We start from the raw sequence: 220,072 nt of genomic DNA, 5'->3' as shown, positions 1-220,072 counted from the left end.
GATCGCCGACCTCGCGGTGGCGACCAATTGCGGGCAGATCAAGACGGGCTCGCTGAGCCGTTCGGACCGCCTGGCCAAGTACAACCAGCTGATCCGCATCGAGCAGGACCTGGGGCCGGCCGCACGCTACGCCGGCCGGACCGTGATGAAGCACTGACAAGATAGAACGGCCCGAGGCTTGCCTCGGGCCGGAGCGCGAATGCGCGCCCGCGCCCGGCCCGACTATCCGGCCAGCACAGGCGGCGCCCGGCGCTTAAGGGCGGATCAACGATTCTGGCACTGCAGGGTGACGTCGGCGCTGTTCTGGTTGCCCTGCGGCCGCATCACCACCATGCGTCGGGACGAGTCATAGGTCCCGCCCGCCGTCGTGCAGACGACGGTGAAGAGGTTGTTGCTCGGCAGCCCGCCGCGGTTGGTGCCGAAGGGCGCGAAGACCGGCGCCTGGGACCAGGCCGCGCCGCCTCCGAAGCCCACTCCAAGGAGCGCGAGGGCGGCGGCGGCCAGGGTGAGCGTCTTCTTGTTCCTCATGTATTCCTCTTGTCGTTGCGGCGTGGCGGCCGGCGGGCCGTGCGGCAAGTCGTCGCATGCGACCGAGGGTTGTGCCAATCGGGGCTGCCGATCCGGCCGAACGGATGCGTCCATACTTCCAGCCATTGGAATCCCATGCAGATTCGTCGTTCGATAAGTTTCGCGCGCTATGTATTTCCCCTTGCCAGCGCGAGGCGATGGTGATTCCTTGGCCTAACGCGAGGCCGGGGGGCCGCGTCGGGGGATCGATGAATCTAGGGCGGGCTCTTATCCGCGGCGTGAAGTTCCTGGCGGCTCCCGTCATCCTGTCGGGCGTCGCGGCCTTCTTCGTCTGGCACGCATCACATGGCGACCGTGGCCTGATCGCGCGCGAGCAGCGCCTGCTCGAGATCGCGGCCGCGCGCCAGGAACTCGTCCAGGCCACCAACGAGCGCGAGGCCGCGGAGCGCCGGGTGAATGCTATGCGTGGCGACCAGCTGGATCGCGACCAGCTCGAGGAGCGTGCGCGCGCCATGCTGAACATGACGACGCGCGAGGAAATTGTGATCCCATATCCGCCGGGCCAGCGCCTCTTCTGACCGCATTGCGATATCTTCCAGCGGGATAGCGCCCTTGCTGCGATGCGGCATAGGTCCTGACCATTAACCAAAATGCGGTTAACTTGAATATTGCGTTGCAATAGCTTGTTTTTTCGGAGCGCGCGCCCGCTTGCGGAGCCTAGCGCGGAGCCTTAACTCTTGCGGCATTCGCGAGGGAGAGCCCCCAATGCCCGATGCCGCCACGTCCAAGCGCCGCCCCAAGGGCAGTGCGAAGGAAAAAGAAATGCAGATGGGGCACAATGCCCTGCTGCGCGCCTACCGAGACATGCTGCTGATCCGACGCTTCGAGGAGAAGGCCGGCCAGCTCTACGGCATGGGGCTCATCGGCGGCTTCTGTCACCTGTACATCGGCCAGGAGGCCGTGGTGGTGGGCATGCAGGCCTCGCTCAAGCCGGGCGACCAGGTCATCACCTCCTATCGCGACCACGGGCACATGCTGGCGACCGGCATGGAGGCGCGCGGCGTGATGGCTGAGCTCACGGGCCGCATCGGCGGGTACTCGAAGGGCAAGGGCGGCTCGATGCACATGTTCAGCCGCGAGAAGGGCTTCTTCGGCGGCCATGGCATCGTGGGCGCGCAGGTCGCGCTCGGCGTGGGTCTTGCCTTCGCCAACTGGTACCGTGAGGACGGGCAGGTCGCGGTTGCCTATTTCGGCGAGGGCGCGTCCAACCAGGGCCAGGTCTTCGAGAGCCTGAACCTCGCGGCGCTGTTCAAGCTCCCCTGCATCTTCGTCATCGAGAACAACAAGTACGGCATGGGCACGAGCGTCGAGCGCGCCTCGGCGAGCCGCGACCTCTCGAAGAACGGCAGCCCCTGGGGCATCCCGGGCGAGCAGGTGGACGGCATGAACGTGCAGACGGTCTTCGAGGCCGCGCAGCGCGCCGTGGCGCATTGCCGCGCCGGCAACGGGCCCTACCTGCTGGAGATGAAGACCTACCGCTACCGCGGCCACTCCATGTCCGACCCCGCGAAGTACCGCACGCGGGAGGAAGTGCAGAAGATGCGCGAGCAGCACGACTGCATCGAGACGGCGCGCGCGCAGCTCATGGCGCAGGGCGTGACGGAAGCCGACCTCAAGGTGATCGACGACGATGTGAAGGCCATCGTGCAGGACAGCGCCGATTTCGCGCAGTCTTCGCCGGAGCCTGACGAGAGCGAACTCTGGACCGACATCCTGGTGGAGGCGAAGTAAGATGGGCGTCGAGATCCTGATGCCGGCGCTTTCGCCGACGATGACCGAGGGCAAGCTCTCCCGCTGGCTCAAGAAGGAAGGCGATGCGGTGAAGTCCGGCGACGTGATCGCCGAGATCGAGACCGACAAGGCCACCATGGAAGTCGAGGCCGTGGACGAGGGCACGATCACCAAGATCGTGGTGCCCGAGGGCACGGAGAACGTGGCGGTCAACTCGCCCATCGCCGAGCTTGACGGCGGCGCCGGCGGCGCCGGCGGCGGCAAGGCCGCGCCTGCCCCGAAGGCCGAAGCGCCCGCGCCCGCTGCGAAGGCGGAGGAGCCGGCCGCGAAGCCGCACCCGACCATCGCCGCGACCCCGGTCTCCGGCGCGCCGGAGAAGGACTGGGGCGCGACCAAGCCCATCACGGTCCGCGAGGCGCTGCGCGACGCCATGGCCGCCGAGATGCGCGCCGACAAGGACGTCTTCCTGATGGGCGAGGAAGTCGCCCAGTACCAGGGCGCCTACAAGATCAGCCAGGGCCTGCTGGACGAGTTCGGCCCGAAGCGCGTGCTGGACATGCCGATCACCGAGCACGGCTTCACCGGCATGGCGGTTGGTGCGGCCTTCACCGGCCTGAAGCCCATCGTCGAGTTCATGACCTTCAACTTCTCGATGCAGGCCATCGACCACATCATCAACTCGGCCGCCAAGACGCTCTACATGTCCGGCGGCCAGCTGGGCTGCCCCATCACCTTCCGCGGCCCGAACGGCGCGGCCTCGCGCGTCGCGGCGCAGCACAGCCAGTGCTATGCGAGCTGGTACGCGCATTGCCCCGGCCTCAAGGTCGTCGCGCCCTGGAGCGCGGCCGACGCCAAGGGCCTGCTGCGCGCCGCCATCCGCGACCCCAACCCGGTGATCTTCCTCGAGAACGAGATCCTCTACGGCCACACCTTCGACTGCCCGACGGATGACGACTTCGTCCTGCCCATCGGCAAGGCGAAGGTGGAGCGCGAGGGTACGGACGTCACCATCATCGCCTTCTCCATCATGGTCGGCCTGGCGATGCAGGCGGCCGAGAAGCTGGCCGAGCAGGGTATCAGCGCCGAGGTCATCAACCTGCGCACCATCCGCCCGCTCGACATCGAGACGATCGTCCGCAGCGTGAAGAAGACCAACCGCGTCGTGACGCTGGAGGAGGGCTGGCCCTTCGCCGGCATCGGCTCGGAGCTCGGCATGCAGATCATCGAGAACTGCTTCGACGACCTAGACGCGCCGCCCGTGCGCGTCGCTGGCCTGGACATCCCGATGCCCTACGCCGCCAACCTCGAGAAGCTGGCCCTGCCGCGCCTCGAGCAGGTGGTCGAGGCAGCCCATTCCGTGACGTACCGGTAGGAGAGCGCGCAGATGGCCACGAACATCCTGATGCCCGCCCTCTCGCCGACGATGACGGAGGGCACGCTCGCCCGCTGGCTCAAGCAGGAGGGTGACAAGGTCAAGTCCGGTGACGTGATCGCCGAGATCGAGACCGACAAGGCCACCATGGAGGTGGAGGCGGTCGACGAGGGCATCCTCGGCAAGATCCTCGTCCAGGGCGGCACGGAAGGCGTGAAGGTCAACGCCGTCATCGCCGTGCTGGTCGAGCCGGGCGAGGAAGTGCCCGCGGCTGGCGCGGCGCCCGCCGCCGCCAAGCCTGCCGAGAAGCCTGCCGAGGCCCCGAAGGCGGAAGCGCCCAAGGCCGCGGCTCCTGCCGCCGCGCCTGCTCCGGCTCCCGCTCCGGCTCCGGCGGCGCATGCCGCCTCCGGTGACCGCGTGGTAGCCTCGCCCCTGGCCAAGCGCATGGCGCAGCAGGCGGGCCTCGACCTCGGCAAGGTCGCGGGCAGCGGCCCTGGCGGCCGCATCGTGAAGTCGGATGTGGAGGCCGCCGTGAAGGGCGGGACTGCCGCGCCGGCGGCGGCGGCGCCTGCCGCTGCGCCGGCCCCGCGCCCCGCCGCGCCGGCGCAGATCCTGGGCGCCACCACGGCGCATCCCAACAGCTCGATGCGCAAGGTGATCGCGCGCCGGCTCTCGGAGAGCAAGGCGACCATCCCGCACTTCTACGTGGCGGCGGATATCGAGATCGACGCGCTGCTGGAGCTGCGCGCCAAGCTCAACGCCCGCAGCCCGAAGGACGGCCCGGGGGCGTTCAAGCTCTCGGTGAACGACCTCGTCATCAAGGCGGCGGCCGTCGCGCTGAAGCGCATCCCGGCCGTGAACGCCGCCTGGACCGACGACGCGATCCTGCGCTTCAACGACGTGGATATCAGCGTCGCCGTCTCGATCCCGGACGGGCTCATCACGCCGATCGTGCGCAATGCCGATGTGAAGGGCCTGGCCGCGATCAGCAACGAGATGAAGGACCTCGGCGCCCGCGCCAAGGCCGGCAAGCTGAAGCCCGAGGAGTTCCAGGGCGGCGGCTTCAGCATCTCCAACATGGGGATGTATGGCGTCTCCTTCTTCTCCGCGATCATCAACCCGCCGCAGGCCGGCATCCTCGCCGTCGGCGCGGGCCAGCAGCGCGCCGTGGTGAAGAACGGGCAGCTCGCGGTCGCGACCGTGATGACCTGCCAGCTCAGCGTGGACCATCGCGTGATCGACGGGGCGCTCGCCGCGGAATGGCTGCAGGAATTCAAGGCCATCGTGGAAGAGCCGCTGAGCCTGATGCTCTGAGGCCATGAGCAGCGGTTTCACCTGGCGTGAGACCAAGCCGGCGGATGTCCCCGACATCCACCGGCTGCTGCATGGGCTCGCGGTCTACGAGAAGATCGAGCACGAATTCACGGTGACGCCCGAGCAGCTGCGCGAGGCGCTGTTCGGCTCACGGCCGCTGGCCGAGGCGATGCTGGCGGATGTGGACGGCAAGCCCGTCGCGGTCTGCCTCTGGTACCGAACCTTCTCCAGCTTCGCGGGCAAGGCGGAGCTCTGGATCGAGGACATCTTCGTCGAGCCGGAGCACCGCAAGAAGGGTATCGCCAGGGCCGCCTTCCGGCTCGTCGCGCAGCGCGCGCTGGAGGAAGGTTGCGCCTCCATCGGCTGGAACGTTCTCGACTGGAATGCGCCCGCCATCGCCGCCTATCGCGCGATGGGTGCCGTGGGGCGAGAGGAATGGACGGATCAGCGCGTCTCGGGCCCCGCCCTGGTCGCGCTTGCAGGAAAGGGCTGAGACATGGCCGACAATTACGACCTGGTGGTGGTGGGCTCCGGCCCGGGCGGCTATGTCGCGGCGATCCGCGCGGCCCAGCTCAAGATGAAGGTCGCGATCGTGGAGCGCGAACATCTGGGCGGCATCTGCCTCAACTGGGGCTGCATCCCGGCCAAGGCGCTGCTGCGCTCCTCCGAGATCTTCCACATCCTCACCACCCTCGACCATTACGGGCTGAGCGCGGAGAAGGTGAACTTCGACATCGCCAAGATCGTGAAGCGCAGCCGCGGCGTGGCCGCGCAGCTCTCGGGCGGCGTGAAGTTCCTGATGAAGAAGAACGGCATCACCGTCATCGACGGCCACGGCAAGCTCGCCGGTCCCGGCAAGATCGCGGTGGAGAAGGACGGCAAGAAGGTCGCGGACCTCGTTGCGAAGAACATCATTCTGGCCACCGGCGCCCGCGCCCGCGTGCTGCCGGGCATGGAGCCGGACGGCAAGTTCATCTGGACCTACAAGGAGGCGCTGGTCGCCGACACGGTACCCAAGCGCTTGATCGTCATCGGCTCCGGCGCCATCGGCGTGGAGTTCGCGAGCTTCTTCCGGGACCTCGGCAGCGAGGTCACGGTGATCGAGGCGCTGGACCGCATCGTGCCGGTGGAAGATGCCGAGGTCTCGGCCTTCGTGAAGAAGAGCTTCGAGAAGCAGGGCATGAAGGTGCTCGTCGGCGCCTCCGTGAAGGGCGTGAAGAAGGGCGCCTCCAGCGTGACGGCGACCGTCGAGACCGGCGGCAAGACGCAGGAGATCGAGGCCGACCGCCTGATCCTGGCCGTGGGCATCGTGGGCAATGTCGAGGGCATCGGCCTCGAGGGTACCCAGATCAAGGTCGACCGCACGCATGTCGTGGTGGACGGCTTCGGCCGCACGGGCGAGCCCAACGTCTACGCCATCGGCGACCTCGCCGGCCCGCCCTGGCTGGCCCACAAGGCGAGCCACGAGGCCATCACCTGCGTGGAGTTCATTGCCGGCCTGAACCCGCATCCCTTCGAGGGCGGCAACATCCCGGGCTGTACCTATTGCCGCCCGCAGATCGCCTCCGTGGGCCTGACCGAGGCCAAGGCCAAGGAGCTCGGCCACGAGGTGAAGGTCGGGCGTTTCCCCTTCATCGGGAACGGCAAGGCCATCGCCCTGGGCGACACCGAAGGCTTCACCAAGACGGTCTTCGACGCCAAGACGGGCGAGCTGCTGGGCGCCCACATGGTCGGCCCCGAGGTGACGGAAATGATCCAGGGCTACACCATCGCCCGAACCCTGGAGAGCACCGAGGCGGAACTCATGCACACCGTCTTCCCGCATCCCACGGTGTCCGAGACGATGCACGAGGCGGTGCTGGATGCCTACGGGCGAGTCCTCCACATCTAAGGGGTTGCCCGGGCGGCATGGCCCGGGCTCCCAAAGCAGGGATGTGAAACGGCCTTCCCGCGCTATATGAGGGGAACCATGGCCCGTATCGAGATCGACCATCGCCCGAAAGGCGGCGTCAGGACGGGTGCCGAACGGCACCCCGAAAAGGCGCATCGTCCGGACAACGCCATCCAGCGCAAGCCGGGCTGGATCCGCGTGAAGGCGCCGAACCACCCCATCTATCACGAGACGCGCAACCTGATGCGCGACAACAAGCTCGTGACCGTGTGCGAGGAAGCCGCCTGCCCGAACATCGGCGAGTGCTGGAGCCAGCGCCACGCCACGATGATGATCATGGGCGACACCTGCACGCGCGCCTGCTCCTTCTGCAATGTCGCCACCGGCATGCCCAACCCGCTGGACCATGACGAGCCGCGCCGCGTGGGCGATGCGGTGGCCGCGCTGGGCCTGCGCCATGTCGTGATCACGAGCGTGGATCGCGACGACCTCAAGGATGGCGGGGCGAAGCATTTCGCCGAGACCATCGCCGCCATCCGCCATGCCGCGCCCGACACGACCGTCGAGATCCTGACGCCCGACTTCCTCCGCAAGGACGGCGCGTTGGAGGTTGTGGTGGAAGCCAAGCCCGACGTGTTCAACCACAACCTCGAGACGGTTCCCCGGCTCTACCCGTCGATCCGTCCCGGCGCGCGCTACTACCACTCGCTGCGGTTGCTGGACCGGGTGAAGCAGCTCGATCCCTCCATCTTCACCAAGTCCGGCATCATGGTCGGGCTCGGCGAGGACCGGATGGAGGTGCAGCAGGTGATGGAGGACATGCGCAGCGCCGATATCGATTTCCTGACGATCGGCCAGTACCTGCAGCCCAGCGTGAAGCACGCCGCGGTCGCCCGCTTCGTGGAGCCCGCCGAGTTCGACGACTATGCCAGCCTGGCGCGGGCCAAGGGCTTCCTGCTCGTCTCCTCCACGCCGCTGACCCGCAGCTCCTACCACGCGGATCGCGACTTCGCGGCGCTGCGCGCGGCGCGGGAAAAGAGCCTGGCGGCCTGACATGCCGACGCATGCCGAAAAGAAGATTCTCCGGCAGACGCCGGAGCAGATCTTCCAGATCGTTTCCGACGTCCACCGCTACCCGGAATTCCTGCCCTGGTGCGCGGCCGCCCGCGTGCTGAGCCGGGACGAGACGAAGCTGGTCGCGGACCTGACCATCGGCTTCAAGATGTTCCGCGAGACCTTCCGCAGCGAGGTGACGCTAGACCGCCCGCATCGCGTGGACGTGAAGTACCTCGACGGCCCCTTCCGCTATCTCAACAACACCTGGCGGCTGACGGCAGTGCCCGGCGGGACCGAGGTCGATTTCTTCGTCGATTTCGAATTCCGCTCGAAACTGCTGCAGGCCGTGATCGGCACCGTGTTCAACGAAGCCGTGCGGTTGATGGTCCGGGCTTTCGAGCGACGCGCCATGGCGCTCTACGGCCGCAACCCGCCGCCGCCCGTGACCTCCACGCCCAGCACGGCCACGCCGCGGTGAGCTACATCCTCTACGGCGACAAGGGTTCAGGCTCGGGTCCCGTGGAGATGGCGCTGGCCGAGATCGGCGCCCCGGTGGAGCTGCGCGAGGTGCCGCTTTCGAGCGACGCGCAGCTCGACTCCGAGTATCGCCGCCTCAACCCCATGGGCCGCATCCCGACGCTGATCCTGCCGGACGGCACGGTGATGACGGAATCGGCGGCCATCCTGATCGCGCTGGCCGACCGCCATCCGGAAGCCGGGCTGCTGCCGCCGGGCTATGAAAGCGCCCGGGCGGTTGCCATGCGCTGGATGCTGCTGGTCGCCGGCGAGTTCTATCCGCACGTCACGCGCTACGACTATCCGGAGCGGTTCGCGCCCGATCCCGCGGCGGCGCCCGGCATCCGGGCCCGCGCCGAGGAGATGGGCCGCGAGCTCTGGCGCCTCATCGAGCGCGAGTGCCGGCCGGATCCCTTCGTGCTGGGCGCGCGCTTCAGCGTGGCCGACATCTACCTCGCGGCCCTGTCGCGCTGGATCAAGGGGGCGAGCTGGATCCCCATGCAATGCCCGCGCATTGAGGCGCTGGCGCGGGCGGTCGCCGCCCGGCCGCGCATCGCGCCCGTCTGGGCGAAGCACGTGCCGGGCTGACCTCCTTCAGAAGTGGATCAGGCCCGGCGCGAAGACGCCGAGCGCCGCCAGGGCGAACCCCACGACGCCCAGCCCGCCCGCGAACCAGACCAGCAGTGCCACGCCCGTGATGATCGAGGCCGAGGCCACGACGATGGCTACCTGGAACACCGCGCTCGAATATTCGAACATATGGTAGCGCTCCATCGAGACATCGCGCTTCGCTTCCGCCGCCCGGGCGCGGCTGACCAGCTCGCGGCGGCCTTCGCCGGTCTCGGGCTCGCTTTCCCAGCGGGCTACCGTCTGGGTCCAGCGCTGCTGCTGGGCCTCGATGGCCGTGCGGTTGGCGTCGGTCTTGTCCAGCTCTGCCTGCTCGACAGCGGTGCGGAGCTGTGTCTGGCGGATGGTGCGCGCCTGGAAGAAGGCCCAGAGGTTGGCCGATTGGACGTTGCTGTTCAGCGCCTCGGTCTGCGCCGATTTAGCGCCGACCTCGGCGAGCGCCAGGAAGAGCGCCAGCACCGCGATCAGCAGCGCCACGCCCTTGTTCTCGGTGCCGTGCGCGGCACCGTGTCCACCAGCCATGCGAATCTGTCTCCCGTGTAACCGGGCGGCCAGATGCCATAGTCGCCGTTGGGGCGCCAGATCGATCTGAAGCCGCGCCGAAGGGCTGGCGCTCGCGGAAAATCCTGGCAAGGTTTCGTCATGGTCCAAGCCCCCGCCCACACGCTCTCCGCCCATTCCTGGGCCCCTGTCCGGCCGCCTAAGAACGCGCCGCCGGTCCGCATCAACCTCTATTCGGACACGCAGACGCGCCCGACGCCCGCGATGAAGGACGCCATGATGCGCGCCGAGGTGGGCGACGAGCAGCATGGCGACGACCCGACTGTGTGGGAGCTGTGCGACCGGATGGCGGCGCTGACCGGCAAGGAGGCCGCGGTGTTCTTGCCGAGCGGCACCATGTGCAACGTCATCGCCATCCTGACGCATTGCCAGAAGGGCGACGAGGTCGTGGCGCACGAGACAAGCCACATCCTGCACAGCGAGGGCGGCACGCACGCCGCGCTCACGGGCGTGCAGATCATGGGCCTGAAGGGCGCGCGCGGCATGTTCTCGCCCGACGACCTGCGAGCGGCCATTCGCCCGAAGACGCGCTACGCACCGCCGCAGCGCCTCCTCGAGATCGAGCAGACGGCGAATATCGGCGGCGGTGCCGTATGGTCGCTGGAGACGCTGACGGCGCTGACCGACATCGCGCATGAGCAGGGCTGGTCCACCCATATGGACGGCGCACGCCTCATGAACGCCTGCGTCGCCGCGAAGATCCCGGCGGCCGAGATGGTCGCGGGCTTCGACAGCGTCTGGCTCGACTTCACCAAGGGCCTCGGCGCGCCGCTGGGCGCCGTGCTCTGCGGCTCCAGCGAGTTCATCGGGCAGGCCTGGCGCTGGAAGCAGCGCCTCGGCGGCTCCATGCGTCAGGGCGGCGTCTGCGCCGCGGCCTGCATCTACGCGCTGGACCACCATATCGACCGCCTGGCCGACGACCACGCGAACGCCAAGGCCCTGGCCCGTGGCCTCGCACAGATCGAAGGCGTGGTGGTCGAGGATCCCGATACCAATCTCGTCTTCTTCGACATCGCGAAGACCGGAAAGAGCGTGGCCCAGCTTCAGGAGACGCTGCTGGCCCAGGGCATCATGGTCAGCGGCCTGGGCGGGCGCGTGCGCGCCTGCCTGCATCTCGACGTCACCGAGGCGATGATCCCGGAGGCCGTCTCGGCCATCCGCGCGGCCCTTGCCGCCTGATCCATCCCCGCGCCGGCGCCGGGGAAGCCTGGCGCATGGCGCGGGCCTTCAGGCCGAGGCAATGGCCCGCGCCGCGCTGGAGGCCCAGGGCTGGACCATCCTCGCGGAGCGGGCGCGCACGCCGGCCGGCGAGCTCGACCTGATCGCGGAGAGGGAAGGGCTCCTGGCTTTCGTCGAGGTGAAGGCCCGGCCGAGCCTCTATGAAGCCGCCTTCGCCCTGCAGCCGCGTCAGAAAGCGAGGCTGCTCGCGGCCGCCGAGGCCTGGCTCGCCGAGAACCCCGGGCATGGCGCCCAGGGCATGCGCTTCGATGTCGTGCTGGTGGCGGCCGATGGGGCCATCAGGCGAATCGCGGACGCGTTCCGCCTCGAATAGAGCCTAGAGCTCTTCATCCGAATCGGGATGGCGCAGGTGCCACAGCCGCTCATGCGCGGCGACGAGCGTCTCGATGTTACGGCGCCGGTTGATGTCCGGCGAAACCGGGCGGCGCGTCAGCATCATCTCCAGCACGCGCAGGAGCTGCTCCGCGACCTCGAAGTCGCTCTGGTCGCACGCCTGGTGGAAGGCGACCAGAATCTTATCCGACAGGCGCCGCCCCTGCCGCGGCGCGGATCCGACCCGGGAGGCGTCTTCGGCGCCATCGCCCCGGTCATCCTCGTCAGCCATGCGCTACTCCTTTGGGACCGGTCGGAGACTCCGAATCGGTGGCGCGTTTATGCGCCAGTTTGAAGCACTTCGCCAAGAGTCACGAAGCCGGTCGTGCACCGCTGCGCAGTTGCGACGTAACAGCAGAGGCCATCGCCTCGGGACTCGTTTCGGGCCTGAACATGCTGCGTACCCGCCCATCAGGCCCGACCAGGTAGATGAAGCTGGAATGGTCCATCAAATAGGTCGTCATCTCGGGCCGCTGGACCTTCGAATAGTAGACCCTGTAGCGCCGGGCGACGGCCGCGACCTGTTCCGGCGTGCCGGTCAGGCCCTGCATCCGGGGGTGGAAACGGCCGACATAATCGGCCAGCGCGGCGGGCGTGTCGCGCTCGGGGTCGATGCTGATCAGGACGGGCGTCACCTGCTCGCCATCGGCGCCCATGGCGTCCAGGGCGGAGGCGATGGTGCCGAGCTCGGTCGGGCAGACGTCGGGGCAATAGGTGAAGCCGAAATATACGAGCATCCAGCGGCCGGCGAAGTCGCGGTCGGTGACCGCGCGGCCTTCCTGGTTGGTCAGTTCGAAGGCGCCGCCGAGGGTGATGCCGCCGGGCAGCTGCATCCCGCCGCCACCGGCTGACGGCACGGCCAGTTCCTGCCCGAAAATGCCGGCGAGGCGCGAGGCAAAGGCCTCGCCCAGCGTTTCGTCCGGCCCCCTGGTGGTCCAGGCATAGCCCCACACGCCGACGACAAGGGCGAGCAGCAGGAGGGCGGAGATCCGGATGACGCGAAGCATGATGCGCGTGCTGTTACGCCCTGCGTGCCGCCGCATCAATCCCGCGGCGGGGGCGGCCCGCCACGGGTGTCGCGATCAATGCCGGGGGTCGAGCTCGATCGCGCCCTCGGGCTGCGGCGACTGGAAGATGTCGTCCGCGAAGGCGTCCTCCCACGAGCCTTCCGTCGAGGCCTTGGAATATTCGGTGGCGCGGTTCTCGAAGAAGTTCGTGTGCTCGATCGCGTTCAGCATCTCGTCGAGCCAGGGCAGGGGGTTCTTCTCGATGTGGTAGAGCGGCTCGAGGCCCAGCTGCTGCAGCCGGCGATCCGCGATGAAGCGGATGTACTGCTTGGTCTCGGCCGCGCTGAGCCCGTCCACGGGACCCATCGCGAAGGCGAGGTCGATGAAGGCGTCCTCGTGGTCCACGATGGTCGCGCAGATGAGGTAGAGGTCGCGCCGCAGCTCCTCGTTCCAGATCTCCGGATTCTCCTGCACGAAGGTGCGGAAGAGACGGATGACCGAGAGGCAGTGCAGCGTCTCGTCGCGCACCGACCAGGTGACGATCTGGCCCATGCCCTTCATCTTGTTGTGGCGCGGGAAGTTCATGAGGATCGCGAAGGAGGCGAAGAGCTGCAGCCCCTCGGTGAAGGCGCCGAAGGCGGCGAGCGTCTTGGCGATCTCGGTCTTGTTGGCGACCGAGAAGTTCTGCATGTAGTCGTACTTCTCCTTCATCTCCTGGTACTTGAGGAAGGCTTGGTACTCGATCTCGGGCATGCCGATGGTGTCGAGCAGGTGGCTGTACGCGGCGATATGGACCGTCTCGATGTTCGAGAAGGCCGAGAGCATCATGAGCACTTCCGTCGGCTTGAAGACCTGGGAGTAGTGCTTCATGTAGCAGTTGTTCACCTCGACATCGGCCTGGGTGAAGAAACGGAAGATCTGGGTGACGAGGTTCCGCTCACCATCCGTCAGGTTCTTCTGCCAATCCTTCACATCATCCGCCATCGGAACTTCTTCCGGCAGCCAGTGCACGCGCTGCTGCATCAGCCATGCGTCATAGGCCCAAGGGTAGCGGAACGGCTTGTAGACCGGGTTGCCGGTCAGCAGGTCGAACTTGATGGGGAGTTCGTCGATGGAATCGGCCATGGGGGGCGCCTTTTGAATGTGAAATTAGGGGCTCCGCCCCTGGACCCCGGCAGGAAACTTAGTTCCCTGCACCTTCGGGACTAAGGGACGCCGGCCGTGCCGAGCTCGGCCGGGTATTCGCGCCGCAGGCGCAGGATCGCGTGGTTCACCCGGACGAGCCGCCGCCAGGCCTCGTCGGCCTCGCGGGAGAGCTGCTCGGAGGTCCAGTCCGCGTCGAGCCGCGCTTCCGCGCGCTGCACCGCCAGCCTCAGCTCCGTCTGCCGGATGCGGAGGTCGCGGAACTCCTCCCGCACCTCGCGCGAGGTCAGGCCGCTTACTGGCACGCCAGGCATTCCTCGTAGTTGGTCGAGTTGGTTGTCGGCGGCGTCTGGAGGGGCAGCGGCTCCTGCAGCGCTTCCAGGCCGAGCTTCGGCTGGATAGCTACCTTCTCGCTGATCGTGTCGGCCCGCGCCATCGACAGCGAGCGGCAGTAGTAGAGGCTCTTCAGCCCCTTCTTCCACGCGCTCATGTGGATCTGGTGCAGGTCGCGCTTGTGGACGTTGGCCGGCAGGAAGACGTTCACCGACTGCGACTGGCAGATGTAAGGCGTGCGGTCGGCCGCATGCTCGATCACCCAGCGCTGGTCCAGCTCGAAGGCCGTCTTGAAGGTGGCCTTCTCCTGCTCGTCCAGGAAGTCGAGGTGCTGGACCGAGCCCTTGTTGACCGTAATGGAGGTCCAGGTCTCCTCATCGTCGCGGCCATGCCTCGCCAGCACCGTCTTCAGGTACGGGTTGCGCACGATGTAGGAGCCGGAGAGCGTCTTGTGGTTGTAGACGTTCGCCGCGATCGGCTCGATGCCCGGCGAGGCGCCGCCGCAGATGATGGAGATGGACGCCGTCGGCGCGATCGCCATCTTGTTGGAGAAGCGCTCCAGGAAGCCGTACTCGGCCGCGTCGGGGCAGGGGCCCCGTTCCTCGGCGAGTAGCCGCGACGCCGCATCCGCCTGCGCGCGGATGTGCTTGAACATCTTCTTGTTCCACACCTTCGCGATAACGCTCTCGAAGGGCACGTTCAGCCCCTGGAGGAAGGAGTGGAAGCCCATCACGCCCAGGCCGACCGAGCGCTCGCGCATCGCGGAGTAGCGCGCCTTGGACATGCTGTCGGGCGCGGTGTCGATGAAGTTCTGGATGACGTTGTCCAGGAACCGCATCACGTCCGTGATGAAGAGGGGATCGTCCTTCCACTCCATCCAGGTCTCGAGGTTGAGCGAGGAGAGGCAGCACACGGCCGTCCGCTGCTCGCCATGTTGGTCGAGGCCGGTGGGAAGCGTGATCTCCGAGCAGAGGTTGGAGGTCTTCACCTCCAGCCCCGCGAGCTTGTGGTGCTCGGGCCGCGCGTTGTTCACGTGGTCCGAGTAGACGATGTAGGGCTCGCCGGTCTCGATGCGCGCCGTCAGCAGGCGGATCCAGAGCGAACGGGCCGAGAGCGTGCGCACGATGGCGCCGTCCTTCGGCGAGGTGAGCGCCCAGGTGTCGTCGTTTTCCACCGCGCGCATGAAGGCGTCCGACACCAGGATGCCGTGGTGCAGGTTGAGCGCCTTGCGGTTCGGATCGCCGCCGGTAGGGCGGCGGATCTCGATGAATTCCTCGATCTCCGGGTGGCTGATCGGCAGGTAGACGGCGGCCGAGCCGCGGCGCAGCGAACCCTGGCTGATGGCGAGCGTCAGGCTGTCCATCACGCGGATGAACGGCACGATTCCCGAGGTCTTGCCGTTCTGGCCCACCTTTTCGCCGAGCGAGCGCAGGTTGCCCCAGTAGGAGCCGATGCCGCCGCCCTTGGAGGCCAGCCAGACATTCTCGTTCCAGAGGCCGACAATCGACTCGAGGCTGTCATTGGCCTCGTTCAGGAAGCAGCTGATCGGCAGCCCGCGCGTCGTCCCCCCGTTCGACAGCACTGGCGTGGCCGGCATGAACCAGAGTTTGCTGATGTAGTCGTACAACCTCTGGCTGTGCGCGGCGTCGTCGCCATAGGCGGAAGCGACGCGCGCGAAGAGGTCCTGGTAGCTTTCGCCTGGCAGGAGATAGCGGTCGTCGAGTGTCGCGCGGCCGAAATCGGTCAGCAGGGAATCCCTGCTCCGATCGACCTGGACCTGATGATGCCCTGGAAGCTGAACTGCATCGAACACGGTCTGAAACCCCTCATTCCCCGGTCGGGAAACATGCCTCAGGCGATCCGACCTATCAACTGCTCTCGCTACATATGGGGATCGAATGCCCCGGTGCACACAAGATCGAGTAATCGGGGCGAAATTCGTCAAAGCCTGGGAACTCTGCGTTTGTTCCCGCTTCGTTCATATGAGGCCGAATCTGGGCGGTGACAATCCGTGTGTCATGGCGGCAACATGACAAGGGCGGAAGAGGCGATCGCATTCATCCCCGTAATCCCCCGAATCCACAGCCAGGGATTCGGAGGAGTCGGGACGCGAGGTCAGGAAAGCGGCTGCAACCCGCACCAATCCGCCACGAAGGCGGCGATGGAGAGCGTGGTGGTCTTGAGGTGCTCCAGATTCGTCCGCTCGTCGAAGCCGTGGGCGCCTTCGCCCTTCGGCCCGTAGCAAAGAGCCGGCATGCCGAAATAAAGGCCGTAGAATCGGGTGTCGTTCACGGCGGTGGAGATCCGGGCCCCCATTTCCTCGCCGAAGGCCGCCCGATGCGCCTCGGCCAGGACGGCCTCGGCCTCGCTGCCCGGCTCCTGCACGAAGCCATCGGCCAGGAAGCCGTGCCAGACCACCTCCGGCGGGTTGTTGGAGAGGAAGTTGTCGGTCCTCGCGGCCTCGGCCACCGCCTTCTCCACCGCGCGTTGCTGGGTGGCCACATCCTGCCCGGGAAGCAGGCCCAGGCGGCAATCCACCTCGCACCAGGCGGGGGTCGAGCTCGCCCAGTCGCCGCCGCGGATGATGCCCGGGTTGAACTTGATGGGGTCCGGGGTGCCCTCGTACCACTTGTCGGTCTTCGCGGCCTCGTTGAGGCGCTTCGTATGCTCCTGCAGCGCCAGGATCAGGTGGTAGGCGCTCATGATCGCGTTGCTGCCCGACTGCGCGACCGCGACATGGACCGGCACGCCCCGCACGCGGAGCCGGAACCACATGGTGCCGGTATGGGCGCGGGTGATGGTGCCGCCCGTGGGCTCCGGGATCAGGCAGGCGTCGGCCCTGTAGCCGCGCAGCAGCGTCGCCAGCGCGCCATTGCCGGTGCTTTCCTCCTCGGTAACCGTCTGGAGGTGGACGTCGGCGGCCGGGGCGTAGCCGGCGGCGCGGATGGCTTCCAGCGCGAAGCACATGGCCGATACGCCCGACTTCATGTCATGCGCGCCGCGGCCGTACATCCAGCCGTCCTTCACCGTGCCGCCATAGGGCGGGAAGGTCCACATCTCGGCCGGCCCCTCGGGCACCACGTCGATATGGCCCTGCAGGATGAGGCTCCGGCCCGTGGGAGAGGCGCAGCGGCGCGAGGCGACGACCTGGAAGGAGCCCGCGGGATCAACATCCACCATGGGGCTGGCCTTCGGGTGCTCCTGGAGACGGACGTCGGCGATGGAAAAGCGGTCCACCGCATAGCCCCTGCCGGCAAACCAGCGATACATGTGGTCCTGCAGCGGCGCCTCGCGGCCACGCAGGGAGGGGTGTCGGACGATGTCGGCGAGAAAGCGGACCTGCTCCTCGAAATTGGCCTCGACGGCGGCGGACAATTGCTGAAGCGTGGTCTTGTCAGGCATGGTTCATCCCATCTCGAGGCCGCGTATTCGGACAGGATAACGCCCCGTGGGCAACCGCGCTGCCGGGCCGGGGATGGGAAAATTAGCGTCAGGCGGGGGCGCGCGCCGCGAAAACCTCCTGCGGGATGCCTGCCGCGCGGCCGGCCATGGCCATGTGCATCAATTCCTTCGCCGTCAGGAGGCGCACCGCGTCCGCTTCGTGCATCAGCAGGGCGGGCGCGTCGTCGAGGCCATGCTCCTGCAGCAGCGCGCGGCCCCGGTTGACCGCGACCCGGCCCGCCTCGATCAGCGCCGGATGGGATGAAGCCAGGAGGTCCGCCGCGCCGCGAAGGCCGATCTCGCGCAGGATGGTCTCGACCACTTCGCTGTCGCCCGTATCGCGCCCGCTGACATAGCGCGCGACATGCAGGGCGTTGAGCGCATCCAGCCGCCGTTGCGGCCGGGTGCGGACGACCGCGGCTATGCCCAGGGACGCCGGCCACGAGTTGAGCTGAGCCGTGCGCGAGTGAAGCAGCTTGTAGTAGGACGGGGTGAAGGGCTGGCCCGTCCGCTGGGCTACCAGCCGATCGGTTTCCCAGATCAGGCCGGCGAAGTCGTCGTTGATCAGCCTCGCCTCGCCCGCCAGGGGCAGGAGTTCGACCTCCCTCCCGCTCTCGATCAACTGCTCGAGAGCCGGCATCGCGCCGTAGCACCAGCCGCAGAGGGGGTCGAAAATGAAGGTTACGCCGGCGGTCGCCATGACCGCGATCCATCGCATTCCTGTGAATGGGAATATATCGGGTGTTCGCGGAAACAGTGTATACTGTGAATTGACAGTCACGTGATGGAGGCGATGTCCGGCGCCAACCAACTCAGTCGCCTGACCTACTTCGTGGCCGTGGTCGACGCCCGGTCCTTCACCGGGGCCGCGGAGAAGCTCGGCGTGTCGAAGGCGGTGGTGAGCCAGCAGGTGGCCAAGCTGGAGGCATCGCTGGGAACTACCCTGCTTTCCCGCACCACGCGGCGCACGGAGCCGACGGCTGCCGGCCTCGCCTTCCATGCGCGCTGCGTGGAAATCCTCCGCCAGGCGGAGGAGGCGGTGGCCGAGCTGGCCGATGCCAACCACGAGCTGGGAGGAACGCTTCGGCTGACGGCGAGCTTTGCCTACGGCACCGCGGTGGTGGCGCCGCTCCTGGCGCAATTTCGCCGCCTCCACCCGCGCGTGACCCCGGACCTCGTCCTCTCGGATGATCGCCTGGACCTGATTGAACACCGGCTCGACCTCGCCCTCCGCCTGGGCGACGTGACGGGGCAGGGACAGGTGGTCCGGCATATCGGAACCTTTGAGCAATATCTGGTAGCCGCGCCCTTCCTGGCCGAGGGCACGCCCGCCGGTCTCGAAGGTGTGCAGGAACTGCCGTGGGTGGCGAACCTCGCGCTGCGATGGCCGCAGCAATGGCAGCTGCGTCGTGCGGATGGTTCGGAGCGCATCCTGGCGCCGCGCCCGGCGGTGCTGGTGAACTCGACCCTGGCCGTGATGGGCGCCGTGCTGGCCGGCGCCGGGGTGTCGGTGCTGCCGGACTATGTGGTGGAGCCTGAGCTGGCGGCGGGACGCCTGGTGCGGCTGGCGCCCGAGTGGCGGCTGCCGGGAAGCACCATTAACGCGGTCTTCCCGCCGGCCCGATTCCGGCCCGCTTCGGTGCGGGCCTTCGTGGACATGCTGGCGGCGCGCGCGAAAGGATAGCCCGGTACGGCCAGACGTTCCTGCCGGGCCGTCAAGCCGCCAGGCGCGCCGCCAATCGCCGTGCGCCGTCCGCCTGCGCAGCCAGCGCCGCTTCCGCGTCCGTCAGCAGGCGGGCGAGGCGCGCCGGGTCGGGCCGCGCTTGCGCCAGCTCGGCGATCGCTTCGCGTAGCAGCGCGGTGGCGCGGCGGATGTGGCCTGCGAGATCCGTGGCCAGTTCCGACGGCTCGGCCTCCATGGCTCTGGGCAGGGCCATCAGTGCGGCGAACAGCTTCGCATCGGGGGAGAGGCCTTCCATGGCGGGAATGGTCCCGTCAAATCCTTTCCCGATCGCTAACGTCCGATCTCGTCACACCAGGAGCGAGATGCCCGACAGGAAGAGCAGGCTCAGCAGCACCAGGCGGAAACCCTGCGCGGGGATGATCCGGTAGAAGCGCAGGCCGAGCCATGTGCCGGCGATCAGGGCGGGCAGGGCGGTCAGGATCAGGAACCCCGTCTCGCGCGTCACGAAGCCCCCGGCGGCGAGTGTGAGGACGGAGATCATCTGCATCACCGTCACGAAGGGCTGCAGCCGCGCGCGGGTCTCGTCCTTATTGAGTCCCTGCACGTCGTGCCACATCGCGAAGAGACCGCCCGAGAAGCCGCCGATCCCGCCCAGGATGCCGGAGAGGAAGCCGATGAAGCGGTCCGCCCAGGGATGCTCGCCCATGCTGGGCGGGGCCCGGCGCAGCGCGATGCGCGCCAGCATGTAGCCGCCATATCCCGTCAGCAGCACGCCCACCACGGCGCCGACCATGCGCGGCGAAGCCACGCCCAGGATCATGACGCCGATGGGCGTGCCGATCACGCCGGCGACGATCTGCGGAATCAGCCGTCGCCAGCGCACGAGATGCAGGATCGTCGGCAGGCTGATCGACTGCACGACGAGGCTGCTGACCACGATCACTGGCGCCAGCACCTGGGGCGAGACGAAGTGCAGGAGGATTCCGGCGGCGATCAGGTTGAAGGCGAAGCCGGCGAGGCCCGCGCAGAAGGCCGCGACGAAGCAGCCCGCGGGCAGAATCAGGAGTTCGATGGACATGGCGTTGTCCGGACACTGCCTGACCCTTGTATCTTATACAAGACTGCGGCAGGCTCCCGACCCAGGGAGAAATTGCGGATGTCACATGCGACGCGCGGCGCCGACCTTCTATGGGCGGCGCTCCGGAAGGGCGGCGTCAGCCGCGTCTTCAGTCTTTCGGGCAACCACATCATGCCGGTCTACGACGCGGCCTTCGGCGCGGGGATCGAGATCGTCCATACCCGCCATGAGGCCGCGGCCCTGCACATGGCGGATGCCTGGGCACGTTTGACCGGCGAGGTGGGCGTGGCCCTCGTCACGGGCGGGCAGGGGCATACCAACGCCATCGCGGCTCTGCCCACGACCCAGGCGGGCGAGACGCCGGTCCTGCTGCTCTCCGGCCACGCGCCGCTGAATGAGCTGGGCCTCGGTGCCTTCCAGGAGACACCGCAGGTCGAGATGGCTGCGCCGCTCTGCAAGGCGGCGTGGCTGGCGCAGAGCACGGCCGGCCTGCCGGCCGACATCGCGCGTGCCTTCCGCATCGCTCGCACGGGGCGTCCCGGGCCGGTCCATATCTCGCTGCCGACGGATGTTCTCGAGGCCGAAGCGGCCGTCCCCATGCCAGATGACCGGGAGTACCAGGCGGCCCCGATGCCGCTGGCGTCGGAGGCGACGGCCGCGATCCTGGCGGCCATGCAGGCGGCGAAGCGCCCCTTCATCGCGGCGGGGCCGAGCCTCAACAACCCCGCGGGCAGGCAGGCGCGCGCCGCGCTCGAGGAGGCGACCGGCCTGCCCATCGCGCTTATGGAAAGCCCACGCGGCCTGGGCGATCCTTCGCTCGGGGCCTTCGCCGAGATGCTGGCGAAGGCCGACCTCGTGGTCCTGCTGGGCAAGCAGCTCGACTTCACGCTGCGCTTCGGGCGCGCGCCCTTCGTGGCGGCGGATGCGCGCTGGATCGTCATCGATCCCGATCCGAAGCTGCAGGCGCGCGCGGCGGCTTCGCTCGGCGCCCGGGTCGCGCTGGCGGCGATGGCGTCGCCGCTCGCGGCGGCCGAAGCCCTGGCCGGCGCGGCGACGCCACATCCCCAGCGCTCGTGGTCCGATGCGTTGCATGACGCCTTTGGCTATCGCCCCGAGGCCTGGGGCCCGCTCGCCGGCAAGCCGGGCGCGCCCATCCATCCCGCGACGCTCGGCGCGGCGCTGGAGCGTTTCATTGACGCGCATACGGTGCTGGTTGCCGATGGCGGCGAGATCGGCCAGTGGATGCAGGCCACGCTGCGCGCGCCCGAGCGTGTGATGAACAGCATCGCAGGATCGATCGGCGCAGCCATCCCGTTCGCCGTGGCAGCCCGCGCGGCGCGGCCGCATGGGCGCGTATTGGCCGTGATGGGCGACGGCACCTTCGGCTTCCACATGGCGGAGTTCGACACCGCCTGCCGCCACGACCTCCCCTTTGTGGCGGTGGTCGGCAACGACGCCAAATGGAACGCCGAGTATCAGATCCAGCTGCGGGACTTCGGCGCGAACCGCGCCCATGGCTGCGAGCTTGCGCCCGGCACGCGCTACGACCTCGTGGTGAAGGCGCTCGGCGGGCATGGCGAGTTGGTGGAGCGTGCCGAGGATCTGCCCGCCGCGCTGGAGCGCGCCTTCGCTTCGGGCAAGCCTGCCTGCGTGAACGTGCTGATCGCGGGCCAGCCCGCGCCCAACCTGCGGCGCGGATGAGCCTGGAGCGCGCGCCCCTCTACGCCCGCGCGGAGGCGGAGCTGCGCGCGCGCATTGTGCGCGGCGAGTGGAAGCCGGGCGAAGCGCTGCCGACCGAACCTATCCTCGCCGCGAGCCTCGGCATCAGCCAGGGAACGCTGCGCCGCGCCCTGGCGGCGCTGGAGCAGCAGCGCCTCATCGAGCGGCGCCAGGGCATCGGCACGCGCGTGGTGGAGGAGACGAGCGAGCGCGAGCTGTTTCACTTCTTCCGCGCCGAGACTGTGGACGGCAGCCGGCTTCAGCCCACCAGCCTGATCCACCGCATCGAGCGCCGGGCCGCCCGCAGCGCCGAGCAGCGGGCCCTTCGCCTGACGCGCGCCGACCGCGTGCACCACCTGACGCGCGAGCGCCGACTGGGCGGCCGCCCCTGTCTCCTGGAGCGCATCTCGCTGCCGGAGCCGCTGTTCCCCGGCTTCGCCCTTCCCACGGGCGTCGAGCTGGCCGAGGAGCTCTATGTTCATTATCAGCGCCGCTACGCCATCACGATCACCCGTTGCGCCGAGCGTCTTTCCGCCGTCGCCGCGCCCGCTCCGGTCGCGCGCATCCTGCATCTGCCGGAAGGCACGCCCCTGCTGCTGGCGGAGCGCACGGCCCTGGATCCGCTCGGCCGCCCGGTGGAGTTCCGTCTCTCCTGGATCCAGACGGCCGATCTGCGATACGCGATAGACCTCAGATAGACTTGTAGGCGCGCGCCAGGTCGTGACGTATCTGCAGCCGCAACCAGAATTCCGGGCGTGTGCCGAACCTGCGGGCGAAGAGGATCGCCGTTTCGGCCGAGATGCCGCGCGTGCCCTGCAGGATCTCGCCGATCCGGCTGCGGGAGACGCCGAGTTCCGCCGCCAGCCGCTTGGCCGAAAGCTTCATGGGCGCCATGAAGCTGCGCGCCAGCACCTCGCCAGGGGAGGCTGTGGTGCGATAGGGCGGCTTCGGTAGTGCCGGCTCGGCTTTTCGGGGCTCCTGAGGCTGCGCGCAGGTGGGCGTCAGGCCGCGTGCGCGCGAGACGAGCCTGATCGCACGGTCAATGCCTTCAGGCGTGCCGGCGGCATAGGCTTCCGCCAGCAGCTGGAATTGCTCGGCTTCCTGTATCGGGTATCGCGTGATGTCGAGTGGCATCGGGCCGCCTCCTTTCAGTTTCATGGAAGCAGGCTAGGCGGCGGGGCGCGGGTTGAGGCATCGGGTGTCCCAATGGGCCCGATGCGGCGTGCCTATGGCGCGTTTTTGCGTGCATCCGTCCCCCGCCCGCAGCTAGCTTTGCGACACAGGGAACAAACGCGGGTCAACAACTCCAGAAGGAGGCCGAATGCTCATCAGCCGTCGCTCGACCCTCGCCGTGGCCGCCGCCAGCATCGCGGCTCCCAGGCTCGCCACCGCGCAAGGCGCCAATGTCATGCGGTTCATCCCGCAGATCGACCTGGCCTTCCTCGATCCGCATTTCACCACGGCCTACGTCACGCGCGGTCACGGCCACATGGTCTTCGACACGCTCTACGGCAGCGATGCCTCCTTCAAGCCGTCGCCGCAGATGGTGGCCGGCCATACCGTCGAGAACGACGGCAAGCTCTGGAACCTGACGCTGCGCCCCGGACTGCTCTGGCACGACGGCACGCCCGTGCTCGCCCGGGATTGCGTCGCCAGCATCAAGCGCTGGGCGAAGCGCGACGCGTTGGGCGATGCGCTCATGGTGGCGACGGATGAACTCTCCGCGCCCGATGACCGCACCATCCGCTTCCGCCTCAAGAAGCCCTTCCCGCTGCTGCCGACGGCGCTCGGCAAGGTGAGCTCGCCCATGCCGGCCATGATGCCGGAGCGGCTGGCGAACACGGACCCCTTCACCCAGATCACGGAAATGGTGGGCAGCGGGCCCTTCCGCTTTGTCGCGAATGAGCGCGTGGCCGGATCGCGCAACGTCTATGCGAAGTTCGACCGTTACGTCTCCCGCGAGGACGGGCCGATGGAGTGGAATGCGGGCCCGAAGCGCGTGAACTTCGACCGCGTGATCTGGACCACCATCCCCGACGCGGCGACCAAGGTGGCCGCCCTGCAACAGGGCGAGCAGGATTGGTGGGAGAACCCGACACACGACCTGCTGCCGCTGCTGCGCCGGAACCGCAACATCAAGATCGAGGTCAACAACCCGACTGGGGCGGTGGACATGATGCGGCCCAACCACCTGCAGCCGCCCTTCAACAACCCCGCCATCCGGCGCGCCATGCTGCATGCCTTCAGCCAGGCCGACTTCATGCAGGCGATCGTGGGCAACGATCCCGCCATGTACCACGTGCCGCACGGGGTCTTCTGCCCGAACACCCCCATGGCCAGCGAAGCGGGGCTGGAACCGCTGATCGGGCCGCGCAACCTCGATGCCGTGAAGGAGATGCTGAAGCGGGCCGGCTACGCGAACGAGAAGGTCGCGCTTCTCGCGGCCACCGACTACGCGCAGTTCAAGGCGATCGGCGAGGTGATGGCCGATGTCATGAGCCGCATCGGCATGAACGTGGACTATGTGGCGACGGATTGGGGCACCATGCTCTCCCGCCGCAACAACCGCGGGCCGGTCGAGCAGGGCGGCTGGAGCTGCTTCAACACCGGCTGGGAAGGCGCCGACCACATGGATCCCGCCAACCACTATGCGATCCGCGGCAATGGCGACCAGCCCTCGGGCTGGCCCGGCTGGTGCGTCAGCCCCCGGTTGGAGGAGCTTCGCACCCAGTGGTTCGAGGCGCCCGACCTTGCCGGCCAGCAGGAGGCATGCCGCCTGATGCAGATCCAGTGCATGCAGGACGTGCCGAGCATCCCACTCGGCCAGTACGTGCAGCCGACGGCCTATCGCACCAATGTGGTCGGCGTGCAGAAGGGCTTTCCGACCTTCTGGAACGTGCGGAAAGCCTGAGGTCGGGGCCCTAGAGCCCGCGCCACTCGTGGCTTTGGGCCTCGAAGGCCTTGCGGCCGAAGAGCGAGACAGCGGTGGTGCGGGCCAGGATGCGGAGATCGAGCCAGATCGACCACTCGCTGACATAGGCGAGGTCATGCGCCGTGACCTCACGGGCCATGGCTGCATCGGTCATGGTGCCGGACAGGCCGTTGACCTGTGCCCAGCCCGTGATGCCTGGCTTCATGCGATGGCGCGCGCCATATCCGGGCGCCACCGTCTCGATCGGCTCGCCGCCGATCAGCATGTTGGCGACGTGGGGGCGTGGACCGACCATGCTCATGTCGCCCTTGAGGACATTGAGGAGCTGCGGCAGCTCGTCGATGCACATCGGCCGGATGATCCGGCCCACTCGCGTGATGCGCGCATCACCCTTCAATACCCCGCGAACGCCCAGATCGTTCGGGTCCACGCGCAGGGAGCGCAGCTTGAGGATCTGGAAGGGCTGGCCGTTGCGCCCGATGCGGGGCTGGCGGAACAGGATGGGGCCCGGGCTCTCCAACCGGATCGCGATGGCGGAGAAGATCAACAGGGGCGAGGTGACCACCAGCGCCAGCAGCGCGAGCAGCAGGTCCAACGCCGTCTTCGCGACGATCGCACCCGGCGGCAACGCCTGCCGCACGAGCTGCAGCACGGGCTGGCCCGCGATGACGGAGCGGCTGGTGCCTTGCGGCGCGCTGTTCGCCCCGTCGAGCAGGACGACCACCTCGGCCGTCAGCCACTGCACCTTCTGGACGGAGCGGAGGATGTCGATGGCACGGCCCAGCGGCAGGGCGATGACGATGAGATCCAGCCTCTCGCGGGCCGCGAGCTCGCATAGCGCCTGCACATCGCCGCGCACGGGTACCCCGTTCAGGGCCGGCGGGCGCCGCGTCGCGTCGCGCTCGTCGAAGATGCCGACAATGTCGGGTGTCTCCGGGTTCTCCTTGCCCAGCATGCGCCGGATCAGGATATCCGACATGTCGGTGGCGCCGACGACGGCGACGCGCCGCCGCAGCCAGCCGCGCTCGACGCCGCGCTTGGCGAGGAAGGAGATGCAGATGCGCGCCGGCAGCAGCAGCGAGATTGCCGCGAGTGGCCACAGCAGCAGTGCCGAGGCGATAGATGGGCCAGCCAGCGGCAACACCACCGCAGCTACCGCCCCGCCGACAAAAAGCGGAACCAGCAGCGCATCGGCCATGGCCCAGGGCGTGTCGAGCAGACGGCCCAGCCGCGTCGGTGCGAGGTGATGCATGGCGAGCCAGCCGAGGCAGGTCAGCCCGGTCGCGATCAGCTTCGCTTCGAGCGCGGTGAAGGTCGTCTCGACCCGGCCAAGATAGATCCAGGCCCAACTCGCGAGCAGGAGGCTGATGAAGTCCAGCACGCTCGCGGTCTGGCTGAAGGCGGTGACAGGCGATAGCCCATGCGGGGCGGGCCCCGGTGGGTATCCCTCGGCCATCTCGTGCGGCGGGTGCATGGCGGAAGCCGGCCTCGCGCCGATTTCAGCTTCGCCGCTTGTCATGATGTGCTGATTTCAGATCTCGACTGCCCGAAGTGACCATGCGCCGGCGTTAGTTGTCAAATCGCCAAAAACGCTTTCGCGTCATGCGTGTAGGCCGCAACTTAGGCGGGTGAGAGGCGCGAGTACTAAAGCAGGTTTCCCGGGTTATTGCGGTTGATGGCGTAGGAGAAGGAGCGCGAGAAGGGCAGGGTCTGCGTGATCGCCTGGTTCACCCAAAGCCCGACTTCGGCGAGCCTTGTGCGTGGGACGAAAACGATGTCGCCGGCTGTCAGCGGCACGTCCGCGCCGGTGCTCTGGCCCGACATGAAGCCGCGCAGATCCACCGTGCGCAGCATGGGCCGGTCCTCCGGCGAACGGCGGATCAGCACCACCTGATCCATGCGCGCCGAATCCTCCAGGCCGCCCGCGAGGGCGATCATCTCGGCGACGCCGCGGCGGCCCGTGACCGGATAGGCGCCCGAGCGACGGACCATCCCGCCCACGAAGGCGACGGCGCCTCCCGCCTCCTCGACGCTGACCGTCACGAAGGGATGGGTCAGCACGCGGCGAGACGCGTCGACGACCGCCTGCGAGGCTTCCTCGCCCGTGCGGCCGTCCAGGGTGACGCGCACGCCGGTGCGGAGGGTGACCGTGCCGTCCGGCGCGATCAGCACGGTTTCGTTGATCTCGGGCGTCAGAAGATACTGAACCTTGACCTTGTCGCCCGGGCCGAACCGGTAGGGCGGCACAGTGTTGGTCCAGGGCGCGAAGCCCTCGGGCATGTTCTCCTGCACCGAGATCGACTGGGTGGTGCTGAAATTGTTGGTCCCGGGCGCGCAGGCGGACAGCAATGGCAGGAGCAGGAAGGCGCGGCGGGTGACAGGCCCCGCGGCACTCATGCCATGACCGCCGGGAAGAGACGCGTCATCGGAAGGGCACCCCGTCAAGTTGGCTCGTTCTCATTGTTTAGAGCATTCCCTCCCGGCCGAGAACCGCGGCGGGACCTCATGCGGCGGACTGCATCCGGCCACCCTGACGGTTGATGGCCCGCTGGAGCAGGAAGGCGAGCGCCAGGTGGCCCGCCGCCATCGCCGCCATGCTGCCCGGCGCACCGGCCACCAGGATGAGCGGCACGGCCGCCACGACCACGGGCACAGCGGTCACCAGGTTCATCAGCATCAGGGAGCGGAAGGAGCCCATGGCCTGCAGCTGAGCCGAAAGCCCCGCGGATATGGCCTGCGCGGCAAAGACCAGCGTCCAGGCGGCGACCAGGATTCCGATCTCGTGATAGCCCTCCGGCAGCATCGGTTTCAGCGCGACGTCCCAGGCGGCGGCGATCGCGAGCGCCCAGCCGAATGTCGCCGCGAGCACCGCCATGCGCGCGAGCCGCGACTGCCGCCGCATCTCGGCCTCCTCACCTGCGGCATGCAGCCGGGCGAGACGGGGGATCAAGGTGCGTTGCAGTCCGATCAGCACGAAGGATACCGGGGCCATCAGCAGCCGCGCCGCATTCACTTCCGCCACCGTCTCGGCCCCCTTCATGAGCGCGAGGATATAGACGTGCGCCTGGTTCTGCGCGGCCGCCACCGCGAGGCCCGCCAGCGCCCAGCGCCCCTGCGACCAGGATTCCCACAGCGCCGGCCGCAGCTGGTTCAGGCCTGCCGCGAAGTGCGCGCGGCTGTCCATGACGCCGAGCAAGCCCGTGGCGGCACAGGCCAGCGCGTATGCGCCGAGCGCGGCGAGGTGCGCCGGATACCCCGCCCACCATCCCGCCAGGGTCAGCCCGATCCAGAGAGCCGCATTCACCACGTCCAGCATCAACGCGGCCTTCTGGCGCGATAGCAGGAAACGACGGGCTCGGGAGAAATCATGGGCCATGGCGGCGGGGCACGCCGCCGCGGTCAGCACCACCACGGCATCGGCGCCCACCATACAGAGGCCGGCCACGGCGAGCGCTCCCCCCGCCCAGGAAAGGCCGCCATGGCCGAGCACGAAGGCCGCCGACAATCCAGGCCGCGAGCCTTCTTCATGCCGGAAATGCGCGACCGTCAACGGCGAGGCGAACAGGGCGCTCGACACCCCGTTCATCAGCGTGATCGTGGCGTAGCCGAGGCCATAGAGGCCGAACTCTTCCCGGCTGCCGAGCTGCAGGACGAGAAAGCCCACGGCGAGATTCGCCAGGCTGATCACCGCCTGATCGAGAAGCCCCGCCAGACTGTCCAGCGGCGGAAGGATTCTTCGAAGCCGGCGCGTCAATGGATGATGGTCCGCGCCTGCCCGCTGCTGCGGAAGCTCCAAGGTCCCTTCCATTGTCCCGCGTCCTGCCTGAGCGGAACGGGGGCGACCGAGATGGCCGCGAGCGTCCAGAGGAGGAACTGCAGGTCGGGCCGCAACAGCAGGGATTCGCTGTAGTTGTAGATGGCGTAGACGGTGGAGAGGATCAGGACCCAGAATGCCCGGCGGCGATATCCGTCCCGCATCGCCAGGATGGCCCGCCAGATGGTGATGGCATTCAGGAGCAGCACGAGCGCCGGGCCGAACATGCCCAGCTGGAGCGTGACGTCGAGGTAGCCGCTGTGCGCGGTCGGCGCCTGCCATCCGACGCGTTGATGAAGCAGCTCCGCCGCGTGACTCCCGTGCAGCCAGAAGGCGTTGTAGCCGTACCCCAGATAGGGCCGCAGGCTGATGGCGTGGCGGACTTCGGCCCAGATGTAGGTGCGGCCCGTCAGCGTGTCGTCCTTGCCCACGGCCTCGAACAAGCCCGATGGGCCGAGCAGGGTGATGGCCAGCAATGCCAGCGTTCCGCCCACCGCCATCAGCACGAGCGTGGCTGCGGTCCACGCCCCGCCGCGATCGAGCCCCAGGGCCACCACCGTACCCCCCGTCACCGCCACCGAGAGCAGCAGTGCCGTGGTCGAACGCGAGAGCACCAGCATCACGAGCAGAAAGAGGAAGATCGCGACATCCCAGGCCCGCGGCCGCCCGCGCTCCAGTATGAGGAAACTGAGCGCGAGGGTTCCGGCGAGGAGGGCGAAGCCGAAATTGTTCTTCTGAAAGAATATGCCGCGAATGGCGTTGGCGTATTCGCCGGTATCGAAGCCGAGTTCCGGCCGCAGCACTGCCTCGGCGAGGCCGGCGATGGAGGCGAGGATCGTGGTGCCGACCACCACGCGCATGAAGCGCTCCAGCCCCAGCCGATGCAGGATAGCCGCCGCGAACAGGACGAGCGTTCCGAGTGCCGCGGCACGGCGCATCGTCGCGGCGGGCGCCTGCGACCACAGCACGGAGGCCGCCGCCACCATGACCACCAGCACGAAAGGCCAGGCTTGGCGCATCGTGCGCAGCGTCTCGCGGGGATAGCGCAGCGCGTGAACGATGCCGAAGCCGAGCAGCACGAGCTGCAGCACCGTATTCGCCGGGTTGACGTCGCCCAACTCGGGATCGGCGCCCGGCGGCGGAGCGGACAAGGCCAGCCGCGCGCTCATGTAGCCCAGCGTCCCCATGGCCGCGAGCAAGACCCAGCCGCGCCCGCCCGTCAGGGGCAGAACGCGTCCCGCCCAGGCGCCGGGCGGGACGGGGCCGGAGGGCTGTGAGAAGGCCCGCATATGCTCCTGATCACCTCCGGTCCGGGAGCCTGAAGACGGGGCCCGGCGGCCGGGAAGAGGCTCGGCGTGCGGCGCGCTTGACAGGCCCAGGGGCGGCTTGTAGCCGCAATCGATACGGACGTTAACAGGCCGCCGCTGGTGGCCATGGCATCAGCGGGGATGCGTCGGGCCTGTGGATCCTGTGTCTCGCTATGCCCTGATCGTTCCCTGCCGGGATGAGGCGGCAACGCTCCGCACGACGCTGGATTCCATCCTCGCCCAATCCATCCTGCCGGCGGAGCTTATCGTCGTAGACGATGGCTCCACCGACGCGACGCCGCAGATCCTGGCCGAATACGCGCCGCGCATGCCCTTCCTGCGCGTCGTGCCCCGGGACCGCGGCGGGCCCCGGCGGGTGGGACCTGGCGTCGTGGAGGCGTTCAACCAGGGCTGGGCCGCGCTGACGGCGCCGGTCGAATTCGTCTGCAAGCTGGATGCCGATCTCGACCTCCCGCCGCGCTACTTCGAGACGCTGATGGAGATCATGGACGCCGACCCGTCCATCGCGACTTGCAGCGGTAAGCCCTATCTGCGGGTCGGCCCCGAAGGGCGGATGGTGGCGGAAACCTCGGGCGACGAGATCTCCGTCGGCATGACCAAGTTCTACCGGCAGAGCCGGCTGCGGGAGCTCGGGGGCTTCGTGCAGCATGTCGGCTGGGACGTGATCGATTGCCATTCCTGCCGCATGCGCGGATGGAAGGCACAGAGCATGGACCGGCCCGAACTGCGTTTCATCCATCTGAGGCAGATGGGTTCGAGCCATCTCAGCATCTGGGAAGGGCGCAAGCGTCACGGCCGGGGCGCCTGGTACCTGGGCACGATCCCGCTCTTCATGCTGGTGTCGCTGGTCTATCGCCTTGGGCAGCGGCCGATGGTGCTGGGATCGATGTTCATGGGCATCGGCTATCTCGGCGCCTGGCTCGGCCGCGCGCCGAGGTATGACGCGCCTGGCTACCTGGACTTCGTGGCGGCCTACCAGTGGCGGGCGCTCTACATGGGCAAGGCGCGGGCCGCCGAGACCATGCGGGAACGCGCCCTTCGCGCGCTCCCCGCCGCGGCGACGCCGTCAGCGTGAGCTAACGCGCGCCCAGGCGCTCGGCGAGCATCCGCCACAAGCGCCGGTGGCGCCGCGTGCGCGCCCGCTCGGCCGACCAGTCGATCATGCTGTCGCGCACGTCGTAATGGCCGCGCTGGTCGTCGGGCACCTGGCCGCTTTCGACGGCGGCGACCAGACCGGGCAGGCCGGCATAGAAGTTGGGTCCGCGATAGGGAGGATGCAGGGACCAGAGGCCCGGCGCCGCGCCCAGCATGTCGATGCGATGAAGCCCTCGGTCGCGCATGACGCGGCTGAGCAGTTCCTCCGCCTCGATCACATCGGGCGGATTGCCGAGCAGCCGCGCCTTCTGTCGCTGTCCGAAGTCCGGCGCAGTCATGGGCAGGGGGCCGAGCGCGCGCAGGCGCTGCATGTCAGCCAGGAAGATGCGGGTGCTCGCATGGTCCACCGCCAGCGCCGGATTGCCGTCGAGCCGGAAGGAGAGGACGGTTCCCGCGTCCTGGCCATAGGCCACGCCATCGGCGCGGGGAGGACCCGGATAGGGATTGGCCAGGAGCGCCTGCGGATCCGCCTCCAGCGCGCGGATGGCATCCTCCATCCAGCTGCGGCTGCCCCCGCCGAACAGCATGTCCCCATCGAAATGGACGACGTAGCGGGCACGGGCGTGGAACAGGCCGTAGAAGTACGCGTAGAAGGGACCGCCATCCCAGGCCTTGAGCGGCATGTCGTCGCGACCGAAGAACCATTGGGCGACCTCGCGCCGCGCGGCGGGATCGTTATCCACCTCGATCGCCTCGAATCCAGCCACCGTCTCGCGGAAGCCGCGCGCCAAATCGCGCAGGCCCGCGAGATTGCGGTCGAAATCCGTGCCGCGATACCGGCCCGAGCGGCTGCGATGGACATCGATGGTCAGCACGATCCGCTCGACCATGGGCGCCCAGACGCGGAGCTGATGCGCAAGCAGATGGCCCGCATGCGGGAAGTCCATCGGATAGGTGCTGATTTGCGCGGCGGTTCTGAAGCCTTGGTCCACGGCTCGGTCCTCAGGCTGGGGCCGAGGCTGCCGTCGCCTCCGCCTCCAGCGCAGCGCGCCATGGCCTCCACCGCAGCCCCAGTTCAACCCGCGCCTTGCTGCTGTCGAGGCGGATGTCCTGCCGCCAGAGCCGCGCCAGCGAGGGTGGAATGGGTGGCGGCAGCACGCGCTCGCCGAGGGCAATACCCCCGATCTTCAGTGCGGGCGCTAGCAGCCGTGTCTCCAGGGCCATGCGCCACGGCGCGATGCGGGGCACGGGCGTCAGGCGCAGCGCCTCTGCGTAGCCGGCGAAGTACCGGCTCCAGTCGGGCGCTTCCGCCATTGCGAGATTGTAGGCTTGGCCCCCGGCGGCCGGCCTGAGCAGCACGGCCACGACTGCCTCGCACACATCGTCGATATGCACGATGTTGCTGCACCCTCTTCCCGCGGCGCCTAGATCGCCGATCCGGCCTTCGCGCAGCAGGCGCTCGATCCGCAGCGACCACTGGTGGCTGCCGCGGCCGTAGATGCAGCCGGGGCGCAAGACCGCCGTCTCCGGCAGGCTGGCCAGCGCGGTCTCGGCCTCGACCTTGGCGCGCGCATAGGAGCCGAGCGCGCCGGAAAGCGGGTGGCTCTCGTTCACCACTCCACGGGCGGGGCCATAGGCCGCCATCGAACTGAAATGCACGAGCCGCACCGGCCCGCGCGGCCGCGCCAGCATCGCGGCGCGCAAGGCGTAGGCGTTCGCGATCATGCTGGCCTCGCCGCCGGCCATGGCGTTCACGACGGCGTCCGCCCGGGCCACGGCCAGGCCCAGCATCGCCGCGTCCGTCGCATTCAGCGGAGCGACGCCAGGCGCTGCCCGGCGGGCGGTTGCAACCGGCTCGGCCCAGCCGGAGGCCCTGAGGGCGGCCACCAGGTGACGCCCGACATAGCCGGTGGCGCCGATCACGAGCACGCGCAACTTCAAGTCGCGCCCCCCGCCAACTCGCGCTTCAGGTGATCGGCCAGGCGAAGCGCGAGAGCGACCACGGTGAGCGTGGGATTGGCCTGGCTCGATGTCGGGAAGACTGCGGCTCCCGCCACGAAGACGTTGCTGGCCTCGTGCAGCCGGCAATCCGCGTCCACGACGCTGCTGCGCGGATCGGTCCCCATCCGGGCAGTGCCGATATGGTGGCCGCCATAGGCGCCGTAGCGCGTCATTTCCTCCTCCACACGCTCGGGCTCGTATTCGAAGCAGCCCGTGTTGTTCTCCTGCAGGGCTTGGGCGAAGGCGGCCAGCGCGGTGCTGACCGTTTGCACGTCTTGCCTGCTGTAGCGCCATTCCACGCGCAACCGTCGCACGCCGAGCGCATCGGTCTCGTTGCCCAGCGTGATGCGGCTTTCCGGGTCCGGTTCCTGCTCGGCATGGAAGTCGAGGCTGAAGCGGAGGTTTCTCGGCCGGACGATCACCGACGGGAATTTGCGCCGCGCGAGGGTGCGGCGCCGCAGCCAGTTCCAGAGGAAGGCCGCCGTTCCCGGCGCGTCGGTGAGCAGGTTGCGGACATGCGCCAGCGCGAGACGGGTGGAGAACGGCTCGTCCCCGTAAAGGCGCTTTCCGTACTCGTAGGGGATGATCGGCCGCGCGAGGTAGAGCGCCGAGAGAATCCCGATGCCGTGACCGGGGTCAGGGATGCGGGGATGATGCAGGCGTGCGACGAAGTTGCCGGCCCGCAACGCGCGCTGTGCCCCGGGCCGGAGCGCGATCCGCCGGCGGCAATAGACGCCTTCGGGGGAGAGGTCGTAGCCGTGCCATGCGGAGGCCGCGCCGGACAGATCGACCGTGCCGATCGTTCCGGCGAGGTGGCACATGTAGTAGCGGCCCACGACGTCATGGGCATTGCCCAGCCCGCGTCCGCTCGCGCCCGGGCTGGCCAGCAGAAGCCGCGCGCTCTCCAGCCCGCCGGCGGCCATCACATAGGTGCGGGCCTCGACGGAAAAGGCGTTGCCCCCCAGCGTCCGGATCTGTGCGGGGCCCGCATGGCGACCGTCCGGCGAAGTGCCGAGGCTGCAGAGGCTGGCGTTGAGAAGCACGCGGACGGGCCCTCTCTCCAGCTCCGGGCGATAGCGGCGCGCGAAATCCGTGGGCAGGCTGAAGCGTTCCAGCGTGTCAGTGGAGAAGTCCGCGCTTTCGAAGCCGCCAAGCATGGGCGGCGGCGCCTCCGGAAAGGCTTCGGCGGCCGTATAGGCGAAGGCGCCGGCGTCGCAGAGGAGGTTGGCGAGGGGGTAGTAGGGCCGCAGTGCTTCAGGGCCGATCGGCCAGCCGCTGTGGGCGATGTAGTCGCGGCGCTCGAAGTCGATGGGATCGAAGGGCACGCAGCGGCCGCCCCAGAGCTTGGTGGAACCACCGAGGCCCCGTACGCGGTAGCGATCCGGCGTGGGATGCAGCCCGGCATCCGCGACCTCGCCCTCGTAGAGGGCCTGGGCGGCCTTGTCGGACTTCTCGCCGCCACCGGCGAGAAGAACGACGTCCAGCCCGCTGTCCATGAGCGCGAGCGCGAGGGTGATGCCGGCGGCCCCGCCACCCGCGATGCAGACATCCGCCGCGAGGGTCGAACCCCCGGGAATGTGCCGCGCATCCTCGAGCATCAGGCGCCGATCAGCCGCTCGATCCGCTGCGGCACGATCTGTCTCAGCCCGGTATAGGCGAGGCCGAGAATACGACCGCCGGCCGAACGCACGGCATCGCGGTTCTCGCGCGCCGGGCCGGCTTCCGTGATCTCGCCGCGGACCACCAGGATGTTGGCGTCCACCAGCGCAGCCATGCGGCGCTCGGGATAACCGGAAGAGGCGTCGGGCCCGATGATCACCACCGTTTCGAAGGCGCGCCGCAGCTGCGACAGGACCTCCTGGATCTGCGAGAGCTCCACCCGCGGATTCATCAGGTCGGATTTCTCCGCCTCGTAGGTGACCCAGAGCTTCTCGATGACCGTGTTGAACGCGATCACGTGCCCCTCGATGCGCTCGACGCTGACCGGCTGGGTACCGAGCGCCGCCAGATGCGCGCGGCCGTCCTGCTGCAGGTCCACCAGCAGCGTCTCGCGGGAACGCGAACGCGCGAATTCGAGCGCCAGCAGGCGCGCCATCTTGTCCCGCTCGTCATCCTCGCCGCTGGCCAGGAGCTGGATGATCTGGGGCCGCCGCCCGTTGATCCGGACGTCCAGGAGCTGCGCCGCCAGGTCGGTGATGTGGGTGTCGTCGGCCAGCTGGTCGGCGGGCTTCTGCAGGGGCGGGAAGGCGGCGAGCAGCGGCAGGCCCAGCCCGCGCTCGGCCTCGGCCGGCGTCGCGAAGACGCGGCGAAGCCAGGTCAGGGCCATGGCCGCCGCCGCGGCCGCGCTCAGGCCGCCGAGCAGGCCCACCGCCAGGAAGGGCAGGGCGAGGCTGCGGCCCGACAGAGGAGCGTGCGGCCGCTGCGTCACCTGAACGGCGGCGCTGCGAACCCGCCGGGCATCCTCCTCCGCGCGCGTTCCGGCCTCCCGCGTGGTGAACTGGCGATAGACCACCTCGAGCCCGTCGCGCCGTCGTTGCAGGTCCCGCAATCCGGCCTCTGCCCGCAGCAGCGTCGCGCTGCGCGCCTGCGCGGCGCCGCGCTGGTTCTCGAGCTCGGCGAGTTGCTCGGTCAGAGATGCCGCCTCGACCTGGAGGGTCACGATCCGGGCGCTGAGCAGTTCCACCTCCGGATTGCGGATCTCTCGCCGTGTGGCGAAGGTATTGCGGGCGCTGGCGCGGACGGTGGCCTGCGCGGCCGCGATCCGGTTGTCGAGATCTCTGAGTCCCGGCCAGTCCGGCGCGTATTGCGAGGCGACCCGCGCGCGCTCCTGCTCCAGCCGCGCCAGGGTGTTACGGGTCTCGTCGTTGGAGACGAGGTTCGTGCTTTCGAGCGAAGCCGTCACGCGCTGGGGTAGCGCCGCCAGCTGCGCCTGGGCGGCGGCGAGCTGCGCCTGGGTCGTGGCGCGCTGCTCCTGCACGCGGTCCAGGCGCTCCTGGATGCTGTTGAGGCGGTTCCCCGCGAGGGTGATGTCCTGCGCGATATCCAGCACGCCGGCGGCCGTCTTCTCCTGCACGATGCGGGCCTCGATCTGCCGCAACTCGCCGGTGTAACGGTCCAGCTCGCTCACGAGGATGCGCGAGTTCTCGCCGCGCAGCAGCTCCGCGCGCCGCTCGAAATACGCCTGCAGAAGGGCGTCGAGCGCGCGCACCGCCATCGCCCGGTCGGGAGAGGTGAAGCGGACGCGGAGGATATTGCTGGAGGCATCGGTGTCCGTGCGCAGGGCGCGGGCGAAGAGTTCGGCTGCGCGGTCCAGGTGCTCCTCGGCGGGCCGCGCGGGGAGGAGGCCGAAGCGGCGGCGCTCGCCGAGCCAGGGGTAGATGGTCAGCGGCCCCATGATCTCCATCGCGCGCCGTACGACGTCATGGCTTTCCATGAGCTCGGCCTCGGCGCGCACGACCTTGAGGATTTCGACGGATTGCACGTCGCTGCGGAAGCCGGAGATGTCGGGGGCGCCGATGCTGTCGCGGCTCGCCAGGACGCTCAGCACCGTCTCGGCGGTGTAGCTGGGGCCGCCGAGGGTCAACAGGATGCCGAGGAGCATGGGGACAACCAGCGCGACGGCCATCAGACGCCGGCGCAGAAAGGCCGTGACGATGATCTCCCGCAGGCCGAAGCCGGCATAGGGCGGCGGCGGGGGAGGCGGCGCTTCGATGGGCATGGGTGGCACGGGGCGGGTCGCGGCGGGCAGTTGCTCCGCCACCGACACGCGGCCGGCCGTGCCCCCGGGGCCTTGCTCGGCAGTCACCACTCTTCGAGACCGGACTTACGCAAGGCCTGTTCCCATGGCAAATCGTCATTCCGCCGCGGGAGGCCGCCCCGGGGCAGCAGCCGGGAAACGGCGTGCCGCGGCCGGAACCTAGCAAATCGCAGCGTGCTTCGCCACATGGCGCGGCCCGCGACTCGCGGGTTTCGCGCTTACATGGCGTCTGGAACGATCCGGGCCGGGCTCTGTGCCATCTGAGGACGAAGATGCTTTCGGAAATCCTGCCCAGGCGGCAGATCCTGATCTTCCACGGCGTTGGGCCGCTGCCGGCGAGGCCGGTCGAGGCGGGCGAGGCCAGGTACTGGTCGGCCGAGGACACCCTGCGCCGCGCGGTGGCGCTGGCGGCAGCGGACCCCGATATCGAAATCACCTTCGACGACGGGAACCTCTCCGATCTGCGCGTGGCCGCGCCCCTGCTGGCGGAACGCGGGCTGACGGCTCGCTTCTTCGTCCTCGCCGGCCGGATCGGCTGGAAGGAATTCCTTTCGGCCGCAGATATTCGCGAACTGGACCGGATGGGCATGACCATCGGCAGTCACGGGATGGACCACGCCCATTGGCCCGCGCTGGATGATGCCGCCCTGAATCGCGAGCTTGCGGGCTCCAAGGCCATCCTGGAAGGCATCCTGGGCAAGCCGGTGCAGGAGGCCGCGGTTCCATTCGGCGATTTCGACGGCCGCACCCTCCGCGCGTCCATGGCGGCCGGGTATCGGCGCATCTACACGAGTTCGGGGGGCCTGGCTTCGAGGGGCATGCGGATCGTGCCGCGGACCTCGGTCGCTGGCGACGACTTCACCGTCCTGGGCGCGAAGCATCGCCTGGTGTCCGGCTTGCGGAACCAGGCGCGCCTGCTGAAGCATTTCGTCAACGGCTATGCGCGGCCTTGAGGACCGCGAGCCCATGCTCGCCCGGCTGAGTGTCTGCATCGCCACCTACCGGCGGCCCGTCCTGCTGGACGCGCTGCTGGGCGATCTCGCGGTCCAGCTCCGGCGGCCGCAGCAGATCGTGGTGGTGGACAATGACGCGGCGGGCAGTGCCGCGGAGGTCGTGGAGAACTGGCGCGGCCGGCTGGAAGGCATCGACGTCGTCTATGCCGTGCAGCCGGTGAAGAACATCGCGATCACCCGCAACCGCGCCGTTGAATTGGCTCAGGGCGAGTGGATCGCCTTCATTGACGATGATGAGCGCGCGCCTCCCTCCTGGCTGGCCAGCCTCGAGGAAACGGTGGTCCGTCATGCCGCCGACGGCGTCTTGGCGCCGGTTCTCGCCGTGCTGCCGCCCGACGCGCCGGACTGGATCCGCCATGGGCGCTTCCATGACCGCCGCCGCATGCCGACGGGAACGGTCGTGCCATCGGACGAGATGCGGATCGGCAATGCCCTTCTGGCCGCTGCAGCCGTGCGGCGGCTCGTTCCTGTCTTCGACCCGGCCTATGGCCTGACGGGGGGCGAGGATGGGGACATGCTGCTTCGCCTGGTCCAAGGGGGCGCGCGCCTGGTCTGGTGTGACGAGGCCGCGGTGACCGAGCCCGTTCCGGGGACGCGCCTGCAAATGGGGTGGATCCTGCGGCGCGCCATGCGCGGCGGCCAGGATCATGCGCGTCATTTCCGGGCGGGCCGCTATGGCGGCCCGCCCGGCGCGGCGCGGCGCCTGATCTTCTTCGCCCGAGCGGCGGTACAGATGGTGGTATCGGCGGGGCTCGCCCTCCTCACCTGGCCGACCGGCCGCCATCGAGGCGTGCGCTGGCTGGGCCGGGCCTGGGCCAATTTCGGGAAGCTCTCTGTCCTGACAGGCTGGCATTACCGCGAATATGCGGGCCCGCCGAAGCCATGATTCCTGCATCTAGCCGGCGGGACCTGATGCTGGCGGCCGCCGCGACCGTCCCGGAGGCCAGGCTCGCACAGCTGGCGGGGGAGAAGGGAATTCTCTTCGGCACGATGGCGGCCGTCCGGCTGCTCGACGAAAGTCCTGTCCTGCTCCCGGAAGCCATCGCGCGTGACGCGCGCATCGTGGTGCCGGGGCTGGAGCTCAAATGGTCGTCCCAGCTGCGCCCGGCAGCCGACCGATTCGACTTCGAGCCGGCCGAGAGAATGTTGGGCTTCGCCGAAGGGCTTGGCCTCCAGTCGAAGGGACACGCGCTGGTCTGGCATGTCGGCCTGCCGGCCTGGGTTCCTGCCTCACCGGGGCGTGCCGAAGCCCAGGCCATGCTTCGCGCCCACATCACGGCCGTCTGCCGGCGCTTCGCCGGCCGCCTGCATTCCTGGGACGTGGTGAACGAGGCCATCCAGCCGCATGAGGGGCACCCCCAAGGGCTGCGGAACACGCCGTTCCTGCGCGGCCTCGGGCCCGACTACATCGAAGAGGCCTTCCATCTCGCCGCAGCCGCCGATCCGCAGGCCCTGCGCGTGCTCAACGACTTCAACCTCGAGATGAACAATCCCTACCAGGACGCACGCCGCCGTGCGCTGCTGGCGCTGCTGGAGAGGCTGATCCGCCGTGGCGTGCCGGTGCAGGCACTGGGCATCCAGGGGCACATCTTCGCGGGCGATCCCCGGTCGCCCTTCGCCCCCAGGGTCTTCGAGCGCTTCCTGCGCGACGTCGCGAGCCTCGGCCTGCGGATCCAGATCACCGAACTCGACGTCCCCGACGAGCACCTGCCCGGCGATGTCGCCCGGCGGGACCGCATGGCGGCGGAGGCGATCGGCGATTATCTGGCGGTGGCGCTGGCGGAGCGAGCGGTGGATTTCCTGACGCTTTGGGGCCTCAGCGACCGCGGCAACTACCTGGACGCGCAGCCCGCCACGCGCCGGGCGGACGGCAGGCCCTCGCGTCCGCATCTCTACGACGCGGATTTCGTCCGCAAGCCGGCCTGGCATGCCGTCGCGCGCGCGCTGCAGGCGGCGCCCCGCCGATGACCGGCACCCCTTCCAAGCCAAGATGAGCGCCATGGACGCACGCCCGCCGCCCGACCAGGACATGCTCGGCATCATCGGAATCTCGCCTATCGGCCTGGAGGAGGCGGCGGCGCTGATCGCATCCCGGCCGGCGGGCGCGCCCTTCGGCTATGTCGTCACGGCGAACGCCCAGCACCTGGTGCTCCTCGCCCAGCCCGGAAATCCGCTGCGTCCGGCCTATGAGGCCGCCTGGCTGCGCCTCAACGACGGTCAGATCCCGCGCAGGCTGGCGCAATGGGCGAGCGGCGCGCGGTTCGGTCTGGCGACGGGGAGCGACCTCGCCGTCCTGCTGCTCCGCGAGTACATCTCGGCCGAGGACCAGATCAGCATCATCGGCGGCTCACCGGGTCTCGCCGATGCGCTTCGCCGCATCTACCGGGTCCGTCATGTTCATCTGCACGATCCGCCGATGGGCTATATCGACCGGCCGGAGGCTGTGGCCCAAGCCATCCGCTTCGTCCGCGAGCATCCCTCACGCTTCCTCTTCGTCACGACGGGCGCGCCGCGCTCCGAGCAGCTGTTGCTCAGGCTCAGCCGCGAGGAAGGCCTGACGGGCACCGGGCTTGCTCTCGGCAGTGCGCTGCGCTTCGCGGTGGGCGAGGTGCCTCGCGCGCCGGGCTGGATGCGCGCGGCGGGCCTGGAATGGCTCTTCAGGTTGATGAGCGAGCCGCGGCGCCTTTGGCGGCGCTACGCGGTGGAATCATTGCCCATCTTCCGGCTGGCCTGGGCCGAGCGGCGGCGCCGGCGTCAGATGTAGCTGCCGACCATGAAGAGGGGCGTGACCTCCATCTGGTCCTCGACCCGTTCGACGCCCTCGATGCGCGAAGCCATCACCTGCAGCGCCCGCCTCGCATCCTCGGAGCGCACGAAGCCGTGAAGGATGACGACGCCGTCCTTCACTTCCGGTGCGGCATAGATGCGGTCCACCCAGGGCTGGTCCTTCATCTCCTTCCTGAGCGTGGCGCGGATGCGGCGATCACGATCCTCGGCCGGGGTGCCGATGAGATGGGGGGGCTCCATGGCCGCCAGCAGGACATCGGCGCGCGACAGCACGCCAAGCAGCTTTCCGCCCGGCGTGACCACGGGCAGGCGCTTGATGCCGCGCTCCTCCATCTGCTTGGCGCAATGCGCGGCGCTTTCGCCGGGCGCGACGGTGACGACATCGGTGGTCATGATGTCGCGCGCCTGCTGGCCATGCGTGCGCGCATAGGCGCGGGCCTGGGCGTCGGCATCGCCCAGCAGGCGAGAGAGCCAGCTGCGGGGCGCGTCCTTTTCGGCCGCCACGCGGCGGAGCAGATCGGCCTCGGTGACGATGCCCAGAAGGCTGCCCTCGGCGTCGGTGACCGGGGCGGCGGAAATCCGCCGCTCGGCGAGCAGCCGCGCCAGCGCCGTCACGGGCATGGCCGGCGGCACCGTGACGGCGGGGCTCGTCATCAGGTCGGCGGCGGTCAGGGTTTCACGGGTCATGTCCAGCCTCCTTCAGCAACTCGGGACATCATCGCGAACCTGCGTTCCATCGCATTGACCCAAATCAAGCCGCGGGTGCTTCAGTCCTTCCAGGGATGCTGCCGCCAGAGCTGCATGTAGCTTTCATGCATCGATGTTAGCACCGCGCGGTGCTGGTCGGGGTCGAGAAACCGCAGCGGCAGCTGCTGCTGGTTCGCGAGCGCGATGAACTCCGGCTGATCCATCACGGCCTTCACCACGGCGGCGAGCCGCTGCAGCACCGGTTGCGGCGTGCCGGCCGGCGCGGCGAGCCCGCGCATCGAGCCGTCCACCACGTCGAAGCCCTGCTCGCGGAAGGTCGGCACCTCGGCGGTATTGGCCCAGCGCGCGGTGGCCATCTGGCCGAGCGGGCGGATCTGTCCTTGGCGGAAATCGCCCACGCCTTCGCCCATGTTCATCGCGGCGATCTGGATCTGCCGGCCGAGCAGCGCGTTCTTCACCTGCGAGGAGCCGTTGAAGGGCACGTGCAGCAGCCGCGTCCCGGTCGCGCGCTCGAAGGCGAGGGTGGCCAGGTGGTCGTCGGAGCCGACGCCGGTGGAGCCATAGGCGATCGTTCCCGGAGCGGCGCGGGCGGCGGCCGCGAGATCCTGCAGGCTGCGCCAGGGGCTGTCCGGCAGCACCCAGAAGCCGCCCGGATCATCCACCACATTCGCGATGGGGGCGAAGTCGTCGATCTTGTAGCGCGCCTGGCGCTCGATCGGGATGGTCACGATGTTGGGCGTGTTGATGAAGCCAATGGTCAGCCCGTCCGGCCGCGCCCGGGCAAGTTCGGCCCAGCCGACCTCGCCGCCCGCGCCGGCGCGGTTCAGCACGGCGAGCGACTGTCCGAGCTCGCGCTCCATGAAGCGGGCCAGCGTGCGGGCCGCGACATCCGTGCCGCCGCCGGGGGCGAAGGCGACGATCATCGTCATGGGGCGGTCCGGTTGCCATGTCTGGGCGGCGGCGGGCAGCGCCGCGAGAATCGCGGGCGCGGCCAGAAGGGTCCGGCGGGTCGTCATTCTTGGTTTCCTCCTTATTTGAGGAGGAGCCTGCCCGATTACCGCTCCGGCGCGAAGAGCTTCAGAAGAGGCGGCAGCACCAGCATCACGCAGGCCAGTGAGTAGACGAGGCTGACCGAGAGCACGACGCCCATGCTGGCCGTGCCCGGATGCGGCGAGATGGCGAGCGCGCCGAAGGCCGCCGCATTCGTCACTGCCGAATAGATCACGGCCCGGTTGAGCGGCGAGGCCAGCAGATCGCGCCGCCCCTGCTGCCAGGCGGCGACGAAATAGATGTCGTAGGCGACGCCCATGCCGAAGAGCAGCGGCAGCGCGATGATGTTCGCGAGGTTGAGGTCCGGCCCGAACAGCGCGCAGTGCGCGAGCGTCATCAGCCCCGCCAGGGCCAGTGGCGCCAGTGCCAGCAGCGAGAGCCGCACGGAGCGGAGCATGATCACCAGCAGCGCCATCACCAACACCAGCGCGATGGCGCCCGAGACGAGGAAGGCGTGCTGAATGGTGGCCGAGGATTCCAGCGTGGAGATGGCAAGCCCCGTCGCGTCCGGTGCCACGGCCTGCACGGCGCGCGCGAAGCGGCGCATCAGCACGGTCTCGTCCGTCGTGGTCTGCGCGGGCGCCATCTCGACGCGCGCGCGGCCATCGGGCGTCAGCCAATCGGCGATCAGCTCGCGCGGCAGGCTCTCCAGCGTGATCTGGCTGGCGGAGAGGATGGCCCGCACCTGGCCGATGAGGTGCTGCAGCCCGGGCAGCGTGGCGCGCGCGAAGACCTGCCGGTTCGCCTCCGGCCCGTCGGCCAGGCGACGCAGCGCGGCGGCGAGGCGGGCGGTGTCCCGATGCATCGCCGTGTCGCCGCGCAGATTGCCGAGGTCGTTCGCGGCACGGCGCAGCGCGGACACTGTCTGCGCGTCGGTCGGGGCCGGCTGCGGATCGGCCGCCAGCGCCGGGCCCATCAGCATGGCCGCATCCTCGATGAGAGCGAGCTTGGCCTCCTGCTCCTCGGGAATGAAGTCGGCCAGCGTCATCGCGCGGGCGACCTCGGGCAGGGCGGCGAGGCGGCGGGCCAGCGCCTGTGCGGCCGGCAGGTCTGGGGCCAGGACCTCGAGGATATTGGGGTCGGTGTCCGGGTCGCGCGCGAGGTCGCGCCAGGTGGCGACGGATTCCGCGTTCGGGTCGCGCAGGTTGATCGGGTTAGTGTCGAAGCGCAGCCAGGCGAGGGAGAAGGCGCAGGCGACGGTCAGCGCCAGCGCCCCGAGGCCTACGGCCCGGGCATGGCGCGATAGCCACTCGTCCAGGGGCCGCAGGCCCGGGTAACCCACTTCCTTCGCCTCGCTGGAGGGGCGGGCCAGGACCATGAGGGCCGGCAGCAGCGTCATGGCGAGGAACCAGCCGATGACCATCCCGCCGCCCGCGATGAGGCCAAGCTCGGCGACGCCGCGATAATCGGTCGGCAGGAAGGCGAGGAAACTGAAGGTGACGGCGAGCGCGGCGAGCGTCATGCCCGGCCCGGCGGTGCGCGCGGCCTCCTCCAGCGCGGGCACGAGCGCATGGATATGCACGCGCTCGGCACGGTACTGGACGGCGTACTGGATGCCGAAATCCACGCCGATGCCGATGAAGAGGACAGCAAAGGCGATGGAGAGCGGATTGAAGGTTCCGACGGCCAGGATGCCCCAGGCCGCCGTCCAGATGAGCCCCGCGACCACCAGCACCAGCAGCGGCCAGATCAGCTTCCAGCTGTGCAGCGCCATCCAGAGCAGGATCGCGACCAGCACGAAGGAGAGCACGGCGTTCTCCACCGCGCCCTCGGAGACGGTGGCGAACTCCTCGTCCGCCATCGGCACCGGGCCGGTGAGGCGGATGCGCAGCCCGTGCTCGGCATCGATGCCGAGGCGCGCGGCCTCGCTGCGGATCACCTCGGTCGCGGCGGCGCCCGCGGTAAGCTCGCCATAGTCGAGGGCGGGCTGCACCAGGATGAGGCGGCGCAGCTCCAACGGCCGGGCAGGGCGGCCGGTCATGAGCACGCCCCAGTCCGGCGCGGCGATGCGGCCGCCATTGGCGGCCTCGGCGGCATTGGCGAAGGCAGCGAGGGGGCCTGCCAGCTGGTCGGGCTTGGCCTCGCCGGTGCGAATGCCCTCCGCGATCAGGCCCAGCATGCGGGAGAGGCCGCGCAGGCTCGGGTCCTCGGCCAGCGGGCCGAGGAGGCCCTGGGACTCGATCAGCTTTTCCGTGACGGCCTGGACCTCGGCGCGGTCCAGGTAGAGCAGGCCGTGGCGCGCCCAGAACGGGCCGCCATTGGGCTGGCGCACCGAGCGGAAGAGCTGCGGGCGGGCCTCCAGCGCGGCCGCGAGCTGGCCGGCGGCGCGGTCGGATGTCGCGGCGTCCGGCCCGTCCAGCACGATGGCGATGAGATCGAGCCGCTGCGGGAAGGCGCGCTCCATCGTGCGCTCGGCCACCCGCCAGGGGAGGTCGGGCGGGAAGAGTTTCGTGACGTCGGAATCCAGCGCGAAGCGCGTGACCGTGAGCCAGGTCCCCGCGATGGAGACGAGCGCGAGCGCCAGCAGCACGGCGATGGGCCGGCGCACGGAGATGCGCACCAGGGCGACGACGATGCGGCCGAGAAAGGCCGCGGGATCAGCGGACATGCGGGAGGATCAGCAACACACCAATGGCGCCGAGCAGCGCCGCGTGGAGAATTCCCGCGAGCCGGCCGGCGCGCGAGGGGGAAAGCCGCAGCTCCAGCCAGCGGGCGACGAGGCCCAGGATCGCGAGGCCCACGATCCAGGCGATGAGGCCCTGCCGCATGCTGATGAGCAGCAGCATCAGGGCGGGCACGCCGAGCAGGGCCGGGGCCAGCGCCAGCCGGGCCGGGCCGCCGAATACCAGCCGCGCCAATTCCGAGAGCGCCGCGATGGTCAGCAGGACGGCGAGGGCCAGACCCATCTCGCCCTGTATCTGCCAGACCATCAGCCCCGCGAGCGGCAGGAGCAGCAGCGGCCAGTAGCGAGTGCCCTCGGGCCCGCCGGCCGCATGGGTGCCGGCGAGCGCCGCCATGGCCAGGATCAGGGCGCCCGCCAGGCTGGAGATGTGGTCGCCGAAGAGCGTCAGGGCCTCGGGCAGCCAGGCCTCGTGGCGGGGCAGCGGGATGAGGAAGAGCGGGATCATGACCGCGGCGAGCAGCAGCGCCAGGATCAGCTCCACCTCTACCACCACGCGCAGCGGCGGAAGCCACTCGGCCGAATGGCCCGGGCGCGCGGCCAGCAGCAGCAGGCCGCCGCGGGCGGCAGCGGCGATCAGAGCCAGGATCGCGAGCTGCGCCGTCAGCGCCATGGTCGGGAAGGCGCGGTCCTCGAGGAAGAGCTCGCGATGCGGCCAGGCGAGCGCGAGGCTGGCCGCGAGCAGGGCGAGCCCCGGCAGGATCAGCGCGAAATGCCGGGCGCCCACCGCCTGCGCGACGGAGGCCGGCCAGGGCGCGGCCAGCAGCCGCCGCAGCGGCGGCAGGCCGCCCAGGCAGAGGCCCAGCCCGCCCATGGTCAGCATCGCGCAGACCAGCACGAGGCTCAGGCGCTCCCCCGGCTCAGGCATGAGGCCGATCGCGAGGTAGAGAACGGCACAGAGAACGGCCATCCACGCACGCCAGGCGCGCGGCCCGGCCAGGGCAAGAATGGCGATCGGCAACAGCAGCGCCGCGCCCCAATTCGCCAAGAAGAACCAGGTGAACTCCGGCGAGACGAGCAGGGAGGAGGCCAGCTTCAGCAGGCTGTCGACCAGGACGAGGGCCGCCATGAGCCGTAGCCAGCCCGTCGCCCGGCCTGTCAGCAACGCGGCCTGCTCCTCCGGCAGCCGGCGTGCCACGGGCACGGCCACCCATGACAGGAAGGCAGCGGCGCCCAGGATGCCCGCGCCCACGGCATAGGAGCAGGCCAGGAGCAAGGCCAGCGGCGCCAGGGGCACGGTGATCATCGGCCGGTCAGGCCGGCTTGCGGCGAAGCTGGCGGGCGCCGAGGTCCCACAGTCGCAGTCCCCGCAGCGCGAGGCCGGCCATGGTCGGCAGCAGCGTCGGCTGCATCAGGTCCGGGTCGAAAATCGCCATGCGGCGGCTGTTCTCGCGGTAGCAGTCCTCGACGAATTTCGTGAAGCTGAATCCATCCAGGAACATGCTGGCGGAGGTGACGTTGAAGTCCTTGCCATCGTTCATCTCCTGGCCGCGATTGACCATGCCCTTCAGGCGGCGCACCGCGCGGCCGTAGAACATGGCGGACTTCATGGCGCGCAGCGGCGCGATGAGGCCGCGCTGCTTCTCGCGCCAGGCCATGTAGTTGATGAAGAAGACGATGTGGCGCGTCTCCTCGTCCATCAGCACGTCGAAGATTTCGAACATCTTCTCGGGCAGGAACTCGGACTCGCGTGCGGTCTTGAAGGCGCCGAAGCCCAGGAAGGCGTCCAGGCATTCGCCGAAGCCGAAATCGATGAAAGCGGTCTCGAGGTCGTCCGGGAACTTCTCCAGCGGCTGCTCGGTGGCGTTGAGGCCGTACTTGTCGATCAGCACGCGGATGAGCTTGGCGTGGCGCGTCTCCTCCACGCCCTGCACGCGGGCGGCCTCGCGCACGACCGGGTCCTCGATCTGCGGCAGGAAGGCATGGACGATGGCGCCGGCCCGACGCTCCGTGTGATAGACCTCCTGCCAGAAGGGCACGGCGCGCAGGCGGTCGAGCTCGGCCTGCGTCAGCTCGGGCCAGGGCAGTTCCTCGGGCTCGAAGGTCAGGTGGGTGTCGATGAACTGCTGGCAGAAGAGGTTCTTGTGCTCTTCCGACCCGGCGACGATGCGACGGCTCATGAATGTCAGGCTTTCTTCGGGGTGCGCATGAACTTGCGGGCCAAACGCGCGAGGAAGGGCGCGGTCGTCGGGCGAAGCAGGCGTTTGTCGTAGCCGGCGAAGCGGCGATCGTTCTCGGAGAGGCAGAGATCCAGGATCTGGGCGAGGGATATGTCCTCGTCCGTCATGGCCTTGGAGCCGTTCACCGTGAAATTGTTGTCCTGCTTGTTCTCGTTGCCGGCGCCGTCGACCGTCTTGGCCATGCCGATGCGCTCCCAGCCCAGGAAGATCCAGACGGCCCAGACGCGCATCTCGAAATAGGGGCGCTTCCACCAGGGCATGTTCTTCCGGTGCCAGGCCAGCCAGTTGGCGAAGAGGAGGATGTGACGGCACTCCTCCTGCATCACCGGCTCGAAGGTCTCGACCAGCTCCTCGGGGAAGAAGCCGGAGCGGCGCGCCATCTCGAACAGGCCGAAGGCGAAGAAGCTGTCCACGCATTCGCTGTACCCGGTGACCAGATAGGCCCATTCCGGGTCCTTCGGCTCCAGGTACTCGGGCTCCGGGGCGAGGGGGATGCCGTAGGCCTCCACCAGCTTGGAGAGGACCTCCTTGTGGCGGTTCTCCTCCCAGCCGTTGCGCGCGATGGTGTCGCGCATCTCGGGGTCCGTGATGGTGGCGGCATAGGCGGCCATGCGGAGCCGGGCCTTGCCCTCGGTCTGCACCGCGATGTCCCAGATCGGCAGGCTGGTGATGCGGTTCAGCGTCACCTCGTCCAGCTTCGGCCAGGGGATGACCGAGGGCTTGTACGGGTTGAACGTGTCCTCGAACATCCGGCAGACCGCGCGCTTATGCGCCTCTGACCCGATGACGAGGGGGCCTGGCTCTGGGCTCTGCCAATGGCGGGCCTTGCGGTCGGCCTCGGCGATGGTGGCGGCGTCGGCGGCGTACACGGCGGCGAGGCTCCGGTCTGACGGCGGGCCCTGGGCCCGCGGGAAACTGCCCAGGCTGCTTATCCCCCTCCTCCCCGAGGGGCAAGTTCCGGGCACGGCAGGGCATGCTCGCGGTGCAGCAAGGCCTGTGCTAAGGCATTCGATCTGGGCTCGATTCCGAGCCGGCCGGCAAGTGCCCGGCTGGACAAGCGTCGTCTTGGGCCCAACTGCATGGTCTGGCTCATGCCTCCTGTCGGGGCAGGGCCGTCATCGTCCGGAGCGGGTTCGGTATGGGTATTCCTTTGGCGCAGCAGGCGAAGGTCGCCGCCTATGTGGTCAAGCAGAAGCTGGCCGGGCGCGAGCGCTTCCCCCTGGTGCTGATGCTGGAGCCGCTCTTTCGCTGCAACCTGGCCTGCGCCGGCTGCGGCAAGATCGACTATCCGGACGCCATCCTGAACAAGCGCCTCTCGGTCGAGGAGTGCCTGGGCGCCGCCGAGGAATGCGGCGCGCCGGTTGTCGCCATCGCGGGCGGCGAGCCGCTGCTGCACAAGGAGATGCCGCAGATCGTCGAGGGCCTGCTGAAGCAGGGCCGCATCGTCATCCTCTGCACCAACGCGCTGCTGCTCGAGAAGCGAATGGACGCCTACAAGCCGCATCCCCGCTTCATCTGGGACATCCACCTGGACGGCGACAAGGCGCAGCACGACTGGGCCGTGAGCCAGGAAGGCGTCTACGACCGCGCTGTGGAGGCGCTGAAGAAGGTGATGGCGGCCGGCTTCCGCACGGCCATCAATTGCACGCTGTTCAACAACGCCAATCCCGAGCGCACGGCGAAGTTCTTCGATGACGTGACGGCGCTGGGCGTCGACAACATCATGCTCAGCCCCGGCTATTCCTACGAGCGCGCGCCGGACCAGCAGCACTTCCTGAACCGCCAGGCGACCAAGGAACTGTTCCGCGACATCTTCGCCCGCAACAACGGCAAGACGAAGTGGCGCATGGGCAACTCGCCGCTGTTCCTGGACTTCCTGGCCGGCAACCAGTCCTACCACTGCACGCCCTGGGGCAACCCGACGCGCAACATCTTCGGCTGGCAGCGCCCCTGCTACCTGCTGGGCGAGGGCTACGCGAAGTCCTTCCAGGAGCTGATGGACACCACCGACTGGGACAAGTACGGCGTCGGCAACTACGAGAAGTGCGCCGACTGCATGGTCCATTCGGGCTTCGAGGCGACGGCCGCGCTGGACGCCATCACCAAGCCCTGGAAGGCCGTGGCCGCCCAGCTGCGCGGGCCGCGCACCAGCGGCCCGATGGCGCCCGAGATCGACCTGACGAAGCAGCGCCCGGCCGAATACGTCTTCTCGGCGCATGTGCAGAAGGCGATGTCCGAGATCGCGCACGAGCCGCCGAAGCCCAAGCGCGGCGCCAAGCACGGCGATACCGCGACGCCGGCCACCGCCGCCGAGTGATCAGCGGGCGGTGAGCGCCCGCCACACCTGGCGCAGCCCCATGTATTGCTGCGCCAGCCAGCCGCCCCGCACATAGGCTTCGGGCGCTTCCGGGTCGCCGGTCCGGGGGTAGTGGTCGCGCCTGAAATCGGCCGTGCCGAAGATCCAGTCCCAGACCGGCAGGATCACGCCATAGTTCTTGCCCGCCGCGCCCACGCTCAGCACGCCGTGATGCAGGCGGTGGAAGCGCGGGCTCACGATCAGCCGCTCCCCGACCACACCGAAGTCGAGCCGCACATTGGCGTGGCTTAGGCTCTCCGCGAGGCGCAGCACCAGCAGGATGATCGGGAACTGTCCCGGCGGCACCCCGATCGCGACCGCGATGATGCCGAACCAGGCTGCGCCGATGATGTCGTCCAGCACATGGTTCCGGTCGTCGGTCCAGAAGGTCATCTGGGTCTGGCTGTGGTGGATGGAATGCAGCGCCCACCACCAGGCGAAGCGGTGCTGGAAGCGGTGGCGCCAGTATTCCGCGAAATCCAGGATCACGATGTAGAGCAGCAGCGCCACCAAAGGCTGCTCGCGCAGCCAGGGCACGAAGGTCTCGAGCGTGGGGGGCACGAAGCCGCTATCGGCGATCAGCCCCTCGATGCGGGTCGATGCCGCGTAGAACAGCACGAAGCCCAGGAGCGGCAGGATGCCGAGCCGCGTGAGCAGCGTGTAGACGACATCGGTCCAGACGACCCGCTGGCTTTCCCAGCGCTCCACCGGGCGCCAACGCTCCAGCGGCAGGCAGATGGCGGCCACGACGACGACCTGGATCAGGCCGAACACGAGGAAATCCATCCATTGGAAGGCCTCGTCGGCCCAGTCCATGAGGCCGAGCTCGTACATCGCCGGCTGCAGCAGCGTCTCGTAGAGCCAAGCCGTGGCGTGGTCGTAGGCGTCCTGGATGGCGTCGATCATCATCGGATGCCGGCTGATGGAAGGGTGGCGAAGCAGAAGCCCCGCTGGAGAAGTCCGGTTACGAGGGGCTCAAGAATAAGCGCGAAGGGCTCGCGGCGCGAGCGCACGCCCCAATGCATCACCAACACCTCGCCATCGCGGATCTGGGTGAGGTTCCGGCGCAGCAGCGCGGCATTGGGGTGGGCCGCGGAATCCAGCTCGTCGCCCAGGAAGCCTCGGGCGGTCCAGGCCTGGTGGGTCAATCCGCAGGCGGCGGCCATGCGGAGGGCGCCCGGCGTCACCTGGCCGCCCGGTGCGCGCCAGAGCGGGAGGATCTGCGCCTCGGGAACCATGGCCCGCAGCGCGTCCATCGGGCGCGCCAGCTCGGCGCAGAGCGACCGGGCGTCCAATACCTCCTGCCCCTCGCCCTGCCGGGAGGCGTAGGCGACATGGCCAGGGCTGGGGTCGCCCCGGAAGTACCAGTGGCGCCAGGTATGGCTGGCGAAGGCGTGGCCCTCACGGGCCCGGGCGCGCCAGAAATCGGCCCAGCCGGGCTCCAGCTGCCGGTCGCCGCGGAAGGTGCGTTCATTGGCCAGGAACAGGGTCGCGCGGATGCCGTGGCGCGAGAGGATGGCCGCGATCTCCTCTGCCTCGCGTGACCAGCCGGTGTCGATGGTCAGGTAGAGGGTGCCCGCGCAACGCCCCTGGGCCAGCGCGGGCGCGGCCAGGAGGGAGAGGGCCCCGGCCGTCCAGGCCCGGCGGCCAGGCATCTTCAGCGCAGCGTGGGGCGGGTGGAGAGATGGCCCGGAGTGCCCGCATTCACGCGGATGCTGGCTTCGCCCAGCCGGGCCTCGACCGGCGCGGCCTCGGGCAGGGCGCGGGCGACGGCGCCGCCGCCGGTGATCGGCTGGATCATGGGCCGGCTGCCGCTGATGGCGCCCGGTGCCGCGAAGGCATAGTCGGCGCCGACGCCCGGCCGTTGCGGCACCAGGAAGACGCCGTGCGGGCTGCGGCCCACGCGGATCTGTGCCTGCTCGTTGCTGCGCGGGTCCAGGATCAGCAGCCGTCCCGTCCAGCGCAGGGTGGCATAGAGCCGGCCCTCGGGGTCGAAGGCGATGCAGTCCGGGCCGCCGGGGATGTCGAAGATGCGCCGGACCTCGAAGGTATCGGCGTCCACCTCGGCGATGCGGCTGTCGACGCGCGAGGTCGCGTAAAGGGTGCGGCCGTCGGGTGCGGGATAGGCGGTGTGCGCGCCGCGCCCAACCTGGAAGACGGTCCGCACGTCGCGCGTCTCGGGGTCGAGCGTCACGAAATCGGGGCGGCCCATCAGGCCGATCAGCAGCTTGCCGCGATGCCAGATGATGCCGGCAGGCTCGGGGCCGACGGGCGTGACCCAGGCGGTGGTGCCATTGGCCATGTCGACCGCCGCCACCTGGCCGGTGCCCTGGAGCGTCACATAGGCCCATTTGCTGTCAGGGCTGAAGGCGACGTGGCTCGGCTTGTCGCGCTGGCGGAAGCGCTGCAGCAGCGTCAGCGTGCCGGCTTCGTAGATGTCGATCTGGTCCCGCCGGAGCGACGCGACGACGAGGAACCGTCCATCCGGGCTGTATTCGAGATGATAGGGGTTGCTGATCCGCTCCCGCCGGCGGATCTCGCCGCTCTCCGGGTCGAGGAAGATCAGTTCATTGGCCGCGCTGTCGCCGAGCACGAGGTTTCGCCCGTCCGGCGAAACGACGATGTGGTGGGCTTCCCGCAGCAACGGGATGCGGCGCGTCTCGGCGAAGGTCGCGGTGTCGACGACGGAGATCGAGGCCTCGCCCGAGTTCAGCACATAGGCCGTATCCGCGCGGGCTGCCGGCGTGGCGAGGAGAAGCGAAAGAAAGGCGGCGCGCCACATGGCAGAAGGGGCTTTCACGGATCAGGGGCCTTTGCAATCAAGCGCGTAACTCCGGCCAATTCAAGGCGTTGGACTGGTTCTCCCTGAAAACAGAAAAGATTTCGCAAAGTTGCATCATGGATGCGAGACCCGGGATCCGTGTTCCCGGGCTCACATCTTCTTCGCGGTTCAAATCAACTTCGCCGCGCAGTCCCTTGATCCGCCGAAATCACTCCTTCGGCTTGAAGTCCAGCGCGGCGCCGTTGATGCAGTAGCGCAGGCCCGCGGGGCCAGGCCCATCGGGGAAGACGTGCCCCTGGTGGCCGCCGCAGACATTGCAGTGCACTTCGACCCGCCGCATGCCATGGCTGTTGTCCAGGCTCTCCCCGATCGCGCCATCCACCGGCGCGGTGAAGGAGGGCCAGCCGCAGCCGCTGTCGTACTTGGCGTCGCTCTCGAAGAGCGGCGTGCCGCAGCCGGCGCAGAGGAACATGCCCTCGCGCTTCTCGTGGTTCAGCGGCGAGGTGCCGGGCCGCTCCGTCGCCTGATGCCGCAGCACCCGGTAGGCGACGGGGTCCAGCGCCTCGCGCCACTCGTCGTCGGTGCGCTGGATGGGGAAGGCATTGTCCATGGTCACGCTCCCACCCGGCTCAGGCGCGAGGCGAAGCTCTTGCGGAACTTGCTCACCTTCGGCGCGATCACGGCGCGGCAGTAGCCGGACCACGGGTTGCGGTTGAAATAGTCCTGGTGCTCGGGCTCGGCGGACCAGAATTCCTTCAGCGGCTCCAACTCCGTGACGAGCTTGCCGCCCCAGATCCCGGCTTGGTCGATCTCGGCCATCACCTCGCGCGCGGTCGCCTCCTGCTCCGGGCTCTCGGTCAGGATGATGGACCGGTACTGCGGCCCGACATCGGCGCCCTGGCGATCCTTGGTGGTGGGGTCGTGCAGCGTGAAGAACATCCGCAGCAGGTCGGCATAGCTTACGACCGCCGGGTCGAAGGCGATGCGGACGACCTCCGCATGGCCGGTCTTCTTGCCGCAGACCTGCTCATAGGTCGGGTTGGCGACATGACCGCCGGCGTAGCCGGACACCACCTCGGAGACACCGTTGACGTCGCGATAGGCCGCATCGAGGCACCAGAAGCACCCGCCGCCCAGGGTTGCGTGTTCCATTTTCGGTATTCTCCTTGTTGGTTGGACCCGGAAATGGGGTGGCGGTGGCGCCGTCTCAAGCCGGGATGGCGGAGGACAGGGCGTAGCGCCGCAGCACCACCTCGCCCGGCACCGCCTGGAAGGGGCCGTCGTGATAAAGGCCGGCAGTCACGACGACCACCATGTCCAGCTCCGGCACCACGAAGATGCGCTGGCCGCCATGGCCCATGGCCTGCGCCCAGCGCACCTCCCGCCGCCGCACGAGCGAGCGGCCGAGCCACCATTGATAGCCGTAGAACCAGAGGCCATCGGCGTTCTGCCAGGGGGTCAGCGATTCCTCGATCCAGCCCGGCGAGACCAGCCCTGCGCCCCGGTTGAGCGCGACGAGGCCGAGCTTCGCCATGTCCCGCGGAGTGAGCCGCAGGCCCGAGCAGGCGTTCACCGTGCCGTCGGCGTAGCAGCGGATCCACTCCGCGTCCTGGATGCCGAGCGGCCCGAACAGCGCCTCCTCCGCGAACTCCTCGAAGGGGCGGCCCGCGGCGCGCGCCACGACATGGGCCAGCGCCGCCGTGCAGCCGCCATTGTATTGCCAGGTGGCGCCCGGCGGCCGGACCCCGGGGCGGGAGAAGATGTAGCGCAGCTGGTCGGGCGCATCGATCATCTGCCGCTCGCTGTTGCGCCGGTCGCTGTAGGGCAGCGCCTCGTCCCAGGCGAGGCCGGCGGACATGGTGAGCAGGTGGCGCAGCGTGATCGCCGATGTATGCGCCGTGCGGAGGTCGGCGAGTTCGGGAAAGTAGTCCAGCGCCGGCGTGTCGAGGCAGCCGATCAGCCCCCGGTCCCGCGCGATGCCAAAGAGCAGCGAGGTCACGCTCTTCGTCACCGAGCGCATGTCGTGGCGCGTATCCGCATCGAAGGCGACCTCGCCCAGAAGGGTCGCCCAGGCCCAGTCGTCGGCCTTGAAGTAGTGCTCGAAGGCGAGCTTGCCGTGGCGCAGGATCAGCGCGCTGTGCAGCTTCGCCGCGGTCCAGGCCTCGAATTGCGGGACAAGGCCGGACAGGACCTCCCCGTCCAGCCCCACCTCGGCGGGGCTGGCGCGAGGGAGCTCCATCTCAGGCGGCTTTCGCGACCGCGCCCATTTCCGCCCAGGCGGCGTCGAGGCCCTGTCCGAAGCGGGCGCACATCTCCGCGATCTCGGCCTCGGTGATGATCAGCGGCGGCGTGAAGGCGATGCGGTCGCCGATGGCGCGGACCACGAGGCCCGCCTCGCGGCACTTCTCCTGCACCAGCACGCCGATCTTGCGAGAGGGGGCGAAGGGTTCTTTCGTCGCCTTGTCCGCCACCAGCTCCACGCCGGCGATCAGGCCCACGCCGCGCACGTCGCCGACCAGCGGGTGGTCGCGGAACTTCTCCAGCCCGGACAGGAAGGCCGGCGACACTTTCTTCACATGGCCGATCATGTCGCGCTCGGCATAGATGTTCAGCGTCTCGACGCCGACCGCGCAGGCCACCGGGTGCCCGCCATAGGTGTAGCCATGGCCGAAGCTGCCGTTCTTCTTCGAACCCGCCAGCAGCGCCTCGTGGATCGGCTTGGAGATCAGCGTGGCCGAGAGCGGCTGATAGGCCGCCGTCAGCTGCTTCGCGCAGACCAGCAGGTCGGGCTTCATGCCGTAGGTGGTGCTGCCCCACATCTCGCCCGTGCGCCCGAAGCCGCAGATCACCTCGTCCGCGACGAGGAGGATGTCGTGCTTCTTCAGGATGGGCTGGATCAGGTCGAAATAGCCCTTGGGCGGCGTGAGAGCGCCGCCGCCGCCCTGCACGGGCTCGGCGAAGAAGGCGGCGATGGTGTCGGCGCCCTCCTTCTCGATCAGCGCCTCCAGCTCGGCCGCCATGCGGGCGGAGAACTGCTCCTCCGTCTCGCCGGGCTCGCCGAAGCGGTAGTAGTTGGGGTTGCTGACCTTCAGGAACCGATCGCCCAGTGGCAGGTCGAAATCCGCCTGCATATGCGGCTGGCCGGAGAGCGAGGCGGTGGCGATCGTGTTGCCGTGGTACCCGCGGATGCGGGCGATGAGCTTCTTCTTCTCCGGCTTGCCGCGCTGGTTGTTGTAGTACCAGATCATCTTGATGGCGGCGTCGTTCGCCTCGGAGCCCGAGCACTGGAAGGCGACATGCGTCAGCCCCTCCGGCGCTAGATCCACCAGCTTCTCGGCCAGGATCACGCCGGGCTCATGCCCCTTGGCGAAGAAGGTGTGGTAGTAGGGCAGCTGCAGGAGCTGCTTGTAGGCCGCATCGGCCAGCCGCTTCTCGGAGAAGCCGAGCGAGGCGCACCAGAGTCCGGCCATCGCCTCGATGTACTCGCGGCCCTCGGTGTCCCAGACCCGCACGCCATCGCCCTTGGCCATCAGGATCGCGCCCTGCTCGCCATGCTCGGCGAGGTCGGTCTGCTGGTGGATGAAGTGGGCGATGTCGGCTTCGTGGAGGTTGTTCGGGCGCATCGGCGGTCTCCGTTTCCAGGGGCGGCAGGCCAAAGCCTGCGCGCATCGCCGGGGCGGCGCAACCGGATCGCCTTACTATCTTACCATCTTACTATCTTACCCGTGCGCGCGGGGCGCGCTTTCGGACAAACCCCCGTCATGCCCGCCGTCGCGAGCCGTTATGCGCCCATTGAAGGCGGTGCGCCGCGTGACGAATTATCCCGCATGAGCACAACCCTCTCCCCCGACGCGATGAACGCGATCTGGCTGCATTCCGACCTCGCGCTGTGGATGCGCCACAACCATGGCGACCTCTCGGCACTCGCCGCCAATGGCGATCTCGACTGGGAGCAGGCCGCCGGGACCTTCCAGCGGGACGGCACCTTTGCCGGCCTCGGGGACCTGCCGACGCCGGCGCTGCTGCAGGATACCTGGGATCTGGTCACGGCGGATCTGCGGGCGGCGGCCTGACGGGGGCCAAGCGCCCGTTGATAGGCCAAGATTAACCGAAAAACCGCCCAAAAATCAAGCATTTCGGTTCGCGGTCGGCCGCCGTCCCGTCAGCCTGCCACCGGAACCCAGCCGCCCTCGACCTGTTCCAGCCGCGGCGTCTCGCAGACCGACACCACCGGGATGTCGGCCGGCCAGTCCGGCTCCCACCGCCGGGTCTGGATCATGGCGACGCAGAGGCCGATGGGGCGGATCCCCGCCGCCTCCAGCAGCTTGAGCCCGGCGACGGCCGAGCTGCCCGTCGAGATCACGTCGTCCACCAGCAGCACCCGCTTCCCCTCCAGCCGCGGCAGCATGCGCGGGTCGAGCCAGACCCGGCGCTCGGCCGTGGTGGTGATGGAGCGCATGGGCGCGCTCAGCCGTTCCTCGTACCAGAGCTTGCGCGAATACCCTGCCGCCACCCAGTTCGGCTGCCCCAGCCGCTCGGCCAGAAGCGGCGCGAAGACATGGCCGAGCGTGGGCAGGCCCACCACCACCTCCGGCCAGAGGGGCCGCGCGGCTTCGGCCATCCATTCCACCAGCTGGTGGATCACGGGAAAGCTCGCCTGCGTGGCGATGAGGCCCGCGACGCCGATGGGACGGATCGGCAGGTGCAGGTAGCAGCCATCCGGCATGCGCGCGGGATAGCGCTCGCCGAAGGGCGGCCCGGGGTCGGGCCTGGTGTCGAAATGCTGCCAGGGGTCCTGCAAGACGAAGGGGCTCCGGAAGAAGTCCCCCGCGTTACGGCCAGACGAGCCCCAGCACCAGCCCCGCCGCCGAACTCGCGGCCAGCAAGGGCACCACGCCTAGCCGGAAGCGGAAGAGCAGCACCCCCGCCAGGACCACCAGCGCCAGCGCCTTCCACTGGATGCTGGCCGGCACGGGCAGGATGCCGTGCATCTCGGCGAAGAGCACGCGCAGCCCGAACCAGAGCGCCAGGTTCCCGATCACGCCCACCACTGCCGCCGTGACCCCCGCCAGCGCCCCGCGCAGCCGGGGCATGTCGTGCAGCCGCTCCAGATAGGGAGCGCCCAGGAAGATCCAGGCGAAGCAGGGCAGGAAGGTGACCCAGACGGTGAGCAGCGCGCCCGCCACCGCGCCGCCCCAGCCGGAATCCCGCCAGCCCGCCAGGAAGCCCACGAATTGCAGAACGAGGATGAGCGGCCCCGGCGTCGTCTCGGCGAGGCCGAGGCCCGTCAGCATCTCGGCCGCCGAAAGCCAGCGGTAATGCTCCACCGCCTCCTGCGCGACATAGGCGAGCACGGCATAAGCGCCGCCGAAGGTGACGACGGCCATCTTGGAGAAGAACCAGGAGATATCCGCCATCACCCCGCCTGACGGCATGAGCAGCGCCACCGGCCAGAGCCAGAGCACCAGCGAGACCAGCCCGGCCCGCCGCGCCGAACCCGCCATGCGGGAGATGCGGCCCGGATCGGCCGCCAGCGCCGCATCCAGCGCCGAGGCCTCGCCGGAGCCATTGCCGCCATGTCCGCCCGGCGCGAAGGCCTGCGGCGCGAGCCAGCCCGCCAAGGCCGCCGCGAGGACGACGATGGGGAAGGGCACGGCCAGCACGAAGAGCGCGAGGAAGGCCGCCACCGCCAGCGCCCAGGGCAGGGCGCCCTTCAGCGCCCGCCGGGCCACGCGCAGCAGCGCTTCCACCACCAGCACCAGCACCGCGCATTTGAGGCCGAAGAACAGCGCGGCGATCAGCGGCACGTGGCCGAGCGCGACGAAGATCGCGCTCAGCGCCAGCATCACCGCCACGCCAGGCATGATGAAGAGCAGCCCCGCCGCGACGCCGCCGCGGACCCCATGCATCAGCCAGCCGAGATAGGTGGCGAGCTGCATGGCCTCGGGCCCCGGCAGCAGCATGCAGAAGTTGAGCGCATGCAGAAACCGGCGGTCCGAGACCCAGGACCGTCGGTCCACCACCTCGTGCTGCAGCATGGCGATCTGCGCCGCGGGCCCGCCGAAGGAGAGGCAGCCGACGCGCGTCCAGACGCGCAGCGCTTCCTGGAAGCTGGGGAGGTTGTGCTTCATGCCGCGCGGCGTCCGGGCCAGTTGTGGGTTTCCTCCATAGCGTCGCGGCACCAGCGGAAGAAGGCGTCGTAGAGCGACATTCCCGCTTCGAGCTGCGCGAGGTCGTCGCGATGCATGCGCGAGAGGCCGAGCGAGGCGGCGAGCAGCCCCGCGGCCTCGGGCGCGAGTTCCGGCGCCGCCGTGTCCGCCCCGCGAACGATCCGCGCGAGGTGCTGCAGCGCCGGGATGCCGAGGCCGAACTCCTCCACCATGACGTCGAAGGTGCAGAGCGGGCCGCGATGCGACCAGAAGACGCCCTCCACGTCGAAGGGCGTGGCGCCGAAGCTCTCGGCCACCGCCAGCACGTCGCCGGGCGGGACGAAGAGGAAGACCGCCTGCCGGTCCACGAAGCGGCGGATCAGCCAGGGGCAGGCGATGCGGTCCACCTTGGGCCGCGCCCGCGTGACCCAGAGCGTGCGCCCCGATGCATCGCACATCGGGATATGCGTGGGCGAGAGCAGCGGAAGGCCCTCCGCGCGCCAGGCCACGAAGCCGCCTTCCAGCGCCTCCGCCTCGGCGCCGTGGTGGCGCATCCAGGCGGCCGTGCCCTGGCTGAGCTTGAGGCCGCGCTCGCAGGCGACGACGACCTGCCGGCCGCGCCAGGCGGCGCCGGCTTCCGCGGCCTCGGCATGGCCCATGCGGATGGAGCCGGGGAGGAGGCGCGGATCGGCCTCGGCATCCTGGGGCGTCCGCACGTCGAGGATCAGCGGCGCATCGGGCAGGCCGATCCGGCGGGTGAGTTGGGCAGGGGTGATGACATGGGGCGAAGGCATGGCCGGGCATCCTGTAACCGGAGGATGCGATGCTTGGGCCGGAGCCTCACGGGGCGATCGCGATTGCCCCTTGCCCCGGAGAGTGCCGCCGGGAATGTTGCAGGTCAAGAATTCGGACGAGTCGCATCATGAACCTCGCCGGCCTCAGCCTTCGGGACCTGGAATACATCACGGCCGTGGCGGAGCACCGCCATTTCGGCCGCGCCGCGCTGGCCTGCGGCGTCAGCCAACCCACGCTTTCCGGCCAGCTCCGCAAGCTGGAGGAGTTCCTGGGCGTGGAGATCTTCGAGCGCAGCCCCCGCGGCGTGCTCGTGACCCATCGCGGCGAGGAGGTGGTGGCCCAGGGCAAGCGCATCATCGCCGAGGCGCGGCGGCTCTTCGAGGTGGTGCGCATCGGCGCCGAGCCGCTGACGGGCACGCTGCGGCTGGGCGTCATCTCCACCCTCGGCCCCTATCTCGTGCCCTTCCTGCTGAAGCCGCTGCGCGCGCGCTACCCCGACCTCAAGCTCATGCTGCACGAGGGGCATACGCGGGTGCTCGTGCGCCAGCTGGAGGAGGGGGAGCTGGACGCGCTGCTCGCGACCTCGCCCATCGCGGAGGCCGAGCTGACCGAGCTGCCGCTCTTTCGGGAAGAGCTGGCGCTGGCCGTGCCGCGCGACCATCCCTTGGCGCAGGTGGAGCAGGTGAACCCCGGCGACATCTCGATGCACGAGCTGATCCTGCTGGCCGAGGGCCATTGCCTGCGGGAGCAGGCGCTGACCCTCTGCCCCTCGCGCCTGCGCGACGGGCCGACCGACCTCCAGGCCGCGAGCCTGGAGACGCTGCGGCAGATGATCGCGGCCGGTTCGGGCGTGTCCTTCATGCCGCAGCTGGCGGTCCAGGTGGGCGCGCTGCTGGACGACATGGTGGCCTATCGCCGCATCGCAGGGGGGAACCACATGCGCGACGTGGCGCTGTTCCACCGCCCGAGCTTCGGCCGCATCCGCGACATCCGCCTGCTGCGCCAGACGATCGGCGAGATCCTGGCGGAGCAGAGCGCGGTGAAGGTGCACCGGCCGGGCCAGAAGGCCGCGGCGGCAGGCTAGCCCGCGGGCTTCTTCGCCAGGGCGAGGCCGAGACCCAGTGCCATCATCGCGGCACCTGAGCCCTCTCGCAGGCGGCGGATCAGGCCCGGCCGCGCGGCCGCGCCTTCGCGGATGTGGCCGGCCGCGAAGGCGACCGCGATGTCGGCCAGCGTGTTGAGCGCCACCGAGACGAAGCCCAGCGACACGAATTGCAGCGCCACAAGGCCGCGCGACGGGTCCACGAACTGGGGGACGAAAGCTAGGAAGAACGCGGCGGTCTTGGGATTCAGCGCCTCGACCCAGACGCCCTCGCGGAAGGCGCGCGCGGGGCCCATGGCGGGAATGCCGTTCGGGCCCAGCCCCGCCTCCTGCCGGGCGAAGCGGATGGTGCGGAAGCCCACCCAGATCAGATAGGCGGCGCCAAGCAGCTTCAGCCCGGTGAAGAGCTCCGCGCTTGCCAGCACCAGCGCCGAGACGCCCAGGCTGCCCGCCAGCACATGCGCCATGCCGCCGAGCCCGGTGCCGAAGCTGGAGGCCACGCCCTCGGCGCGGCCGCCGGCCAGCGTGCGGGCCGCGACGTAGAAGATACCGGGGCCAGGGGTGACGGCCAGGACAAGGGCCGCGAGGAAGAAGAGGGCGAGCTGTGCCGGGTCCGGCATCAGGCCAGGACGTCGGCCGGGGCTTCGGCCAGGAGCATCTGAGCCAGGGCCTCGCCGATGCGGGCGGCATCGGCCACCGCGCCGCTGATCGAGCGCTTGACCATGAAGCTGCCGTCGGCGCGCGCGATGAGGCCCGTCAGCCGCAGCGTGTCGCCCGGCAGCAGCCGGGCGCTGGCGCCGATGGGCGTCCGGCAGGAGCCGTCGAGCGCGCCCAGCATGGCCCGCTCGGCGAGGCTCATGGCGCGCGCGGCGGGATCGCAGATGGCGGAGAGAAGCTCCAGCAACTCGGTGTCGTCGGCGCGGACGGTGACGCCGATGATGCCCTGGCAGGCGGCCGGAACCATGTCCTCCTCGTCGAGGATCACGTCGGCATGGGCCTCCAGACCCAGGCGCTTCAGCCCGGCAAGCGCCAGCAGGGTCGCGTCGAACTCGCCGCTCGCGACGCGCGAGAGGCGGGTCTGGACATTGCCGCGGATCATCTCGCAGCGGAGATCGGGGCGGCAGTGCAGCAGCTGCGCCTGCCGGCGGACCGAGGCGGTGCCGACGAGCGCGCCCTGCGGCAGGGCCGAGAAGGGGTCCCAGGCGGCGCCGGAGAAGCCGCCGCGCCGGCAGGCCTCGCCCAGCACCAGCGCGTCGCGCGAATCCTCGCGGCGGAGCATGCAGGCGAGCGCGACACCGGGGGGAAGCTCGGTCTCCAGGTCCTTGAGGCTATGGACGGCGAAATCGACCCGCCCGTCCAGCAGCGCCTCGTGGATTTCCTTGGCGAAGAGGCCCTTGCCGCCGATCTCGGCCAGCCGGCGATCCTGGGCGCGGTCGCCGGAGGTCGCGATCTGGTGCTCCTCGAAGGCGTCCATGTGGCGCAGCAGGGGGCAGACGGCCCGGATGCGCTCCAGGAAGCTGCGCGTCTGGACGAGCGCGAGCGGCGAGCCGCGCGTGCCGACCTTGAGCGGCAGGGGAGGCCCGTGGTGGCGCCTGGCCTTCGCCGGCGCCTGGTTCGGATCGATCGGCTTCAAGCGCGCGAACTCCCCGGCCAGCAGCCCGGGGCGCCATATCCCAGCACGAGACGAGGGGTCCTTCGGAGAATTCGCCGGGTGCATAGCACAATGGCGAAAAGGGGCGAGTCATCCGTCGCGGAAATTGCGCTAATTTCTCAGGAGGATGATCGAGGGCAGCCCTGCCATGTCCGATGCGGGGGGCTGCGTGGCATGGCTCGGCCCTGGTAGAAGGGTCCGTGCGGCCCTTCGGGGCTCCAGGGGAAGGCGAGTGATGAACTACGAGACGCTGTTCCGCAACCAGCTCGACGGCCTGCGCCGCGAGGGGCGCTACCGCGTCTTCGCCGACCTCGAGCGCCGTGCCGGGGCCTTCCCGCGCGCGACCCACCACCGGCCCGACGGCACCGGCGAGGTCACCGTCTGGTGCTCCAACGACTATCTCGGCATGGGCCAGCACCCCAAGGTGCTGGAGGCGATGCACGCCGCGCTGGACCGCAGCGGCGCGGGCGCCGGCGGCACGCGCAACATCGCGGGCACCAACCACGACCACGTCCTGCTGGAGCGCGAGCTCGCGGACCTGCACGGCAAGGAAGCCGCGCTGCTGTTCAACTCGGGCTACATGTCCAACTGGGCGACGCTCGGCACGCTCGCCGCCCGTCTGCCCGGCTGCGTGGTGCTCTCCGACGAGCTGAACCACGCCTCCATGATCGAGGGCATCCGCCACAGCCGCGCCCGCTGCGAGGTGTGGAAGCACAACGACCTCGACGACCTGCGCGCGCGCCTGGAGGCGCTGCCGCGCGACGTGCCGAAGATCATCGCCTTCGAGAGCGTCTATTCGATGGATGGCGACATCGCCCCCATCGCCGCCATCTGCGACCTGGCCGACGAGTTCGGCGCCATGACCTACCTGGACGAGGTGCACGCGGTGGGCCTCTACGGGCCCCGCGGCGGCGGTATCTCGGAGCGCGACGGCGTGCAGCATCGCCTGACGGTGATCGAGGGCACGCTGGCCAAGGCCTTCGGGGTTATCGGCGGCTACATCACGGGCTCGGCCAACCTCGTGGATTTCATCCGCAGCTTCGCCTCGGGCTTCATCTTCTCGACCTCGTTGCCGCCGGCCATCGCGGCGGGCGCGGCGGCCAGCATCCGCCACCTGAAGCAGAGCGACGCCGAGCGCGAGGCGATGCACGCCCGCGTGGGGCAGCTGCGCGCGCGGCTAGACGCGCAGCACATCCCGCACCTCGCGAACCCGAGCCATATCGTGCCGGTGATGGTCTACGACCCCGTGCTCTGCAAGCGCATCAGCGACCTGCTGCTGGAGCGCCACGGCGTCTATGTGCAGCCCATCAACTACCCGACCGTGCCGCGCGGCACGGAACGGCTGCGCTTCACGCCCTCGCCGTTCCATACCGACGCCGACATCGACCACCTGATGGACGCGCTGGCCCAGGTCTGGGCCGAGTTCAGCCTGAAGCGCGCGGCCTAGGCGCCGGCCCTAGCCCACCAGCTTCCGGTACAGGTGCCAGGTGGCGTGCCCCAGCACGGGCAGCGCCACCGCGAGCCCGACGAAGAGCGTCGCCATGCCTGCCGCCAGCAGCAGCGCGACCATCACGCCCCAGGCCATGATCGTGCCCGGATTGGCGCGAAAGGCCGCGAGCGAGAGGCTCATCGCCTCGCCGGCCGTCATCTGCCGGTCCAGCATGGCGGGAAAGGAGATGACGCTCAGCGCCAGCACCAGCAGCGCGAAGCCCGCGCCGACGAGGTTGCCCAGCACCACCAGCGTCATGCCGCCAGGGGCCTGCTGGATCTGGTCCAGCAGCATGCTGAAGCTGCCGGGGAGGACGGGCCCGATGAAGGCGTGGAACATGAGCCGCGCGACGCCGATCCAGATGGCGAAGATCGCGACCAGGATGACGCCGAGTGCCACGATCCCTCCGATGGAGGGCGAGTGCCGCACGTCGAACATGTTCCGCCAGGAAATGGGCAGCCCCTGCTCCCGCCGCCGGCTCAGCTCGTAGAGCCCGAGGGCGGCCACCGGCCCGATCAGCGCGAAGCCGGCCAGCAAGGGCCAGACCAGCGGCAGCAGCGCGCCGCCCGCGGCCGCGCGGGCGATCACGTAGCCGAAGACCGGATAGATCAGGCAGAGGAAGAAAATCTGGGTCGGCGCCGCCATGAAATCCCCGAACCCGCGCATGAGCGCTTCCCTGAGGTCGGCCGCGCCGATGCGGTTGATGTGCAGCTGGGTGTCATGGGCGCCATACGCGCCCCGGACCAGTTGAGCCATTTGACATGTCCTCCCGCGGCCAAGACCAGCCGAGGCCGCGACGCGGCTGCAGGGGAGGGCAGGCGCCCTCGGGCCTGACGGGTGGAATCCTACGCGCCTGCCAGCGGAAAGGGCAGGAAATTCGTGCCGGTTCCGATCCGCCCCGAACGGGTCTAGGCTCGGGGCGAAGAAGGAGGCGTCCCATGCTCGAACAATCCCCGACCCCCGTGCTCAACATTCCCTCGCTGCGCGACAAGGTCTCGCCGCAGGAGTGGCAGAAGCGCGTGGATCTCGCCGCCTGCTATCGCCTCGTGGACCTCTACGGCATGAGCGACATGATGGCGAACCACATTTCCTGCCGCGTGCCGGGCGAGGAGGGGGCCTTCCTCATCAACCCCTACGGCATGGGCTATGACGAGATCACGGCCTCCTCGCTCATCAAGATCGACGTGAAGGGCAACATCCTGCACACGCCCGATTTCGGCGACCTGAACTACGGCGTGAACCGCGCGGGCTTCGTGATCCACGGCGCCATCCACGAGGCGAGCCACGAGATCGACTGCGTCATCCACACGCATACCTGGCCGGGCATGGCGGTGTCCTCGCTGGAATGCGGCCTGCTGCCGATGAACCAGACCTCGATGCGCTTCCTCAAGATCGGCTACCACGAGTTCGAGGGCGTGGTGCTCGACATGTCCATGCAGGAGAGGCTGGTCCGCGACCTGGGCAGCAACAACGCGCTCATCCTGCGCAACCACGGCCTGCTGACCGTCGGCCGCACCATCGCCGAGGCCTTCAACGCGATGCACCGGCTGGAGCTGTCCTGCAAGGCGCAGCTCGCCGCGCTCGCCTGCAACGCCGAGATCCATCCCGTGCCGCAGAAGGTGCTGGACGAGACCTACATGAACTACCAGCCCCAGACGCGCCGGCCCTATGGCGTGATGGAGTGGCCGGGCCTGCTGCGGAAGCTGGACCGGCTCGACCCCTCCTACCGGGACTAATCGCCCAGCACGACCGCGTCCCCGGGATTGATGCCCTCGCGGATCTCCACGCCCTCGGGCGTGGAGATGCCGATGGTCACGGGGCGCGAGACGATGCGCGCGCCCTCGCGCACGCGCACCACGCGCTGGCCATCCTCGTTGCGGATGGCGAAGGGCGGCAGCACCACGGCATCGTCGCGCTGGAAGGTGATGATGGAGAGGCTCGCCGACATGCCGACGGCCAGCCGCTTGCGCTGCTCCTCCGTCAGATCGGAGATCGCGATGCTCACGGCGAAGCTCGGCATGCCGCGGCCGAGCCCGGGCTGGTCCGCGCTGGCCTGCGCCGCGACCGAGGCCACGCGGCCTTGCAGCACCTCGCCCGCGAAGGCATCGCCCGTGACGGTCACGGCCTGGCCGGGCCGCACCGAGTTCACGTCGATCTCGTCCACCTGGCCCCGCACGAGGAAGCCCGCGAGGTCGCCGATGCTGAACATGGCCTGGCCGCGGTTCACCCGCGTGCCGACCTCGATGGTCTGGCGCTGCCCGCCGCCGCTGGCTCCCGGCTGCTCGGGCGGCATGAGCACGACGCCGGAGACGGGCGCCCGCACTTCGGCGTTGCGGAGGTCGGTCTCCACCTCGTTCAGCTTGGTCTCGGCATTGGCGAGCTCCAGCTCCGCCGTGCGGAGGTTCAGCTCGTCACCACGCGCGAGCGTGGCCGCGAGATCCTGCTGCGCAGCCTGGAGCTGGAGCTCCTGGTTGCGCTGCTGCTGCAGCAGGTTCCGGTGCTCCTCGGCCGGGATGATGCCGCGGCCGAGCAGCATGGCGCTCTGGCTGACGCGCGCCCGCAGGTTGGTCGTCTCCAGCTCCGCGGCGGCCAGCGTCCGGCGGGCGCGCGCGACCTCGAAGCCCTGCGCCCAGTTCTTGAGCTCGTCCACCTTCTGGCGCGCGCGGATCTCGGCCGCCCGGGCCTCGCGCAGCCGCGTCTCGACCTCGCCGCGGTCCATCCGCATCAGCACGTCGCCGCGCGTGACGGCGCCGCCGTAGCGGAACAGGCGCTCCCGCACCGTGCCGTCGAAGGGCGCGACCACGCTGACATTGGCGCCCGGCTCCAGCACCCCCACGACGGCGATGCGCGAGCTGACGGGCTGCGCCTGCGCGGTGACGGTGGCGGCACCGCCCGGCGCCTGGGCGGGTGCGCCCATGCCATCCTGCTGCGCGTACCAGGTCCAGGCCGCGACGCCGAAGACGGCCAGGGCCACGGCCGCGACGGAGGCCATGCGCACCAGCGCGATGCGCCGGGAGAAGATGCGCTGCCGTGTCGCGGATTCCTCCAGCTTCACGAAGGCGTCCTGCAGCTTGCCGTATTGCTCGGCGAGCTCGGCCTGCAGGCGCTCGGTCTCCGTCACGTCCGAGAAGACGGCGGTGATGCCGAACTTGCCGGCGTGCGGGCCCTGCTGCACGTGCCAGCGCGTCGCCTCCACGCTCAGGCGCCGGTTGCCCGGGAAGTGGATGACCTGGCGCTTCCCGCCCTCGCCATGCAGCGGCGCCAGAACGGCGTCGATGAATTCGTCCGTGCCCTCCCGGGCGTGCAGGAGCGGGGAGAGGCTTTCGCCGATGGCCTCCTCGGCCGTGATGTCCAGCATGCGCTCGGCGGCCGGGTTCAGCGTCGTGATGCGGGCGTCGGGGCCGATGGTCAGCACGCCGTCGGCCATGGCGTCGAGCGCGCGCTGGTAGTCGCCCGCGATCATCTCGTTCAGGCCGCGCAGGCGGGCCTCGGCCTGCTCCAGCCGGGCGGCGGTCTCCAGCAGCTCGCTGCCGCGGCGGCGCAGCTCCAGTTCCGACATCGCGCGCGCGGCGAGGCGGGCCAGGCCGTCGCGCTGCTCCTCGGAAAGGCGGCGGGGCACGCGGTCCAGCACGCAAACGGTGCCCAGGGCCTCGCCGGCCTCGCTGCGGATGGGCATGCCGGCGTAGAAGCGCATCGCCTGCTCGCCCTGGACCAGCGGATGGTCCTTGAAGCGCGGATGGCGGGAGAGGTCCTCGATCTCGGTCAGCTGGTCATTGGCCAGCGTCTCGTCGCAGAAGGCGTGCTCGCGGGGGCAGTTGAGCGCGGCGGGCTGCATGCCCTCGGCGCCGATGATCCATTGATGCGCGGTGTCCAGCAGGGCGACATAGCCGATCGGCGCCTCGCAAAGGATGGCGGCCAGCCGCGCCAGGTCGTCAAAGGCGGGCGCCGCGGATATGCCGGCCGCGAAGCTGCGAAGGTCAGTCATTCAGGTAGATGCGCCAGGTATCGAGGGTGGTGCCGAGGATCTGATCGAGCGTGGTCAGGGCATTGGCATAGGCGATGACGGCCGCGAGCTCCGTGCTCTCGGCGGATTGCAGCGAGCCCTGGAAGGAGACGACCTGGAAGTTGGAGGAGCGCCCGGCCTGGAGCTTCACCAGCTCCGTCTCCAGCTGCATGCCCGCGAGTTCCCGCGCGCGGCGGGCGAGCTCGGCCTGGCGGCGCAGCGTGTCGATGTTGCGGACCGTGTCCTCCACCTGCTGGCGAAGCCGGTCGCGGGCGCCCTCCAGCGCGATCTGCGACTGGCGCAGCGCGACGGTGGCGTTCACCTCGGGCTGCTGGCGCGCGATCTGGCCGATAGGGATGTTCACCTGCAGGCCCACGTTGAAATCGCTGCGAGCGGAGGTCAGCGCGTCCACCGTGCGCGCGAGGTCGGCGCGCTGGCCCGCGAGGCTGGACCCCGCGACGAAGGAGACGTCCCAGAGCCGCTGGTTGCGCGCGACGTCGAGGTTGATGCGCGCGATCTCGATGCCGAGCACGGTGCGGAGATAGTCGGGCTGGTTCTCGCTGGCGGCCTGCAGGGCCCGGTCGGGCGCAACGCGGGCGGACTCGGCGGCCGGGCGCTCCACGGCCCAGATCTGCTGCGACTGGTCGACGGCGAGTAGCGTGAGCAGCGCGATGCGCGCCTGCTGATGCGCGTTGCGCGCGCCCACGAGCGCGAGTTCCTGCTGCGCGATGGAGGTCTCGGCCTGGATGAGCTCGACCTGCGCGAGGCGCCCGGCCTCGGCCAGCGCGACGTTGACGCTCGCCAGCTCCCGCGCGCGGCGCAGCGCCTCGTCGGAGATGCGGAGCTGCTCCTGGGCCTGGAGCAGGGCGCGATAGGCCAGGATGGTCTGGCTGATCTGGTCGATCACCAGCGCCTTGAGCTGGAGCTTGCTGTTGACCTCCTGGATGCGCGCGATCCGCACCGGGGCCATGGCGTAGTCGATGCCGCCGCCCGCCAGCAGCGGCTGGATCACCTGGAAGGTGGCGCGGCCGGTGGCCGTTGGGTTCTGGCCCCGCACATTGGTCTGCGCGCCCTGCCAGCCGAAGGTGAACTGCCCGCCCGTGACGGTCGCGATGGTGACGTTGGGCGTCAGCGTCGTCTGGGTGGTCGTGATGCTGCCCACGCGCTGGTGGGTGACGCCGCCGGCGATCCCGAACTGGGGATCGAAGCGCGCCTCCGCCACGCGCAACGAGAACCGGTCCGCCACGCGCTGCAGGTACTGGCCGCGAATCGAGCGATTGCTGCGGACGGCGAGAAACACGGCCTCGGGAAGCGTCAGGGGCACGCTGCCCTGGGGGACGGCGTTGCGCTGCGCGGTGCCGGGCGGGCGCGGGGCGGCGATGGGCGTCGTGCCCTCGGCCGTGGCGGCCGGTGCGCGGCGGGGCGGGCGTTCGCGATTCTGGGCCAAGGCGTCGGGGATGGCGAGGGCCACGCCCAGCGCGCCTGCCACCAGGCAGCGGACCGTCCAGCCCAGCATTCCGACGTCTCCAGAATTCGACGCCGCACTATCCCACCGTGTGGCCGCGGGCCGCAAGCTAGGGAAGCGACTGATCTCATTGGTTCCGCCGATGGAAGCCATCGCCGCTTCCCCTCGACCCGGCGGCGGCTTCGTGTTCCAATTCCCGGATGGCGTGTCGCGGGACGGGATACTGGGCCTTCGGGGTGGCGCTGGCGCTGGCTGCCTGCGCGCCGCCCTCCGTGCTGAACGAGCCGGTGCGCGGGGCAAGCTACACGCCCATCGATTCCCTGCTGCCGCCGCTGCCGGCCGTGATGGAGCGCACGGGCGACCCGCCGATCACGCTGCCCGATGCCTCGACCTTCACTCCGATCGCAGCGCCTCGATGGGATCGAGCCGCGCGGCCATGACGGCCGGGTAGAAGCCGAAGAATACGCCGACGGCCAGCGAGACGCCCGCGCCCAGCGGGGCCGCCAGCGCGGAGAAGCTGACCTGCCAGCCCGACATCCAGGCGAAGCCGAAGCCGCCCGCGAAGCCCAGCGCCACCCCGAGGACGGCGCCCAGCACCGACAGGATCAGCGCCTCGGCCAGGAAGAGGCGACGCACGTCCCGCCGCCGCGCGCCGATGGCCAGCCGGATGCCGATCTCGCGCTTACGCTCGGAGACGGACATCAGCATGATGTTCATGACGCCCACGCCGCCCAGTACCAGGGCGATGCTGCCCACCGCGCCCAGCAGAAGCGCCACCAGCCGGACCTGGCTGTTCATCCCCGCGATGAGCTGGCGGGCGGAGAGCACGTTCAGCGTCGCGTCGCGCAGCCCGGGGCCGAGATGCTGCTGCAGCTGCACCGTCGCGACATCCGGGTCCGCATCCGTCTGCAGCCGGGCGATGGCCATGGAAAGCTGCGGCAGCGCCATGACGCGCCGCGCATTGGGCAGCGAGAGGAAGACCGTGCCGTTGATATCAACCGGGAGCATCGGGTTCATCAGCGTGGGTTCGAGGATGCCGATGACGGTGAAGACGTAGCGCCCGATCCGCAGCTGCGATCCCGTGCGGATGGGCGCGAAGGGCTGGGAGAGCTGCTGCGCGATGTCGGAGCCGAGCACCGCGTGCAGCTCGAACCGGTCGAAGGCCGAGAGGAAGCGGCCCTGCGCCATGGGCAGCCGCGCCACCTGCGCGAACTCCGGCGTGGCGCCGAGGAAGCCGGCGTTGCGGTTTTGCCCTTCGTAGGCGATGGGGCCGCCGCCGATCATGAAGGGCGCGATCTCGCGCACCGTGGGCACGAATTGCGGCACGCTCTCGATGTCGCCGAGGCGGAAGTTGCCGAGCCCCTGGGGGCTGTCGGCGCGCAGGATGAGCGTGTCGGTGCCCATCTGTCGGAACTGCCGGATGGTCTCCTGCCGGGCCATCGTCCCCGCATGAAGCATGGAGATGACGGCGCCCGCGCCCACGACGATGCCGAGCAGGGCCAGCAGGCTTCGCTGCCAGGAGGCCAGGAGGTTGCCCGCGGCCTCGATGAGGGTCTGGCGGATCATGCGGCGTGGGCGGTCGGGGGGAGGTGGCTCATGTCGGCCAGGTGCCCTTGGGTCAGCACGAGCCGCCGGCGGCAGCGCGCGGCGACGCCGGGGTCGTGCGTGATGATGAGGACCAGCACGCTCAGCTCCCGGTTGATCTCCTCGAAGAGGCCCATGATCTCGCGGCTCACCACGGGGTCGAGCGCGCCGGTCGGCTCGTCGGCCAGCAGCACGGCGGGGTCGCCCACGAGGGCGCGGGCGATGGCCACGCGCTGCTTCTGCCCGCCCGAGAGCATGTTGGGCATATGCGCGAGGTGCTGGCCGAGGCCGACGCGCCCGAGCATGTACTCCGCCTTCTTCCGCGCCTCCGCCTCGGGCGTGCCGCGGTACATCAGCGGCAGGGCCACGTTCCGCCACGCGTTGAGGCGGGGCATCAGGAAGAACTGCTGGAAGACGAAGCCGATCATCTTGTTGCGCATGGCCGACTGCGCGTCGGCCCGGGCGGCCAGCACATCCTCGCCGCGGATGCGGTAGGTGCCCTTGGTGGGGCGGTCCAGCAGCCCCACGATATTCATGAAGGTCGTCTTGCCCGAGCCCGAGCCGCCCATGATGGAGACGAGCTCGCCCTGCGCGAGGTCCAGGTCGAGGTCGTGCAGCACCGTCCGCTCGGTGGGGCCGATCTTGAAGGACTTGCTGATGCCGCGCAGCTCGAGCATGGCGCGCAAGCTAGAGCCGCGCGCGAAGCCGCGTCAAAGCATGCCGAGCACGGCCTCTGCCGCCGCCTCGCTCGGCAGGCCGCGCTCGGGGCGGAGCTTCGCCAGCACGCGGCGGAAACCCTCGCGCTGGCGCTCGGCCGCCTCGCCATCCTCGATGAGCGGCAGCAGCGCCGCCGTCAGCCGCTCCGGGGTGCAATCGGCCAGCAGCAGCTCCGGCACGATCTCCTCCTCGGCGAGCAGGTTCACGAGGCTCGCATACTTCACGTTCACGATCTTGCGGATGATGAGCGAGGTGATGGGGTTCAGCTTGTAGCCGATGACATGCGGCAGCCCCGCGACCGCCGCCTCCAGCGAGGAGGTGCCGGATTTGATGAGCCCCGCGCGGGCCGCCGCGAAGGCATCGGCCTTCTCCATCGGCGCGCGGACGGTCACGGCGGGGCGGCCCCAGTCATGGGCGCGCAGCATGTCCTCGACCGTCCCAGCGAGGCCGATGACGGGCAGCACGTCCGCCGGCATGCGGCGCACCGTCTCTTGGAAGACGGGCAGCAGGCGCGACACCTCGCCGCGCCGGCTGCCGGGCATCACGATCAGCGAGCGCGCGCGGTGTGGGAAGCGCAAGGCATCGCCGTGCGCCGCCTCGCTTTCCAGGATGGGGTGGCCCACGAAGGTGACGGGAATGTCCGCCGCCTCGAAGATGGGCGCCTCGAAGGGCAGCAGGGCCAGGATGCGGTCCACCCGCTGCGCGATCTTCTTCACGCGGCCTGGGCGCCAGGCCCAGAGTTGCGGCGCGACGTAATGCACCACCGGGATTCCCATGGGCTTTACCCGGGCCGCGAGGCGGAGCGTGAAGCTCGGGCTGTCGATGGTCACCAGCAGTTTGGGGCGGCGCGCGGCGATATCGGCCGTCAGCTCGTCCATGCGGCGGGAGAGGCGGCGGATGGCGGGCAGGACCTCGACGAGGCCCATCAGCGCCAGCTCGCGGATGTCGAATTGCGAGCGGAAGCCCTGGGTGGCCATGTGCTCGCCGCCGAGGCCCGCGAATTCCAGCGATGGCTCGCGCGCCCGCAGCGCGGCGATGAGACGCGCGCCCAATATGTCGCCCGAGGCCTCGCCCGCGACGATGTAGACGAGGCTCATGAGAACACCGCCGGTTCCGCGGTCGGCACGGTGGCGTGCGGCCAGTCGCGGTGGTTGCGGACCGCGCCGTCCTGGCGCACGGCCTCCAGCCGGGCGGGATCGAGATCGGCGAAGAGCAGGCCGGGCTGGTCGAAGGGCAGCTCCGCCACCACGCCATCGGCCGCGAAGCCGCGGTCGATGGGGCCGTAGACGCCCGCCGCGCCATGGTTCTCGTCCAGCGCCACCGACCCCTCGAAGCCGCCCAGCGTGGGGGCGACGGCCACGAAGCACTGATTCTCCATCGCCCGCGCCTGGGCGCCGACCCGCACGCGGTTGAAGCCGTGGGCGGTGTCCGTGCAGGTGGGCACCAGGATGAGCCAGGCGCCGGCCTCGACCTGCGCGCGCACCAGCGCGGGGAATTCCGCGTCATAGCAGACGGCGATGCCGATGCGGCCCCAGGGCGTCTCGAAGACATGGGGCGGCGCGCCGGCGGAGATGCCCCAGTGCTCCGTCTCGAAGCGCGTCATCTGGCGCTTCTCCTGCATCGCGAGGCTGCCGTCGGGCGCGATGAGCGGGGCGCGGTTCACGAAGCGCCCGCCCTCGCGCATGGGCAGGGTGCCGGGCTGCAGCCAGATGCCGTGCCGGCGCGCCACGTCGCGCATGGCGGCCAGGATCGCGGGTGCGACCTCGACCATCGCGCGCAGCTCGGTCGCGGCATCGGGCGCGGACTGGCCGGTCAGCGCGGCGCCGAGCTCGACGCAGGCATATTCGGGCAGCAGCAGCAGGTCCGCGCCGCCGGCCTTGGCCTCGGCGGCCCAGTCCCCGAGCCGGGCGGCGAAGCCCGCGACATCCGGCGTCGGCTCCACCGGCCAGGCGAGGCAGGCGAGCCTCAAAGCGCCTTGGTCCAGAAGGAGAGGGTGTGCGGGGTCTCGCGATCGTCGCCGAGCTCGCGCCAGTCGAAGATGCAGGAAAGCTCGGGGTGGTGGGTGTAGCCGCGCTTGCGCCAGAAGCCGTCGAGCGGGGCGTAGTCGGCCGGGCGGCGGGGGTCGTTCGGGTTGCGGACCACGCCGCAGAAGGTGGCGCAGGAAAGCTCCAGCGAACGGGCATGCGCCTCGCGCTCGCGGAAGAAGGCGACGCCCGCGCCCTGGCCGCGATATTCCCGCAGCAGGACGGATTCCCCGAAATAGCAGTAGTCAGCCGGCTTGCGGCCCGCGGCCTCGAAGGCGGAGCGCACGGGTCCGTGGGTCGCCAGCATGGGCTGGCAGGTGGCGGCGCCGACGATCTCCCCGCCATCCCAGGCCAGGACGATCGCGGCCCCTTCGCCCTCCATGTAGAGGCGGATGTAGCGCGCCTCCTCCTCCGGGTCGGCCTGGTAGAGGTAGGGCCATTCCGCGAAGACGCGGGCGCGCAGCCGCGACAGCGCGGGGATCTTTGGCAGCAGGTCCTCGCCCGTCACGGTCTCGATGCGCAGGCTCATGCAGGGGCGGCCTCCAGGAAGGCGCGCAGGCCGTCCTCGACGATGCGGGGGTCGATGTCGCGCAGGATGAAGACGATGCGGCTGGAGCGGTCGTCGCCCTCGGGCCAGTCGGGCAGCGGCATGGGCGGGTGGAAGCTGTGCTGCACGCCATGCATCACCACCGGCCCGGGATGGCCGCGCAGGTTCAGGATGGCCTTCATCCGCAGCACGTGCTGGCCCTGGGTCATGGCCATCATCTCGAGGTAGCTCGCCAGGCCCTCCCAGGGCAGGGGCTCCTCGAAGCGCAGGCAGGTGGCGCGGATGCGCGCGTCGTGCCGGTTCACATCGTGGTGGTGATGGTGGTGATGGCGCGCGGCGGCGGCCACCCAGGCGCCGATATCGGGGAGCTTGCCGTCGGCCGAGAAGGGGCCGGCATCGGTGAGCGCAGCGGCATCCGCCTGGTCCACCGTCAGCATCGGCGCCACGGGGTTCAGCGCCGCCAGCCGCTCGCGCAGGGCGGCGACGGCCTCAGGCGCGGCGAGGTCCGTCTTGGTGAGCACCAGCCGGTCCGCGACGGCGGCCTGGCGCAGCGCCTCCTGCTGGGCGTCCAGCGTCGCCATGCCGTGCACGGCGTCCACCAGCGTCACCACCCCGTCCAGCCGGTATTGCCGGAGCAGCCAGGGGTCGCTCATCAGCGTCTGGAGGATGGGCGCGGGGTCGGCGAGGCCGGTCGTTTCGATCACCACGCGGCGGATGGGCTGCGGCCGCTCCGCGAGGTCGCGCAGCGCGCGGGTCAGGTCACCCCGGATGGTGCAGCAGAGGCAGCCCGCCGCCAGCAGCACCGCATCCTCGTCCAGGCGCTCGACCAGCAGGTGGTCGAGGCCGATCTCGCCGAACTCGTTGATGAGCACGGCCGTCTCCGCCATCGCCGGCTCCCTCAGGAGGCTATTCAGCAGCGTGGTCTTACCGGCCCCGAGGAAGCCGGTCAGCAGCATGACGGGGACGGGGTTCATGCGCCGTAGAGGCTCTCGGGGCTCACCAGCGGGGCCGCGATCTCGGCGAGGCCGCCCTCGCGCGGGGCGCGGTAGAAGCAGCTCCGGCGGCCCGTGTGGCAGGCGACGCCCGCCTGGTCCACCAGCATGAGCAGCGTGTCGCCGTCACAATCGACCCGCAGGTCCAGCACGGTCTGCACCTGGCCGGAGCTCTCGCCCTTGCGCCAGAGGCCGCCACGGCTGCGGCTGTAGTAGCAGGCCCGGCCGGTGGTCAGCGTCTCGGCCAGGGCCTCGGCGTTCATCCAGGCCATCATCAGGACCTCGCCCGTGTCATGCTGCTGGGCGATGGCGGGCACGAGGCCCTTGGCGTCGAACCGCACGGCGTGCAACACGGCATCGCGCTGGGCGGGATCCTGGAGGGGGAGGCTTTGGGGGGTGTCGGGCATGGCGAGACACTATATGGGAATTCATCATGCCAGGTGAGGGGCCCATGGAACTCGAAGCGACGCTGGACCGGGCGGCCGAACAATGCGCGGCCCGAGGGGCGCAGCTGACGCCGCTGCGGCGGCAGGTGCTGAAGCTCGTCCTGGCCGAGGAGCAGCCGGTCGGCGCCTATGCGCTGCTCGACAAGCTGCGCGGCGAGCGCGGGCCGGCGGCCCCGCCCACCGTGTACCGCGCGCTGGACTTCCTGCTGGAGCAGGGCCTGATCCATAAGCTGGAGCGGCTGAACGCCTTCACCGCCTGCGTGGAGGCCGGCCATGGGCACGACCACGACCACCCGCACCAGTTCCTGATCTGCAAGACATGCGGCACCACGACGGAGCTGACGGACCACGCCGTGGCCCATGCCCTGGAGGACGCCGCGCGCCAGGCCGGCTTCGTGCCCAGCCGCATGACGGTCGAGGTCGAGGGCACCTGCGCGCGCTGCGCGGGATAGGCAGGCGCAGGCCCGGTCAGGCGCCCGCCTTGGGTCCGAAGCCGGGCGCGGATTTCAGCGCCTCCGCCGTGTCGAAGTCGCGCAGGACGCCGTCATCGGCGACCTCCACCTCCGCGAGCTTGTCGCCGTGCTTGCCCACGAGCTGCCGGGCGCCGACATCGCCGGTGATCTGCATCATCTCCGGGATGAACTCGCGGCCCCAGAGCACGGGATTGCCCTGCTTCCCGCGGAAGGTGGGCTGCACGATCGCGCGGCCCTCCTCGGGGTCGAAGGCGGCCAGCAGGCGGGTGATCACGCCGGTCTCGACCAGCGGCATGTCGCCCAGCGCGACCAGCACGCCCTCGGCCTCGGGCGGCAGGGCCGCAAGGCCTGCGCGCAGGCTGGAGGAGAGGCCTTCGGCATAATCCTCGGCATGGACGAAGATGACGGGCTTGCCCGCCAGCGCTTCCTCCACGCGCTCGCGCTCGTGTCCGGTGACGACGAGCACGGGGCGCACGCCGCTGGCCAGCACCTTCTCCGTGACGCGGCTGACCATGGCCACGCCCTGTGCGTCGGCGACCAGAAGCTTGTTCAGCGGCGCCATGCGGCGCGAGCGTCCGGCCGCCAGGACGAGCCCGGCCACCTGGCGCGGCCGGCGCGGAGCGCGGGGCGGAGGCGCGTTGGCGGGGGCCTTGGCGCGCGGCATGGGCCGGGTGTCGATCTCCTTCAGCAGCCCGCCCACGCCCATGGCCATGACGTCGCGCGAGCGCACGGGAACGCCCGCGAAGATGCGCTGCAACACCCAGTCGAAACCGTTCACCTTGGGACTGCGCGCGCAGCCGGGCAGCACCATGGCGGGGATGCGTTCCACCTCGCCGAGGCAGATCAGGTTGCCCGGATCCACGGGCATGCCGAAATGCTCGATCCGCCCGCCCGCGCGCACGATGGCGGCGGGGCCGACATCGCGCCGGTCGATGGTGGCCGACGCGCCGGAGACGAGCAGCAGCTCCGCCCCCTGCCGCATCAGGCGCTTCAGCGCTTCGGCGACCGCATGGGCGTCATGGCGCGTGCGCTCGGGCGGCAGCAGCGTGCCCAGCAGGGCCTCCACGCGCTCGCGCGTCACGTCGATCGTGCCTTGCAGCACGCTCTCCTTCATTCCGGGCAGTTCGGTGAGGACGAGGCCGACCTTGAGCGGGCGGAAAGGATGCAGCGAGAGCACGCGGCCGCGCCGCAGCAGCGCCTCGGCCACGCCCAGCGGCGCGCCCGGCACGGCGAAGGGAATGACCTTGATGGTCGCCAGCATCTCCTTCGGCTGGACGACGCTGTAGTTGGGCAGGGTCGCGATGGTGAGGCTTTCGTCCAGCGTGTTCAGCCGGTCGATGAGGGGCGCGTCGAGCACCAGCAGCCCGGCGGATTCCGCGACGAGGTTCACGCGCCCCGTCGCCGCCTTGCTGCGGGCCACGAGGGGCGAGAGCATGGCGTCCGCGACCCGGGCGGCGGCTTCATCCTCCGGCACGTCGCCCTGCTCCAGCCGCGCGGTGATGACCTGCGCGTGGCCTTCCGCGCGCAGCGCCGCGATGGCCGCGGCGTCGAGCACGGTGCCCTTCTTCAGCACGCGGTCCTTCAGCCGGATCATATGGGCCAGCACGGCGCCATCCGCCTCGTCCAGAGGCGTGGGACCGAAGATCACTTGCCCCGCCTGCGGGCCACGACCTGGCCGAGGATGGAGAGCGCGATTTCGGGCGCCGTGATCGCGCCGATGTCGAGGCCGACGGGCGCGGCGATGCGCGACAGCGCGGCATCGTCATGGCCCAGCGCCTTCAGCCGGTCGACGCGCCTGGCATGGGTGCGCTTGCTGCCGAGCGCGCCGATGTAGAAGGCCTGGCTCCTGAGCGCGACATCGAGCGCGGGGTCGTCCAGCTTCGGGTCATGGGTGAGGGTCACGATGGCGGTGCGCGTGTCCGGCGCCAGGGCCTCCATTGCCTCGTCGGGCCATTCGTGGTTGAGCGTGACGCCGTCGCCGAAGCGCTCCGCGCTCGCGAAGGCGCGGCGCGGGTCCACGATGGTGACCGCGAAGCCCACCGCCGCCGCCATGGGCACCAGCGCCTGGGCCACATGCACCGCGCCCACCACGATCATGCGCAGGGGCGGGTTGTGCGGCTGCACGAACCAGTCCTCGCCGTCGAGCGTGACGTTCTGTGCCTTGTCGTCGAACAGCGCCTTCTCGGCGGCCTCGGCCAGCGCGCCGGGCAGTGCGTCGTCGGGGAAGATGTGCTGCTCCCCATCCGAGAGGCGGGTGAGCAGCGCGACGGGCGTCAGCGCGGCGCGGGCCTTCTGCAGCCGCGCCAGGTGTTCCGGCGTCAACCCAGCTTCTCCACGAAGACCTTGAGCTTGCCGCCGCAGGCGAGGCCCACTTCCCAGGCGCGCTCGTCGCTGATGCCGAAATCGAGCAGCTGGGGCTTGCCGTCGGCCATGGTCTGGCGCGCGACCTCGGCGACCGCACCCTCGATGCAGCCGCCGGAGACCGAGCCCGCCATCCGGCCCGATGCCGTGACGGCGAGCATGGAGCCCGCTGGCCGGGGGCTGCTGCCCCAGGTCTCGACGACGGTCGCGATCGCGACCTGCTCGCCCTGGGCCGCCCATTCGGCGGCGGTCCCGAGGATGTCCTCGCTCATTGGCGTTTCCTTTCGCCCAGCGCCTCGATCAGCTCGCGCAGGCTCGCCAGATTATGCACGGGGCGGAACTCGTCCACATGGGGGAGCATCGCGCGTATGCCCTGGGATTTGGGTTGGAACCCGGCGTAGCGCAACAGCGGGTTCAGCCAGATGAGCCGCCTGCAGGAGCGGCGGAGCCGGTCCGTGGCCTCGGCCAGCCCGCGCCCGCCCTCGCGGTCGAGCCCGTCGGTGATGAGCAGCACCACCGCGCCCTGGCCCAGCACGCGGCGGGACCAGTCGTGGTTGAAGCGTTCCAGTGCCTCGCCGATGCGGGTGCCGCCGGACCAGTCGGGCACCATGTGCGCGACCATCTCGAAGGCGATCTCGGGGTCGCGGTGCTTGAGCTGGCGGGTGATGTTGGTGAGCCGCGTGCCGAAGAGGAAGCTGTGCACGCGCTCACGGTCATTGGTGACGGCGTGCAGGAAGTGCAGCAGCACCTGGGCGTAGCGCGCCATGCTGCCGGAGATGTCGCAGATCGCCACCAGCGGCGGCGGCCGCGTCACGCGGCGGCGGCGCAGGATCTGCGTGATCTCGCCGCCGCTGCGCGCGCTGGCGCGGATCGTGGCCTTGAGGTCCACGCGCGGCCCGAGCGGGTCGGTGCGGAAGCGGCGCGTGGCGCGCTCGTCCAGCGGCAGGACCAGCTTGCGGATCTCGGCCTTGGCCTGGGCGATCTCCTCTGTGCCCATCGCCTCGAAATCCATCTGCTGCAGGCGTTCCTGCGCGGAGACGGTCATGGAGGCGTCGACGCGGGGCGGCTGGTCCTCGGGGGGCCGGGGAGGGCGCGGGCGCTCGCCTGCCATGGCCTCGGCGATGCGGCGGGAGCCGGGCTTGGGTTTCTCCTGCTGCGGCTCCTCCATGGCGGCGAAGGCCGAGGCCGCGCGGCCGCGCTCGGGGTCGCGCCAGAAGAGGTCGAAGGCCGCGTCGAAGATCTCGGCCTGCTCGCGGCGGCGCAGCAGGGTGGCGGCCAATGCGGCGCGGGTGGCGGCGCGGGTCTCGATGCCGGTGATGGTCAGCGCCTCGGCCGCCGCCAGCGCGTCTCCGGGGCCGACGGAGAGGCCCGCGCGCCGCAGGAGGCGGAGGAAGGCGAGCAGGTTGGGCGCCAGCGCCTCGGCCGAGGGGCGGTCGCGCGGGGCGAGGGGGGCGCCGAAGCTCCGCGCCGCGTCGCTCAGCGCCTCGCGCGGTGGGATCACGCCGCGTCCCGTGCCTCGGTGACCAGCCGCGCGGCTTCCTCGCCCTTCAGCTTGGCGATGTCGTCCTGGTACTTCAGCAGCACGCCGAGCGTGGCATCGACCGAGGCCGGTTCCAGCTCTGTGGCGTCGAGAGCGGCCAGGGCATTGGCCCAGTCGATCGTCTCCGCCACGCCGGGCAGCTTGAAATAGTCGCCGCCGCGCAGCCGCTGCACGAAGGCCACGACCTGGGCCGAGAGCTTCTCGCTGACGCCGGGCGCGCGCAGCTTCAGGATCGCCTTCTCCCGCGCCGCATCGGGGTAGTCCACCCAGTGATAGAGGCACCGGCGGCGGATGGCGTCGTGCACCTCCCGCGTGCGGTTGGAGGTGATGATCACCACCGGCGGCGTCGCGGCCTTGAGCGTGCCCAGCTCGGGCACCGTGATCTGGAAATCGGCCAGGACCTCCAGCAGGAAGGCCTCGAAGGGCTCGTCCGCGCGGTCCAGCTCGTCGATGAGCAGGACGGCGGGCTCGCCCTCCAGGGCCTGCAGCAGCGGGCGGGCCTCCAGGAAGCGGCGATCGTAGATGCTGCGTTCGACATCGGCGACGTTGCCCGCGGCCTCGGCCAGGCGGATGGCCATGAGCTGGCGGGCATGGTTCCACTCATAGGCCGCGGCCGAGAGGTCCAGCCCGTCATAGCATTGCAACCGGACCAGGTGCCGGGGCAGCTGCGCCGCCAGCACCTTCGCGATCTCGGTCTTGCCGGTGCCCGGCTCGCCCTCGAGGAAGAGTGGCCGTCCCATGCGGAGCGCGAGGTGGACCGTCGTCGCGAGCGCGGTATCCGCGACATAGCCGCCCGCCGCCAGCAGCCCGGCGGTGGCGGCTACGTCTGCCGGCATGCTGCTCACGTGGACAGGAACAGCAGATAGAGGATCACGACCATCACCCCGAAGCCGAGCCAGGAGATGATGGGCAGGCCCTTGTACTCCGTGGGCAGGAGCGAGAAGACCGAGATTGAACCGGCCGCCGGAAGCGGGGCGGGTGCCACGGGGGCCGCGCCGGGGGCAGCCGCGACGGGCGCGGGCGCCAGCTGGGCGGCGAAGCGGTCGAAGAACTGGTCGGCCATCTGCTTGGCCGTGCTGTCGATCAGCCGGGCGCCGAGCTGGGCCATCTTGCCGCCCACCTGCGCCTTCACCTCGTACTTCAGCAGGGTCTCGGCCGGGCTGGTCTCGGTCAGCGAGACGTCGGCGCCGCCCTTGGCGAAGCCCATGGCGCCGCCATTGCCCTCGCCTGAGATGGTGTAGCTGGCTGGCGGGTTCAGGTTCTCGAGCTTCACCTTGGCCGCGAACTTGGCCGCCATGGGGCCGATGCGCAGCGCGACCCGCGCCGTCAGGTCGGTGTCGGAGGTCTTTTCGAGGGATTCGCAGCCGGGAATCGCGGCCTTCAGGACCTCGGGATCATTGAGCGCTTGCCAAACCTGCTCGCGCGGGGCGGCAATCAGCCGCTCGCCAGACATTTCCATTAGGGGTGCTCCGCCTGATCGCTGAATCTTAGGGAGGGTGTAGAGACGTGCAACCCCGCCTGTCCACACGCGCATCCGGTTGACCGCCCCGGCGAATTGGGGAAAAGCCGGGGGGATGAGGGGATGGAGAGCGATCGGCGCGGGAATCGCGCTCGCCATGGCCGCATCCCCGGCGGGCGCGGCGGGGATGGACGGCGCGGCGCTGGGGCTGGGCTGGGGGCTGCCCTTCATCGGCATCCTGCTCTCGATCGCGCTGCTGCCCATCCTGGCACCGGCCCTCTGGCATCATCACTACGGCAAGGTGGCGGCGGGCTGGTCGCTGGCCTTCCTCCTGCCCTTCGCGCTCTGGTTCGGCGCCGGCGCCGCGGTGGACAACGTCCTGCACGTCGCCGTCGAGGAATACCTGCCCTTCATCGCCCTGCTGCTGGCGCTCTACGCCACGGGCGGGGGCGTGCTGCTGAAGGGGCGGCTGCACGGCACGCCGCGGACCAACACGGCGCTGCTGGCGACCGGCACGGTGCTGGCCAGCGTGATGGGCACGACCGGGGCGGCCATGCTGCTCATCCGCCCGGTGCTGCGGGCCAATGCGGCGCGGCGGCACAAGACGCATACCTTCGTCTTCTTCATCTTCCTGGTCGCCAATATCGGCGGCAGCCTGACGCCCATCGGCGATCCCCCGCTCTATCTCGGCTTTCTCCAGGGCGTGTCCTTCTTCTGGCCGACGACCCACCTGATGGGCCCCTTCCTGTTCTGCGCCGTCGCGCTGCTGGCCATCCACCACCTGCTGGACACCATCCTCTTCGCGCGCGAGCCGAAGGCCGAGGAACCCCCCGCCGCGCCGCTGGCCGTCGAGGGCTGGGCCAATGTGGCGCTCATCGGCGTGGTGGTGGCGCTGGTGCTGATGCAGGGCATCTGGCGGCCGGGCGATGTGGAAGTGCTGGGCCAGCACCTCGGCATCGAGCGCCTGGCCGGCATGGCGGGCCTGGTGGGGGTGGCGCTGGTCTCCATGGCCCTGACGCCCCGCGCGCTGCGCGAGGCGAACGGCTTCGCCTGGGGCGCCATGGCCGAGGTCGCGAAGCTCTTCGCCGCGATCTTCCTCTGCATGGGGCCGGTGCTGGCCATCCTGAAGGCGGGGCCGGAGGGCGCGGCGGCGGGGCTGGTCGCGCTGACCTCCGATGCGGCGGGGCAGCCGGTCCCCTGGGTCTATTTCTGGATGTCGGGGGTGCTCTCCAGCTTCCTGGACAATGCGCCCACCTACCTCGTCTTCTTCAACCTGGCGGGGGGCGACGCGGCCCATCTGATGGGCGAGGGGGCGCTGACGCTCGCCGCGCTCTCGGCCGGCTCGGTCTTCATGGGCGCCAACTCCTATATCGGCAATGCACCCAACTTCATGGTGAAGGCCATCGTGGAGGAGAGCGGGGCGCGCATGCCCTCCTTCTTCGGATACTGCGCCTGGGCCATGATGGTGCTGATCCCTCTCTTCGTGCTCACCACCTTCCTCTTCTTCCGCTGACAGGAGCTTCCCCATGACCTACGTGATCGGCGCCGACCTCCCGACCGAGCCCGCGGGCGACCGCTTCCGTGCGCTGCTCGACCGTCCGCAGATCCTGGGCATGCCGGGCGCGCATCTCGGCCTCGCCGGCCTGCTCGCGAAGAAGAAGGGGTTCGAGGCGCTGTACCTCTCGGGTGCCGCCATGTCGGCCAGCATGGGCCTGCCAGACCTCGGCATGATCACCATCGAGGATGTGTGCTTCTTCATCCGCCAGGTCTCGCGCGCCACGGGCCTGCCGCTGCTGGTGGACGGCGACACGGGCTATGGCGAGGCGCTGAACGTCATGCACATGGTCCGCTCCTTCGAGGATGCGGGCGCGGGCGCCGTCCATCTCGAGGACCAGCTCCTGCCCAAGAAGTGCGGCCATCTGAACGACAAGAAGCTCGCTTCGGCCGACGAGATGTGCGCGAAGGTCGCCGCCGCGCGGAAGGCGCGCCGCCACCTCTACATCATCGCCCGCACCGATGCGGCGGCGAGCGAGGGGATGGACGGTGCGGTGGACCGCGCCAAGCGCTACCTCGACGCCGGCGCCGACGCGATCTTCCCCGAGGCGCTGACGACGCGGGAGATGTTCCAGGAATTCGCGAAGCGGATGCCGGGCGTGAAGCTGCTGGCCAACATGACCGAGTTCGGCCGCACGCCCTTCCTGACGGCCGAGGAGTTTCAGGCGCTCGGCTACGCCATGGTCATCTGGCCCGTGTCGCACCTGCGCGTCGCGGCCAAGGCCTGGGAGCAGCTCTACACCGAGATCGCGCGCGACGGCGGCGCGCAGAATGCCGTGGACCGCATGCAGACGCGCGCGGAGCTCTACGAGACCATCGGCTACCACAAGTACGAGGAGCTGGATGCGAGCCTGATCCGCACCATCATCCCGGAGGCGATGCCTCAGCGGTCCTGACCGGAGGCGGCTCGTCGTCGCCGCATGCGTCGGCGAGCTCCTTCTTCACCTCCTCCAGCGTCTCCTCGCTCTGATTCTCCAGCGCTATCAAGCGGTTGTGGGCGCCCTGGGTGGCGCGGATCAGCTCGTCCAGCTTGAGCTGGATCGCCTGGGTATCGCGGTTCTGGGCATGCTGGATCAGGAAGACCATCAGGAAGGTGATGACGGTCGTTCCCGTATTGATGACCAGCTGCCAGGTGTCGCTATAGTCGAAGATCGGGCCGCTGACGGCCCAGGCGACGACGACCGCCAGCGCGGCGATGAAGGCCCAGGGGCGGCCTGCCTCCTGGGCGGCGCGCTGGGCTAAGCTTGCGAAGGGGTGTCTGGCATCCATATCGCTGCAAATCGCGACCCGGCCGCCGGTTGCCGGATGTGGGAATCTTCATGGAGCGATTCTTGCGGCCGCTGCTGATCGGGTCCGAGATCTACCGCGGCTCCACCTACGGGCCGAAGCACCCGCTGGCCATTCCGCGCGTTTCCACCACGCTCGACCTCATCCGCGCGCTCGGCTGGCTCGACGAGGACCGCTACATCGACAGCCCCATGGCGAGCGTGGAGGAACTCCAGCGCTTCCACGACCCCGACTACCTCGCGGCGCTCCGGCGCGCGGAGGCCAGCCAGGAGGTGCCGGCCGAGGACCGGGAGCGCTTCGGCATCGGCGCCAACGGCAATCCGGTCTATCGCGAGGTCTTCCGCCGCCCGGCGACCAGCGCGGGCGGGGTGATGCTGGCGGCGCGGCTGACGGCGCGCGACGGCGGGGCGATCCATGTCCCGGGCGGCGGCACCCATCACGGCCAGCGGGCGCGGGCCAGCGGCTTCTGCTACGTCAACGACGCGGTCCTCGGGCTGCTCACCTGGCTGGACGAGGGGCTGGAGCGGGTCCTCTACCTCGACATCGACGCGCATCATGGCGACGGGGTGGAGATGGCCTTCGCCGAGGAGCCGCGCGTCACCACCCTCTCGATCCACGAGGCCGGGCGCTGGCCCTTCACCGGGGGCACGCACCTTTCGCCCCACGCGCTGAACCTCGCCGTGCCCCAGGGCTTCAACGACAGCGAGATGCGCGTGCTGCTGCAGGGCGTCGTGCTGCCGCTGATCGAGCGGCTGCGGCCGGAGGCGATCATGCTCCAATGCGGCGCGGATGCGCTGGAGGAGGACCCGCTGGCGCGGCTCTCGCTCTCCAACAACGCGCATGCCGAATTTGTCGGCGCCGTCTGCCGGGCGGCGCCGCGCTTCCTGATGCTGGGGGGCGGGGGCTACAACCCGTGGACGGTCGCGCGCTGCTGGGCGCGGAACTGGGGCGTGCTGAACGGGCATGCGATCCCCGACCGCCTGCCGCCCGCCGCCGAGGCCGTGCTGCGCGGCCTGACCTTCAACCGCGCCGCCGGCCGCAACCCGCCGGAGCACTGGTCCACCACCCTGGCCGACGCCCCGCGTGAAGGTCTTGTCAGGCCCGAGATTTCCGCGATGGCGGGCCTGCCCAGCCCCCTCGGAGCTGTGGCATGATGCCGGAATGAAGCGACGCCACCTGCTCCTCGGCTCCCTCCTGCTGCCCTTCGGCGCCAGGGCGCAGCCAGGCGTGAACCAGCCGCAGCCAAAGCTGCCCATCGAGACGCTGGTCATCGTTGGCCGCGACGGGACGCGCCACAGCTTCAACACCGAGATGGCGCTGCAGCCGGACCAGCAGATGGTCGGCATGATGTTCCGCACCAGCATGGCGCCGGACGACGGCATGCTCTTCGACTGGGGCGTGGCGCGCGAGAGCAGCATGTGGATGCGCAACACGCTCATCCCGCTCGACATGATCTTCATCACGGCCGACGGCCGCATCCACCGCATCCACGAGCGCGCGGTGCCGCAGAGCCTCGCCACCATCGACAGCCGCGGCCCCGTGCGCGCGACGCTGGAGGTGCAGGGCGGCACGGCGGAGCGGCTGAACCTGCGCGTGGGCGACCGGGTCCTGCATCGCCTCTTCGGGACGGGCCAGTAGCTTCACGGCCACGGCCCTACTGCCGCACGGAGCGGTTGAAGAGCAGCGCGCCCAGCGCGGCGGCGCGCGCCTCGTCGCAACCGGCCGGGCCGGTGCGCCCCGCCAGCGCGGGGACCTCGCGCGCCACATCGGCGACCGAGCCGTTCTCCGGCACGCGGGTATGGGCGATGCAGACGGCGCCCTGCGGCGTCCAGCCCGCCTCGAAGCTGGTCGTCGGATCGTCGCCGGGCGACTGGATGCCGACATGGTCGTAGATGTCGATGAGCATGCCGTCGCGCGTCCAGCCATGCTCGCCGCCGCCATAGGCCGCGCGGACCAGGTTGTTGCAGGCGGCGTGATAGGGCGCGAGCGGGCGACCATCGGGCAGCGAGGCCCAAGGCCGGTAGCCGAAGCGGATGCACTTTCCCACCGAGCCGCCCGAGCAGGTGATGTTCAGCGCGCCGCCCTCTCCGGGATAGACCAGGGCCAGCCGCTCGCCCTGGGGATCGGGCCGGCAGAAATCGCCCCAGGCGCCGCCTTCGCCGCGCGCGGAGACTCCGAAGAGCCAGACGTCGCGCACGGGACCGGGCCCGGCATAGGGGACGGCCTCGTCGCGCCGGGCGCTGTCGATGCGCAGTGCGGCGCCGCCCAGGTGAAGGACGGCGCCGATAAGGTCCGCGCCCCGCAGGACGCGGCCGTCGGAGAGCTCCGCGCGAATGTCGCCGCCTTCGGCCGTCACGCTCGTCAGGCGGGGCTGTGCCGCGGCGAGGCTACTGGAGAGAGCCAGCAGCAGGATCGGCAGAAGGCGGCGCATCCTTCAGCGAGCCGCCAGGCGCTCGCCCGTGGGCAGCTCGATCGCCGTGATGCCGAGGCTGACGGCGCGCGCCTCCGTGCCGTTCACGTGCAATGCGTTCATTCGCATGCCGTTGTCGGTCAGCGCGTTCGAGGTCACGTCGTTGAGCTGGTGGCCGTTGATGCTCATGCCGTTGGGGCCGCCCCCATTGGCCGAGAGCACGGCCTGGGCCGGGCTCGCCAGCATGGCGACGGTGACGAGGGCAGCGGTGCTGCCGAGGATCTTGGCGATCATGTTCATTCTCCCGTTTGATCCACGCCGGTCCGGCGCGGTGGGAGGCTTATGGACAGGCCTTGTCGCAGTTCGATCCTGGGTTGCGTCTCGTTTGTCGCGCGTCAACCGCAGCGGATCGACATGCCGCCATCCACCACGAGCTCCGTTCCCGTGATGAAGCGTGCCTCGTCGGAGGCGAGGAACATCACCGCATTCGCCGTGTCGCGCCCATCGCCCGCCCAGCCCATGGGAATGCGCGAGAGCCGCTGCTTGATCAGCGCGTCCACATCGCCGCCCGTGCGCTGGCCGGCGAGGCGCACCTCCACCATCGGCGTGTGCATCTGCCCCGGAACCACGGTGTTCACGCGGATGCCGCGCGCGGCGTACTGCACGGCGACGACCTTCGAGAACTGGATCACCGCCGCCTTGGCCGCCGCATAGGCCACCTGCGCCGAGCCCGTGAAGCGGATGCCGGAGGTCGAGGCCAAGTTGACGATCGCGCCCTTGCCCTGCGCTTCCATGATCGGGATCACGTGCTTGCAGGTGAGGAAGACGCTCTTGAGGTTGGTGTCGATCTGGACGTCCCAGACTTCCTCGCTCATCTCCACCGGCCCGCCGGCGGCCGAGCCGCCGACATTGTTCACCAGCACATCGATGCGGCCGAAGCGCTTGTGCGCATCCGCGACCATCGCCGCGACGGCGGCGTTGTCGGTGACGTTGCAGGTGACGGGATGGAAGCGCCCGCCGAACTCGCCGATGCGCTCGGCCGTCTCGTCCATGGGGGCCAGCTCGCGGTCCGCGCCCACGACGGTCGCGCCCTCGCGCGCGAAGCCCACGGCGGCCGCGCGGCCATTGCCCCAGCCGGGCCCGACCGAGCCCGCGCCGGTGATGAGCACGACCTTGTCCTTGAAGCGCGCTTCCATGGGTTCCCTCCGTTCCTTGCCGGCGAGATTGAGGTGCTTCGCGGCAGCCCGCAACCGGCGCTAGGCTGTCCTCATAAGGAACGAACGTCCGGGGAAGCGATGAACCAGTCCACGCACCAGCACTACCTGCCCGTCCGCGAGGACTGGCTCGCCACCAACCGGGAGGAGATCCTCGATCCCGGCCAGCTCATCGTCGATCCGCATCATCACCTCTGGGACCGGCCGGGCTGGCGCTACCTCTTGGACGAGATCCTGGCCGATATCCGCACGGGCCATGACGTGCGCGCCACCGTGCTGGTCCAGGCCCGCGCGATGCACCGCGCCGGCGGCCCCGAGGCAATGCAGCCCGTGGGCGAGACGGAGTTCGCCAACGGCGTCGCCGCCATGTGCGAGAGCGGGATCTACGGCGATGTCCGCGTCTGCGCGGGGATCGTGGGCTATGCCAACATGCGCCTCGGCGATGCGGTGCGTCCGGTGCTGGAGGCGCATGAGCGCGCGGGCGGCGGCCGCTTCCGCGGCATCCGCCACATCGCGACCTGGGATGCCGACCCGAACCTGCTCAACCCGGCCTACCAGCCCTCCGAGGACATGCTGGACAGCGCCGATTTCCGCGCGGGCTTCGCGCATCTGGGCAAGCTCGGCATGTCCTTCGACGCCTGGCTCTACTTCCCGCAGATCCCGCGGCTGACGGCGCTCGCGCGCGCGTTCCCGGGGACGCCGATCGTGCTGGACCATTGCGGCGGTATCCTGGGCATCGGGCGTTTCGCGGGGAAAAGGGAAGAGGTGTTCGGCCTCTGGTCTGCCGCGATGAAGGAACTCGCGACCTGCCCGAACGTGATGGTGAAGCTCGGCGGCCTCGGCATGCGGCTGCCAGGCTTCGGGCTGGAGCAGGGCGAGCGCGCGCCGTCCTCGGAGGTACTGGCCCAGCACTGGCGCCCCTGGATGGAGCGCTGCATCGAGCTCTTCGGCACCAGCCGCTGCATGTTCGAGAGCAACTTCCCCGTGGACAAGGGCGGCTTCGGCTATGCGGCGGGCTGGAACGCCTTCAAGCGCCTGGCCGCTGGCGCCAGCCAGGACGAGAAGGCCGATCTCTTCTGGCGCAGCGCGACGCGCTTCTACCGGCTGCCGGGGATCGGCTAGCCCCGATCCGCCTCGGCGCGTCGCCGAGGCGGTGAATCAGCGGCTCTTCAGCCCACCGGCTCCAGCCCGAGGCCCGGACCCGTGGGGACGGCGATGAAGCCGTCCTTCACGTCCAGCGCGTGGCCATAGGGCGCGGAGGCGAGATCGGCGTAGTAGATCTCGATCGGCTGCTCGCGCTCGGCCGCGGCCAGCACGTGCAGCGAGGCGAGCAGGCCGGGGCCGAAATACGGGCAATGGGGCACCAGCTCCACATCCGCCTCCGCCGCCATCTCCGCGACCTGCATGAGTGCCGTGAGGCCGCCGACCTTCGTCACCGAGGGCTGGGCCACATCCACCGCCTCGGCCGCGAAGAGGTTCGCGAAATCCTGCGGGCCGCCGGCATTCTCCCCGGCCGATATCCCGCAGCGCGCGGCCCGGCGCACGGCGGCGGTGGCGGCGAAATCCTCGGGCGGCCAAGTTGGCTCCTCGACCCAGCGGATGTTCATGCCCTCGACCGCGCGGCAGAAGTCGCGCGCGTCGCGCACGGAAAGCCAGGCGCAGTTGATGTCGAGCATCAGCGGGATCTCGGCGGGCGCCGCCTCGCGCGCGGCGCGGATGCAGGCGAGGTCCACCTCGTGCAGCTTGATCTGCCGGTAGCCGCGCGAGACGGCCTCGCGCACGTTGCGCGCCACGTCTTCCGGCACGCCGTAGCGCAGCAGGCTCGCATAGGCGGGCACGCGCGTCCGCGCGGCGGTGCCGAGCAGCGCGTGCAGCGGCTTGCCCTCGCGCTTCGCCTTCAGGTCCCACAACGCGATGTCGATGCCGGAGAGCGCGAAGGTCACGGGGCCGTTGCGGCCGAAATTGTGGAAGCGCCGCGCGAGCATGAGGCCGAGCCCCGCGATATCCGTCGCGTCCTGCCCGATGCAGGCGGGGGCGAGCAGGCGGTCCAGCGCGTCCTTCGTGGTGTCCACCAGGTTGAAGCCGAAGCCCTCGCCCCAGCCATGCAGCCCGTCCTCGGTCTCGATCCGCACGAGCAGCGTGTCCATTCCGCGCAGATGCAGATTGCCGCCGACACCGCTTTCGCCAGCACCATAGGTGAAGCTGCTGCGGTAGATGCGGCTCTCGACCTTCGCAATCCTCATAACGTTTCCCCTTCCGGCCAACGGGCCCTTGGCGGATACTGGCACCCATGGCCGGCCGCATGAAGCCGGTGGAGGAGACACCGGAATGCTGCGAGCCATCCTCGCCCTGATTCTGTTCGCGGCCGCACCCGCCATGGCACAGGAAGCCTGGCCCTCGCGGCCCATCCGCCTGGTCGTTCCCTTCGCGCCGGGCGGGCCGAGCGACATCGTGGCGCGCGTGCTGTCGCCGCGCATCTCGGCCACCCTGGGGCAGCCGGTGGTGGTGGATAATCGCGCGGGCGGCGGCGGCATCACGGGGATGGAGGCCGTCGCGCGTGCGGCGCCCGATGGCTACGTCTTCGGCCTGGGCAGCGCGGGCGGGCTCGCCATCTCGCCGCGCCTCGGGCGCGGCACGCCTTACGATCCGATGCGCGACTTCGCGCCCGTGACGCTCGGCGTGCTGGTGCCCGAGCCGCTGGTGGTGCCGGTGGCGCTGCCCTACCGCACGCTGGCCGAGCTGGTGGCGGCGGCGAAGGCGCGCCCGGGGCAGCTCAACTTCGGCAGCACGGGGCCGGGCAGCATGCCGCATCTCGCGGCCGAGCAACTACGCGCGGCGGCCGGGATCGACATCACCCACATCTCCTATCGCAGCGGCGGGCTGCTCGCGACCGCGATCGTGCAGGGCGAGGTCCAGCTGGGCTTCGCGGACCTGCCTGTCTTGCTGGGCCAGATCCGCGGCGGCGCCCTGCGCGCGCTGGCGGTCGGCGCGCCGCAGAGGCTCTCCTGGATTCCCGACGTGCCGACCATGGCGGAACTCGGCTTGCCGAGTGTGGATGCGAGCAATTGGCACGGTTTCGTGGCACCCGCCCGCGTGCCGGAGCCGATCCTGACCACGCTGCACGCCGCCGTCGCGGGTGCGCTGCGCGACCCCGAGATCGCGCGGGCGCTGCATGACCAGGGCGCGATCCCTGGCGGCAATAGCCGGGAGGAATTCGGCGCCTTCCTGCGCTCGGAGAACGAGAAGTGGGGCGAGGTGATCCGCCGCGGGAATATCCAGGCGGATTAAGGCTTGCGAGCCGCCAGTAGCAGGAATATCGGCCGGTCGAGCTCCTTCTCCCACTCGGGATGAAGGGCGATCTGCGCGGCGTCGGGGCACCATTCCTCGAGATGCGTGAGCGCAAGGCCGGCGCCGAGGATGTAGCGGAGGATGGTGCCCATGGTGCGGTGATGCATCTGGACATCCGGCACGAACCAGTCGGTGAGGCGCGGCCCCTCGCGGAAGTAATCCTGCAGCGGCCAGATGCGCCGGCCCTCGTGCTCCGCCCACTCCTTGCGGGGCGGTGCCTGGAAGACCGGGTGCTCCATCGAGACGACCATTGCGCCGCCGGGCTTCAGCGCGCGCGCGATGCGGCCAATGAGGGCGCCGAGATCCACGATGTAGTGCAGCGCCAGCGAGCTGAAGACGAGGTCGAAGGCGCTTTCGGGGAACCCTGCCGCATCGAGGTCGGCGCGGCGGTACTCGATCGCGTCATCCCGCGTCATCTCCGCCGCGCGCGCCAGCATGCGCTCCGACACGTCGAGGCCCAGCACATGGGATGCTCCCTGCTCCCGCGCGAAGCGCGCGAACCAGCCGAAGCCGCAGCCGAGGTCGAGCACGCGGGCGCCCGCGAGCGGCGGCAGCATCGCGCGGAGCGAGGGCCATTCCGGCGCACCGGCCAGGCCTTCGCGCGAGCGCGGAAGGTTCTGGTATCCCGCGAGGAACTCCGGGTTGTCGTAGACGTTCTGGGCCATCAGTCCACGATGAAGAGCTTGGCGCCCGTCTGCGTCGAGGAGCGGTGCGGCGAATCGCCGAAATCCGAGACCTGGTAGCTCATGCCGGCCGTGAGCTTGTTCTTCCGGCCGTCCTTCAGCTCGGAATCCAGCTCGCCTTCCAGCACGTAGATGATATGGCCGCGATCGCACCAGTGATCGGCCAGGTAGCCCGGGCCGTACTCGACCAGGCGGATGCGGATGTCGCCGATGTTGAAGGTCCGCCAGTAGCCCATGCCCGTCTCACCCGGGTGCTCGGTGCGGGGCACCTGGCTCCAGTCGGTGACGGTGAAGGGCAGGGGAGGGATCTTCATGGTGCTCTCGTTCGCTGTCAGCGCGGGTTGTAGCCCCGCGCCATCGGATCATAGCTCTTGGCCGTCGCAGTATCGAACCAGGCATTGGCGTTGGCCATGCCCTTGGCGCGGTCGCCGCCGGGCTTGCCGAGGCCGGGCAGGTAGAGCTGGTCCATGAAGAGATGCGGCGCCTCGGGCGCCACGATGCGCCGGTCGCCGCCGGCTGCCGCCGTGCGGCCCCGTCCCGCCAGCGCGGCGATCACGATGCCGGGCCGGATCCGCACGCTCACGATGATGTCGGCATCGGTCCAGCCCGGCGCGACGGGCAGGGCCAGCTGGCGGCGCCCCATCTCGCTGAGGCCGACGCCCGCCGTGCGCGCGCGGTCCAGCAGCAGGCGCATGCGGTCCTCCTCCATCCACCAGGGCGAGTTCAGCAGATTGGGCAGGCCGCCGTACTTCAGGTCCTTCTGGCTGGCGATGCGGAACATCCAGTTGTCCTGCGCCAACTCGACCCGCCGCATGGCGACCAGCCCGCCATTTCGGTCCGGCATCCCGTCGGCCGCCAGGGCGGGATTTCCGTCGGCGCCGAACTGGTAGCCCTCGGCTTCCATGCGAAGGCGGCTGTCGCGGAAATAGGTCTCGTTCACGGCCAGGGCCATGCTCTCACCTCGATGCAGTCGAATTCATGGAGCTGCGCTCAGGGCGCAAAAAAACCCGGCGGCAGCCCCCACAGGGGACCGCCGCCGGGCCGCGATGGCGTCAGGCCAGGACGAACATCGGCACCGGGGCGCCGCCGTCGCTGCCCTTGAACTTCACCTTCACCTTCTGCCCGACCTTCAGCGCATCGAGGTCGCACTCGATGATGTTGGTGAGCATGGTGGGGCCCTCATCCAGCGTGACGTAGGCCACGCAGAAGGGCTCCTTCCCGCGGGCCACGCTGTAGCTGTAGATCACGCCCGTGCCCTTGGCCTCGACGAACTCCACGTTGTTGGACAGCGTGAAGGGCGAGACGTGGCGCGGGTAGTGGAACAGCTTCCCCGTGTCCTTGCACTTGCCGAGGATGATCTTCCCCGCGCGGCAACCGTCGAAATAGACCTTGTTGTCCGGGCTCTCGGAGGGAGCCTGAGGCAGGCGGTCGAAGGCTTGCGTCGCCATGGTGATTACTCCCGCTCCAGGATGACGGTGCCGCAGCCATGCCGCGTGCCGAGGTTGCCGCCCTTGCCGTTGGCGAGGACGAGGTCGGGGTTCGGGACCTGCACCTTCGGATGCGCCTCGCCACGCGCCTGGCGCACGGCCTCGATGACCTTGGTCATGCCGCCGCGGTTGGCCGGGTGGTTGTTGCAGAGACCGCCGCCATCCGTGTTGAACGGCAGCTTGCCGACGCCGGAGATCAGCCCGCCATCCTGCACGAAGGCGCCCGCCTTGCCCTTCTCGCAGAAGCCGAGATCCTCGAGCTGCACGATCACCGAGATGGTGAAGCTGTCGTAGATCGACGCGTACTTGATGTCGGACGGCTTCACGCCCGCCTTCTCGAAGGCCATCGGGCCCGAGAACTTCGCGGCGGAGTAGGTGAGGTCGATGCCGCCGGCGTTCTGATGCTTGTAGGCCTCGCCCCAGCCCTTCACGCCGACCTTCGGCCGGTTCAGCGACTTCGCGATCTCGGGACGGGCCACGATCAGCGCGCCGCCGCCATCGGAGATGACGCAGCAGTCGAGGCGGTGCAGCGGGTCCGCCACCATCGGCGAGTTCACCACGTCCTCGACGGTGACGACCTTGGGCAGCATCGCGTGCGGGTTGTACTGCGCGTGCGTCGAGGCCGCGACCTTGACCCAGGCCAGCTGCTCGGACGTCGTGCCGAACTCGTACATGTGGCGCATCGCGACGTTCGCGTGCATCGTCGCGATGGTGCGCGCGTAGGGGAGCTCGAAGCTCTCGTCCGGCACGCCGGCGCCGGAGCTGCGAACGGCCGTGCCGGTCTGCATGCCCTCGGCGCGCGGACGGCCCGCGAGCGTGATGAGCGCGACGTTGCACTTGCCCTGGATGATCGCCTCGACCGCGTGGCCGACGTGGATCACGTAGGAGGAGCCGCCGCTCTCGGTCGTGTCGTAGTGGCGGATCTTGTTGAGGCCCATGTAGTCGAGCATCGACAGGCCGCCCATGCCGGGAGCGTCACCCGCGCAGAAATAGCCGTCGATGTCGGAGGCCTTGAGGCCGGCGTCCTGCAGCGCGCCGTAGGCGACCTCGGCGTGCAGCTGCGCAGTGGACTTGTCTTCGGCCTTGCGCGTCGGGTGCTCGAAAGCGCCGACGATATAGGCGGGATTCTTCATGGGCGTCGCTGCCCTTTCCTGGCGAACATCGCATCCTCCCGGGATCTGCGGGCCGCTACGACATGCTGCGGCGCCCGCAGCCTCGCCGCGACGGGCCGATCAGTCAACCGGTCGGTCGGGAGGTCAGGTCGCGCCTACGTCAAGCCCCGGGAATCAGCCGAGATTGAGCCGGCGCGCCAGTTCCCGGTAGAGCGCGATCTGCGCCACGACATAGTCCCGCGCTTCCTCGCCGCCGGTCACGCGGGGCACGCTGCCGAGGGCGCGCGTGGTCCGGAGCCATCCCGGATCATCCCCCACGGCCAGAAGCACGCGGCCCCAGAAAGCACGGCTTTCCTCCGAGAGGCGCGCCGGCGCGGCCAGCGCGCTCCATCCCGAGATCGCGGACATCTCGGGCAGCCGGGCCTCGGTCGCCGTGGGCACGCCGGGAAGTTCGGGCAGCCGCGCGCCGGTCGCGACGAAAAGCGCCCGTACCTGGCGCTGCCGGATCGCGCCGATCATGTCGCCGAGATTGTTGCCGACGAACTGCACCTGGCTGCCGAGCAGGGCCAGCAGCGCATCGCCGCCGCCACGAAACGGCACGGCCTGCGCCGCGTCGATCGGCAGGCCCGCGCTCGAGAGCATGTGGCGGATGCCGAGATCGAGCACCGTCGCGGGTCCGCTGGTGGCGAAGTTCATCTCTCCGGGCTTGTCGCGGATCGCGGCCAGCAGCGCATCGAGATCGCGCCACGGCGCATCGGCGCGCACGCAGACGACGTAGGGATTTTCCTCGAGCAGCCCGATCCAGGTGAAGTCGTCCACCGAATAGGGGGTGCGCGCGTCGGTCGCGGGCAGGATCGCCGAGGAACCGACGCGGGCGAGCAGCAGCGTGTGCCCATCGGGCTGCGCGCGCGCCACGAACTGCGTGCCTACCGCGCCGGATGCGCCAGTGCGGTTATCGACGACGATCGCGGAGCTGGCCGTGGCCATGTGGCGGGGCGCGTGCTGCGCGAAATTCCGTGCGGCCAGGTCCGCCGCGCCACCCGCCGAAAACGGTACGACGAGCGTCACGGCGCGCGGGGGCGTTTCCGCGATGGAAGCCGTCGGCCACATTCCTGCCGCAACCGTGAGCATCCTGCGCCGCGTGATCATCGCGACCTCCATCGCCGCCATCCGGCCATCATCGGCCTGCGGGGGGAACCCTCCATGCCAGGGCAGGGTTGCCTATGACATTCACGCCATGCTACCGCGTGTTGCATGTTGACCGAGATTGGCCTGACGGGGAGGGCATCGCCTGTCCCCGCGCCCCGGCACAACCGCCTGGCCCACGCTGCCGGAAAATCCGGCATGCGGCGGCTCCGCCGGCGGATGGGGCTTCGGCGTCTGGCCTTCAGCGCACTCACGGCTTGTTTCCTGAGCGCCGCCAGCTTCCTGACGCCCAGCCTGTCCTGGGCTGCCGACACGCGCCCGGCCGCCACGCAGCAGCGGCGTGCCGCCCCGGCTCCCGTCCGGGCCAGCACGCCGGCCCAGCCGCGCCGCGCGACGGCTTCCGCCCGGACGAGCCGCAGCGGGAACGGCCGCCAGCACGTCGCCCACCGTTCCTCCGCAGGGCGCGAGCCGCGCCTGCGCGATAGCTCGCAGGACCTCATCCCCGTCCTGTCGCAGGACATGCGGGCCAGCCTGCCCTCCGATCCCCGGGCCGCCTGCCTGGCCGCGACCCGGCGTGCCGAGGAAATCCACGGTCTGCCGCGCGGACTGCTGACCGCCATCGCGCTGGCTGAGAGCGGGCTTCACGCCTACGCGCTGTCCATCGGGGGCCGCGCCCACTTCCCGCAGACGGAAGAGGCCGCGCGGGCCCTGTACACCTCGGCGCCCTCGGGCCGCAGCATCATGGCCGGTTGCGTGCAGGTGAATGCCCGCGTTCATGCGCGCAACTCCACCTGGCCGCTCGACCCCATGGCCTCGGCCGACTGGGCCGGCGGCATGATGGCGCGCTGGGCCGCCGAGACCGGAAGCTGGCCGGAGGCGCTGCGGCGCTGGCACGGTGGCAGCCCGGCCTCTACCCAGCGCCTTGTCTGCCGCGTGCGGGCGAAGATGGAAGTGACCAACCCGGACAGCACGCTGTTCGACAGCTACAGCTGCAATGACAACCTCGCCGAGCGCACGCGCCGCAACGGGGCGGCGCATCTGGCCACGGCGCAGCGCCAGACCTACTGATCCCCGGCCCGAAGAGCATGCTGCCGCGCGGATCGCGGATGTCGAAGTCGCGCCTTCGGTAAGGCCGACCAGCCAGAGGCACTGCAACCGAAGCTCCATGCGATACAACTTCCGCGTGTATCGTATCCACATCGTTAACAATGATGCAAATGGCTCTTGCGCCTCGGTGGCCCGGCCACGGCGCGGGCCGCGGGTGCCGTAGCCTCGCCGCGAGATCGCTCACGGCGAGGCCGTTCGGCGTTATTCCTTCACCGCGCCGGTCAGGCTGCTGACGTAGTAGTCCACGAAGAAGGAGTAGAAGATCGCGACCGGCAGAGAGCCCATCAGCGAGCCCGCCATCAGCGCGCCCCACTGGTAGACATCGCCCGTCACCAGCTCTGTCAGGATCGCGACCGGAACCGTCTTGTTCTCGCTGCTCTGGATGAAGGCGAGGGCATAGATGAACTCGTTCCAGCTCAGCGTGAAGGAGAAGATGCCCGCGCTGATCAGACCCGGAACCGCCAGCGGCAGCGTGATCTGCCGCAGGATCTGCAGGCGCGTCGCGCCGTCGATCAGCGCGCATTCCTCAAGCTCATAAGGAATCGACTTGAAGTAGCCGATCAGCAGCCAGGTGCAGAAAGGCACCAGGAAGGTCGGGTAGACCAGCACCAGCGCGAAGGGGCTGTCGAAGAGGCCGAGCTGCACCACCATCGTCGCCAGCGGGATGAACAGGATCGACGGCGGCACCAGATAGGCCAGGTAGATCGCGAGCCCCACATACTGGCTGCCCCTGAACCGCAGCCGCTGGATCGCGTAGGCCGCCAGCGTGCTGGAGAACAGCGAGAGCGTCGTGGCCCCGATCGAGACCAGCATCGTGGTCGTCAGCCAGTGCGGATAGGACGTCTCGAAGAGCAGCTTGCGGATGTGCTGCAAGGTCGGCGACGAAATCCAGAAAGGGTTGTGCGTGGAGAAGTCGTACAGCTCCGCATCCGGTTTGAAGGCCGTCACCGTCATCCAATAGAACGGGAACAGCAGGATCAGCAGGAAACAGGCGAGCGGGATCCAGAGGACCACCATCCGCCGCGCCCGGCTGTCCCAATGCATCGTCTCCGGGGCAGCCGTGGAGGCATTGCTCATGGTGTGATCCTCGCTGAGTGGGGCGCGTGAATGGGAAGGGCGCGATGCAGGGGGCCTTGCCCCCCGCGCCCCCCATCAAAGGCCGAGAGGCCGTTGGAAACCGATTGTGGGGAAGTGGAAGAGAGGCAACGCGCCACCGAGGGGCGATGAGCTTGCGCCGTGCCCCTCGCGTGGTCCTGGCCAATTGCGCACCCCACCTCGCCGGGGCTCTCGCCGTCAGTCATTGCCTTCTCCCTGCTGCCACTTGCGGCGGGCGAGGGCGAAGTAGCTGAAGAGCGTCGCGAAGATGAGGAAGGGGATCATCGACACCGCAATGGCCGCGCCTTCGCCCAGCTGTCCGCCGGGAATGCCGCGCTGGAAGGCGAGGGTGGCGAGAAGGTGGGTGGAGTTCACCGGCCCGCCGCGCGTGATGGCGTAGACGAGCTGGAAGTCCGTGAAGGTGAAGATGATCGAGAAGGTCATCACGATGGCAAGGATGGGCAGCAGCATCGGGAAGGTGATGAAGCGGAAGCGCTGCCAGGAGGAGGCGCCGTCGAGCAGCGCGGCCTCGTAGAGCGAGGGCGAGATGGTCTGCAGGCCCGCGAGCAGCGAGATGGCGACGAAGGGGATGCCGCGCCAGATATTCGCCGCGATGAGCGAGAAGCGCGCCGGCCATTCGCTGCCGAGGAAGTTGATGTTCGTCTCGCGCCAGCCGAGCACGTCCACGAAGATGTAGCTGATGATCGAGAATTGCGGGTCGTAGATCCACCAGAAGGCGATGGCGGAAAGAACGGTCGGCACGATCCAGGGCAGCAGGATGATGGCGCGCAGGAAGGACTTGAAGGGCATGTGCTGGTTGAGCAGCAGGGCGAGCCACAGCCCTAGCCCGAATTTTCCGACGGTCGCCAGCGCCGTGTAGAAGACGCTGAAGAAGACGGCGTTCCAGAAGATCGGGTCCGTGAAGAGGAACTCGAAGTTCTCGAAGCCGACATAGTAGCCGGTGCGGCCGATCGTGGTGTCCGTGAAGGCCAGCCAGATGCCGAGGCCGAGCGGGTATGTCAGGAAGACCGTGAGCAAGCCGACGGCCGGCAACAGGCAGGCGATGATCAGCACGGCCTTGTTGTCGAACGTGCGCGCGAACCAGTTCGGTTCCTGCCGCATCTTGGACCAGTGAAGGGTGGTGGTGGCGTCCATCTCGGCGCTCCGCGGAAGTCGTTCCCGCGCGGCAGGGGTTGCCGCGCGGGTCAGAGGAGTGAGTTAGCGCCGGCGGAAGAATCGCGCGGCGCGGCGTTCGGCTTCGCGTGCCGCGGCTTCCGGCGTGGCCTGGCCGGAGGCGACGGAGGCGCACATCTGCACCATCACGTAGTCCGCATTCGCGGCCGCCGAGCCCTCGGTGATCGGGCCGGCGTAGCCATTCCAGAAGCCGCTATCCATCGTGTCGCGGAAGATCGCGACCTTGGGATCGCTGCTCCAGACGGCGCTGTTGCCATAGGCGTTCAGCGGCTGCGCCCAGTAGCCGAGGTTGGCCTGCAGCCAGGGGTCGTACTGCTCCGTCTCCAGCAGGAACTGCAGCAGTGCCTTGGCGGCGTTCGGGTAGCGGCTGTGCTTGAACACCATGGCGTTCAGCGTGAGCCCCGCCATCGGCGAGGTGCTGGCCAGGCCCTTGGGCAGCAGCGTGTGCTCGGTGTCATCGGCGATCGGACGCGTGGCCGGATCGTTCTTCAGCGAGAAGTAGAGCGAGACGCCGTTCGCCGTGAGGAAGAGCTCGTTCGACGCGTAGGCGCGGTTGTTGCTGATGTCGTTCCACGCGATCGTGCCGGGGATGAAGGTCGGGTAGAGTTCCTTCAGGTAGTTCAGCGCGGCGATGGTCTCGCGGCTGTTGATGCCCGGGGAACCGTCCTCGTTCACGAGCTTGCCGCCGAAGGACCAGACCAGCCAGTTCGCGAAGCCGTTGCCGTCGCCGACTGCATTGCCGAGCGCGAAGCCGGCCGGCTTGTTCTTGGCCTTCAGTGCCTGGCAGAGGCGCAGGTAGCTGGCATGATCCTCCGGCGGCTTCTCGAAGCCGGCCTCGTTGATCGCCGACTTCCGCCAGACCAGCGGGCCGCCGGAGGCGCCGAAGGGCAGGCCGATCCAGTTGTTGGTGCCGTGCCGCTTGCCGTAGCGCTGCGCCAGCGTCTTCCAGCCGCCGTATTTGGTGCCGATGTACTCGGCGACGTCGGTGAGCTCCACGAGCTTGTCGGCATAGACGTGCGGTGCGTCACCGAAGCCGATGATCATGTCGGGGCCGGCGCCGGTGTTGCCGGTGACGGCGGTCTGCTGGTTGATGTCCTCCCAGCCCACGAAGTCCACGCGGACCTGGACGCCGGTCTGCTGGGTGAAGCGCGCGCAGTTCGCGCGGAACACCTCCTCGTCGGGCTGCACGAAGCGCACGGGGCGGAGCATGCGCAACGTGGCGCCGCTCTCGATGGGCAGGCGCGGCGCGGTGGCCGGCTGGGTGGGGATGTTGCTCTGCGCGAAGGCCTTGCCGGCGAGCATCGTCGCGGCACCTAGGCCCGCGAGTTCGCGGCGCTTGATGAGGTATGCCATTTTTTCTTTGTCCTCCCTGTATTCTTGTTAGGCCGGCTACATGCGTTGACCGGTCCCCTTGTCGAAGAGATGGGCCTGCGCGGCCTGTGGCATGACGGGCATGGTGTCGCCCGGCTTGGCGGAGATGCGCTCGCGGAAGACGCCGTTCACCAGCGTCTCGCCGATCCGCATCGCGACCTGCGTCTCGCTGCCCATGGGCTCGACGAGCTGCACGCGGGCCGGCATGCCGTCGCCGGCGAGGCGGAAATGCTCCGGCCGGATGCCGTAGATTGCCGCGCCGTCCCGACGGGCCTGGTCGCCGAGCGGCCAGCTGGTGCCGTCGGGCGTGACGAAGGCGCCGCCGCGGATCTCGCCGTCCAGCAGGTTCATCGCGGGGCTGCCGATGAAGCCCGCGACGAAGGTATTGGCCGGCCTGTCGTAGAGCTCCAGCGGCGGTCCTGCCTGCCGGATGTGGCCGAGCTCCATGACCACGATCTTGTCGGCCATGGTCATGGCCTCGATCTGGTCATGCGTCACATAGACGGTGGTGACGCGCAGGCGCTGGTGCAGTTCCTTGATCTCGGAGCGCATCTGCACGCGCAGCTTGGCGTCGAGGTTGGACAGCGGCTCGTCGAAGAGGAAGACCTGCGGGTCGCGCACGATGGCCCGGCCCATGGCGACGCGCTGGCGCTGGCCGCCCGAGAGCTGGCGCGGATAGCGGTCCAGCAGCTGCTCGAGGCCGAGGATCTTCGCGGCGCGCGTCACCTCCGTCTGCATGACGTCCTTCGAGGCCTTCGCCAGCTTCATGGAGAAGGCCATGTTGTCGAAGACGGTCATGTGCGGATAGAGCGCGTAGTTCTGGAACACCATGGCGATGTCCCGGTCCTTCGGGGGCACGGTGTTCACCACCCGCCCGCCGATGGCGATTTCCCCGCCCGTGATGTTCTCCAGCCCCGCCAGCATGCGCAGCAAGGTGGACTTGCCGCAGCCCGAGGGGCCGACGAGGACGACGAACTCGCCATCCTCGATATCGACGGAGACGCCGTGGAGCACGGCGACGGAGCCGAAGGCCTTGCGGACCTGGCGGATCTCGACGGTCGCCATCAGAGCCTCGACACCTGGGTTTCCTTGGAGGTGATGAACTCCAGCAGAACCGGAATCCCCTCCTTGGTCTTCTGGATGCCGCGCTGGATGGCGGGGATGATGTCCTCCGGCTTCTCCACGCGCTCCCCATAGCCGCCGAAGGCGCGGGCCATCGCGGCGTAGTCGCCGCTGATGTCCGTCGTGCGGAACTTCTCCGTGCTGAGCTTCATGATCTTCAGCTCGATCGCCATGGAGAAGTTGTTGAGCAGGATCGACATGATGGGGATGCGTTCTCGCACCGCCGTCTCGAAATCCATGCCGGTGAAACCGATGGCCGCATCGCCCCAGACATTGATGCAGAGCTTGTCGGGCGCCGCGAGCTTGGCGCCCATGGCGAGTCCGAGGCCGTAGCCCAGCTGCGTCGTCTTCCCCCAGCCGAGATAGGAGAGCGGCGTGCGCGAGATCCAGAAGGGCGAGAGCTGGTCGCGCGGCGAGCCGGCGTCGTGGGTGATGATGGTGTTGTCCACATCCACCGTGCGCCACAGGTCGCGCAACACACGATAGGGGTTGAGCGGCGCGTCGTTGCTGTCGCGCTTGGGCGCCCATTCGGCGAGCCAGGGCGCGCGCACGGCCTCGATCTCGTCCTGCACGGGCTTGTGCGGGCGCGGCTGCTTGATCATGCCCTTGAGCTCGGCCAGCAGGGCGTCCAGCACCAGGGCGGCATCGCCGACGAGGCCGATGTCGCAGGGCTGGTCCTTCTCCAGATGGTCCGGATCGAGCGTCGAATGGATGATCTTCGGACCCCCATCCTTCGTCCGGGGCGGCATCTTCACGCCGAAATTCGTCTCGGTGAAGGAACAGCCGATGCCGAAGATCACGTCGGCATTGTCGAGGAAGTGCCGCACAGGCTTCGGAATGGCGAGGCCGCCCGAGCCGAGTGCCAGCGGATGATCCTCGGGGAAGCTGGACTTGCCGCCGAGGCTCGAGGTCACGGCCGCGGCCAGCAGCTCGGCGAGCTCCTTCAGCTGCGGCCAGGCCTTGGCCCAATGCACGCCCGTGCCGGCGTAGATGACCGGGCGGCGTGCGTTGGCCAGCATCTCGGCCGCGCGCTTCACGTCGAGCGGATCGGGGCCGGAGCGCGTGGCGACGACGGGCGTGTAGCTCCAGTCGGCCGGCATCTCCTCGTTGAACATGTCGGTCGGGATCTCGACCACCACCGGCCCGCCGCGGCCGTTCCGCAGGCGCGCGAAGGCGCGGCGCATGATGTTCGGCACCTCCGCCGCGCTCATGATCGGCTCGGCGGACTTGGTGATGCCGCGCATCTGGACCGAGCTGTTGTAGTTCGGCGGGATGTGGGCGATGCGGCGCGGATAGCCCATGGGCAGCACCAGCACCGGGATGCTCTCGCCGAAGCACTGCGCCACGCCGCCATAGGCGTTTTCGGCGCCCGGCCCGTGCTGCATGCAGAAGGCGCCCAGTTGCTTGGCGCTGGTGACGCGGCTGATCGCATCGGCCATGTGGAGGCCGATGCGCTCCTGGCGCACCATCACCGGGCGGATGTCGATCGCCGCGCAATGCTCGATGAGGTGGTTCACCGGATAGCCGGTGAGCACCTCGATGCCCTCGCGCTTCATGATCTCCGCGATCGCGTCGCCTACTTTCATGCCGCCTGTCACTCCCGGGAATTTTTGTTGCCGGGAGGCTAGCCCCCGCTTTGCATCGGCCGCAAGCGTGGCACTCTCTTTTTATCCACCCTTGCTGAGGACGTTTCATGGCCGAACCGCTTTCGCCCGAAGAGTTCGCGCGCCGCCTTGCCGCGATCGGCGTCTCGCTGCCTCCGGAGGAGGTCGAGGAGATCCGCAAGGTCCAGCCGAAAATCGCGGAGATGCTGGAACTGCTGCGGTCCCCGTCGCCCACGCTGACGGCGGAGCCGGCCTTCACCTTCGCGGTGGGAGCTGCCGAATGATCCCGACCATCAAGGCGGCCGCGGCGCTTATCGCTGCTAAGAAGATCTCGCCCGTCGAGCTCGCGCAGCAGCATCTGGATCGAATCGCCGCGCGCAACGGCGAGCTGAACGCCTTCATCCTGGTGACGCCCGAGCGCGCGCTGGAAGACGCCCGCGCGGCCGAGGCGCGGCAGATGGCGGGCACGCTGAAGGGCACGCTCGACGGCATCCCCATCGCGCACAAGGACATCTACGAGACCGCCGGCATCGCCACGACCGCGCATTCCGCCCAGCTGAAGGACCACGTGCCGGAGAAGGACGCCTTCACCGTCACCAAGTGGCGCGAGGCCGGCGTGACGCTGCTGGGCAAGCTCGCCACCCATGAATTCGCCTTCGGCGGGCCGAGCTTCGACCTGCCCTGGCCGCCCGCCCGCAACCCCTGGGACACGACGCGCTTCACTTCGGGCTCCTCTTCCGGCACAGGCTCGGCCGTCGCGGCCGGGTTGGCGCTGGGCGCCACGGGCTCGGACACTGGCGGCTCCATCCGCGGGCCGGCGGCGCTCTGCGGCCTCGCGGGCATCAAGCCGACCTACGGGCTCTGCTCGCGCAGCGGCATCCTGCCGCTGGCGCAGACGCTGGACCATGCGGGGCCCTTGGCCTGGACCGCCGAGGATTGCGCCATCCTGCTGGAGGCCATGGCCGGGCACGACCCCGCGGACCCCGGCAGCGCAGACCGCCCCGCGCCGCGCTTCGACCTGAACCAGGATCTGCGCGGGCGCCGCGTCGGCGTGATCCGCCACTTCCACGAGAAGGAGCATCAGGTCTCCGCCGCGACGCTCAAGGGCATCGAGGAGAGTGCGGCGATCCTCCGCAAGCTCGGCGCCATCGTCGAGGACGTGACGGTGCCGAGCCTGCACGAGTTCAACGCCGTCGGCTGGGTCATCCTCTCCGCCGAGGCCTACGCCATCCATGAGAGCTGGATGCGCGAGCGGCCGATGAAGTACGGCCAGTTCCTGCGGCTGCGGCTGGCGCTGGGCGGGCTGCTCACCTCGGCCGACTACCTCCAGGCCCAGCGCAAGCGGCGCGACCTGGTGGCCCGCATGGCGGCGGCGACGGCGGGCTACGACCTGCTGCTGACGGCGGCCGCGACGGGCGAGGCGCCGCCCATCGACAACTTCCCGCGCTGGGTGAGCCTGGACAAGCCGAGCCTCGCCTTCCCGGGCAACGTCACCGGTTGGCCGGCCATGACCGTCTGCACCGGCCTCGGCGAGGGCGGGCTGCCGGTGGCGGCGCAGCTGATCGGCAAGCCCTGGCAGGACGGGCTGGTGCTGGCCGCCGGCCACGCGCTGGAGCGCGAGAACGGCGCGCGCGCCCGGCGCCCGCCCGGCGTTTGAGCGTGGAGACCGCTTACGACCTGATCGTCGTCGGCCACGGCATCGTCGGCCTCGCGCATGCCCTGCCGGCGGCGCGGGCCGGGCTGCGCGTGGCGGTGGTGGATCGCGACGCCCAGCCCAACGGCGCCTCGATCCGCAATTTCGGCTTCGTCACCGTGACGGGGCAGGGCGCGCCGCACACCTGGCGCCGCGCCCGCCGCGCGCGCGACATCTGGGCCGGGGTGTGCGAGGAGGCGGGCATCCCCGTCCTTCAGCGTGGCCTTCTGATGGCCGCGCGCCGCCCGGAGGCGCTGGCGGTCATCGAGGAATTCGCGGCCGGCCCGATGGGCGAGGGCTGCCGCATCCTGAAGCCGGGCGAGATCCCGGCGCCGCTGGTCCCTGGCCTGCTGGGCGCGCTGCATTCGCCGCATGAGCTCCGCGTGGAGAGCCGCGAGGCGCTGCCCCGCCTGCGCAACTGGCTGGCCGAGCGGCACGGCGTGGCCCTGCTGCCGCGCGTGGCCGCCCTGACCGTCGAGACAGGCCGCGTCATCACGCCCGGCTTCACGCTGACGGCGCCGCACATCGTGGTCTGCCCGGGGACGGACATCGTCTCCCTCTTCCCGCAGAGCTTCGCCGCGCGCGGCGTCACGCTCTCCAAGCTGCACATGCTGCGGCTGGCCGCACCCGGCTGGACGCTGCCCGCGCCAGTGATGAGCGACCTCGGCCTGCATCGCTACCGCGGCTATCACGGCGCGCCTTCGCTGCCCGCCCTGCGCGAACGGCTGCGGGCGGAGCAGGGGGACGCGCTGGACAACGGCGTGCACCTGATCGTGGTGCAGAGCGCCGATGGCAGCCTCGTGGTCGGCGACAGCCACCACTATGCCGACACGCCGGACCCTTTCCAGCCCGAGCATGTGGACGCATTGATCCTCGACGAGTTCGCGAAGGTGCTCGGCCCGCCGCCGCCCACCATTGACCGCTGGATCGGCATCTACCCCTCGGGCGAGGACGATGCCTTCTTCGAGGCGCCTTGCCCCGGCGTGCGCCTCGTCTCCGTCACCTCGGGAACGGGGGCCTCGACGGCATTCGGGCTGGCGGAGGAAGTTCTGACTGACCTCATGGGTATGGAGTTCCCCGCATGATCCGCGCCGTCATTCTCGACTGGGCCGGCACCGTGGTCGATTTCGGCAGCCGCGCGCCGATGGCGGCCTTCCAGGAGGCCTTTCGCCGGCTTGGGGTCGAGATCAGCATCGACGACGCGCGCGGCCCCATGGGCATGGCCAAGCGCGACCACATCCGCCTCGTCGGCTCCGCGCCGCACACCAACGCGGCCTGGAAGGCGAGGCACGGCCATGACTTCGGCGAGGCCGATATCGACGCGATCTTCGAGGTCTTCGAGCCGCTGAACGTCGCGGCTGTCGAGAAGCCCGAGCATTCCTCGCTGATCGCGGGGGCCAATGCCTCGCTCGACTGGTGCGCGGGGCGCGGCATCCGCATCGGCTCCACCACCGGCTACACGCGGCCCATCATGCAGCGCCTGGCGCCGCTGGCCGCAAAGCAGGGCTTCGCGCCGGAGGTGATGGTCTGCGCGGGCGATCTGGCCGCGGGCCGCCCCGCGCCGCTGCAGATGTGGTGGGCCATGGCCACCATGGGCATCTGGCCCGCGAGCGAGGTGGTGAAGTTCGACGACACGCCGCCGGGCATCGGCGAGGCGCGCAACGCCGGCGCCTGGGCCGTGGGCTTCGCGCTCTCGGGCAATATCGCTGGGCTCTCGGAGGCCGAGATGGCGCAGGCCAGCGAGGATCAGAAGGCCGAGATGCGCGAGCGCGCGACGGTGCAGCTCATCGAGGCCGGGGCGCATCTGGTGGTGGATTCCATCGCCGACCTGCCGATGGCGATCGCCGATATCGAGGCCCGGATGGCGGAGGGTGAATCCCCGTAAGCCGAGCGGCTGATCCACCGCTCCGGCATTCGCCTCGGCGGATCAGACGCTAGCCGAAATACGCCCGCCACCAGCGCACGAAATGGCCGAGGCCCGTGCGCAGGTCGGTGGTCGGCCGCCAGCCGAAGTCGCGCTCCATGGCGGAGACATCGGCGAAGGTGCCCGGCACGTCGCCCGGCTGCATGGGCATGAGCACGCGTTCGGCCTTCACGCCCAGCAGCTCCTCCAGCGTCTCGACGAGGCCCAGCAGCGGCTCGGGCCGGCTGTTGCCGATATTGTAGGTGCGATGCGTGCGCGGCGGCGGCGCATGGTCCAGCGCGGCCATGATGCCGGCCACGATGTCGTCCACGAAGGTGAAATCCCGCATCATCCGCCCCTCGTTGAAGAGGCGGATCGGGCGCCTGGCCAGCATGGCGTCCGTGAAGAGCCAATAGGCCATGTCGGGCCGGCCCCAGGGCCCATAGACGGTGAAGAAGCGCAGCCCCGTCTGCGGGATGCCGTAGAGGTCCGTGTAGGACTTGCTCATCATCTCGCCCGCGAGCTTGGTCGCGGCGTAGAGCGAGGCGGGCCGCTCGGCGCGGTCGGTCTCGCGGAAGGGCTCGGTGCTTTCGCGGGAGCCGTAGACCGAGCTGGTGGAGGCGTAGAGCAGGTGGCGGATCCGCCCTTCGCTCCGCCGCACGGCCTCCAGGATGGCGAGGTGGCCGGTGACGTTGGCGGCGGTATAGGCGAAGGGCGCCTCCAGCGACCAGCGCACGCCCGCCTGGGCGCCGAGATGCACCACGCGGTCGATCTCCGGCCGGGCGGCGACCAGCGCCATCACGCCGTCGGTGTCCGAGAGGTCCAGCTTGTGGAACTCGAAGCTGCCCTTGGAGGTGAGCGCCGCGAGCCGCGCCTCCTTCAGCTTCGGGTCGTAATAGGGGTTGAGGTTGTCCAGCCCCACCACATCCTCGCCGCGCGCCAGCAGGGCCTGGCAGAGATGGGCGCCGATGAACCCGGCCGCGCCGGTGACGAGGATGCGGCCCATCTCAGCCGCGGCCCCGGTAGCCGGGGACATCCTGCGGCGGGATCCAGACGCCCTCGGGCGGCGCGCCGGTCTGGTAGAAGACATCGATCGGGATGCCGCCGCGCGGATACCAGTAGCCGCCGATGCGCAGCCAGGCCGGGTCCAGCGTGTCCACCAGCCGCCGCGCGATATCCACCGTGCAGGCCTCGTGGAAGGAGCCGTGGTTGCGGAAGCTGCCGAGGTAGAGCTTCAGGCTCTTGCTCTCCACGATCCACTCTCGCGGCACGTAGTCGATGACGAGATGCGCGAAATCGGGCTGGCCCGTCAGCGGGCAGAGCGAGGTGAATTCCGGCGCGGCGAAGCGGATGCAGTAGGCGAGGGCGGGATGCGGGTTGGGCACGCGCTCGAGCTTCGCCTCGTCCGGGCTCGCGGGCAGCGCGGTGGCGGCGCCGAGCTGCGTCAGGCCGCTGGTGTCGGTGATGCTGCTCATGCCTCGTCCCCCTGGTGCCACCCGGCCTCGATCGCCTCGGCCTCTTCCTCGAAATTCCCGGCCAGGATGGCGGCGCGCATCCTGGCCATCAGGTCCTGGTAATACTGGATATTGTGCCAGGTCAGCAGGATGGGCCCGAGCATCTCGTCGCATTTCAGCAGGTGATGCAGATAGGCCCGGCTGTGGCTGCGGCAGGCCGGGCAGGTGCAGCCCTCGTCCAGCGGCCGCAGGTCCTCGGCATGCTTGGCGTTGCGCAGGTTGAGCTGGCCGCGCGAGGTATAGGCGCGCCCCATCCGGCCGGAGCGGGTCGGGATCACGCAGTCGAACATGTCGACGCCCCGCCGCACGGCGCCCAGGAGGTCCGCGGGCTTGCCCACGCCCATGAGGTAGCGCGGATGGGTCTCGGGCAGCATGGGGACGGTGAAGTCGAGGGTGGCGAACATCGCCTCCTGGCCCTCGCCGACGGCCAGGCCGCCGATGGCGTAGCCCTCGAAGCCGATCCCGGTCAGCGCCGCGCTGCTCTCCGCGCGGAGGTCCTCAAAGGTGCTGCCCTGGACGATGCCGAAGAGGCCGTGGCCCGGTCTTTCCTCGAAGCAGGCGCGGCAGCGCGCGGCCCAGCGCATGGAGAGGCGCATGGACTTCGCCGCCTCCTCATGCGTGGCGGGAAAGGGGGTGCATTCGTCGAAGCACATGGTGACGTCGGCGCCCAGCAGCCGCTGGATCTCGACGCTGCGCTCGGGCGTCAGGCGGTGCTTGGAGCCGTCCACATGCGACTGGAAGGTGACGCCGTCCTCGTCCATCTTCCGGAGGCCGGAGAGGCTCATCACCTGGAAGCCGCCGGAATCCGTCAGGATCGGCCCGTGCCAGTCCATCATCCGGTGCAGCCCGCCGAGCCTCGCCACGCGCTCGGCACCCGGCCGCAGCATCAGGTGGTAGGTGTTGCCCAGAACCATGCGCGCGCCGGTGGAGCGCACGGCATCGGCCGTCATGGCCTTCACCGTGCCGGCGGTGCCGACCGGCATGAAGACGGGCGTCGGCACCTCGCCATGGGCGGTGTGCAGCACGCCGGCGCGGGCGCGCCCGGCGCTCGCGTGGTGCTTCCAGTGCAGGGTCATGCCGCCTCCTCGCGGAAGAGCAGCGAGGAATCGCCGTAGGAGAAGAAGCGGTAGCCCTCGGCCACCGCATGGGCGTAGGCGCGCCGCATGGTGCCGACCCCCGCGAAGGCGGAGACCAGCATCAGCAGCGTCGAGCGTGGCAGGTGGAAATTGGTCATCAGCATGTCGGCGGCGCGGAAGGGGAAGCCGGGCAGGATGTAGATATTGGTCAGGCCCGAGAACACCGGGATCGGCGCGGTGCGGTCATGCACGTCGCGGGCAGCGGTCTCCAACAGCCGCAGCGCCGTAGTGCCGCAGCAGAGCACGCGGCGGCCCTCGGCGCGGGCCCGGTTGATGGTGGCGGCGGCCTCGGCGCCGAGCTCGCACCATTCGTGGTGCATGACGTGGCGGCTGGGGTCCTCCTCGCGCACGGGCAGGAAGGTGCCGGCGCCGACATGCAGCGTCACGGTGGCGCGCTCCACCCCCCGGGCATCCAGCGCGGCCAGAAGCTCCGGCGTGAAGTGAAGGCTGGCGGTGGGGGCGGCGACGGCGCCGGGGCGGGCGGCGAAGACGGTCTGGTAGTCGGCGCGGTCCTCGCCGCGCGGGGCCTCTCGCTGGATATAGGGGGGCAGGGGCAGCTCGCCGGCCTGCTCCAGCGCGGCCTCCAGCCGGGCTGGGTCCGCGCCGAAATCGAGGCGCGCGCTGCCGCCCTCGAACTTCTCCAGCACCCGGGCGGTGAGGTCAGCGCCCTCGATCGCGACCTCGTCGCCCACGCGCAGGCGGCGCGCGTTGCGGATGAGCGCATGCCAGCTGCCGTCGCCCTCGGCGCGGTTCAGCATGATCTCGATCCGTGCCTCGCCGCGCCGGGCGCGCAGGCGGGCGGGGATGACGCGGGTGTCGTTCACCACCATCACGTCGCCCGGCTGCAGCAGGGAGGGGAGGTCACGCACCCCGCGATCCTCGAGCGTCCCGCCGCGCACGACCAGCATCCGCGCCGCGTCGCGCGGGCGGATGGGGGCCTGGGCGATCAGTGCCTCGGGCAGCTCGAAGTCGAAATCGGCGGTGGAAAGGGCCATGCGCGGCGGGCCTAGCCGCTGCCGGGGCCCAAGGCAACGCGACAGACACGACAAAGCCGGACCCGTCGCGCGATGGAATCGCGACCGACGCAGGACAGAGTCCCATACGGCGAAGGAGAGACAGCGATGACCCCCAGGAACTGCGAACTAATCCGCAACAGCTTCCCCAAGCTGGCTGGGGTGGCAGCCCCCGCCGCCGCGCTCTTCTTCCGCCGCCTTTTCGCCATCGATCCGACCGCGCGCCGCCTCTTCGCCGCGACGGATCTGGAGGCCCAGGGCGCCCGCCTCATGGCGACGCTCGGCTTCGTGGTGGGGAGCATCGACCGGCCGGACCGGCTGCGTCCCGCCATCCGGGCGCTCGCCGCCCGCCACGCCTCGCGCGGGGTGCGGCCGGACCACTACCTGGCCGTGGGCGAGGCCCTGCTCTGGACGCTGGAGCGCGGGCTCGGTCCGGATTTCGACGCCGACCTCCGCGTGGCCTGGACCGACGCCTACCTGATGCTCGTCTCCATGCTCACCGAGCACAGCGCCTACCCGATGGCGGCCTGAGCTACGCGCAGGACGCTGGCCTCGCCATGCGTCACGCGCATTTGTGCGGCGCGAACCCCTCATGTGAGGCTCATGCTGGGTAAGGAGACCTCCATGTCAGGGACATCTCGTGCAGCCACGGTCCTGCTCGCCTGCGCCGTGATGGCGGCGGCCCTGGCCATGGGGCTGCGTCAGAGCTTCGGCCTGTTCCTCGCGCCGATGACCCAGGCGCTGGGCTGGAGCACCTCGGGCTTCGCGCTCGCCATCGCCTTCCAGGTGCTGCTCAACGGCTTCTCCCAGCCCGTGGCGGGCCAGCTGGCGGACCGTTTCGGCGGCCGCGTGGTGGTGATGGGGGGCGCCGTGCTCTACGCCCTCGGCATCCTGGGCATGTCGCTGAGCCAGGGGCTCGGCCTCTTCACCTTCTTCGCGGGGATCGTGATGGGCGTGGCGGTCTCGGCCGCCGGCATGCCGGTCATCAGCGCGTCCCTGACCCGCATGCTGCCGGAGAACATGCGCGGCCGCGCGGTCGGCCTCGCCACCGCCGGCTCCAGCTTCGGGCAGTTCCTTGTGGTGCCTCTGAGCCAGCTCGGCATCAATCTCTTCGGCTGGCAGGGCGCGCTGTTCTTCATGGCGGGCGCGGCGCTGCTGATGCTGCCGCTGGCCATTCCGCTCGGCGGCAGGATGGCCGCGCCGAAGCCCGGGACGGTGGAGCAGACGGCGGGCGAGGCCCTGCGCTCCGCGCTCTCCTCGCCCAGCTTCTGGTGCCTCTTCTTCGGCTTCTTCGTGTGCGGGGTGCATGTAAGCTTCCTCGCCGTCCACCTGCCGGGCTTCGTCGCGAGCTGCCATCTGCCGGCCTCGGTCGGCGCGGCGTCCATCGCGCTGATCGGCCTGTTCAACGTGGTGGGCTCGCTCGGCGCGGGCGAGCTGTCCCAGCGCTGGAAGCGCCGGGAGCTGCTGGTGGCCATCTACGCCCTGCGCGGCGTGCTGATGGCCATCTTCCTCTTCGCCGAGAAGACGACCGCCAATGTCCTGATCTTCTCGGCCTGCATGGGCGTGCTGTGGCTGTCCACCGTGCCGCCCACGGTGGCGCTCTGCGCACGCAACTGGGGCACGCGCTGGCTTGCGACCATCTTCGGGCTGGTCTTCCTCGGGCACCAGCTGGGTGGCTTCGCGGGCGCCTTCCTGGGCGGCTACACCTTCGACCTGACCGGCAGCTACGACCTGATGTGGAGCATCAGCATCTTCGCCGCCGCCTTCGCCGCCTTCATCCACATTCCCATCAAGGACGGCATCCCGGCGAGGCCGGGCCTGACGAGCCCGGTCCGGCGCGCTACATAGGGGGGAGTAACCCCCTGCGGAGACGCCTGTTGATGCTGCGCCGTCGTTCCCTTCTGCCTGTCGTGGGCGGCCTGCTGGCCAGCCCGGCCGTGATCGCCCGTGCCCAGGCCCCCGCCCGGCAGGGGCCGCCCCATGAGTGGATGTTCGGGAGCTGGACCGGCGGCATCTTCCCCGCCGTCGAGACCGAGGGCCCGGGCTGCTTCGGCAATGTCTCGCTGATCGTGACGCGCGACGTGATCATGCGCGTCTCCAGCCTCGACATCTCCTTCCGTCAGCGGGCGATCGAGACGGTGGCGCTGATTCCGAACGGGCTGGAGTTCCGCCTGGTGCCGGTGCAGGGCCGCATTCCCGAGATCGGCTTCGGCTGCGACAACAACCCGAACCTGCTCCGCGTCCAGCGCCGCAGCGACGACGAGGTGGTCCTGCCCAACTGCGTCGAGTTCCCGAGCGCGCTGCGCCGCTGCAAGGGCTGATACATGGCACGCATCACGCTGATCCACGCCCTCCGGCACTCGCCGCCGCCGATCGAGGCCGCCTTCGCGCGCCTCTGGCCCGGCAATACGCTGATGAACCTGATGGACGACAGCCTCTCGGCCGACCTCGCGCGCGAGGGCAGGCTGACGCCGGGCATGACCGACCGCTTCCGCACCCTGGGCGACTACGCGGCGGGGACGGGCTCGGCCGCGATCCTCTTCACCTGCTCGGCCTTCGGGCCCTGCATCGAGGCCGTGGCGGCCGACCATGCCGCCATGCCGGTGCTCAAGCCCAACGAGGCGATGATCGAGGAGATCGTCGCCTCCGGCGCGAAGCGCATCGGGCTGCTGGCGACCTTCGCGGGCACGCTGACCTCCATGCCGCCGGAATTCCCGCCCGGAATCGAGGTCGTACCCTGCCTGGCCGAGGGCGCGCTCGCCGCGCTGGATGCGGGCGACGTCGCGACGCATGACCGGCTGGCCGTGGAGGAATCGCTGAAGCTGAAGGATTGCGATGCCATCGCGCTCGGCCAGTTCAGCCTGGCGCATGTGGCGCCGATGGCGGCGGACGCGACGGGCCGGCCCGTCTTCACGACGCCCGACAGCGCGGTCCGCAAGCTGAAGCGGATGCTCGGATGATCGAGGTCGGCGGCAAGGCTCCGGGCTTCGACCTGGAGGCCTCGGGCGGACGGCGCGTGACCGCGGCCTCGCTCAAGGGCAAGCCCTACCTGCTGTACTTCTACCCGAAGGCCAGCACGCCCGGCTGCACCACCCAGGCCTGCGGCATCCAGGAGGCGCTGCCGGCGCTGGGCAAGACGGGGCTGACCGTGATCGGCGTGAGCCCCGACGAAATCCCGAAGATCGAGAAGTTCGCGAAGAAGTACGGGCTCGAATTCCCCCTCGCGAGCGACCCGGAGCACCAGCTCGCCGAGGCCTATGGCACCTGGGTCGAGAAGCGGTTCATGGGCCGCCGCTACATGGGCTTCGAGCGCTCCAGCTTTCTCATCGGCGCAGATGGCAAGGTGAAGGCCATCTGGCGCAAGGTGAAGCCGGAGGCGCATGCGGCCCAGGTTCTGGAAGCGGCGAAAAACCTCTAGCGGATCGGCGGCACGTACATCAGCCCGCCGCGGTTCCACAGGTTGTTCACGCCGCGCTGCAGCCCGATGGGCGTGTTGGGCCCCAGGTTGCGCTCGTAGATCTCGCCGTAGTTCCCCAGCGCCTTGATGATGTTGTAGGCCCAGCGGCGGTCCAGCCCCATCATCGGCCCATGCTCGCCCGACGTGCCCAGCAGGCGCCGCACGGCGGGGAGCTGGCTGTTCAGCATCTCGTCCACATTGGCCTGGGTAATGCCGAGCTCCTCCGCCTCGACCAGCGCGTAGAAGGACCAGCGGACGATATCGAGCCACTGGTCGTCGCCATGCCGTACGGCGAGGCCCAGCGGCTCCTTGCTGATGCGCTCCTCCAGCACGATGTGGTCGGCCGGGTTGGCGAGGGCGCTGCGGATGGCGGCGAGCTGGCTCGCATCCGTGGAATAGGCGTCGCAGCGGCCCGAGGCATAGGCGTTGCGCGCCTCGTCAGCGCGTTCGAACACCACGGGCCGGTACTGGAGGTTGTTGGCCCGCGCCCAGTCCGCGACATTGAGCTCGCTGGTCGAGCCCGCCGTGGTGCAGATCGCCGCCCCCGCGAGATCGCGCGAACTCGTGATGTTGGCCGATCGCCGCACGAGGAAGGATTGCCCGTCGTAGAAGTTGATGGCGGCGAAGTTGAGCGCGTTCGCCGTGTCGCGCGAATGCGACCAGGTGAAGGTGCTGGTGACAATGTCCACGGCGCCTGTCTGGACCGAGGTCGGTCGCTGGCCGCCGGCGACAGGGACGAAGCGCGTGCGGCTCGCATCGCCGAAGACCGCGGCGGCAACGGCGCGGCAGGTGTCGGGATCGAGCCCGCGATAGACGCCCTGGCTATCCGGCGCGCCGAAGCCCGGCGTGCCGGGGCTGACCGCGCAATCGACCGTGCCCTTGGCCCGCACAGCGGTGAGGGTAGGGCCAGCCTGGACCTGGGCCATGGCGGCGCCGGGAAGAAGAAGCAGACCGGCCAGGAGGGGAAGGCGAAAACGCATCCGTGCAACCTCGTTTCTTCTGAAGCCGCAACAGCCTGCGGTGTGTCGCCTTCAGAAGCCAGCGCTATTCCGCGGCTTCGGCGAGTCCTCCCGGCGGGTCATAGGCGCGGATCGGCGGCAGGTTCCCCGCGAAGCGCTCGACCTCGATGGAGGTGAGCTGCCCGGTGCAGCCCTGCGCGAGGCTGGAGGTGCCCACATCGCGCGTCAGCACGTTCGGATTGCCATGCACGCAGAGCGGCGCGTCGGCATTCGCGTCGTCGGGGTCGTACCACGCGCCGGTCGGCAGGTTCACGATGCCGGGCGCGACATCTTCCGTGAGGTGGGCGGAGGCGAGGCAGGCGCCGCGCGCGTTGAAGAGGCGGACGATATCGCCTTCCGCAATGCCGCGCGCCGCGGCATCCGCGGGGTGCATGCGCGCCACCTCGCGCCCGCGCCGCTTGGCGCCCTGGCTGGTGGCGCCGAAGTCGAGCTGGCTGTGCAGCTTCGTCGCGGGCTGGTTGGCGACGAGGCGCAGCGGGGCTTCCGCATGCGGCACGTCCACCGGCTCCAGCCACGCCGGATGGCCGGGGCAATCCGCGTAGCCGAAGCCGGCGATGGTGGGCGAATAGACCTGGATGCGGCCGGATTCCGTGTGCAGCGGATGCGCCTCCGGATCCTCGCGGAAGGCGCGCAGCGTGCCGCCGTCATCCGGGCCGAAGGGGATGGAAAGCGGTCCGTCGCGCCAGAAGGTTTCGAAATCCGGCGCGGGCTCGCCGCGCTTCTCCAGCGCCAGGCGCGCGGGCTCGTAGAGATGCGCGAGCCACTCGCGCACGCTGCGGCCCTCGGTGAAGGCTTCGCCGCAGCCCAGCCGCTCGGCGAGATCCGAGAAGATGGCGAAGTCGTCGCGCGCCTCGGCGAAGGGCTCGGCGATGCGGTGCATGGGGATCAGCACCGGGTCGGTCGGCGCGGCGCCGAGATCCTCGCGCTCCATCGTCACGGTCGCGGGCAGGACGATGTCGGCGTGGCGGGCGCTCGCGGTCCAGGCGCTGTCGTGGACGATCAGCGTGTCCACCGTCGCGAAGGCGCGGCGCAGGCGGTTGATGTCCTGGTGGTGGTGGAAGGGATTTCCGCCGGCCCAGTAGACGAGGCGGATATCGGGATAGGCGTACTTCTTCCCGTCGTAGTCGAAGGGCTCGCCGGGCTGCAGCAGCATGTCCGAAATGCGCGCCACGGGAATGAAGGCGCGCACGCCGTTCTTGCCCTGGTTGAGCGCGGCGGCGGGCGTCGCCACGAGACGCCGCCCGGTATGGCCCAGCGCGCCCAGCGAATAGTGATAGCCGCCTCCCGGCAGGCCGATCTGCCCCAGCGCCGCCGCGAGCACCAGGCCCATCCACACCGGCTGCTCGCCGAACTCGGCGCGCTGGAGGGAGTGGGAGACCGTGATCAGGCTCCGTTTGCCCGCGAGGCGGCGGGCGAGGGCGCGGATGGAGCCGGCCTCGAGCCCCGTGATGGCGGCCGCCCAGTCGGCATCCTTGGGCTGGCCGTCGGCCCCGCCCATCAGGTAGGGCTCGAAGACCTCCCAGCCACTGGTGTAGCGGGCGAGGAAGGCGCGGTCGTGCAGACCCTCCGCCACCAGCGTGTGGGTGAGGGCGAGCATGAGCGCGACATCGGTATTGGGCCGGACGGGCAGCCATTCCGCGCCTGCCTCCTCCGGCAGGTCGTCGCGCAGGGGCGCGACGAGGATGAACTCCGCGCCCCGGTCGCGCGCCGCCTTCATGGAGCCGCGCTCGACATGGCGGCTGATGCCGCCGCTGGCCACCGCGCTGTTCTTGAGCGCCATGCCGCCGAAGGCGAGCACGATCTCGCTATGCTCGGCGATGGCGTCCCAGGTCACGTTGTGGCGGGAGATCTGCTCCATGGGTGCCACGATGCGCGGCAGGATCACGGCAGAGGCGCCGGCGCTGTAGGAATTGACCGAACGCACGTAGCCGCCGAGCGCGATGTTCAGGAAGCGGTGGACCTGGCTCTGCGCGTGATGGAACCGCCCGGCGCTGGACCAGCCGTAGGAGCCGCCGAAGACAGCGCCGGGCCCGTGCTTGTCCTTCACGCGCGCGAGCTCGGCCGCCAGCAGCTCCAGCGCCCGGTCCCAGGAGACGGGGATGAGCTCGTCCCGGCCGCGCCGGTCGTCGGGGCCGGGGCCGCGCTCCAGCCAGCCGCGGCGGATCATGGGCTGGGCGATGCGCGCGGAATGGCGCAGCGCGGCCGCCATGTTGCCGAGGATGGGGCTGGGATCCGGGTCGCCCGGATCGGCCTTGAGCTCCAGCCGCCCATCCAGCCAGCGCGCCGAGAAGCTTCCCCAATGCGAGCTGTGCGGCAGGAAGGGCGGCGCGTCGGGCATCGGGAGTCCTATTCCGGCAGGAAATCTGCCACGGAAAGGTAGCGCTCGCCGGTGTCGTAGTTGAAGCCCAGGATTCGCGCATTCTTCGGCAATTCCGGCAGTTTCTGCGCGATGGCGGCGAGCGTGGCGCCGGAGGAGATGCCGACCAGCAGCCCCTCCTTCAGCGCCGAGCGGCGGGCGTATTCCTTGGCGTCGTCGGCCGCGACCTGGATCACGCCGTCCAGCACGTCCCGGTGGAGATTCGCGGGAACGAAGCCCGCGCCGATGCCCTGGATGGGATGCGGCGAGGGCTGCCCGCCCGAGATGACGGGCGAGGCCGTGGGTTCCACCGCATAGACCTTGAGCCCGGGCCATTTCGGCTTCAGCACCTCGGCGCAGCCGGTGATGTGCCCGCCCGTGCCGACGCCGGTGATCAGGACGTCGAGGCCCTCGGGGAAGTCGGCCAGGATCTCCAGCGCCGTGGTGCGGGCGTGGACGGCGATATTGGCCGGGTTCTCGAACTGCTGCGGCATCCAGGCGCCGGGCGTGGCGGCCACGATCTCCTCGGCGCGGGCGATGGAGCCCTTCATGCCCTTCTCGCGCGGGGTGAGGTCGAAGCTGGCGCCATAGGCCTGCATGAGGCGCCGGCGTTCGATGGACATGCTCTCAGGCATGACCAGGATGAGCTTGTAGCCCTTCACCGCCGCCGCCATGGCCAGGCCGATGCCCGTGTTGCCGGAGGTCGGCTCCACGATGGTGCCGCCCGGCTTCAGCGAGCCATCGGCCTCGGCCGCCTCGATCATGGCCAGGCCGATGCGGTCCTTGATGGAGCCGCCCGGATTGGCCCGTTCCGACTTGATCCAGACCTCGGCCTCCGGAAAGAGGCGGCCGAGGCGGATATGCGGCGTATTGCCGATGGTGGCGAGGACGCTGTCGGCCTTCATGGGCTTGCTCCCTAATGGAGGCCCTTAATTGAGGACGCGCAGCCCCTGGGCAAGGTCGGCGATGAGGTCCTTCGTGTCCTCGAGGCCGATGTGCAGGCGCAGCATCGTGCCCCCGAAGTCGCCGGAGCCGGCCGTGCGGGTCACGAAGCCCGTGGTGGGCAGCGCCAGGCTCTCGAAGCCGCCCCAGCTCGCGCCGATGCCGAAAAGCTGCAGCGCGTTCACGAAGCGGAACATGTCGCCCGTCTCGTAGCGCGGGTCGAGCACGACGCCGAAGAGGCTGCAGCCGCCCGTGAAGTCGCGCTTGAAGAGCGCGTGCTGCGGGTGGGAGGGCAGGGCCGGGTGCAGGATCTGCTTGATCTGCGGCTGCGTCTCCAGCCAGCGCGCGACCTCGAGGCTCGCCTCCTCCTGAGCCTTCAGCCGCATCGCCATGGTGCGCGCGCCGCGCAGGGCCAGCCAGCAATCGTCCGGCGAGGCGTAGTGGCCCATGGTGGAGGCGGCGGTGCGGACGCGGATGTGGTCCTCCTCCGAATTCACCGTGATGCTGCCGAGCAGGATGTCCGAATGGCCGCCGACATACTTGGTCAGCGCCTGGATCGAGACGTCCACGCCATGCTGGAAAGGCTGGAAGTTGTAGATGCCCCAGGTGTTGTCCATCAGCACCTTGGCGCCGCGCGCATGGGCGGCGCGGGCGATGGCCGGGATGTCCTGCACCTCGAAGGTGTGGGAGCCCGGGCTCTCTGTGTAGACGACCTTGGTATTGGGCTGGATGAGCGCGGCCATCCCTGCCTCATCCACGCAAGGATCGTAGAAGGTGGTCTCGATCCCCCAATCCTTCATGAGCGAGGTCGCGAAATTGCGCGCCGGGCCGTAGCAGCTGTCCGGCATCAGGCAGTGATCGCCATTCTTCAGATAGGCGGTCAGCGGCACCGTCACGGCGGCGAGGCCCGTGCTCACGATCGTGCAGCGCGTGCCGCCCTCGATGTCGGTGATCACGTCCTCGAGCGCGTAGTGGGTCGGGCCGCCGGCGGTGCCGTAGGTCATGTAGCGCTCGAAGCGCTTGGCGCCGCCGTCGCGCCGCGCCTCCGCATCCGGGTAGAGCACGGTCGAGCCGCGATGCACGCCGGGGTTCACGAAGCCATGCGTCTTCACGCCCGGCCGGCCGAGATGGCTCATGCGGGTGGAGAAGCCGAGCTTCTTGTGGTCGGCGGGGTTGTGATCGTCCGGCATCAGGCGGTCGCCTTCACGGTTTCGGGGCGGCTCGCCCATTCGGTCCAGGAGCCGTCATAGACGGCGGGTTCGGGCAGGCCGGCGCGCACGGCGCCGAGCGTCAGGATGCAGGCGGTGACGCCCGTGCCGCAGCTCGTGACCAGCGGGCGCGAGCCATCGGCGCCGGCCATCGCGAAGCGGGCGCGCAGCGCCTCCTCCGGCAGCATGGTGCCGTCCGCGGCGAAGAGCTCGTTGAAAGGGATGTTCTGCGCGCCGGGCATGTGGCCGGAGGGCAGGCCGGGCCGCGGCTCGGGTGCGCTGCCCTTGAAGCGGCCGGCGGCGCGCGCATCGAGGATCAGCTTGTCGCCGCTTTCCAGGATGCGCTTCACGTCCCCGATGCCGAGCACGCGGCTCGAGACGAAGTCCGCGACGTAGTTCGTGAACTCCACGGGCGGCGGATCGCCGGCCTCAATCGCGCGGTCCTCCTTCGCCCATTTCGGCAGGCCGCCATCGAGCACGGCCGCGTTCATGTGCCCGAAGAGCCGCATGAGCCACCAGCCGCGCGCGGAGGATTGCAGGCCCTTCTGGTCGTAGAAGACGATCCGGCTGTCGTTGGTGACGCCCATCAGGCCCATCAGCTTCTCGAAGCGCGCCGCCGTGGGGATCATGTGGGGCAGGGTGGAGTCGGGGTCCGCCACCTCGTCGATGTCGTAGAAGCGCGCGCCGGGGATATGCGCCTCCAGGTACTTCTTCTTCCCGTCGAAGGGCTCGTTGGGCAGGTATTTGGTGGTGTCGAAGACGATGAGGTCCGGCTTGCCGAGCTCGGCCGCCAGCCATTCCGTCGAAACGAGATCCTTCATGAACTAGCCCTCCACGAGCACGAGGCTGATGCGGCGGTTCTGCCGCCCCTTGTTTTCCATCTTCGTCACTTCCACGCGGCCGATCTCGGCCGTGCTGCGCACATGAGTGCCGCCGCAGGGCTGGAGGTCCACGGGCGTCTCGCCGCTACCGATGCGCACCAGCCGGATCTGTCCCGAGCCGCGCGGCGGCTGCACCGAAAGCGTACGGACCAGGCCGGGATTGGCGTCCAGCTCCGCCTCGGTGATCCAGCTTTCGCTGATCGGATGGTCGGCGGCGATCAGGGCGTTCAGCGCCTCGGTAAGCGATTCCTTGCTGGGCGGCTCGGCGAGGTCGAAGTCCAGGCGGGACTTGTCCGCGCCCACCTGGCCGCCGGTCACACCCGCGCCCGGGATCAGGCTGCACAGCAGGTGCATGGCGCTGTGCATCCGCATGTGGCGGTGCCGGCGCTGCCACTCGAGGGTCAGCGTCACCTCCGTGCCGGGGGCGGGCAGGACAGCGCCCTCGGGCGTGCGGAGCAGGATGTCCTCGCCCTCTCCCTTCACGGCTTCCAGGACCGGAACCTCGCCGCCATCCCAGCGGATGGTGCCCGTGTCGCCCGGTTGGCCGCCGGCGCGGGCGTAGAAGTTGGAGCGATCCACGACCACACCGGCCTCGCTCGCGGAGACGACGCGCGCGGTCGTCTCGCGCAGGTAGGAATCGCTTCGGTACAGAACTTCGGTCATTAGCGGGTCCATTCGTCGCGCAGGCGCGCGTGGTGGTGGCGCAGCCAGAAGAGGCTCATGGCGCAGGTGGCGTTGCGGATCTCGTTGGCGTCCAGCATCGCCATCGCCCGGGCCGTCGGCATGATCAGCAGCCGGATGTCCTCGCCCTCGTGCTGCAGGCCGTGGTTCTTCACCGTCTCTGGCTCGGGTAGCCGGGCGCGGCCGCAATGGAGGTGCATCAGCTCGTCGCAGCCGCCCTGCATCAGCATGTACTGGCCGATCTTCTCGACCCGGTCCGGGGCGAGGCCCGCTTCCTCCTGCGTCTCGCGCAGGGCGGCCTCCTGCGGGTCCTCGCCGGCTTCCAGCAGGCCCGCCACGCATTCGGTGTGGATGGGCGGCAGGCCCGCGGCGTGCACGGGCAGGCGGAACTGCTCGATGAGGGCCACGCGGTCGGCCCAGGGGTCGAAGGGCAGCATGGCCACGCCCGCGCCCCGGCGCCACAGCTCCCAGGTCAGCTCCGGCGAGCGGCCGCCGTCGAATCGCTCATAGGTGAAGCGCACGCGCTGGACCGGGAAGCGGCCCGGCCAGACGACCTCGTCCGCGCGGATCTCGAGGCCGGGGAAGGGGGAAATCGGCGGGGCCTTGGGTGGTCTGGCGCTCATGCGGGCCAGACCGTAACCTCCCGGGCAAAGCCAGTCCATGAGCCCAGCCTTGCAAACTTCCGAGGTCCCCGTGCGGGCGGCCGCCCTTCGCGCCGTCCGCCAGCGGGCCATTTTCGCCATCCTGGGCGCCGCGCTGCTCTTCGCGATGGCGGCCGCCTGCGTGAAGGCGCTGCACGGGGCCGTGCCGCTGATGCAGCTCATGCTCTTCCGCAGCCTCTTCGCCCTGCCGGTGCTGCTGCCCCTGCTGCGCCAGGCGGGCGGCTGGCAGGCCCTGAAGACCACGAGCCCGCTCGGCCATGCCTGGCGCACCTTCTTCGGGCTGGTGGGCATGGGCACGGCCTTCTATGGCTACGCCACCATGCCCATCGCGGCGGTGACGGCGCTGGGCTTCACCATGCCGCTCTTCCTCACGCTGCTCGCCATCCCGCTGCTGGGCGAGACCGTCGGCTGGCGCCGCAGCCTGGCGGTCGCGGTGGGCTTCGCGGGCGTGCTGCTGGTGGTCCGCCCCTGGTCGGGCGGCGAGGACATGCCGCTGGTCCCGAGCCTCGTCGTGCTAGCGGGCGCGCTGAGCTGGGCACTGGCCATGATCACCATCCGCCGGATGGGGCAGGCGGGGGAATCGGGCGTTTCCATCGTGCTGTGGTTCGCCATCGGCTCCTCGATCGTGACGGGGGTGCTTTCGATCCCGGGCTGGATCTGGCCGACACCGCTGCAATGGGCGCTGCTGTTCGGCATCGGCATGGTCTCCGCGCTGGCGCAACTGCTCATGACCGAGGCCTACCGCTCGGGCGAGACGACCGTCGTGGCGCCCTTCGAGTATTCCGGGATCATCTGGACCACGCTGCTCGGCGCGGTGATCTGGTCCGAGATGCCGGATCCGTGGGACGGCGCGGGCGTGGCCGTGCTGGTCGGCTCCGGCCTCTACATCTGGTACCGCGAGACGCAGCTCGGCATCCGCCGATGAGCGGCGTAGCCGAGGTTGTCCCGCCGGACGCCAGGGGCCAAGTTGGGCCGATGTCCGAAACCCTCGGGAAGCCTCGCGCGCATCCGCGCTGGTACGTCGCGCTGGTCCTGCTGCCTGTGCTGGTGGCAGGCCTGCGCTGGGCCTCCTTCCTGCCCTCCGTGATCGACTGGGACGAGAGCCTCTACATCCTGCAGGCACGGGAGTGGCTCCACGGGAACTGGCCGCTTTCGGGTGTCTGGGACATGCATCCGGTGGGCGCGCCGGCCACCATCGCAGTTGCCTTCGCGCTGCTGGGCGAGAGCCTGCAGACGGTGCGCCTGCTGGGCGCGGCCTGCGTCACGCTGACGGGATACGGGCTGATCCTCATCGCCCGGCGACTGGGGGCGCCCCGCAGCCTGGGTTATGCGGCGGCGCTTCTCTACGCGGCGCACACGCTGTTCCTGGGGGGGCTCGCCTCCAACACGGAGATCCTCTTCGCGCCGCTGGTGGCCTTCGCGCTGGGCACCGCGCTTTCCCAGGGGCGGGACTGGACGCGGCTGATCCTCATGGGCGTGCTGGTCGGCTTCGCGCTGCTCATCAAGCCGGTGGTGACGCCCGAGGGCTGCCTGGTCTTCGCGCTCTTCGCCTGGCCCACGCTGCGGGCCCGCAACTGGCGGCTGCTGGCGTGCTACGCGGGAGCCTATGCGGCCCTCTGCGTGGCGCCGACCTTGCTGGTCGGCGCCATCTACGCGCTGCGCGGCGAGTTCGATATCTGGTGGGGCAGCACCGTGCTCGCACCGCTGCAATATGCTGCCGGACGCATTCCGCTGGAGCAGATGCTCTGGCGCATCACCCTGGCGGCGCTGGCGCTGCGCTGGCTGCTGGCCTTCGGCATCGCCGCGCTGTTCTTTTCCTGGCGGGAGCCCTCCCTGCGCCGGGTGATGCTGCTGGGCCTCGCCTGGCTTCTCGCCGCGGCGCTGGCCGTGGCGGGGCCGGGCCACTTCTTCCCGCACTATTTCCTGATCGCGATCCCGCCGCTTTCCTTGCTCGCGGCCAGCGGCGCCTATTCCTTCGCGCGCTTCATGGCGGGGCACCGGGGGCGCATGCTCCTCTCGATCCTGGTCCTGGCCGTGGCGCTCGACAATGTCGCGACCGATCTTTCGCCGCGCCTCAGCCGCGGTTTCGCCATGGGCAGCCCCGATACGCCCCGCCGCATGGCCGCGCTGATGAATGACGAACTGGAACCGGGCGACACGATCTTCGTGCCGAACTACCAGCCCGTGGTCTATTTCCTGACCCACGCCAAGCTGCCGACGCGCTTTCCCTTCCCGGTCCACCTGACGGGGAGCTTCGCGAACCTCGCGGGGGTGGACACGGATGCCGAGGTGAAGCGCATCCTCGAATCCCGGCCGCGCTTCATCGTGCTCGACCGCAGCGAGTGGTTCGCCATGCGCCCCTCCGCCATGTCCATGCTGACAGAGGCGCTGGAGGAGGGCTACGAGCTGGCCGCGACCTTCGTGGAGGAGCGCGGCACGGTGGAACTCTGGCGCCGCGTGGAGGCGGAGTGATGGAGGATATCCTCTTCCTCGTCTCGAAGATCTTCTGGCTCTTCGCCCGGCCCAATACCTTCGCCCTGCTGCTGGCCTGCATCGGCGCCGCCATGCTCATCGCAGGCCGGAGGCGTGGGCGCTGGCCGCTGCTGCTCGGCCTCGGCTGGTATGTCGCCGTGCTGCTGACGCCCTTGCCCGCCTGGATCACCCTGCCGCTGGAGGACCGCTTCGCGCGGCCGGCCGACCCGGGCCGGGTGGATGGCGTCATCATCCTCGGCGGCGCCGTCGAGCAGCTGCTGACCGAGCGCCGCGGCATCCCCGCCCTGAACGGCGCGGCCGAGCGCATGACGGAAGCCGTGGCGCTCTCCCGCCGCTACCCGGAGGCGCGGATCGTCTTCACCGGCGGGCAGGGCACCGTCATTCCCGGCGCGCAGACGGAGGCCGATGTGGCGCGCGAGCTCTGGGCCTCCATGGGCCTCGAGGGGCCGCGCGTGGTCTTCGAGAACGCCTCCCGCAACACCTGGGAGAACGCGACCATGACCCAGGCGATGCTGCGTCCGCAGCCCGGCGAGCGCTGGCTGCTCGTGACCTCCGCGAGCCACATGCCGCGCTCCATGGGCTGTTTCCGGCGCGCGGGGTGGGAGATCACGGCCTGGCCGGTGAACTACTCCACCTCGCCCGGGGGGCAGGGCTGGTTCGACCCGCCCTTGTCCTTCCGGCTCGGGCAGGCGGAATGGGCCGTGCGGGAATATGTGGGCCTCATCGTCTATCGCCTGCTGGGCCGCACGAGCGCGTTGTTTCCGGCGCCCTGAATATGGTTAGCCCTTCCCCGTCAACGGGGAGGTGGCCATGAAGCGGATCCTGGTACTGGTTCTCATGCTGGCGGGCCCGGCCTCCGCGCAGAGCTTCGTCACGGAGCGGCTGGCCGGTGAGGCGCTCTTCGGCGGCGCGACCCTGGTGGACCCGCCGGAGGGCGAGCCGCGCGGAACCCACGCCTATCTCACCGTCACGGGACCGGCCGCGCGCCGCATCTTCGACGCGATGCCCGGACCCGCTCGCCCCGATGCCTGCGAGCCCAGTCGCCGCAGCAAGCGCGCCGGGCAGGTGACCTGCTCGGTCGGGCGGCGTGCGCAGGAGGCACAATGCGACTTTGCCCTGCTGATCGCGCGCGGCGAACTGACGGGCGGGAGGCCTTGCTAGAGCTGCTTCTGCATGATGGTGACGAGCTGGCGGCTGTCCATCGTCTCCTCGATGGCTAACCAGCCGAGCTTCTCGTAGAAGCCCGCGGCATCGTGCGTATAGAGGTAGAGCGCCCCGTGCCCCGCCTCCCGCGCCGCGTTCTCCACCGCCGCGACGAGCCGCTCGCCGCAGCCCTGGCCGCGCGCTTCCGGCACGACATAGACGCCCGCCAGCCAGGGACCGATATCGGGCCGTGGTTCCAGGTCTGAGGCCGCGAGGGTCGCCGTGCCGCAGGGGACGTCGCCCGCCAGCAGCACGAAGCTTTCCGGCAGGCCGGGGTCGGAGGCGGCGGAGCCGATCACCTCCAGAAGCTCCTCCAGCGTGTGGCCGTTGGGCTGCCAGAAGGCATCCCAGAGCCATTCGGCCACGACGGGTACGAGATCCGGCCGCTCCGCGACGCTGACGATGCGCCAGGTGGCGCTCAAAGCGTCAGGATCCGCTCGGGGTCGGCGCGGCCGGTGGCGAGGTCCATCAGCCCGCGCAGATTGCCGCGGAAGCGGCCCCAGCGATCCACCTCCGGCTCCGGCACGGCCGAGCGCGCGAGGTTCATCGCAAGGTGCCGCCCGACCGAGCGCAACGCGTGGCTCCAGGGATAGCTGCCCTTGCGCGCCAGGTAGATGGGATTCACCACCTGCGAATAACCGAGCTTGATGCCCGGCACGCGGCCCGACTTCGTGCCGAGATGCACGCCGCGCGCGCCATGCAGGCGGTAGATACTGCCGTAGGGCAGCAGCCGGCGCGTGAGGTCGAGATCCTCGTACCAGCCATAGAGCGGCAGCTTCTCGTCGAAGCGCAGCGCATGCGCGCGGACGGGCGCGAGGCGGAGCGCCATGTTGCAGCCGTAGCCGTTGAAGTGCCCGTGCACGCCGAGGAGGTCGGCGGGCGGCGTGTCGGCGGCGAGGATCTCGCGCGCCGCCTCGGGCGTGATGCCGGGGCCCTTGGCGCCGTCGGCGACCACGGTGCCGGTGGCGACGACGCATTCGGGATGCGATTCCAGCACGCCCTCCAGCGCCTCCAGCCAGCGCGGCGCGGCGATGAAGTCGTCGTCGAGGAACAGCACCGCGTCGCAATCGCCGATCGCATCCAGGATGCGGTTGCGCTGCCGGGGCAGGCCCGCCGGGCTGGTCAGGAACTCCGCCCGCGGGAAGCGTTCCGCGAGGCCGGTCACGTCGTCCGGTGTCACATGGCACACGACGATTCGGTCCGGCGCGCGGGTCTGGAGCGAGAGCTCCTGCAGCACCTCGCCGAGGATGGCGGGGCGGCCGCGCGTGGCGATGCCGACAGCGATCCTCATGGGGCGATCCTCATGCCAGGCTTTCCATCGGCTGGGGCCAGGCCAGCGCGCGCGCGTCGCGGGAGAGGAAGCCCGAAAGGCGGCCGGAGAAGGTGGCGAGATAGTAGCGCATGTCCAGCAGCCGGCCGCGCAGCAGGGACAGGACGGCGCCGCCCAGCGGCCGGTAGAGGAACGGCGCCCAGACACTGGCCGGCACGCCATGCCGCCGCAGCGCGAAGCCGAGGCCGAGGCCGTAGCGCTTCGCCCGCGCCACCGCTTCAGGCGTGAGGCGCTTGTCGGGATGGATCACGCGCAGCTCGGGAGCGTAGCGGGCCGCATGGCCGTTCGCCATCGCGCGGCAGACGAGGTCGTTGCCCTCGGCCGAGCCGAAGCGCGCCCCGGGGCCCATTGCCTCGTCGAAGCCGCCCAGTGCGAGAGCGGTCTCGCGGCGGAGCCAGAGGTTGAACTCGATGACGCTGGTCCAGACGTTCTGGAGCGTGATGGGGCCGCGCTCCCCGTTCCAGCGGCCGGAGCCGAGGCCGCCTTCCGGCGCGGCGGCGGGGCCGGTCAGGATCTCCAGCTTCTGGTCGCTGTCGAAGGCCACGCGCACGCGCCGCAGAACGCCGGCCGGAAAGAGGCAGTCGTCATCCGGGAAACCCACCAGATCGCCCCGCGCATGCGCCAGGCCAAGGTTGCGGCCCGCATTGGCATGCGCGCGCGGACTGCGGAGATGCAGCAGCGGGAGCTGCAGCGCATAGCGCTCGGCCAGCGCGTCCAGCCGGCCATCCTCGTTCTGGTCGACGAGGATGACCTCGAAATCCGCGCTGTTGTCGGCAAGCAGGCTATCGAAGAGCTCGCCGATTTCCTTCACGCGGCCCTTGGTGGAGACGACGAGGGAGATCATCGCTGCACGACCTCCAGCAGCTTGCGGCGGAACTCCGCGATGCTGAACTGCTGCGCCTGGGCGTGGCATGCCTCGGGCGTGAAGGCCGGCTCGCGCGCCACGAAGTCCCGCACGGCGGCGACGATGGCGTCCGCGCTCTGCTCCTCGAAGAAGAGGCCGGTGCGGCCATCCTCCACGATGTCGCGCGAGCCGCCGCGCCCATAGACGATGAGCGGCGTGCCACAGGACTGCGCCTCCACCATCGCGATGCCGAAATCCTCCTCTGCGGCGAAGACGAAGGCGCGGGCACCCTGCAGCAGCGAGACCAGCTCCGTCTGCGGCACGCGGCCGCGTACGTCGATGTTCGGCGCGCCCTTCGCAGCCTCGGCCACCAGATGCGCGGAAGGCCCGTCGCCCGCGATGACGAGGTGGAGGTCCGGCATGCGGGCGAAAGCCTCGGCCACCAGCTCGACGCGCTTGTAGGGGACTTGACGCCCGGCCACCAGGAAGTGGCGGCGCGGCGCGGTGGCCAGCGGGAAGCCGTCGAGGTCCACGGGAGGGTGCAGTACCTCGGCCTCGCGGCGCCAGACCTTGCGGATGCGCTCGGCGATGTAGCTCGAATTGCCGAGAATGATATCGGGCCGCGACGCGCTCGCCTGATCCCAGGCGCGCATCTTGTGCAGCAGCCAGCGCGTGTAGAGACCCTTCAGCCCGCGCGTGAGCCCGGCCTGGCGCAGATACTGGTGCTGCAGGTCCCAGGCGTAGCGCATGGGGCTGTGGACGTAGGAGACATGGCGCGTGCCCGGCCCCGTGATGACGCCCTTCGCCACGGCGTGGGAGGACGAGAGCACGAGGTCGTACCCCTGCAGGTCGAACTGCTCGACGGCGAGCGGCATCAGCTGCAGGTAGTTGCGGAACATCTTCTTCGCGAAAGGCAGGCGCTGGATGAAGCTCGTGCGCGGCACGCGCCCACCGAGGAAGGCGCGCTGGTTGTCCGGCAGGAAATCGCAGAGCGCGTAGAGATCGGCCTCGGGAAAGCAGGCGAGCATCTGCTCCACCACACGCTCTGAGCCGGCATAGCTGTCCAGCCATTCATGTACGATCGCGACCTTCATCGCGGCAGGAACTCCAAAAGGCGCCTCGCGGCGGCATCCCATGAAAAGCCGGCGGTCCTGAGGCGGCCGGCATCGACGATCATCTCGCGCAGCGCCGCGTCGTCGGCGAGGCGGGCGACGCATTCGCCGAGGCTGTCGGGCCGCGTCGGCTCGAACCAGAGCGCGGCATTGCCGCAGACCTCGGCGACAGCTCCCACGCGGTTGCCGACGACCGGGCAGCCGCACCACATCGCCTCCACCGGCGGCAGGCCGAAGCCCTCGTACCGCGAGGGGAAGACGAGGCAGAGCGCGGATTCGTAGAGGGCGCGAAGCTCCGCATCGCTGACGCGGCCGAGCGCGCGGACATGCGCATCCAGCGCGGGCGCGCCCTCCTGGCGAAAGACGCCCGCATCCTTCGCGCCGGCGACCGCGAGCACCAGCCCGCGCTCGGCCAGCGCGCCGATGGCGGAGTGGAGCGCGGCAAGGTTCTTGTGCGCGGCGCCCGTGCCGACGACCAGCGCATAGCGCCGCGTTTCCAGCCCGTGGCGCGCCAGGATCGAGGCATCGGCGGGCTCGCGGAGGATGTGCTCGCCGCCCTCGAGCGTGACGCCGATACGCTCTTCCTTCACGCCGAGATTCACGGAGATCCGCCCGGCGGAGAACTGCGAGACGCTGAGGATTCGCGCGCCGCGCCAGACAAGACCGCGCTGCAGGCCCCGGTACCAGGTGCGGAACTTCCAGCCGTAGCTCTCGGGCGTGTCGAAGACGCCGGCATCGTGGATCACCACGGCCTGCCGTGAACCCGCCAGCAGCGGCGCGGTATTGCCGAGGTTCAGCAGGTAGTCGCCGTTCAGCGCGCGCGGCAGGTCGAGCTGCTCCCAGCGCTGGCCGCCCGCGCTGCCCACGGTCTGCGGCGAGAGGGCCGGGAAGGCCTCCTGGCCCTGGGCGCCAGGCGGGACCAGCAGGCGCATTGGCGGTGCCTCGCCGCGCCGCGCCAGCTCATCCAGCGCGCGCACCATCTCGCCGGCATAGCGCTGCACGCCGGTCAGGCCCTGGGTGAGGAAGCGTCCGTTGATCGCGATCATGCGGGTCGCTGCTCCAGGATGCGCCGCGCCTGCCAGGGGCGGCGCAGCAGGGGGCGCAGGATCTGCCGTTCCTCCGCGGTCAGCACGCCCAGCATGGCGGCGGCTACGACGAGGAAGCCCGGGATGGCGATGGCCGCCCCCCAGCGCCAGTCGCCCACCAGCACCGTCGCGGCGAGCACGAGGCCCGAGAGCAGCAGCGGCAGCGCCATGCGCCGCGCCGTGGCGCGCGCGGGCTCGTAGAGCCGCCCGGCCAGCCAGAATTTGCCCGCCGCGTCGAAGACCGCGCGCGCCGCCCAGGCGATGGCCGCGCCCTCGATCCCGAAGAGGTGCAGCAGCAGCGCCGAGAGCGGCAGGAAGATCACCACCTGCACCAGAATCAGCCGTGCCGTGGCGTCCGGCCGGCCGATCGCGTCCAGCAGCGTGTTGGGCGCGAAGGCGATGCAGGAGAAGAAGATGCCCGCCGCCAGGATGCGCAGCACCGTCCCGCCGCCCGCCGCGAACTCCGCGCCGAGCCAGAGGCGCAGCACCCAGTCTCCCAGACCGGCGAGCACGAGGCAGGCCGGCAGCGTCAGCAGCAGCATGAGCAGCGAGCCCCGCCGCAGGAGGCCCGAGGTCGCGTCCGGCAGCAGCTTGAAGCCCGAGGCCATGCCCGGGAGCATCGCCTGGGCGATGGCGACGGGCAGGATCCACATGCGCATCACGAGGTCGAGCGGAGTCGCGTAGAAGGCGACGGCCGCCAGCGTCAGCATGGCGCCCACCAGGAAGCGGTCCGCATAGAGCAGCGCCTGGTTGAGCACGGAGGAGAAGGTCATCCACCCGCCGATGCGCAGCAGCGGCAGGATCATGCGCGGATGGCCGACGGAAAGCCGCGGCAGCAAGGGCCGCGCGAGCCACATGTAGCTGAGCGTATTGGCCAGCCGGCAGGCGACGAGCACCAGCATCACGCCCACCAGGCTCTGCCAGAAGATCAGCAGGATGACGGGGCCCAGATAGTACATCACCGCCACCGGGATGGTGACGAGATTGGCCGCGGCGAAGCGCTGGTGCGCCGCCAGGACGCCCCAGAGGGCCGCGTTGATGACGATGAGCGGCGCTGCACAGGCCAGCACGCGGAAGGCGGTCAGCGCCTCCTGCTGCAATTCCGGCGGGACGTTCAGCACGCGCTGCATGAGGGTGGGCAGGATCGTCCAGAAAACGGCCGCGCCGATGGCCGCGAAGCCACCCAGGGCGACCATGGCGGTGCCGACCAGCCGCCCGGCGGCTTCATCCTCGCCTTCCGCCATGCGCTCGGACAGGCCGCGCGTGAGCGCCGGGCCGATTCCGAGATCGAAGATGCCGAAGACGCCGACGAGGGCGAGGGCGAGGGTGAAGAGGCCCCAGCGCTCCAGGCCGAGCTGGTGCACCAGGATGGGAGTCAGCGCGAGGGCCAGGAGCAGGGGCAGTCCCCGTCCCAGCGCATTCCACAACATCCCGGAGATGAGCCGGCCCGCGCCGGCGCGCGCCTCGAGGCTCTGGTTCATGATGACGTTCCGCGCCGGTTGAAGTTCCGGCGCGGAGAATACCCTAGCAGGCGCCGCGGCGCGACAGCACGGCCATCGGCGTGCGCAGCAGGATCTTGATGTCGCTCCAGATCGAGGGGCGCGACACATAGGCCACATCGAGCGCCACGCGCTGGGCGTAGCTGGTGTCCGAGCGGCCGGAGACCTGCCAGAGGCCGGTCAGGCCGGGCCGCACGCTCATGTAATGGGCGGCGGCGGCGCCGTAGTAGCGATCCAGCTCCGCCTGCACGACGGGGCGGGGGCCGACCAGGCTCATCTGGCCGAGCAGCACGTTGATGAGCTGCGGCAGCTCGTCCAGCGAGGTGGCGCGCAGGAAGCGGCCGATCCGCGTGATGCGGGGGTCGTCCTTCAGCTTCCGCGTGGCCTCCCACTCGGCGCGGGCCTCGGGGTCGCTGGCGAGCAGCGCCTCCAGCCGGGCCTGGCTGTCGGTGACCATGGAGCGGAACTTGAGGCAGCCGAAATCGGCGCCGTGGCGGCCGACGCGGCGGTGGCCGAACAGCGCAGGGCCGCCATCGAGGCGAATGACGAGCGCGATGGCGACCATGAAGGGCGCGAGCGCGAGCAGCAGCATGCCGGCGCCCAGCATGTCGAGGCCGCGCTTCAGGGCCGGCCGGACGCCTTCGCGCCATTGCGCGTGGGGGGGCGCCAGCAGGGCGGTGGGGGCACGGAAATCGGCGCCCACGCGGGTCTCGCGCAGGCTCACCTCACGCTGAAGGGACGAAAAAGCGTCCAACCCGGGCATCGGAACCCTCGATCACGGTGGCCACGGGGGCGGGTCCACCGACTGAATTCGCGGCGCGGGAGAAGGTCATCCGCTCCCTGGCCACGATGCGGGTTAAACCCCTGTACGCTGGCGGCAATTGGACCCGGTTGGGGCAGGAATGTGGCAGCGCGAAAAAACCGGCCGCTTGCCCCGAGGGCATTGAAATGGCAGGCGGAAGCCGATCGCCCGGGAGGGGAACTTGTCGCGTCTGGCCTACCCGATTTCATGCGCTTTCGGAGCAATCCTGTCGATCCATCTGTTCGGGCTCGATTTCATCTGGCCGCGAAACGGACTCGACTGGCGGCCCGTAGGGGATGCGGCACAGCATGCCATCGCGCAGCGCCACTTCCTGGCCGACGCCTGGCGCTGGCCGCCGCTCACGGTCGGCACGCTGCAGAATGTGAATTTAGCGTTTCTGGACGGAATTCCCGCCCTGGCCCTGCCGCTGAAGGTGGCGAGGTCCTGGCTGCCGGAAGGTTTCCACGGCATCGGCCTGTTCTATGCGATTGCCTGGATTCTGCAGCCCGTTGCCGCGGTATGGGCGCTCAGGGGCGCCGGCGTGCGGGGGCTGGGGTCGGGCGTCGCGGTGGCGCTGATGGCGAGCGCCATGCCCGCCTTCATCATGCGCTTCGGCCATGCCGCGCTCTGTGGGCATTTCGTCGTGCTGTTCTCGCTGGGGCTTTATTTCCGGCTGGTGCGCGACGGGCGCTGGTGGTGCCTGGCCGTGCCCTGGCAGGCCGTGGCGCTGCTCATCCATCCCTATCTCGCGCTCATGTCGCTGGCGCTGCTGGGCGCTGTGCCGTTGACCCTGCTGCTGCGGGGCAAGCGATTCGTCGCGGCTGGATTGGGCGCCGCCGGCGCGGCGGCGGCGATGCTGGGGACGATGATCGCCTTCGATTATCTCGGTGCCGCGGGCGATGGCGGCTACGGGCAATACGCGCTGAACCTGCTCTCGCCCTTCTGGCCCTTCCGTTCGCTCCTGCTCGGAGGCTCGATCCCGCGCGAGATCGACGCGACGGGGCATGGCGGATGGGAAGGCTACAACTGGCTCGGCCTCGGCCTCTGGGCGGCGCTCGCCGCCGGCCTGATCGTGGCGCGGGACCGGGTGCTGCCTGGCCTGCGGGCGCATCTCGGCCTCGTTCTGGCGTTGCTCGGCCTGACCGCGCTGGCGGTTTCCTTCCGGATCGGCCTCGGCGGGCAGGTCGTGCTGGATCTCGGCCCGGCGCCGGGCTTCCTCGAGCAGTTCCGCGCCTCCGGCCGGTTCTTCTGGCCGGTAGGCTATGCGCTGATGATCGGCGCGGCGGTTCTTCTGGCCGGACGCGGCGCGAAGGGCGTCACCATCCTCATCGCCTGCGGCCTGCTGCAATTCGTCGATGCCGCGCCCATGCGGGCCGCGCTCTCGGCCTGGGCGCATGAGCGCCAGCCCTGGTCGGTGGAGGCCGGTGCGCTGCGCCCGCTCTTCCGCGAGGCGCGGGAGGTCACCTTCCTGCCCTCCTGGCCCTGCATTCCGCATGAGGATGGGCCGAGCCGCGTCCGCGCGCTGGAGCTGCTGCTGCTGGCGAGCGAGACGCCGCGCCCGGTCAACAGCATGTACGCCGCCCGCTGGCGCGAGCCGCCCCGCTGCACGGATGCCGAGGCGATGTCGCGCCCGCTCGCGCCCGGGGAGCTCCGCGTCGGCCTTCCGCAGGCTGGGCTGGAAGGCTCAGGCTGCCGGGCGCTTGGCGACCTGACCGTTTGCCGATGAGGGGAGATGCCGCTCGACGAGATAGAGCGGCCTTCCCTTCGTCTCGTTGAAGATGCGGCCCAGATACTCGCCGATGATGCCGAGCGTCGTGAGCTGCACGCCACCGAGGAAGAGCACCACGGCCATCAGGCTGGGATAGCCCGAGGTCGGGTTGCCGAAGAGGATGGTGCGGACCAGCAGCTGCAGCAGGTAGATGCCCGCCAGCACGGCGGTGAAGAGCCCGAGATAGGTCGCGATCTTGAGCGGCCCCACCGTGAAGCTGGTGATGCCCTCGAGCGAGAGATTCCAGAGCTTCCAGTAGTTCCACTTGGTCTCGCCGGCGGCGCGCGGCGCGCGTTCGTAGGGCACGGCGATGGATGGGAAGCCCACCCAGGCGAAGAGGCCCTTCATGAAGCGGTGCTGCTCGCGCAGCTGCAGCAGCGCGTCGAGCGAGCGGCGGGACATGAAGCGGAAATCGCCGGTGTCGCGCGGCAGCTGCACGCGACCGCCGAGGCGCTGCATCATGCGGTAGAAACCGGCCGCCGTCGTGCGCTTCAGCCAGTTCTCCCCATGGCGGACGCTGCGCTGGGCATAGGCGACGTCATAGCCCTGCGCGGCGGCTGCGAGCAGGGAAGGGATCACCTCCGGCGGGTCCTGCAGGTCGGCGTCGATCACCACCACGCCCTCGGTGCCGCGCGCGTGGTCGAGCCCCGCCGTCAGCGCGATCTCCTTGCCGAAATTGCGCGAGAGATTGACCAGCGCCACGCGGGGGTCGCGCTCGGCGAGGCCGGTCATCACCGCCATCGTGCCGTCGCGCGAGCCGTCATTGACGTAGACGACCTCCCACGGCCAGCCGATGGATTCCATGACCGGCACGATGCGGGCATGAAATTCCGGCAGCACCTCCTGCTCGTTGTAGCAGGGGACGACGATGGAGAGGGCGGGGGCGGTCATGATGCGCTTATTGCCGCCCCTTCATGGCCTTTCCTGGGCGATTTCCAGCCAATGCGCCGCAATCTCCCGCCTTGGTGCGACCCAGATGCCGGGCGTCCTTGCGACATGCTCCAGCAGTGCGGCGAGGCCTGGCATGCGCCCGGGCCGGCCGATGATGCGAAGGTGCAGGCCGATGGACAGCATCTTGGGTGTCGTTTTCCCCTCGCGCATCAGCCAGTCGATCGCGCCGATACAATACCGGGAGAAGTCTTCCGGTTGCACGAAGCCGCCGCCGGGCGAGAAGCGCATGTCGTTGGTGTCGAAGGAATAGGGAAGGATGACGTGGCCCGGGGCGCCCATGCGCGGCAGGTCGTCGTCATAGACGTCGCTATCGTACAGGAAGCCGCCTTCCTCCAGCAGCAGACGGCGCGTGTTCATCGAGGAGGCCGAGCGCGTGTGCCAGCCGACCGGCCGCGTGCCGGCGGCCTTCTCGATGGCGGCGACGGTGGCCGCGATCACCTCGCGCTCCTGCGCCTCGGGCATGTTGGCGAGGCTTTCCCACCGCCAGCCATGGGCGCTGACCTCATGCCCCTCGGCGGCGGGGGCTGCGGCCAGGTGCGGGTTGGCCGCGACCGCGCGTCCGCAGGAGGAGAAGGTGGCCTTCATCCCATGCGCCCCGAAGGCGTCCAGGATACGCCAGATGCCGGCGCGCGCGCCGTAGGCATAATGGGTCTCCATGCAGGGGTCGGGCTGGCCCGTCACCTCCTCGCGGATCTCGTGCACGCTCTCGTTGCGGGCATCGCCGCTGGCGAGCGAGAGCTCGGCGCCCTCCTCGACATTCACCACGAAGGAGAGGGCGAGTCGCGCGCCGCCCGGCCAGCGCGGATCGGGAGGGTTGCGGCCATAGCCGACAAGGTCGCGATTCGTCGGGGGCATTCCACCAGGCAATGGCATCGTCCGTCCTTCGCAGCGGGGCCCTTCGGGTTTAGTTTTCCGCGACGATTTGGAGAAGTCCCATGCTCACGGCCGAAGCCACCGGCGTCTGCGTCATCTGCCCCACCCCCTTCCTGCCGGACGGGTCGCTCGACGAGCGCAGCGCGGCCACCATGACCGAAGCCTATGTGGCGGCCGGCGCCACCGGCCTCACCATCCTCGGCATCATGGGCGAGGCACCGAAGCTGGATGCCGAGGAGGCGATGAATCTGGTCCGCATCGTGCTGAAGCATGCGGGCGGGCTGCCGGTGATCGTGGGCGTTTCCGCCCCCGGCTACGCGCCCATGCGGGCCTTGGCCTCCCGCGCCATGGAGGCCGGGGCGGCGGGCGTGATGATCGCACCGCCCACGGGCCTGCGCGGCGACGACGCGGCGCTCTCCTGGCTCCAGGGCGCGGCCGAAGCCGTGGCGCCCGCCCCCTGGGTGTTGCAGGACTTCCCGCAAGCCAATGGCGTGACCCTGCCCCCGCGCGTGATCGCGGCGCTCGCGGCCGATCCCCGCTGCGTGATGCTGAAGGCCGAGGACTGGCCTGGCCTCGACAAGATCACGGCGCTCAAGGCGATGATGAAGTCGGGCGAGATGAAGCGCGTCGCCATCTATGGCGGCAATGGCGGCCTCTTCCTGCCGGAGGAGACGATGCGCGGTGCCGATGGCGTCATGACCGGCTACGCCTTCCCCGAGATGCTGGTCCGCCTGCGCGCCCTGCTGGCCGAGGGCCGGCGCGACGAGGCGATGGACCTCTTCGAAGCGCACCTTCCGCTGATCCGCACCGAGCACCAGCCTGGCCTCGGCCTCGCCGTGCGGAAATACGTGCTCTCGCGCCGGGGCATCATCGCGCATCCCACGGTGCGCGCGCCGGGCCCGAAGCTCAGCGACGCCACGCGCGCGGAGGTGGACTTCCTTCTGGCGCGCCTGGCGCGGCGGGATCCCGTGGCGCTGAAGCTCGCTGCGGAATGACGCGGCTTCGGGGCCGCATCGCCCTTGTCACCGGTGCGCAGCAGGGCATCGGCGCCGCGATCTGCGAGGCGATGGCCCGCGAGGGCGCCGACGTCGCGGTGAACTGGCTGGACGACGAAGCGGCCGGCGAGGCCGTGGCGGCGAAGGCGCGGGGCCATGGCGTACGCGCCGCCGCGATCCGGGCTGATATCGGCACGGCTTCGGGCAGGGCGCATCTGCAGTCCGAGACGGAGAGGCTGCTCGGCCTGCCCGACATCCTGGTCTGCAATGCCGGGATCTTCCCGCGTGCCGATTTCCTCGACCTCACCGAGGAGATGTGGGACGCGACCCATGACGTGAACCTCAAGGCCACGGCCTTCCAGGCGCAGCTCTTCGCGCGCGCGCTGGTGAAGGCGGGCAAGCCGGGCGCGGCGGTCACCATGTCGTCCTCCGCCGTGCGCGGCGATCCGCGCGGCGCGCACTACTCCGCGACCAAGACCGGCCTGCTGGGGCTGACCCGCTCCATCGCGCTGGCGCTGGCGGCGCATGGCATCCGCATCAACGCGATCGCGCCCGGCCTGACGGACACGGCGCAGCCGCGCTACGGCAATACGGAGGAGCAGATCGCGGAGCGCGTGCGCGCGATCCCCATCTCGCGCCTCGGCCAGCCGCAGGACATCGCGGAGATGGCCTGCTTCCTCGTCTCGGACCAGGCGAGCTGGATCACCGGGCAGGTCTATCACGTCAATGGCGGGCTCTACATGCCATGAGCGACGAGGATGACGAGGACGATGGCCCGCCGGGCGTTCCCGCCGGCACGCCCTTCTACATGACGCCCGAGGGCCATGCGGCCATGAAGGCCGAGCTGCATCAGCTCTGGCACGAGGAGCGCCCCAAGGTGACGGAGATCGTCTCCTGGGCAGCCTCCCTCGGCGACCGCAGCGAGAATGCAGACTACCAGTACGGCAAGCGCCGCCTGCGGCAGATCGACGGGCGCGTGCGCTTCCTGCGCAAGCGGCTGGAGCGCTCGGAGGTCGTGGATGCGCGCGAGCAGAAGAAGCGCGACCAGGTCTTCTTCGGCGCCACCGTGACCTATGCGCGCGAGGACGACACGGAGATCACCGTGACCATCGTCGGCATGGACGAGGCTGATGCGAATCTCGGCCGCATCTCCTGGGTCTCGCCCGTGGCGCGTGCGCTGCTGGGCAAGCGCGTGGGCGACCTGACGAAGCTGCGCACGCCCGCGGGCATCGAGGAAATCGAAGTGGTGACCATCTTCTATCCGGAGCGTGAGGCATGAGCGGTACGGCCGCCGTCATCGGCATGGGCCTGATGGGCTGCGACATCTCGGCGATCTTCCTGGCCGGCGGCTGGAAGGTCGCGGCGCAGGAGCCCGCGACGCAATCCTGGCCGGCGAAGCGCGAGCGCGTGCGGCTGGCGCTGAGCCAGCTCGGCGCCGACCCGGCGCTCGAGGCAGGGCTTTCGCTGCACGCCACGCTGGCCGAGATGCCCTTCGCGGAATGCGGCTGCGTGGTGGAAGCGGCGCCCGAGCGGATGGAGCTGAAGCGCGAGGTCTTCGCGGAGCTCGACAGGCTGGTGCCGGTGGAGGTGCCCATCGGCTCCAACGCCTCGGGCTACCGCATCACCGAGATCGCGAAGTTCTGCGAGACGAAGCGGCGCATGTGCAACCTGCACTTCTTCCTGCCCGCGCATCTCGTGCCCGGCGTCGAGGTGGTGAAGGGTGAGGCGACCGAGGATTGGGTCGTGGACCGCTTCTTCGACATCATGGCGAGCCTCGGCCGCATGCCCATCCGCGTCTCTCGCGACGAGCCCGGCTTCCTCGCCAACCGGATCCAGCACGCGTTGATGCGGGAGGCCTTCTCCTGCATCGACTCCGGCCTCGCGACGGCCGAGGATGTGGATCGCGCGGTGCGCTACTGCTTCGGCTTCCGCTACCTGGCGGCCGGGCCGATCCTGCAGAAGGAGCTCGCGGGCCTCGAGACGCAGCTCGCCGCGGCCACCACCATCTACCCGAGCCTCAATACCAGCCCCGAACCCTCGCCGGGCCTGGCGAAGCTGGTGGCCGAGAACCGGCTCGGGCCCAAGACCGGCCGGGGCTATCGCGACTGGCCGGGCGGGAAGGCCGCCGAGGAGCGTGCCCGCTACGAGCGGGTGCTGGCCGCGGCGCAGCCCTTGCTGCGCGACGAGGTATGAGCAAGTCCCGCGTCGTCCTGCTGCTGGGGAGCTCGGAGACGCTCGCCTGGGCGGGCAGCTACTACCTGCCCGCCATCCTCGCCGCCCCCATGGCGCGCGACATGGGGATCGCGACCTCGACCGTCTTCATTGCCTTCTCCTGCGCCATGCTGATCTCGGCGGTGCTGGGGCCGCGCGTGGGCGCCGCGATCGACGCGCGCGGGGGCAGGGGCATGCTGGCCGCATCCAACCTGGTGATGGCGCTGGGGCTGGCCCTCATGGCCGCCGCGCAGGGGCCGGTGCTGCTGTTCCTGGCCTGGCTGGTCATGGGTGTCGGCATGGGCATGGGACTCTACGAGCCCGCTTTCGCCACGCTGGCCCGGCTCTATGGCAAGGATGCGCGCAGCGCCATCACGGGGATCACGCTCATCGCGGGCTTCGCCAGCACGGTGGGCTGGCCGCTCTCGGCCGCCATGGAAGCGGCCTGGGGCTGGCGCGGCGCCTGCCTCGGCTGGATCGCGATCCAGCTTCTGATCGCGCTGCCGTTGAACCTGCTGCTGCCGCGTGCCGAGCCGCGCGCCTCGATCGCGGGTCCGCCGCCGCCCGCGCCGCAGGCCGCGCGCGAGACGCGGAATGCCGCGCTCCTGATGGCCGCCATCTTCTCTGTCAGCTCCTTCACGGCCGCCGCGCTCGGCGCGCACCTGCCGGCCATCATGCTGGCGGCGGGTGCCACGCCGGCCACCGCGATCCTGGCTGGCGCGCTGCTCGGGCCTGCGCAGGTCGCGGCGCGGATCGGCGAGTTCACGCTGCTGCGCAAGGCGCATCCGCTGCTCTCCGCCAAGCTCGCACAGATCAGCCACCCGGTAGCCGGATCGCTGCTGCTGCTGTTGGGCGCGCCGGCGGCCATTCCCTTCGCGCTGCTGCATGGCGCCGGCAACGGCATCCTGACCATCGTGCGCGGCACGCTGCCGCTCGCCGTCTTCGGCGCGGCGGGCTACGGCGCGCGGCAGGGCATGATCATGGTGCCGGGACGCTTCCTGTCGGCGGCGGCGCCGGCGCTCTTCGGCTTCTTCGTCGAGGGCTACGGCGCGGCGGCGCTCTGGCTCACCGTCGGGCTCTCGCTCGCGGCCTTCATCGGCCTGTTCTGGCTTCGCGTTCGGCCAGAATCCGAAGCAGCGCCGCGTTGAATTCCTGGGCCGCCTCATAGGCGACCCAGTGCCCGGCGCCCTTGACCACATGGGTGAGCAGCGTCGGGTCGATCTCGCGCAGGACATCGAGCCGTGCCTCGACATTCGGCCAGGCCACGGTGTCGAGCTCTCCCCAGATGCCGTTGATGGGCGCCTTCGCGAGCTTCAGCGCCTCCTTCAAGCTGTCGCCGGACGCGAAGCCGCGGCTGCGGAAGCGCGCGTGCTGGGTGTTGAACTCCTGGATGTCGAGCGCCGTGTCGTCGATCAGCGACCGGTCATGGATCATCAGCCGTGCGAGGTTCTCCGCATTGGCCGCGCGCCGCTCGGCGCCCTGCTTGTCGCGCACCTTCAGCAGGTCCAGCGGCGGACGCGGCAGGCCAAGCGAGGCGGCGCCGACCACGGTGACGCTGCGGAGATGCTCTCCTTCCAGCGCGGCGAGATGACCGCTCACATTGGCGCCGAAGGAAAAGCCGGCGAGATGGTAGCGGCGGTCCGGGCCCAGCAGCTCCGCGAGGCCGGCCTGCAGGGGGCGGGCCACGTCATAGATGTCCTTGGCGCCGGGCGGCATCGCGCTTTCGCCCAGGCCCGGGATGTCGGCCGCGATCACGCGGTAGCGCGCGGAGAGCGCGTCGATGTTCCGCAGCCAGTGCCGCCAGCTGCCCGAGCCGCCATGCATGAGCACCAGGATGTCGTCGCCGCCACCCCAGCTCCGCCATGCGATCGTGCCGTCACCGCAAGGTGTCTGCGTCTTGGCGGCGCGGGCGTCGATGGCGTCGATCTCGGGGTTCATGCAGCGATACTCCTTGCGCGCCGCGCCTCGACGCGCGCGATCCAGGTGGTGGCGATGAAGATGACGAAGGCCCCGATCATGGTCGAGCCCGAGGGGATCTCGGCGAAGAAGACGAAGCCGAAGAAGGCGGCCCAGATCATGTCGAGGAACTTCACCGGCTGCGCGGAGGAAATGTCCGCCAGCCGGTAGGCATTGGTCAGCAGCCAGTGTCCCAGGCTGCCCATCATGCCGCAAAGCAGGGCCACGGCCCATTGCGTGGGGGTCGGCCACACCCAGACCCAGGCGGCGGCGGGGACGGTAAAGAGCGTCACCGTCAGCGACTGCCACGCGACGATGACCGTGGGCGAATCACGCCTGGCCAGCGCCTTGGTGATGAGGAAGGAGGCCGCGAACAGTGGCGAGGACATCAGCATGAAGACCGTGCCCCAGTTCATCCCGCCGCCCAGTCCCGGCCAGACGACGACCAGCACGCCCGCGAAGCCCAGCAGCGCCGAGACCCAGCGCTGCCAGAACATCTGCTCCTTCAGGAAGATCACCGCGCCCAGCATGATGAAGATCGGGCCCGTGAAGCCGATGGCGATGAGCTCGGAGAAGGGGATCAGCGGCAGGGCCGCGAACCAGAGGTAGAGGCCGGAGGCATGCACGGCGCCGCGCCAGAGCTGGCCGGAAAGGCTGCGCGTGCGGAAGGAGGAAAGCCCCTCGCGGAACATCCAGGGCAGCACGGCGACGAGGCCCATGAAGTATCGCAGGAACTGAACCTCGAAGGTCGGAAGCTCCTCGGCCAGCATGCGGAGAACCACGTTCAGCGAGCAGAGCGTGAAGCCGGCCGCGGCCGCGTAGATCATTCCCGCCACGGTGGGGTTCACGAATGGAGCCTTCGTTCCTGGACATCGGCGCGGACTTGTTCCGCCGCGCCTAGCATAGCGTGGCCGAAGCACCATCTTTGCGGAAGCCCCCGCGGCGCCTAGGATCGACGCACCAGCTCCAGGACGACCGATGCCCGACGACAGCCTGACCTTCGATCCCACGCGCCTCAAATACGGGATCGGTCAGCCCGTGCCGCGGCAGGAAGACCCCAAGCTGTTGAAGGGACAAGGTCGTTATACGGATGACCTGTCGCTGCCCAACCAGCTCTACGCCCATGTTCTCCGCAGCCCCTACGCCCATGCGGTGCTCAATTCGGTGGATGTGAGCGAGGCGAAGGCCGCGCCGGGTGTCCATTTGGTCATCACGGCCGACGATCTGGAGGACTATGGCGAGCTGGTCTGCGCCATGCCGCTGAAGAACATCGACGGCACGCCGCTCCGCACCACCCGCCGCAAGGCCCTGGCCAAGGACCGGCTGCGCTTCGTGGGCGACCCCATCGCCGTGGTCGTGGCCGACACCAAGGCCCAGGCCAAGGACGCGGCGGAGATGATCTTCCTCGACGTCGAGACCCTGCCCGCCGCCACCGAGGCCTCGGCCGCCGCCGCGCCGGGCGCCGCGCAGCTTTATGACGACATTCCCGGCAACCAGGTCCTCGACTTCCGCTTCGGCAATGCCGAGAAGGTCGCCGAGGCCTTCGCCCGCGCCGCGCATGTGCAGAAGCTCGCCCTCCGCAACAACCGTATCGTCGTCGCGGCCATGGAGCCGCGCAGCGCGATCGGCGAATACGAGGCCGAAACCGGGCGCATGGTGCTGCGCGTAGGCTGCCAGGGCGTCTTCGGCCTGCGCAACCAGCTGGCCGACGACGTGCTGAAGATGCCGCGCAACAAGGTCCGGGTGCTGACCGGCAATGTGGGCGGCAGCTTTGGCATGAAGGCCTCGGTCTATCCGGAGTACCTGCCGCTGCTGCATGCCTCGAAGGTGCTGGGGCGTCCGGTGAAGTGGACGGATGAGCGCTCCGGTTCCTTCCAGTCCGACGCGCATGGCCGCGACCATGAGGTGGAGGCCGAGCTCGCGGTCGACGCGGAGGGCAAGTTCCTCGCCGTCCGGCTCACCAGCTTTGCCAATATGGGTGCCTATCTGACGAATGTCGGGCCCAATATGGCGACGGGCAACTATTCCAAGAACATCCAGGCCAACTACGCGACGCCGCTGCTTGAGGTGCACACGCGGTGCATCCTGACGAACTCCGTGCCCGTCACGGCCTATCGCGGCGCCGGCCGGCCCGAGGCGAACTACTACATGGAGCGCCTGATCGAGGAGGCGGCGCGGGCCATGGGCAAATCGCCCATCGAGCTGCGCAAGCTTAACCACATCAAGCCGGAGCAGATGCCCTATTCCGCCGCGAGCGGCAGCGTTTACGACGGCGGCGACTTTTCGGCGATCCTCGACCAGGCGTTGGAGGCCGCGGATTTCGAAGGCTTCGAGGCGCGCCGGGCGGAGGCGAAGCAGCGCGGCGTGCTGCGCGGCATCGGCATCGGTAACTTCCTGGAATGCACCGCCCCGCCGCAGAAGGAGCAGGGCGGCATCCGCTTCGAGGATGACGGCACCGTCACCATCATCACCGGCACGCTCGACTACGGGCAGGGGCACTGGACGCCCTTCGCGCAGGTGCTGCATCAGCAGCTGGGCGTGCCCTTCGAATCCATCCGGCTGCTTCAGGGCGATAGCGATGAGCTGATCGCGGGCGGTGGCACGGGCGGGTCGAAGTCGATCATGGCCTCGGGCGCCGCGATCATCGAGGCGTCGGAGATCGTGATCGAGAAGGGCCGCCAGGCCGCCGCCCATGTCATGGAGACGGCGCTGGCGGATATCGAGTTCGAGGCCGGGACCTTCACCGTCGCGGGCACGGATCGCAGCATCGGCATCCGGGAACTGGCCGCCAAGGTGAAGGAAATGCCCAGGAGCGAGGACCTCCCGGAGACGCTCGACGTCACGCATGTCTTCAACGAGGCCCCGATGGCCTTCCCGAACGGCTGCCACGTGGCCGAGGTCGAGATCGACCCGGATGTCGGCACGGTGAAGTTCGTGAACTACGTCACCGTCAACGACTTCGGAGTGATCGTGAATCCGGCGCTGGTGAAGGGCCAGGCGCATGGCGGAATCGTGCAGGGGATCGGCCAGGCGATCTACGAATTCGTCGCCTTCTCGGAGGACGGGCAGCTCCTCTCGGGCAGCTTCCAGGACTACGGCGTGCCCCGCGCGGAAGACGTTCCGAGCTTCGGGTTCGCGAGCCACCCCGTGCCGTGCAAGACCAACCCCGTCGGCGCGAAGGGCTGCGGCGAGGCGGGGTGCGCGGGCTCCCTGCCGGCGGTGATGAACGCGATCGTGGATGCGCTGCGCCCGCTGGGCGTTTCGCACATCGACATGCCGGCGACGCCCGAGAAGATCTGGCGGGCCATCAACGGCGTCTAGGCCGGGCGCTCCGTCACGCGGCTGTCCATCCCCTGGATGCGGATGAGCGGCCGCGCCTCGCGCGCGGCCGGCTTCAGCGCCAGCCAGGCCTCGAATTCCGAAAGGATCAGCGCGGTGATGTTCGCCACCGGCTGTTGATGCAGCTCTGAGAGCGCGAAGAAGCGGATTTCCTCGAGCTCGCCCGATCCCTTGATCTCCCCCGTCGCGTGCCGCGCCTCGGCGATGAGGAAGCGCGCGTGGAAGCGGATGGGCATGCGCGTCGGGGTGATGGCGCGCGTCAGGTAGCGCAGCGGCGCGAAATCGGGGCGCAGCACCTCGCCCTCCATGCGACCCAGCACCAGCCCCGCTTCCTCGTGCAACTCGCGGATGGCGCAATAGGCCAGGGCGCGGGCGCGGGCGGGCGTCGCGGAGATCTCAAGCTTCCGGCGGGTCTCCTCGGTCAGGTCCGCTACGGGCGAGGCGCTATGGTCGTCCGGGTCCACCCGGCCGCCGGGGAAGACCAGCACGCCCGGCATGAAGCGCAGGTTGCGGTGACGCCGTCCCATGAGGATCTCGATCCCTTTCGGCGTTTCGCGCCAGAGGATGAGGCTCGCGGCATCGCGGGGGCGGACGGCACGCTTCGGGCGGCGCCCGCCGGCATCGGCGCCGCCGGGATTGTCGTCGGCGCGGGGACGGGTCGGTGCGTCAGTCAAGGGCGAAGCCACGCGAGCGCAGCCAGGCGCGGAAGCCCGCGCGCTCGGGCACCGAGAGCTGGCGCGCCACGTTCTCGGTCCAGGTGCAGCCCTCGGGCTTGGGGCCATGGACCTCCGGATAGCGCGGCTTCGCGCGCTCGCGGCGGGCATCGTATTCGGCCAGCGCCGCTTCCTCGCCCTCGGCGGAATAACGCTCGCGATGGATGGTGACGGAGGGCGGCAGGCGCACGCTCGGCTCGTTGCGGGCGACGGGCCAGCCCAGCGTCAGCCCCGCGATGGGGAAGACGCCCTTGGGCAGCGAGAGCAGCGGCCCGACCTTCTCCAGGTGGTTCCGCACATAGCTGATGGGGCAGGTGCCCAGCCCCGCCGCCTCGGCCGCCACGATGGCCATGCCCATGGCGAGCGCGGAATCCACCGTGGCGTTCAGGACGGTGTCGAGGTTGTCGTTGGCATGCTCGCGCCCGGCGCGGGCGGTGATGTCGCGGTTGCGGCGGATGTCGGCGCAGAAGATCAGCAGGACGGGCGCGTCCTTGATCCAGGGCATGGTGCCGATCCAGTCCGCGACGGCGGCGATGCGCGTCTTGTCCTGCATCACCACGATCGAGAATTGCTGCATGTCGCTCTTGCTCGGCGCGGATTGCGCGGCGGCAAGGACGGTCTGCAGCAGGGGCTCGGGGATGGTGTCGGGCGTGTAGCGCCGCGTGACCCGGCGGTCGAGGATCGCAGCCAGGGCGGGCGGAACATCCGCCGGCGGCTCGAAGGGCAGGTGGCCGAATCGGGCCTCGATCAGCGGGCGGGGATCGGTCATGCGCGCACCACCCAGGCATCGGCGACGGTGACGCCGCTCTCGTGGATCATCAGGGGATTGATCTCGGCCTCGGCGATGCCGGGCAGGGTGGCGAGGCGCGACACGGCCACGATGGCCTTCACCAGCGCCTCCACATCGCCGCGCGGCAATCCGCGCCAGCCCTCGATGACGCGAAGCGCGCGGACATCGGCGATCATCTCGCGCGCGCCCTGCTCGTCGAGGGGCGCGAGCCGCAGCGCCACGTCGCGATGCAGCTCCGCCAGCACGCCGCCCGCGCCGAGCAGAACCACGGGGCCGACCTCGGGGTCGCGCCGGAAGCCGAGGATCACCTCTGCCAGCCCTTTCGACATCGGCTGCACGAGGAAGCCGGTGAGCCGGGCGTGCGGCGCGGCCTTCGCCACGCGCGCCTGCATCGCCGCCGCGGCGTCCTGCAGGGCCGCCGCGTCCGGGATGTTGAGCCGGACGCCGCCGAGCTCGGTCTTATGCGCGATGTCGGGCGAGAGGATCTTCAGCGCCACCGGATAGGCATGGGGCGCGGCGAGGTCTCGCGAATAAGGGGTGGCGAGGCCGAGGGCCGCGAAGATCTCGCGCGCATCCGCCTCGTCCGGCGCGTCCGGCATGGCGACCGCCGGGGCGGCGGGAACGGCGGGGTTGGCAGGCGCGCGCCAGTCGAGCCACGCGCGCATGGCATCCGCCAGGCTCTCGGGCGTGCGGAAGGCGGGGATGCCGGCCTCGGCCAGCAGCGCCAGAGAGGCATCGGCCTGCGGCACCAGGAAAGCCGCGATGGGCTTGGCGCCCTGGATGGCGTCGCGCCCGCGCACGATGCCCGCGACGGCATCGGCCGGCCGGAACTGCGCGGAGGAGCCGATGACCGGGATCACCGCATCGGTATCGCCCGCCGCCGCCAGCGCCGTGATGGCAGCTTCCACGCGGTCCGGCTTGGTGCCGGCCAGCGTCATGTCGAGCAGGCGTCCATGGGCGTGCATGTTCGCCGCGTGCAGCTTCTCCGAAGCCGCGTCGTCCGGCACGCGTGCCTCGATGCCCGCGACGCCCATCGCATCCACTGCCATCGCGCCGCCGCCTCCGGTCGTCGTCAGCACGGAAACGGCGCGATGCGGCTTCGCCAGCGGCTTGCGGCCGAGGACCAGCGCGGGGAGCTCCAGAAAGCTCTCCAGCATGGTGGCGCGCAGGATGCCGTGGGCGCGGAAGAAGGCCTCGGCCGCGGCGTCGCTGCCGGCGAGCGCGCCGGTATGGCTCGTCGCGAGCTCCGCGCCGAAGCTGGAGCGGCCAAGCTTGTAGGCGATGATCGGCTTGCCCGCCTTGTGCGCCAGCGCGGCAGCGCGCGCGAAATGCTCCGGCGCGCGGATCGCTTCGAGGAAGAGCATCACGGCATCGACGCCCGGGTCCTCCACCAGCATCGCCGCGATCTCGCCGGCCGTGAGGTCGGCCTCGTTGCCGGTCGCGATGAGGTGGCTGAAGCCCAGGCCGCGCGCGGCACCGCGGCTCATGATGGCGCCGAGCATGGAGCCGGACTGGCTGACGAGGGCGAGGCGCCCGGCGGGCAGCGTTTCCGCCTCCAGCGCCGCGTTCACGCTGGCCGCGATCCTGGCGGGGATGTTGATGATGCCCATGGAATTGGGCCCGAGCAGGCGCAGCCCCGCGGCCTTGGCAGCCGCCACGCAGCGCTCCTGCCGCGCCTGGCCCTCGGCGCCGGCCTCGGCGAAGCCGTCGGCCAGGATACAGGCCACGCGCGCGCCCTTGGCGGCGACGGAGGCGATCTGGCCTTCCACATGCTCGGTATTCAGCAGGATGTAGGCGAAATCGATCTCGGCCGGGATGTCCTCGACGCGCGCATAGGCGCGCTCGCCCAGCACCTCGGGCGCGCGCGGGTTCACGGGGTAGAGCGCGCCCGTGTAGCCGTGCTTGCGGAGGTAGAGCTGCGCCCGCGCGGTGAGCCGCGAAGGATCGCCCGAGGCGCCGATCAGCGCGATGCTGGACGGCGCGAGCAAGGCCTTCATTTCGGCGGACGCTGCGAGAAGCTCTGCCCGAACACGCCCTCGGCGATGCGGTTCTTCATCACCTCCAGGCTGCCGCCCGCGATCATCCAGCCGCGCGTGCGGCGGACGCAGTATTCGATCAGCAGGTCCTTGGAGTAGCCCATGCCGCCCATGACCTGCATGGACTCGTTCGAGGCCATCCAGCCCGCCTGGTTGCACGCGTATTTGGCCAACGCGACTTCCTGCCCATCGGGCAAGCCGCGTCCCGCATTCACCGCCGCCCGGTAGAGCAGCAGACGGGCGCTATCCAGCGCCACGCGCATCTCCGCGAACTTCCACTGCAGCCCCTGGAACTCCATGAGCTTGCGGCCGAACTGGCTGCGCGTCATCGCGTGCTCGCGCGCCGCGTTGAAGCAGTATTCGCCGAGCGCCAGCGCGCGCGTCGTGTTCCCCACGCGCTCCACGTTGAAGCCGCCGATCTGCTTCTTGAAGCCGCCGGGGCCGAGCAGCACCATCTCGGGCGGGATATAGACGTTGTCGAAGTGGAGCGAGCACCACTCCTCGTCGTTCATGTAGAGGCTGGGCTTGCCGGTGGAGAAACCCTCCATCCCGCGCTCGACCAGCACGGAGCCGATGCCGCCGACGCCCGGTCCGAAGCGGCAATAGACGACGAAGACGTTCGCCTCGGCGCTGTTCGTGGTGAAGATCTTCTGGCCGTTGAGCCGGAAGCCGTCGCCATCCGGCGTGCAACTGGTCTTGAGATCGGTGAGGGCGGAGCCCGCATCCGGCTCCGTCATGCCGACGGCGGCCACGGCCTCGCCGGCGAGGAGCGGCTTGAAGAACCGCTCCTTCTGATACGGGCTGGCGTATTCCGCAAAGGTGCGGAACGCGCCGAAATTTCCGGCCTGGAGGACGTCGGCGCTGCGGGGGCAGACCTGGGCGATCTGCTCCATCGCCAGCACGGCGTCGAAGACGGTGCCGCCGGCGCCGCCATCCTCTTCCGGGATCATGATCCCGAAGAGGCCCTGCTGCGCCATCAGCTTCGCGACATCCCACGGGAAGCCCACGGTATGCGCGCGATCGACCGCGCCGGCCGCCAGATGGCGCTCGGCAAAGCCGCGCACCATGGTCTGGAAGGCCGACTGTTCCTCATCCAGCCGGAAATCCATGGGATCAGACCGGATCCCAGCTGAACACGTCGCCCGAGCGCTCCATCGGCACGAAGCTGGAGCGGAAGGCCGGGAGAGCGATCTCGGCGATCTTCTCCGGCGTCCAGCCGCTGTCGCTGTGGACGGAGCGGATCGGCCGGTTCTGGCTGAACAGGAACAGCTCGTGCATGCGGGGGGCGAAGATCTGGCCCGTGACTTCCTTCGCGGCATCGGAGGCCAGGAAGACGGCGAGCGGGGCGTTCTTCTCCGGGCCCATGCGCATGATGCGCTCGACGCGCGCCTTCTGCTCCGGCGTCTCGGCGGGGATCGAGCTCGTCATGCGCGACCAGGCGAAGGGCGCCAGGCAGTTGGAGCGCACGTTGTATCGCTTCATGTCGAGCGCGATGGACTTGGACAGCGCCACGATGCCGAGCTTGGCGGCCGAGTAGTTCGCCTGGCCGAAATTGCCGATGAGGCCCGAGGTGCTGGTGATGTGGACGAAGCTGCCGCTTTCCTGCTTGCGGAAATACTCGGCGGCCGCGCGGCTCATGAAGAAGCTGCCGTTGAGGTGGACGTTGATGACGGCCAGCCACTCTTCCGGCGTCATGCGGTGGAAGATCTGGTCGCGCAGGATGCCCGCGTTGTTCACCACGATGTCGATCTTGCCGAAGGCGTCAACCGCGGTCTGGACGATCTTCTTGGCGTTCTCCCATTCGGAGACGCTGTCGGTGTTGATGACGGCCTGGCCGCCCTTCTGCTCGATGATCGCCTTGGTCTGCTCGGCCGGGCTCGCCGAGAAGCCCTCGCCGCCGAGCGACGCGCCGATATCGTTGATGACGACCTTGGCGCCGGCCTCGGCCATGGCGATCGCGATCTCGCGGCCAATGCCGCCGCCCGCGCCGGTGACGACCGCAACCTTGTCCTTGAGCATCATAGTGGCAATTCCTCCTACCGAATGGTCGGTCGGAAGCTAGAACGCCAGGGCGAGGGCGTGAAGCCGGGGGCGGGAACTGGCTTTCATAAAGGCAGTCCCGTGGGGGGCGCCGGCCGCCTGGCGGCCGGATTCTCGGCCCGCCCGCTCCGCAAAGATGGAGCTATTGGCGCGCGGCGCAGCCAAGCGCGCGGATGCGGGCGCCCGGCGCTCGAGGGTGGAACATATCTGGCCTTCGCCGCAGGCTGAGATCAGACGTGGAAGCTCTCGCCACAGCCGCAGCGGCCCTTCTCGTTCGGATTGACGAAGGTGAAGCCCGCGCTCATGGCCTTCACCTCGTAGTCCATCATCGTTCCGATCAGGTAGAGAGTGGCCTTCCGGTCCACGAGGACGGTCACGCCCTTGTCGGTGACGCGCTCGTCGCCCGGGGCCTGCTCGTCCACGAAGGTCAGATCGTAGGCGAGGCCCGAGCAGCCCTTCGTCTTGACGCCGATATGCAGCAGCTTGCCTTCCTCGGCCTTCGAGTAGAGCGCGCGCAGGCGCTCGGCCGCTGAATCCGACAGGGACATCAGCGGCGGCAGGGCGCGCTTGGCGCGGGGGGCTTCGGCGGTGGTGCTCATCGCTTGGCTCCGTTCAATACATGTTGAGGGCGAGGCGGGCGTCCTCGCTCATGCGGCTCTGGTCCCATGGCGGATCCCAGACGATCTCCACCTCGACGCCGGTCACGCCCGGCACCTGGCGGATCGCTTCCTCCGCCATGCCCGGCAACTCCTGCGCCGAGGGGCAGGAGGGGGTGGTCAGCGTCATCTCGACCTTCACCTTGCCGTCATCGGCCATCTCGATGGCGTAAATCAGGCCGAGTTCGTACACGTCGACCGGAATCTCGGGGTCGAAGACGGTCTTGAGCGCGGCGATGACGCCTTCCTCGGTCACCTGGGGAAGGGCCTCACCGTCAGGCGTCCAGCTGCCATGGGTAGCGGCATTCTCACTCACTGCTCGTCTCCTTCTCGCCGGCCAGTGCGGCGTCGAGGGTCTTCCAGGGCAAGGTCACGCATTTCACCCGGCTCGGAAACTTGTGCACGACGGCGAAGATGGACAAGGGCTCGGCCTCGTCCGCCTGGCCCGATCGCGCGATCTCCGCGGCGCGGCGACCGAGGGACGCGGCCTCCTCGCGCGTGCGTCCGGGCGCGAGCCGGGCGAGCATGGTGGCGCTCGCCTGGCAGATCTCGCAGCCGCGCGCGACGTGGCGGACCTCGCCGATCCGCGGCTCTTCCAGCGTGACGTAGAGGTCAACGCGGTCGCCGCACATCGGGTTGTCGCCGCGGGCGTTCGTATCGAAGTGCTCCGGCTTGCCGCGATGCGCAGCATCCCGCGCCAACTCCCGCAGGCGGCTGGAGTAGAGGTCGGCGATGTCGCCCGCGTCGTTCACGCAAAGAACTTCCGGGCATCCACCAGCTTGGCGGCCAGCAGGTCGATCTCCTCCGGCGTCGTGTAGAGGCCGAAGGACGCGCGGGTGGTGCCGCCATCCACGCCGAAGCGCTCGTGCAGCGGCTCCGCGCAGTGGCGCCCGGCCCGAACGGCGATGCCATGGCGGTCGAGATAGGTGGAAAGATCGTGCGGGTGGACGCCGTCGATGGCGAAGGCGAAGACGCCGCCGCGATCCTGCGCGGTTCCCAGCAGGGTCAGGCCCGGCACCGCCGTCAGCGTGGCCATGGCATGGTCCACCAGCGCACGCTCATGCGCCTCGATGGCCTCCATGCCGATGCCGTTCACGTAGTCCACCGCCGCGTGCAGGCCAACGGCCTCCACGATGGGCGGCGTGCCGGCCTCGAAGCGCGCGGGCGCCTCGGCATAGGTGGTGCGCTCCAGCGTCACGCTCGCGATCATGTCGCCGCCGCCCAGGAACGGCGGCATGGCGTTGAGCAGCGCGCGCTTGCCGTAGAGCACGCCGATACCCGTCGGCCCGTAGAGCTTGTGGCCGGTGAAGACGTAGAAATCGGCATCGATGGCCTTCACGTCCACATGGCGGTGGACGGCGGCCTGGCTGCCGTCGAACAGCACCTTGGCGCCGGCCTCGTGCGCCATGCGCGCGATCTGTGCGGCGGGCGTCACCGTGCCCAGCACGTTGGACATGTGCGTCACCGCGACCAGCCCGACCTTGCCGTCCGCGAGCTGCGCGGCGAGATGCTCCAGGTCCAGCTCGCCGCGATCTGTCACACGGACATAGCGCAGGCCGATGCCGCGATTCTCGTCACGCAGCATCTGCCAGGGCACCATGTTGGCATGGTGCTCCATCTCGCTCGTCAGCACGAACTGGCCGGGCTTCAGCACGCCGCGCCCGAAGCTGTGCGCCACGAGGTTGATGGCGGCCGTGCTGTTGGAGGCGAAGACGATCTCCTCCGGCTCGGCCGCGCCCAGGAAGCGCTGCACGGCGATGCGCGCGGCCTCGTAGGCCTCGGTCGCCGTTTCGCTCAGGTGGTAGGCGCCGCGATGGACATTTGCATAGGCCGTCTCGAGGCAGCGCGTCATGGCATCGATCACGGCGCGCGGCTTCTGGGCCGAAGCGCCGCTGTCGAGGAAGGTGAGCGGCTTGCCATGCACCGTCGTTCCCAGGATCGGGAAATCCCGGCGGATGGCGGCGAGGTCGAAGCCCGGTGCGATGCGCGTGTCCATGATCAGGCTGCCTCGCGTTCCCACCAGCCCTCGGTCGCTTCGCTCAGCGCGTCGCGGGCCATCTCGTCGGTGACGCCCTCGACCGCTTCGGTGAGGAAGGCCTGCACCAGCATGGCGCGGGCCTGCTCGGCCGGGATGCCGCGGGCGCGCAGGTAGAAGAGCTGCGCCTCGTCCAGCGCGCCCACGGTGGCGCCGTGGCTGCACTTCACGTCGTCGGCGTAGATCTCAAGCTGCGGCTTGGCGTCGATCTCGGCTTCCTCGGAGAGGAGGAGGGCTTGGTTCATCTGGTAGCCGTCGGTCCGCTGGGCCGCCTGGCGCACCAGGATCTTGCCCTGGAAGACGCCGCGCGACTTGCCGGCCAGCACGGTCTTGTAGGTCTGCCGGCTCGCGCAATCCGGGGCCGCGTGGTCCAGGAAGGTCGTGGTGTCGGCATGCTGCCCGTCGCCCGCGAGCTGCACGCCGTTCATATGGCAGGCGGCCTTGGGGCCGAGCAGCGCGGCGTGGATCTCGTTGCGCACCAGCTTCGCGCCGGCGTTCAGCGTGAAGTTGTCATAGGTCCCGCCCGCCTGCACCGCCGCCTCGACGGTGGAAAGCTGGAAGCCCGAACGGCCTTCGCGCTGCAGGCGGATGTGGGAGAGCGTCGCACCCTCGCCGACCTGGATCTCGAAGACCGGGTTGTGCAGGTAGCTGGCTTCCGCCGGGCCGATGCTCGTCTCCAGCAGCGTCAGCGTGGCGCCGGCGCCGAGGCGGATGAGGTGGCGCGGATGGAAGGCGATGGGCCGTGCGGCATGGCTCGCGATGCTCAGCAGCTCGATCGTGCCGCCCTCGGTGCCGGCCGGCAGGTCGATCACCAAGCCATCCTCGAAGAGCATGGTGTTGAGCGAGACCAGGGGCAGCTTCTGCGCGACGGTGCCCAGCAGGAACTCGGCATCGCCCAGCGCCGAGGCGAGCGGGAAGCAGCGATAGCCCTCGGGCAGGGCCGAGAGGTTTTCCGCGAAGCGGCCATCCACGAAGACCGCGCGATGCGGCGCGCGGCGCGCGGGCAAGGCGGGGGCCTCGGCGGCCAGCGTCAGCGCCTCCGAGAAGCCCGCGGCCGCGACGGCCGAGAGGTCCGTGAAGCGCCAGGCCTCGATGCGGCGATGCGGCAGGCCGGAAGCGGCGAAGCTCTCGGCCGCCTCGGCGCGCAGCTTGGCCACGAAGGGCACGCGTCCGCCGGGGAGATGCTCGCGCAGCCCCTCGAAGCGAGCGAGGAAGCCCGCGGCGCCGTTGGGCGAAGGGGCGCTCATGCCGCCACCTTCGCGTAGCCCTCCGCCTCCAGCTCCAGCGCGAGCTCGGGCCCGCCGGACTTCACGATGCGCCCGCCCATCAGGACGTGCACGCGATCCGGCACGATGTAGTCGAGCAGCCGCTGGTAGTGCGTGATGACGAGGGAGGAGAAGTTCGGGCCGCGCATGGCGTTCACGCCATCGGCCACGATCTTCAGCGCGTCGATGTCGAGGCCGCTGTCCGTCTCGTCGAGGATGGCGAGCGTCGGCTCCAGCAGGGCCATCTGCAGCACCTCGTTGCGCTTCTTCTCGCCGCCCGAGAAGCCGACATTGACGTTGCGTTTCAGCACGTCGTCCGACATCTGCAGCGCCTTGAGCTTCGTGCGCGCGAGCTTGAGGAAGGCCATGGCGTCGATCTCGGCCTCGCCCCGCTGCTTGCGGACGGCGTTCACCGCCGTGCGCAGGAAGTTGGCATTGCCCACGCCCGGCAGCTCCACCGGATACTGGAAGGCGAGGAAAAGGCCGGCGGCTGCGCGCTCCTCGGGCTCCATGCTCAGCAGGTCGGCGCCGTTGTAGGTCGCGCTGCCGGCCGTGATCTCGTAGCCCTCGCGCCCGCTCAGCACGTAGGAGAGGGTGGACTTGCCCGAGCCGTTCGGGCCCATGATCGCGTGGATCTCGCCCTTCGGCACTTCCAGGTCGATGCCCTTCAGGATGGGCTTGCCATCGACCTCGGCGGTCAGGCCTTCGATCTTCAACACTTAACCAACACTCCCTTCGAGCGAGATCGCCAGAAGCTTCTGGGCTTCCACGGCGAACTCCATCGGCAATTCCTTGAGCACTTCACGGCAGAAGCCGTTCACGATGAGGCCGACGGCCTCTTCCTGGTTCAGGCCGCGGCTGCGGCAGTAGAACAGCTGGTCCTCGGCGATGCGCGACGTCGTGGCCTCGTGCTCCACCTTCGCGGTGGCGCAGCGGTTCTCGATGTAGGGCACGGTATGGGCGCCGCACTGGTCGCCGATCAGCAGGCTGTCGCACTGGGTGAAGTTGCGCGCGCCCTTCGCCTTGGGGCTAATCTTCACGAGGCCGCGATAGGTGTTCTGACCCTGGCCCGCGCTGATGCCCTTCGAGACGATGGTGCTGCGGGTGTTCTTGCCCACGTGCCACATCTTCGTCCCGGTATCGGCCTGCTGGAAATTGTTCGTGATGGCGACCGAGTAGAACTCGCCCACGCTGTCGTCGCCGAGCAGCATACAGGACGGGTACTTCCAGGTGACGGCGGAGCCGGTCTCGACCTGCGTCCAGCTCACCTTGCTGCGGGCGCCGCGGCAGGCCGCGCGCTTCGTCACGAAGTTGTAGATGCCGCCCTTGCCGTTGGCGTCGCCCGGGTACCAGTTCTGCACCGTGCTGTACTTGATCGTCGCATCGTCCATGGCGACGAGCTCGACCACGGCGGCGTGCATCTGGTTCTCGTCGCGCATCGGCGCCGTGCAGCCCTCGAGGTAGCTCACATGGCTGCCGGCCTCGGCGATGATCAGCGTGCGCTCGAACTGGCCCGTGCTCTTCGCATTGATGCGGAAATAGGTGCTGAGCTCCATCGGGCAGCGGACGCCCTTGGGGATGTACACGAAGCTGCCATCGGTGAAGACGGCCGAGTTCAGGCAGGCGAAGAAGTTGTCGCCCGGCGGAACCACGCTGCCGAGATACTGCTTCACCAGCTCCGGATGGTTCTGCACCGCCTCGGAGATCGAGCAGAAGATGATGCCTTCCTTGGCCAGCTTGTCCTTGAAGGTCGTGGCCACGGAGACGCTGTCGAACACCATGTCGACAGCGATGCCCTGAAGGCGCTCCTGCTCGTGCACGGGGATGCCGAGCTTCTCATAGGTGCGCAGCAGCTCGGGATCGACCTCGTCGAGCGACTTCGGCGCGGTCTTGTTGGAGGGCGCGGCGTAGTAGTATGCGTCCTGGTAGTCGATCCTGGGGTAGTTGACGGCGGCCCAGTCGGGCTCCTCCATCTTCTGCCAATGCGCGAAGGCCTTCAGGCGCCATTCCAGCAGCCATTCCGGCTCGCCCTTCTTGGCGCTGATGAAGCGGACGATCTCCTCGTTCAGGCCCTTGGGCGCGAACTCCATCGCGATGTCCGTCTCGAAGCCCCATTTATAGCCGCTGTCCTGAGCGGCCTGGACGGTTTCGAGGGTTTCGGTGTCGGCAGGCATATACGCTCCTACTCGGCGGCTACGTGATGGCCGGGGGCATGCGGCAGGAAGCTGCCGGAGCAGCCGCCGCCGGCCAGGTCGGCCACGGAAATTTGGGCAAGCGCATCGCGGATGGCCCGGTTCACCGGATCCCAGCGACCGCGCACGGGGCAGAGGTGCTCGCTGTCGCAGCCGCCGGAGCCGCCGTCAACACAGGCGGTCAGCGCGATCGGCCCGTCGAAGGCGACGATGACGTCGGAGAGCTTGATCTCGGCGAGGGGGCGGCTGAGGCGGTAACCGCCGCGGGCGCCGCGCATGCCCTCGACGATGCCGCACTGGGCCATGATCTTCAGGACCTTCGCCACGGTGGGCTCGGCCAGGCCGGTGCGCGCGGCGAGGCCGGGCGCGCTCAGCAGCGGCGCGTCGGACTGGCCCATGCGGGACAGCACCACCACCGCGTAATCCGTCAACCTGGAGAGCTTCAACACCGCCCGTCTCCTGCGATAGCCTCCAAATAGGACCGTTGGTGTCCCCTTTGAAGCCCCCGGGGTGCGTTCAGTCATGATTTCGGCGGAAAAACCTTTCGCATCAGCGCATGGCTGGGTTGCCGTACCCCGTCCGCGGGCTCAGTCTTGCCCTCCTGTAATGGAGGGCACATGCCAAGCATCCGGACCGATGACGGGGTCGATCTGCACTATGTCGAGGCCGGTTCCGGCACGCCGATGGTGTTCGTCCATGAATTCGCGGGCAACGCGCTCTCATGGGAGCCGCAGCTGCGTTTCTTCGCCCGGCGCTACCATTGCGTCGCCTATTTCGCGCGCGGCTACCCGCCCAGCGGCGTGCCGAAGGACGCAAGGTCCTACGGCCAGGACCGCGCGACGGACGACATCGCCGCCATTATCCGCGGGCTGAACCTGGCGCCGGCCCATGTGGTCGGTCTCTCGATGGGCGGCTTCGCGACGCTGCACCTGGGCCTGCGATATCCGCACCTGGCGCGCAGCCTGACGGCCGCGGGCGTCGGCTATGGCGCCGAGCGGGACAAGCGCGCCCAGTTCCAGGCGGAGCTCGACGCCTCGGTGGCCAAGCTGCGGGCGGAGGGCATGGCCAGTTTCGCCCGCGCCTATACCCATGGGCCGACGCGCCTGATCTTCGAAGAGAAGGACCCGCGCGGCTATGCCGAGTTCGCGGAAGGAATGGAGCGCCATTCGCCCGAGGGCTCGGCGCTGACCATGCTGGGCGTGCAGCGCGAGCGCCCCTCGCTCTTCGACCTGGAGGAGCGTTTCCGGAAGCTGACGGTGCCGACCCTGGTGGTGGCCGGCGACGAGGACGACCCGACGCTGGAGCCCGCCATCTACCTCAAGCGCACGATCCCGACCTCGGCCCTCGCGGTGCTGCCCAAGTGCGGGCACACGATGAACATCGAGGAGCCCGATGCCTTCAACCGGGCGGTGCTGGATTTCGCGACGGCGGTGGACAGCGGGGCCTGGCGGACGCGTATCCCGGCCAGCCAGGCGGGCGGGATCATCGCTGCCCGCTAGCGACGAGGCCCGAGGCCCTGGCTGAAAAGCTAAGCCGCCTTGCGGCTTAGCGCATCCGCGATGTGCTCGGCGGGATAGGCGCCGCTGAACAGCACCCGGCCATCCAGTGCGAAGCTCGGGACACCCTGGATGCCGATGCGGCGGAAATAGGCGTCCTCGGCGCGGACCTGCTCGGCCAGTTCCTCGCCGTCCAGGAATTCGGCGGCGTCGAGGCCGAGGCCGGAAGCAATTTCCGCCAGCGTCGCAAGGTCGCCCACGTCCTGGCCCTGCTGGAAATAGGCGCGGAACAGGGCCTCCGCCATTTCATGCTGGCGGGGGCCGGCCCATTGGATGAGGCGGTGCGCGTTCACGGTATTGGGTGTCCGCAGCATCAGGTCGTGGCGGAATTCCAGCCCCACGGCGCGTCCGGCTTCGGCCACGCGGGCATCGAGCTCCCGCCCGCGCTCCTCGCTGCCGAACTTCTGGGCGCGGTAGCTGGCGCGTTCCACGCCTTCCGCGGGCATCTCGGGGTTGAGCTGGAAGGGGCGCCAATGGACCTCGAAGTTCCCGGCCTCCGGGCCCAGAAGTGCCAATGCCGTGTCCAGGTTCCGCTTGCCGATCCAGCACCAGGGGCAGATCGCGTCCGAGATCACGTCGATGCGGCGCTTGGCGTCCATGGGTCACCCCCGTTGTTTCATGCCACAATCTGCGCCATTCGGGCGGGCAAAGGTAGCGGGGATGACCATGCGGACTCAGGTCGGGATCGTGGGCGCTGGCCCCGCGGGGTTGCTTCTCGCCCAGCTGCTGCATCGCGCGGGCATCGACAGCGTGGTGCTGGAGGCGCGCTCGCGCCCCTATATCGAGGGGCGCATCCGCGCGGGCCTGCTGGAGCAGGGCAGCGTGGACACGCTGGTCGAGGCCGGGCTCGGCGACCGCCTGCTGCGAGAGGGCCTGGCGCATGACGGGCTGGAGCTGCGCTTCGACGGCGCCTCGCACCGCATCGACATGCACGCGCTGACGGGCAAGCGCGTCACCATCTACGGACAGCAGGAGGCGGTAAAGGACATGGTGGCCGCGCGGCTCGCGACCGGCCGCCCGCTGCATTTCGAGGTGGAGGACGTGCGCGTCCACGACATCGCCGGAAGCCCCCGCATCACCTGGCGCGGCGAGGGCGGCGAGCATGTGCTGGACTGCGACATCATCGCCGGGTGCGACGGCTTCCACGGCATCTGCCGCGAGGCCATCCCGGCGGAAGAGCTTCGCATCTACGAGCGCATCTATCCCTTCGCCTGGCTCGGCATTCTGGCCGAGGCCCCGCCCGTCAGCCACGAGCTGATCTACGCCCGGCACGAGGAAGGCTTCGCGCTAGCCACCATGCGGAGCCACACGCTCTCCCGCCTCTATCTGCAATGCGCGCCGGACGAAGACCTCGCGCTCTGGCCCGACGAGCGGATCTGGGAGGCGCTCCGCACGCGCCTCGGTGGCGTCAACGAGGGGAAGATCATCCAGCGCGGCGTCACCGCCATGCGCAGCTTCGTCGCCGAGCCCATGCGCTACGGCAGGCTGTTCCTGGCGGGCGACGCGGCGCATATCGTGCCGCCGACGGGCGCCAAGGGCATGAACCTCGCGGTGGCCGACGTCCGCGTGCTGGCCGCCGCGCTGACCGACTTCTTCGCGGGCCGCGGCACCGGGCTGATGGACCGCTACAGCGAGATCTGCCTGAAGCGCATCTGGAAGGTCCAGCGCTTCTCCTGGTGGATGACGGCGATGCTGCACCGCTACAGCGACAACGACCCCTTCGAGCACCGCGTACAGGTCGCCGAGCTCGACTACCTGGTTCACTCCGACGCCGCGCGCACCACGCTGGCCGAACAATATGTGGGACTGCCTTATGACATCTGACCGCCTCAAGCTCGGCATCATCGGCCTCGGCATCATGGGCGAGCGCCTGATCCGCGTCGCGCTGGAGCATGCGGGGACGGAAGTGGTCGCCGTGTGGGATCCTTCGCCCGCGGCGGCGGAACGGCTGGCCGGGATCACCGGCGCGCTCGCCATGAGCGGCTCGGCCGCCGAGGTCATCGCGGCGGCCGATGCGGTCTACGTCGCCTCGCCGCCGGATTCCCACATTGCGCTGGGCGAGGCCGCGCTCGCTGCCGGCAAGGCGCTGTTCCTGGAGAAGCCGCTCGCCTCGGACGTCGCCGCCGCGAAGACCTTCGTGGCCTGGGCCAAGGGCAAGCCGGCCGCGGTGAACTTCCCCATGGCCTCCTCGCCCTCCATCGCGCAGCTGCGCGCCTGGCGGCCGCAGATCGGGCGGCTGGAGCGCATCGAGATCGAGGCCGAGTTCGCGGGTTGGCCGCGCGGCTGGCAGAAGGGCGCGGCCTCCTGGCTTTCCAAGCGCGCCGAGGGCGGCTTCACGCGCGAGGTCTGCTCCCACTTCCTGTTCCTGGCGCAGCGTTGGGGCGGGCCGCTGAAGCTCGCGGAGGCGAGCGCGACCTATCCCGAGGGCGATGGCTCGGAGACCGCGTGCAGCGCGCGCATCTGGGCCGGGGACGTGCCGGTCTCCCTGAAGGGCTCGGTGGGAACGACGGCGGACGACGAACGGAACCTGACGACCTTCGTGGGCACCAAGGGCAGCATCCGGCTGCGCAACTGGTCCTTCGCCGAGAAGCTGGAGGCGGATGGGACCTGGAAGGCCGCGCCCGATGCCATTCCCAACGAGAAGATGCGTCCTCTGACGCTGGGCGGGCAGATCGACAAGCTCGCGGTCCTGGCGCGCGGCGGCGAGACCGAGCTGGCGAGCCTGGAAGAGGCGCTGTCGATCCAGGAAGCCGTCGAGGGGATCCTGGCCTCAGCCCGCTGAGGCGCGGGGCTTCAGCAGGATCATGAGGGCCCCGCCGGCGATCAGGCCCCAGAAGGCGGGGCCGATCCCGCCCACGCTGAGGCCCGAGCCGGTCACCACGAAGGTCACGATGGCGGGGATGCGCATCTCCTCCGGCCCCAGCGCGATGGAGAGCGCGCCCGCCAGCGAGGCCAGCAGCGCGAGGCCCGCCACGGCCTGGATCAACAGGGGCGGGGCGGCGGCCACGACGCTCGCCGCCACGCCCGCGATCAGCGCGAAGCCGAGATAGCCGATGCTGGCGAAGACGCCTGCGATCCAGCGTCGGGCCGGGTCCGGATGCGCCTCGGGCCCGGCGCAGAGGGCCGCCGTGATGGCCGCGAGGTTCACGAGCTGCCCGCCCGCGAAGCCGCCGAGCAGGCTGCCGGCGCCTGTCGCGAGGAAGACCGGCCGGATCTGGATGCGGTAGCCGTTCGCCGCCAGCACCGCGAAGCCGGGCAGGTTCTGCGACGCCATGGTGACGAGGAAGAGCGGCAGGGCGATGCCGATCATGGCGCCCCATTCGAAGCTCGGCGTCACCCAGACCAGCTCCGGCGGGTGCCAGGCCCCGCCGCCCGGCAGGCCGGGGCCGAGCAGCAGCACGGCCACCGCGACCACCACCGCCGCCGGCACGGCCCAGAGCCGCTGCAGCCGCAGCATCACCGCCCAGGCCAGCACCACCGGCAGCGCCAGCAGGGGAATGGCCCCGACGGCGCGCACGGGCGCGAGGCAGAGGTCCAGCAGCACGCCCGCCAGCATGGCGGCGGCGATCGCGGGCGGGATGCGCTCGACCGCGCGGGCGAAGGGGCGCCAGAGCCCGGCCAGCACCACCAGGGCCGAGGCCGCCATGAAGGCCCCCACCGCCGCCGAGAACCCGCCGGCCGGAGCGCCGCTCGCGGCCAGCAGCGCCGCGCCCGGCGTGGACCAGGCGATGGAGATCGGCTTGCGCCAGACCCAGGAGAAGGCGCCGCCCAGCAGGCCCATCAGCAAGCACAGCACCACGAGGCCGGAGGCCGCCTGCGCGGGCGTGGCGCCCATGGCGGTGAAGCCCTGCAACACCACCGCGAAGGAGGAGGCAAAGCCGACGAAGGCCGCGAGAAGGCCGAGCAGGACAGGCTGCAACATGTCGCGCGCCTAGCACCGACCGGGACGCCGGGCCACCCCGACGCTACTGGGTGACGGCGCCCCCGCGCACGACGCAATTCGAGATGCGGACCACCGGCCCGGTCGCCGGCGCGTCCGAATTGGTCAGCAGGACGTTGTTCAGCGTGGCGAGGGTCCCCGTGCCGAAGGTCCAGCGCAGGGTCGCAGTTCGCGGAAAGCTGATGTTGGCGTTCGGGCGCAGGGTCACGCCGGGCGGAAAGCCGGAGGCGCTCATGGTGACCGTGAGGGTCCGGCCGCCCGTGACGTGCCCTTCGACCAGGACATCATAGACGTAGCCCGCGCTGCCCGGTGTCACGATGTACCGTGTGAGCGTGGCACGGCTGCTGCAATCCTGCGCCATCACCGGGGCGGCGAGGCCCGCGAGGACGGCGGCGAGGCCACTGGCCCGGATCATGGACATGACGACCTCCCTGGATGGCAGGTCGAGCATGCGTGACGGCCACCCGCCATTGCCAATCGGCCCTTCCGATGATGGGAGGTCTCTTAGCCTATGGCGCCAGCCGGATCCGCCCCGTGACCCCGTCGGGCTCGCGCGTCAGGCGACGCAGATGCCCCTCGTGCCAGTCCGGCAGCAGGTCGCCCCAATGGCGGGAGACGGGGTTTCCCGACTGCCCCGTGGAGACGATCGCGTAGATCCCATCCGGCGAGGCGAGATCGGCCACCATCCGCAGCCCCGCGCCATGGATGGCATCCAGGGTTCCGCTATTCCGGAATCCCTGTCGCTGCACGGTCTGGTCGTCGCCGTCCGCCGGGACGGCCAGTTCGACGGCGCGGTTCAGCCAAGGCACGAAGCGCAGCACAGGATGCTCGAACCGCGCCTGATGAACCTGTCCCCAGCGCCACGCGGCCGGGTCGTCGCCATGCTGGCGGGAGAGTTCGCCGACCGCCTCCGCCAGCGCGAGCGCCGCCATGGCAAGGCAATCCCCGCCGCACCACCAGCCGGCGTTGGGATCGGTCAGCAGGAAGCGGGCGAATTCCGGGCCGCCCCGCCCATCGGGAACGCCGGCCTGCCGGAGGGCCAGCGCGGGCAGGCGGCGGAGAAAGGCGTTCCAGATGAGCGGCTGGGGCAGGTCCGCGCGGATCTCGCCGTTCCAGTCTGCCAGCAGCGCCTGCGCCGCGCCGAGCGTGCCGCTACCGCGCGGCAGGCCCTTCAGTATCGGGAGCACCTCGCGCGCCAGCAGCGAGACCCGGTCCATCTGGATCGCGGCGAACCGCGAGGCGTCGCGCGGCCCGGGCTCGGCCAGCAGGGCGTGGATGCGGCGAAACCGCCAGTCGCCGAACCATTCGCGCGAAAGGAAGGCAGGGTGACCCTCGGGGCTCACGCGGTTATTGGCGTTGACGAGGATGCCGCTCTCCGGGTTCTCGGCATGCGGCATCTCGTCGAAGGGGATGAAGCCGGTCCAACGCGCATCACCCGCCTGCGGGACACTGCCGTCGCCGCGCGAACGTACCGGCGTGCGACCGGTGAGGTACATGGCGATCCGCCCCTCGCGGTCCGCCACCATCATGTTTTGGGATGGCGAGGTGACGAGGGCCGCGGCCGCCCGCGCGTCTGCGATGCGGCGGCCGCGGTTCAGCTGCAGGAAACCCTGCGCCGCCGTATCGCCCGGCTCCAGGTTCGCCATGCGGACGGAGAGCACGCGGCCATCGGTGCGCGGCGTCTCGTCGAGGTCGGAGATCACCGGGCCCTGCGCCGTCGCGCGGACCTCGAAGGTCACGGGCAATTCGCCGCGCACGTGGATGGTCTCCGTGCGGACGACGCGTGCGGCGCTCGCCGGCTCGATGAACACGTCCTGCGTGTCGGAATGGGTGGTGGTGAAGCCCCAGGCGAGGTCGTTGTTCCGCCCGATGATGACGAGCGGCGTGCCCGGCGCCGTGGCGCCCGCGAGGAAACGCCCCTCGGGCAGCTCGATCCGCGCCAGGTACCACAGGATGGGCGCGCCGTAGCCCAGATGCGGGTCCGAGGCGAGCATGGCGCTGCCCGAGGCGCCGCGTGCCACCGCCCAGGCGTTGGAGGCGCTGGAGGGAAGCGGCGCGTCCTCCCCGAAGACGGGAATGGCGGCCAGGATCCGGTCCAGCCCCGGCAACGCCGCCACATCCGGCCGCCCCGCGCTGCGGTCGGCGGGCCAGAGGTCCCAGAGGCGGTCGGCGGGGAGTATTCCGGCGAGGCGAGCGCGCTCGATCTCGCCGCGCCAGTCGCCGGAGAGCCAGAGCCCCATCACCTTGGCCCAGAGCAGCGAATGCGCGGGCTGCCAGTATTCGGGCGCGCCCAGCAGGAGGAATTCGGGTGCCGCGAAGCGCCCGCGCTGGGCGATCCAGGCGTTCACGCCCACGGCATAGGCTTCGAGCATCGCGCGCGTATCCGCGTCGAGCGTGGCGAAATCCTCTTCCGCGCGCTGGCTGAGGCCCAGCAGGCGGGTGAAGCGGTCGTTGCGCAGCATGGCGCTGCCCGCGATCTCCGAGAGGCGGCCCTGCGCGCCGCGGCGCATCATCTCCATCTGGAACATGCGGTCGCGGGCGTGCAGGTAACCCATGGCAAGCGCCGCATCGCGCTCGTTCATCGCCTGCACGCGCGGGATCCCGGCCTCGTCGAGCTGGATGCTCACGGGCGCGGAGAGGCCGGCAACGCGCAGTTCCGTGTTTCCGGGCGGAAGCGTCCACCAGACGAGGGCGCCGGCCAGGACCGGGACGGCTACCAGCATCAGCACGAAACCGAGGAAGATCCGGCGCCCCCAACGGCTCCGGTGGCGCCGGCGTGCCATCTATTCCGGCTCGATGCCCGCGCCGCGGATCATCTCGCCCCAGGCGGAGATCTGCTGCACGACGAAGGCGCCAAGTTCGGCCGGCGAGGAGGTGCCGCCGTCGAAGCCCATCTCGGCCATCCGGCTGCGATACTCGGGCTTGGCGCCGATGCGCTGCATTGCCGCGGCCAGGGTGGCCGTCACCTCGGCAGGCAGGCGCGCCGGACCGAAGAAGGCGGCGAAGCTCAGCAGGTCGAAGCCCGTCAGCCCCTGTTCGGAGAGCGTCGGCGCATCCGGCACGAGGGCCGACCGCGTGGCGTTCGTGATGCCGAGCGGACGCAGCCGCCCCTCTCGCACATGGCCGAGCGAGGGCGTCAGGTCGATCACGATGCTCGAGACGCGGCCCGCGATCACATCCGTGATGGCGGGCGGCGTGGAGCGGTAAGGGACATGCAGCATCTCGACGCCCGCGAGGCGCGCGATGGTGGCCCCTGCCACGATGCCGGTTCCGTTGCCGCTGGCGTAGCTGATGCTGCCGGGCCGCGCGCGCGCCAGCGCCAGGAACTCCTGCAGGTTCCGCGCCGGGACCTCGGCATTGATGGTCAGCCAGAAGATGTAGTTGCCGAGCTTGCTGATCGGCGTGAAGTCGCCGACCGGGTCGTATTCCATCCGCTTCAGCAGCCAGGGATTGGCGGCATGCGTCGTGTTCGTCGTGACGAAGAGCGTGTGGCCGTCCGGCGCGCTTCGCATCACCGCCGTCGCCGCGATGGTGCCGTTCGCGCCCGCGCGATTGTCCACCGTGATGGGCGCGCCGCCGAGCTCGGTGGAGAGCATCTGCGCCAGCACGCGCGTGACCGCATCGGTGCCGGAGCCCGCGGCGAAGGGCACGATGATGTTGATCGGCCGGTTCGGCCGCCACTCGCCCTGAGCAAGCGCGCTCCGGGCGAGGGCAGGGGCCGCGAGGCCCGCGATCAAGGCGCGACGTTGCATCTTCCAATTCCTTCCCTGAAGGGGCGGGCCGGCTTGATGCGGCCTTCGCCCCGCTATGCGTCAGCCCAACTCCATCTCCGCGACGGCAAGGATGGTCGCGAGGCTCGCGCGCATGCCGCGCAGCGAGGATTCGATCTCCACGTCGATCCATTCCTCCAGCGAATGCGCGCGCCCGCCGGCACCGCCGGAGCCGATGCGCAGCGCGGGGATGCCGAGGCTCATCGGGATATTGGCGTCGGTCGAGGACCATTCGAAGGAAGGGGTGTAGCCCTCCGCCGCGACGGCCGCGGCGGCGAGCCGCGCGATGGGCGAGCCATTGGCGGTGTGGCCGGCGGGGCGGTCGCCCACGCGGGTCAGTTCCGCCGTGATGGTGCCTTCGCGCGCCTTGTTCTCGGCGGCGACGGCGGCGTCCACGCCGGCCAGGAAGGCGCGGTCGAGCCTGGCGAGCTCGGCCTCGGAGGCGGAGCGCAGGTCGACTTCCATGGTCACGACCTCGGGGATCGCGTTGATGGAGGTGCCGCCGCCGACCACGCTCACGCAATGCGTGGTCACCGGGTCGCGCGGGACCTCGATGGCGGCCAGCGCGCGCGCGGCATCGGCCATGGCGTACATCGGGTTCACCAGGCCGAAGGCGGCGAAGCTGTGCCCGCCGGGGCCGCGGAAAGCCACGCGGTAGCGGCGCGAGCCGATGCCGCCGGTGACGATGCGGTCCACCTCGGGGCTGTCCACCGTGAAGAAGCCGCGGATGCGCTCGCGCAGCGGGTGCTTGGCGAAGAGGTGGCGGATGCCGCGCAGGTCACCCAGGCCTTCCTCGCCGACATCGCCGACGAAGAGGATGTCATGCCGCGTGCGGATGCCGGCGGCGTCCATCGCGCGCAGGAAGCCCAGGTTCACGGCCAGGCTGCGCGTGTCGTCGCCCACGCCGGGCGCGAAGAGCTTCGTGCCCTCCCGCCGCACGCGGACATCGGTACCGGGGGGAAAGACCGTGTCCAGATGCGCCGCGACCACGATGACGTCGCCATTGCCGAAGCCGCGCCTGAGGCCGAAGACGTTGCCGACCTCATCCTGGCCGACCTCTTCCAGCCCATGGGCGCGCAGCATCTCCAGATAGGCCGCCGCCCGCTTCTCCTCGCCGAAGGGCGGGGAGGGGATTTCGGTGAGCGTGATGATGTCGGCCACCGTGCGGTCGTGCTCCGCGCGCATGGTGTCGCAGGCCTTCTGGTAGCTCGCATCGGCGCGTATGGCGGCAATGGTCTGGTCGCTGGTCATTCGGTCGTACCTGGGTCGGGAAGGGAGATGGAGCGGGGCGCCGTGCCGCGCCCCGCGCCCGTCAGACGATCTTGTTGATGAGGTCCGTGCGGCCGGCCTTCAGGCGCTCGATATTCTCCATCATGATGTCGAGCACGTTGTTCTCGAAGGCGCAGGTCTCACCGCCCGTATGCGGGGCGAGGAAGGCGTTCGGCAGCGTCCAGAGCGGCGAGGACTCGGGCAGCGGCTCGGTCGCCATCACGTCGAGGCCGGCGCCCTTGATGCGCTTCGTCTTCAGCGCCTCGATCATCGCCTCCTCGTCCACGACCTTGCCGCGGGCGCAGTTCACCAGATAGGCGCTGGGCTTCATGAGCGCGAAGGCCTTGGCGTCGATCAGGTTCGTCGTCTCCGGCGTCAGCGGGCAGACGAGCACCACGAAATCCGCGCGGGGCAGGATCTTCGGCAGGTCGGCCGTGGCGTAGACTTCGTCCGCGCCTTCTTTGCCGGAGGCGGGGTTGGCACGCACGCCGATCACCGTCATCTCGAAGGCCTTGAGCAGCTTGATCAGCCGCGCGCCGATCTTGCCCATGCCGACGACGATCGCGGTCTTGCCCGCCAGCTCGTCCTCGCGGATCTCGAAATCGCCCTTCATGCCCGACCAATGCTTCCGGGCCTGATCGTCGCGCGCCACGAAGAGGCGCCGCACCATGCCGAGCATGAGGCCGACCGCATGCTCGCTGACGGCGGCGGCGTTGGCGCCGGCGGCATTGCAGAGCGTGATGCCGTGCTTCTTCAGCACCTCCCGGTCGAACTGGTCCGTCCCGGAGGAGAGCGCCTGCACGTATTTCAGCTTGGGCGCCTTCTCCGGCAGGAAGTTCTTCCACATGCCGCTGATGACCAGCACCTCCGCATCCGCGACGCGGGCCTCCAGCTCCTCGAGGCTGCGGGCCTCGAAGCTCGGGTACGGATTGCCGCGCTCGGCGAAGCGATCGCCGTTGCGGTAGACGACATGGGCGAAGCCGATGGTCGGCTTGTCGGGAAAACTCACGCGGCAGACTCCTCGAGGAACACCTGGACGGCCTGGAACAGGGCGCCGCGATTGCGCTCCATCCACATGCCGTGCGTGCCTTCGCCCAGCAGCACGAGGCGCTTGCCGGGCGAGGCGGTCAGAAGCGGGAACAGGGTCTGCGCCATGTAGGGCGGCGTGTCCTGGTCCCATTCGCCCAGCACCAGCAGGGTGGGGGCGGTGATCTTGGCGGGGTCGTAGAAGGGACGGCCCGAACCCCAGTATTCGCGGATGTCGGCGAGGCTGCCGTTGGGCGCGCGCAGCGCCGGCGGGCTGCGGCGCAGGCCCTCGGGGTCGGTGGCCCATGTGACGCCGGCCCAATGCTCGAACCAGCCGGCCGGAACGAGCGAGGCGCGCGCGGCCTCAGGCACGCCCGCGCCGCGGCGGGCGCGCGCGGCCTCCTGCGTCACGAAGCGATAGGCGCCGAGCTGGCTGCCCGGATCGGCCGCCGATGTTCCTTGCTGGAGCCACAGCGGCGCGTAGAGCACCAGGCGTTCCACCACCGACGCATTGTCGGCGGCGAAGCGGCCCATGAGCTGCGTGCCCCAGGAATAGCCGAAATGGATGCACTTCGGGATGGACCGGCGGCCGCGCACGAAGGCGGAGACGGCGGCGATGTCGGCCACGGCCGTTTCGCCCCGCACCAGAGGCGGATTGGCTTCGGGCGGCTGGGCCATCTCGGGCGGACGGGTCGAGCGGCCATAGCCGCGGATGTCCATGCACCAGACGTCGAAGCCACGGCCGGCGATGTAGTCCATCCACGACAGCCCGCCGAGCGGCAGGTCGAAGGCCGTGTGGGCGGGGTAGGTCGCGCCATGGACCATGATGATCGTACGGCCCGGGGAGAAGCTGGTCAGGCTCTCCGGCCGCTTGTTGCGGACGAAGATCTCGATGCCCGCGTCGCCGGCGGGAACCATGAACTCCTCGGTGACGATACGCGGGGCCTGGGCCTGGGCCGTCCCGGTCGCGACGAAGGGCGCGGCCAAGGCCGGGGTGGCAAGCAGCATGCGGCGTTGCATCGGGTTCTCCCTGACGATGGGCGGCAGACTAGCCGGGGCGCGTCCGCTCCGCGAGGGGAGGGGTTGCGCCCGGCCTCAGCGCTCGCAGCGGATGAACAGCGTGCTCCGGTGGACCTGCTCGCCCACATCGGGGGCGCTGCGGTCCGGCCCGGTGCTTTCCGCCGTCCGGGCCTGGATTCCGGCCCGCCGGAGGAAGCCGAGCGCCGCCTGGCCCTGGACCGCGAAGTTCACGTTCTGCGCGATGTCGCCGGTCCGGCGGCTCACCGCCTGGGCGTTCAGCTTGGAGACGACGACGCCCACGACATGGCCCTGCATGTCGGTCAGCGGCCCGCCGGAATTGCCGGGCTGAACCTCGGCGCTGATCTGGTACTGGTTCGGGTTGTCGCCGAGACCGCGCAGCCCGTTCACCTCGCCGCGCGTGAGCTTGGGGTCGGAGCTGAGAAGCCCCGCCAGCGGGAAGCCATAGGCAATCACGCCCTCGCCCCGGCGGACGGCCGGGCCCGTGCGGAAGGCCAGGGGCGGCCCGACGAGGCCCGGCACGTTCAGGATGGCGACATCGAGCGCCGCATCCATCCGGGCCGGCGGAACGGCGGCGAGCCAGTGGCCGCTCGGCGTCCGCAACAGGATCCGATTGCAATTGTCCACGACATGATGGTTCGTCATCACGACATTGTCGGCCACCAGGAAGCCGGTGCCGGTCGAGGCCGCGCGGGCCTGTGCATTGGGCTGGACCACCGGCGCGCCGGGGGCCGGCCGCGCCATGTCGCCCGAGGCTGGCTGGCGCACCTGTCCCGGCGCGGGCGCGCGGGGGTTGGCCAGCGCGATCTCGCGGTTCGCGCAGATGTCCTGGTCGCGCAGCACGACCTCCCGCGCGTCCGACAGCACGAGGCGCAGATCGAAGCGGCAGCCCGCATCGGCATGGGGGTTCACTCGGAAGCCGCCCCCCTCGGCCAGCGGCCGGTCGGGCCGCAGGAGGTTCCCGCCCCAATCGCCGCTTCCGCCGCGGGGGCTGCGCACCGCGTAGAGCTGGGTGGCATCGGCCCCCGTCCGGTTCACCAGCCGGAAAGGCTGCGGTTCCGCCGCGTTCTGCGCCCAGGCCGGGGCGGCCGCGAGGACGAGGGCGAGAAAGGCGGCGGGGGCTCTGGAACGCATGGCGGAGATGTGCGCGAGGCGTTGCGCGGGCACAAGGCCCATCCCCATGTACTATTTTTGGAATCACCGCCCCTGTCGGCACGTTTCCGACAAACCTGAGAGGCGCTTCGGCGTTCCCATGGTGAGGAGCCGCCATAAGCGGCATCTGGAGAGCGCTCGCACAGGCAGGCGAGGGGCGGTTACCCGGCCCCCGTCACGATTCCGGCGATGCGTGCGGGAACCGTCTAGTGCCTTAGGCAGAGGAGTGCAGGCATGAACATCAGTGAGGCCGCAGCCGCCAGCGGCGTGAGCGCCAAGATGATCCGCCATTACGAGACGTTGGGCCTCGTGAAGCCGCTGCGGCAGAAGAACAACTACCGCAGTTACGATGCGCGCAGCGTATCGATCCTGCGCTTCATCCGGCATGCGCGGGATCTCGCCTTTCCGCTGGCGGAGGTGAAGCAGCTTCTGGGCCTGTGGCAGGACGACGGCCGCCAGAGCGCCGAGGTACGCCGCATCGCCCTGGCGCATGTCGAAGCGCTGGACGACAAGGCCCGCTCGCTCCGCGCCGTGGCGGATTCGCTGCGGCATCTGGCCAGCCATTGCCAGGGGGACGAGCGGCCCGACTGCCCCATCCTCGACCACATCAGCGGGGATGAGCGCCCGGCCCGGGAGACGGCGGGCCATCACAGCGAGCGCGTTCAGTAGACGTCCCAGTCACGCAAAAAAGCCCCGGCGGAGCGATCCGCCGGGGCTCTTTCGTTTGGGGCTGCCGCCAGGGCGTCAGTCGTTGTTACGCACGCCCATGAACTGCAGCATGAACTGGAAGAGGTTGATGAAGTTCAGGTAGAGGCCCAGCGCGTCCATCACGCTGCGCTTGCCCGCCTCTTCCGTGCCGGCGGCGTAGGCGTACTCGATGTAGTCGTTCTTGATCCGCTGCGTGTCATAGGCCGTCAGGCCGCAGAAAATCACCACGCCGAGGATCGAGACCACGAAGGCCACGGCCGGGGACTGCAGGAAGATGTTCACCAGCGACGCGAGGATGATGCCGATCAGGCCCATCATCATGAAGCTGCCCATCTTCGTCAGGTCGGTCTTGGTCGTGTAGCCGATCAGGCTCATCGCCGCGAACATGGCCGCGCAGACGAAGAACGTGCTGGCGATCGAGGTCGAGGTGTAGATCACGAAGATGTTCGCCATGCTGGCGCCCATCACCGCGCAGAATGCCCAGAACAGCGCCTGGACCGTCGTCTTGCTCATCCGGTTGATGCCGAAGGAGAGCGCGAGCACGAAGGCCAGCGGCGCGAAGATCGCGACATAGCCGAGGATCGTCGGCGCCGTCGCGTAGCCGCGCGGCGTGCGGACGACCGTGTAGAAGAGCTCGGCCACCGACGGGTTGTGCGCGATCAGGTAGGCGACGATGCCGGTCAGCAACAGGCCCGACGCCATCCAGTTGTAGACGCGCAGCATGTAGCTCCGCAGGCCGGCATCGAGCTGGACGGCATCCACGCCCGCAGTGCGGCTCCAGCCTTGGGTAGGCTGCGTCCACCGCGATTCAGGTTGGAAAGCCATGAAGTCGTATCCCTCCGATTGGGCTGAAGGAGCCCGTGTGGCGACTATATGGAGTTTCTGTAATCCGATTCAACGGAATTCGGAAGACTCCGGGGCGCCCCGCCACCTTGCGGGGAGCCTTATTCGTTACGCAACCATGGTGCCGGCCGCGCCCGAAGCGCCAATGCCGTTCCGGCATAGCCGAAGCCCAGGACCAGCAGCATGCAGCCCGCGACGGTGACCGCCAGCGTGCCCGGCAGGAAGATCCAGGGCTGGCGCATGACGCCGGTCACCACGCCCCAGGCGGCCGCCGTGCCGGCCAGCGCCGCCAGCAGCCCGGCCGCGATGCCGAGTACGCCGAACTCCACCAGGAAGGCCCGCAGGATCTGCGGCCGGGTGGCACCGACCGTCTTGAGGAGGACCGCCTCCCGCACCCTCCGGCGCTGGCCGGCCGCCACCGCGCCGGCGAGGACCAGCGCCCCGGCCAGCAGGGTGACCGACCCGGTGGCCCTCAGCGCGCCGCCGATGCGGCCGAGAAGGGCGCCCACGGCCTCCAGCGCCTCACGCACACGGATGCCCGAGACATTGGGCAGCGCGTCCGTGACCCGCCGAAGCAGCAGCGAATCCGCCGAGGCGTCGCCCCGGACCGTCGCGATATGGGTGTGCGGCGCCGAGGAGAGCAGGCCCGGCGAGGCGATCAGCGTGAAGTTCATCCCCAGGCTGCGCCATTCCACCTGCCGCAGATTGGCGATGGTCAGGTCAATGTCGCGGCCCAGGACGTTCACGGTGATGGTATCGCCCAGGCCGATTCCCCAGCCGCGGGCAATATTGGCGTCGAAGGAGACGAGCGGCGGGCCGTCATAATCCGGCGCCCACCAGCGCCCGGCCACGACCCGCGTGCCCTCCGGCATGGCGCCTGTATAGGTGAGGCCGCGGTCGCCGCGGAGCGCCCAGGCGGTCTCGGGTGTGGCCTGGACCTGCTCGGCCGGGACGCCGTTCACGGCGCTGACGCGGGCGCGAAGGCTGGGCACCCGGCGGACCTCGGCGACCCCCGGCGTGCCGCGGGCCAGCTCGTCGAAACGCTCCACCTGGTCGGGCTGGATATCGATGAAGAAGAAGTTGGGCGCCTGGGCGGGCATCTCGCTGCCCAGGGCGTGGCGCAGATTGCCCTCGATCTGCGCGATCGTGGCCAAGGTCGTGAGGCCCAGGCCGAGCGCCACCAGCAGGATCGGCGTGGCGCTGCCCGGGCGGTGCAGGTTCGCGAGGCCAAGCCGCCAGGCGGGACGCCGGATGCCGGAAAGCCGGCGGGCACCGGCCATCAGCAGCCATGCGCCGCCGCGGAACAGGAGCATGGCCGCCAGCGCGCCGAGGCAGAAATAGAGGCCGAACCATGGCTGCTCGGCCGTCAGGATGATGAGGGCGACCAGCGCCACCGCCGCCGTGCCATTGGCGAGCGCGACCTTCCAGCCCGGCCAGAAGCCGCCCCGGCCCAGGGTGTCGCGGAACAGGGCGGCGCCCGGGATCCGGCCCGCGCGGCCCAGCGGCCAGAGCGCGAAGGCCAGCGCCGTCAGCAGGCCGTAGAGCGCGGCCTGGGCGAGGGGCGCTGGATAGACGGCGATGCGCGGCGGGATGGGCAGCGCGTCGCCCAGGGCCTGCGCCGCGATCAGCGTCAGCCCCCAGCCCAGGACGAGCCCGATGGCGATTCCCAGCGCCGAGAGCGCCAGGACCTGGATCAGGTAGGCCGCGAAGATCGCCCCGGTGGGCGCGCCCATGCAGCGGAGGGTGGCGATGGTCGTGGCCCGCGCCTCCAGCCAGGCCCGCACGCCGGTCGCGACGCCGATGCCGCCCACGAGAAGGGCGGTGAGCCCCGCCAGAGTGAGGAAGGACGCCGCGCGGTCCAGGAAGCGGTTCACCCCCGGCTCGGCTTGGTCGGCCCGCCGGATACGCCAGGACGCCGAGGGGAAGGCGGCCGCGAGCTCCCGCGCCGTCTCGCGCGCCGAGGCGCCGGCCGGCAGGCGGATGCGGTATTCATAGGTGACGAGGCTGCCCGGCTGGAGCAGCGCCGTTGAAGCCAGCTGGTCGAGGGGGATGATGGCGCGCGGGCCGAAGATGGTCGGCGTGGCCACGCGGTCCGGCTCCTCCGTGATGCGCGCGGCGAAATCGAGCTGGGCCTCGCCCAGGCGCAGCGGTGTGCCGGTCTCGACGCCCAGGCGCTCGGCGATGCTCGGGTCGAGGAAAACCACGGGGCCCCGCATCGGCGCGGCAGGCTCGAGCCCCAGCCGCCCGTAGAGGGGGTAGCGGTCATCGGCGGCCTTCAGCTCCACCAGCATGCGCTCGCCATTCGGGGCGATGAGCATGCTGCGCATGAGCACGACCTGGCTGACGGTCGCGCCACGCGTGCCGAGCCAGTCCAGCACGGGCGGCTCCACGGGCTGGTTCCCGGCACGGATCTCGAGGTCGCCGCCCAGGATGCGGGCGCCATCGGCCTGCAGCCCGGCACCGATCCCGGCGCGCAGCGTACCCACTGCGGCGATGGCCGCCACGCCTAGGGCGAGGCAGGCCAGCACGATCCGCAGCCCCCGCGTGCCCGTGCGCAGCTCGCGCCGGGCCAGGGTGAGGCCGAGGCGCAGGTTCCTCATTCCGCCGCTTCCGCCTGGCGGGCGGCATCCGCGGCGCTATCGGCGGCGATCAGCCCATCCTGCACCTGCACCTGCCGCTCGCAGCGGGCGGCCAGCGCGGGGTCATGCGTAATAAGGATGAGGGTGGTGCCGTATTTCTCGCGAAGGTCGAAGAGCAGGTCCATGACCGCGAGGCCGGTGGCGCGATCCAGGTTGCCGGTGGGCTCGTCGGCCAGGATCAGGCGGGGCAGGGCCACGAAGGCCCGGGCCACGGCCACGCGCTGCTGCTCGCCGCCCGAGAGCTGGCCGGGATAATGCGTCAGGCGATGGCCGAGGCCCACGGCCTTCAGCGCGGCTTCAGCCCGGGTGAAGGCGTGCTCGTCACCTGCGAATTCCAGGGGCAGCGCCACGTTCTCGAGCGCCGTCATGGTGGGGACGAGGTGGAAGGACTGGAAGACGATGCCCACCTCCTCCCGCCGGAAGCGGGCCAGGGCGTCCTCGTCCAGGGCGGCCAGGTCGCGCCCCGCCACGCTCAGGCTGCCCGAACTGGCGCGCTCCAGCCCCGCCAGAAGCATGAGCAGCGAGGTCTTGCCGGAGCCCGAGGGGCCGACGATGCCGACCGCCTCGCCCTCGCCGATCGTGAGGCTGACCCCGCGAAGGATGTTGACCCGGCCAGCGCCGGACCCCACCTCGAAGGTGAGGTCGCGAGCCTCGATCAGCGGCCCGGCGGAGGTGTTTGGCTTGTCCATCAGCGGTGAATATGGGCGGCGCGCTGCGCTGCAAAAGCTTTTGTTTCTTTTTGCGACACCTGCCTGGGCCCAGACGTCCCGGAGCGAGCCCATCCGGCTCCTCGCCTTGGGCGATTCTCTCACTGCCGGCTACGGCCTGCCTCGGGGACGGGGCTTCGTGCCACAGCTCCAGGCCGCGCTGGATGCCAGTGGCCGGCGGGTCCGCGTGCTGGATGCGGGCGTCTCGGGCGACACCATGGCTGGCGGCGCGGCACGGCTCGACTGGGCCTTGGCCGACCGGCCGCAGGCGGCCATCGTGGCGCTGGGCGGCAATGACGGGCTGCGCGGCCTGCCGCCCGCCCGCACCGCCGAGGCTCTGGAATCCATTCTCTCCCGGCTCGAGGCTCGGCGGATTCCCGTCCTGCTCGCAGGCATGCTGGCGCCGCCGAATCTGGGCCGCGACTATGGCGCGGCCTTCGAGAAGCTCTACCGGGACGCCGTGGCGAAACGCCCCGACATCTTGTTCTACCCCTTCTTCCTCGACGGAATCGCCGCCGAACCGGCACTCAACCAGCCTGATCGCATTCACCCGAACGAGGCCGGCGTGGCCGAGCTGGTGCGCCGCATCCTGCCTGTCACCGAACAACTTCTGGACCGCGTGCCGCCCCAGGCCGCAGGATAACTCCCGAATCGGGAAGGAGGCCTGACCCATGCGTCTCTTCGTCGCACTGGACCTTCCTGCGGATGTGAAGGACCGCCTGGCCGCCATGGCTGGGGGTATCCCCGGTGTCCGCTGGATCCCACCCTCCAACTATCATCTGACCCTGCGCTTCATCGGCGAGGTTCCGGGCTACATGGCCGAGGAGGTCGACCTCGCCCTGGCGGGAATCCGCGCCAAGCCCTTCGAGCTTCGGCTCGGCGGAATCGGGACCTACGAGAAGGGCGGCAAGGTGCTGTCCATCCACGCGGTGGCCGAGCGGACGCCGGGCCTCGCGCATCTGCAGACCAAGATCGAGACGGCGCTGCAGCGGGCGGGCCTGCCGCCTGAGCGGCGCAAGTTCCAGCCCCATGTCACACTGGCCCGGACCGACGGCGCGCCGCTGGCCAAGCTCGCGGGGTTTCTGCAGGCCCATAACCTCTTCCGGAGCGAGCCCGTGATGGTGGAGCATTTCGTGCTCTTCTCCTCGCGCCTCGGGAAGGAGCAGGCCGTCTACACGCCCGAGGTCGAGTACGCCCTGGCGGCCTGATCTCGCGCCGTGAGGGCCACCGGCCGGGGCGCGTTGCCGGCCGATGCGGAGCCGGGCTTCCCCGGGCGCTTCCCGGCGCGCTAGAAGCGGGGCGTGGCAAGGTTCCGTTCCCTGCTGATCCGCCTGATGGCCGTCGTGCTGCTCCTGCAGTCCGGCGCGGCCATGGCGCATTGCCTGCGTGGCATGAGCCATGGCGAGGCCATCGAGATCTGCTCGATCGACGGCGTCCGCACCATCCACCTCGACCAGGACGGCAATCCGCTGGCCGACGAGGCGCCGCAGATGCAGGGCGGCTTCTGCCCGGCCTGCCATGCCCTGCCGGCCGTCGAGCTTCCGGGGCCTCCCATCGTCGCCGCCCCGGCCTGGCATCTGGCCTCGCCCAACTGGCATGCCGCCGGCGAGGCGCGCCTGCTGCCGCCGGCCCGCGCGCCGCCCTACGCCACGAGAGCGCCGCCCGCCTTCGCGATCTGAACCCGCCCACGGAGCCGCCTCGCGCGGCCCGTGCCTGTTCCGTTCGCCAAGGCCTCTCCCGATGTCCCGCTCTCTCCGCGCCGTTCTCTGCGCGCCCCTCTTCGCCTTCTCCGGCCCGGCCTGGGCCCAGACCGCCGGCCCCTCGGCCACCGACCTGCCGGAGATGCAGGTCACCGCGCCCGCCTCCGCGCTGACGGTGCCGAGCAATGCCGAGGCGCAGCAGCGCCTCTGGTCCACGCCCGGCGCCAACAGCATGGTCCCGGCCAGCGGGTTCCTCGACCGCCCGGGCACCACCGGCATCCGCGACATGCTGGAGTATACGCCCGGCGTCTTCGCGCAGCCGAAATGGGGCGAGGACACGCGCCTCTCCATCCGTGGCTCCGGCCTCGCCCGGAACTCGCATCTGCGCGGCGTCCGGCTGTTGCAGGACGGCATCCCCATCAATCAGGCCGACGGCAGCGGCGATTTCCAGGAGCTGGATCCGCTCACCTTCCAGCGCGTCGAGGTGCTGCGCGGCGGCAATGCCTTCGCGCTGGGCGCCAACACGCTGGGCGGCGCCCTCAACTTCGTGACGCCCACGGGCCACGACGCGCCGGGTGGCAACATCCGCATCGAGGGCGGGACGAACGGCTTCCTGCGCGGCCAGGTCTCGGGCGGCATGGTGAAGGGGCCCTGGGACGGCTGGGGCAGCGCGACGATGCTCACCCAGGACGGCTGGCGCGACCACAGCGGCGGGCGGAGCGACCGGCTCAACCTCAACGTCGGCTATCGCATCGCGGACAATGCCGAGACGCGGCTCTTCTTCGCCTACAACTCCCTCCAGCAGGACATCCCGGGCGCGCTGACCCGCAGCCAGGCGCTGCAGACGCCACGCATGGCCAATCCGGCCAATCTCGCCCTCAACTATCAGCGGAACATCGAGAGCTACCGCCTGGGCTCGCGCACCGCCATCCAGCTGGACGGCGCGCTGGTGGAGTTCGGCGGAAGCTGGGTGACGCGGCACCTGATCCACCCGATCTTCCAGTACCTCGACAACCAGACGAACGACTTCAACCTCTTCGGCCGCGTGACCGCGGATGGGCAGGTGGCGGGGCTGCGCAACCGGCTCGTCGCCGGCTTCAACTACGCCTACGGCACCAACGACAACCGGCGCTTCGTGAACCTCTCCGGCGTGCGGGGCGCGCAGACCTATTCCTCCTGGGACACGGCGCAGACGGTCGACGGCTATGTCGAGAACAGCCTCTATGTCCTCCCGCGCCTCGCGGTGGTGACGGGCGTCGCGGGCGGCGAGGCCATGCGCCGCAGCGACAACCGCCTGAATGCCTCGCTGGGCGGCGAAGGGCGCTGGAACTGGATCAATCCGCGCGCCGGCCTGCTCTGGCAGGTGACGGACCAGGTCCAGGCCTTCGGCAATCTCAGCTGGTCCACCGAGCCGCCGACGATGAGCGACCTCGTGGCCCTGGTGCCGCTGGGCGGCTTCTCGCTGCTCAAGCCGCAGCGCGCGACGACGCTCGAGATCGGCTCGCGCGGCACGGCCGGCGGCATCACCTTCGAGGCCTCGGCCTACCGCTCCTGGATCGACAAGGAGATCCAGCTCTTCGTCGGCGCCGTCTCCGGCACCAGCTACGCCCGCAATGCCGACCGCACGATCCACCAGGGCATCGAGCTCGGCGCCAGCGCGGAGGTCGCCCGGGCGCTGTTCAACCCGCGCGACAGCGTGACCCTGCGTGGTGTCTACACCTTCAGCGACTTCCGCTTCGACGGCGACGCCACCTATGGCGACAACCAGCTGCCTGGCGCGCCGCGCCATGTGCTGCGGGCCGAGGCGCGCTACCGCCATCCCTCCGGCTTCTGGGTCGCGCCCAATCTCGACTACGTGCCGGAGGGCTTCTACGTCGACAACGCCAACACCACCCGCACGGACGCCTACTTCCTCGTCGGCCTGCGCGCGGGCGCCGAATTCCTGGACGGGCGCCTCGGCGTCTTCCTGGAGGCGCGCAACCTGGCCGACCAGCGCTATATCTCGTCGGCCTCCGTCACGCCCGTCGCCGCACCGAACGCGGCCCTCTTCGAACCTGGCCTCGGACGCTCCGCCTATGCCGGCGCGCGCTTCCGCTTCTGAAGGAGCCCCTGTCATGAAGACGCTTCTTGCCGCTCTTCTCCTCGCCGCCCTCCCGGCGGCGGCCCCCGCGGTCGCCCATGTCACGCTCGAGCCCGCCGAGACGCGGGCCGGGAGCTACACGCGCCTCGCCTTCCGCGTGGGCCATGGCTGCCAGGGCGCGGCTACCACCGCCATCGAGGTGGCGCTGCCCCAGGGCGTGACCACCGCGCGCCCCATGCCCAAGCCCGGCTGGGAGATCGCCATCGAGCCCGGCGCCTCCGTGGCCTGGCGTGGCGGCCCGCTGCCCGACGCCTGGTATGACGAGTTCGTGATGATGATCCGCGCGCCGGAGGCCGAAGGGCCCATCGCCTTCCCGGTTACCCAGCGCTGCGGCGAGCAGGTGGCGGCCTGGACGCAGGTCGCGGCCCCGGGCGAGGCCCGGCCGCGCTCCCCCGCGCCGCTGCTGCGCTTGGTCCAGGCGCCCGGCGCGGCCGCACAGGGGCCCATCCGCGTGGAGACCCCCTGGACCCGCGCGGCCGGGCAGGGGATGCAGGGCGCCGGCTTCATGACGCTGCGGAACACGGGCACCGAGCCGGACCGCCTCGTCTCCGCGACCACCCCGGCCGCGCAGCGCGTCGAGCTGCACACCAGCCTGCGCGAGGGCGACGTGATGCGCATGCGGCCCGTCGAGGATATCCCCGTGCCCCCCGGCGGCAGCGTGAGCCTGGCGCCGGGCGGCCTGCATATGATGCTCATGGGCCTGACCCAGCGGTTGGAAGCGGGGCAGAGCGTCCCCGTGACCCTGCGCTTCGCCCGCGCGGGCGAAGTGACGGTGCAGCTCCAGGTCCAGGCGGCGGGCGCGCGCGGGCCGATGCAGGGGCACCAGCACTAGCTGGGCCCCCGCGCCTCGGCGGCCCGACGGCCTTCCCGCCGCGATCGGGAGCTCCCGGGCGGGTCGCCTTTCACCGGCGGGCGTTTCGCGTATCCTGCCGGCGAACAGAGGGAACCCCGACCATGGACGGCATGCAGGCCGAGGCGACGACGCCCATTCTCACCTTCGAGGGCGCGCGCGCGACCATCCGCCTCAACCGCCCGGCCGTGCACAACCGCATCGAGCCCGCGGACCTGCTGGCCCTGATGGCGCATTTCGAGGCGATCGAGGCCAACCCGGATGTCCGCGTCGCGGTGCTGACGGGGACGGGCAAGTCCTTCTCCTCCGGCTACCACCTCGGCGACCTCGCGAGCCGTCCGGATGCCGAGGTGACCGGCCAGGACGGGCCGAGCTTCGAGGCCATGACGAACCTGCTGGAGAACCTGCGCGTTCCGGTGATCTGCCGGCTCAACGGCGGCGTCTATGGCGGTTCGACCGACCTCGCCTTGTGCTGCGACTTCCGCATCGGCGTCGATACCTGCGAGATGTTCATGCCGGCGGCGCGGATCGGCATCCACTACTACCCCTCGGGCATGCTGCGCTATGTGAGCCGCCTGGGCCTCAACGCGGCCAAGAAGCTGTTCCTCACGGCCGAGAAGATCCTGGCGCCAGAGATGCTGGCGATCGGCTACCTGACGGAGATGGTTCCCGCGGCCGAACTGGATGCGCGGGTGGATGCGCTCGCGAACCGCCTCGCCTCGCTGGCGCCGCTCTCGGTGCAGGGCGTGAAGCGCAGCCTGAACGAGATCGCGCGCCAGGAATTCGACGCGGAGGGCGCGGTGTTCCGTGCCCAGGCCAGCCAGCGCAGCGAGGACGTGAAGGAAGGCCTCGCCGCCTTCCGCGAGAAGCGGGCGCCCGTCTTCAAGGGACGCTAGTAGAGCGCCCGCAGCTCGTCGAAGGCGCGGTCCAGATCGGCCTCGCCATTATAGCCATGGAAGCTCACCCGGATGCGGCCGCGGCCGTTCCAGGTGAGCACGCCCTTCGCCTCCAGCGTTTTGACGGCCTTCGCCGCCTCGGGATGCGGCAGGCAGCAGCTCGCGCCGTGGAACTCGGGCGTCATGACCGGAAGCTGCGCGTCGAGGCAGCGGCGCCGCAGCTCGCCCGCGAGGCCGGTGACATGCGCCTCGATGCCCGGGTGCTGCGCCAGGTAGTCGAGCGCCTCGCCCAGCACATAGACGCCCGCGTGATTCGGATTGCCGCGGCAAAAGCGCATGGCGTCGGGCACGAGGCCGACCGGGTTGCGCCAATCCGGCCGTGCCTGGCTGGCCATGGAGTACCAGCCCGCGCTGCGCGGCGCCCAGCCGGGCTGGCGCGCGCGGTTCCAATAGGCGATGGCGATGCCGGAGATGCCGAGCAGCCATTTATAGCTCGCGGCGAAGGCGAAATCGGCGATCCCGGCCTCGATCGGCATCCAGCCCGCCGACTGCGTGTGGTCCACCACCAGCAGCGCCCCATGGCGGTCCGCCACCGCGCGCAGCGCCGGCAGGTCCGCGCGCTCGGCATTCAGGAAGCTCGTGCTGCTGACGGCGATGAGGCGCGTGCGCGGGCCGGTGGCGGCGGCGATGCCCGCGACGCCCTCGGCCACGCGGAGCGTCACGCCCGGGCGCAGCGCGAAGGGCGCGGCCAGCGATGGGTATTCGATGTCGGGCACGACGACCTCGTCGCCCTCGCGCCAGTCCAGGCTGTCGGCGAGCATGGAGACGCCCTCGGCCACCGAGGAGACGAGGCCGATATCCTCCTGCATGCAGCGCCATGCGGAGGCGATCCGGCGGCGCAGCGCCAGGATCTCTTCCTCCTGCCGGGCATCGCCCGCGGGGCCGTCTGACTTGTCGGCCAGGTAGCGCGTGACGGCATCCGCGGCGCGTCGCAGCGCCGGCGTCTTCCCGCCCGCACACAGATGCGCCACGCCGGGCACGATGTGGAAGTCGTCGCTGTCAAAAAGGGCATCCATGCCATGAGCATGGGCTTTTCCGCGCATTCACGGCAATCCCGCCTGTGTCAGGGCCCGGAATGCTGCCTATAAGGTGAGGAAGCCATTGGTCCGGGAATCTGGTCGCGCATGTCGATCCACGTCGCCCTTACGCATCGCACCAGCTACACCTACGACCGCGCGGTCACGCTAGGCCCGCAGACCATCCGGCTCAGGCCCGCCCCTCATGCGCGCACGCCCATCCTGGCCTATTCGTTGAAGATCGAGCCCCAGCCGCACTTCATCAACTGGCAACAGGATCCGCAGGGCAATTTCCAGGCCCGGGTCGTCTTCCCCGAGCGCGTCACGCATTTCGACGTGACGGTGGACCTCGTCGCCGATATGGCGACCATCAATCCGTTCGACTTCTTCCTCGAACCCGACGCCGAGCACTATCCCTTCGCCTACGACCCCGTGCTGGACCAGGAGCTGGCTCCCTTCCGCAAGCTGGAGCCCGCGGGCCCTCTGTTGAAGGCGCTGCTGGCCGAGATCCCGCGCGGCAAGCAGCGCATGGTGGACATGCTGGTCTCCATCAACCAGCTCGTGCAGTCGCGTATCTCCTACATCGTGCGCATGGAACCGGGCGTCTGGGAGCCGGAGCGCACGCTCGGCGAGGGCAGGGGTTCCTGCCGCGATTCGGGTTGGCTGCTGGTGCAGACGCTGCGCCACCTCGGCTTCGCCGCGCGTTTCTGCTCGGGATACCTGATCCAGCTTGTGGCCGACCAGAAGCCGGTGGATGGCGGGGCGGAAGGCCCCACTGCCGACTTCACCGACCTGCACGCCTGGGCCGAGGTCTACCTGCCCGGCGCCGGCTGGGTCGGGCTCGACGCGACCTCGGGTCTCATGGCGGGCGAAGGGCATATCCCGCTGGCCGCGACGCCGGAGCCACAATCGGCCGCCCCCATCTCGGGGCTGGTGGAGAAGGCCGAGACGGAATTCGACTTCGAGATGTCGGTGACGCGCCTGCGCGAGACGCCCCGCGTCACCAAGCCCTACACGCCCGAGACCTGGGCCGCGATCCGCGCGGCGGGCATGCGGGTGGATGAGGCCATCGAGTCCGGCGGCATGCGCCTGACCATGGGTGGCGAACCCACCTTCGTCGCCTCCACCGACCGCGACGCGCCGGAATGGAACACGGATGCCCTCGGCCCCACCAAGCGCGCCTATGCCGGCCGCCTGCTGCGGCGGCTGATCCCGCTCTGGTCCAAGGGGGCCGTGATCCACACGGGGCAGGGCAAGCAATATCCTGGAGAGCCGTTGCCGCGCTTCGCGCTCTCGGCGCATTGGCGCGTGGATGGCGAGCCCGTGTGGCGCAACCCGACGCTGCTGGCCTCGGACGACGATACGGGCCGAGCGACGCAGCGAGAGGCCGCGGATTTCGCGAAGCTGCTGGCCGAAAGGCTGCAGGTCCCACCCGACCTCGTGCGGCCGGCGCATGAGGACATTCACTACTACCTCTGGCGCGAGAGCCGGCTGCCGGCGAACGTGGTCGCGGAGGACAGCAAGCTTCGGGACAAGCTGGAGCGCGCGCGCTTCGCGCGCCTCTTCCGCGGCGGCCTCGCGACGCCGACAGGCTCCGTCCTGCCGCTGCGCCGCGTGATTCAGGGCGGCGAGCGGCGTTGGCAATCCGGGCGGTGGTTCTTCCGTGACGACACGCTGTTCCTGACCCCGGGCGATGCGCCTATGGGCCTGCGCCTGCCGCTCAGCTCGCTCCCCTGGATCGATCCGGAGGAGTTGATGATGGAGGCGGACAGCCCCGTCGACCCCTTCGCGCCTGAGCGGCCGCTGCCCTTGCTCGACCAGATTCGCGCCTCGCTGCGTCTCGATCAGGGGCTGGAAGGCGAGCTGCCCGCGGACCAGCGGCCCACGCCGCAGCCCGCGCCGGAGGTGGGGATGGACGACCCTGCCCAGGTCCGCACAGCGCTTTGCGTCGAGCCTCGCAACGGGCTGATCCATGTCTTCTTCCCGCCGCTCTACGACGCGGAGGATTGGCTCGCCCTTATCGCCGCCGTGGAGGCGACGGCGGAGGAGACGGGCAACAAGGTGTTCATCGAGGGCTATCTGCCGCCTTCCGATGCCCGCCTGCGCCACTTCTCCGTCACGCCGGACCCCGGCGTGATCGAGGTGAATATCCATCCCGCCCAATCCTGGCCCGAGATGGTGGAACGTACCGAGCAGCTCTACGAGGAAGCGCGGCAGACGGGCCTCTCGGCCGAGAAATTCATGCTGGACGGCAAGCATGTCGGTACCGGGGGCGGCAACCATGTCGTCATGGGCGCGGCGCGCGCCGAGGACAGCCCGTTCCTCCGCCGGCCGGACCTGCTGCGGAGCCTCGTCTCCTTCTGGCACAACCACCCTTCGCTGAGCTTCCTCTTCAGCGGGCTCTTCATCGGTCCCACCAGCCAGCATCCGCGCGTGGACGAGGCGCGCATGGACGCGCTGCGCGAGCTCGAGATCGCCTTCGGCGAGCTCGACCGCATGGGCGGAAATCCGCCCCCCTGGATGACCGACCGGCTGTTCCGCAACATCCTCGCGGACATGACGGGCAATACGCACCGGACCGAGTTCTGCATCGACAAGATGTACGATCCGAACTCGCCCAGCGGGCGCCTCGGCCTGGTGGAATTCCGCGCCTTCGAGATGCCGCCGCATCCGGAGATGAGCCTCGCGCAGATGCTGCTCATGCGCTCGGCGCTCGCCGCCTTTTGGCGGGTGCCCTACCGGCGCTCGCTGGTGCGCTGGGGTACCGCGCTGCATGACCGCTTCATGCTGCCGCACCATGCCGAGGAGGATTTCTACGGCGCGCTGGAGGAGGTCGGGCAGCTCGGCTTCCCGCTGCAGCGCGAATGGTTCGCGCCGCACCTTGAATTCCGCTTTCCCAAGATCGGCGAGATCGCAGCCGAGGGCATGACGCTGGAGCTGCGCGAGGCGCTGGAGCCCTGGCACGTGCTCGGCGAGGAGCAGGCGGCCGGCGGCACCGTCCGCTACGTGGACAGCAGCGCCGAGCGCGTGCAGGCCAAGGTCTCGAACTGGGTGCCGGAGCGCTACCTGCTCGCCGCTAACGGCGTGGCCGTGCCGCTTCAGCCCACCGGCCGCGCGGGCGAGTTCGTGGCCGGCATCCGCTTTAAGGCCTGGGATCCGCCGTCGGCGCTGCATCCCTCGGTCCGGGCGCAGGGGCCGCTGGTGCTCGACATCCACGACCGCTGGACGGGACGCGCCATCGGCGGGATGACCCATCAGGTGGTCCATCCGGGCGGCATGGCCTATGAGAGCTTCCCCGTGAACGCCAATTCCGCCGAGGCGCGCCGCCGCTCGCGCTTCTTCCCCTATGGCCACCGGCCGGGCGCCACCGTTCTGGCCGAGCCGCAGCGCAGCCTGGAGCATCCGTGCACGCTCGACCTGCGCGCCTTTGCGGGGACGGCGCGCGGCTGATGGACGGCCATGGCTAAGCTCTACGGTGCAGGCCCGGACGAGATGGTCTCGGGCGCCGGGCGCATCCGGGGCCATTGGCGCGCCCTGATGGGGCTGATCGGCAGCCTCGGCCGCCCCGCCATTGTCGAGCGAGGGCAAAGGCTGGCGCGCGCCATGGCGGATGACGGCGTGGCCTCCCTGCTGCCGGGCGCGGCGGCGGGCGGCCTTTGGCGGCTCGACCCCGTGCCGCTGCCGGTCATGGCGGAGGAGTTCGAGGCCCTGGCCGCCGGCATCGTGCAGCGCGCGCGTCTGCTGGAGGTCGTGTTGGCCGATCTCTACGGCCCGCAGACGCTGCTGGCCGACGGGCATCTGCCCGCGCCCTTCGTCTTCGGCAGTCCTGCCTTCCTGCGGACCGCGCGCCGCAGCTCGGCGGGTCCGCACCGGCCCTTGCTGCACCTCTATGCGGTGGACGTGCTGCGCAGGCCGGATGGAGCCTGGGCGGTGCTGCAGGACCGCACGAGCCTCTGTTCCGGCCTCGGCCAATTGCTGGAGAACCGGCGGCTGCTGAACGCCGCCATGCCCGAGTTCTTCCACACCGTTCAGCCCCGCTCCATCGCCGGCTTCTTCGAGCTCTGGCAGGAGGCGCTGAGCCGCCTCGCGCCGCATGGCTTGCGGGATCCGGCGACGGCGCTGCTTTCGCCGGGCACCCGGGATCCGCATTGGTACGAGCACATGGTGCTCTCGCGCGAACTGGGCTGTGCGCTGGTCGAGACGGGCGATCTCACCATGCGCGGCGGCTCGCTCTTCCTGAAGACGCTCGCGGGACTGGAGCCGGTGGATGTCGTGCTCTCGCGGGTTGATGCCGCGACGCTCGACCCGCTGGACCAGCCGGAGGCCAATGCCGCCGGTGGCGTGCCTGGCATCCTGGACGCGGTGCGCCACGGCGCGCTGAGCGTGCTGAACGCGCCGGGCAGCGCGCTCGGTGAGGCGCCCGCGCTGCCCGCCTTCCTGGATCACCTTTGCCCGCTGCTGCTGGGCGAGACCCTGATGCTGCCCTCGCTGCCGACTCATTGGCTGCCCGGCGCCGGCGCGCCCTTGCCGCCGCTGCCCGACGGCTATGCGGAGTGGTGCTTCCGGCCGGCCGGGCAGGGCGCGGCCCCGGAGCTCTTCGACCGGCCGGGCGTGACAGGGCAGGGCGGTCTTGCCGCCATCGCGCTGCCGCCGCTTCCGGTGGCGCCCGCGCTGGACGGCGCGGGCCTCAGTCCCGAGCCCTTCGTGCTTCGCCTCTTCGCCGTCTCGGACGGAACGCGCTGGCAGGTGCTTCCGGGGGGCCTTGCGCGCGTGGCACGGGAAGGCACCCGGCTCACGGGGCGCATGCCGGGCGGCGGCTGGTGCAAGGATGTCTGGGTGCCGGCCGACCCCTCCGAGGCCATCATCGGACCCGCGGCCCAGGCCGGGCCGCCCATCCCCATACGGCGCACGGCCGGCGCTATCCCTTCGCGGGTCGCGGACAATTTCTATTGGCTGGGCCGCTATGTGGAGCGGCTGGACCGCGCCGCGAGGCTCATGCGGGCCACCATCTCCCGCCTCAAACGCGGCGCGCCGCTGCCGCGGGAGCTGGCCGAGCTCCAGACGCTCGCCATTTGCCTCGCGGAAGCTCAGCTCGTGAACGGCGAGTCCCGGCCGAGCGCCGGCAGCCTGACGCCGCTCGCCGATGCGCTCAACCGCGCCGCCCTGCCGGCGATCCGCGATTTGCAGGGGCGCATCGCGGGGCTGATGGAATCCGTGCGTGACCGGCTCACCGCCGATATGCACGCGACCTTCAAGCAGACCCTGCGCGATGCCGAGGCCGCGCTCGACGGCGGCCCCTTGGCGCTGCCCGATCTCGGCCGCGCGCTGCTTCCCTCGCTCCGCTTCGCCAATGCCGTGGCGGGCATCGCCTCCGAGAACATGGTGCGCGGCGGCGCCCGGCTGTTCCTGGAGCTGGGCCGGCGGATCGAGCGCGCGCAGGCCGTGGCGGGCGAGGTCGCCATCGCGCTGGATGGGCCGCCCGCGCGCATCGAGGCGGGGCTGCGCCTGATCCTGGAGCTGTGCGACAGCGTCATCACCTATCGCAGCCGCTACCTCGCGGTCCTTCAGCCTGCCCCGGCGCTGGACCTGGTGTTGGCGGATCCGGCGAACCCCCGGGGCCTCGCCTTCCAGCTGGAGGCGATACGCTCGGCGCTCCTCGAGATCGCGGGCGGGGCGGATGCGGGGACGGCTGCCGAGGTGGCGCGCGTGCTGGCGGAGACGCAGGCCTTCACGCCGCGCCTGCTGGCGGCCCCCAACCAGGCCGAGGAGGCGAGCGGCCGGCTGCCGGAGGAGCTTCGCCGCATCGCCGCCGCGATCCGCGACATTTCCGATCAGATCGGGCGCCGCTACTTCGCCCTCCTGCCGCCGGCGCGCGCCATCGGCGTCGACATGGGCGAGGCCGTGGTGCTGGAGGCCTGATCCCTGCCGGGGATGGATGGCGGCAGGGGGCCGCATGCGGCTAAATGGCCCCATGAGCCCGGCCAACCTAAGCGCATGATCTACTGCCTGCGGCACCGCACGGCCTACGACTACGCGCAGACCGTGGACCTCGCGTCGCATCTGCTGCACCTCAAGCCGCGGGCGCTGCCGGGCCAGCGGGTGATCCAGGCGCGGCTTACCTGCATGCCGAAGCCGGATCATCACACCGAGACGCACGACCATTTTGGCAATGCGGCGACACGGCTTTTTCTCGTTGCGCCGCACACGAGTTTCGAGGTGACGGTCGACTCCGTGATTGAGGTCGATTTTCCGCCGCCGCCCGAAGCCGAAGCCACGTGGGCGTGGGAGGAGGTCGCGGCGGTGGCCGGTGGCGCCGAGACGGCCGATTTCCTGGGCCCCACCACCTTCGTACCCCTGCTGGAGGAGGCGCTGGCCTTCGCGCGCGTCTCCTTCCCGGCCGGGCGGCCGGTTCTGGCGGGGCTGCTCGACCTCAATGCCCGCATCCGGTGCGAATTCACCTTCCAGGCGGGCGTCACCAGCATCACCACCCCGATCGCCGAGGTGCTGCGGACGCGGCGGGGCGTCTGCCAGGATTTCACGCAGGTGATGCTCGCGGGGCTGCGGGGCCTCGGCCTGCCGGCGCGCTACGTGTCGGGCTATGTGCGGACGCGCCCGCCGCCGGGCCAGGCACGCCGCCGCGGCGCGGACCAGTCCCACGCATGGGTCTCCGCCTGGATGGGGCCGCGCGACGGCTGGGTGCAGCTCGACCCCACCAACGGCATCGTGGTGCGGGACGAGCATGTGCTGCTCGCCTGGGGGCGGGACTTTTCCGACATTTCGCCGCTCCGGGGCGTGCTGCTCGGCGGCGGCGCCCATCGGCTCGAGGTGAATGTGGACCTGGAGCCGGAGACGGTCGCCTTCTAGCGCCCGATCCGTGGAGGAGGCACCGCCGGAGCGGCGAATCAGCCGCTCTCTAAAGGTCGAGCTGGGTCGCGACGTCGGAGAAGAGGAAGCCGGCGAGCCGCGCATCCGCGCCGGGCGCCGCGCAGAGCAGCGCGCCCACCGGCATGCCGGTCGCGTCGTCCAGCCCGGCCCGAAGGGTCGCGATGGGACCGCCGAGCGCCGTAAAGGGAATGACGAAGGAGGGGTCGCCCGTCGTGCCGTCCTGGGGCGCAACGTCGGGCGCGGCTGGCAGCAGCAGCAGGTCGTTCGGGCCGAAGCCCGCCCAGAATTCCTGCCGGAAGCGGGCGAGCTGCGATAGCGCGGCCAGATAATCCGCGTCGCTGATCGCGAGACCCTCCGCGATATCCCCCGCCAGCCGGTCGCCGACGAGGTCGAGCGGCAGGCGCGCGTGGGTGCGTCCGGCCTCTGCCAGCAGCACGCGCCGGTGGACGAGCAGGACCGCCTCCAGCGCCACGGAGGATTCGGCGCGGGAGACGCGCAGGCCCGAGGCGCGAAGCCTGTCGGCCAGATCGGCGACTTGCGCGAGGGTGCCCGGCGCGGCCAGGCGCGAGATCAGCGCGTCCTCCAGCACGAGGATGCGCGGCGCGGCCGCACGAGGGCCGGCGAGGCCGAGATGCGCCGCGCCATAGCCCGCCGCGAGATAGGCCGCGTCCTGCGCCGACGCACCGAAGGCGCCCACCGTGTCGAAGCTCGGGGCCAGCGGGACCACGCCGACGCCGCCGACCGCGAGGGTGGAGGGCTTGAAGGCCCCGGTGCCGGTATAGCCCGCCGGCCGGTTGACGCTGCCGGCAGTCTGCGTGCCGAGCGCCAAGGGCGCCGTTCCCGCCGCGATCGCCGCGCCCGAGCCAGCCGAGGACCCGCCGGGCGTGCGCGAGAGATCCCACGGATTGCGGGTCGGCGGGACGGGGGCGAAGTAGGCGAATTCCGTCGTATGCACCTTGCCCAGCACGATGGCGCCGGCCGCCCGCAGGTGGGCGACCACGGTGGCATCGGCGGTCGCGGGCTCGGCATCCGCGCGGGAGGCGCTGTTGGCGCGCGTGGGCAGGCCGCGGACGTCGATCACATCCTTCACGGCGACCGGCAGGCCGTGCAGCGGGCTGCGCTTCACGGATTCGGAATCGAGCGCGCGGGCGGCGGCCAGCGCCTCGTCGGCGAGCACATGCACCCAGGCCTGCACGTCGGCATCCACCGCGGCGATGCGGTCCAAGTAGCGGCGCACCAGGGCCTCGGCCGTCAACTCACCCGAGCGGATCGCGGCCGACAGGTCTCGCACGCGGCCGGCATCCTGAACAAATGGGCTCAAGCTCATTCCCCTCCGAAGCGCCGGCAGCGTGTCACTCCCCGGGGCGGCCGTGAAGGGTGGGCGCGCGGCCGGATTCTTGCTTCCGTGTCATTGGATCTGCGTCACCGGATCGGTGTCAGCGAAGAAGCTCGGGGCGAGGCATGGGACAGGACATCTACGCGGCGCGCGGCTACGGTTCGCGCGAGATCGGGTTCGGCGAGAAGCCGGGCCTGGTGGTGATCGATTTCCAGATCGGCTTCACCGACCCTGCCTATCCGCTGGGCGGCGCCCCCATGGTGGAACGCGCCGTCGAGAACACGGCGCGCGTCATGCGCGTGGCCAAGCAGGCCGGGATCCCCATCATAGCCTGCGTCGTCGCCTTCGACGGGCCGCGGGGCGCCCCGCACTGGAAGATCGAATCCGTCTTCGACATGCAAGCGGGCAATCCCGCCACCCGGCTCGACCCGCGCATCGCCGCCGAGGAGCCGGATGTCGTGATGTCCAAGACAGCGCCCTCGATCTTCTTCGGCACGGCCGCGGGGGCGATCCTGACCCGGGAGCGCGTGGACACGGTGATCGTGACCGGCTGCATCACCTCCGGCTGCGTGCGGGCGAGCATCGTGGATGCCTTCTCGCTGGGCTTCCGCGTGCAGGTGCCCGAGGATTGCGTGGGCGACCAGGACCGCGTCGCGCATGAGCAGAACCTGACCGATGTGGGCCGGCGCTATGCCGACATCATCGACGCGGACCGCGCCATCGCGGCGATCCAGGCCTGGTCGCGGCGCAACAGCGCCGGCTAGGGGGGCGCCGGATCCTCCCGGCGGGCGGGCACGTCCTCGCTGCCCTCCTGCCGGTCGCGGTAGAGCGAGGCGCGGCTCAGCAGCATCAGCGTCACCGGCGTGGTGACGAGGACGAAGACACCGATCACGATCTCGTGAATCACGAGGCGCGTCTGCAGTACGGTGAAGCAGACCATGGATGCGGCCAGGACGCAGAAGATTCCGGCCGAGGTGCCCAGCGTCGGCGCATGCACGCGCTCGTAGAAGGTGCGAAGACGCAGCAGGCCGAAAGAGCCCACCAGGGTGATCCCCGCGCCGAGCAGGAGCAGCACCGCCACCACGATCGCGGCCCAGAGAGGCAGATCGGGCGCGGCGCTCATTCGATCACCTCGCCGCGCATGAGGAATTTGGAGAGTGCCGCAGTGCCGACGAAGCCCAGGATCGCGATGACCACGGCGGCCTCGAAATACAGCTCGTGCCCCGATCGGATGCCGAAGGTCAGCATCATCAGCATGCCGTTGACGTAGAGCGTGTCGAGGCCGAGCACGCGGTCCTGCGCGCGGGGGCCGCGGAGCATGCGCCAGAGCGCGCAGCCCATGGCGAGGCCCAGCATGACCTGGGCGGCCACGAGGGACCAGGCGAGGACGGTCTGGCTCATGGGAAGATCTCCATCAGCGGCCGCTCGTAGCGTTCGTGGATGAGCTTCGCCCAGCTCTCCTCCTGCGCGAGGTCCAGCACGTGGAGCAGGACGCTGCCCGCCTCGGGGTCGTATTCGATCCAGCAGGTACCCGGGGTCGCGGTCAGGATGATGGCGAGGGAGGCGAGGGCGAAGGGATGCCGCATCTGGACGGGAATGCGGATGAACCCCGACTGCCGTTCCGTCCCCCGGCGCTCGAGAATCACGCGCGTCACGGCGATGTTGGACATCACCACGTCATAGGTGACGTCGGCCGCGAGCCGCAGGGCCAGGCCGGGGCGGTGCAGCCTTCCGGTCGCGTCCTCGATCAATCCGTAGAGCCAACCGCCCGTGAGGGCGACCGCGATGCCCACGAGCGCGGGTCCCGGCGAGACGGTTTCGTTGAGCAGCATCCACATCAGGAAGATGGCGAGCACCACGAAGGGGTGCCGGGGGCGGATCAGGCTCATGGACGTGCCCTTCCTGCCTCGCTGAGGACGCTATGCACGTAGGGGCCGGTATCGTGCAGGCTGGCCGCTGTCGCCTGCATGTAGCGCATGACCGGCCCGGCCTCGACCGTCATGCCGATGCAGAGCAGCAGCAGCATGAGGATGGGCGCCATTTCGATCACGCGCACGCGCGGCGGCTTGCGGTCGGAAGCCGCCCAGATGTGGCGGATGCCTGCGCGCAGCATGGCAAGGATCACCGCCAGGCCCGACAGCACCAGCGCGGCGAGCAGCAGCCAGGCGGTTACCGGCACCGGCGTGCCGGACCCCATGCCCCCCGGATTGAGCACCGCCGTCAGGATCGCGAACTTGGCGATGAAGCCCGAGAGAGGCGGCAGGCCCGCGAGCAGAAGGGCGCAGCAGAGGAAGCTCGCGCCGAGGATGGCCATGGTCGCCGGAATGGCGACGCCGACCTCTTCGCTTTCCTCGGCCTCCTCCTCCTCGCCATCGCCGAAGGCTTCCATGGTCACGGCAAGCACGTCGGCGCCGAGCTCCCGCCCGCGCTCCAGGAGCTCGATCAGCAGGAAGAAAGCGCCGATAGCGAGGGCTGAGGTCGCGAGGTAGTAGAGCGCCCCGCCCGTCACGGCGATCTGCTGCGAGCCCACCGTCGCCAGCAGCGTGCCGGAGGAGACGAGGACACTAGCGCCCGCCAGCCGCGGGAGATCCTGCGTCGCGAGCACCGAGACGGCACCGAAGGCGATGGTCATGAGGCCGCCGACAACGAGCCAAGTGCCGCCGAAGCCCTCAGAGCCCGATTCGGCGCCGAAGAAGAGCAGCGAGACGCGCAGGATGGCGTAGACGCCGACCTTGCTCATCATGGAGAAGATCGCGGCCGCCGGTGGGCTCGCGGCCGCATAGGTGGGCGCCAGCCAGAAGCCGAGGGGCCACATCCCCGCCTTCACCAGGAAGACGATGCCAAGGATGGCGCCGCCGAGCTCCAGCAGGATGCGGCTATCCGCCGGCACGGCCGGAATCTTGGCCGCGAGATCCGCCATGTTGAGGGTGCCGGTGACGCCGTAGATCATGCTCACGCCGATGAGGAAGAGCAGCGAGGCGGCGAGGTTGATGGCGATGTAGTGCAGCCCGGCCTTCACCCGGGCGACACCCGTCCCATGCAGCGCCAGCCCGTAGGAGGCTGCCAGCATCACCTCGAAGAAGACGAAGAGGTTGAACAGGTCGCCGGTCAGGAAGGCGCCGTTCAGTCCCATGAGCTGGAATTGCAGCAGCGCGTGGAAATGCGCGCCCATCTTGTGCCAGCGGGAGAGGGAGAAGACCAGGGCAGCCAGCGCGAGGATCGAGCTCAGCAGGACCAGCATGGCCGAGAGCCGGTCCGCCACCAGCACGATGCCCAGCACCGCAGGCCAGCTGCCCAGGCGGTAGACGCTGACGGCGGTGCTGCTGGTATCCGCCGCCCGCAGCAGGGCGATGGCGACGGCGATGGTGAGCAGGATGGAGATGATGCCCAGCGTGGCGCGGTAGCTGCGCCGCTGCTCGTCGGGCGGAATCATGAGTGCCCCCGCGATCAGCGGGATCGCGATGGGCAGGACGGCGAGGTGGTTGGCGAGGCCGCTCATTTCCGCCCCTTGCCGTCCACATGGTCGCCGCCCGTCAGGCCGCGCGCGGCCAGCATGACCACGAGGAAGAGAGCCGTCGTCGCGAAGCCGATGACGATGGCGGTCAGAACCAGGGCCTGCGGCACCGGGTCCGCATAGCTCGCGGCGTCGGTCACCGTGCCGGGCGGGACGACGGGCGGGCGCCCGATGGGGAAGCGGCCCATGCTGAAGATGAAGAGATTCACGGCATAGGACAGCAGCGAGAGCCCGATGATCACCTGGAAGGTGCGCGGCCGCATGAGCAGCCAGACGCCCGATCCGGCGAAGACCCCGATGCTGAGGGCGAGGATGGCTTCCATCAGTCGCTACCTCCCGGGCGGGCGACACGGCGGCCGCGCGCCGACTGGTGCGCCAGGACGATCAGCATCAGGACGGTGCAGCCGAAGACCAGCGCGAAGACGCCGAGATCGAACAGGACGGCGCTGGCCATGGGCAGTTTCCCGAGGATGCCGAGATCGGCATAGGCGAAATAGGAGGTGAGGAAGGGCTTGCCGAAGAAGGTCGCGAAAAGGCCGGTCATCGCGGCCAGAAGCAGCCCCGCGCCCATCCAGCGCAGCGGCAGGACGTTCAGGCGGGCCTCCACCCAGCGCGTCCCGCCGGCCATGTACTGCAGCAGGATGCCGACCGACATGGTGAGGCCCGCGACGAAGCCGCCGCCCGGCAGGTCGTGCCCTCGCAGCAGGAAGTAGATGGCCAGTGCGAAGATGAAGGGGAACATGAGGCGCATGATGACGGCGGGGACCGCCAGCCAGCCATCGTCGCGCCCATGCGCCTGGTCCAGCTGCTCGGTCGGCAGCTCGATGCTTTCGGGCGCCGGGCGGAAGCGGCGCAGCAGGGCATAGACCGTCAGCGCCACGACGCCGAGCACGGTGATCTCGCCCAGCGTGTCGAAGCCGCGGAAGTCCACGAGGATCACGTTCACGACATTCGTGCCGCCACCTTCCGAATAGGCCCGTTCAAGGAACTGGCGCGACGCGCCTTCGGGCGAGACGCGCGTCATGGTGGCGTAGGAGAGGGCGGCGAGGCCGGTGCCGGCGGCGATCGCGATGACGAAATCGGAATAGCGCCGCAGACGCGAGAGCACATCGGTCAGCCCGCGGTTCTCCTCGCGCCGGGGAAGCCAGCGCAGACCCAGCAGCAGCAGAACCGAGGTCACGACTTCCACCAGCAACTGCGTCAGCGCGAGATCGGGCGCGGAGAACCAGATGAAGGTCAGGCAGGTGACGAGGCCCGCGCCGCCCAGCAGGATCAGCGCCGCGAAGCGGTGGTACTTGGCCTGGTAGGCGGCGCCAGCCGCGCAGGCGGCGCCGGTGGCCCAGATGAGGGCGATGGCGGGATCGACCCTGGTCATCGCGACCGGGCCCCATTCCAGCCGGTCCGGCCACATGGTCCAGAGCGCGGCGACGAACGCCGTGCAGATCAGCAGCCGCAGCTGGGATTGCAGCCGCGCCGTGCCCAGGAGGCGCTCCAGCGTGCGGGCGAAGCGCCAGGACAGGAAGACCATGACACGTTCGAAGATTCGCCGGCCATCGAGGCCGCGCAGCAGTGGCGTGCCCTCGACCCCGCGCTCGAAATGCCGCCGCAGCGCGAGGTAGAGCAGGACGCCGCCCGCCAGCGCGATGAGGCTCATGATCAGCGGCAGATTGAAGCCGTGCCAGACCGCCAGGCTGTAGGGCGGCACGGAATCGCCCAGCAGCGAGAACATGGCGATGCCGAGCAGCGGACCCACCGTGGCGCCCGGCAAGATGCCCACGACCATGCAGGTGAAGACCAGGATCTCGACCGGCACGCGCATCCATTGCGGCGGCTCGTGCGGCGTGCGCGGAAGATCGTCCGTATCGGGGCCGAAGAACGCGCCATGGATGAAGCGGAGCGAGTAGGTCACGGCGAAGATGCTGGCCAGCACGGCGAGGAACGGAAGCAGGTTCGCGGCCAGGGTGAACTCGTCCGTGAAGGAGAGCGCCTCGGTGAAGAACATCTCCTTGGAGATGAACCCGTTCAGCAGCGGCACGCCCGCCATGGCCGCGGCGGCAACCAGCGCGAGGCGGGCGGTGAAGGGCATGGAGCGGTTGAGCCCCGAAAGCCGGCGGATGTCGCGCGTGCCGGTCTCATGGTCGATGATGCCCGCCGCCATGAAGAGCGAGGCCTTGAAGGTCGCGTGGTTCAGCGTGTGGAACACGGCGGCGACCAGCGCGAGGTCGCTGTTCAGGCTCAGCAGCAGGGTGATGAGGCCGAGATGGCTGACGGTCGAATAGGCCAGCAGCGCCTTCATGTCGTGCTGGAAGATGGCGATATAGGCCCCGATCAGCAGGGTGATGAGCCCCGAGGTGCCGAGGATCCAGAACCACGCCTCGGTCCCCGCCAGGGCGGGCCAGAGCCGGACCATCAGGAAGATGCCGAGCTTCACCAGCGTCGCCGAATGCAGGTAGGCCGAGACCGGCGTGGGTGCCGCCATGGCCTGCGGCAGCCAGAAGTGGAAGGGGAACTGGGCGCTCTTGGTCATCGCCCCCAGCAGGACGAGCACCAGCATGGGCAGATAGAGCGGGTGCGCCTTGATGACGTCCGCCGCCGCCAGCACGCGGTCCAGGTCGTAGGAGCCCGCGATATGGCCGAGCATCAGGACGCCGGCCAGCAGCGCGAGCCCGCCGCTGCCGGTGACCGTCAGCGCCATGCGTGCCCCGTCCCGCGCCGCGGCGGAATGCTGCCAGTAGCCGATCAGCAGGAAGGAGAAGAGGGAGGTGAGCTCCCAGAAGAAGACGAGCTGGATCAGGTTGCCCGAGAGCACCACGCCCATCATCGAGCCCATGAAGGCCAGCAGGAAGGCGAAGAAGCGCGGGATCGGATCTTCCGGCGCCATGTAGTAGCGCGCGTAGAGCACCACGAGGAAGCCGATCCCCGAGATCATGAAGGCGAACAGCGTCGCGAAGCCGTCGAGCCGGAACGCGATCTCCAGCCCCAGTTCCGGGATCCAGGGAATGGTGTGGCGCAGGACCTCGCCGGAGGACACGCCGGAATAGCAGGCCAAGACGATACTGAAGACGCCGAGCGCCACGCTGCCCGCAAGCCAGGCCTCGAGGTTGCGCGCATTGCTCGGCAGCAGCGCCGCGATCAGCGCGCCGAGATAGGGGAGGGCGACGGCATAGGGCAGCAGATCCGCGCCGTTCATGGCGCGGTCGCCGCGGTCTGGGGGGCGGCGTGAACCTTCATGGACGGATCAGATCTAAGGTGCTTCCGCCGGATTGGCCGCATCCGCTTCCTGCAGGAGGCGGGCCGCTTCGGCGGGCGTATCCGCCTGGCGCAGATGCCGCGGAAGCTGGGCGGCCCGCAGGGCCCGGCAGATTCCCGACAATGCCGGGAGGAAGCCCTCCGCCTGCTCCTCCGGCCAGAGGACGAGGAAGACTAGGTCCACCGGCTCGCCGTCGCGGGCGTCGTACTCGATGGGCTTGGCGAGACGCGCCAGCAGCGAAACCTGCTGGTCCAGCCCCTCCATGCGCGCATGCGGCATGCCGATGCCCCGACCGAGGCCGGTGGCACCCAGCCGCTCGCGCGACTGGAGCGCGGCGAGCACGTCCCGCTCGTCCCGGCCCAGGCGGCGCGCGGCTTCGCCCGCCAGCATCTGGAACAGCTGCGCCTTATCGGCGGGTGCCAGGTCCAGGACGGCGGCGGCACCTGGGAAGAGGTCGGTCAGGCTCATGCGGCTCTCCAGTTCCAACGGGCGCGGGGCGGCCGATGGCCGGGCGGTCGCCGGAAAGGAACCATGCCCGAAGAAAGGGGTCGGGGCGACGCCCATGAGGACGCCGCCCGGGAAGAGATCATGAAGTTAGAGTAATATGCCGATGAATCAAGGCCTGGGCCGGATCAAGCCGGCCCATAGCGCGTGGCTGCCGGGCCCGGGTCTCAGAGGTCCACGCGGATATTGGCGGCGCGGATCACCTCGGCCCACTTCGCCTTCTCCCGCGCGAGGCGGGCGTCGCCGTCCTCGGGCGTGGAGCCGACATAATCGAAGCCGAGCTCGGTGAAGCGGGCGGCGACGTCGGGTGCGCGGGCCGCATGCAGCACGGCCTCGTTCAGGCGCCGCACCGGCCCGTCCGGCGTCGCCTTGGGTGCCACCAGCATGGCCCAGGTATACACGTCGTAGTCGCGCAGGCGCGGGTCGCTCTCGGCCAGCGTCGGCACGTCGGGCAACTGCGCGATGCGGTTGGCGACCATGGTGCCGAGCGGACGTATCGCGCCCGAACGGATATGCGGCGTGGCGCCCGGAACGTCGCAGAACAGCACGTCCACCTCGCCGGCCATGAGGGCGACCAGCGACGGCCCCGTGCCGCGATAGGCGATATGCGTCATGTCCACGCCCATCTTCAGCTTGTAGAGCTCGGCCCCCAGGTGGAAGGGCGTGCCGTTTCCGGCAGAGCCATAGTTCATCCGCGCGCCGCGCTCGCGCGCCAGCGCATGGAAGCCCGCGATGTCGCGCGCCGGGCTGTCGGCGCGCACCACCACGACGTAGGGCGAGGTCGAGACGAGGCTGACCACGCGCAAGGTCTCGACCGGGTCGAAGGGCATGGGCTGGGCGGTCAGCGGCGCCGTCAGGAACGAGATGGAGCCCATCAGCAACGTGTGCCCATCGGGGCGCGCCTGAACGACCGCGCGGGTGCCGATGGTGGAGCCGGCGCCAGCGCGGTTCTCCACCGTCACGGCCTGGCCGAGGTATTCCGTCATCTTCGGCGCCACCAGACGCGCGCCGATGTCGGGCGTGCCGCCGGGCGCGAAGGGCACGATCATGTTCACCGGACGGTCGGGCCACTGGGACTGGGCCAGGGCAGGGGCGGCGAGGCCGGCCAGGGGCAGTGCCAGGGCCTGCCGGCGCGTGGGGCGAATGAGCATGCGGCGAAATCCTCCGGACGATTTTGCGCGAGGATGACAGCGCCCGGGCGCCATGCCTAGACTTTGCATGGCACGGAGTTTGCTTCGGCCCAGGCTGATAACAGGGGATTTCCAATGGATCTGCGACGTCGTGGTCTGCTGGGTGGAAGCCTGGCCGGGGTGGTGGGCGGCGCGTCGCCCGTTCTGATGCGCGCTTCCGAGGCCAGGGCCCAGGGCATTGCGCCGCGGCGCGGCGGTACCCTCCAGTCCATCCTGGTCCCCGAGCCGCCGGTGCTGCAGATCGGCGTCAACAACCAGGGCCCGACGCTGGTCGTCGCCTCCAAGATCTTCGAGGGGCTGCTGACCTTCTCCTCGACGCTGGAGCCCATTCCCCTCCTGGCCAAGAGCTGGACGGTGAGCCCGGACAACAAGGAATTCGTCTTCAAGCTGCAGGAGAACGTCACCTTCCACGACGGCCATCCGATGACGGCCGAGGACGTGATCTTCTCCATCACGAAGTTCCACATGGAGGTCGCGCCCCGCGCGCGCGGCATCTTCTCCCTGATCGAGACCTGCGAGGCGCCGGACCCGCACACCGTCCGCATCGTGCTGAAGCAGTCCTTCCAGCCCTTCCTGCTGATGTTCGACGCCACGGCCTGCGCCATCGTGCCGAAGCACCTCTTCGACGGGCAGGACTACCGGACGGCGCCTGCCGTGCAGCGGCCCGTCGGCACCGGGCCGTTCCGCTTCGCCGAGTGGCAGCGCGGCAACTTCGTGCGGCTGGAGCGCTATGCCGGCTACTGGAAGCCGGAGCGCCCCTATCTCGACGCCATCATCTACCGCGTCGTGCCCGACAGCCAGAGCCGGCGCCTCGCCCTCGAGACCGGGCAGGTGCAGCTGACGCAGGCGAGCGACATCGAGCCCTTCGACGTGCCGGCGCTGCGCTCGCGCCCCAATCTCGAGGTCAGCACCTCGGGCTGGGAATACTTCTCGCCGCTGTCCTGGATCGAGGTGAACCACCGCGTGGCTCCGCTTGGCGATGTGCGCGTGCGGCAGGCGATGAGCCTCGCGATTGATCGCAACTTCATCACGCAGCGGCTGTGGTTCGGCGTAGGCAAGCCCGCGACCAACCCGATCGCCTCCACCACGCGCTTCTTCGACCGCAGCGTGGCGCTGCCGGCTCATAACGTGCGCCAGGCGCAGCAACTGCTGGACGCGGCGGGGCTGCGCCCCAATGCCCAGGGCATCCGCTTCACGCTGAAGCACCTGGTGCTGCCCTATGGCGAGGTGTGGTCGCGCCTCGCGGAATACCTGCGCCAGTCGCTGCGCCAGGTGGGCATCGCGCTGGAGCTGGAGAGCACGGACGCCGGCAGCTGGGCGCGGCGCATCGGCAACTGGGAGTACGAGACCAGCGTCAACTTCGTCTATCAGTTCGGCGATCCGACGCTGGGGGTGGAGCGCACCTATGTCAGCTCCAACATCCAGAAGGTGACCTTCACCAACACCGGCGGCTACTCCAACCCGCAGGTGGACGAGCTCTTCGCCAAGGCCCGCGCGGGCGCCACGGTCGCCGAGCGGCAGGCGGCCTTCACCGACGTGCAGAAGATCCTGGTGAATGACGTGCCGCAGATCTGGCTGATGGAAATGGCCTTCCCCACCATCCACGACAAGCGCGTGAACAACGTGATCACCAACGGGCTCGGCGTGCACGACAATTTCGACGACGTGTTCATCGCCGGCTGAACCCCGGCGATCCTTCTCCAGTCATACCGGAGCGTGAAGATATGTCCGTGACGCGTCGTTCGTTGCTGGCCGCCGGGGGCGGGGCTGGCCTCCTTCCGGAGCACGCCTTCGCCCAGGGCCAGCCGCGGCGGGGAGGTACCTTCACCTCCATCATGAATCCCGAGCCGCCGATCCTGCATCCCGGTCTCAACAACCAGATGCCGACGCTCATCATCGCCGGGAAGATGTTCCAGGGCCTGCTGACCTACACCAAGCGGCTGGAGCCGTTGCCGGTGCTGGCGAAGTCCTGGCAGGTGAGTCCCGACGGGCGCGAGTATCTCTTCACCCTGCAGGATAATGTGAAGTTCCACGACGGCCGGCCCATGACGCCGGACGACGTGCTGTTCAGCATCACCAAATGGGCGCCCGAGGTCTCGCCGCGCGCGCGCTCCGTGCTCGCGCTCATCAAGGAGTCGGACTCGCCCGCGCCCAACCAGGTGCGCTTCGTCCTGGAGAAGCCGTTCGAGCCCTTCCTGCTGATATTCGACGTGACCACCCTGCCCATCGTGCCCAAGCACGCCTTCGAGGGGCAGGATTTCCGCCGTGCGCCGGCGGCGCAGAGCCCGATCGGCACGGGCCCGTTCAAGTTCGCCGAGTGGCAGCGGGGCAACTTCGCCCGCTTCGAGCGCTTCGCCGACTACTGGCGCCCGGGCATGCCCTTCTTCGACCAGCTCATCTATCGCGTCATCCCCGACAGCCAGAGCCGCCGCCTCGCGCTGGAAACGGGCCAGGTGATGCTTACCCAGGCGACGGATATCGAGCCCTTCGATATCCCGCAGATGGGCGCGCGCCCCAACCTCGCGGTGGATCCCACGGGCTGGGAGTATTTCTCGCCGCTCGGCTGGATCGAGCTCAACCACCGCGTCCAGCCGCTCGGCGACGTGCGCGTGCGGCGGGCCATGAGCATGGCGCTCAACCGCGAATTCCTGGCGAGCCGCATCCATTTCGGCACGGCCAAGCCGGCGACCGGGCCGCTCTCCGCGAGCACGCGCTTCTACGACGCGAACATCAAGCTGCCAGGATTTGACGTGCGGGGGGCGAATGCGCTGCTGGATGCGGCCGGCTACCGGCCGAACGCGCAGGGCATTCGCTTCAGCCTGAAGCATCTGGTCCCGCCCTATGGCGAGATCTACCAGCGACAATCGGAATTCTACCGCCAGGCCATGCGCGCCATCGGCATCGAGTTCGTGCTGGAGACCACCGACGCCGGCGGCTGGGCACAGCGCGTGCAGAACTGGGAATACGAGACCACCAACAACCTCGTCTACCAGTATGGCGACCCGACGCTGGGGGTGGAGCGGACCTATGTCACCTCCAACATCCTGAAGGTGCTCTTCGCCAATACGGGCGGCTACTCCAACCCGAAGGTGGACGAGCTGTTCCTGCGCGGCCGCGATGCCGCCAGCTCGACCGAGCGCGGCGCGATCTTCAACGAGCTGCAGAAGCTGCTGGTGGAGGAGGTGCCGCAGATCTGGACCATCGAGGCCAACTTCCCCACGGTCTACGACAAGCGTCTGCAGAACGTGATCACCACCGGGACCGGCGTTCACCGCAGCTTCGACGATCTGCAAATCGCCTGATGGATCCTTCGCGTCTTCCCGGCTTCCTCGCGGGCCGCCTTTTCAAGGCCGTCCTCATCATCATCGCCATCGTGATCTGCAACTTCCTGCTGATCCACGCCGCGCCCGGTGACCCGGCCAGCGTCATCGCCGGCCAGTCCGGCGCGGCGGACGAGCGCTTCCTGGCGCAGCTGCGCCAGCAGTTCGGGCTGGACCAGCCGCTGTACGTGCAGCTCTGGATCTACCTGAAAGGCATCATGACGCTCGACCTCGGTTTCAGCCACCGGCAGCAGCAGCCGGTCTGGAAGCTGATCGCCGAGCGCCTGCCGGCCACGCTGCTGCTCACCGGCGCCGCCTTCGCCTTCGCCGTCGCGGGCGGCGTCGCGCTGGGCACCCTCGCCGCGCGCCGCGTGGGCACCTGGTGGGACAGCATCATCACGGTGATCGCGCTGACCTTCTACGCGACGCCGCTGTTCTGGGTCGGGCTGATGCTGGTGCTTTTCTTCTCGGTCTGGCTGGAATGGCTGCCGAGCTTCGGCATGACCAGCGTGGGCGTGGAGCTGCATGGCTTCGCCGCGGTCTGGGACGTGGCGCAGCACCTGCTGCTGCCCGCGCTGACGCTCGGCCTCTTCTACCTCGCGGTGTACGCCCGGCTGACGCGGGCGACGATGCTGGAGGTGGCGGACCAGGACTTCGTGAAGACCGCGCGCGCCAAGGGCGTGCCGGAGGGACGGGTGGTGCGCGCGCATGTGCTGCGCAATGCGCTGCTGCCGGTCATCACCTTCGCGGGCATCCAGGCCGGGCAGCTGGTGGGTGGCTCCATCCTCGTCGAAACGGTCTTCGCCTGGCCGGGCATCGGCCGGCTGGCGTTCGAGGCGCTGCTGGCGCGCGACTATCCGGTCCTGATGGGCGTGTTCTTCTGCACGAGCGTGATCGTGGTGCTCTTCAACCTGGCGACGGACCTGCTCTACGCGGTCATCGATCCGCGCGTGGAGGTGGGCTGATGCGCGATTTCTGGCGCCGCTACCGGCGCAACAAGGGCGCTGTGGTCGGCCTGGTCCTGCTGATCCTCGTCTTCGCGATGGCGGCGACCGCGCCCCTGATCTTTCCCGACAGCCCGTGGGACATGGTGGCCGCGCCCTTCATGCCCCCGGGCGAGATGGGCCTCTGGCTCGGCAGCGACAGCCTGGGGCGCGACGTGGCCGCGGGCATCGCGCATGGCGCGCGCATTTCGCTGATGGTGGGCGCGGTCTCCACCATCTGCGCGCTCTTCGTGGGCGTCTCGCTCGGCGCCGTCGCGGGCTACCTCGGCGGCGTGGCGGATGACGCGGTGATGCGCTTCACCGAGTTCTTCCAGACCATCCCGAGCTTCGTGCTTGCCATCCTGCTGGTTGCGATCTTCACGCCCTCCATCGGCAGCGTGGTGGCGGCCATCGCCGTCGTTTCCTGGCCGCCGGTGGCGCGCGTGGTGCGGGCGGAGTTCCTCTCCCTGCGCAACCGCGAATTCGTCCAGGCGGCGGAGGTGCTGGGCAAGTCGCGGGTCTCGATCGTGGTGGGCGACATCCTGCCCAATGCGCTCTCGCCCATCATCGTGCTGGCGTCGCTGATGGTGGCCTCGGCCATCCTGCTGGAAAGCGCGCTGTCGTTCCTGGGGCTCGGCGATCCCAACCTCATGACCTGGGGCTTTCTCATCGGCTCGGGGCGCAGCGTGATCCGCTTGGCCTGGTGGATGAGCGTGTTCCCGGGGCTCGCCATCTTCGTCACGGTGCTCTCGCTGAACCTGGTGGGCGAGGGCCTGTCGGACGCGTTGAACCCCAGGCTGGCCCGCCAGCGGGGGGGCGCGGCATGAGCCTTCTGTCCGTCGAGAACCTCACCGTCGCGCTACCGCCCGGCGCCGACCGCCCGCATGCGGTCGAGGGCATCACGCTTCACGTCGATCCGGGCGAGATCCTCTGCGTGGTGGGGGAGAGCGGTTCCGGCAAGTCGATCACCGCCAATGCGGTGATGGGGCTGCTGCCCAAGGGCCTGCCCATCACCTCCGGCAAACTGAGCTTCGAGGGGCGCGACCTCCGCGCGCAGAGCCCCGAGCAGATGCGCCAGCTGCGCGGCGCGCGGCTGGCCATGATCTTCCAGGAGCCGATGACGGCGCTGAACCCGCTGATGCGGGTCGGCGACCAGATCGCGGAGGCGCTGAGCGTCCATGGTGCCTCCCAGGATGCGGGCAAGCGCGTGCAGGAGCTGCTGGCCGCGGTGAACCTGCCGGACCCGCCGGCCATCGCGCGCAGCCATCCGTTCCGCCTCTCGGGCGGGCAGCGGCAGCGCGTGATGATCGCGATGGCGCTGGCGCTGGAGCCCGCGCTGCTCATTGCCGACGAGCCGACCACCGCGCTCGACGTCACGACCCAGATGCAGATTCTGAAGCTGATCCGCGAGATCCAGTCGCGGCGCGGCACGGGCGTCATGTTCATCACCCATGATTTCGGCGTGGTGGCCGAGATCGCCGATCGCGTCGCCGTGATGCAGCGCGGCCGGATCGTGGAGCAGGAAAGTGCGGCGGAGGTGCTGAACCGGCCGCAGCATCCCTACACGCAGGCGCTGATCGCGGCCGTGCCGCACGGCAAGTCGGCGGCGCCCACGGAGGTGAAGGCGCCGTCCATCCTGGAGGTGAGGGGCGTCCAGAAGACCTATCGCCGCGGGGGATGGTTCGGCGGAGTCACCATTCCCGCCGTGAAGTCGGCCGACTTTTCGCTGGCGAAGGGCGAGACGCTGGGCCTCGTCGGCGAAAGCGGCTCGGGCAAGTCGACGCTGGCGCGCTGCGTGGTGAACCTCGTGCAGCCGGAGACCGGCGAGATCATCTTCGACGGGGTGGACCTGCGCCCATTGACGCGCAGCGCCCGCAAGCCCTTCCGCCAGCGCGTGCAGATGATCTTCCAGGACCCCTACGCCTCGCTCAACCCGCGCCGGATGGTGGGTGATGCCATCGCCGAGGGCCCCATCACCCATGGCACGCCGCGCGCCGAGGCGCTGGCACGGGCGCGCGACCTGCTGGCGCTGGTGCAGCTCGATCCCGGTGCCATGACGCGCTACCCGCATGAATTCTCGGGCGGTCAGCGGCAGCGCATCGGCATCGCCCGCGCCTTGGCCATGCAGCCGGAACTGCTGATCGCGGACGAGCCGGTCTCCGCGCTCGACGTCTCGGTGCAGGCGCAGGTGCTGAAGCTGCTAGCCGAGCTGCGGGAGCGGCTGGGCCTGACCATGCTCTTCATCACGCATGACCTGCGCGTGGCGGCGCAGATCTGCGACCGCGTGGCGGTGATGCAGCGCGGCGCCATCGTCGAGATGGGCCCGACCGCGAAGATCTTCGGCACGCCCGAGCACCGCTACACACGGGAGCTGCTGGAGAGTATCCCGGGCCGGGGCTGGACACCGCCCGTCACTGCCTGAGGTCCCGCGCGGGCGACTCCGGACGGGCGTGCCGCCGACCGCCGGTCGACCCCCGATGCCCTGCCTGGCAGGCTGTGGCATAGGAGATATGTCAATTTAATGAAGAGCTTGACGCGGAAGACCGCGATCGGCCGGCTGGAGACATGCCAATGCCTGGGCACGGAATACCCGGGCGGCGTGCAGTCCCGCTTGTGTATTCGCGGATTCCGGGAAAAGACTCGAACGAAATGCCCGGGAGAGCCCGTGAATAAGTTCTTTAACCCCTATCCAAAATACCTTCATGTCAGACGTATTTTGCTCGATCGGATCGAGGGAGCCATGCGCGTCGGCGAGCAGCTTCCTACCGAGCACGCCCTCTGCGCGGAATTCGCCGTCAGCCGGGAGACCGTGCGTTCGGCGCTCGAGGCCCTGGAGCAGGACGGGATCATCGAGCGCACGCGCGGCCGCGGCACTTTCATCGCGCGGATGCCGCGCCGCCGGCCGGAGCGCCGCCTGACCGGCATGTCGGAGGACTTCTCCGGCCTCAACCTCGATACCGAAGCGCGCGTGCTCAGCATGGGCCATGCGCGAGCGCCCGCCACGCTGGCCGAGCTGCTGGGGACGGGCACAGATGTGATGTTGTTCCGCCTCACGGCGCTGCGAGTCTACGAGCGGCGCCCGTTCTCCTGGAACGAGGCCTGGATGCCGCAATCCCTCGGCGAGCACATGGCCCGCGTCGATTTCCGGACGAGCACGATCCAGCGCGAGTTGCGCGAGACGCTGAAGCTTCCGGTCTGGGAGGATCAGCAGACCATCGAGGCGGTCGCCGCCGACATCGCCTCGGCCGAGGTGCTGGACGTGCCGATCGGCTCGCCTCTGCTCTGCATGTCGCGGATCTATCTGATGGATGGCGGCGGCTTCGCGCTCTACACGCGCTCGCTGTTCCGGCCGGATCGCTACTACTACACGCTGAAGCTGCCGCCGCCCGAGATAGCCGCCGAGCCCGAGGCGCCGGCCCGCGCGCGGCGGGGCGGCCGAGGGGCCATGGCCGCCAGCGCCTGAGGCGCACGGAACACCGTTGTCACCCGGCGCTATGACGGGCAGGTTGCAATGCAGCAACCAAAGGGCGGCCAATGGCGACCGAGGCGATCGTGGTGGGCGTGGGCGCCGGGCAGGGCCTTGGCGCGGCGCTGTGCCGCCGCTTCGCCCGTGAAGGCCACCGCGTCCTGGCCGCAGGCCGCAGCCGTGAGCGGCTGGAGGCCGTGGTCAGCGATATCCGCCAGGCCGGCGGCGAAGCCGAGGCCGTGGTGGCGGATGCCACCCATTCCCTCGATATCCTGAACCTGTTCGAGCGCGCGGCCGATCCCGAGCTCGTGGTCTACAATGTCGGCAACAACGTCCGCGCGCCCTTCCGTGAGCTCTCGGTCGAGACCTTCGAGGAGGCCTGGCGCGTCAACGCGCTCGGCGGCTTCGTGGTGGGGCGCGAGGCGGCGCGCGTGCTGGTGCCGAAGGGCCGCGGCACGCTGATCTTCACGGGCGCCACGGCCAGCCTGCGCGGAGCGGCGCAATTCGCGGCATTTGCTTCCGCGAAAGCCGCTCTTCGCGCCGTCGCGCAATCGGCGGCGCGGGAACTCGGTCCCCTCGGCCTGCATGTCGCGCATGTCGTGGTCGATGGCGGCATCGACGGCGAACGCCTGCGCGCCCGCCGCCCGCAGCGGGTGGCGGAGGCGGGCCAGGATGGTCTGCTGAACATCGATGCTATCGCGGATGCCTATTGGCACATTCATTGCCAGCCGCGATCGGCCTGGACCTTCGAGCTCGACCTTCGCCCCTACAAGGAGCCCTTCTGATGACGACGACACGCCGTTCCCTGCTTGCCGCGCCCCTGGTCGCCGCCGTTCCGCTCGGCGCGGGCGCGCAATCGGTGTGGCCGACCAAGCCGGTGCGCATCGTGGTGCCCTTCGCCGCCGGCGGCTCGGTGGACGTCATGGCGCGCGCCATCGCCCAGCGCATGCAGGAGCGGACGGGACAAGCTTTCACGGTCGAGAACCGGACCGGCGCCAACGGCACGATCGGCGGCATCGCGGTATCCACGGCGGCGCCGGACGGGCACACGCTGCTCATCTCGGCCAGCGTGCAGACCATCGCGCGCCTCGTCATGAAGAACCCGGGCTACGACCCGCTGACCGATCTCAAGCCGATCGCGCGCACGGGCGAGGGGCCCTGTCTCATCGCCATGAGCCCCAACCGCCCGCAGACGACGATGCGCGAGGTCGCGGAGGCCGCGCGGGCCAATCCGCGCGAATGGTCCTTCGGCGTCTCGGCACTGGGCTCGGCGGGGCATCTCACCACCATCGAGTTCGTGCGCCAGATCGGCGCGGACGTGACGCTCGTGCCCTATCGCGGCACGACGCCCGCGCTGGCCGACCTCATGGGCGGCAATATCGGCGTGCATGCGGATCCGATGCTGGCGATGCTGCCGCCGGTGCGGGCCGGCAACCTGCGTGGCCTCGCGCTGACCGCGCCGCAGCGCAACCCGGCGGCGCCCGAGCTGCCGACGACGGCGGAAGCCGGTTTCCCCAGCGTGAACGCCCACTCGTGGTGGGTGATCTGGGGGCCGCCGCGCCTGCCCAACGAGATCGCGGCCCGCATCGCGGAGGAAACCCAGGCGATCATCGCCGAGGATGCCATCAAGGCGCGCCTCGCGGGCCTCGGCATCGTGCCGCTCTTCCAGACGGGCCGCGCGCTGGACGAGTACATCCAGAAGGATTTCGAGCAGGCCCAGGCCCTGCTGCGGATTGCGCGCGTGGAGCCCGAATGATCCGACATGGCTAACCGGCAATAATCTCACTTCACTATCTTGGGCATTTTATCATATCACGCGCTTTATGCGTGATATCGTTCACAGTTTTGACGTGACGGCGATCACCCTCGCGGGGCTGCGCAAGCGCTTCGCCGAGGGCGGTACCGTCGCGCTCGACGACGTGTCGCTCGAGGTGAAATCGGGCGAGATCTTCGGCATTGTCGGCCGTTCCGGCGCGGGCAAGTCCACGCTGATCCGGACAGTGAACCTGCTGGAGCGTCCGGATTCCGGCCGCGTCACGGTGCTGGGCCAGGACATGCTGGCGCTGGACGACGCCGCGCTGCGCGAGGCGCGGCGCGGCATCGGCATGGTCTTCCAGCACTTCAACCTGCACAGCCGCCGCACGGTGGCCGAGAACGTGGCCTTCCCCCTGGAGATCGCGGGGCTTTCATCGGCCGAGCGCCGCCGGCGCGTGGAGGAGATCCTTCCCCTCGTGGGCCTCGAGGGAAAGCGCGACGCCTATCCGGCGCAGCTTTCCGGCGGGCAGAAGCAGCGTGTGGGCATCGCGCGCGCGCTCGCCTCGCGTCCCTCCATCCTGCTCTGCGACGAGGCGACGAGCGCGCTCGACCCCGAGACGACGCAGGAAATCCTGCAGCTCATCCGCGGCTTGCGCGAAAGGCTGGACCTGACCGTCCTGCTCATCACCCATGAGATGGGCGTGGTGAAGGCCATCTGCGACCGCGTGGCGGTGATGGAAGCCGGGCGCGTCATCGAGGAAGGCCGCGTCTTCGACGTCTTCACCCGGCCCGAGCAGCCCGTGACGCGTCGCTTCGTCTCCGAGGTCATCGGCCACGCCGTCCCCGCCGCCACCATCGCGCGCCTGCCGGCGCCGCGCGCGGGCGAGGCGCGGCGCCTGGCGCAGGTGCTCTTCGCCGGCCCCAACAGCACGCGCGCCGTGGTGAGCGAGGCGAGCCGCGACTTCGGCATCGACGTGAACATCGTCTCCGGCCGGGTAGACGAGATCGCGGGCGAGCCCTTCGGCGTCATGGCGCTCGCGGCCTATGGGCCGGAGGACAAGGTGCAGGCCGCCTTCACCTGGATGCGGAGCCTGGGTCTGACGGTCACGGAGATCGCGGCATGAGCTGGCTCACCCCCACCATGCAGGACCTCCTGCTCGAAGCCTTCTGGCAGACGCTGATCATGGTCGGCGCCTCGGCCGCCATCGCGGTCGCGATCGGCCTGCCCATCGCGCTGCTGCTGCACGTGACCTCCGACGACGGGCTGAGCCCGAAGCGCTGGCTGAACCGCCCGCTCGGGCTCGTCGTGAATGCCGCGCGCTCCACGCCCTTCATCATCCTGATGGTCGCCATCGTGCCCTTCACGCGCTTCGTCGCCGGCACCTCCATCGGCACCGGCGCGGCCGTGGTGCCGCTGGCGCTCGCCGCCACGGCCTTCCTTGCGCGCCTCTTCGAGAACGCGCTGCGCGAGGTGGACAAGGGCATCATCGAGGCGTCGCGAGCCATGGGCGCGACGCGGCTGCAGATCGTGACCAAGGTGCTGGTGCCCGAGGCGCTGCCCGGCATCATCGCGGCGACCACGGTCGCGCTCGTCTCGCTCGTCGGCTTCTCCGCCATGGCGGGGGCGGTGGGCGGCGGCGGGCTGGGCGACCTCGGCATCCGCTTCGGCTACCAGCGCTTCATGCCGGAGGTGATGGCGACCGTCGTCATCATCCTGATCCTCTTCGTGCAAGGCCTCCAGTCGCTCGGCGACTGGCTGGTCCGCCGCGTCTCCCACCGCTGACCGAGAAGAAGAACGCCATGATCACCCGCCGTCCCCTCATCCTCGCGGGGCTCGCGCTCCCCACCCTTGCCCATGCGCAGGAGATCGGCAGCGCGCAGCGTCCGCTCCGCATCGGTGTCACCGCCGGCCCGCACGCCCAGGTGATGGAGAAGGTGCGCGAGATCGCCGCCCGCGACGGCCTCGTGATCCGCGTCATCGAGTTCCAGGACTACATCCAGCCCAACGCGGCGCTGGCGGCCGGCGACCTCGACGCCAACAGCTACCAGCACCAGCCCTTCCTGGACCAGCAGGTGCGCGACCGCCGCCTGCCGCTGGTGGCGCTGGGCAAGACGCTCATCTTCCCGATGGGCATCTATTCGAAGAAGCACCGCCGCGTGGCCGATATCCCGCAGGGTGGCCGCGTCGCCATCCCGAACGACCCGACCAATGGCGGCCGCGCGCTCGTGCTGCTGGCGAACAACGGCGCCTTCACGCTCCGCGAGGGCGCGGACTTCCGCGCGACCGTCGCCGACATCACCGGCAATCCGCGCCGCCTGCGCGTCGTGGAGCTCGAGGCCGCTCAGCTGCCGCGCACGCTGGACGAGGTGGAGGCCGCGACGATCAACACGAACTTCGCCATTCCCGCCGGCCTCAACCCCGTGCGCGATGCCATCGCGCTGGAGAGCTCGGACAGCCCCTACGCCAACCTGATCGCGGTGCGCGAGCAGGATCGGGCGGCCCCCTGGGCGCAGCGCCTTCTCGCCGCCTACCAGAACCAGGAGGTGAAGGACTTCGTGACCGCCACCTTCCAGGGCTCCGTCGTTCCCGCCTTCTGATCCTCAGGCCGTCACGCCTTGAAGCGTGGCGGCCAGCACCTCGTCCGAGAGCGCCGTGTCGTCCACGGCGCGTGCCAGCACCATGGCGCCGACCATCGCCGCATAGCGCTGGATGGCGGCGCGGCGCCGCTCCTCCGGCGTTGCTCCCGGCGCGTCCTGCGCCATGCGCTCGATCTGCCGGCGCGCGCCCTCCGTCATCACCTGCCGCGCGGCCTTGCCGCAGCGCGCACCCTCGCCGCCGAGCGCCGCGAAGACGCAGCCTTCGCCCGGATCGTCGCGGTGGCGCGGGCTGAGATAGCCGCGCGCGAAGTCATCCAGCACCACGCCGGCGAAGCGGTCCTGCGCCGGTTCGGGGAGCAGGATGTGGGCGAAGGTTTTGGCGATCAGGTCATCCTTGGATTCGAAGTGGTTGTAGAAGGCGCCATGGGTCAGCCCGGCCGCCTGCATCACCGCCGCGACCGTCACCGCCTCGAAGCCCTGTTCGCGGAAGAGCCGCGCCGCCGCGTCCAGGATGGCGCGCCTGTTCTCCAGCATCTTGTCGCGGCTGATCCGCATCCCTGTGGCCCCTACGATTCCGGCTTGACTTTATAGATGATGATCATCATCAAAGGCAAATAATGATGATTGTCATCATTAGGAGCAAGCCATGTCCTCTCAACTGCCCACCGCCCTGGTCACCGGCGCCTCCACCGGCATCGGGGCCGTCTATGCCGATCGCCTGGCCCGCCGCGGCCATGATCTGGTCCTCGTGGCGCGCGACCGCGCGAAGCTGGACGCCCTGGCCGCGCGGCTGCGCGCCGAGACCGGGGTCGCCGTCGAGGTGCTGCCGACCGACCTCACCGACCCGGCGCAGCTCGCCGCCGTCGAGGCCCGGCTGCGCTCGGCGCCGAGCATTGGGCTGCTGGTAAACAATGCGGGCGCCGCGGGCGCCGGCACCTTCGCCGCCGCCGACCCGGAGGTCTTCGACCGGCTGATCCGCCTCAACGTCACTTCCGTCGCGCGGCTCTCGGCGGCGGCGCTGCCGGGCATGCTGGAGCGCGGCGGCGGCGCGATCATCAACATCGCCTCCGTCGTGGGCCTGGCGCCCGAGATCCAGCTCGGCGTCTATGGCGCGACGAAGGCCTTCGTCCTCGCCATGTCGCAGGCCATGACGGCGGAGCTCGGCGAGCGCGGCATCCATGTGCAGGCCGTGCTCCCCTCGGCCACGCGCACCGAGATCTGGGAGCGCTCGGGCCGCGACGTGACGGCGCTCTCCGGCGTGATGGAGGCGGGCGCGCTGGTGGACGCGGCGCTGCTCGGCTTCGACCGGGGAGAGACGGTCACCATCCCGCCGCTGCCCGATGCCGCCCAGTGGGATGCCTTCGACGCCGCCCGCCGCGCCATGCTGCCGAACTTCGTGAACGCGCAGCCGGCGGCGCGCTACGCCGCGTGACGCGCGGCGGGGCTTGAATCATTTCGCACTGCACCAAGCTCCCTGAATGACCAGGCCGGGCGCGGAACCCCTCGCGCCGGCCAACAGGAAGCCCAAGCCATGGCCGATCGCCAGCTTCACCTCGGCGCCTTCATGCGCCCGGTCTCCATCCACACCGGCGCCTGGCGCTATCCCGGCGCCTGGCCGGATGCGAACTTCAACTTCCCGCGCCTCGCGCGCCTGATCCAGACGCTGGAGCGCGGGAAGTTCGACGCCTTCTTCATGGCGGACCACCTGGCGCTGCTGAACATGCCCATCGAGGCGCTGCGCCGCAGCCATACGGTGACGAGTTTCGACCCGCTGACGCTGCTGCCTGCCCTCGCGGCCGTCACGGAGCGTATCGGCCTGATCGCCACGGCCTCCACGACCTACAACGATCCGTATCACGTGGCGCGCAAGTTCGCCTCGCTCGACCACATCTCCAACGGCCGCGCGGGCTGGAACCTCGTCACCACGGCGAACCCCGACGCCGCGCTCAATTTCGGCCATGACGAGCACATGGCCCATGGCGAGCGCTACAAGCGCGCGCGCGAGTTCTACGACGTCGTCACCGGCCTCTGGGACAGTTTCGCCGACGATGCCTTCATCCGCGACGTGGAGAGCGGCATCTTCTGGGACCCCGCGAAGATGCATGTGCTGAACCACAAGGGGCCCGAGCTTTCGGTGCGCGGACCGCTGAACGTGGCGCGGCCGGTGCAGGGCTGGCCGGTCATCGTGCAGGCCGGCGCATCCGAGGCGGGCCGCCAGATCGGCGCCGAGACGGCGGAGATGATCTTCGCCGCCGGCGGTCCCATCGCCGACGCGCAGGCCTTCTACGCCGATGTGAAGGGCAGGGCGGCGAAGATCGGCCGCAACCCCGACCACATCAAGATTCTCCCCGGCGCGCTGGTCGTCGTCGGCGACACGGTGGAGGAGGCGAAGGCCAAGCGCGCGCATCTCGACAACCTCGTGCACTACGAGAGCGCGATCGGCTCGCTCTCCAGCGCTCTCGGCGTGGATGCGAGCCGCTTCGACCCCGAGGGCCCGCTGCCGGAGATCCCGGAGACGGAGACCAGCAAGTCCGCCCGGGAGCGCGCCATCAATCTCGCCAAGCGCGAGGGGCTGAACGTGCGCCAGCTCGCCCAGCGCATCGGGGGCTATTCGGGCGCGGCCATCGTGGGCACGCCTGCCACCATCGCCGACACGATGCAGGAATGGCTGGAGACGCGCGCCTGCGACGGCTTCAACATCATGTTTCCCTACGTGCCGGGCGGGCTCGACGATTTCGTGGGGCTGGTGGTGCCGGAGCTCCAGCGCCGGGGCCTCTTCCGCCGCGAGTACGAGGGGACGACGCTGCGCGAGCATCTCGGCCTGCCGCGCCCGGAGAACCGGTTCTTCGCGGTGGCTGCGCGAGCGGCTGAATAGGCCTGCCCTCGCGCGGCGGGCGCGCTATCACCGGGGGGATGATCCGCATTCTCCTCGGGCTCGCGCTGGTGGCGCTGCCCGCCCTGGCCCTCGGTGGGCGCATGGGCCTGCTCTGGGTGCTCGGCGCCGCGCTGGGGCTCACGCTTTACCAGGCCTCCTTCGGCTTCGCGGGCGCCTTCCGCCGGCTTCTGGGAGAGGGGCGGGGCGTGGGGCTGCGCGCGCAGCTGCTGATGCTGGCCGTGGCCGCCTGCCTCTTCCTGCCGGTCCTGGAGGCGGGAACGCTGCTCGGCCAGCCCGTGCGCGGCTTCGTCTTTCCGGTGGGCGCCGCCTTGGTGGTGGGTGCCTTCCTCTTCGGCATGGGCATGCAGATCGGCGGCGGCTGCGCCTCCGGCACGCTCTACACGGCGGCGGGCGGGCAGGGGGCGCGGATGTGGGTCACGCTCGCGGCCTTCATCCTGGGCGCGGCGCTGGCCGCCTGGGATGCCGAGCGCTGGACCGATTGGCCCGCGCTGCCGCCGGTCTCGCTGCTCCAGATCTGGGGCCTTTGGCCGGCCCTGGCGGCCAGCCTCGGCGTGCTCGCTCTGGCCTGGTGGGCCTCGCTGCGGGTCGAGCGGAAGGTTCATGGCAACGCCGAGCGCCTGAGCTGGCAGGGTGAGCTTTTGAAAGGGCCATGGCCGCTGGCCTGGGGCGCGCTGGCGCTCGCCCTGCTCAACTTCGCGACGCTGGCGGTGGCGGGGCGCCCCTGGGCCATCACGGCGGCCTTTCCCCTCTGGGGCTCGCGCCTCGTGGAGCTGGCGGGCTGGGACGACCCCGCCTTCTGGGCCTTCTGGGAGGACCCGACCCGCAGCGAGGCCCTGCTGCGCCCCCTCCTGGCGGATCGCATCACGATCATGGACCTCGGCCTCATGGCCGGGGCCTTCCTGGCGGCGGGTGTGGCGGGGCGGGGCGCGGACTGGCGGCTGCCGGCGGCAAGGGCGCTGCTCGCCTCGCTGCTGGGCGGGCTGATGCTGGGTTATGGCGCGGTGCTGGCGACCGGTTGCAACATCAGCGCCTTCTTCGGCGGAATCGCCTCCGGCAGCCTGCATGGCTGGGTTTGGATTGGTCCCGCCCTGGTGGGAAATTGGGTGGGGCTGCGGCTGCGGCCCGCCTTTGGCCTCGGTGCGCCCATATCGCGGATCGCGGCGTAAAATTCCCTAATTGACAATTAATTGTCGGTCATTATAGCGCCATCCCTCCGAAAGGGAGCAGCAAGCCATGGCCGTCCGTCTTCTGTTGGTGCTCGCGGGTGCCGCGATCTGGGCGGGGAGCGCCTCGGCGCAGGGGCCCGCTCCCTTGGCCGCGCAGGGCTGCCTGGGTTGCCACGGCCCCAATGGCACGGGCGCCACGGGCGTGCCGGCGCTGGCAGGGCGCGACGCCGCCGAGCTCACGGCGCTCATGGCCGCCTTCCGCGCCAATGAGCGCCCCGCGACCATCATGGGGCGCATCGCCCGCGGCTACACGCCGGCCGAGCTGGCCGCCGTGGCCGAGCATTTTTCCCGCCAGCGCTGAGGAGCCGCGCGATGACCCTCATCTCTCGCCGCGCCGTCCTCGCCGCCGCCGCGCTGGCCGCCCCGGCCACGCTCTCCGCCCAGTCCCAGGCGCGCCTGCTCGTCATCGGCGGCGGCTTCGGCGGCGCCAGCGCCGCCAGCTTCGCCCGCCGCACCTATCCGGAGCTGGAGGTCACTCTCGTCGAGCCGCGCACCAGCTTCGTCACCTGCCCCTACGGCAATCTGGTCCTCGCCGGTGTGAAGCAGATCGGCGACATCACCCATTCCTATGACGGGCTCAGGGCCAAGGGCGTGCGGGTGGTCCACGACTGGGCCACCGGCATCGACGCCGCGGCGAAGCGCGTGCGCCTCGCGGGCGGCGAGACGCTGACCTACGACCGGCTCATCCTCTCGCCCGGCATCGCGCTGCGCTGGGGCGCGCTGGAGGGCTATGACGAGGCTGCCTCCGCCCTCATGCCGCATGCCTGGGTGCCGGCCGATGGCGCGCAGACCCTGCTGCTGCGCCGCCAGCTGGAGGCCATGCCGGATGGCGGCGTGGTCGGCCTCGCTATTCCGGGCAATCCGTTCCGCTGCCCGCCCGGCCCGTACGAGCGGATCAGCATGATCGCCTCCTACCTCAAGCGCCATAAGCCGCGCTCGAAGATCCTGGCGCTCGACGCGAAGGAGGCGTTCAGCAAGCAGGGCCTGTTCCAGGATGCCTGGGCCGAGCTCTATCCCGGCATGATCGAATGGGTGCCCTCCAACCGCGACGGCCGCGTCGTGAAGGTGGACCCGCGCGAGCGCGTGCTGGAGACGGAGTTCGGTACGAAGCACAAGGTGGACGTGGCCAACGTCATCCCTCCGCAATCTGCCGCGCGCATCGCGATCGAGGCGGGGCTTGCCGACAATTCCGGCTGGGTGCCGGTGAACCCCCGTACCTTCGAGGCGCGGACGGCGCCGGGCATCCATGTGATCGGCGATGCGAACATCCCGGGGCCCATGCCGAAATCCGGCTTCGTCGCCAACACCACGTCCAAGCAGGCGGTGGCGGCGGCCGTGGCGTCGCTGCGCGGCCAGGCACCGCCGGAGGCCGTCTACTTCAACACCTGCTACTCGCATGTCGGCGAGGGGTACGGGATCTCCATCGTCGGTGTCTTCCGCCCCAATGCCGAGGGCACGGCCATCGCGGAGGTGCCCAATTCGGGCGGGGTCTCCCCGCGCGGAAGCCATCCCGAGCAGCGGCGGCTGGAGGCGCTCTACGCCGATGCGTGGTATGAGAGCATCACGAAGGACATGTTCGGATGATCCCACGCCGCGCCGCCCTGATCCTGGCCGCCATCCCCTTCGCCGCCCTGGCACGCGAGGATGCGCTGGCGGCCGCCATGCGCGAACAGGTGGGCGACGTGGTGCCCGAGGAGGGCGGCATCCTCCTGCGCGCGCCCGCCGTCGCGGAGAATGGCGGGCAGGTGCCGGTGACCGTCCTGGTGGAATCGCCTCAGACGGCGGCCGAGCACGTCACGGCCATCCATCTCTTCGCCACGCGCAACCCGACGCCCGGCATCGCCAGCTTCCGCCTGACGCCGCTGCTGGCGCGCGCGGAGGTGCAGACGCGCATCCGGCTGGCGGAGAACCAGGCGATCGTGGTGCTCGCGCAGATGAATGACGGGCGCGTCCGGCGCGCCAGCGTGGAGATCAGCGTGGGTACGGGGGGGTGCCTGTCATGAGCGGCTCGCTCGCCACGCCGCGCCTGCGCGCCCCACGCACCGCCCGTGCCGGCGAGGTGGTAGAGATCCGCACCCTCGTCGAACATCCAATGGAGACGGGCCTGCGGCAGGAAGGCGGCCGCACCGTGCCGCGAGACCTGCTCGGCCGCATCACCGTGCGCGTGAATGGCGAGGTCGCGCTCGATGGGGAGCTGCGGAACGGCAGCGCGGCCAACCCGTACCATGTCTTCTTCCTCCGCCTCGAGCGCACGAGCGAGATCGAGGTCATCGCGACGGATGAACGCGGGCGCAGCAGCCGTGCCTCTGCGCGCATCACGGTGGGCTGATCGTTCCGTCCCCGGCGCGCGGGGGGGCCGTTGCGCTGAGCGAATCCTGTTCTAGGCTCGCCGCCGCACAGGAACGGGAGCTACGGATATGAACATCGGTCGTCGCCAATTGGGCCAGGGCATCGCCGCCGCGGGCGGGCTCGCGCTGCCCGGTCTCATGAGCGGCCCTGCCGCCGCCCAGCGCAATGCGGACACGCTGCGCGTGGTGTTCCGTGACTCCGTGCCGAACATCGACAATTTCTACAACAACCAGCGCACGGGCCTGATCCTGGCGCATCACGCCTGGGACGGGCTGGTGCATCGCGATCCCGAGACCTTCAACATCGTCCCGGCGCTTGCGACCGAGTGGAAGCTGGTCGATCCCACCACGCTCGACTTCACGCTGCGGCGTGGCGTGAAGTTCCATGACGGCAGCGATTTCTCGGCCGACGACGTGGTCTACACGCTCAACACCGTCAGCAAGCCGGAGGCGCGCGTCGCGACGCCGAGCAACTATTCCTGGATCGACCGCGTCGAGAAGACGGGCGACTACAGCGTCCGCCTGCACATGAAGACGCCGACGCCGGCGGCGCTGGAATTCTTCGCGCTGATCACGCCGATCTGGCCCAAGGCCTATCGCGAGCGCGTGGGGCCCGATGGATACGCGCGCGCGCCCATCGGCACGGGTCCGTACCGCATCACGCGGATGGATACGGCCTCCTTCGTCGAATACGAGCGTTTCGACGGCTATTACGAGGGCGGGCCCAAGGGGAAGCCCGCCATCCGCAAGATCCACGCGCGCTTCGTCACCGATGCGGCCACCGAGCTCACCGAGCTCCTGGCCCAGCGCGTGGACTGGATCTGGAACATGAATCCGGACCAGATCCCCAATGTGAACCGCCTGCCGACGCTACAGACGCTGCGCCAGGCCTCGATGCGCGTGGGCTATCTCTCGCTCGATGCCGCCGGCCGCAGCGGCGCCGACAATCCCATGACCAAGCTGAAGGTGCGCCAGGCCGTCTGGCACGCGATCGACCGGCAGACCATGGCGGACCGGCTGGTCGGCGGCGGCTCCATCGTGCCGCCCGGACCCTGCTTCCCCTCGCAGTTCGGCTGCGAGACCGGCGAGGCGGTGCTCTACGACTACAATCCCGCCAAGGCGCGCCAACTCCTGGCCGAGGCCGGCTATCCCAACGGGGTCGATGTCGAGCTGACGAGCTACGTGCAGCCGCGCCAGTGGTCCGAAGCCGTGCAGAGCTACCTGCAGGCCGTCGGCATCCGCGCGCGTCTCAACATGCTGCAGGTCTCGGCGCTCATCCAGCGCTCCTGGCGCGGCGAGCTCGCCATGGCGATGGGCAGCTGGGGCAGCAACTCGATCAACGACATCTCGGCCTTCATGCCGAACTTCTTCGGCGAGGGCAGCCTGGACGACTACTCGCGCGATCCGGAGATCCACCGCCTGCTCGCGGAGGGTGGCTCCAGCGCCGATCCCGAGGCCCGCAAGCGGGCCTATGCGGCCGCCATCCGCCGCGCGACCGAGCAGGCCTATTTCCTGCCGCTGCACACCTATGTGAACACCTACGCCTTCTCGCGCCAGCTCGAGTTCAAGGCCTTCCCGGACGAGCTGCCGCGCTTCTACCTGGCCAAGTGGAAATAGTTCCCGAGGCCGCCCCCGTCACGCTTGCGGCGCGGCGGGGGCGGCGTCCATCATCGTTCCGCGACCGGAGAATCCAGCGCGGGACGGCATGACGCTCAACACCATCGCCACCCTTTTCGCCACCGCTTGCGTGCTGCTTCTGGGCACGGTGGTGAACCGCTCCATTCCGGCCTTGTCTCGCTACGCGATTCCCGATCCGGTCACGGGTGGGCTGATCTTCGCCTTGGCCGCCTGGGCCGCGCAGGCCTGGGCTGGCTTCGAGATCACCTTCGACCCGGTGATGTCGCGCCCCTTGCTGCTGGCTTTCTTCGCGACGGTCGGCCTCTCGGCGGATTTCCGGGACCTGGCGCGCGGCGGGCTCGTGCTGCTGCGCTACCTGCTGGTGCTCGCGCCCTTCGTGGCGCTGCAGAACGTGGTGGGCATCGCCACCGCGCTGTCGCTGGATCTGCCGCCTTCCATGGGACTCATCGTCGGCTCGATCACGCTGGTGGGCGGGCATGGGACGGGCGCGGCCTATGCCGACCTTTTCGGCGACAGCTACAATCTGGGCGGCGCTCTCCCCATCGCCATGGCGGCCGCGACCTTCGGGCTGGTGCTGGGCGGGCTGACGGGCGGACCGGTCGGCAACATCCTCATCACGCGCTTCGGCCTCAAGGGCTCGGCGGCCGACATCGCGCAGGAGGCCGCGGCCGAGGCCGAGCCCATCGACGTCACGCGCATCATCCTCGCGATCGGCGCGATCACGGCCTGCATGTTGCTCGGCGGCTGGCTCGCCAATGCGACGGCCGGCGGCGTGGTCACGCTGCCCGCCTTCGTCTGGGCGCTGCTCGCGGGCGTGCTGCTGCGGAACGGGCTGCAGACGGCGGGTCTCTGGACCATCGGCACGGGGCCGACCGACCTGCTCGGCGGCGTCTCGCTCGGCCTGTTCCTGTCGCTGGCCATGATGCAGCTGCGCCTGTGGGAGTTCGCGACGCTGGCGGGGCCGCTCGCGGCCATTCTGATTGCGCAGACCATCGCCTGCGCCCTCTACGCCATGTTCGTGGCCTTCCCCGGCATGGGCCGGAGCTACGACGCGGCGCTGATGGCGGCGGGTGTCATCGGCTTCTGCATGGGCTCCACCGCCACGGCCGTCGCCATCACCCAGGCGCTCGCGCGGCGGCACGGCCCCAGCCCGACGGCGACGCTGATCGTGCCGCTGACCGGCGCGTTCTTCATCGATCTCGTGAATGCCGGCGTCCTCGCCGGCTTCCTCAGCCTGCCGTGGTTCTCGTGATGCGCTGGCTCTTCCTCCTGCTCGCGCTGCTGCTGCCGGTGGCCTGCGACCGCGCGCCCGACGAGGCGAGCCTGCGCCGGGACGTGGAGGCACGCCTGGCCGCGGCCTTCCCCGAGCGCACGCTGATCGTCGAGGAGCTGGACCGGCACGGCCACATGGACACGCTGGATGGCGGGCGCATCCTGCACTTCAAGGCGCGCCTGCGCTTCGAGCGCGCGGCCGATCTCGGCCAGTGGGGCGGGCCGAACGCGCAGCTCCTGGCCGGCGTCATGGGGGCGGGCAGCACCGGCATCCAGGGCCTCACGCAGGGCGGTAACCGCGAGGGCGACCGGCTCTCCGTCTTCGGCACGCTGCCCTATCGGCGCGAGGGGACCAGCTGGGTGGTGGCGGCGACGCCAGGGCCCGCGGGCCGCGCGGTCGCCGGTCCGCCGGGGCAGCTCGCGGGCGCCGAGCGCGTGCTGGCCGCGCTGGCCGAGACGCTGCGGGCCGCGCCGTCGAACACGTCGCCCTCCGGTGCCCGCGTGATCGAGGAGGAGCTGGAGGTCGCGCGCCGCAACATCGATGCCCGGCTGGCGCGGCTCAAGGAGGGCTATCCGCTCGCCGCGGGCCCGTCGGGCGGGGCTTATGCGCGGCTTGCGCTGGCGCTGGCGCGTGATTTCGAACGGCGCGGCGGCACGCATCTCGAAGTGCTGGCCAGCGCCGGCAGCGTCGAGAACCTGTCGCTCCTGCACCAGGGGCAGGCGAGCCTCGCCTTCGTCCAGGCCGATGTCGCGGCGCTGGCGGCCGCCGGCCGCGGTCCCTTCGAGGAGGCGGGGCCGTATCGCTCCCTGCGCGCGCTGCTTGCGCTCTTCCCGGAGCATTTGCATGTGGTGGTGCGGGGGCAGGACCCGGCGCGAAGCCTCGCGGACCTCGCCGGGCGCCGCGTGGCGCTTGGCCTCGCGCGCTCCGGCTCGCGCGTGACGGCGGGGCTTGTCCTGGCCGCCGCCGGCGTCGAGGTGGCCGAGCCGCCGGGCGCCGACGCCATGGATTCCCGCGCCGCGCTGGCGGCCCTGGCCGCCGGGCAGCTCGATGCCGTGATGCTGGTGGGGGCCGCCCCCTTCCCGCCGGTCGTGGAGGCCTTCGGTGCCTCCCAGCTGCGCCTCCTTCCCGTCGAGCTGCGGGCCGAGGCCCTGAGCGAGGTGGGAATCGTGCCGCTCTCCCTGCCGGCCGGCGCCTATGCGGGGCAGGGGGAGGTGCCGACCGTCGCGGTCGCGGCGCTACTC

At 69.9% G+C, this 220,072-nt stretch carries 218 protein-coding genes (2 of these 218 only partly in view); 90 read left to right on the top strand and 128 right to left on the bottom strand.

The window, feature by feature from the left end:
* Nucleotides 1-157, top strand: partial view of a phosphopyruvate hydratase gene (gene eno, locus WJM96_RS10925; RefSeq protein ID WP_424812519.1) — the final stretch only. Its footprint begins 1,121 nt before the window's first position; only the last 157 of its 1,278 coding nucleotides appear in the window; its start codon lies off the left edge, out of view; it ends in the stop codon at nt 155-157.
* Nucleotides 158-264: 107 nt separating this feature from the next.
* On the opposite strand, the gene WJM96_RS10920 is transcribed toward eno, so the two are convergent.
* On the bottom strand, nt 265-528 hold the full coding sequence (locus tag WJM96_RS10920) for a hypothetical protein (protein WP_424812518.1): 264 nt from the start codon (nt 526-528) through the stop codon (nt 265-267).
* Nucleotides 529-806: 278 nt separating this feature from the next.
* Here WJM96_RS10920 and WJM96_RS10915 point away from each other — a divergent pair, with 278 nt between their 5' ends.
* The 9 genes from WJM96_RS10915 to WJM96_RS10875 all read left to right on the top strand — a co-directional run bounded on the left by WJM96_RS10915 (nt 807) and on the right by WJM96_RS10875 (nt 9,056).
* On the top strand, nt 807-1,106 hold the full coding sequence (locus tag WJM96_RS10915) for an FtsB family cell division protein (protein WP_424812517.1): 300 nt from the start codon (nt 807-809) through the stop codon (nt 1,104-1,106).
* 244 nt (nt 1,107-1,350) lie between these two features.
* Nucleotides 1,351-2,319, top strand: coding sequence for a pyruvate dehydrogenase (acetyl-transferring) E1 component subunit alpha (gene pdhA, locus WJM96_RS10910; RefSeq protein WP_424813093.1), 969 nt, complete (start codon nt 1,351-1,353; stop codon nt 2,317-2,319).
* A 1-nt stretch (nt 2,320) separates the two neighbouring features.
* Nucleotides 2,321-3,691, top strand: coding sequence for a pyruvate dehydrogenase complex E1 component subunit beta (locus WJM96_RS10905; protein ID WP_424812516.1), 1,371 nt, complete (start codon nt 2,321-2,323; stop codon nt 3,689-3,691).
* A 12-nt stretch (nt 3,692-3,703) separates the two neighbouring features.
* Nucleotides 3,704-5,005, top strand: a complete 1,302-nt coding sequence (locus WJM96_RS10900; protein WP_424812515.1) for a pyruvate dehydrogenase complex dihydrolipoamide acetyltransferase — start codon at nt 3,704-3,706, stop codon at nt 5,003-5,005.
* A 4-nt stretch (nt 5,006-5,009) separates the two neighbouring features.
* Nucleotides 5,010-5,498, top strand: a complete 489-nt coding sequence (locus tag WJM96_RS10895; RefSeq protein ID WP_424812514.1) for an N-acetyltransferase family protein — start codon at nt 5,010-5,012, stop codon at nt 5,496-5,498.
* A 3-nt stretch (nt 5,499-5,501) separates the two neighbouring features.
* Nucleotides 5,502-6,896: a dihydrolipoyl dehydrogenase gene (gene lpdA / locus WJM96_RS10890; RefSeq protein ID WP_424812513.1), complete on the top strand. Its 1,395-nt coding sequence runs from the start codon at nt 5,502-5,504 to the stop codon at nt 6,894-6,896.
* Nucleotides 6,897-6,974: 78 nt separating this feature from the next.
* A complete protein-coding gene (lipA, locus tag WJM96_RS10885) occupies nt 6,975-7,949 on the top strand; it encodes a lipoyl synthase (RefSeq protein WP_424812512.1) in 975 nt (324 codons plus the stop codon).
* A gap of 1 nt (nt 7,950) precedes the next feature.
* Nucleotides 7,951-8,430, top strand: a complete 480-nt coding sequence (locus WJM96_RS10880) for a type II toxin-antitoxin system RatA family toxin (protein WP_424812511.1) — start codon at nt 7,951-7,953, stop codon at nt 8,428-8,430.
* Entirely contained in the window at nt 8,427-9,056 is a 630-nt protein-coding gene (locus WJM96_RS10875) for a glutathione S-transferase family protein (protein WP_424812510.1), read from the top strand. Before WJM96_RS10880 ends, WJM96_RS10875 begins: the two co-directional genes overlap by 4 nt.
* 6 nt (nt 9,057-9,062) lie before the next feature.
* Here the strand turns inward: WJM96_RS10875 and WJM96_RS10870 are convergent, their stop codons facing one another.
* On the bottom strand, nt 9,063-9,617 hold the full coding sequence (locus tag WJM96_RS10870; protein WP_424812509.1) for a DUF4337 domain-containing protein: 555 nt from the start codon (nt 9,615-9,617) through the stop codon (nt 9,063-9,065).
* A 120-nt stretch (nt 9,618-9,737) separates the two neighbouring features.
* On the opposite strand from WJM96_RS10870, the gene WJM96_RS10865 reads away from it, so the two are divergent.
* Nucleotides 9,738-10,835, top strand: a complete 1,098-nt coding sequence (locus WJM96_RS10865) for a threonine aldolase family protein (RefSeq protein ID WP_424812508.1) — start codon at nt 9,738-9,740, stop codon at nt 10,833-10,835.
* Nucleotides 10,825-11,208 (top strand): YraN family protein, encoded by a 384-nt coding sequence (locus tag WJM96_RS10860; protein ID WP_424812507.1) that lies wholly within the window; start codon nt 10,825-10,827, stop codon nt 11,206-11,208. Before WJM96_RS10865 ends, WJM96_RS10860 begins: the two co-directional genes overlap by 11 nt.
* Nucleotides 11,209-11,211: 3 nt before the next feature.
* On the opposite strand, the gene WJM96_RS10855 is transcribed toward WJM96_RS10860, so the two are convergent.
* From WJM96_RS10855 to WJM96_RS10825, 7 genes are all read right to left on the bottom strand, one after another.
* On the bottom strand, nt 11,212-11,499 hold the full coding sequence (locus tag WJM96_RS10855) for a hypothetical protein (protein ID WP_424812506.1): 288 nt from the start codon (nt 11,497-11,499) through the stop codon (nt 11,212-11,214).
* 79 nt (nt 11,500-11,578) lie between these two features.
* Complete coding sequence (locus WJM96_RS10850) at nt 11,579-12,274, bottom strand: SCO family protein (protein WP_424812505.1); 696 nt, start codon at nt 12,272-12,274, stop codon at nt 11,579-11,581.
* A gap of 75 nt (nt 12,275-12,349) precedes the next feature.
* On the bottom strand, nt 12,350-13,399 hold the full coding sequence (locus WJM96_RS10845; RefSeq protein ID WP_424812504.1) for a ribonucleotide-diphosphate reductase subunit beta: 1,050 nt from the start codon (nt 13,397-13,399) through the stop codon (nt 12,350-12,352).
* 80 nt (nt 13,400-13,479) lie between these two features.
* Nucleotides 13,480-13,722, bottom strand: a complete 243-nt coding sequence (locus WJM96_RS10840; RefSeq protein WP_424812503.1) for a hypothetical protein — start codon at nt 13,720-13,722, stop codon at nt 13,480-13,482.
* Nucleotides 13,713-15,563 carry a ribonucleoside-diphosphate reductase subunit alpha gene (locus WJM96_RS10835; protein ID WP_424812502.1) on the bottom strand — a complete coding sequence of 617 codons (1,851 nt, stop codon included), beginning with the start codon at nt 15,561-15,563 and terminating at the stop codon, nt 13,713-13,715. Before WJM96_RS10835 ends, WJM96_RS10840 begins: the two co-directional genes overlap by 10 nt.
* Before the next feature lie 302 nt (nt 15,564-15,865).
* Entirely contained in the window at nt 15,866-17,152 is a 1,287-nt protein-coding gene (locus WJM96_RS10830; RefSeq protein ID WP_424812501.1) for an ArgE/DapE family deacylase, read from the bottom strand.
* Nucleotides 17,153-17,240: 88 nt separating this feature from the next.
* A complete protein-coding gene (locus WJM96_RS10825) occupies nt 17,241-17,909 on the bottom strand; it encodes a hypothetical protein (protein WP_424812500.1) in 669 nt (222 codons plus the stop codon).
* Between the two features lie 75 nt (nt 17,910-17,984).
* Here WJM96_RS10825 and WJM96_RS10820 point away from each other — a divergent pair, with 75 nt between their 5' ends.
* The gene (locus WJM96_RS10820) at nt 17,985-18,875 is read left to right on the top strand and encodes a LysR family transcriptional regulator (RefSeq protein WP_424812499.1); all 891 of its coding nucleotides are present in this window, start codon (nt 17,985-17,987) and stop codon (nt 18,873-18,875) included.
* Between the two features lie 31 nt (nt 18,876-18,906).
* Here WJM96_RS10820 and WJM96_RS10815 read toward each other — a convergent pair whose 3' ends face one another.
* Both WJM96_RS10815 and WJM96_RS10810 read right to left on the bottom strand, forming a co-directional pair.
* Nucleotides 18,907-19,170 (bottom strand): hypothetical protein, encoded by a 264-nt coding sequence (locus WJM96_RS10815; protein WP_424812498.1) that lies wholly within the window; start codon nt 19,168-19,170, stop codon nt 18,907-18,909.
* Nucleotides 19,171-19,221: 51 nt separating this feature from the next.
* On the bottom strand, nt 19,222-19,953 hold the full coding sequence (locus tag WJM96_RS10810) for a sulfite exporter TauE/SafE family protein (protein ID WP_424812497.1): 732 nt from the start codon (nt 19,951-19,953) through the stop codon (nt 19,222-19,224).
* Nucleotides 19,954-20,031: 78 nt separating this feature from the next.
* Here WJM96_RS10810 and WJM96_RS10805 point away from each other — a divergent pair, with 78 nt between their 5' ends.
* Nucleotides 20,032-21,654, top strand: a complete 1,623-nt coding sequence (locus WJM96_RS10805) for a thiamine pyrophosphate-binding protein (RefSeq protein WP_424812496.1) — start codon at nt 20,032-20,034, stop codon at nt 21,652-21,654.
* On the top strand, nt 21,651-22,370 hold the full coding sequence (locus WJM96_RS10800) for a GntR family transcriptional regulator (RefSeq protein WP_424812495.1): 720 nt from the start codon (nt 21,651-21,653) through the stop codon (nt 22,368-22,370). The genes WJM96_RS10805 and WJM96_RS10800 overlap by 4 nt, the downstream gene beginning before the upstream one ends.
* On the opposite strand, the gene WJM96_RS10795 is transcribed toward WJM96_RS10800, so the two are convergent.
* Nucleotides 22,363-22,806, bottom strand: a complete 444-nt coding sequence (locus WJM96_RS10795; RefSeq protein WP_424812494.1) for a HigA family addiction module antitoxin — start codon at nt 22,804-22,806, stop codon at nt 22,363-22,365. The two genes, WJM96_RS10800 and WJM96_RS10795, sit on opposite strands and share 8 nt — an antisense overlap.
* A 193-nt stretch (nt 22,807-22,999) precedes the next feature.
* Here WJM96_RS10795 and WJM96_RS10790 point away from each other — a divergent pair, with 193 nt between their 5' ends.
* A complete protein-coding gene (locus WJM96_RS10790; RefSeq protein WP_424813092.1) occupies nt 23,000-24,583 on the top strand; it encodes an ABC transporter substrate-binding protein in 1,584 nt (527 codons plus the stop codon).
* A gap of 10 nt (nt 24,584-24,593) precedes the next feature.
* Here the strand turns inward: WJM96_RS10790 and WJM96_RS10785 are convergent, their stop codons facing one another.
* From WJM96_RS10785 to WJM96_RS10770, 4 genes are all read right to left on the bottom strand, one after another.
* Nucleotides 24,594-26,078: a sugar transferase gene (locus WJM96_RS10785; RefSeq protein WP_424812493.1), complete on the bottom strand. Its 1,485-nt coding sequence runs from the start codon at nt 26,076-26,078 to the stop codon at nt 24,594-24,596.
* Nucleotides 26,079-26,248: 170 nt separating this feature from the next.
* Nucleotides 26,249-27,001, bottom strand: coding sequence for a polysaccharide biosynthesis/export family protein (locus WJM96_RS10780; RefSeq protein WP_424812492.1), 753 nt, complete (start codon nt 26,999-27,001; stop codon nt 26,249-26,251).
* 106 nt (nt 27,002-27,107) lie between these two features.
* On the bottom strand, nt 27,108-28,358 hold the full coding sequence (locus WJM96_RS10775; RefSeq protein ID WP_424812491.1) for a lipopolysaccharide biosynthesis protein: 1,251 nt from the start codon (nt 28,356-28,358) through the stop codon (nt 27,108-27,110).
* On the bottom strand, nt 28,355-29,707 hold the full coding sequence (locus tag WJM96_RS10770; protein WP_424812490.1) for an O-antigen ligase family protein: 1,353 nt from the start codon (nt 29,705-29,707) through the stop codon (nt 28,355-28,357). Before WJM96_RS10770 ends, WJM96_RS10775 begins: the two co-directional genes overlap by 4 nt.
* A gap of 181 nt (nt 29,708-29,888) precedes the next feature.
* On the opposite strand from WJM96_RS10770, the gene WJM96_RS10765 reads away from it, so the two are divergent.
* A complete protein-coding gene (locus WJM96_RS10765) occupies nt 29,889-30,821 on the top strand; it encodes a glycosyltransferase family 2 protein (RefSeq protein ID WP_424812489.1) in 933 nt (310 codons plus the stop codon).
* Nucleotide 30,822: 1 nt separating this feature from the next.
* On the opposite strand, the gene WJM96_RS10760 is transcribed toward WJM96_RS10765, so the two are convergent.
* From WJM96_RS10760 to WJM96_RS10745, 4 genes are read right to left on the bottom strand one after another with little or no spacing between them, the layout of a single operon-like run.
* A complete protein-coding gene (locus WJM96_RS10760; RefSeq protein ID WP_424812488.1) occupies nt 30,823-31,833 on the bottom strand; it encodes a hypothetical protein in 1,011 nt (336 codons plus the stop codon).
* 10 nt (nt 31,834-31,843) lie between these two features.
* Nucleotides 31,844-32,770, bottom strand: coding sequence for an NAD-dependent epimerase/dehydratase family protein (locus WJM96_RS10755; protein WP_424813091.1), 927 nt, complete (start codon nt 32,768-32,770; stop codon nt 31,844-31,846).
* 8 nt (nt 32,771-32,778) lie between these two features.
* Complete coding sequence (locus WJM96_RS10750) at nt 32,779-34,440, bottom strand: GMC oxidoreductase (RefSeq protein WP_424812487.1); 1,662 nt, start codon at nt 34,438-34,440, stop codon at nt 32,779-32,781.
* On the bottom strand, nt 34,440-36,647 hold the full coding sequence (locus WJM96_RS10745) for a hypothetical protein (RefSeq protein ID WP_424812486.1): 2,208 nt from the start codon (nt 36,645-36,647) through the stop codon (nt 34,440-34,442). The genes WJM96_RS10750 and WJM96_RS10745 overlap by 1 nt, the downstream gene beginning before the upstream one ends.
* A gap of 224 nt (nt 36,648-36,871) precedes the next feature.
* On the opposite strand from WJM96_RS10745, the gene WJM96_RS10740 reads away from it, so the two are divergent.
* From WJM96_RS10740 to WJM96_RS10725, 4 genes are read left to right on the top strand one after another with little or no spacing between them, the layout of a single operon-like run.
* The gene (locus tag WJM96_RS10740) at nt 36,872-37,552 is read left to right on the top strand and encodes a polysaccharide deacetylase family protein (RefSeq protein WP_424812485.1); all 681 of its coding nucleotides are present in this window, start codon (nt 36,872-36,874) and stop codon (nt 37,550-37,552) included.
* A 13-nt stretch (nt 37,553-37,565) separates the two neighbouring features.
* Nucleotides 37,566-38,498, top strand: a complete 933-nt coding sequence (locus tag WJM96_RS10735; protein ID WP_424812484.1) for a glycosyltransferase family 2 protein — start codon at nt 37,566-37,568, stop codon at nt 38,496-38,498.
* Nucleotides 38,495-39,580, top strand: a complete 1,086-nt coding sequence (locus WJM96_RS10730) for an endo-1,4-beta-xylanase (RefSeq protein ID WP_424812483.1) — start codon at nt 38,495-38,497, stop codon at nt 39,578-39,580. Before WJM96_RS10735 ends, WJM96_RS10730 begins: the two co-directional genes overlap by 4 nt.
* A gap of 31 nt (nt 39,581-39,611) precedes the next feature.
* A complete protein-coding gene (locus WJM96_RS10725) occupies nt 39,612-40,376 on the top strand; it encodes a WecB/TagA/CpsF family glycosyltransferase (RefSeq protein WP_424812482.1) in 765 nt (254 codons plus the stop codon).
* Here WJM96_RS10725 and WJM96_RS10720 read toward each other — a convergent pair.
* The 6 genes from WJM96_RS10720 to WJM96_RS10695 form a co-directional block, all read right to left on the bottom strand.
* The gene (locus tag WJM96_RS10720) at nt 40,367-41,086 is read right to left on the bottom strand and encodes a CBS domain-containing protein (protein WP_424812481.1); all 720 of its coding nucleotides are present in this window, start codon (nt 41,084-41,086) and stop codon (nt 40,367-40,369) included. The genes WJM96_RS10725 and WJM96_RS10720 overlap by 10 nt on opposite strands.
* A gap of 80 nt (nt 41,087-41,166) precedes the next feature.
* Entirely contained in the window at nt 41,167-42,123 is a 957-nt protein-coding gene (locus WJM96_RS10715; protein WP_424812480.1) for a tripartite tricarboxylate transporter substrate binding protein, read from the bottom strand.
* A gap of 38 nt (nt 42,124-42,161) precedes the next feature.
* Nucleotides 42,162-44,765: an MMPL family transporter gene (locus WJM96_RS10710; protein ID WP_424812479.1), complete on the bottom strand. Its 2,604-nt coding sequence runs from the start codon at nt 44,763-44,765 to the stop codon at nt 42,162-42,164.
* Nucleotides 44,755-46,083 carry a hypothetical protein gene (locus WJM96_RS10705; protein WP_424812478.1) on the bottom strand — a complete coding sequence of 443 codons (1,329 nt, stop codon included), beginning with the start codon at nt 46,081-46,083 and terminating at the stop codon, nt 44,755-44,757. The genes WJM96_RS10710 and WJM96_RS10705 overlap by 11 nt, the downstream gene beginning before the upstream one ends.
* A gap of 7 nt (nt 46,084-46,090) precedes the next feature.
* Nucleotides 46,091-46,957, bottom strand: a complete 867-nt coding sequence (locus WJM96_RS10700; protein WP_424812477.1) for a hypothetical protein — start codon at nt 46,955-46,957, stop codon at nt 46,091-46,093.
* A gap of 5 nt (nt 46,958-46,962) precedes the next feature.
* Nucleotides 46,963-47,886: a ferritin-like domain-containing protein gene (locus WJM96_RS10695; RefSeq protein ID WP_424812476.1), complete on the bottom strand. Its 924-nt coding sequence runs from the start codon at nt 47,884-47,886 to the stop codon at nt 46,963-46,965.
* 269 nt (nt 47,887-48,155) lie between these two features.
* Here WJM96_RS10695 and hpnH point away from each other — a divergent pair, with 269 nt between their 5' ends.
* A complete protein-coding gene (hpnH, locus tag WJM96_RS10690; protein WP_424812475.1) occupies nt 48,156-49,334 on the top strand; it encodes an adenosyl-hopene transferase HpnH in 1,179 nt (392 codons plus the stop codon).
* Here the strand turns inward: hpnH and WJM96_RS10685 are convergent, their stop codons facing one another.
* The 7 genes from WJM96_RS10685 to WJM96_RS10655 form a co-directional block, all read right to left on the bottom strand.
* The gene (locus WJM96_RS10685; protein WP_424812474.1) at nt 49,335-50,282 is read right to left on the bottom strand and encodes a sterol desaturase family protein; all 948 of its coding nucleotides are present in this window, start codon (nt 50,280-50,282) and stop codon (nt 49,335-49,337) included. It abuts the gene before it with no gap.
* On the bottom strand, nt 50,279-51,028 hold the full coding sequence (locus WJM96_RS10680; RefSeq protein ID WP_424812473.1) for a polysaccharide deacetylase family protein: 750 nt from the start codon (nt 51,026-51,028) through the stop codon (nt 50,279-50,281). The genes WJM96_RS10685 and WJM96_RS10680 overlap by 4 nt, the downstream gene beginning before the upstream one ends.
* Nucleotides 51,029-51,030: 2 nt before the next feature.
* Nucleotides 51,031-52,155, bottom strand: a complete 1,125-nt coding sequence (locus WJM96_RS10675) for a YncE family protein (protein WP_424812472.1) — start codon at nt 52,153-52,155, stop codon at nt 51,031-51,033.
* 208 nt (nt 52,156-52,363) lie between these two features.
* Entirely contained in the window at nt 52,364-52,765 is a 402-nt protein-coding gene (gene msrB / locus WJM96_RS10670) for a peptide-methionine (R)-S-oxide reductase MsrB (protein WP_424812471.1), read from the bottom strand.
* Between the two features lie 2 nt (nt 52,766-52,767).
* The gene (gene msrA, locus WJM96_RS10665; RefSeq protein ID WP_424812470.1) at nt 52,768-53,307 is read right to left on the bottom strand and encodes a peptide-methionine (S)-S-oxide reductase MsrA; all 540 of its coding nucleotides are present in this window, start codon (nt 53,305-53,307) and stop codon (nt 52,768-52,770) included.
* 55 nt (nt 53,308-53,362) lie between these two features.
* Nucleotides 53,363-54,394: a serine hydrolase domain-containing protein gene (locus WJM96_RS10660; protein ID WP_424812469.1), complete on the bottom strand. Its 1,032-nt coding sequence runs from the start codon at nt 54,392-54,394 to the stop codon at nt 53,363-53,365.
* A gap of 1 nt (nt 54,395) precedes the next feature.
* The gene (locus WJM96_RS10655) at nt 54,396-55,778 is read right to left on the bottom strand and encodes an aminotransferase (RefSeq protein ID WP_424812468.1); all 1,383 of its coding nucleotides are present in this window, start codon (nt 55,776-55,778) and stop codon (nt 54,396-54,398) included.
* A gap of 204 nt (nt 55,779-55,982) precedes the next feature.
* On the opposite strand from WJM96_RS10655, the gene WJM96_RS10650 reads away from it, so the two are divergent.
* Nucleotides 55,983-56,228, top strand: a complete 246-nt coding sequence (locus tag WJM96_RS10650; RefSeq protein ID WP_424812467.1) for a hypothetical protein — start codon at nt 55,983-55,985, stop codon at nt 56,226-56,228.
* Nucleotides 56,229-56,317: 89 nt separating this feature from the next.
* Here the strand turns inward: WJM96_RS10650 and WJM96_RS10645 are convergent, their stop codons facing one another.
* The 3 genes from WJM96_RS10645 to WJM96_RS10635 are packed head-to-tail and all read right to left on the bottom strand — an operon-like array spanning nt 56,318 to nt 59,098.
* Complete coding sequence (locus tag WJM96_RS10645) at nt 56,318-56,956, bottom strand: phosphoribosyltransferase (RefSeq protein WP_424812466.1); 639 nt, start codon at nt 56,954-56,956, stop codon at nt 56,318-56,320.
* A 31-nt stretch (nt 56,957-56,987) separates the two neighbouring features.
* A complete protein-coding gene (chrA, locus tag WJM96_RS10640) occupies nt 56,988-58,286 on the bottom strand; it encodes a chromate efflux transporter (protein ID WP_424812465.1) in 1,299 nt (432 codons plus the stop codon).
* Nucleotides 58,283-59,098: a chromate resistance protein ChrB domain-containing protein gene (locus WJM96_RS10635; protein ID WP_424812464.1), complete on the bottom strand. Its 816-nt coding sequence runs from the start codon at nt 59,096-59,098 to the stop codon at nt 58,283-58,285. Before WJM96_RS10635 ends, chrA begins: the two co-directional genes overlap by 4 nt.
* Nucleotides 59,099-59,226: 128 nt before the next feature.
* On the opposite strand from WJM96_RS10635, the gene WJM96_RS10630 reads away from it, so the two are divergent.
* Nucleotides 59,227-60,183, top strand: coding sequence for a LysR substrate-binding domain-containing protein (locus WJM96_RS10630; RefSeq protein WP_424812463.1), 957 nt, complete (start codon nt 59,227-59,229; stop codon nt 60,181-60,183).
* Here the strand turns inward: WJM96_RS10630 and WJM96_RS10625 are convergent.
* Complete coding sequence (locus WJM96_RS10625) at nt 60,180-60,821, bottom strand: LysE family translocator (protein WP_424812462.1); 642 nt, start codon at nt 60,819-60,821, stop codon at nt 60,180-60,182. The genes WJM96_RS10630 and WJM96_RS10625 overlap by 4 nt on opposite strands.
* Nucleotides 60,821-61,834, bottom strand: a complete 1,014-nt coding sequence (gene hemC / locus WJM96_RS10620) for a hydroxymethylbilane synthase (RefSeq protein ID WP_424812461.1) — start codon at nt 61,832-61,834, stop codon at nt 60,821-60,823. Before hemC ends, WJM96_RS10625 begins: the two co-directional genes overlap by 1 nt.
* A 253-nt stretch (nt 61,835-62,087) precedes the next feature.
* Here hemC and hemA point away from each other — a divergent pair, with 253 nt between their 5' ends.
* Entirely contained in the window at nt 62,088-63,299 is a 1,212-nt protein-coding gene (gene hemA / locus WJM96_RS10615; RefSeq protein ID WP_424812460.1) for a 5-aminolevulinate synthase, read from the top strand.
* 9 nt (nt 63,300-63,308) lie between these two features.
* Here the strand turns inward: hemA and WJM96_RS10610 are convergent, their stop codons facing one another.
* Nucleotides 63,309-64,097 carry a DUF2189 domain-containing protein gene (locus WJM96_RS10610; protein ID WP_424812459.1) on the bottom strand — a complete coding sequence of 263 codons (789 nt, stop codon included), beginning with the start codon at nt 64,095-64,097 and terminating at the stop codon, nt 63,309-63,311.
* Nucleotides 64,098-64,279: 182 nt separating this feature from the next.
* Between WJM96_RS10610 and WJM96_RS10605 the strand changes: the two genes are divergently transcribed.
* Nucleotides 64,280-65,077 (top strand): class II aldolase/adducin family protein, encoded by a 798-nt coding sequence (locus WJM96_RS10605; protein ID WP_424812458.1) that lies wholly within the window; start codon nt 64,280-64,282, stop codon nt 65,075-65,077.
* On the opposite strand, the gene WJM96_RS10600 is transcribed toward WJM96_RS10605, so the two are convergent.
* Both WJM96_RS10600 and WJM96_RS10595 read right to left on the bottom strand, forming a co-directional pair.
* Nucleotides 65,074-67,326: an HlyD family efflux transporter periplasmic adaptor subunit gene (locus tag WJM96_RS10600; protein WP_424812457.1), complete on the bottom strand. Its 2,253-nt coding sequence runs from the start codon at nt 67,324-67,326 to the stop codon at nt 65,074-65,076. The genes WJM96_RS10605 and WJM96_RS10600 overlap by 4 nt on opposite strands.
* Nucleotides 67,319-68,860, bottom strand: coding sequence for a TolC family protein (locus WJM96_RS10595; protein WP_424812456.1), 1,542 nt, complete (start codon nt 68,858-68,860; stop codon nt 67,319-67,321). Before WJM96_RS10595 ends, WJM96_RS10600 begins: the two co-directional genes overlap by 8 nt.
* Nucleotides 68,861-69,009: 149 nt before the next feature.
* Between WJM96_RS10595 and WJM96_RS10590 the strand changes: the two genes are divergently transcribed.
* On the top strand, nt 69,010-69,249 hold the full coding sequence (locus tag WJM96_RS10590; protein ID WP_424812455.1) for a hypothetical protein: 240 nt from the start codon (nt 69,010-69,012) through the stop codon (nt 69,247-69,249).
* Here WJM96_RS10590 and WJM96_RS10585 read toward each other — a convergent pair.
* The 7 genes from WJM96_RS10585 to hisI are packed head-to-tail and all read right to left on the bottom strand — an operon-like array spanning nt 69,203 to nt 75,080.
* Nucleotides 69,203-70,375, bottom strand: coding sequence for an ABC transporter permease (locus WJM96_RS10585; RefSeq protein ID WP_424812454.1), 1,173 nt, complete (start codon nt 70,373-70,375; stop codon nt 69,203-69,205). The genes WJM96_RS10590 and WJM96_RS10585 overlap by 47 nt on opposite strands.
* A complete protein-coding gene (locus WJM96_RS10580) occupies nt 70,372-71,070 on the bottom strand; it encodes an ABC transporter ATP-binding protein (RefSeq protein ID WP_424812453.1) in 699 nt (232 codons plus the stop codon). The genes WJM96_RS10585 and WJM96_RS10580 overlap by 4 nt, the downstream gene beginning before the upstream one ends.
* Nucleotides 71,071-71,103: 33 nt before the next feature.
* On the bottom strand, nt 71,104-72,207 hold the full coding sequence (gene lpxB, locus WJM96_RS10575; RefSeq protein WP_424812452.1) for a lipid-A-disaccharide synthase: 1,104 nt from the start codon (nt 72,205-72,207) through the stop codon (nt 71,104-71,106).
* Nucleotides 72,204-73,079 (bottom strand): carbon-nitrogen hydrolase family protein, encoded by an 876-nt coding sequence (locus WJM96_RS10570; RefSeq protein WP_424812451.1) that lies wholly within the window; start codon nt 73,077-73,079, stop codon nt 72,204-72,206. The genes lpxB and WJM96_RS10570 overlap by 4 nt, the downstream gene beginning before the upstream one ends.
* Nucleotides 73,076-73,663 carry an N-acetyltransferase family protein gene (locus WJM96_RS10565; RefSeq protein WP_424812450.1) on the bottom strand — a complete coding sequence of 196 codons (588 nt, stop codon included), beginning with the start codon at nt 73,661-73,663 and terminating at the stop codon, nt 73,076-73,078. Before WJM96_RS10565 ends, WJM96_RS10570 begins: the two co-directional genes overlap by 4 nt.
* Entirely contained in the window at nt 73,660-74,655 is a 996-nt protein-coding gene (locus WJM96_RS10560; RefSeq protein WP_424812449.1) for a CobW family GTP-binding protein, read from the bottom strand. The genes WJM96_RS10565 and WJM96_RS10560 overlap by 4 nt, the downstream gene beginning before the upstream one ends.
* Nucleotides 74,652-75,080 carry a phosphoribosyl-AMP cyclohydrolase gene (gene hisI / locus WJM96_RS10555; protein WP_424812448.1) on the bottom strand — a complete coding sequence of 143 codons (429 nt, stop codon included), beginning with the start codon at nt 75,078-75,080 and terminating at the stop codon, nt 74,652-74,654. Before hisI ends, WJM96_RS10560 begins: the two co-directional genes overlap by 4 nt.
* A 44-nt stretch (nt 75,081-75,124) precedes the next feature.
* Here hisI and WJM96_RS10550 point away from each other — a divergent pair, with 44 nt between their 5' ends.
* Entirely contained in the window at nt 75,125-75,571 is a 447-nt protein-coding gene (locus WJM96_RS10550; protein ID WP_424812447.1) for a Fur family transcriptional regulator, read from the top strand.
* A gap of 16 nt (nt 75,572-75,587) precedes the next feature.
* Here WJM96_RS10550 and WJM96_RS10545 read toward each other — a convergent pair whose 3' ends face one another.
* The 6 genes from WJM96_RS10545 to WJM96_RS10520 are packed head-to-tail and all read right to left on the bottom strand — an operon-like array spanning nt 75,588 to nt 80,952.
* Nucleotides 75,588-77,240, bottom strand: a complete 1,653-nt coding sequence (locus WJM96_RS10545) for an NTP transferase domain-containing protein (protein WP_424812446.1) — start codon at nt 77,238-77,240, stop codon at nt 75,588-75,590.
* Nucleotides 77,237-77,914 carry an XdhC family protein gene (locus tag WJM96_RS10540; RefSeq protein ID WP_424812445.1) on the bottom strand — a complete coding sequence of 226 codons (678 nt, stop codon included), beginning with the start codon at nt 77,912-77,914 and terminating at the stop codon, nt 77,237-77,239. The genes WJM96_RS10545 and WJM96_RS10540 overlap by 4 nt, the downstream gene beginning before the upstream one ends.
* Entirely contained in the window at nt 77,911-78,225 is a 315-nt protein-coding gene (locus tag WJM96_RS10535; protein ID WP_424812444.1) for an XdhC family protein, read from the bottom strand. The genes WJM96_RS10540 and WJM96_RS10535 overlap by 4 nt, the downstream gene beginning before the upstream one ends.
* A complete protein-coding gene (locus WJM96_RS10530; RefSeq protein ID WP_424812443.1) occupies nt 78,222-79,454 on the bottom strand; it encodes a vWA domain-containing protein in 1,233 nt (410 codons plus the stop codon). Before WJM96_RS10530 ends, WJM96_RS10535 begins: the two co-directional genes overlap by 4 nt.
* Nucleotides 79,451-80,329 carry an AAA family ATPase gene (locus WJM96_RS10525; protein WP_424812442.1) on the bottom strand — a complete coding sequence of 293 codons (879 nt, stop codon included), beginning with the start codon at nt 80,327-80,329 and terminating at the stop codon, nt 79,451-79,453. The genes WJM96_RS10530 and WJM96_RS10525 overlap by 4 nt, the downstream gene beginning before the upstream one ends.
* Before the next feature lie 5 nt (nt 80,330-80,334).
* Entirely contained in the window at nt 80,335-80,952 is a 618-nt protein-coding gene (locus WJM96_RS10520) for an SRPBCC family protein (protein ID WP_424812441.1), read from the bottom strand.
* Nucleotides 80,953-81,109: 157 nt separating this feature from the next.
* On the opposite strand from WJM96_RS10520, the gene WJM96_RS10515 reads away from it, so the two are divergent.
* Nucleotides 81,110-82,465, top strand: coding sequence for a sodium:proton antiporter (locus WJM96_RS10515; protein ID WP_424812440.1), 1,356 nt, complete (start codon nt 81,110-81,112; stop codon nt 82,463-82,465).
* A gap of 13 nt (nt 82,466-82,478) precedes the next feature.
* Entirely contained in the window at nt 82,479-83,402 is a 924-nt protein-coding gene (gene prpB / locus WJM96_RS10510) for a methylisocitrate lyase (RefSeq protein WP_424812439.1), read from the top strand.
* On the opposite strand, the gene WJM96_RS10505 is transcribed toward prpB, so the two are convergent.
* Nucleotides 83,371-83,775: a low affinity iron permease family protein gene (locus WJM96_RS10505; RefSeq protein ID WP_424812438.1), complete on the bottom strand. Its 405-nt coding sequence runs from the start codon at nt 83,773-83,775 to the stop codon at nt 83,371-83,373. The two genes, prpB and WJM96_RS10505, sit on opposite strands and share 32 nt — an antisense overlap.
* A gap of 50 nt (nt 83,776-83,825) precedes the next feature.
* On the opposite strand from WJM96_RS10505, the gene WJM96_RS10500 reads away from it, so the two are divergent.
* Both WJM96_RS10500 and WJM96_RS10495 read left to right on the top strand, forming a co-directional pair.
* Entirely contained in the window at nt 83,826-84,947 is a 1,122-nt protein-coding gene (locus WJM96_RS10500) for an acetoin utilization protein AcuC (RefSeq protein ID WP_424812437.1), read from the top strand.
* A gap of 7 nt (nt 84,948-84,954) precedes the next feature.
* Nucleotides 84,955-85,431, top strand: a complete 477-nt coding sequence (locus WJM96_RS10495) for a DUF192 domain-containing protein (RefSeq protein ID WP_424812436.1) — start codon at nt 84,955-84,957, stop codon at nt 85,429-85,431.
* Between the two features lie 16 nt (nt 85,432-85,447).
* Here WJM96_RS10495 and WJM96_RS10490 read toward each other — a convergent pair whose 3' ends face one another.
* From WJM96_RS10490 to WJM96_RS10480, 3 genes are all read right to left on the bottom strand, one after another.
* Nucleotides 85,448-86,224 (bottom strand): ADYC domain-containing protein, encoded by a 777-nt coding sequence (locus tag WJM96_RS10490; RefSeq protein ID WP_424812435.1) that lies wholly within the window; start codon nt 86,222-86,224, stop codon nt 85,448-85,450.
* A gap of 3 nt (nt 86,225-86,227) precedes the next feature.
* Nucleotides 86,228-86,497: a hypothetical protein gene (locus WJM96_RS10485; protein WP_424812434.1), complete on the bottom strand. Its 270-nt coding sequence runs from the start codon at nt 86,495-86,497 to the stop codon at nt 86,228-86,230.
* Between the two features lie 101 nt (nt 86,498-86,598).
* On the bottom strand, nt 86,599-87,399 hold the full coding sequence (locus WJM96_RS10480; RefSeq protein WP_424812433.1) for an SDR family NAD(P)-dependent oxidoreductase: 801 nt from the start codon (nt 87,397-87,399) through the stop codon (nt 86,599-86,601).
* Nucleotides 87,400-87,498: 99 nt separating this feature from the next.
* Between WJM96_RS10480 and WJM96_RS10475 the strand changes: the two genes are divergently transcribed.
* Nucleotides 87,499-88,539 carry an amidohydrolase family protein gene (locus WJM96_RS10475; RefSeq protein ID WP_424812432.1) on the top strand — a complete coding sequence of 347 codons (1,041 nt, stop codon included), beginning with the start codon at nt 87,499-87,501 and terminating at the stop codon, nt 88,537-88,539.
* A 47-nt stretch (nt 88,540-88,586) separates the two neighbouring features.
* On the opposite strand, the gene WJM96_RS10470 is transcribed toward WJM96_RS10475, so the two are convergent.
* Nucleotides 88,587-89,660 (bottom strand): mandelate racemase/muconate lactonizing enzyme family protein, encoded by a 1,074-nt coding sequence (locus tag WJM96_RS10470; RefSeq protein WP_424812431.1) that lies wholly within the window; start codon nt 89,658-89,660, stop codon nt 88,587-88,589.
* An 85-nt stretch (nt 89,661-89,745) separates the two neighbouring features.
* On the opposite strand from WJM96_RS10470, the gene WJM96_RS10465 reads away from it, so the two are divergent.
* Nucleotides 89,746-90,705 (top strand): Bug family tripartite tricarboxylate transporter substrate binding protein, encoded by a 960-nt coding sequence (locus WJM96_RS10465; protein WP_424812430.1) that lies wholly within the window; start codon nt 89,746-89,748, stop codon nt 90,703-90,705.
* Here WJM96_RS10465 and WJM96_RS10460 read toward each other — a convergent pair.
* The 6 genes from WJM96_RS10460 to WJM96_RS10435 form a co-directional block, all read right to left on the bottom strand.
* Nucleotides 90,702-91,430, bottom strand: a complete 729-nt coding sequence (locus tag WJM96_RS10460; RefSeq protein ID WP_424812429.1) for a class I SAM-dependent methyltransferase — start codon at nt 91,428-91,430, stop codon at nt 90,702-90,704. The two genes, WJM96_RS10465 and WJM96_RS10460, sit on opposite strands and share 4 nt — an antisense overlap.
* Complete coding sequence (locus tag WJM96_RS10455) at nt 91,430-91,762, bottom strand: DHCW motif cupin fold protein (RefSeq protein WP_424812428.1); 333 nt, start codon at nt 91,760-91,762, stop codon at nt 91,430-91,432. The genes WJM96_RS10460 and WJM96_RS10455 overlap by 1 nt, the downstream gene beginning before the upstream one ends.
* 17 nt (nt 91,763-91,779) lie before the next feature.
* Nucleotides 91,780-92,400, bottom strand: a complete 621-nt coding sequence (locus WJM96_RS10450) for a hypothetical protein (RefSeq protein ID WP_424812427.1) — start codon at nt 92,398-92,400, stop codon at nt 91,780-91,782.
* Between the two features lie 100 nt (nt 92,401-92,500).
* Nucleotides 92,501-92,896 carry a Zn-ribbon domain-containing OB-fold protein gene (locus WJM96_RS10445; protein WP_424812426.1) on the bottom strand — a complete coding sequence of 132 codons (396 nt, stop codon included), beginning with the start codon at nt 92,894-92,896 and terminating at the stop codon, nt 92,501-92,503.
* A 5-nt stretch (nt 92,897-92,901) separates the two neighbouring features.
* A complete protein-coding gene (locus tag WJM96_RS10440; protein ID WP_424812425.1) occupies nt 92,902-94,068 on the bottom strand; it encodes a thiolase domain-containing protein in 1,167 nt (388 codons plus the stop codon).
* Nucleotides 94,069-94,221: 153 nt separating this feature from the next.
* Nucleotides 94,222-95,157, bottom strand: coding sequence for a tripartite tricarboxylate transporter substrate binding protein (locus WJM96_RS10435; protein WP_424812424.1), 936 nt, complete (start codon nt 95,155-95,157; stop codon nt 94,222-94,224).
* 234 nt (nt 95,158-95,391) lie between these two features.
* Here WJM96_RS10435 and WJM96_RS10430 point away from each other — a divergent pair, with 234 nt between their 5' ends.
* On the top strand, nt 95,392-96,261 hold the full coding sequence (locus tag WJM96_RS10430) for a hypothetical protein (protein WP_424812423.1): 870 nt from the start codon (nt 95,392-95,394) through the stop codon (nt 96,259-96,261).
* 240 nt (nt 96,262-96,501) lie between these two features.
* Here the strand turns inward: WJM96_RS10430 and WJM96_RS10425 are convergent, their stop codons facing one another.
* The 5 genes from WJM96_RS10425 to WJM96_RS10405 form a co-directional block, all read right to left on the bottom strand.
* On the bottom strand, nt 96,502-97,377 hold the full coding sequence (locus WJM96_RS10425) for a carbohydrate ABC transporter permease (protein ID WP_424812422.1): 876 nt from the start codon (nt 97,375-97,377) through the stop codon (nt 96,502-96,504).
* Between the two features lie 216 nt (nt 97,378-97,593).
* Nucleotides 97,594-98,550, bottom strand: coding sequence for a carbohydrate ABC transporter permease (locus WJM96_RS10420; RefSeq protein ID WP_424812421.1), 957 nt, complete (start codon nt 98,548-98,550; stop codon nt 97,594-97,596).
* Between the two features lie 63 nt (nt 98,551-98,613).
* Nucleotides 98,614-99,942: an ABC transporter substrate-binding protein gene (locus WJM96_RS10415; RefSeq protein ID WP_424812420.1), complete on the bottom strand. Its 1,329-nt coding sequence runs from the start codon at nt 99,940-99,942 to the stop codon at nt 98,614-98,616.
* A 36-nt stretch (nt 99,943-99,978) separates the two neighbouring features.
* Nucleotides 99,979-101,025 (bottom strand): ABC transporter ATP-binding protein, encoded by a 1,047-nt coding sequence (locus tag WJM96_RS10410; RefSeq protein WP_424812419.1) that lies wholly within the window; start codon nt 101,023-101,025, stop codon nt 99,979-99,981.
* Nucleotides 101,025-102,680, bottom strand: coding sequence for a thiamine pyrophosphate-requiring protein (locus tag WJM96_RS10405; protein ID WP_424812418.1), 1,656 nt, complete (start codon nt 102,678-102,680; stop codon nt 101,025-101,027). Before WJM96_RS10405 ends, WJM96_RS10410 begins: the two co-directional genes overlap by 1 nt.
* A gap of 95 nt (nt 102,681-102,775) precedes the next feature.
* On the opposite strand from WJM96_RS10405, the gene WJM96_RS10400 reads away from it, so the two are divergent.
* From WJM96_RS10400 to phnX, 4 genes are read left to right on the top strand one after another with little or no spacing between them, the layout of a single operon-like run.
* A complete protein-coding gene (locus tag WJM96_RS10400) occupies nt 102,776-102,970 on the top strand; it encodes a hypothetical protein (RefSeq protein WP_424812417.1) in 195 nt (64 codons plus the stop codon).
* Nucleotides 102,967-104,343 carry an amidase gene (locus WJM96_RS10395; RefSeq protein WP_424812416.1) on the top strand — a complete coding sequence of 459 codons (1,377 nt, stop codon included), beginning with the start codon at nt 102,967-102,969 and terminating at the stop codon, nt 104,341-104,343. The genes WJM96_RS10400 and WJM96_RS10395 overlap by 4 nt, the downstream gene beginning before the upstream one ends.
* 2 nt (nt 104,344-104,345) lie before the next feature.
* On the top strand, nt 104,346-105,464 hold the full coding sequence (locus WJM96_RS10390) for a TIGR03364 family FAD-dependent oxidoreductase (RefSeq protein ID WP_424812415.1): 1,119 nt from the start codon (nt 104,346-104,348) through the stop codon (nt 105,462-105,464).
* The gene (gene phnX / locus WJM96_RS10385) at nt 105,461-106,264 is read left to right on the top strand and encodes a phosphonoacetaldehyde hydrolase (protein ID WP_424812414.1); all 804 of its coding nucleotides are present in this window, start codon (nt 105,461-105,463) and stop codon (nt 106,262-106,264) included. The genes WJM96_RS10390 and phnX overlap by 4 nt, the downstream gene beginning before the upstream one ends.
* Before the next feature lie 49 nt (nt 106,265-106,313).
* On the opposite strand, the gene WJM96_RS10380 is transcribed toward phnX, so the two are convergent.
* Genes WJM96_RS10380 through queA form a run of 4 tightly spaced genes read right to left on the bottom strand, consistent with a single transcriptional unit; the run spans nt 106,314 to nt 109,927 of the window.
* On the bottom strand, nt 106,314-107,318 hold the full coding sequence (locus WJM96_RS10380; protein WP_424812413.1) for an NAD-dependent epimerase/dehydratase family protein: 1,005 nt from the start codon (nt 107,316-107,318) through the stop codon (nt 106,314-106,316).
* Complete coding sequence (gene queF, locus WJM96_RS10375) at nt 107,290-107,757, bottom strand: preQ(1) synthase (protein WP_424812412.1); 468 nt, start codon at nt 107,755-107,757, stop codon at nt 107,290-107,292. Before queF ends, WJM96_RS10380 begins: the two co-directional genes overlap by 29 nt.
* Nucleotides 107,754-108,872, bottom strand: coding sequence for a tRNA guanosine(34) transglycosylase Tgt (gene tgt / locus WJM96_RS10370; RefSeq protein ID WP_424812411.1), 1,119 nt, complete (start codon nt 108,870-108,872; stop codon nt 107,754-107,756). Before tgt ends, queF begins: the two co-directional genes overlap by 4 nt.
* Nucleotides 108,869-109,927 carry a tRNA preQ1(34) S-adenosylmethionine ribosyltransferase-isomerase QueA gene (gene queA / locus WJM96_RS10365; RefSeq protein WP_424812410.1) on the bottom strand — a complete coding sequence of 353 codons (1,059 nt, stop codon included), beginning with the start codon at nt 109,925-109,927 and terminating at the stop codon, nt 108,869-108,871. The genes tgt and queA overlap by 4 nt, the downstream gene beginning before the upstream one ends.
* A 126-nt stretch (nt 109,928-110,053) precedes the next feature.
* Here queA and WJM96_RS10360 point away from each other — a divergent pair, with 126 nt between their 5' ends.
* The 5 genes from WJM96_RS10360 (at nt 110,054) to bcp (ending at nt 113,363) form a co-directional block, all read left to right on the top strand.
* A complete protein-coding gene (locus WJM96_RS10360) occupies nt 110,054-110,476 on the top strand; it encodes a globin domain-containing protein (protein WP_424812409.1) in 423 nt (140 codons plus the stop codon).
* Between the two features lie 93 nt (nt 110,477-110,569).
* Nucleotides 110,570-111,793, top strand: coding sequence for an MFS transporter (locus WJM96_RS10355; RefSeq protein ID WP_424812408.1), 1,224 nt, complete (start codon nt 110,570-110,572; stop codon nt 111,791-111,793).
* 32 nt (nt 111,794-111,825) lie between these two features.
* On the top strand, nt 111,826-112,266 hold the full coding sequence (locus WJM96_RS10350; protein ID WP_424812407.1) for a hypothetical protein: 441 nt from the start codon (nt 111,826-111,828) through the stop codon (nt 112,264-112,266).
* A gap of 3 nt (nt 112,267-112,269) precedes the next feature.
* Entirely contained in the window at nt 112,270-112,905 is a 636-nt protein-coding gene (locus WJM96_RS10345) for an arylsulfatase (RefSeq protein ID WP_424812406.1), read from the top strand.
* Nucleotides 112,902-113,363, top strand: a complete 462-nt coding sequence (gene bcp, locus WJM96_RS10340; protein ID WP_424812405.1) for a thioredoxin-dependent thiol peroxidase — start codon at nt 112,902-112,904, stop codon at nt 113,361-113,363. Before WJM96_RS10345 ends, bcp begins: the two co-directional genes overlap by 4 nt.
* Here bcp and WJM96_RS10335 read toward each other — a convergent pair.
* From WJM96_RS10335 to WJM96_RS10305, 7 genes are all read right to left on the bottom strand, one after another.
* Nucleotides 113,360-114,382, bottom strand: coding sequence for an amino acid ABC transporter substrate-binding protein (locus WJM96_RS10335; protein WP_424812404.1), 1,023 nt, complete (start codon nt 114,380-114,382; stop codon nt 113,360-113,362). The genes bcp and WJM96_RS10335 overlap by 4 nt on opposite strands.
* A gap of 64 nt (nt 114,383-114,446) precedes the next feature.
* Complete coding sequence (locus WJM96_RS10330; protein ID WP_424812403.1) at nt 114,447-116,759, bottom strand: molybdopterin guanine dinucleotide-containing S/N-oxide reductase; 2,313 nt, start codon at nt 116,757-116,759, stop codon at nt 114,447-114,449.
* Nucleotides 116,760-116,767: 8 nt separating this feature from the next.
* The gene (gene cysK, locus WJM96_RS10325) at nt 116,768-117,682 is read right to left on the bottom strand and encodes a cysteine synthase A (RefSeq protein ID WP_424812402.1); all 915 of its coding nucleotides are present in this window, start codon (nt 117,680-117,682) and stop codon (nt 116,768-116,770) included.
* Nucleotides 117,683-117,706: 24 nt separating this feature from the next.
* On the bottom strand, nt 117,707-118,909 hold the full coding sequence (metC, locus tag WJM96_RS10320; protein ID WP_424812401.1) for a cystathionine beta-lyase: 1,203 nt from the start codon (nt 118,907-118,909) through the stop codon (nt 117,707-117,709).
* Entirely contained in the window at nt 118,909-119,748 is an 840-nt protein-coding gene (locus WJM96_RS10315; RefSeq protein WP_424812400.1) for a sulfurtransferase, read from the bottom strand. The genes metC and WJM96_RS10315 overlap by 1 nt, the downstream gene beginning before the upstream one ends.
* Before the next feature lie 3 nt (nt 119,749-119,751).
* The gene (locus WJM96_RS10310; RefSeq protein WP_424812399.1) at nt 119,752-120,471 is read right to left on the bottom strand and encodes an alanyl-tRNA editing protein; all 720 of its coding nucleotides are present in this window, start codon (nt 120,469-120,471) and stop codon (nt 119,752-119,754) included.
* Entirely contained in the window at nt 120,471-121,112 is a 642-nt protein-coding gene (locus WJM96_RS10305; protein ID WP_424812398.1) for an NUDIX domain-containing protein, read from the bottom strand. Before WJM96_RS10305 ends, WJM96_RS10310 begins: the two co-directional genes overlap by 1 nt.
* A gap of 49 nt (nt 121,113-121,161) precedes the next feature.
* Between WJM96_RS10305 and WJM96_RS10300 the strand changes: the two genes are divergently transcribed.
* The 4 genes from WJM96_RS10300 to WJM96_RS10285 are packed head-to-tail and all read left to right on the top strand — an operon-like array spanning nt 121,162 to nt 124,805.
* Nucleotides 121,162-122,076 carry a DMT family transporter gene (locus tag WJM96_RS10300; RefSeq protein ID WP_424812397.1) on the top strand — a complete coding sequence of 305 codons (915 nt, stop codon included), beginning with the start codon at nt 121,162-121,164 and terminating at the stop codon, nt 122,074-122,076.
* A 50-nt stretch (nt 122,077-122,126) separates the two neighbouring features.
* Nucleotides 122,127-123,623: an ArnT family glycosyltransferase gene (locus WJM96_RS10295; protein WP_424812396.1), complete on the top strand. Its 1,497-nt coding sequence runs from the start codon at nt 122,127-122,129 to the stop codon at nt 123,621-123,623.
* The gene (locus WJM96_RS10290; protein ID WP_424812395.1) at nt 123,623-124,417 is read left to right on the top strand and encodes a YdcF family protein; all 795 of its coding nucleotides are present in this window, start codon (nt 123,623-123,625) and stop codon (nt 124,415-124,417) included. Before WJM96_RS10295 ends, WJM96_RS10290 begins: the two co-directional genes overlap by 1 nt.
* Before the next feature lie 37 nt (nt 124,418-124,454).
* Nucleotides 124,455-124,805, top strand: a complete 351-nt coding sequence (locus tag WJM96_RS10285; RefSeq protein ID WP_424812394.1) for a hypothetical protein — start codon at nt 124,455-124,457, stop codon at nt 124,803-124,805.
* On the opposite strand, the gene WJM96_RS10280 is transcribed toward WJM96_RS10285, so the two are convergent.
* Genes WJM96_RS10280 through WJM96_RS10250 form a run of 7 tightly spaced genes read right to left on the bottom strand, consistent with a single transcriptional unit; the run spans nt 124,802 to nt 131,471 of the window.
* Entirely contained in the window at nt 124,802-125,269 is a 468-nt protein-coding gene (locus WJM96_RS10280; RefSeq protein ID WP_424812393.1) for a GNAT family N-acetyltransferase, read from the bottom strand. The genes WJM96_RS10285 and WJM96_RS10280 overlap by 4 nt on opposite strands.
* Nucleotides 125,266-126,138: a glycosyltransferase family 2 protein gene (locus WJM96_RS10275; RefSeq protein WP_424812392.1), complete on the bottom strand. Its 873-nt coding sequence runs from the start codon at nt 126,136-126,138 to the stop codon at nt 125,266-125,268. The genes WJM96_RS10280 and WJM96_RS10275 overlap by 4 nt, the downstream gene beginning before the upstream one ends.
* 10 nt (nt 126,139-126,148) lie before the next feature.
* A complete protein-coding gene (locus tag WJM96_RS10270; protein ID WP_424812391.1) occupies nt 126,149-127,021 on the bottom strand; it encodes a glycosyltransferase family 2 protein in 873 nt (290 codons plus the stop codon).
* Nucleotides 127,018-128,115: a glycosyltransferase gene (locus WJM96_RS10265; protein WP_424812390.1), complete on the bottom strand. Its 1,098-nt coding sequence runs from the start codon at nt 128,113-128,115 to the stop codon at nt 127,018-127,020. The genes WJM96_RS10270 and WJM96_RS10265 overlap by 4 nt, the downstream gene beginning before the upstream one ends.
* Entirely contained in the window at nt 128,112-129,179 is a 1,068-nt protein-coding gene (locus tag WJM96_RS10260) for a glycosyltransferase family 4 protein (RefSeq protein WP_424812389.1), read from the bottom strand. The genes WJM96_RS10265 and WJM96_RS10260 overlap by 4 nt, the downstream gene beginning before the upstream one ends.
* Complete coding sequence (locus tag WJM96_RS10255; protein ID WP_424812388.1) at nt 129,176-130,699, bottom strand: flippase; 1,524 nt, start codon at nt 130,697-130,699, stop codon at nt 129,176-129,178. The genes WJM96_RS10260 and WJM96_RS10255 overlap by 4 nt, the downstream gene beginning before the upstream one ends.
* 43 nt (nt 130,700-130,742) lie before the next feature.
* Complete coding sequence (locus WJM96_RS10250) at nt 130,743-131,471, bottom strand: sugar transferase (RefSeq protein WP_424812387.1); 729 nt, start codon at nt 131,469-131,471, stop codon at nt 130,743-130,745.
* Nucleotides 131,472-131,700: 229 nt separating this feature from the next.
* Between WJM96_RS10250 and WJM96_RS10245 the strand changes: the two genes are divergently transcribed.
* Nucleotides 131,701-133,245 carry a DUF6311 domain-containing protein gene (locus WJM96_RS10245; RefSeq protein ID WP_424812386.1) on the top strand — a complete coding sequence of 515 codons (1,545 nt, stop codon included), beginning with the start codon at nt 131,701-131,703 and terminating at the stop codon, nt 133,243-133,245.
* Here the strand turns inward: WJM96_RS10245 and WJM96_RS10240 are convergent.
* Nucleotides 133,204-134,178 carry a glycosyltransferase family 2 protein gene (locus tag WJM96_RS10240; protein WP_424812385.1) on the bottom strand — a complete coding sequence of 325 codons (975 nt, stop codon included), beginning with the start codon at nt 134,176-134,178 and terminating at the stop codon, nt 133,204-133,206. The genes WJM96_RS10245 and WJM96_RS10240 overlap by 42 nt on opposite strands.
* Before the next feature lie 21 nt (nt 134,179-134,199).
* Complete coding sequence (locus WJM96_RS10235; protein ID WP_424812384.1) at nt 134,200-135,093, bottom strand: polysaccharide deacetylase family protein; 894 nt, start codon at nt 135,091-135,093, stop codon at nt 134,200-134,202.
* An 80-nt stretch (nt 135,094-135,173) separates the two neighbouring features.
* Between WJM96_RS10235 and WJM96_RS10230 the strand changes: the two genes are divergently transcribed.
* The 5 genes from WJM96_RS10230 to WJM96_RS10210 are packed head-to-tail and all read left to right on the top strand — an operon-like array spanning nt 135,174 to nt 139,465.
* Complete coding sequence (locus tag WJM96_RS10230) at nt 135,174-136,106, top strand: dihydrodipicolinate synthase family protein (protein WP_424812383.1); 933 nt, start codon at nt 135,174-135,176, stop codon at nt 136,104-136,106.
* Entirely contained in the window at nt 136,103-136,855 is a 753-nt protein-coding gene (locus WJM96_RS10225; RefSeq protein ID WP_424812382.1) for an SDR family NAD(P)-dependent oxidoreductase, read from the top strand. Before WJM96_RS10230 ends, WJM96_RS10225 begins: the two co-directional genes overlap by 4 nt.
* On the top strand, nt 136,852-137,385 hold the full coding sequence (greB, locus tag WJM96_RS10220) for a transcription elongation factor GreB (protein ID WP_424812381.1): 534 nt from the start codon (nt 136,852-136,854) through the stop codon (nt 137,383-137,385). The genes WJM96_RS10225 and greB overlap by 4 nt, the downstream gene beginning before the upstream one ends.
* Nucleotides 137,382-138,299, top strand: coding sequence for a 3-hydroxyacyl-CoA dehydrogenase family protein (locus tag WJM96_RS10215; RefSeq protein ID WP_424812380.1), 918 nt, complete (start codon nt 137,382-137,384; stop codon nt 138,297-138,299). The genes greB and WJM96_RS10215 overlap by 4 nt, the downstream gene beginning before the upstream one ends.
* Nucleotides 138,296-139,465, top strand: a complete 1,170-nt coding sequence (locus tag WJM96_RS10210) for an MFS transporter (protein WP_424812379.1) — start codon at nt 138,296-138,298, stop codon at nt 139,463-139,465. Before WJM96_RS10215 ends, WJM96_RS10210 begins: the two co-directional genes overlap by 4 nt.
* On the opposite strand, the gene WJM96_RS10205 is transcribed toward WJM96_RS10210, so the two are convergent.
* Nucleotides 139,410-140,255 (bottom strand): alpha/beta fold hydrolase, encoded by an 846-nt coding sequence (locus WJM96_RS10205; protein WP_424812378.1) that lies wholly within the window; start codon nt 140,253-140,255, stop codon nt 139,410-139,412. The two genes, WJM96_RS10210 and WJM96_RS10205, sit on opposite strands and share 56 nt — an antisense overlap.
* Nucleotides 140,252-141,121 carry a DMT family transporter gene (locus tag WJM96_RS10200; protein WP_424812377.1) on the bottom strand — a complete coding sequence of 290 codons (870 nt, stop codon included), beginning with the start codon at nt 141,119-141,121 and terminating at the stop codon, nt 140,252-140,254. Before WJM96_RS10200 ends, WJM96_RS10205 begins: the two co-directional genes overlap by 4 nt.
* Before the next feature lie 130 nt (nt 141,122-141,251).
* Between WJM96_RS10200 and WJM96_RS10195 the strand changes: the two genes are divergently transcribed.
* The gene (locus tag WJM96_RS10195) at nt 141,252-143,594 is read left to right on the top strand and encodes a xanthine dehydrogenase family protein molybdopterin-binding subunit (RefSeq protein ID WP_424812376.1); all 2,343 of its coding nucleotides are present in this window, start codon (nt 141,252-141,254) and stop codon (nt 143,592-143,594) included.
* Here WJM96_RS10195 and WJM96_RS10190 read toward each other — a convergent pair.
* The 13 genes from WJM96_RS10190 to WJM96_RS10130 form a co-directional block, all read right to left on the bottom strand.
* Nucleotides 143,591-144,286, bottom strand: coding sequence for an NUDIX hydrolase (locus WJM96_RS10190; protein ID WP_424812375.1), 696 nt, complete (start codon nt 144,284-144,286; stop codon nt 143,591-143,593). The two genes, WJM96_RS10195 and WJM96_RS10190, sit on opposite strands and share 4 nt — an antisense overlap.
* A complete protein-coding gene (locus WJM96_RS10185; RefSeq protein ID WP_424812374.1) occupies nt 144,279-145,094 on the bottom strand; it encodes a nitroreductase family protein in 816 nt (271 codons plus the stop codon). Before WJM96_RS10185 ends, WJM96_RS10190 begins: the two co-directional genes overlap by 8 nt.
* Entirely contained in the window at nt 145,091-147,112 is a 2,022-nt protein-coding gene (locus WJM96_RS10180; protein WP_424812373.1) for an acetate--CoA ligase family protein, read from the bottom strand. The genes WJM96_RS10185 and WJM96_RS10180 overlap by 4 nt, the downstream gene beginning before the upstream one ends.
* On the bottom strand, nt 147,109-148,260 hold the full coding sequence (locus WJM96_RS10175; RefSeq protein ID WP_424812372.1) for an acyl-CoA dehydrogenase family protein: 1,152 nt from the start codon (nt 148,258-148,260) through the stop codon (nt 147,109-147,111). Before WJM96_RS10175 ends, WJM96_RS10180 begins: the two co-directional genes overlap by 4 nt.
* Before the next feature lie 4 nt (nt 148,261-148,264).
* Nucleotides 148,265-149,173: an SDR family NAD(P)-dependent oxidoreductase gene (locus tag WJM96_RS10170; protein ID WP_424812371.1), complete on the bottom strand. Its 909-nt coding sequence runs from the start codon at nt 149,171-149,173 to the stop codon at nt 148,265-148,267.
* Nucleotides 149,174-149,421: 248 nt separating this feature from the next.
* The gene (locus tag WJM96_RS10165) at nt 149,422-149,790 is read right to left on the bottom strand and encodes a HesB/IscA family protein (protein ID WP_424812370.1); all 369 of its coding nucleotides are present in this window, start codon (nt 149,788-149,790) and stop codon (nt 149,422-149,424) included.
* A gap of 13 nt (nt 149,791-149,803) precedes the next feature.
* A complete protein-coding gene (locus WJM96_RS10160) occupies nt 149,804-150,163 on the bottom strand; it encodes an SUF system Fe-S cluster assembly protein (RefSeq protein WP_424812369.1) in 360 nt (119 codons plus the stop codon).
* Nucleotides 150,156-150,599: a Fe-S cluster assembly sulfur transfer protein SufU gene (gene sufU, locus WJM96_RS10155; protein WP_424812368.1), complete on the bottom strand. Its 444-nt coding sequence runs from the start codon at nt 150,597-150,599 to the stop codon at nt 150,156-150,158. Before sufU ends, WJM96_RS10160 begins: the two co-directional genes overlap by 8 nt.
* A complete protein-coding gene (locus tag WJM96_RS10150; RefSeq protein WP_424812367.1) occupies nt 150,596-151,843 on the bottom strand; it encodes an aminotransferase class V-fold PLP-dependent enzyme in 1,248 nt (415 codons plus the stop codon). Before WJM96_RS10150 ends, sufU begins: the two co-directional genes overlap by 4 nt.
* 2 nt (nt 151,844-151,845) lie before the next feature.
* Entirely contained in the window at nt 151,846-153,129 is a 1,284-nt protein-coding gene (gene sufD / locus WJM96_RS10145) for a Fe-S cluster assembly protein SufD (protein ID WP_424812366.1), read from the bottom strand.
* Nucleotides 153,126-153,866 (bottom strand): Fe-S cluster assembly ATPase SufC, encoded by a 741-nt coding sequence (gene sufC, locus WJM96_RS10140; RefSeq protein WP_424812365.1) that lies wholly within the window; start codon nt 153,864-153,866, stop codon nt 153,126-153,128. The genes sufD and sufC overlap by 4 nt, the downstream gene beginning before the upstream one ends.
* Nucleotides 153,867-155,321, bottom strand: a complete 1,455-nt coding sequence (gene sufB, locus WJM96_RS10135; RefSeq protein WP_424812364.1) for a Fe-S cluster assembly protein SufB — start codon at nt 155,319-155,321, stop codon at nt 153,867-153,869.
* 8 nt (nt 155,322-155,329) lie between these two features.
* Nucleotides 155,330-155,788: an SUF system Fe-S cluster assembly regulator gene (locus WJM96_RS10130; protein WP_424812363.1), complete on the bottom strand. Its 459-nt coding sequence runs from the start codon at nt 155,786-155,788 to the stop codon at nt 155,330-155,332.
* Nucleotides 155,789-155,956: 168 nt separating this feature from the next.
* Between WJM96_RS10130 and WJM96_RS10125 the strand changes: the two genes are divergently transcribed.
* Nucleotides 155,957-156,838 carry an alpha/beta fold hydrolase gene (locus WJM96_RS10125; protein WP_424812362.1) on the top strand — a complete coding sequence of 294 codons (882 nt, stop codon included), beginning with the start codon at nt 155,957-155,959 and terminating at the stop codon, nt 156,836-156,838.
* Nucleotides 156,839-156,867: 29 nt separating this feature from the next.
* Here the strand turns inward: WJM96_RS10125 and WJM96_RS10120 are convergent, their stop codons facing one another.
* Nucleotides 156,868-157,494: a DsbA family oxidoreductase gene (locus WJM96_RS10120; RefSeq protein ID WP_424812361.1), complete on the bottom strand. Its 627-nt coding sequence runs from the start codon at nt 157,492-157,494 to the stop codon at nt 156,868-156,870.
* A 61-nt stretch (nt 157,495-157,555) separates the two neighbouring features.
* Between WJM96_RS10120 and pobA the strand changes: the two genes are divergently transcribed.
* Together pobA and WJM96_RS10110 are read left to right on the top strand one after the other, a co-directional pair.
* Entirely contained in the window at nt 157,556-158,719 is a 1,164-nt protein-coding gene (gene pobA, locus WJM96_RS10115; protein ID WP_424812360.1) for a 4-hydroxybenzoate 3-monooxygenase, read from the top strand.
* Nucleotides 158,709-159,677 carry a Gfo/Idh/MocA family protein gene (locus WJM96_RS10110; RefSeq protein ID WP_424812359.1) on the top strand — a complete coding sequence of 323 codons (969 nt, stop codon included), beginning with the start codon at nt 158,709-158,711 and terminating at the stop codon, nt 159,675-159,677. Before pobA ends, WJM96_RS10110 begins: the two co-directional genes overlap by 11 nt.
* On the opposite strand, the gene WJM96_RS10105 is transcribed toward WJM96_RS10110, so the two are convergent.
* The 8 genes from WJM96_RS10105 to WJM96_RS10070 form a co-directional block, all read right to left on the bottom strand.
* The gene (locus tag WJM96_RS10105) at nt 159,666-160,817 is read right to left on the bottom strand and encodes a benzoate/H(+) symporter BenE family transporter (RefSeq protein ID WP_424812358.1); all 1,152 of its coding nucleotides are present in this window, start codon (nt 160,815-160,817) and stop codon (nt 159,666-159,668) included. The genes WJM96_RS10110 and WJM96_RS10105 overlap by 12 nt on opposite strands.
* 43 nt (nt 160,818-160,860) lie before the next feature.
* A complete protein-coding gene (locus WJM96_RS10100; protein WP_424812357.1) occupies nt 160,861-161,256 on the bottom strand; it encodes a hypothetical protein in 396 nt (131 codons plus the stop codon).
* An 88-nt stretch (nt 161,257-161,344) separates the two neighbouring features.
* On the bottom strand, nt 161,345-163,558 hold the full coding sequence (locus WJM96_RS10095; protein ID WP_424812356.1) for a penicillin acylase family protein: 2,214 nt from the start codon (nt 163,556-163,558) through the stop codon (nt 161,345-161,347).
* 60 nt (nt 163,559-163,618) lie between these two features.
* Entirely contained in the window at nt 163,619-164,587 is a 969-nt protein-coding gene (locus WJM96_RS10090) for a Bug family tripartite tricarboxylate transporter substrate binding protein (RefSeq protein WP_424812355.1), read from the bottom strand.
* Between the two features lie 60 nt (nt 164,588-164,647).
* The gene (locus WJM96_RS10085; protein ID WP_424812354.1) at nt 164,648-165,856 is read right to left on the bottom strand and encodes a M20/M25/M40 family metallo-hydrolase; all 1,209 of its coding nucleotides are present in this window, start codon (nt 165,854-165,856) and stop codon (nt 164,648-164,650) included.
* A 61-nt stretch (nt 165,857-165,917) separates the two neighbouring features.
* Nucleotides 165,918-166,883 (bottom strand): D-2-hydroxyacid dehydrogenase, encoded by a 966-nt coding sequence (locus WJM96_RS10080; protein WP_424812353.1) that lies wholly within the window; start codon nt 166,881-166,883, stop codon nt 165,918-165,920.
* Complete coding sequence (locus WJM96_RS10075) at nt 166,880-167,920, bottom strand: alpha/beta hydrolase (RefSeq protein WP_424812352.1); 1,041 nt, start codon at nt 167,918-167,920, stop codon at nt 166,880-166,882. Before WJM96_RS10075 ends, WJM96_RS10080 begins: the two co-directional genes overlap by 4 nt.
* A gap of 75 nt (nt 167,921-167,995) precedes the next feature.
* Complete coding sequence (locus WJM96_RS10070) at nt 167,996-169,072, bottom strand: trypsin-like peptidase domain-containing protein (RefSeq protein ID WP_424812351.1); 1,077 nt, start codon at nt 169,070-169,072, stop codon at nt 167,996-167,998.
* Nucleotides 169,073-169,324: 252 nt separating this feature from the next.
* Between WJM96_RS10070 and WJM96_RS10065 the strand changes: the two genes are divergently transcribed.
* Complete coding sequence (locus WJM96_RS10065) at nt 169,325-169,759, top strand: MerR family DNA-binding protein (protein WP_424812350.1); 435 nt, start codon at nt 169,325-169,327, stop codon at nt 169,757-169,759.
* Between the two features lie 75 nt (nt 169,760-169,834).
* On the opposite strand, the gene WJM96_RS10060 is transcribed toward WJM96_RS10065, so the two are convergent.
* The 3 genes from WJM96_RS10060 to WJM96_RS10050 form a co-directional block, all read right to left on the bottom strand.
* Nucleotides 169,835-170,623 (bottom strand): Bax inhibitor-1/YccA family protein, encoded by a 789-nt coding sequence (locus WJM96_RS10060; protein ID WP_424812349.1) that lies wholly within the window; start codon nt 170,621-170,623, stop codon nt 169,835-169,837.
* 119 nt (nt 170,624-170,742) lie between these two features.
* On the bottom strand, nt 170,743-173,241 hold the full coding sequence (locus tag WJM96_RS10055) for an ABC transporter permease (protein WP_424812348.1): 2,499 nt from the start codon (nt 173,239-173,241) through the stop codon (nt 170,743-170,745).
* Nucleotides 173,238-173,969, bottom strand: coding sequence for an ABC transporter ATP-binding protein (locus WJM96_RS10050; protein ID WP_424812347.1), 732 nt, complete (start codon nt 173,967-173,969; stop codon nt 173,238-173,240). Before WJM96_RS10050 ends, WJM96_RS10055 begins: the two co-directional genes overlap by 4 nt.
* Between WJM96_RS10050 and WJM96_RS10045 the strand changes: the two genes are divergently transcribed.
* The 6 genes from WJM96_RS10045 to WJM96_RS10020 all read left to right on the top strand — a co-directional run bounded on the left by WJM96_RS10045 (nt 173,962) and on the right by WJM96_RS10020 (nt 179,573).
* The gene (locus WJM96_RS10045; protein ID WP_424812345.1) at nt 173,962-174,630 is read left to right on the top strand and encodes an arylesterase; all 669 of its coding nucleotides are present in this window, start codon (nt 173,962-173,964) and stop codon (nt 174,628-174,630) included. The genes WJM96_RS10050 and WJM96_RS10045 overlap by 8 nt on opposite strands.
* A gap of 28 nt (nt 174,631-174,658) precedes the next feature.
* Nucleotides 174,659-175,195, top strand: coding sequence for an RNA 2',3'-cyclic phosphodiesterase (gene thpR / locus WJM96_RS10040; RefSeq protein ID WP_424812344.1), 537 nt, complete (start codon nt 174,659-174,661; stop codon nt 175,193-175,195).
* 93 nt (nt 175,196-175,288) lie between these two features.
* Nucleotides 175,289-175,666, top strand: coding sequence for a hypothetical protein (locus WJM96_RS10035; RefSeq protein ID WP_424812343.1), 378 nt, complete (start codon nt 175,289-175,291; stop codon nt 175,664-175,666).
* A gap of 61 nt (nt 175,667-175,727) precedes the next feature.
* The gene (locus tag WJM96_RS10030; RefSeq protein ID WP_424812342.1) at nt 175,728-177,788 is read left to right on the top strand and encodes a TonB-dependent receptor family protein; all 2,061 of its coding nucleotides are present in this window, start codon (nt 175,728-175,730) and stop codon (nt 177,786-177,788) included.
* 13 nt (nt 177,789-177,801) lie between these two features.
* Nucleotides 177,802-178,659, top strand: a complete 858-nt coding sequence (locus tag WJM96_RS10025) for a copper chaperone PCu(A)C (protein WP_424812341.1) — start codon at nt 177,802-177,804, stop codon at nt 178,657-178,659.
* A 122-nt stretch (nt 178,660-178,781) separates the two neighbouring features.
* Nucleotides 178,782-179,573 (top strand): enoyl-CoA hydratase/isomerase family protein, encoded by a 792-nt coding sequence (locus tag WJM96_RS10020; protein WP_424812340.1) that lies wholly within the window; start codon nt 178,782-178,784, stop codon nt 179,571-179,573.
* On the opposite strand, the gene WJM96_RS10015 is transcribed toward WJM96_RS10020, so the two are convergent.
* Nucleotides 179,570-180,649 (bottom strand): aminotransferase class V-fold PLP-dependent enzyme, encoded by a 1,080-nt coding sequence (locus tag WJM96_RS10015; protein WP_424812339.1) that lies wholly within the window; start codon nt 180,647-180,649, stop codon nt 179,570-179,572. The genes WJM96_RS10020 and WJM96_RS10015 overlap by 4 nt on opposite strands.
* 108 nt (nt 180,650-180,757) lie before the next feature.
* Between WJM96_RS10015 and WJM96_RS10010 the strand changes: the two genes are divergently transcribed.
* The 3 genes from WJM96_RS10010 to WJM96_RS10000 all read left to right on the top strand — a co-directional run bounded on the left by WJM96_RS10010 (nt 180,758) and on the right by WJM96_RS10000 (nt 187,513).
* Nucleotides 180,758-184,099 carry a DUF2126 domain-containing protein gene (locus WJM96_RS10010; protein ID WP_424812338.1) on the top strand — a complete coding sequence of 1,114 codons (3,342 nt, stop codon included), beginning with the start codon at nt 180,758-180,760 and terminating at the stop codon, nt 184,097-184,099.
* A gap of 9 nt (nt 184,100-184,108) precedes the next feature.
* On the top strand, nt 184,109-186,568 hold the full coding sequence (locus WJM96_RS10005; protein ID WP_424812337.1) for a circularly permuted type 2 ATP-grasp protein: 2,460 nt from the start codon (nt 184,109-184,111) through the stop codon (nt 186,566-186,568).
* Between the two features lie 75 nt (nt 186,569-186,643).
* The gene (locus WJM96_RS10000) at nt 186,644-187,513 is read left to right on the top strand and encodes a transglutaminase family protein (RefSeq protein WP_424812335.1); all 870 of its coding nucleotides are present in this window, start codon (nt 186,644-186,646) and stop codon (nt 187,511-187,513) included.
* A gap of 49 nt (nt 187,514-187,562) precedes the next feature.
* Here WJM96_RS10000 and WJM96_RS09995 read toward each other — a convergent pair whose 3' ends face one another.
* Nucleotides 187,563-188,825 (bottom strand): amidase, encoded by a 1,263-nt coding sequence (locus tag WJM96_RS09995; RefSeq protein ID WP_424812333.1) that lies wholly within the window; start codon nt 188,823-188,825, stop codon nt 187,563-187,565.
* A 170-nt stretch (nt 188,826-188,995) separates the two neighbouring features.
* On the opposite strand from WJM96_RS09995, the gene WJM96_RS09990 reads away from it, so the two are divergent.
* The gene (locus tag WJM96_RS09990) at nt 188,996-189,634 is read left to right on the top strand and encodes an isochorismatase family protein (RefSeq protein WP_424812332.1); all 639 of its coding nucleotides are present in this window, start codon (nt 188,996-188,998) and stop codon (nt 189,632-189,634) included.
* Here the strand turns inward: WJM96_RS09990 and mnhG are convergent.
* From mnhG to WJM96_RS09950, 8 genes are all read right to left on the bottom strand, one after another.
* Nucleotides 189,631-189,993, bottom strand: coding sequence for a monovalent cation/H(+) antiporter subunit G (mnhG, locus tag WJM96_RS09985; protein ID WP_424812331.1), 363 nt, complete (start codon nt 189,991-189,993; stop codon nt 189,631-189,633). The genes WJM96_RS09990 and mnhG overlap by 4 nt on opposite strands.
* Nucleotides 189,990-190,271, bottom strand: coding sequence for a K+/H+ antiporter subunit F (locus tag WJM96_RS09980; protein WP_424812330.1), 282 nt, complete (start codon nt 190,269-190,271; stop codon nt 189,990-189,992). The genes mnhG and WJM96_RS09980 overlap by 4 nt, the downstream gene beginning before the upstream one ends.
* A complete protein-coding gene (locus tag WJM96_RS09975; protein ID WP_424812329.1) occupies nt 190,268-190,759 on the bottom strand; it encodes a Na+/H+ antiporter subunit E in 492 nt (163 codons plus the stop codon). The genes WJM96_RS09980 and WJM96_RS09975 overlap by 4 nt, the downstream gene beginning before the upstream one ends.
* The gene (locus WJM96_RS09970; RefSeq protein WP_424812328.1) at nt 190,756-192,369 is read right to left on the bottom strand and encodes a monovalent cation/H+ antiporter subunit D; all 1,614 of its coding nucleotides are present in this window, start codon (nt 192,367-192,369) and stop codon (nt 190,756-190,758) included. The genes WJM96_RS09975 and WJM96_RS09970 overlap by 4 nt, the downstream gene beginning before the upstream one ends.
* Nucleotides 192,366-192,707, bottom strand: a complete 342-nt coding sequence (locus tag WJM96_RS09965) for a Na+/H+ antiporter subunit C (RefSeq protein ID WP_424812327.1) — start codon at nt 192,705-192,707, stop codon at nt 192,366-192,368. The genes WJM96_RS09970 and WJM96_RS09965 overlap by 4 nt, the downstream gene beginning before the upstream one ends.
* A complete protein-coding gene (locus WJM96_RS09960; RefSeq protein WP_424812326.1) occupies nt 192,707-195,574 on the bottom strand; it encodes a monovalent cation/H+ antiporter subunit A in 2,868 nt (955 codons plus the stop codon). The genes WJM96_RS09965 and WJM96_RS09960 overlap by 1 nt, the downstream gene beginning before the upstream one ends.
* Before the next feature lie 54 nt (nt 195,575-195,628).
* Nucleotides 195,629-196,102: a PTS sugar transporter subunit IIA gene (locus tag WJM96_RS09955; protein WP_424812325.1), complete on the bottom strand. Its 474-nt coding sequence runs from the start codon at nt 196,100-196,102 to the stop codon at nt 195,629-195,631.
* A gap of 203 nt (nt 196,103-196,305) precedes the next feature.
* Nucleotides 196,306-197,289: a Bug family tripartite tricarboxylate transporter substrate binding protein gene (locus WJM96_RS09950; RefSeq protein ID WP_424812324.1), complete on the bottom strand. Its 984-nt coding sequence runs from the start codon at nt 197,287-197,289 to the stop codon at nt 196,306-196,308.
* Between the two features lie 114 nt (nt 197,290-197,403).
* On the opposite strand from WJM96_RS09950, the gene WJM96_RS09945 reads away from it, so the two are divergent.
* The 11 genes from WJM96_RS09945 to WJM96_RS09895 all read left to right on the top strand — a co-directional run bounded on the left by WJM96_RS09945 (nt 197,404) and on the right by WJM96_RS09895 (nt 209,450).
* Entirely contained in the window at nt 197,404-199,011 is a 1,608-nt protein-coding gene (locus WJM96_RS09945) for an ABC transporter substrate-binding protein (RefSeq protein ID WP_424812323.1), read from the top strand.
* Nucleotides 199,012-199,052: 41 nt separating this feature from the next.
* Nucleotides 199,053-200,630, top strand: coding sequence for an ABC transporter substrate-binding protein (locus WJM96_RS09940; RefSeq protein WP_424812322.1), 1,578 nt, complete (start codon nt 199,053-199,055; stop codon nt 200,628-200,630).
* On the top strand, nt 200,630-201,613 hold the full coding sequence (locus WJM96_RS09935) for an ABC transporter permease (RefSeq protein WP_424812321.1): 984 nt from the start codon (nt 200,630-200,632) through the stop codon (nt 201,611-201,613). Before WJM96_RS09940 ends, WJM96_RS09935 begins: the two co-directional genes overlap by 1 nt.
* Nucleotides 201,613-202,458 (top strand): ABC transporter permease, encoded by an 846-nt coding sequence (locus WJM96_RS09930; protein WP_424812320.1) that lies wholly within the window; start codon nt 201,613-201,615, stop codon nt 202,456-202,458. The genes WJM96_RS09935 and WJM96_RS09930 overlap by 1 nt, the downstream gene beginning before the upstream one ends.
* Nucleotides 202,455-204,053 carry an ABC transporter ATP-binding protein gene (locus WJM96_RS09925; protein ID WP_424812319.1) on the top strand — a complete coding sequence of 533 codons (1,599 nt, stop codon included), beginning with the start codon at nt 202,455-202,457 and terminating at the stop codon, nt 204,051-204,053. Before WJM96_RS09930 ends, WJM96_RS09925 begins: the two co-directional genes overlap by 4 nt.
* Nucleotides 204,054-204,152: 99 nt before the next feature.
* Nucleotides 204,153-205,094 carry a GntR family transcriptional regulator gene (locus WJM96_RS09920; protein ID WP_424812318.1) on the top strand — a complete coding sequence of 314 codons (942 nt, stop codon included), beginning with the start codon at nt 204,153-204,155 and terminating at the stop codon, nt 205,092-205,094.
* 71 nt (nt 205,095-205,165) lie between these two features.
* Nucleotides 205,166-205,882, top strand: coding sequence for an SDR family NAD(P)-dependent oxidoreductase (locus WJM96_RS09915; RefSeq protein WP_424812317.1), 717 nt, complete (start codon nt 205,166-205,168; stop codon nt 205,880-205,882).
* A complete protein-coding gene (locus WJM96_RS09910) occupies nt 205,882-206,853 on the top strand; it encodes a Bug family tripartite tricarboxylate transporter substrate binding protein (RefSeq protein ID WP_424812316.1) in 972 nt (323 codons plus the stop codon). Before WJM96_RS09915 ends, WJM96_RS09910 begins: the two co-directional genes overlap by 1 nt.
* Before the next feature lie 67 nt (nt 206,854-206,920).
* Entirely contained in the window at nt 206,921-207,976 is a 1,056-nt protein-coding gene (locus WJM96_RS09905) for a methionine ABC transporter ATP-binding protein (RefSeq protein ID WP_424812315.1), read from the top strand.
* Complete coding sequence (locus tag WJM96_RS09900; protein WP_424812314.1) at nt 207,973-208,635, top strand: methionine ABC transporter permease; 663 nt, start codon at nt 207,973-207,975, stop codon at nt 208,633-208,635. The genes WJM96_RS09905 and WJM96_RS09900 overlap by 4 nt, the downstream gene beginning before the upstream one ends.
* A 17-nt stretch (nt 208,636-208,652) precedes the next feature.
* Nucleotides 208,653-209,450, top strand: a complete 798-nt coding sequence (locus WJM96_RS09895; RefSeq protein WP_424812313.1) for a MetQ/NlpA family ABC transporter substrate-binding protein — start codon at nt 208,653-208,655, stop codon at nt 209,448-209,450.
* A 3-nt stretch (nt 209,451-209,453) separates the two neighbouring features.
* Here WJM96_RS09895 and WJM96_RS09890 read toward each other — a convergent pair whose 3' ends face one another.
* Nucleotides 209,454-210,005, bottom strand: a complete 552-nt coding sequence (locus WJM96_RS09890) for a TetR/AcrR family transcriptional regulator (protein WP_424812312.1) — start codon at nt 210,003-210,005, stop codon at nt 209,454-209,456.
* A 91-nt stretch (nt 210,006-210,096) separates the two neighbouring features.
* Between WJM96_RS09890 and WJM96_RS09885 the strand changes: the two genes are divergently transcribed.
* From WJM96_RS09885 to WJM96_RS09840, 10 genes are all read left to right on the top strand, one after another.
* The gene (locus WJM96_RS09885) at nt 210,097-210,882 is read left to right on the top strand and encodes an SDR family NAD(P)-dependent oxidoreductase (RefSeq protein ID WP_424812311.1); all 786 of its coding nucleotides are present in this window, start codon (nt 210,097-210,099) and stop codon (nt 210,880-210,882) included.
* A gap of 99 nt (nt 210,883-210,981) precedes the next feature.
* Nucleotides 210,982-212,325, top strand: coding sequence for an LLM class flavin-dependent oxidoreductase (locus WJM96_RS09880; protein ID WP_424812310.1), 1,344 nt, complete (start codon nt 210,982-210,984; stop codon nt 212,323-212,325).
* 38 nt (nt 212,326-212,363) lie between these two features.
* Entirely contained in the window at nt 212,364-213,512 is a 1,149-nt protein-coding gene (locus WJM96_RS09875; RefSeq protein WP_424812309.1) for a YeeE/YedE family protein, read from the top strand.
* Nucleotides 213,513-213,579: 67 nt separating this feature from the next.
* A complete protein-coding gene (locus tag WJM96_RS09870; protein WP_424812307.1) occupies nt 213,580-213,873 on the top strand; it encodes a c-type cytochrome in 294 nt (97 codons plus the stop codon).
* Nucleotides 213,874-213,884: 11 nt separating this feature from the next.
* Nucleotides 213,885-215,156: an FCSD flavin-binding domain-containing protein gene (locus WJM96_RS09865; protein ID WP_424812306.1), complete on the top strand. Its 1,272-nt coding sequence runs from the start codon at nt 213,885-213,887 to the stop codon at nt 215,154-215,156.
* On the top strand, nt 215,153-215,575 hold the full coding sequence (locus WJM96_RS09860) for a thiosulfate oxidation carrier protein SoxY (RefSeq protein WP_424812305.1): 423 nt from the start codon (nt 215,153-215,155) through the stop codon (nt 215,573-215,575). The genes WJM96_RS09865 and WJM96_RS09860 overlap by 4 nt, the downstream gene beginning before the upstream one ends.
* The gene (locus WJM96_RS09855) at nt 215,572-215,901 is read left to right on the top strand and encodes a thiosulfate oxidation carrier complex protein SoxZ (protein ID WP_424812304.1); all 330 of its coding nucleotides are present in this window, start codon (nt 215,572-215,574) and stop codon (nt 215,899-215,901) included. The genes WJM96_RS09860 and WJM96_RS09855 overlap by 4 nt, the downstream gene beginning before the upstream one ends.
* An 88-nt stretch (nt 215,902-215,989) precedes the next feature.
* Complete coding sequence (locus tag WJM96_RS09850; RefSeq protein ID WP_424812303.1) at nt 215,990-217,537, top strand: ABC transporter substrate-binding protein; 1,548 nt, start codon at nt 215,990-215,992, stop codon at nt 217,535-217,537.
* Between the two features lie 88 nt (nt 217,538-217,625).
* A complete protein-coding gene (gene gltS, locus WJM96_RS09845; protein WP_424812302.1) occupies nt 217,626-218,810 on the top strand; it encodes a sodium/glutamate symporter in 1,185 nt (394 codons plus the stop codon).
* On the top strand, nt 218,798-220,072 hold the 5' portion of the coding sequence (locus WJM96_RS09840; RefSeq protein WP_424812301.1) for a TAXI family TRAP transporter solute-binding subunit. Its footprint extends 171 nt past the window's final position; the window shows 1,275 of its 1,446 coding nt (coding positions 1-1,275); the start codon lies at nt 218,798-218,800; its stop codon lies beyond the right edge, outside the window. The genes gltS and WJM96_RS09840 overlap by 13 nt, the downstream gene beginning before the upstream one ends.

It is taken from the genome of Roseococcus sp. YIM B11640, assembly GCF_049727625.1.
In the GTDB taxonomy this organism is placed as follows: domain Bacteria; phylum Pseudomonadota; class Alphaproteobacteria; order Acetobacterales; family Acetobacteraceae; genus Roseococcus.
This window is presented reverse-complemented; position numbering and strand designations above follow the sequence as displayed.

What these genes read in the sequence shown, in the direction of transcription:
- WJM96_RS10920 (WP_424812518.1), bottom strand. Translation starts at nt 528, where the DNA reads ATGAGGAACAAGAAGACGCTCACCCTGGCCGCCGCCGCCCTCGCGCTC.
- pdhA (WP_424813093.1), top strand. Translation starts at nt 1,351, where the DNA reads ATGCAGATGGGGCACAATGCCCTGCTGCGCGCCTACCGAGACATGCTG.
- WJM96_RS10905 (WP_424812516.1), top strand. Translation starts at nt 2,321, where the DNA reads ATGGGCGTCGAGATCCTGATGCCGGCGCTTTCGCCGACGATGACCGAG.
- WJM96_RS10900 (WP_424812515.1), top strand. Translation starts at nt 3,704, where the DNA reads ATGGCCACGAACATCCTGATGCCCGCCCTCTCGCCGACGATGACGGAG.
- WJM96_RS10895 (WP_424812514.1), top strand. Translation starts at nt 5,010, where the DNA reads ATGAGCAGCGGTTTCACCTGGCGTGAGACCAAGCCGGCGGATGTCCCC.
- lpdA (WP_424812513.1), top strand. Translation starts at nt 5,502, where the DNA reads ATGGCCGACAATTACGACCTGGTGGTGGTGGGCTCCGGCCCGGGCGGC.
- lipA (WP_424812512.1), top strand. Translation starts at nt 6,975, where the DNA reads ATGGCCCGTATCGAGATCGACCATCGCCCGAAAGGCGGCGTCAGGACG.
- WJM96_RS10880 (WP_424812511.1), top strand. Translation starts at nt 7,951, where the DNA reads ATGCCGACGCATGCCGAAAAGAAGATTCTCCGGCAGACGCCGGAGCAG.
- WJM96_RS10870 (WP_424812509.1), bottom strand. Translation starts at nt 9,617, where the DNA reads ATGGCTGGTGGACACGGTGCCGCGCACGGCACCGAGAACAAGGGCGTG.
- WJM96_RS10865 (WP_424812508.1), top strand. Translation starts at nt 9,738, where the DNA reads ATGGTCCAAGCCCCCGCCCACACGCTCTCCGCCCATTCCTGGGCCCCT.
- WJM96_RS10855 (WP_424812506.1), bottom strand. Translation starts at nt 11,499, where the DNA reads ATGGCTGACGAGGATGACCGGGGCGATGGCGCCGAAGACGCCTCCCGG.
- WJM96_RS10850 (WP_424812505.1), bottom strand. Translation starts at nt 12,274, where the DNA reads ATGCTTCGCGTCATCCGGATCTCCGCCCTCCTGCTGCTCGCCCTTGTC.
- WJM96_RS10845 (WP_424812504.1), bottom strand. Translation starts at nt 13,399, where the DNA reads ATGGCCGATTCCATCGACGAACTCCCCATCAAGTTCGACCTGCTGACC.
- WJM96_RS10830 (WP_424812501.1), bottom strand. Translation starts at nt 17,152, where the DNA reads ATGCCTGACAAGACCACGCTTCAGCAATTGTCCGCCGCCGTCGAGGCC.
- WJM96_RS10825 (WP_424812500.1), bottom strand. Translation starts at nt 17,909, where the DNA reads ATGCGATGGATCGCGGTCATGGCGACCGCCGGCGTAACCTTCATTTTC.
- WJM96_RS10820 (WP_424812499.1), top strand. Translation starts at nt 17,985, where the DNA reads ATGTCCGGCGCCAACCAACTCAGTCGCCTGACCTACTTCGTGGCCGTG.
- WJM96_RS10815 (WP_424812498.1), bottom strand. Translation starts at nt 19,170, where the DNA reads ATGGAAGGCCTCTCCCCCGATGCGAAGCTGTTCGCCGCACTGATGGCC.
- WJM96_RS10810 (WP_424812497.1), bottom strand. Translation starts at nt 19,953, where the DNA reads ATGTCCATCGAACTCCTGATTCTGCCCGCGGGCTGCTTCGTCGCGGCC.
- WJM96_RS10805 (WP_424812496.1), top strand. Translation starts at nt 20,032, where the DNA reads ATGTCACATGCGACGCGCGGCGCCGACCTTCTATGGGCGGCGCTCCGG.
- WJM96_RS10800 (WP_424812495.1), top strand. Translation starts at nt 21,651, where the DNA reads ATGAGCCTGGAGCGCGCGCCCCTCTACGCCCGCGCGGAGGCGGAGCTG.
- WJM96_RS10795 (WP_424812494.1), bottom strand. Translation starts at nt 22,806, where the DNA reads ATGCCACTCGACATCACGCGATACCCGATACAGGAAGCCGAGCAATTC.
- WJM96_RS10785 (WP_424812493.1), bottom strand. Translation starts at nt 26,078, where the DNA reads ATGCACCCGCCGCACGAGATGGCCGAGGGATACCCACCGGGGCCCGCC.
- WJM96_RS10780 (WP_424812492.1), bottom strand. Translation starts at nt 27,001, where the DNA reads ATGAGTGCCGCGGGGCCTGTCACCCGCCGCGCCTTCCTGCTCCTGCCA.
- WJM96_RS10770 (WP_424812490.1), bottom strand. Translation starts at nt 29,707, where the DNA reads ATGCGGGCCTTCTCACAGCCCTCCGGCCCCGTCCCGCCCGGCGCCTGG.
- WJM96_RS10750 (WP_424812487.1), bottom strand. Translation starts at nt 34,440, where the DNA reads ATGCTCGAGGATGCGCGGCACATTCCCGGGGGTTCGACCCTCGCGGCG.
- WJM96_RS10740 (WP_424812485.1), top strand. Translation starts at nt 36,872, where the DNA reads ATGCTTTCGGAAATCCTGCCCAGGCGGCAGATCCTGATCTTCCACGGC.
- WJM96_RS10735 (WP_424812484.1), top strand. Translation starts at nt 37,566, where the DNA reads ATGCTCGCCCGGCTGAGTGTCTGCATCGCCACCTACCGGCGGCCCGTC.
- WJM96_RS10730 (WP_424812483.1), top strand. Translation starts at nt 38,495, where the DNA reads ATGATTCCTGCATCTAGCCGGCGGGACCTGATGCTGGCGGCCGCCGCG.
- WJM96_RS10725 (WP_424812482.1), top strand. Translation starts at nt 39,612, where the DNA reads ATGGACGCACGCCCGCCGCCCGACCAGGACATGCTCGGCATCATCGGA.
- WJM96_RS10720 (WP_424812481.1), bottom strand. Translation starts at nt 41,086, where the DNA reads ATGACCCGTGAAACCCTGACCGCCGCCGACCTGATGACGAGCCCCGCC.
- WJM96_RS10715 (WP_424812480.1), bottom strand. Translation starts at nt 42,123, where the DNA reads ATGACGACCCGCCGGACCCTTCTGGCCGCGCCCGCGATTCTCGCGGCG.
- WJM96_RS10710 (WP_424812479.1), bottom strand. Translation starts at nt 44,765, where the DNA reads ATGTCCGCTGATCCCGCGGCCTTTCTCGGCCGCATCGTCGTCGCCCTG.
- WJM96_RS10705 (WP_424812478.1), bottom strand. Translation starts at nt 46,083, where the DNA reads ATGATCACCGTGCCCCTGGCGCCGCTGGCCTTGCTCCTGGCCTGCTCC.
- WJM96_RS10700 (WP_424812477.1), bottom strand. Translation starts at nt 46,957, where the DNA reads ATGAGCCGTCGCATCGTCGCCGGGTCGGAAGAGCACAAGAACCTCTTC.
- hpnH (WP_424812475.1), top strand. Translation starts at nt 48,156, where the DNA reads ATGGGTATTCCTTTGGCGCAGCAGGCGAAGGTCGCCGCCTATGTGGTC.
- WJM96_RS10685 (WP_424812474.1), bottom strand. Translation starts at nt 50,282, where the DNA reads ATGATGATCGACGCCATCCAGGACGCCTACGACCACGCCACGGCTTGG.
- WJM96_RS10680 (WP_424812473.1), bottom strand. Translation starts at nt 51,028, where the DNA reads ATGCCTGGCCGCCGGGCCTGGACGGCCGGGGCCCTCTCCCTCCTGGCC.
- WJM96_RS10675 (WP_424812472.1), bottom strand. Translation starts at nt 52,155, where the DNA reads ATGTGGCGCGCCGCCTTTCTTTCGCTTCTCCTCGCCACGCCGGCAGCC.
- msrB (WP_424812471.1), bottom strand. Translation starts at nt 52,765, where the DNA reads ATGGACAATGCCTTCCCCATCCAGCGCACCGACGACGAGTGGCGCGAG.
- msrA (WP_424812470.1), bottom strand. Translation starts at nt 53,307, where the DNA reads ATGGAACACGCAACCCTGGGCGGCGGGTGCTTCTGGTGCCTCGATGCG.
- WJM96_RS10660 (WP_424812469.1), bottom strand. Translation starts at nt 54,394, where the DNA reads ATGGAGCTCCCTCGCGCCAGCCCCGCCGAGGTGGGGCTGGACGGGGAG.
- WJM96_RS10655 (WP_424812468.1), bottom strand. Translation starts at nt 55,778, where the DNA reads ATGCGCCCGAACAACCTCCACGAAGCCGACATCGCCCACTTCATCCAC.
- WJM96_RS10650 (WP_424812467.1), top strand. Translation starts at nt 55,983, where the DNA reads ATGAGCACAACCCTCTCCCCCGACGCGATGAACGCGATCTGGCTGCAT.
- chrA (WP_424812465.1), bottom strand. Translation starts at nt 58,286, where the DNA reads ATGAAGCACAACCTCCCCAGCTTCCAGGAAGCGCTGCGCGTCTGGACG.
- WJM96_RS10635 (WP_424812464.1), bottom strand. Translation starts at nt 59,098, where the DNA reads ATGCCTTCGCCCCATGTCATCACCCCTGCCCAACTCACCCGCCGGATC.
- WJM96_RS10630 (WP_424812463.1), top strand. Translation starts at nt 59,227, where the DNA reads ATGAACCTCGCCGGCCTCAGCCTTCGGGACCTGGAATACATCACGGCC.
- WJM96_RS10625 (WP_424812462.1), bottom strand. Translation starts at nt 60,821, where the DNA reads ATGCCGGACCCGGCACAGCTCGCCCTCTTCTTCCTCGCGGCCCTTGTC.
- hemA (WP_424812460.1), top strand. Translation starts at nt 62,088, where the DNA reads ATGAACTACGAGACGCTGTTCCGCAACCAGCTCGACGGCCTGCGCCGC.
- WJM96_RS10610 (WP_424812459.1), bottom strand. Translation starts at nt 64,097, where the DNA reads ATGGCTCAACTGGTCCGGGGCGCGTATGGCGCCCATGACACCCAGCTG.
- WJM96_RS10605 (WP_424812458.1), top strand. Translation starts at nt 64,280, where the DNA reads ATGCTCGAACAATCCCCGACCCCCGTGCTCAACATTCCCTCGCTGCGC.
- WJM96_RS10600 (WP_424812457.1), bottom strand. Translation starts at nt 67,326, where the DNA reads ATGACTGACCTTCGCAGCTTCGCGGCCGGCATATCCGCGGCGCCCGCC.
- WJM96_RS10595 (WP_424812456.1), bottom strand. Translation starts at nt 68,860, where the DNA reads ATGCTGGGCTGGACGGTCCGCTGCCTGGTGGCAGGCGCGCTGGGCGTG.
- WJM96_RS10590 (WP_424812455.1), top strand. Translation starts at nt 69,010, where the DNA reads ATGGCGTGTCGCGGGACGGGATACTGGGCCTTCGGGGTGGCGCTGGCG.
- WJM96_RS10585 (WP_424812454.1), bottom strand. Translation starts at nt 70,375, where the DNA reads ATGATCCGCCAGACCCTCATCGAGGCCGCGGGCAACCTCCTGGCCTCC.
- WJM96_RS10580 (WP_424812453.1), bottom strand. Translation starts at nt 71,070, where the DNA reads ATGCTCGAGCTGCGCGGCATCAGCAAGTCCTTCAAGATCGGCCCCACC.
- lpxB (WP_424812452.1), bottom strand. Translation starts at nt 72,207, where the DNA reads ATGAGCCTCGTCTACATCGTCGCGGGCGAGGCCTCGGGCGACATATTG.
- WJM96_RS10565 (WP_424812450.1), bottom strand. Translation starts at nt 73,663, where the DNA reads ATGAGCCTGCGCATCGAGACCGTGACGGGCGAGGACCTGCTGCCAAAG.
- WJM96_RS10560 (WP_424812449.1), bottom strand. Translation starts at nt 74,655, where the DNA reads ATGAACCCCGTCCCCGTCATGCTGCTGACCGGCTTCCTCGGGGCCGGT.
- hisI (WP_424812448.1), bottom strand. Translation starts at nt 75,080, where the DNA reads ATGCCCGACACCCCCCAAAGCCTCCCCCTCCAGGATCCCGCCCAGCGC.
- WJM96_RS10550 (WP_424812447.1), top strand. Translation starts at nt 75,125, where the DNA reads ATGGAACTCGAAGCGACGCTGGACCGGGCGGCCGAACAATGCGCGGCC.
- WJM96_RS10535 (WP_424812444.1), bottom strand. Translation starts at nt 78,225, where the DNA reads ATGAGCGAGGACATCCTCGGGACCGCCGCCGAATGGGCGGCCCAGGGC.
- WJM96_RS10525 (WP_424812442.1), bottom strand. Translation starts at nt 80,329, where the DNA reads ATGCCGGCAGACGTAGCCGCCACCGCCGGGCTGCTGGCGGCGGGCGGC.
- WJM96_RS10520 (WP_424812441.1), bottom strand. Translation starts at nt 80,952, where the DNA reads ATGGAAATGTCTGGCGAGCGGCTGATTGCCGCCCCGCGCGAGCAGGTT.
- WJM96_RS10515 (WP_424812440.1), top strand. Translation starts at nt 81,110, where the DNA reads ATGGCCGCATCCCCGGCGGGCGCGGCGGGGATGGACGGCGCGGCGCTG.
- prpB (WP_424812439.1), top strand. Translation starts at nt 82,479, where the DNA reads ATGACCTACGTGATCGGCGCCGACCTCCCGACCGAGCCCGCGGGCGAC.
- WJM96_RS10505 (WP_424812438.1), bottom strand. Translation starts at nt 83,775, where the DNA reads ATGGATGCCAGACACCCCTTCGCAAGCTTAGCCCAGCGCGCCGCCCAG.
- WJM96_RS10500 (WP_424812437.1), top strand. Translation starts at nt 83,826, where the DNA reads ATGGAGCGATTCTTGCGGCCGCTGCTGATCGGGTCCGAGATCTACCGC.
- WJM96_RS10495 (WP_424812436.1), top strand. Translation starts at nt 84,955, where the DNA reads ATGAAGCGACGCCACCTGCTCCTCGGCTCCCTCCTGCTGCCCTTCGGC.
- WJM96_RS10490 (WP_424812435.1), bottom strand. Translation starts at nt 86,224, where the DNA reads ATGCGCCGCCTTCTGCCGATCCTGCTGCTGGCTCTCTCCAGTAGCCTC.
- WJM96_RS10485 (WP_424812434.1), bottom strand. Translation starts at nt 86,497, where the DNA reads ATGATCGCCAAGATCCTCGGCAGCACCGCTGCCCTCGTCACCGTCGCC.
- WJM96_RS10480 (WP_424812433.1), bottom strand. Translation starts at nt 87,399, where the DNA reads ATGGAAGCGCGCTTCAAGGACAAGGTCGTGCTCATCACCGGCGCGGGC.
- WJM96_RS10475 (WP_424812432.1), top strand. Translation starts at nt 87,499, where the DNA reads ATGAACCAGTCCACGCACCAGCACTACCTGCCCGTCCGCGAGGACTGG.
- WJM96_RS10470 (WP_424812431.1), bottom strand. Translation starts at nt 89,660, where the DNA reads ATGAGGATTGCGAAGGTCGAGAGCCGCATCTACCGCAGCAGCTTCACC.
- WJM96_RS10465 (WP_424812430.1), top strand. Translation starts at nt 89,746, where the DNA reads ATGCTGCGAGCCATCCTCGCCCTGATTCTGTTCGCGGCCGCACCCGCC.
- WJM96_RS10460 (WP_424812429.1), bottom strand. Translation starts at nt 91,430, where the DNA reads ATGGCCCAGAACGTCTACGACAACCCGGAGTTCCTCGCGGGATACCAG.
- WJM96_RS10455 (WP_424812428.1), bottom strand. Translation starts at nt 91,762, where the DNA reads ATGAAGATCCCTCCCCTGCCCTTCACCGTCACCGACTGGAGCCAGGTG.
- WJM96_RS10450 (WP_424812427.1), bottom strand. Translation starts at nt 92,400, where the DNA reads ATGGCCCTGGCCGTGAACGAGACCTATTTCCGCGACAGCCGCCTTCGC.
- WJM96_RS10445 (WP_424812426.1), bottom strand. Translation starts at nt 92,896, where the DNA reads ATGGCGACGCAAGCCTTCGACCGCCTGCCTCAGGCTCCCTCCGAGAGC.
- WJM96_RS10440 (WP_424812425.1), bottom strand. Translation starts at nt 94,068, where the DNA reads ATGAAGAATCCCGCCTATATCGTCGGCGCTTTCGAGCACCCGACGCGC.
- WJM96_RS10435 (WP_424812424.1), bottom strand. Translation starts at nt 95,157, where the DNA reads ATGTGGCCGACGGCTTCCATCGCGGAAACGCCCCCGCGCGCCGTGACG.
- WJM96_RS10430 (WP_424812423.1), top strand. Translation starts at nt 95,392, where the DNA reads ATGCGGCGGCTCCGCCGGCGGATGGGGCTTCGGCGTCTGGCCTTCAGC.
- WJM96_RS10425 (WP_424812422.1), bottom strand. Translation starts at nt 97,377, where the DNA reads ATGAGCAATGCCTCCACGGCTGCCCCGGAGACGATGCATTGGGACAGC.
- WJM96_RS10420 (WP_424812421.1), bottom strand. Translation starts at nt 98,550, where the DNA reads ATGGACGCCACCACCACCCTTCACTGGTCCAAGATGCGGCAGGAACCG.
- WJM96_RS10415 (WP_424812420.1), bottom strand. Translation starts at nt 99,942, where the DNA reads ATGGCATACCTCATCAAGCGCCGCGAACTCGCGGGCCTAGGTGCCGCG.
- WJM96_RS10410 (WP_424812419.1), bottom strand. Translation starts at nt 101,025, where the DNA reads ATGGCGACCGTCGAGATCCGCCAGGTCCGCAAGGCCTTCGGCTCCGTC.
- WJM96_RS10400 (WP_424812417.1), top strand. Translation starts at nt 102,776, where the DNA reads ATGGCCGAACCGCTTTCGCCCGAAGAGTTCGCGCGCCGCCTTGCCGCG.
- WJM96_RS10395 (WP_424812416.1), top strand. Translation starts at nt 102,967, where the DNA reads ATGATCCCGACCATCAAGGCGGCCGCGGCGCTTATCGCTGCTAAGAAG.
- phnX (WP_424812414.1), top strand. Translation starts at nt 105,461, where the DNA reads ATGATCCGCGCCGTCATTCTCGACTGGGCCGGCACCGTGGTCGATTTC.
- WJM96_RS10380 (WP_424812413.1), bottom strand. Translation starts at nt 107,318, where the DNA reads ATGTCCCCGGCTACCGGGGCCGCGGCTGAGATGGGCCGCATCCTCGTC.
- queF (WP_424812412.1), bottom strand. Translation starts at nt 107,757, where the DNA reads ATGAGCAGCATCACCGACACCAGCGGCCTGACGCAGCTCGGCGCCGCC.
- tgt (WP_424812411.1), bottom strand. Translation starts at nt 108,872, where the DNA reads ATGACCCTGCACTGGAAGCACCACGCGAGCGCCGGGCGCGCCCGCGCC.
- queA (WP_424812410.1), bottom strand. Translation starts at nt 109,927, where the DNA reads ATGGCCCTTTCCACCGCCGATTTCGACTTCGAGCTGCCCGAGGCACTG.
- WJM96_RS10360 (WP_424812409.1), top strand. Translation starts at nt 110,054, where the DNA reads ATGACCCCCAGGAACTGCGAACTAATCCGCAACAGCTTCCCCAAGCTG.
- WJM96_RS10355 (WP_424812408.1), top strand. Translation starts at nt 110,570, where the DNA reads ATGTCAGGGACATCTCGTGCAGCCACGGTCCTGCTCGCCTGCGCCGTG.
- WJM96_RS10350 (WP_424812407.1), top strand. Translation starts at nt 111,826, where the DNA reads ATGCTGCGCCGTCGTTCCCTTCTGCCTGTCGTGGGCGGCCTGCTGGCC.
- WJM96_RS10345 (WP_424812406.1), top strand. Translation starts at nt 112,270, where the DNA reads ATGGCACGCATCACGCTGATCCACGCCCTCCGGCACTCGCCGCCGCCG.
- bcp (WP_424812405.1), top strand. Translation starts at nt 112,902, where the DNA reads ATGATCGAGGTCGGCGGCAAGGCTCCGGGCTTCGACCTGGAGGCCTCG.
- WJM96_RS10335 (WP_424812404.1), bottom strand. Translation starts at nt 114,382, where the DNA reads ATGCGTTTTCGCCTTCCCCTCCTGGCCGGTCTGCTTCTTCTTCCCGGC.
- WJM96_RS10330 (WP_424812403.1), bottom strand. Translation starts at nt 116,759, where the DNA reads ATGCCCGACGCGCCGCCCTTCCTGCCGCACAGCTCGCATTGGGGAAGC.
- cysK (WP_424812402.1), bottom strand. Translation starts at nt 117,682, where the DNA reads ATGAAGGCCGACAGCGTCCTCGCCACCATCGGCAATACGCCGCATATC.
- metC (WP_424812401.1), bottom strand. Translation starts at nt 118,909, where the DNA reads ATGCCGGACGATCACAACCCCGCCGACCACAAGAAGCTCGGCTTCTCC.
- WJM96_RS10315 (WP_424812400.1), bottom strand. Translation starts at nt 119,748, where the DNA reads ATGAAGGATCTCGTTTCGACGGAATGGCTGGCGGCCGAGCTCGGCAAG.
- WJM96_RS10310 (WP_424812399.1), bottom strand. Translation starts at nt 120,471, where the DNA reads ATGACCGAAGTTCTGTACCGAAGCGATTCCTACCTGCGCGAGACGACC.
- WJM96_RS10305 (WP_424812398.1), bottom strand. Translation starts at nt 121,112, where the DNA reads ATGAGCGCCAGACCACCCAAGGCCCCGCCGATTTCCCCCTTCCCCGGC.
- WJM96_RS10295 (WP_424812396.1), top strand. Translation starts at nt 122,127, where the DNA reads ATGTCCGAAACCCTCGGGAAGCCTCGCGCGCATCCGCGCTGGTACGTC.
- WJM96_RS10290 (WP_424812395.1), top strand. Translation starts at nt 123,623, where the DNA reads ATGGAGGATATCCTCTTCCTCGTCTCGAAGATCTTCTGGCTCTTCGCC.
- WJM96_RS10285 (WP_424812394.1), top strand. Translation starts at nt 124,455, where the DNA reads ATGAAGCGGATCCTGGTACTGGTTCTCATGCTGGCGGGCCCGGCCTCC.
- WJM96_RS10275 (WP_424812392.1), bottom strand. Translation starts at nt 126,138, where the DNA reads ATGAGGATCGCTGTCGGCATCGCCACGCGCGGCCGCCCCGCCATCCTC.
- WJM96_RS10270 (WP_424812391.1), bottom strand. Translation starts at nt 127,021, where the DNA reads ATGATCTCCCTCGTCGTCTCCACCAAGGGCCGCGTGAAGGAAATCGGC.
- WJM96_RS10265 (WP_424812390.1), bottom strand. Translation starts at nt 128,115, where the DNA reads ATGAAGGTCGCGATCGTACATGAATGGCTGGACAGCTATGCCGGCTCA.
- WJM96_RS10260 (WP_424812389.1), bottom strand. Translation starts at nt 129,179, where the DNA reads ATGATCGCGATCAACGGACGCTTCCTCACCCAGGGCCTGACCGGCGTG.
- WJM96_RS10255 (WP_424812388.1), bottom strand. Translation starts at nt 130,699, where the DNA reads ATGAACCAGAGCCTCGAGGCGCGCGCCGGCGCGGGCCGGCTCATCTCC.
- WJM96_RS10240 (WP_424812385.1), bottom strand. Translation starts at nt 134,178, where the DNA reads ATGACCGCCCCCGCCCTCTCCATCGTCGTCCCCTGCTACAACGAGCAG.
- WJM96_RS10235 (WP_424812384.1), bottom strand. Translation starts at nt 135,093, where the DNA reads ATGCCCCCGACGAATCGCGACCTTGTCGGCTATGGCCGCAACCCTCCC.
- WJM96_RS10230 (WP_424812383.1), top strand. Translation starts at nt 135,174, where the DNA reads ATGCTCACGGCCGAAGCCACCGGCGTCTGCGTCATCTGCCCCACCCCC.
- WJM96_RS10225 (WP_424812382.1), top strand. Translation starts at nt 136,103, where the DNA reads ATGACGCGGCTTCGGGGCCGCATCGCCCTTGTCACCGGTGCGCAGCAG.
- greB (WP_424812381.1), top strand. Translation starts at nt 136,852, where the DNA reads ATGAGCGACGAGGATGACGAGGACGATGGCCCGCCGGGCGTTCCCGCC.
- WJM96_RS10215 (WP_424812380.1), top strand. Translation starts at nt 137,382, where the DNA reads ATGAGCGGTACGGCCGCCGTCATCGGCATGGGCCTGATGGGCTGCGAC.
- WJM96_RS10210 (WP_424812379.1), top strand. Translation starts at nt 138,296, where the DNA reads ATGAGCAAGTCCCGCGTCGTCCTGCTGCTGGGGAGCTCGGAGACGCTC.
- WJM96_RS10205 (WP_424812378.1), bottom strand. Translation starts at nt 140,255, where the DNA reads ATGAACCCCGAGATCGACGCCATCGACGCCCGCGCCGCCAAGACGCAG.
- WJM96_RS10195 (WP_424812376.1), top strand. Translation starts at nt 141,252, where the DNA reads ATGCCCGACGACAGCCTGACCTTCGATCCCACGCGCCTCAAATACGGG.
- WJM96_RS10185 (WP_424812374.1), bottom strand. Translation starts at nt 145,094, where the DNA reads ATGACCGATCCCCGCCCGCTGATCGAGGCCCGATTCGGCCACCTGCCC.
- WJM96_RS10180 (WP_424812373.1), bottom strand. Translation starts at nt 147,112, where the DNA reads ATGAAGGCCTTGCTCGCGCCGTCCAGCATCGCGCTGATCGGCGCCTCG.
- WJM96_RS10175 (WP_424812372.1), bottom strand. Translation starts at nt 148,260, where the DNA reads ATGGATTTCCGGCTGGATGAGGAACAGTCGGCCTTCCAGACCATGGTG.
- WJM96_RS10170 (WP_424812371.1), bottom strand. Translation starts at nt 149,173, where the DNA reads ATGATGCTCAAGGACAAGGTTGCGGTCGTCACCGGCGCGGGCGGCGGC.
- WJM96_RS10165 (WP_424812370.1), bottom strand. Translation starts at nt 149,790, where the DNA reads ATGAGCACCACCGCCGAAGCCCCCCGCGCCAAGCGCGCCCTGCCGCCG.
- WJM96_RS10150 (WP_424812367.1), bottom strand. Translation starts at nt 151,843, where the DNA reads ATGGACACGCGCATCGCACCGGGCTTCGACCTCGCCGCCATCCGCCGG.
- sufD (WP_424812366.1), bottom strand. Translation starts at nt 153,129, where the DNA reads ATGAGCGCCCCTTCGCCCAACGGCGCCGCGGGCTTCCTCGCTCGCTTC.
- sufB (WP_424812364.1), bottom strand. Translation starts at nt 155,321, where the DNA reads ATGCCTGCCGACACCGAAACCCTCGAAACCGTCCAGGCCGCTCAGGAC.
- WJM96_RS10125 (WP_424812362.1), top strand. Translation starts at nt 155,957, where the DNA reads ATGCCAAGCATCCGGACCGATGACGGGGTCGATCTGCACTATGTCGAG.
- WJM96_RS10120 (WP_424812361.1), bottom strand. Translation starts at nt 157,494, where the DNA reads ATGGACGCCAAGCGCCGCATCGACGTGATCTCGGACGCGATCTGCCCC.
- pobA (WP_424812360.1), top strand. Translation starts at nt 157,556, where the DNA reads ATGACCATGCGGACTCAGGTCGGGATCGTGGGCGCTGGCCCCGCGGGG.
- WJM96_RS10110 (WP_424812359.1), top strand. Translation starts at nt 158,709, where the DNA reads ATGACATCTGACCGCCTCAAGCTCGGCATCATCGGCCTCGGCATCATG.
- WJM96_RS10105 (WP_424812358.1), bottom strand. Translation starts at nt 160,817, where the DNA reads ATGTTGCAGCCTGTCCTGCTCGGCCTTCTCGCGGCCTTCGTCGGCTTT.
- WJM96_RS10100 (WP_424812357.1), bottom strand. Translation starts at nt 161,256, where the DNA reads ATGTCCATGATCCGGGCCAGTGGCCTCGCCGCCGTCCTCGCGGGCCTC.
- WJM96_RS10095 (WP_424812356.1), bottom strand. Translation starts at nt 163,558, where the DNA reads ATGCTGGTAGCCGTCCCGGTCCTGGCCGGCGCCCTCGTCTGGTGGACG.
- WJM96_RS10090 (WP_424812355.1), bottom strand. Translation starts at nt 164,587, where the DNA reads ATGCAACGTCGCGCCTTGATCGCGGGCCTCGCGGCCCCTGCCCTCGCC.
- WJM96_RS10085 (WP_424812354.1), bottom strand. Translation starts at nt 165,856, where the DNA reads ATGACCAGCGACCAGACCATTGCCGCCATACGCGCCGATGCGAGCTAC.
- WJM96_RS10075 (WP_424812352.1), bottom strand. Translation starts at nt 167,920, where the DNA reads ATGCAACGCCGCATGCTGCTTGCCACCCCGGCCTTGGCCGCGCCCTTC.
- WJM96_RS10070 (WP_424812351.1), bottom strand. Translation starts at nt 169,072, where the DNA reads ATGCGTTCCAGAGCCCCCGCCGCCTTTCTCGCCCTCGTCCTCGCGGCC.
- WJM96_RS10065 (WP_424812350.1), top strand. Translation starts at nt 169,325, where the DNA reads ATGAACATCAGTGAGGCCGCAGCCGCCAGCGGCGTGAGCGCCAAGATG.
- WJM96_RS10060 (WP_424812349.1), bottom strand. Translation starts at nt 170,623, where the DNA reads ATGGCTTTCCAACCTGAATCGCGGTGGACGCAGCCTACCCAAGGCTGG.
- WJM96_RS10055 (WP_424812348.1), bottom strand. Translation starts at nt 173,241, where the DNA reads ATGAGGAACCTGCGCCTCGGCCTCACCCTGGCCCGGCGCGAGCTGCGC.
- WJM96_RS10050 (WP_424812347.1), bottom strand. Translation starts at nt 173,969, where the DNA reads ATGGACAAGCCAAACACCTCCGCCGGGCCGCTGATCGAGGCTCGCGAC.
- thpR (WP_424812344.1), top strand. Translation starts at nt 174,659, where the DNA reads ATGCGTCTCTTCGTCGCACTGGACCTTCCTGCGGATGTGAAGGACCGC.
- WJM96_RS10030 (WP_424812342.1), top strand. Translation starts at nt 175,728, where the DNA reads ATGTCCCGCTCTCTCCGCGCCGTTCTCTGCGCGCCCCTCTTCGCCTTC.
- WJM96_RS10025 (WP_424812341.1), top strand. Translation starts at nt 177,802, where the DNA reads ATGAAGACGCTTCTTGCCGCTCTTCTCCTCGCCGCCCTCCCGGCGGCG.
- WJM96_RS10020 (WP_424812340.1), top strand. Translation starts at nt 178,782, where the DNA reads ATGGACGGCATGCAGGCCGAGGCGACGACGCCCATTCTCACCTTCGAG.
- WJM96_RS10015 (WP_424812339.1), bottom strand. Translation starts at nt 180,649, where the DNA reads ATGGATGCCCTTTTTGACAGCGACGACTTCCACATCGTGCCCGGCGTG.
- WJM96_RS10010 (WP_424812338.1), top strand. Translation starts at nt 180,758, where the DNA reads ATGTCGATCCACGTCGCCCTTACGCATCGCACCAGCTACACCTACGAC.
- WJM96_RS10005 (WP_424812337.1), top strand. Translation starts at nt 184,109, where the DNA reads ATGGCTAAGCTCTACGGTGCAGGCCCGGACGAGATGGTCTCGGGCGCC.
- WJM96_RS10000 (WP_424812335.1), top strand. Translation starts at nt 186,644, where the DNA reads ATGATCTACTGCCTGCGGCACCGCACGGCCTACGACTACGCGCAGACC.
- WJM96_RS09990 (WP_424812332.1), top strand. Translation starts at nt 188,996, where the DNA reads ATGGGACAGGACATCTACGCGGCGCGCGGCTACGGTTCGCGCGAGATC.
- mnhG (WP_424812331.1), bottom strand. Translation starts at nt 189,993, where the DNA reads ATGAGCGCCGCGCCCGATCTGCCTCTCTGGGCCGCGATCGTGGTGGCG.
- WJM96_RS09980 (WP_424812330.1), bottom strand. Translation starts at nt 190,271, where the DNA reads ATGAGCCAGACCGTCCTCGCCTGGTCCCTCGTGGCCGCCCAGGTCATG.
- WJM96_RS09975 (WP_424812329.1), bottom strand. Translation starts at nt 190,759, where the DNA reads ATGAGCCTGATCCGCCCCCGGCACCCCTTCGTGGTGCTCGCCATCTTC.
- WJM96_RS09970 (WP_424812328.1), bottom strand. Translation starts at nt 192,369, where the DNA reads ATGAGCGGCCTCGCCAACCACCTCGCCGTCCTGCCCATCGCGATCCCG.
- WJM96_RS09965 (WP_424812327.1), bottom strand. Translation starts at nt 192,707, where the DNA reads ATGGAAGCCATCCTCGCCCTCAGCATCGGGGTCTTCGCCGGATCGGGC.
- WJM96_RS09960 (WP_424812326.1), bottom strand. Translation starts at nt 195,574, where the DNA reads ATGAACGGCGCGGATCTGCTGCCCTATGCCGTCGCCCTCCCCTATCTC.
- WJM96_RS09955 (WP_424812325.1), bottom strand. Translation starts at nt 196,102, where the DNA reads ATGAGCCTGACCGACCTCTTCCCAGGTGCCGCCGCCGTCCTGGACCTG.
- WJM96_RS09950 (WP_424812324.1), bottom strand. Translation starts at nt 197,289, where the DNA reads ATGCTCATTCGCCCCACGCGCCGGCAGGCCCTGGCACTGCCCCTGGCC.
- WJM96_RS09945 (WP_424812323.1), top strand. Translation starts at nt 197,404, where the DNA reads ATGGATCTGCGACGTCGTGGTCTGCTGGGTGGAAGCCTGGCCGGGGTG.
- WJM96_RS09940 (WP_424812322.1), top strand. Translation starts at nt 199,053, where the DNA reads ATGTCCGTGACGCGTCGTTCGTTGCTGGCCGCCGGGGGCGGGGCTGGC.
- WJM96_RS09935 (WP_424812321.1), top strand. Translation starts at nt 200,630, where the DNA reads ATGGATCCTTCGCGTCTTCCCGGCTTCCTCGCGGGCCGCCTTTTCAAG.
- WJM96_RS09930 (WP_424812320.1), top strand. Translation starts at nt 201,613, where the DNA reads ATGCGCGATTTCTGGCGCCGCTACCGGCGCAACAAGGGCGCTGTGGTC.
- WJM96_RS09925 (WP_424812319.1), top strand. Translation starts at nt 202,455, where the DNA reads ATGAGCCTTCTGTCCGTCGAGAACCTCACCGTCGCGCTACCGCCCGGC.
- WJM96_RS09920 (WP_424812318.1), top strand. Translation starts at nt 204,153, where the DNA reads ATGAAGAGCTTGACGCGGAAGACCGCGATCGGCCGGCTGGAGACATGC.
- WJM96_RS09915 (WP_424812317.1), top strand. Translation starts at nt 205,166, where the DNA reads ATGGCGACCGAGGCGATCGTGGTGGGCGTGGGCGCCGGGCAGGGCCTT.
- WJM96_RS09910 (WP_424812316.1), top strand. Translation starts at nt 205,882, where the DNA reads ATGACGACGACACGCCGTTCCCTGCTTGCCGCGCCCCTGGTCGCCGCC.
- WJM96_RS09905 (WP_424812315.1), top strand. Translation starts at nt 206,921, where the DNA reads ATGCGTGATATCGTTCACAGTTTTGACGTGACGGCGATCACCCTCGCG.
- WJM96_RS09900 (WP_424812314.1), top strand. Translation starts at nt 207,973, where the DNA reads ATGAGCTGGCTCACCCCCACCATGCAGGACCTCCTGCTCGAAGCCTTC.
- WJM96_RS09895 (WP_424812313.1), top strand. Translation starts at nt 208,653, where the DNA reads ATGATCACCCGCCGTCCCCTCATCCTCGCGGGGCTCGCGCTCCCCACC.
- WJM96_RS09890 (WP_424812312.1), bottom strand. Translation starts at nt 210,005, where the DNA reads ATGCGGATCAGCCGCGACAAGATGCTGGAGAACAGGCGCGCCATCCTG.
- WJM96_RS09885 (WP_424812311.1), top strand. Translation starts at nt 210,097, where the DNA reads ATGTCCTCTCAACTGCCCACCGCCCTGGTCACCGGCGCCTCCACCGGC.
- WJM96_RS09880 (WP_424812310.1), top strand. Translation starts at nt 210,982, where the DNA reads ATGGCCGATCGCCAGCTTCACCTCGGCGCCTTCATGCGCCCGGTCTCC.
- WJM96_RS09875 (WP_424812309.1), top strand. Translation starts at nt 212,364, where the DNA reads ATGATCCGCATTCTCCTCGGGCTCGCGCTGGTGGCGCTGCCCGCCCTG.
- WJM96_RS09870 (WP_424812307.1), top strand. Translation starts at nt 213,580, where the DNA reads ATGGCCGTCCGTCTTCTGTTGGTGCTCGCGGGTGCCGCGATCTGGGCG.
- WJM96_RS09865 (WP_424812306.1), top strand. Translation starts at nt 213,885, where the DNA reads ATGACCCTCATCTCTCGCCGCGCCGTCCTCGCCGCCGCCGCGCTGGCC.
- WJM96_RS09860 (WP_424812305.1), top strand. Translation starts at nt 215,153, where the DNA reads ATGATCCCACGCCGCGCCGCCCTGATCCTGGCCGCCATCCCCTTCGCC.
- WJM96_RS09855 (WP_424812304.1), top strand. Translation starts at nt 215,572, where the DNA reads ATGAGCGGCTCGCTCGCCACGCCGCGCCTGCGCGCCCCACGCACCGCC.
- WJM96_RS09850 (WP_424812303.1), top strand. Translation starts at nt 215,990, where the DNA reads ATGAACATCGGTCGTCGCCAATTGGGCCAGGGCATCGCCGCCGCGGGC.
- gltS (WP_424812302.1), top strand. Translation starts at nt 217,626, where the DNA reads ATGACGCTCAACACCATCGCCACCCTTTTCGCCACCGCTTGCGTGCTG.